Source organism: Bacteroides faecalis, from assembly GCF_003865075.1.
Taxonomy (GTDB): Bacteria; Bacteroidota; Bacteroidia; order Bacteroidales; family Bacteroidaceae; genus Bacteroides; species Bacteroides faecalis.
This window is the reverse complement of the sequence record NZ_BHWB01000001.1, coordinates 346,029-576,714: the sequence shown is the minus strand read 5'-3', so window position 1 is coordinate 576,714 and position 230,686 is coordinate 346,029. Positions and strand designations below refer to the sequence as shown.

General features: G+C 38.9%; 154 protein-coding genes, 1 tRNA gene and 10 pseudogenes (1 of these 165 running past the window's edge). 89 read left to right on the top strand and 76 right to left on the bottom strand.

Annotated features, from left to right (window positions below; translation table 11 throughout):
• Positions 1–1,072 precede the first annotated feature (1,072 nt).
• From EJF25_RS02100 to EJF25_RS02090, 3 genes are all read right to left on the bottom strand, one after another.
• Positions 1,073–1,960 carry a glycoside hydrolase family 43 protein gene (locus tag EJF25_RS02100; RefSeq protein WP_235016689.1) on the bottom strand — a complete coding sequence of 296 codons (888 nt, stop codon included), beginning with the start codon at positions 1,958–1,960 and terminating at the stop codon, positions 1,073–1,075.
• Between the two features lie 129 nt (positions 1,961–2,089).
• Positions 2,090–4,159, bottom strand: a complete 2,070-nt coding sequence (locus tag EJF25_RS02095) for an arylsulfatase (protein WP_125039817.1) — start codon at positions 4,157–4,159, stop codon at positions 2,090–2,092.
• 62 nt (positions 4,160–4,221) lie between these two features.
• Positions 4,222–6,255 (bottom strand): hypothetical protein, encoded by a 2,034-nt coding sequence (locus tag EJF25_RS02090; RefSeq protein WP_125039816.1) that lies wholly within the window; start codon positions 6,253–6,255, stop codon positions 4,222–4,224.
• 351 nt (positions 6,256–6,606) lie between these two features.
• Here EJF25_RS02090 and EJF25_RS02085 point away from each other — a divergent pair, with 351 nt between their 5' ends.
• Entirely contained in the window at positions 6,607–10,584 is a 3,978-nt protein-coding gene (locus EJF25_RS02085; protein WP_125039815.1) for a hybrid sensor histidine kinase/response regulator transcription factor, read from the top strand.
• Between the two features lie 175 nt (positions 10,585–10,759).
• Here the strand turns inward: EJF25_RS02085 and EJF25_RS02080 are convergent, their stop codons facing one another.
• The 3 genes from EJF25_RS02080 to EJF25_RS02070 all read right to left on the bottom strand — a co-directional run bounded on the left by EJF25_RS02080 (position 10,760) and on the right by EJF25_RS02070 (position 15,518).
• Positions 10,760–11,590, bottom strand: coding sequence for a glycerophosphodiester phosphodiesterase (locus EJF25_RS02080; protein ID WP_125039814.1), 831 nt, complete (start codon positions 11,588–11,590; stop codon positions 10,760–10,762).
• A gap of 79 nt (positions 11,591–11,669) precedes the next feature.
• Positions 11,670–13,733: a family 43 glycosylhydrolase gene (locus EJF25_RS25345; protein WP_125039813.1), complete on the bottom strand. Its 2,064-nt coding sequence runs from the start codon at positions 13,731–13,733 to the stop codon at positions 11,670–11,672.
• A gap of 201 nt (positions 13,734–13,934) precedes the next feature.
• A complete protein-coding gene (locus tag EJF25_RS02070) occupies positions 13,935–15,518 on the bottom strand; it encodes a glucosidase family protein (protein WP_200832848.1) in 1,584 nt (527 codons plus the stop codon).
• An 81-nt stretch (positions 15,519–15,599) separates the two neighbouring features.
• Between EJF25_RS02070 and EJF25_RS02065 the strand changes: the two genes are divergently transcribed.
• Positions 15,600–16,886 carry an IS1380-like element ISBf12 family transposase gene (locus EJF25_RS02065; protein ID WP_009040242.1) on the top strand — a complete coding sequence of 429 codons (1,287 nt, stop codon included), beginning with the start codon at positions 15,600–15,602 and terminating at the stop codon, positions 16,884–16,886.
• A 41-nt stretch (positions 16,887–16,927) separates the two neighbouring features.
• On the opposite strand, the gene EJF25_RS24770 is transcribed toward EJF25_RS02065, so the two are convergent.
• The 4 genes from EJF25_RS24770 to EJF25_RS02050 form a co-directional block, all read right to left on the bottom strand.
• Positions 16,928–17,533, bottom strand: coding sequence for a hypothetical protein (locus tag EJF25_RS24770; RefSeq protein WP_160119358.1), 606 nt, complete (start codon positions 17,531–17,533; stop codon positions 16,928–16,930).
• 21 nt (positions 17,534–17,554) lie between these two features.
• Entirely contained in the window at positions 17,555–19,549 is a 1,995-nt protein-coding gene (locus EJF25_RS02060; protein ID WP_125039812.1) for a retaining alpha-galactosidase, read from the bottom strand.
• 63 nt (positions 19,550–19,612) lie between these two features.
• Positions 19,613–20,794 carry a purple acid phosphatase family protein gene (locus EJF25_RS02055; RefSeq protein ID WP_125039811.1) on the bottom strand — a complete coding sequence of 394 codons (1,182 nt, stop codon included), beginning with the start codon at positions 20,792–20,794 and terminating at the stop codon, positions 19,613–19,615.
• 236 nt (positions 20,795–21,030) lie between these two features.
• The gene (locus EJF25_RS02050; protein WP_125039810.1) at positions 21,031–23,103 is read right to left on the bottom strand and encodes an acetate--CoA ligase family protein; all 2,073 of its coding nucleotides are present in this window, start codon (positions 23,101–23,103) and stop codon (positions 21,031–21,033) included.
• Between the two features lie 358 nt (positions 23,104–23,461).
• Here EJF25_RS02050 and EJF25_RS02045 point away from each other — a divergent pair, with 358 nt between their 5' ends.
• The 4 genes from EJF25_RS02045 to EJF25_RS02030 are packed head-to-tail and all read left to right on the top strand — an operon-like array spanning position 23,462 to position 31,094.
• A complete protein-coding gene (locus EJF25_RS02045) occupies positions 23,462–24,898 on the top strand; it encodes an IPT/TIG domain-containing protein (RefSeq protein WP_125039809.1) in 1,437 nt (478 codons plus the stop codon).
• A 29-nt stretch (positions 24,899–24,927) separates the two neighbouring features.
• Complete coding sequence (locus EJF25_RS02040; RefSeq protein ID WP_025076339.1) at positions 24,928–27,999, top strand: SusC/RagA family TonB-linked outer membrane protein; 3,072 nt, start codon at positions 24,928–24,930, stop codon at positions 27,997–27,999.
• 11 nt (positions 28,000–28,010) lie between these two features.
• A complete protein-coding gene (locus tag EJF25_RS02035) occupies positions 28,011–30,056 on the top strand; it encodes a RagB/SusD family nutrient uptake outer membrane protein (RefSeq protein WP_125039808.1) in 2,046 nt (681 codons plus the stop codon).
• A gap of 27 nt (positions 30,057–30,083) precedes the next feature.
• Positions 30,084–31,094 (top strand): DUF4973 domain-containing protein, encoded by a 1,011-nt coding sequence (locus tag EJF25_RS02030; protein WP_125039807.1) that lies wholly within the window; start codon positions 30,084–30,086, stop codon positions 31,092–31,094.
• 136 nt (positions 31,095–31,230) lie between these two features.
• On the opposite strand, the gene EJF25_RS02025 is transcribed toward EJF25_RS02030, so the two are convergent.
• From EJF25_RS02025 to metG, 8 genes are all read right to left on the bottom strand, one after another.
• The gene (locus EJF25_RS02025) at positions 31,231–31,989 is read right to left on the bottom strand and encodes a glycosyltransferase family 2 protein (RefSeq protein ID WP_125039806.1); all 759 of its coding nucleotides are present in this window, start codon (positions 31,987–31,989) and stop codon (positions 31,231–31,233) included.
• Entirely contained in the window at positions 31,982–33,247 is a 1,266-nt protein-coding gene (locus tag EJF25_RS02020) for a glycosyltransferase family 4 protein (protein ID WP_125039805.1), read from the bottom strand. The genes EJF25_RS02025 and EJF25_RS02020 overlap by 8 nt, the downstream gene beginning before the upstream one ends.
• A gap of 71 nt (positions 33,248–33,318) precedes the next feature.
• Positions 33,319–34,230: a glycosyltransferase family protein gene (locus EJF25_RS02015; protein WP_125039804.1), complete on the bottom strand. Its 912-nt coding sequence runs from the start codon at positions 34,228–34,230 to the stop codon at positions 33,319–33,321.
• A 41-nt stretch (positions 34,231–34,271) separates the two neighbouring features.
• A complete protein-coding gene (locus tag EJF25_RS02010; protein WP_125039803.1) occupies positions 34,272–35,369 on the bottom strand; it encodes a glycosyltransferase WbsX family protein in 1,098 nt (365 codons plus the stop codon).
• A 5-nt stretch (positions 35,370–35,374) separates the two neighbouring features.
• Positions 35,375–36,280, bottom strand: coding sequence for an alpha-1,2-fucosyltransferase (locus EJF25_RS02005; RefSeq protein ID WP_125039802.1), 906 nt, complete (start codon positions 36,278–36,280; stop codon positions 35,375–35,377).
• Positions 36,281–36,284: 4 nt separating this feature from the next.
• Positions 36,285–37,100, bottom strand: coding sequence for an O-fucosyltransferase family protein (locus tag EJF25_RS02000; RefSeq protein WP_125039801.1), 816 nt, complete (start codon positions 37,098–37,100; stop codon positions 36,285–36,287).
• Positions 37,101–37,107: 7 nt separating this feature from the next.
• The gene (gene wzx, locus EJF25_RS01995) at positions 37,108–38,553 is read right to left on the bottom strand and encodes an O-glycosylation flippase (RefSeq protein WP_125039800.1); all 1,446 of its coding nucleotides are present in this window, start codon (positions 38,551–38,553) and stop codon (positions 37,108–37,110) included.
• Between the two features lie 2 nt (positions 38,554–38,555).
• Positions 38,556–40,595, bottom strand: a complete 2,040-nt coding sequence (metG, locus tag EJF25_RS01990; protein ID WP_125039799.1) for a methionine--tRNA ligase — start codon at positions 40,593–40,595, stop codon at positions 38,556–38,558.
• Between the two features lie 714 nt (positions 40,596–41,309).
• Between metG and EJF25_RS01985 the strand changes: the two genes are divergently transcribed.
• From EJF25_RS01985 to EJF25_RS01965, 5 genes and pseudogenes are all read left to right on the top strand, one after another.
• The gene (locus EJF25_RS01985; protein ID WP_125039798.1) at positions 41,310–42,668 is read left to right on the top strand and encodes an IPT/TIG domain-containing protein; all 1,359 of its coding nucleotides are present in this window, start codon (positions 41,310–41,312) and stop codon (positions 42,666–42,668) included.
• Entirely contained in the window at positions 42,665–42,745 is an 81-nt protein-coding gene (locus EJF25_RS26470) for a hypothetical protein (protein WP_125039915.1), read from the top strand. The genes EJF25_RS01985 and EJF25_RS26470 overlap by 4 nt, the downstream gene beginning before the upstream one ends.
• 21 nt (positions 42,746–42,766) lie before the next feature.
• Positions 42,767–45,840, top strand: a pseudogene (locus EJF25_RS01975) (SusC/RagA family TonB-linked outer membrane protein).
• Positions 45,841–45,851: 11 nt separating this feature from the next.
• Positions 45,852–47,897: a RagB/SusD family nutrient uptake outer membrane protein gene (locus tag EJF25_RS01970; RefSeq protein WP_125039797.1), complete on the top strand. Its 2,046-nt coding sequence runs from the start codon at positions 45,852–45,854 to the stop codon at positions 47,895–47,897.
• 32 nt (positions 47,898–47,929) lie between these two features.
• Positions 47,930–48,940: a DUF4973 domain-containing protein gene (locus EJF25_RS01965; protein WP_125039796.1), complete on the top strand. Its 1,011-nt coding sequence runs from the start codon at positions 47,930–47,932 to the stop codon at positions 48,938–48,940.
• Positions 48,941–49,018: 78 nt separating this feature from the next.
• On the opposite strand, the gene EJF25_RS24765 is transcribed toward EJF25_RS01965, so the two are convergent.
• From EJF25_RS24765 to EJF25_RS01945, 5 genes are all read right to left on the bottom strand, one after another.
• Complete coding sequence (locus tag EJF25_RS24765) at positions 49,019–49,165, bottom strand: hypothetical protein (protein ID WP_160119357.1); 147 nt, start codon at positions 49,163–49,165, stop codon at positions 49,019–49,021.
• 627 nt (positions 49,166–49,792) lie between these two features.
• The gene (locus EJF25_RS01960; RefSeq protein WP_125039795.1) at positions 49,793–50,803 is read right to left on the bottom strand and encodes a DUF4973 domain-containing protein; all 1,011 of its coding nucleotides are present in this window, start codon (positions 50,801–50,803) and stop codon (positions 49,793–49,795) included.
• Between the two features lie 28 nt (positions 50,804–50,831).
• A complete protein-coding gene (locus EJF25_RS01955; protein WP_125039794.1) occupies positions 50,832–52,883 on the bottom strand; it encodes a RagB/SusD family nutrient uptake outer membrane protein in 2,052 nt (683 codons plus the stop codon).
• 11 nt (positions 52,884–52,894) lie between these two features.
• The gene (locus EJF25_RS01950; protein ID WP_125039793.1) at positions 52,895–55,981 is read right to left on the bottom strand and encodes a SusC/RagA family TonB-linked outer membrane protein; all 3,087 of its coding nucleotides are present in this window, start codon (positions 55,979–55,981) and stop codon (positions 52,895–52,897) included.
• Between the two features lie 28 nt (positions 55,982–56,009).
• Positions 56,010–57,467 carry an IPT/TIG domain-containing protein gene (locus EJF25_RS01945; protein ID WP_125039792.1) on the bottom strand — a complete coding sequence of 486 codons (1,458 nt, stop codon included), beginning with the start codon at positions 57,465–57,467 and terminating at the stop codon, positions 56,010–56,012.
• A gap of 1,950 nt (positions 57,468–59,417) precedes the next feature.
• Between EJF25_RS01945 and EJF25_RS01940 the strand changes: the two genes are divergently transcribed.
• From EJF25_RS01940 to EJF25_RS01925, 4 genes are read left to right on the top strand one after another with little or no spacing between them, the layout of a single operon-like run.
• On the top strand, positions 59,418–60,824 hold the full coding sequence (locus EJF25_RS01940) for an IPT/TIG domain-containing protein (protein ID WP_125039791.1): 1,407 nt from the start codon (positions 59,418–59,420) through the stop codon (positions 60,822–60,824).
• A 20-nt stretch (positions 60,825–60,844) separates the two neighbouring features.
• Positions 60,845–63,943: a SusC/RagA family TonB-linked outer membrane protein gene (locus EJF25_RS01935; RefSeq protein ID WP_125039790.1), complete on the top strand. Its 3,099-nt coding sequence runs from the start codon at positions 60,845–60,847 to the stop codon at positions 63,941–63,943.
• A 19-nt stretch (positions 63,944–63,962) separates the two neighbouring features.
• On the top strand, positions 63,963–66,017 hold the full coding sequence (locus tag EJF25_RS01930) for a RagB/SusD family nutrient uptake outer membrane protein (protein WP_125039789.1): 2,055 nt from the start codon (positions 63,963–63,965) through the stop codon (positions 66,015–66,017).
• 28 nt (positions 66,018–66,045) lie between these two features.
• A complete protein-coding gene (locus EJF25_RS01925; RefSeq protein WP_125039788.1) occupies positions 66,046–67,056 on the top strand; it encodes a DUF4973 domain-containing protein in 1,011 nt (336 codons plus the stop codon).
• Between the two features lie 151 nt (positions 67,057–67,207).
• On the opposite strand, the gene EJF25_RS01920 is transcribed toward EJF25_RS01925, so the two are convergent.
• Positions 67,208–68,065, bottom strand: coding sequence for an SGNH/GDSL hydrolase family protein (locus EJF25_RS01920; protein WP_125039787.1), 858 nt, complete (start codon positions 68,063–68,065; stop codon positions 67,208–67,210).
• Positions 68,066–68,108: 43 nt separating this feature from the next.
• Entirely contained in the window at positions 68,109–68,810 is a 702-nt protein-coding gene (locus tag EJF25_RS01915) for an SIR2 family NAD-dependent protein deacylase (protein ID WP_125039786.1), read from the bottom strand.
• 332 nt (positions 68,811–69,142) lie between these two features.
• Here EJF25_RS01915 and EJF25_RS01910 point away from each other — a divergent pair, with 332 nt between their 5' ends.
• From EJF25_RS01910 to EJF25_RS01865, 10 genes are all read left to right on the top strand, one after another.
• A complete protein-coding gene (locus tag EJF25_RS01910) occupies positions 69,143–71,089 on the top strand; it encodes a CotH kinase family protein (RefSeq protein ID WP_125039785.1) in 1,947 nt (648 codons plus the stop codon).
• Between the two features lie 169 nt (positions 71,090–71,258).
• Positions 71,259–71,843, top strand: a complete 585-nt coding sequence (gene bamJ / locus EJF25_RS01905) for a BamJ family beta-barrel-assembly machinery protein (RefSeq protein ID WP_125039784.1) — start codon at positions 71,259–71,261, stop codon at positions 71,841–71,843.
• Between the two features lie 20 nt (positions 71,844–71,863).
• Positions 71,864–72,745 (top strand): BamJ family beta-barrel-assembly machinery protein, encoded by an 882-nt coding sequence (gene bamJ / locus EJF25_RS01900; protein ID WP_125039783.1) that lies wholly within the window; start codon positions 71,864–71,866, stop codon positions 72,743–72,745.
• A gap of 161 nt (positions 72,746–72,906) precedes the next feature.
• Entirely contained in the window at positions 72,907–73,371 is a 465-nt protein-coding gene (locus tag EJF25_RS01895) for an Lrp/AsnC family transcriptional regulator (protein WP_025076302.1), read from the top strand.
• 4 nt (positions 73,372–73,375) lie between these two features.
• The gene (locus tag EJF25_RS01890) at positions 73,376–73,687 is read left to right on the top strand and encodes a DUF4491 family protein (RefSeq protein WP_125039782.1); all 312 of its coding nucleotides are present in this window, start codon (positions 73,376–73,378) and stop codon (positions 73,685–73,687) included.
• A 92-nt stretch (positions 73,688–73,779) separates the two neighbouring features.
• Positions 73,780–73,853, top strand: a tRNA-Ile gene (locus EJF25_RS01885).
• 140 nt (positions 73,854–73,993) lie between these two features.
• The gene (locus tag EJF25_RS01880; protein ID WP_125039781.1) at positions 73,994–75,265 is read left to right on the top strand and encodes a phage integrase SAM-like domain-containing protein; all 1,272 of its coding nucleotides are present in this window, start codon (positions 73,994–73,996) and stop codon (positions 75,263–75,265) included.
• Between the two features lie 86 nt (positions 75,266–75,351).
• A complete protein-coding gene (locus tag EJF25_RS01875; protein ID WP_125039780.1) occupies positions 75,352–76,365 on the top strand; it encodes a hypothetical protein in 1,014 nt (337 codons plus the stop codon).
• Between the two features lie 234 nt (positions 76,366–76,599).
• Positions 76,600–77,220, top strand: a complete 621-nt coding sequence (locus EJF25_RS01870) for a hypothetical protein (RefSeq protein WP_125039779.1) — start codon at positions 76,600–76,602, stop codon at positions 77,218–77,220.
• Positions 77,221–77,374: 154 nt separating this feature from the next.
• Positions 77,375–79,312: a hypothetical protein gene (locus tag EJF25_RS01865; RefSeq protein WP_125039778.1), complete on the top strand. Its 1,938-nt coding sequence runs from the start codon at positions 77,375–77,377 to the stop codon at positions 79,310–79,312.
• Positions 79,313–79,664: 352 nt separating this feature from the next.
• Here EJF25_RS01865 and EJF25_RS01860 read toward each other — a convergent pair whose 3' ends face one another.
• The gene (locus EJF25_RS01860; RefSeq protein ID WP_125039777.1) at positions 79,665–80,255 is read right to left on the bottom strand and encodes a putative polyvalent protein kinase domain-containing protein; all 591 of its coding nucleotides are present in this window, start codon (positions 80,253–80,255) and stop codon (positions 79,665–79,667) included.
• A gap of 777 nt (positions 80,256–81,032) precedes the next feature.
• Between EJF25_RS01860 and EJF25_RS01855 the strand changes: the two genes are divergently transcribed.
• The 8 genes from EJF25_RS01855 to EJF25_RS01815 all read left to right on the top strand — a co-directional run bounded on the left by EJF25_RS01855 (position 81,033) and on the right by EJF25_RS01815 (position 87,064).
• Entirely contained in the window at positions 81,033–81,479 is a 447-nt protein-coding gene (locus EJF25_RS01855) for a JAB domain-containing protein (RefSeq protein WP_125039776.1), read from the top strand.
• 60 nt (positions 81,480–81,539) lie between these two features.
• Positions 81,540–81,815, top strand: a complete 276-nt coding sequence (locus EJF25_RS01850) for a hypothetical protein (RefSeq protein ID WP_125039775.1) — start codon at positions 81,540–81,542, stop codon at positions 81,813–81,815.
• A 116-nt stretch (positions 81,816–81,931) separates the two neighbouring features.
• Positions 81,932–82,570: a recombinase family protein gene (locus EJF25_RS01845; protein WP_125039774.1), complete on the top strand. Its 639-nt coding sequence runs from the start codon at positions 81,932–81,934 to the stop codon at positions 82,568–82,570.
• A 595-nt stretch (positions 82,571–83,165) separates the two neighbouring features.
• On the top strand, positions 83,166–83,522 hold the full coding sequence (locus EJF25_RS01840; RefSeq protein WP_125039773.1) for a lipocalin family protein: 357 nt from the start codon (positions 83,166–83,168) through the stop codon (positions 83,520–83,522).
• A gap of 15 nt (positions 83,523–83,537) precedes the next feature.
• Positions 83,538–83,906, top strand: a complete 369-nt coding sequence (locus EJF25_RS01835) for a lipocalin family protein (protein WP_125039772.1) — start codon at positions 83,538–83,540, stop codon at positions 83,904–83,906.
• 28 nt (positions 83,907–83,934) lie between these two features.
• The gene (locus tag EJF25_RS01830; RefSeq protein WP_125039771.1) at positions 83,935–84,393 is read left to right on the top strand and encodes a lipocalin-like domain-containing protein; all 459 of its coding nucleotides are present in this window, start codon (positions 83,935–83,937) and stop codon (positions 84,391–84,393) included.
• 684 nt (positions 84,394–85,077) lie between these two features.
• Positions 85,078–85,842: a M15 family metallopeptidase gene (locus tag EJF25_RS01820; RefSeq protein ID WP_125039770.1), complete on the top strand. Its 765-nt coding sequence runs from the start codon at positions 85,078–85,080 to the stop codon at positions 85,840–85,842.
• Between the two features lie 40 nt (positions 85,843–85,882).
• Positions 85,883–87,064, top strand: a complete 1,182-nt coding sequence (locus EJF25_RS01815; protein ID WP_200832847.1) for a THUMP-like domain-containing protein — start codon at positions 85,883–85,885, stop codon at positions 87,062–87,064.
• Positions 87,065–87,105: 41 nt separating this feature from the next.
• Here the strand turns inward: EJF25_RS01815 and EJF25_RS01810 are convergent.
• Positions 87,106–88,939, bottom strand: a pseudogene (locus tag EJF25_RS01810) (mechanosensitive ion channel family protein).
• A 127-nt stretch (positions 88,940–89,066) separates the two neighbouring features.
• On the opposite strand from EJF25_RS01810, the pseudogene EJF25_RS01805 reads away from it, so the two are divergent.
• Positions 89,067–90,049: pseudogene (locus tag EJF25_RS01805) on the top strand (calcium/sodium antiporter).
• Positions 90,050–90,293: 244 nt separating this feature from the next.
• On the opposite strand, the gene EJF25_RS01800 reads toward EJF25_RS01805, so the two are convergent.
• Entirely contained in the window at positions 90,294–92,945 is a 2,652-nt protein-coding gene (locus EJF25_RS01800) for a glycosyl hydrolase (RefSeq protein ID WP_125039769.1), read from the bottom strand.
• Positions 92,946–93,197: 252 nt separating this feature from the next.
• Here EJF25_RS01800 and EJF25_RS01795 point away from each other — a divergent pair, with 252 nt between their 5' ends.
• Positions 93,198–94,580: an MFS transporter gene (locus EJF25_RS01795; RefSeq protein ID WP_125039768.1), complete on the top strand. Its 1,383-nt coding sequence runs from the start codon at positions 93,198–93,200 to the stop codon at positions 94,578–94,580.
• Positions 94,573–95,766 carry an AGE family epimerase/isomerase gene (locus EJF25_RS01790; protein WP_125039767.1) on the top strand — a complete coding sequence of 398 codons (1,194 nt, stop codon included), beginning with the start codon at positions 94,573–94,575 and terminating at the stop codon, positions 95,764–95,766. The genes EJF25_RS01795 and EJF25_RS01790 overlap by 8 nt, the downstream gene beginning before the upstream one ends.
• A gap of 91 nt (positions 95,767–95,857) precedes the next feature.
• Here EJF25_RS01790 and EJF25_RS01785 read toward each other — a convergent pair whose 3' ends face one another.
• On the bottom strand, positions 95,858–97,372 hold the full coding sequence (locus EJF25_RS01785) for a glycoside hydrolase family 28 protein (RefSeq protein ID WP_125039766.1): 1,515 nt from the start codon (positions 97,370–97,372) through the stop codon (positions 95,858–95,860).
• Between the two features lie 390 nt (positions 97,373–97,762).
• Here EJF25_RS01785 and EJF25_RS01780 point away from each other — a divergent pair, with 390 nt between their 5' ends.
• The 14 genes from EJF25_RS01780 to EJF25_RS01715 all read left to right on the top strand — a co-directional run bounded on the left by EJF25_RS01780 (position 97,763) and on the right by EJF25_RS01715 (position 119,137).
• Positions 97,763–100,969 carry a SusC/RagA family TonB-linked outer membrane protein gene (locus tag EJF25_RS01780; RefSeq protein WP_125039765.1) on the top strand — a complete coding sequence of 1,069 codons (3,207 nt, stop codon included), beginning with the start codon at positions 97,763–97,765 and terminating at the stop codon, positions 100,967–100,969.
• 21 nt (positions 100,970–100,990) lie between these two features.
• Positions 100,991–102,736 carry a RagB/SusD family nutrient uptake outer membrane protein gene (locus tag EJF25_RS01775; RefSeq protein ID WP_125039764.1) on the top strand — a complete coding sequence of 582 codons (1,746 nt, stop codon included), beginning with the start codon at positions 100,991–100,993 and terminating at the stop codon, positions 102,734–102,736.
• Positions 102,737–102,770: 34 nt separating this feature from the next.
• Complete coding sequence (locus EJF25_RS01770; RefSeq protein WP_125039763.1) at positions 102,771–104,006, top strand: glycan-binding surface protein; 1,236 nt, start codon at positions 102,771–102,773, stop codon at positions 104,004–104,006.
• Between the two features lie 233 nt (positions 104,007–104,239).
• Positions 104,240–105,421, top strand: coding sequence for a glycoside hydrolase family 130 protein (locus EJF25_RS01765; protein ID WP_125039762.1), 1,182 nt, complete (start codon positions 104,240–104,242; stop codon positions 105,419–105,421).
• A 41-nt stretch (positions 105,422–105,462) separates the two neighbouring features.
• Complete coding sequence (locus EJF25_RS01760; protein WP_235016675.1) at positions 105,463–106,539, top strand: glycoside hydrolase family 26 protein; 1,077 nt, start codon at positions 105,463–105,465, stop codon at positions 106,537–106,539.
• Positions 106,540–106,727: 188 nt separating this feature from the next.
• Positions 106,728–108,707, top strand: coding sequence for a glycoside hydrolase family 97 protein (locus EJF25_RS01755; protein ID WP_125039760.1), 1,980 nt, complete (start codon positions 106,728–106,730; stop codon positions 108,705–108,707).
• Positions 108,708–108,725: 18 nt separating this feature from the next.
• Positions 108,726–110,255, top strand: a complete 1,530-nt coding sequence (locus tag EJF25_RS01750; protein WP_235016674.1) for a glycoside hydrolase family 28 protein — start codon at positions 108,726–108,728, stop codon at positions 110,253–110,255.
• Between the two features lie 6 nt (positions 110,256–110,261).
• Positions 110,262–111,545 carry a glycoside hydrolase 5 family protein gene (locus tag EJF25_RS01745; RefSeq protein WP_370685685.1) on the top strand — a complete coding sequence of 428 codons (1,284 nt, stop codon included), beginning with the start codon at positions 110,262–110,264 and terminating at the stop codon, positions 111,543–111,545.
• 148 nt (positions 111,546–111,693) lie between these two features.
• Positions 111,694–112,584 (top strand): AraC family transcriptional regulator, encoded by an 891-nt coding sequence (locus tag EJF25_RS01740; RefSeq protein WP_125039758.1) that lies wholly within the window; start codon positions 111,694–111,696, stop codon positions 112,582–112,584.
• A gap of 149 nt (positions 112,585–112,733) precedes the next feature.
• Positions 112,734–113,873, top strand: coding sequence for an N-acetyltransferase (locus EJF25_RS01735; RefSeq protein ID WP_125039757.1), 1,140 nt, complete (start codon positions 112,734–112,736; stop codon positions 113,871–113,873).
• An 84-nt stretch (positions 113,874–113,957) separates the two neighbouring features.
• Positions 113,958–115,838: a DNA topoisomerase IV subunit B gene (locus EJF25_RS01730; RefSeq protein ID WP_125039756.1), complete on the top strand. Its 1,881-nt coding sequence runs from the start codon at positions 113,958–113,960 to the stop codon at positions 115,836–115,838.
• A complete protein-coding gene (gene coaD, locus EJF25_RS01725) occupies positions 115,835–116,293 on the top strand; it encodes a pantetheine-phosphate adenylyltransferase (RefSeq protein WP_125039755.1) in 459 nt (152 codons plus the stop codon). The genes EJF25_RS01730 and coaD overlap by 4 nt, the downstream gene beginning before the upstream one ends.
• A gap of 44 nt (positions 116,294–116,337) precedes the next feature.
• A complete protein-coding gene (locus EJF25_RS01720; protein ID WP_370685679.1) occupies positions 116,338–117,912 on the top strand; it encodes a S41 family peptidase in 1,575 nt (524 codons plus the stop codon).
• Positions 117,913–118,189: 277 nt separating this feature from the next.
• Entirely contained in the window at positions 118,190–119,137 is a 948-nt protein-coding gene (locus tag EJF25_RS01715) for an immunoglobulin-like domain-containing protein (protein ID WP_235016673.1), read from the top strand.
• 9 nt (positions 119,138–119,146) lie between these two features.
• Here the strand turns inward: EJF25_RS01715 and EJF25_RS01710 are convergent, their stop codons facing one another.
• Complete coding sequence (locus tag EJF25_RS01710) at positions 119,147–119,971, bottom strand: AraC family transcriptional regulator (RefSeq protein WP_125039753.1); 825 nt, start codon at positions 119,969–119,971, stop codon at positions 119,147–119,149.
• Between the two features lie 302 nt (positions 119,972–120,273).
• Here EJF25_RS01710 and EJF25_RS01705 point away from each other — a divergent pair, with 302 nt between their 5' ends.
• Positions 120,274–121,212 (top strand): sugar phosphate isomerase/epimerase family protein, encoded by a 939-nt coding sequence (locus EJF25_RS01705; RefSeq protein WP_125039752.1) that lies wholly within the window; start codon positions 120,274–120,276, stop codon positions 121,210–121,212.
• 779 nt (positions 121,213–121,991) lie between these two features.
• Positions 121,992–122,159, top strand: coding sequence for a transposase family protein (locus EJF25_RS26465; protein ID WP_262707184.1), 168 nt, complete (start codon positions 121,992–121,994; stop codon positions 122,157–122,159).
• 15 nt (positions 122,160–122,174) lie between these two features.
• Here EJF25_RS26465 and EJF25_RS26460 read toward each other — a convergent pair whose 3' ends face one another.
• Positions 122,175–122,348, bottom strand: a complete 174-nt coding sequence (locus tag EJF25_RS26460; protein ID WP_235016672.1) for a hypothetical protein — start codon at positions 122,346–122,348, stop codon at positions 122,175–122,177.
• A 46-nt stretch (positions 122,349–122,394) separates the two neighbouring features.
• Here EJF25_RS26460 and EJF25_RS01695 point away from each other — a divergent pair, with 46 nt between their 5' ends.
• Positions 122,395–123,018 (top strand): HU family DNA-binding protein, encoded by a 624-nt coding sequence (locus EJF25_RS01695; RefSeq protein WP_125039751.1) that lies wholly within the window; start codon positions 122,395–122,397, stop codon positions 123,016–123,018.
• Positions 123,019–123,159: 141 nt separating this feature from the next.
• Here EJF25_RS01695 and EJF25_RS01690 read toward each other — a convergent pair whose 3' ends face one another.
• From EJF25_RS01690 to EJF25_RS01685, 3 genes and pseudogenes are all read right to left on the bottom strand, one after another.
• Positions 123,160–124,689: a glycoside hydrolase family 30 protein gene (locus tag EJF25_RS01690; RefSeq protein WP_370685684.1), complete on the bottom strand. Its 1,530-nt coding sequence runs from the start codon at positions 124,687–124,689 to the stop codon at positions 123,160–123,162.
• Positions 124,690–125,067: 378 nt separating this feature from the next.
• Positions 125,068–125,301 (bottom strand): annotated as a pseudogene (locus EJF25_RS25330) (hypothetical protein).
• Positions 125,302–125,313: 12 nt separating this feature from the next.
• Positions 125,314–126,600, bottom strand: a complete 1,287-nt coding sequence (locus tag EJF25_RS01685; protein ID WP_009040242.1) for an IS1380-like element ISBf12 family transposase — start codon at positions 126,598–126,600, stop codon at positions 125,314–125,316.
• Positions 126,601–126,771: 171 nt separating this feature from the next.
• Here EJF25_RS01685 and EJF25_RS01680 point away from each other — a divergent pair, with 171 nt between their 5' ends.
• From EJF25_RS01680 to EJF25_RS01650, 7 genes and pseudogenes are all read left to right on the top strand, one after another.
• On the top strand, positions 126,772–128,028 hold the full coding sequence (locus EJF25_RS01680) for a Gfo/Idh/MocA family protein (RefSeq protein WP_125039749.1): 1,257 nt from the start codon (positions 126,772–126,774) through the stop codon (positions 128,026–128,028).
• A gap of 279 nt (positions 128,029–128,307) precedes the next feature.
• Positions 128,308–129,588, top strand: a complete 1,281-nt coding sequence (locus EJF25_RS01675; RefSeq protein ID WP_125039748.1) for a DUF3575 domain-containing protein — start codon at positions 128,308–128,310, stop codon at positions 129,586–129,588.
• 3 nt (positions 129,589–129,591) lie between these two features.
• On the top strand, positions 129,592–130,545 hold the full coding sequence (locus EJF25_RS01670; protein WP_125039747.1) for a DUF5119 domain-containing protein: 954 nt from the start codon (positions 129,592–129,594) through the stop codon (positions 130,543–130,545).
• A gap of 49 nt (positions 130,546–130,594) precedes the next feature.
• Entirely contained in the window at positions 130,595–131,578 is a 984-nt protein-coding gene (locus tag EJF25_RS01665; RefSeq protein WP_125039746.1) for a fimbrillin family protein, read from the top strand.
• Between the two features lie 412 nt (positions 131,579–131,990).
• Entirely contained in the window at positions 131,991–132,848 is an 858-nt protein-coding gene (locus tag EJF25_RS01660) for a helix-turn-helix transcriptional regulator (protein WP_125039745.1), read from the top strand.
• A gap of 164 nt (positions 132,849–133,012) precedes the next feature.
• Positions 133,013–133,187 (top strand): annotated as a pseudogene (locus tag EJF25_RS26290) (DUF4248 domain-containing protein).
• A gap of 222 nt (positions 133,188–133,409) precedes the next feature.
• Positions 133,410–133,803 (top strand): annotated as a pseudogene (locus tag EJF25_RS01650) (S24 family peptidase); the annotation flags it as partial.
• Positions 133,804–133,902: 99 nt separating this feature from the next.
• On the opposite strand, the gene EJF25_RS01645 reads toward EJF25_RS01650, so the two are convergent.
• The 4 genes and pseudogenes from EJF25_RS01645 to EJF25_RS01630 form a co-directional block, all read right to left on the bottom strand.
• Positions 133,903–134,658, bottom strand: a complete 756-nt coding sequence (locus EJF25_RS01645) for a succinate dehydrogenase/fumarate reductase iron-sulfur subunit (RefSeq protein WP_125039744.1) — start codon at positions 134,656–134,658, stop codon at positions 133,903–133,905.
• Positions 134,659–134,694: 36 nt separating this feature from the next.
• On the bottom strand, positions 134,695–136,674 hold the full coding sequence (locus EJF25_RS01640) for a fumarate reductase/succinate dehydrogenase flavoprotein subunit (protein ID WP_125039743.1): 1,980 nt from the start codon (positions 136,672–136,674) through the stop codon (positions 134,695–134,697).
• 36 nt (positions 136,675–136,710) lie between these two features.
• On the bottom strand, positions 136,711–137,415 hold the full coding sequence (locus tag EJF25_RS01635; RefSeq protein WP_125039742.1) for a succinate dehydrogenase/fumarate reductase cytochrome b subunit: 705 nt from the start codon (positions 137,413–137,415) through the stop codon (positions 136,711–136,713).
• A 120-nt stretch (positions 137,416–137,535) separates the two neighbouring features.
• Positions 137,536–138,306, bottom strand: a pseudogene (locus tag EJF25_RS01630) (helix-turn-helix transcriptional regulator); the annotation flags it as partial.
• Between the two features lie 128 nt (positions 138,307–138,434).
• Here EJF25_RS01630 and EJF25_RS01625 point away from each other — a divergent pair.
• Positions 138,435–139,721 carry an IS1380-like element ISBf12 family transposase gene (locus tag EJF25_RS01625; protein WP_009040242.1) on the top strand — a complete coding sequence of 429 codons (1,287 nt, stop codon included), beginning with the start codon at positions 138,435–138,437 and terminating at the stop codon, positions 139,719–139,721.
• A 346-nt stretch (positions 139,722–140,067) separates the two neighbouring features.
• Here EJF25_RS01625 and EJF25_RS01620 read toward each other — a convergent pair whose 3' ends face one another.
• Positions 140,068–144,108, bottom strand: a complete 4,041-nt coding sequence (locus tag EJF25_RS01620) for a glycoside hydrolase family 2 TIM barrel-domain containing protein (protein ID WP_125039740.1) — start codon at positions 144,106–144,108, stop codon at positions 140,068–140,070.
• 122 nt (positions 144,109–144,230) lie between these two features.
• Here EJF25_RS01620 and EJF25_RS01615 point away from each other — a divergent pair, with 122 nt between their 5' ends.
• The 4 genes from EJF25_RS01615 to EJF25_RS01605 all read left to right on the top strand — a co-directional run bounded on the left by EJF25_RS01615 (position 144,231) and on the right by EJF25_RS01605 (position 149,174).
• The gene (locus EJF25_RS01615) at positions 144,231–144,377 is read left to right on the top strand and encodes a transposase (RefSeq protein ID WP_125039739.1); all 147 of its coding nucleotides are present in this window, start codon (positions 144,231–144,233) and stop codon (positions 144,375–144,377) included.
• Positions 144,378–144,603: 226 nt separating this feature from the next.
• Complete coding sequence (locus tag EJF25_RS25320) at positions 144,604–146,277, top strand: glycosyl hydrolase (protein ID WP_235016670.1); 1,674 nt, start codon at positions 144,604–144,606, stop codon at positions 146,275–146,277.
• A gap of 17 nt (positions 146,278–146,294) precedes the next feature.
• Positions 146,295–147,719 (top strand): hypothetical protein, encoded by a 1,425-nt coding sequence (locus tag EJF25_RS25315; protein WP_235016669.1) that lies wholly within the window; start codon positions 146,295–146,297, stop codon positions 147,717–147,719.
• Positions 147,720–147,752: 33 nt separating this feature from the next.
• Complete coding sequence (locus EJF25_RS01605) at positions 147,753–149,174, top strand: L-fucose/L-arabinose isomerase family protein (RefSeq protein WP_125039738.1); 1,422 nt, start codon at positions 147,753–147,755, stop codon at positions 149,172–149,174.
• On the opposite strand, the gene EJF25_RS01600 is transcribed toward EJF25_RS01605, so the two are convergent.
• Positions 149,164–150,063: an AraC family transcriptional regulator gene (locus EJF25_RS01600; RefSeq protein ID WP_125039737.1), complete on the bottom strand. Its 900-nt coding sequence runs from the start codon at positions 150,061–150,063 to the stop codon at positions 149,164–149,166. The two genes, EJF25_RS01605 and EJF25_RS01600, sit on opposite strands and share 11 nt — an antisense overlap.
• A gap of 477 nt (positions 150,064–150,540) precedes the next feature.
• Here EJF25_RS01600 and EJF25_RS01595 point away from each other — a divergent pair, with 477 nt between their 5' ends.
• The 6 genes from EJF25_RS01595 to EJF25_RS01570 all read left to right on the top strand — a co-directional run bounded on the left by EJF25_RS01595 (position 150,541) and on the right by EJF25_RS01570 (position 160,903).
• Positions 150,541–153,687, top strand: coding sequence for a SusC/RagA family TonB-linked outer membrane protein (locus EJF25_RS01595; protein ID WP_125039736.1), 3,147 nt, complete (start codon positions 150,541–150,543; stop codon positions 153,685–153,687).
• 15 nt (positions 153,688–153,702) lie between these two features.
• Positions 153,703–155,613 carry a RagB/SusD family nutrient uptake outer membrane protein gene (locus EJF25_RS01590; protein WP_125039735.1) on the top strand — a complete coding sequence of 637 codons (1,911 nt, stop codon included), beginning with the start codon at positions 153,703–153,705 and terminating at the stop codon, positions 155,611–155,613.
• Positions 155,614–155,632: 19 nt separating this feature from the next.
• Positions 155,633–156,826, top strand: coding sequence for a DUF5000 domain-containing lipoprotein (locus EJF25_RS01585; RefSeq protein WP_125039734.1), 1,194 nt, complete (start codon positions 155,633–155,635; stop codon positions 156,824–156,826).
• Between the two features lie 27 nt (positions 156,827–156,853).
• On the top strand, positions 156,854–157,516 hold the full coding sequence (locus EJF25_RS01580) for a DUF4998 domain-containing protein (RefSeq protein ID WP_160119356.1): 663 nt from the start codon (positions 156,854–156,856) through the stop codon (positions 157,514–157,516).
• 18 nt (positions 157,517–157,534) lie between these two features.
• Positions 157,535–159,511, top strand: a complete 1,977-nt coding sequence (locus EJF25_RS01575) for a sialate O-acetylesterase (protein WP_125039732.1) — start codon at positions 157,535–157,537, stop codon at positions 159,509–159,511.
• A 66-nt stretch (positions 159,512–159,577) separates the two neighbouring features.
• A complete protein-coding gene (locus EJF25_RS01570) occupies positions 159,578–160,903 on the top strand; it encodes a DUF3863 domain-containing protein (RefSeq protein WP_125039731.1) in 1,326 nt (441 codons plus the stop codon).
• Positions 160,904–161,323: 420 nt separating this feature from the next.
• Here EJF25_RS01570 and EJF25_RS01565 read toward each other — a convergent pair whose 3' ends face one another.
• The 7 genes from EJF25_RS01565 to EJF25_RS01530 form a co-directional block, all read right to left on the bottom strand.
• Positions 161,324–162,187 (bottom strand): alkaline phosphatase family protein, encoded by an 864-nt coding sequence (locus EJF25_RS01565; protein WP_235016686.1) that lies wholly within the window; start codon positions 162,185–162,187, stop codon positions 161,324–161,326.
• Between the two features lie 85 nt (positions 162,188–162,272).
• Positions 162,273–163,130: an endonuclease/exonuclease/phosphatase family protein gene (locus tag EJF25_RS01560; RefSeq protein WP_235016668.1), complete on the bottom strand. Its 858-nt coding sequence runs from the start codon at positions 163,128–163,130 to the stop codon at positions 162,273–162,275.
• Positions 163,131–163,734: 604 nt separating this feature from the next.
• Positions 163,735–164,985, bottom strand: coding sequence for a thioredoxin family protein (locus EJF25_RS01550; protein WP_125039729.1), 1,251 nt, complete (start codon positions 164,983–164,985; stop codon positions 163,735–163,737).
• Between the two features lie 28 nt (positions 164,986–165,013).
• On the bottom strand, positions 165,014–166,135 hold the full coding sequence (gene dprA, locus EJF25_RS01545; protein ID WP_200832846.1) for a DNA-processing protein DprA: 1,122 nt from the start codon (positions 166,133–166,135) through the stop codon (positions 165,014–165,016).
• Complete coding sequence (locus tag EJF25_RS01540) at positions 166,125–166,535, bottom strand: acyl-CoA thioesterase (RefSeq protein ID WP_125039728.1); 411 nt, start codon at positions 166,533–166,535, stop codon at positions 166,125–166,127. The genes dprA and EJF25_RS01540 overlap by 11 nt, the downstream gene beginning before the upstream one ends.
• Before the next feature lie 4 nt (positions 166,536–166,539).
• Positions 166,540–167,823: a peptidase U32 family protein gene (locus EJF25_RS01535; RefSeq protein WP_125039727.1), complete on the bottom strand. Its 1,284-nt coding sequence runs from the start codon at positions 167,821–167,823 to the stop codon at positions 166,540–166,542.
• Between the two features lie 81 nt (positions 167,824–167,904).
• Positions 167,905–168,363: a DUF2059 domain-containing protein gene (locus tag EJF25_RS01530; RefSeq protein ID WP_125039726.1), complete on the bottom strand. Its 459-nt coding sequence runs from the start codon at positions 168,361–168,363 to the stop codon at positions 167,905–167,907.
• A 91-nt stretch (positions 168,364–168,454) separates the two neighbouring features.
• On the opposite strand from EJF25_RS01530, the gene dusB reads away from it, so the two are divergent.
• Together dusB and EJF25_RS01520 are read left to right on the top strand one after the other, a co-directional pair.
• Complete coding sequence (dusB, locus tag EJF25_RS01525) at positions 168,455–169,453, top strand: tRNA dihydrouridine synthase DusB (protein ID WP_025075128.1); 999 nt, start codon at positions 168,455–168,457, stop codon at positions 169,451–169,453.
• Positions 169,454–169,469: 16 nt separating this feature from the next.
• Complete coding sequence (locus EJF25_RS01520) at positions 169,470–170,201, top strand: hypothetical protein (protein ID WP_125039725.1); 732 nt, start codon at positions 169,470–169,472, stop codon at positions 170,199–170,201.
• 13 nt (positions 170,202–170,214) lie between these two features.
• Here the strand turns inward: EJF25_RS01520 and EJF25_RS01515 are convergent, their stop codons facing one another.
• The 3 genes from EJF25_RS01515 to EJF25_RS01505 are packed head-to-tail and all read right to left on the bottom strand — an operon-like array spanning position 170,215 to position 173,080.
• On the bottom strand, positions 170,215–171,180 hold the full coding sequence (locus EJF25_RS01515) for a phosphatase PAP2 family protein (RefSeq protein WP_125039724.1): 966 nt from the start codon (positions 171,178–171,180) through the stop codon (positions 170,215–170,217).
• Positions 171,171–172,178, bottom strand: coding sequence for an NAD-dependent epimerase/dehydratase family protein (locus EJF25_RS01510; RefSeq protein ID WP_125039723.1), 1,008 nt, complete (start codon positions 172,176–172,178; stop codon positions 171,171–171,173). The genes EJF25_RS01515 and EJF25_RS01510 overlap by 10 nt, the downstream gene beginning before the upstream one ends.
• 2 nt (positions 172,179–172,180) lie before the next feature.
• Positions 172,181–173,080: a cation diffusion facilitator family transporter gene (locus EJF25_RS01505; RefSeq protein ID WP_125039722.1), complete on the bottom strand. Its 900-nt coding sequence runs from the start codon at positions 173,078–173,080 to the stop codon at positions 172,181–172,183.
• 108 nt (positions 173,081–173,188) lie between these two features.
• Between EJF25_RS01505 and rnr the strand changes: the two genes are divergently transcribed.
• Entirely contained in the window at positions 173,189–175,345 is a 2,157-nt protein-coding gene (gene rnr / locus EJF25_RS01500) for a ribonuclease R (protein WP_125039721.1), read from the top strand.
• An 89-nt stretch (positions 175,346–175,434) separates the two neighbouring features.
• On the top strand, positions 175,435–175,914 hold the full coding sequence (locus EJF25_RS01495) for a pyridoxamine 5'-phosphate oxidase family protein (RefSeq protein WP_125039720.1): 480 nt from the start codon (positions 175,435–175,437) through the stop codon (positions 175,912–175,914).
• Between the two features lie 158 nt (positions 175,915–176,072).
• Here EJF25_RS01495 and cysK read toward each other — a convergent pair whose 3' ends face one another.
• The 3 genes from cysK to EJF25_RS01480 form a co-directional block, all read right to left on the bottom strand.
• Positions 176,073–177,026: a cysteine synthase A gene (gene cysK, locus EJF25_RS01490; protein WP_125039719.1), complete on the bottom strand. Its 954-nt coding sequence runs from the start codon at positions 177,024–177,026 to the stop codon at positions 176,073–176,075.
• A 283-nt stretch (positions 177,027–177,309) separates the two neighbouring features.
• The gene (locus EJF25_RS01485; RefSeq protein ID WP_125039718.1) at positions 177,310–178,956 is read right to left on the bottom strand and encodes a glycoside hydrolase family 32 protein; all 1,647 of its coding nucleotides are present in this window, start codon (positions 178,954–178,956) and stop codon (positions 177,310–177,312) included.
• Between the two features lie 151 nt (positions 178,957–179,107).
• Complete coding sequence (locus EJF25_RS01480) at positions 179,108–179,914, bottom strand: alpha/beta hydrolase (protein WP_200832856.1); 807 nt, start codon at positions 179,912–179,914, stop codon at positions 179,108–179,110.
• Between the two features lie 543 nt (positions 179,915–180,457).
• Here EJF25_RS01480 and EJF25_RS01475 point away from each other — a divergent pair.
• Positions 180,458–181,675 (top strand): transglutaminase domain-containing protein, encoded by a 1,218-nt coding sequence (locus EJF25_RS01475; RefSeq protein WP_125039716.1) that lies wholly within the window; start codon positions 180,458–180,460, stop codon positions 181,673–181,675.
• 409 nt (positions 181,676–182,084) lie between these two features.
• Here EJF25_RS01475 and EJF25_RS01470 read toward each other — a convergent pair whose 3' ends face one another.
• Positions 182,085–182,486, bottom strand: a complete 402-nt coding sequence (locus tag EJF25_RS01470; protein WP_125039715.1) for a putative quinol monooxygenase — start codon at positions 182,484–182,486, stop codon at positions 182,085–182,087.
• Positions 182,487–182,830: 344 nt separating this feature from the next.
• On the opposite strand from EJF25_RS01470, the gene EJF25_RS01465 reads away from it, so the two are divergent.
• The 3 genes and pseudogenes from EJF25_RS01465 to EJF25_RS01455 form a co-directional block, all read left to right on the top strand.
• The gene (locus tag EJF25_RS01465) at positions 182,831–184,975 is read left to right on the top strand and encodes a glycoside hydrolase family 31 protein (protein ID WP_125039714.1); all 2,145 of its coding nucleotides are present in this window, start codon (positions 182,831–182,833) and stop codon (positions 184,973–184,975) included.
• Between the two features lie 310 nt (positions 184,976–185,285).
• Positions 185,286–185,510, top strand: a complete 225-nt coding sequence (locus tag EJF25_RS01460; protein ID WP_125039713.1) for a hypothetical protein — start codon at positions 185,286–185,288, stop codon at positions 185,508–185,510.
• Positions 185,507–186,061: pseudogene (locus EJF25_RS01455) on the top strand (alpha/beta hydrolase); the annotation flags it as partial. The gene EJF25_RS01460 and the pseudogene EJF25_RS01455, both read left to right, overlap by 4 nt.
• 408 nt (positions 186,062–186,469) lie before the next feature.
• On the opposite strand, the gene EJF25_RS01450 reads toward EJF25_RS01455, so the two are convergent.
• The 4 genes from EJF25_RS01450 to leuS form a co-directional block, all read right to left on the bottom strand.
• Positions 186,470–187,321, bottom strand: coding sequence for an OmpA/MotB family protein (locus tag EJF25_RS01450; RefSeq protein ID WP_125039711.1), 852 nt, complete (start codon positions 187,319–187,321; stop codon positions 186,470–186,472).
• A gap of 84 nt (positions 187,322–187,405) precedes the next feature.
• Positions 187,406–187,987, bottom strand: coding sequence for a non-canonical purine NTP diphosphatase (locus EJF25_RS01445; protein WP_125039710.1), 582 nt, complete (start codon positions 187,985–187,987; stop codon positions 187,406–187,408).
• Positions 187,988–188,034: 47 nt separating this feature from the next.
• On the bottom strand, positions 188,035–188,952 hold the full coding sequence (locus EJF25_RS01440; protein WP_125039709.1) for a YitT family protein: 918 nt from the start codon (positions 188,950–188,952) through the stop codon (positions 188,035–188,037).
• A gap of 111 nt (positions 188,953–189,063) precedes the next feature.
• Positions 189,064–191,898 (bottom strand): leucine--tRNA ligase, encoded by a 2,835-nt coding sequence (leuS, locus tag EJF25_RS01435; protein WP_125039708.1) that lies wholly within the window; start codon positions 191,896–191,898, stop codon positions 189,064–189,066.
• 520 nt (positions 191,899–192,418) lie between these two features.
• Between leuS and EJF25_RS01430 the strand changes: the two genes are divergently transcribed.
• Positions 192,419–193,639, top strand: coding sequence for a hypothetical protein (locus EJF25_RS01430; protein ID WP_125039707.1), 1,221 nt, complete (start codon positions 192,419–192,421; stop codon positions 193,637–193,639).
• Between the two features lie 328 nt (positions 193,640–193,967).
• On the opposite strand, the gene EJF25_RS01425 is transcribed toward EJF25_RS01430, so the two are convergent.
• A complete protein-coding gene (locus EJF25_RS01425; RefSeq protein WP_125039706.1) occupies positions 193,968–196,073 on the bottom strand; it encodes a beta-galactosidase in 2,106 nt (701 codons plus the stop codon).
• A gap of 175 nt (positions 196,074–196,248) precedes the next feature.
• Between EJF25_RS01425 and EJF25_RS01420 the strand changes: the two are divergent.
• A pseudogene (locus EJF25_RS01420) lies at positions 196,249–196,557 on the top strand (EamA family transporter); the annotation flags it as partial.
• A gap of 233 nt (positions 196,558–196,790) precedes the next feature.
• Here the strand turns inward: EJF25_RS01420 and EJF25_RS01415 are convergent.
• The 5 genes from EJF25_RS01415 to EJF25_RS25305 are packed head-to-tail and all read right to left on the bottom strand — an operon-like array spanning position 196,791 to position 201,270.
• Positions 196,791–197,414: a hypothetical protein gene (locus tag EJF25_RS01415; protein WP_125039705.1), complete on the bottom strand. Its 624-nt coding sequence runs from the start codon at positions 197,412–197,414 to the stop codon at positions 196,791–196,793.
• A 17-nt stretch (positions 197,415–197,431) separates the two neighbouring features.
• Positions 197,432–198,484, bottom strand: coding sequence for a DUF5675 family protein (locus EJF25_RS01410; RefSeq protein WP_125039704.1), 1,053 nt, complete (start codon positions 198,482–198,484; stop codon positions 197,432–197,434).
• Between the two features lies 1 nt (position 198,485).
• Entirely contained in the window at positions 198,486–199,412 is a 927-nt protein-coding gene (locus tag EJF25_RS01405) for a hypothetical protein (RefSeq protein ID WP_125039703.1), read from the bottom strand.
• Between the two features lie 5 nt (positions 199,413–199,417).
• A complete protein-coding gene (locus EJF25_RS25310; protein ID WP_235016667.1) occupies positions 199,418–200,593 on the bottom strand; it encodes a hypothetical protein in 1,176 nt (391 codons plus the stop codon).
• A complete protein-coding gene (locus EJF25_RS25305) occupies positions 200,506–201,270 on the bottom strand; it encodes a glycosyltransferase family A protein (RefSeq protein WP_235016666.1) in 765 nt (254 codons plus the stop codon). Before EJF25_RS25305 ends, EJF25_RS25310 begins: the two co-directional genes overlap by 88 nt.
• 437 nt (positions 201,271–201,707) lie before the next feature.
• On the opposite strand from EJF25_RS25305, the gene EJF25_RS01395 reads away from it, so the two are divergent.
• The 4 genes and pseudogenes from EJF25_RS01395 (at position 201,708) to mutS (ending at position 209,287) form a co-directional block, all read left to right on the top strand.
• Entirely contained in the window at positions 201,708–202,583 is an 876-nt protein-coding gene (locus EJF25_RS01395) for a DMT family transporter (protein WP_125039702.1), read from the top strand.
• Positions 202,584–202,747: 164 nt separating this feature from the next.
• Positions 202,748–204,352 (top strand): exo-alpha-sialidase, encoded by a 1,605-nt coding sequence (locus EJF25_RS01390; protein ID WP_235016665.1) that lies wholly within the window; start codon positions 202,748–202,750, stop codon positions 204,350–204,352.
• A gap of 107 nt (positions 204,353–204,459) precedes the next feature.
• Positions 204,460–205,972 (top strand): annotated as a pseudogene (locus tag EJF25_RS01385) (zinc-dependent metalloprotease); the annotation flags it as partial.
• 726 nt (positions 205,973–206,698) lie between these two features.
• The gene (gene mutS / locus EJF25_RS01375; RefSeq protein ID WP_125039908.1) at positions 206,699–209,287 is read left to right on the top strand and encodes a DNA mismatch repair protein MutS; all 2,589 of its coding nucleotides are present in this window, start codon (positions 206,699–206,701) and stop codon (positions 209,285–209,287) included.
• A 193-nt stretch (positions 209,288–209,480) separates the two neighbouring features.
• Here the strand turns inward: mutS and lgt are convergent, their stop codons facing one another.
• The 11 genes from lgt to nadA all read right to left on the bottom strand — a co-directional run bounded on the left by lgt (position 209,481) and on the right by nadA (position 224,025).
• The gene (gene lgt, locus EJF25_RS01370; RefSeq protein WP_125039700.1) at positions 209,481–210,326 is read right to left on the bottom strand and encodes a prolipoprotein diacylglyceryl transferase; all 846 of its coding nucleotides are present in this window, start codon (positions 210,324–210,326) and stop codon (positions 209,481–209,483) included.
• Between the two features lie 27 nt (positions 210,327–210,353).
• Entirely contained in the window at positions 210,354–211,265 is a 912-nt protein-coding gene (locus EJF25_RS01365) for a ketopantoate reductase family protein (protein ID WP_125039699.1), read from the bottom strand.
• Between the two features lie 73 nt (positions 211,266–211,338).
• Entirely contained in the window at positions 211,339–212,442 is a 1,104-nt protein-coding gene (gene ychF / locus EJF25_RS01360; RefSeq protein WP_125039698.1) for a redox-regulated ATPase YchF, read from the bottom strand.
• Positions 212,443–212,628: 186 nt separating this feature from the next.
• Positions 212,629–213,762, bottom strand: a complete 1,134-nt coding sequence (locus tag EJF25_RS01355) for an AhpC/TSA family protein (RefSeq protein ID WP_125039697.1) — start codon at positions 213,760–213,762, stop codon at positions 212,629–212,631.
• A 3-nt stretch (positions 213,763–213,765) separates the two neighbouring features.
• Positions 213,766–214,617, bottom strand: coding sequence for a BT_3987 domain-containing protein (locus EJF25_RS01350; RefSeq protein WP_125039696.1), 852 nt, complete (start codon positions 214,615–214,617; stop codon positions 213,766–213,768).
• A gap of 18 nt (positions 214,618–214,635) precedes the next feature.
• Positions 214,636–216,615 carry a RagB/SusD family nutrient uptake outer membrane protein gene (locus EJF25_RS01345; RefSeq protein ID WP_125039695.1) on the bottom strand — a complete coding sequence of 660 codons (1,980 nt, stop codon included), beginning with the start codon at positions 216,613–216,615 and terminating at the stop codon, positions 214,636–214,638.
• A gap of 11 nt (positions 216,616–216,626) precedes the next feature.
• Positions 216,627–219,698, bottom strand: coding sequence for a SusC/RagA family TonB-linked outer membrane protein (locus tag EJF25_RS01340; RefSeq protein WP_125039694.1), 3,072 nt, complete (start codon positions 219,696–219,698; stop codon positions 216,627–216,629).
• A 21-nt stretch (positions 219,699–219,719) separates the two neighbouring features.
• On the bottom strand, positions 219,720–221,033 hold the full coding sequence (locus EJF25_RS01335; protein WP_125039693.1) for an NHL domain-containing protein: 1,314 nt from the start codon (positions 221,031–221,033) through the stop codon (positions 219,720–219,722).
• Positions 221,034–221,582: 549 nt separating this feature from the next.
• On the bottom strand, positions 221,583–221,954 hold the full coding sequence (locus tag EJF25_RS01330) for a hypothetical protein (RefSeq protein ID WP_125039692.1): 372 nt from the start codon (positions 221,952–221,954) through the stop codon (positions 221,583–221,585).
• Positions 221,920–222,210 (bottom strand): hypothetical protein, encoded by a 291-nt coding sequence (locus EJF25_RS01325; protein WP_125039691.1) that lies wholly within the window; start codon positions 222,208–222,210, stop codon positions 221,920–221,922. Before EJF25_RS01325 ends, EJF25_RS01330 begins: the two co-directional genes overlap by 35 nt.
• An 876-nt stretch (positions 222,211–223,086) precedes the next feature.
• A complete protein-coding gene (gene nadA / locus EJF25_RS01320; RefSeq protein WP_125039660.1) occupies positions 223,087–224,025 on the bottom strand; it encodes a quinolinate synthase NadA in 939 nt (312 codons plus the stop codon).
• Positions 224,026–224,515: 490 nt separating this feature from the next.
• On the opposite strand from nadA, the gene EJF25_RS01310 reads away from it, so the two are divergent.
• A complete protein-coding gene (locus EJF25_RS01310; RefSeq protein WP_125039659.1) occupies positions 224,516–225,043 on the top strand; it encodes an RNA methyltransferase in 528 nt (175 codons plus the stop codon).
• An 87-nt stretch (positions 225,044–225,130) separates the two neighbouring features.
• On the opposite strand, the gene EJF25_RS01305 is transcribed toward EJF25_RS01310, so the two are convergent.
• A complete protein-coding gene (locus tag EJF25_RS01305; RefSeq protein WP_125039907.1) occupies positions 225,131–225,706 on the bottom strand; it encodes a DUF4294 domain-containing protein in 576 nt (191 codons plus the stop codon).
• 155 nt (positions 225,707–225,861) lie between these two features.
• Here EJF25_RS01305 and EJF25_RS01300 point away from each other — a divergent pair, with 155 nt between their 5' ends.
• The 3 genes from EJF25_RS01300 to EJF25_RS01290 form a co-directional block, all read left to right on the top strand.
• On the top strand, positions 225,862–227,913 hold the full coding sequence (locus EJF25_RS01300; RefSeq protein WP_125039658.1) for a helix-hairpin-helix domain-containing protein: 2,052 nt from the start codon (positions 225,862–225,864) through the stop codon (positions 227,911–227,913).
• Positions 227,914–227,991: 78 nt separating this feature from the next.
• Entirely contained in the window at positions 227,992–228,765 is a 774-nt protein-coding gene (locus EJF25_RS01295) for a radical SAM protein (protein ID WP_125039657.1), read from the top strand.
• A 30-nt stretch (positions 228,766–228,795) separates the two neighbouring features.
• Positions 228,796–230,686, top strand: the beginning of a protein-coding gene (locus EJF25_RS01290; RefSeq protein ID WP_125039656.1) for a TIM-barrel domain-containing protein. Its footprint extends 1,976 nt past the window's final position; 1,891 of the gene's 3,867 nt are visible here — the first part of the coding sequence; its start codon is at positions 228,796–228,798; the stop codon falls past the right edge of the window.

Sequence of the window (230,686 nt, the reverse complement as noted above, 5' to 3'; positions counted from 1 at the left end):
TAAATACACCAGGTTCAAGAACAATCCATTTATATTCTCTTGGAGAAAATAAAGTGGCTATTTATTGTCACTTGTCACTTTTTGGCATTAAACCTTTGATAATCAATAACAGATTGGTGATAATAGTCGGTGACAATAGAGTGACAATAAGAGTTCAAGACATCTCTATTGTCACTTCCATCTTACTATTTCAATCGATTAATTATCTAATAATCAATCGCTAAGTATATAATAAATAATAATCTCCGAGTCGTAAGATACAATTTAAAGATGTCAAGTTTAGAGGTTTTCACTCTATTCTCATCGGATTTTCTCATAAAACCATAATGTGCAACCATTTCATTACTTGTTTTTTATTAATTAATAGAATTGTTACTCAATCAATACAGTATGTAGTAGAACAAACACTGCTAACCTTAACATACAGACAAGGCTCGATTACTGTTTTTTGAAAGGTACACATCCTCGTTTCTCGTACGTGAACTATTCGGATGATGTACGTGAACCCAATGGTTCACGTACGTGGAGCCATGGGACCATGTACGTAAAACGATATTTTATCATCTTAGAAAGCCATTAATTAAACCTTCAAAACAACTAAACAAACGGTTTATTTCTTTTATATAAAGGGGATTACGCTATTTTACACGCCAAATCTATTCAACTGAAATAAAAAGATAAAAAGATTGTTCTGTCTCTTTCTATCTATCATTGAAGAGATACAACATCCAGTAAAAAGAAAGAAAAATAACACAAATCAGAAGGAAAAAATACAAAAGTACTGAGGATAGTAAAATAACAAAGTGACAATAGAACTTGGATCTTTTTCTATTGTCACTCTATTATCACTGGTTATTATCACCATTTCAGCATTGATAATTAACTACTTAACTTAAAAAAGTGACAAGTGACAATAAAACGAGTATTTTTTAACTCAAAGGGGGAGTAATTACTCATATGTAATGCTGAGAAGTTCTCATCAAAATAAAGAGTAAGAATTACAATCAAGAGTATCACTTATGCCAATGAAATGATACATACTTGGCACAAAATAAAAAAGAGATACTCTATACTACTTCACCACTTCAGGTCTAATAAGTTCTCCACCAATGGAGATAGATCCATCATCCGCAAATGTAAAATCAGCAATAAAGGAGGTACGTGGGGCTACTTTACTCTCGCTCCAATGGGCATGAAAGATATATTTATAACTTCCGTCATTGCAAACAAATGGCGCCCCATGTCCCGTACCAAACAATCCCGAAGCTACTTTTTGATCTCTCCGTAAAATAGGATTTCCGGTATATTTTTTCCAAGGTCCTAGTGGTGACGTTGCTGTTGCATATCCTACTGCATAATCCTGGCTTTGATAATGGTTCGCTGAATAAATTAAATAATACATACCGTTCCTTTTAAGTATGGAAGGACCTTCCGCTACTCTATCACGAACCGTCTCCCACCCATCTTCAGCACTAATGCATTGTTTCAGGGTTTTCTTCTTAATGCTTTTCAAATCAGATTTCATCTCAGCTACCCAGATCACATTTCCACCTGTAAAACGTACAAAGTAGAGATAAGGAGTACCGTCATCATCGATGAACAGACTGGTATCAATACTTTTTTCGTCCCAGATAGGTTCCTTCTTATCCTGTACAAACGGACCTTCGGGACTATCTGAAGTAGCGACACAAATATGTTCGTCTACAGAATAAAACATATAAAACTTATTTTTCGACTTTACATAGTATACTTCAGGAGCCCAGTACCATTTTGTTCCCCAAGAGTCTTTGGGAGAAAGGGCTAGTTTTTCTCCTCGTTTCCAATGTTTCAAATCATCTGATATATACACCTCAAAACCATTCCCGCGTGTGCCATAGGCATAATATGTACCATCATAATTCAATATATAAGGATCAGCAATAGGTAGATTAGATGATATCTTATCACAGGATTCATCCATCAGAGGTGCTCCATCATTATTTGTACCATAACAAACAAACGGCACACAACTGCAAAATAGCAACAAATAAAATAGTCTTCTCAAATTACAACTCATAAACTAGCTTTTAAAGTATTATATATTTCTGTATCAATCTCTTCCAAATGTCATTTCAATATCGTCAAGCCAAATCGTACCTTCTTTCGATTTACCGACATAAAACACCAACTGGTAACTTCCCTTCGAAGGTAACTCCTCTGATTCAAATTCAAAAGTCTGAACGTCCTCTGTAAGTGGGACTACCTTATCAATATACTTAACAGATAAATTCCTCATTGTTTCCAGTCTGACAATCATATCTGTTTTTTGCAATGATTTCGCTTTAAAACGAATAGATACCTTCTCACTTTTATTCGCATTGAATTCCCATTTCAAGAATCCCATTCTGGGCATATCTCCTGATTTAAGTATCTCAATCTTAGCAGCTTTCTTTCCTGAAATAACTTGCATCGTATCAATAGAAAATTTAATTTTCGCTTTCTCGCTGGATGAGCATTCCCAACCTCCGAAATTATCTTCAAATTCTCCATTTATACATTCGCGTTTGTAGTCACGCTGACGTTCGCCATAAAAACGAGTATCCATGGGAAGAGCTCCAACCTCTGCCGCCCATTGTTTCCATGCAGCGTAAAGTTCTGTCTTTTTTTCCGGATATTTCGAGGAGATATCATTCATCTCTGTCGGGTCTTCTTTTATATCATACAATTTGATTGAGTCTTCGCTAAAGGTTTCTCCTTCCATCACTTTGGTGACAATCTTCCACTTGCCGTCTCTTACAGCAATATTGGCTTCATGTTCCCAGAATGTTTTACCTCTTTCCGCTTTCTTCCCTTGCCAATCCGGAGTCAGGCTAACTCCCTGCATGGGAGTAATTTTATGTCCTTTATACGATTGTGGATAGTCGGCCTTTCCTAGATCAACACAAGTGGCCATAATGTCTGTGATATGTCCATACTGGTCGATAAACGAATTACGCATTTTCTTCTTAATACCTTCAGGATAGTGTACTATCAACGGTGTGGCAATTCCTCCTTCATTCGTATGATGTTTATACTCTTTATAAGGAGTGTCACTCAGGTTTGCCCAGTTAATGCGGTAACTCTCATAAGTATCTTCCATCCCATCAACCGCTTTCCTTTTGCCTCCACTGATAAATTCGGCACATGCTCCATTATCGCTCAGAAACATAATCACTGTATTCTCTAATTGTCCCCTTTTCTGGAGTTCATCAATCACTCTGCCTATGCCTTGATCCATCGCATCTATCTGAGCAGCATAGATTGCCATACGCATAACAAACTCATTCTGCTCTGCTTCTGTAAGACTATCCCATGCAGGAACTCTTGAATCACGAGGTGGCAGCTTTACATCTTTCGAAAACAGCCCCATTGCTTTTTGCTTACGGAAACGTTCTTCACGCAAACGGTCCCAGCCTGCTTTATATACTTCCACATACTTATCTATATCCTTTTGCAAGGCATGCAAAGGCCAGTGTGGAGCTGTATAGGCAAGATATAAAAACAAAGGAGACTTTTCGTAATCATGACGATGAATAAAGACCGTAGCACTGTCACTGATAGCATGAGTAAAGTAGAAACTTCCATCCTTAGGGGATTGGAATTGATCATTATTATAGTTATAAGTAGTATTAAAGTAATTGGCCGCTCCTCCTACAATACCATAAAAACGATCAAATCCTCGCTGATTGGGCCAGTTATCTTTAATGCCTCCCTCATTCTGGCGGTCACTACTTACATGCCATTTACCACTCATATAAGTGCTATATCCGGAACCTTTCAACACTTCCGCTATCGTCATACATTCTTTGTTCAAGTATCCTTGATAAGGCGGACGCTGCATATCGGCAGCAGCCATCCATCCCATTCCTGCTTGGTGAGCATACAATCCCGTTAATAGGCTGGCACGAGTAGGACAACTTCTCGCACCATTATAAAATTGCCGGTAACGAAGTCCGTTCTTTGCCAATCGATCTAAATTAGGCGTTTGTACCTCTCCACCATAACAGCCGATATCGGAGTATCCCATATCATCTGCCAGGATTACAATAATGTTTGGTTTCTCCGCATTCCGACTCTGTGCTAGTGCAGAAACACTAACAGCCGCAGTTGCGGCTGTTAGGATAAAGGGAAGTTTATTCATACAATTTGTCTTTTATACAAAAGCATAGTATAATTACTTTATCTTTCCATCCATCAAGAGGATTACTTTGTCAATAGTTTCTCTGCACGTCCCGGAGTAAACAACTCCCAAAGAGATGCAACTGTCCATCCCGGAGCAAAGATATCGTTATAATATCCTTTTCCATTCTTTCCATAATCCCAGTTCGTGTGTTGTACTACTTCCGGATAGTAACCAGTCAAAGCAATTCCACACAAATGTCCTTCATGAGGTAACAGTTGTCTCATTGAAGTTGAGATAACTTCCGCAAAATCAGAGAAACGAGGTTCATTATACTCTTTCGATAGCCATTGCAATACAGAGGCAAATTCAAATACAAACACATCGATATGATTATTCTCTACGGATACATTACCCCAGCCACGAGTTTTCAAACCGATATCACCCAACATTTGTCCCTGAGCAAAAGGAACATCCCATAAATAATACCATGACAAAGCAAAATAAGCAGCCTTCTTTGTCAAATCAGCATAATGACGATGTTCTTCTCCTTTAGTAATCAATGAAAGATAATAAGTAGCCGTAGCTGCATAAAGAGAAGCCTCTTTATCTTCACAGTTTGCATCAAGTGTAGAAGAGAAATAGTCGGATTTCGAGATCAACTCATTCTCCAGATAGCCTGCCGTACGTTTAGCACTCTCCAGATAACGTTTATCCTTAAAATATTTGTATCCCATCACAAGAGGTAAGGTTGCAGAAGGGGTACTACCGCCACTCTTATCTACAATCGTAAAGTCATCTTTGAACTTACGCGGGAAGCTACCGTCAGCATTTTGTAACTGTAAAAGCATATCCAGCATTGTCTTCATACGTTGTTCCCATTCCGGGTGACGGCGACCATTTTCTTTTTCATAAGCCAGATAATGAAGCATTGCGTAGATTCCTTCCGACTGACGACGAATACTATGAACCGGATCTTCAGTGTTACGATCAAAATTTACAGATTCTTTAAAGAAACCTGCCGGTGTAAAGCCATTCTTCAGATAGCTTTCAAATATTTTGGTACTGTTATTCTTCAGGTCTTCGCGGTTGTTCTCCCAGCCATATTCCAAAGCGTTGAAGGCATTCAAAAGTACTCGTCCGATAAAGCCAACTTCAGCCTGACCATTTTTATGGCATTCATCTGTTCTAAGATGTATTCCGGAGTTAAATACCAATGGATGTTTTTCCACCAGACTGTTTACAAAGAAAGCACTCATTGTTTCCTTCATATCTGCTATAGAATAAGGAGTTTCAACTGGTTTCGGAGAGTATGTATCATAGCAATATTCCCACGCATGTTGAATAAATTCAGAAAAGTCTTCTGCTTTATTTTCCGCAAGCACCCATGTCAATAACACTGTTTCTCCTTTCTTAAGGAATTGGAAAGCCTCTACTTCCGGTGCTAACGTAAGCTTGCGAATATAAGTTCTGGGAGCCTCACGATAGGGAAAACCAAAAGAAAGAGTAGCTGTTCCGTCCTTGTTTTCAAATCCTGTAAAACCAATGGAAGTTTTGCCGGAAAGAATGACCTCTCCTTCCCGATGGGTAGTCAGAGCATCCTCTGTAAACGCATCCAGACGATTTACTGTCATATAACTTTTTTCTTTCTCACAGTAAATACCGGTAAGTGGTGCACTCAACCTATCTTCACGAACCAACCAGCTATCCGATGTATGGAATGAAGGCGCTTCTTTCGGCGAACGAAGATTACGGCGATACCAGAAACCAGGCATGTAAAACTGACAATCATCATGACGGAAACCTGTAGATACTCGTTGATTATAGTTAAAATAAACATCTTCCAATGCAGTAATACACACATTGATATTTACTTTGCCATCGACATTCTCCACTCTTTGAGAAACGATCAAAGGAATACTTTCAGAAGCTTCCAATAAATAAGCAGAACCATCATTCTGCAACTTTTGCATATTCAAGGGATATTGTTTTGCGATGTTTCCAGGCACCTTCAAAGAAATAGATGCAGAAATGTTTTGCGGTACATAGTCGATAGCTTTAGCAGTCACTGTAAATGTTACAATAGCTATACCCAAAAATAAGTATTTCAAATTCATATAAATAAAATTATTCGAATCAGCCACATTTCCTGATTCTGTTAGTACTAAATTCGGTTGTTCATTTCATGTTTCGTCATCACATGATTATGTGACGTAGGCAAAGTTAGCGAACATAATCTGCTCATGACATAACAAATTGGTCAATAAATAAAAAAATTGTTCCAAACGAACTATATTCCCCTATCATTTAGATATTTTGGATACTAAAAGGGAATGAATCCATATAAAAACAATAGTAATAATCTCGTTTTTGAGACACATATACAATAATCTCGGAATTTTTATCTAAGTTTGCATAGCCTTAATATAAAAAGCTAGCCAATTCTAAATTGTGTCATTATTTGCATTATGAAAAAGATAAAAGCTCTGTGGTTTATCCTCTGTACTGTCTTTCTCTATGGCTTTCCGTTGTTTGCGCAAGATAATATCCAACACTATTTCAAAACATTGGATATCAAAAACGGTCTGTCACAGAATACCATATTTGCGATTCTGCAAGACCGGCAAGGCTTTATGTGGTTTGGTACAAAGGAAGGATTGAACCGCTATGACGGACAGAGTTTCCGTATCTTCAAGAAAGAAGAATCCGGCTTGGGAAATGATTTCATCACAGCTTTATTTGAAGATAGAAAAGGGAAAATCTGGATAGGAACAGATGCCGGAGTATACATATATGATCCGAGAAAAGAAAAGTTTACTGCCTTTAATATAACCAGCGATACGGGAGAAGTAATCACTCAAGCCGTAACCCAAATCGGAAGTGACAGGAATAATGATATCTGGATTTCTGTAGATTATCAAGGTCTGTTTAAATACGACATGAACCAACAGACATTATCCAATTATTTGTCCCCCAAGAAGTCCGGAAAGGCATTGGCAAATATCAGTCATTTCTGGTTTGAAGGTCAAACCTGTTGGATAGGATTGTATGCCGACAATCTCTACTATACAAATGATGACTTCCAAACCCTACAACCTTTTAAGGACAGTGACGGACAAGAAACGTTCAAAAACGCGATAATCACTGCAAGACTCGTCGGAGCACATAACTGCTGGTATGTCGGTTCTTCAAATGGGCTGACAGAGATCAACCTGACAACCCAAAAAACCAGACGGCTACTTGACCATTATGTTCGCGATCTGGAATTATGCTCTGATAAAGAATTATGGGTAGGTACTGAAAACGGATTATACATTTGCCACTTAAACAATGGTACAACCGAACACCTAACGGATTCGGACGGCAATGATCCATATTCATTGGCAGATAATGCTATCTATTCTATTTATCGGGACAGAGAGGCAGGAATGTGGATTGGCTCCTTTTTTGGGGGAATTAACTACCACCCGTATCCCTATACTTACTTTGAGAAATTCTATTCCGGAAGAATCGGAGACTTTGGGAAAAGAGTACGTGAATTTTGCGAAAGCAACGATGGCACGATATGGATCGGTACGGAAGATTGCGGACTATTCAACTTTAACCCAGTCAGCGGGGAGATAAAACCTTTCCGGCATCCTGATATTTCTCACAATGTACATGGGCTGTGCCTGGATGGAAATTACTTATGGGTAGGTAACTATTTGGGGGGATTAAACCGCATAGACCTACGGACAAAGCAAGTGAAACATTTTCAAAAAGGGACATCTTCCAATGCTATGGATATCAGCGATGTAATGTCAATATGTAAATCAACCACAGGTGATTTATGGTTGGGAACTGTCCGAGGACTGATACGCTATAATCCCGAATCTGATAATTTCACGTCCATTCCGGAACTCTCTAACAAGAACATTTATCATATTCTTGAAGATTCGCATGGCAATGTCTGGGTATCTACGTACGCTAGTGGAGTATTCCGTTATGATATCAAACTAAAGAAATGGAAAAACTTTCATTATCAGGCAAATAATCCGAATTCTCTACCTTACAATAAAGTAACCAATTGTTATGAAGACAGTCAAAAAAGGCTATGGATCATGACTCAAGGAGGAGGTTTCTGCCGTTACATCCCGGAAAATGATAATTTTCTTCGTTATGGTATGCCGCATGGATTCCCGAGTAATACCATTTACCGAATGGAAGAAGATAATATGCATCAACTATGGCTGACTACCAATAATGGACTTGTTCGTTTCAATCCGGAGACGAATGAGAAACGGATTTATACTACTGATGATGGATTACTATGTAATCAGTTCAACTATCAGTCTAGTTTCAAAGATAAAAATAACCGTATCTATTTCGGATGTATCAATGGTTTTATTGCTTTTGAGCCTGACATGCTTATGGAAAATCCTTTTAACCCTCCTATTGTAATAACCGACTTTTCCATATTCAACAATCGGGTAATTGTGGCTGATGAGAATTCTCTACTAACAAAAAGTATCCTATTCTCAGACAAAATTCAGTTGCTACCAAAACTAAATTCGTTCTCATTACATGTTGCTGCTTTGAATTATCAATCACCTTCAACGCAGCAATTAATCTATAGATTAGATGGATTCAGCGAAAAGTGGGCTCCAGTAGAGAATAACTTCATTATCAATTATTCAAATCTACCTTATGGCAACTATACGCTCCGGTTAAAACTAGCAAAAAACAAAAATCTGTCCGGGGCAAATATGGAACGTACCTTAGAGATTGAAGTTCTCCCTCCATTCTATCTGTCAAAATGGGCTTATTTTATTTATGCTCTGTTTAGCTTGTTATCAGCTTTTCTATTGCTCTCTTATTTTCAGAAAAGGAACAAAGAAAATCAACTGAAACTAATAGAGAAAATCAAACAAGAAAAAGAGCGTGACTTATATACTGCAAAGATAGACTTCTTTACAGACGTAACTCATGAGATACGCACCCCGCTAACTTTGATCAAAGGGCCATTGGAAAACGTTCTATCTTACAAAAAACTTCCTAATGAGATACGTGAGGACCTGGAAATTATGAATATGAATGCCAACCGATTGTTGGATTTGGTCAATCAACTTCTTGATTTCCGGAAAGCGGAAATTCAAGGTTTCCAACTAAAGTTTGAAGAATGCGACATTACAGAGTTATTGCAGCAAACTTATAAAGGTTTCACGTCATTAGCATTACAGAGAAGGTTGGAATACACCATTGAAGGAGCTGATCAAGTCAGTGCTTCAGTCGATCGGGAAGCATTGATCAAGATTATTAGCAACTTACTGACAAACGCGATTAAATATTCTGAAACTTATATACATGTCAGATTATGGATAGAGAATAACAGTTTTCTATTATCTATATGTAACGACGGGGAGCCGATCCCAAAGGATATGAGAGAAGAAATTTTCAAACCTTTCATTCAATATAAGAATGAGCAAAGTCAGCTAACATCCGGTACAGGCATTGGCTTAGCTTTGGCCCGTTCTTTAGCAGAGTTACATCATGGTACTTTAGGCATTGACCAAACCATGGATTGTAATCGGTTTATCCTTTCAATTCCAATTACCCATTATCAGTCAGAAGTGAAAGATTTAAGTGAAAAGAAAGAAATAATACTCGAGAAAGATGAACCTTCTGCTGCCATAAAAGTACCTGAAGCTAATATAGAAAACAAAGAATTGCCTTCTATATTGGTCATAGAGGATAATAAGGATATGCAAGCTTTTATCGTACGGCAACTATCTCCTTGGTATAAAGTAGTGACAGCCAGGAATGGTATTGAGGCATTAGAAATGCTCAAACAAGAGGAAATCAAATTAGTGATCAGTGATGTTATGATGCCTGAGATGGATGGGTTGGCACTATGTAACCAATTAAAGAAAGATGTAAACTATAGTCACATACCTATTATTCTATTAACAGCAAAAGTCTCACTGCAAGCTAAAATAGACGGTTTAAAGTCCGGTGCTGATGCGTACATAGAGAAACCTTTTTCTCTGGAGCTTTTAAGAACATCCATAGATAACTTGCTGGAAAGTCGTGAACGGCTGTATGCAGCATTTGCAAATTCACCTTTCCTTCCAACGAATTCGGTAGCAATGACAGAGGCAGATCAGAAATTCCTACAAAACTTGTCACAAACGGTAGAGACAAATATGCAAGATCCAGAATTCGACTTGGATAAAATGGCTGTATTGATGAATATGAGCCGATCAAGCATGAACCGCAAGATAAAAGGGATTTTAAACATGACTCCCAATGATTATATCCGATTGGAACGACTAAAGAAAGCTGCTCTACTTTTAAAAAAAGGAGAGTATAGAATCAATGAAGTTTGCTATATGGTAGGATTCAATACTCCATCTTATTTTGCTAAATGCTTCCAAAAGCAATTCGGTACTTTACCTAAGGACTTTTAAAGTAAGAGCCCTTAGGAATGTAGAGTGATTAGGAATATGAATAATTAAAACTTATTGCACAATTTCTATTCTACATTGGAAATTACGGTGTATTTTCTATGCATTGAATCATAAACAGCAACCTTCTCCACCCCGTTATCATGATACTATGATCTTACTGTAAAGAATATACAGCCTAATATTTCACATTGATCCACGAAGCTTTCGCTGCAATCCATTTTTTGAGTTGTATTGGGATATCGGTACACATATAATCGCATCCTAAATACGCTCCTAACATAAAATCCTCAACAGATTTTCCTGGCCATAAGCTTACAATGATTCCCTCTTTATGAGCTCTTTGAACACTCTCGCGACTTGTTCCATTCATGGTTGCTCCTAAACGGTTTATTCCAACGGTTTTGCATAAAGCTATCGTTTCGGCATTACAAGGTTTAGAAGTTATCAATAACAAATCAACACCCGGATAATGTGACTGAAGATAACGCAAAGCCCGATAATCACTTGAAGTAAATACATAGAGAGCATCCGATGGTCGTTTTTCCATCACCTTTTTATATAACTTATCACAATATTCTTTCAAACGATCTTCAGGATAAAGAGATGCAGGACTCGTTTTCATCTCAAATTCCACATACAGCCCCTTTTTATCTTGCAGAAACACAAGTAATTCATCAAGAAACATCATCTTGTTCCCTTGTTTTGTCTGCAATTGCATGATTTCCGTTTTCGTATGATCTTCAACAAGACCTTTACCATTAGTGGTCCGTTCCAATGAACTATCATGCGTAATTACTAGTTCTCCGTCCTTAGTCATTCGTATATCAGTCTCAAAACCACGATAACCGGCATCATAACTGGCTTTAAAAGCTTTCAGCGTATTCTCATCGTTTTCCATCCGTCCGCCACGATGCGAGAACAGGCGTATTTCTTGGGTCTGTCCGAACAACTCTACGGATGTGAAAAGTGCTGCTAACAAAGTGAAAAATAATCGATGTGTTTTCATGTTCTTTATTAATTTGACAGACTTAATGATCTGGTATATTACAGTATATCTGCGAATAAATACGAGGATCAAAAGTTAATTACCAGCCAACCAATTGAGGAGTATTAGTCGGACCATCCACTTTCAATTTTCCCCTTTCATCAAAATAAAGCCTATCTATACAAACTACACGATCCCAATTCGGTTTCTTACAATGTGCATCTGCATGACGATGATAGACTATATATAAATTTCTATCCGGTGCTTCAATAACAGAATTATGTCCGGGAGAAGAAATGTTATTCGAAAGATCAGTTGTCATCAAAGGATTATCAACGCATTTCTTCCATGGGCCTAACGGATGCTGGGCATATGAAACTCCAACCCCGTAGAAACCCTCTCCTGTATCGTTAGCAGAATAAGTCATATAATAGGTACCATTTCTCTTAAAAACAAAAGGACCTTCATTACAACGATTTACGTCCCAACGCACTTTCTCCCATTCCTGAGATGCTCCGGACACAAAAATAGGCTCTCCATCAAGTCCGGAAAGATCTTTTTTCAATTTTGCAGCATAAAGTTCTCCCGTTGCAATGCCATTCAGCATGCCGTTTTTACTATAATAAACATAAGGAGTACCATCGTCATCTACAAATATATCAGCATCAATAATAGAGTAACCCAAATCGAACCAAGGGGTATAGAGATCAGTAAAAGGACCATCCGGATTTTCGCTTTCGGCCAGACACGTCTGCAGCATATCTTTTTCCGGAACATAGCAGCAGTAAGTCATATAAAACTTGCCTTTGTAATATCTCACTTCGGGTGCCCAGAAAGCACTAGTTCCAATATGATTAGCTGGTTTGCGGTAAAGAGGTCCTTTATTTTCCCACGTGATAAGATCTTTAGAAGTATAATAATCAAAACCGGAATCATTTGTCGTCCCTGTCAGATAATAGATACCATTATGCTGATAGACAAACGGATCTCCTATAGACAAATCTTTATTTTCCGTCGTTTTCACAGGATTAGTATATTTCTTCTCAGGTTTGCAGCACATTTTATTCTCTCCGCCTACTACTAACGGATCGAAAACATTCTTTTCAGACACCAGATTTTTATCGAGGACTTCAAATTTTCCATCTTTAATCTTAATATCCATGATTGTCAACGTTTCGCGTTTTGCTCCTTTTGATTCATTAGGGGAATGAAAGGATATCTTCAAATTCCCCTGTAAATCTTCAAAAATCATCTGATGTCCACCATTATTAGAAAAAACAGGTTTTTCTTCGTGTTCCCAAGGACCCAATACTTTACCACTTTTGGAAATAGCCTGACCAATAGAATAAAGCGGAGAGAAGCTGGACCAAGTCAATATCAAGTTTCCACTTACTTTATCTTTCCAGATGAAAGGAGCATCTGTAACTAATACTCCATCTCCTATTTTTGTCGGCCATTTTGCATCGGAAGCTCTAAACAAACGATGTGGTTTACCAACGGTTCCTGTCAAGTCCCGTTTCAATTTCTGTGCCCATATTTCTCCGATTTTATCCTGAACATTCGGACCACACCATTCCACACTGAAAACAATCCAAGGTGTACCATTGTCTTCCACAAACAATGAACCATCCAGACATTGCATAGATCCCGGAGTTATATTCAACTGCTCTGCAGGTAACACAGGCTTGTAAGTACCTAAAGCACCTGTAGTCGATTTCAAAATAGTAGTTCCCCGCAAAATTCCTTTTTCCTTATTACTTAGAGTCAGAAAAGAATAATAGTTACCTTTATATTCATAGGTGTCAGGAGCCCAGAAATCATCTTTACCTAAATAATCAGGGGCTGCCTGAAATACAAAACCTATTTCTTTCCAGTTTTTCAAATCCTCACTCATATAAGCAAAAAGTCCACCCCTACCATCTTTCCACCGGGAAGTAATAATATAATAACAATGATTTTTATGATCTACTGTAACAAAAGGGTCACGCATATGCATATCTCCGGCAGAAATGTTATAACCCACCTCTTTTGTTGACGGCTGAGAATTCTGTTGTGCCAGAAGAACGTAGCTATTTAATAATACAATAACTAGACAAATTCCAATCTTTATTACACCTACTTTTTTATTTATTCTATTCAAACGCATATTAATATTATTATTCATATTTATCAACTATTGTACAAATACATCAAGTAATCATCCCTAATGATTAACTACCTACTTAAAGTACTAATAATCATAAATAAACTATTAATAGTTGAGACATCAGCCATTAATAGCCTACATCTCAACTATTAATACCCAATAAATAGTTAAACAATACTCTTCTGAATCCTCAGAAAGACATTTTGGATAAGGAGATTATTAAATATTACACAAGATTGTTGTACCACTCTTTATCTTCTTATTCAGAATAATCTTTCCTGCTTTTTCTATTCTAATACGAATTATCTCTCCTTTCACACGTTCCACTATAATATCAAAATCCGCTCCAAAGGCTTTTATTTTTCGAAATGCCATACGATCCCACTCTTCCGGCAAACGTGGCGTCAAAGAAAACGAATGAAGTCCGGTGGGACGAATACCAAACATTCCTTCTGTAAAGATACGACCATACAATCCACTTTCTGCAGAAAGATGACGCTGATTCCCCTCCGGCCAGGCCTCTACCGCATAAGGAACATGACTGCCCAACAAGCGCGTTACAGAATAACGTTTCAAAAATGTCATAGCCTTCTCTATCTCACCAACTGTAAACACTCCACGCAACGCATACAATGTGGAACGATCCCAAAAAGTATTTGTACCAGCTTGCGTCAGCAAACCGTTTTCTGTCCATAACCGGGGGGAGAAGAGTGCGTCAATTGTTCCCGATGCACGCTTGTCGATTCCCATTACCAAAGGAATACAGATCCATGAACGCAAAATATCATTTCCCTCATAGTAAGCATATGTATCAAAACCTTCCACTGTGGAAGCAAAGTAACTGTCTATGTTCTTTTCCATCTGAGCAGCCTGCTCACGATATTTCTTCACAACAGTAGTTCCTTTTCCTAGGTCCTCTGCCAAATAGGCAGCCGAAAGTAATGCATCATAATACAAAGAAGAGGTACAAAGATTCGCTTCCCCAGAAGGGAAACGGTTTTCCAATTCATCTGAGTCAGAGGTCACAACTCCTTTATCGTTAAGTTTTTGACGACAAAACTCCAAACACCATTCAATCAATGGCCATAGCTCTTCCGCTTCAGCTTTACTTCCCCTTGCCAAAGCATAACGAGCAGCTCCGTAAGCAACCATAGCACCATCACCACGGTCACCCGCCACCCCAAAATGATCAAGTCCTTCGGCAATGATCGAGCTGGGCATTGGTTTGCCCTCATCATTTATATATTTTGAGAACAATCTGAACGAGTTTAAAGCAGAGGCATTTCCGTAGGAATAACCTACAAATGGGAAATAAGGATCAACATATTCTGCCTGGTCATTAGCCCAGATCGCAGCATAATAAGCTTCACCACCCGGTCCATGCATCGGACCGGACTTGGTTTCATAAATACTTTCGCATGCACGTATCTTAGAGAAAGCAAACATTTCATTAAGTACAGGTTCCGGAGTTTCCAATACCAGATTATTCATCCATTCCGCCACCAATTCCTTACGCTTATTCATTTCTACAATGCCATCTATCGTTTGCACCTTTTCCGAAGATTTATAGGCTGAGATTGATGCGGGGAACGAATATGATTTTCCCGGACTTAAAACCACATATCCCGAATTCCATGTCTGTAAATGTATAGTATAACTACCTTCGACTCCCCGACTCGGATCTGTTGTAAGTACCGAATGAATTTCCGGAATTTCGAGATTTACTTTTTCTTTCCCTGTATTGGTAAACCTTAATTCCGCAACACTATTATAAATTAAACTTTTTAAGTACCTGAGCAACAAAAAGTTGCTCAGGATTTTGCCATGTCAGAATTTTCACTTATCTTAGTGTTGCAAAAAAAACAAGAGAATCCGACGATAGACATGGCGAAGATACAAATTAAATCTGAGAGACTCACTCCTTTTGGGGGATTATTTTCAATCATGGAGCAATTTGACTCCACATTATCATCTGTAATCGACTCAACCCTCGGTCTAAGGTGTAGATCGTTCGGTTATCAGTACAGCGAAATCATCCGTTCTCTCATGAGTATCTACTTCTGTAGCGGTTCATGTATTGAGGATGTCACTACTCATTTGATGAACCACCTCTCGCTTCATCCGACACTTCGCACTTGTAGCTCTGATACTATCCTCAGGGCGATAAAGGAGTTGACGCAAGAAAACATTTCATACACATCAGATATGGGCAAGACCTACGATTTCAATACGGCTGACACTCTCAATACTTTATTGCTCAATTGTATATTTGCATCTGGCCAACTGAAAGAGGGTGAGATGTATGATGTTGATTTCGACCATCAGTTCATAGAGACAGAGAAGTATGATGCAAAGCCTACATACAAGAAGTTCCTTGGTTATCGCCCTGGCGTGGCGGTTATTGGCGATTTGATAGTCGGTATAGAGAATAGCGATGGTAACACAAATGTTCGTTTCCATCAGAAGGACACGCTGAAGAGGTTCTTTGCGAGATTTGAACAGAATGGGCTCACTATCAATCGCTTCAGAGCTGATTGTGGATCATGTTCCGAGGAAATCGTGGAGGAAATAGAAAAACACTGCAAGTCCTTCTATATCCGTGCTAACCGCTGCAGTTCGATCTACAATGACACCTTTGCTCTCAAAGGCTGGAAAACTGAGGAAATCAATGGCATTGAGTTTGAATTGAACTCTATCCTTGTTGAGAAGTGGAAAGGTAAGGCATATCGACTTGTGATTCAAAGACAGAAACGGATGGATGGTGTGCAGGATTTTTGGGAAGGAGAATACACATACCGTTGTATCCTGACTAACGACTATGATTCTTCCGTAAGAGAAATTGTCGAGTTCTATAACCTTCGTGGAGGAAAGGAACGTATCTTCGATGATATGAACAATGGTTTCGGGTGGGACAGATTGCCCAAATCCTTCATGGCAGAGAACACAGTGTTCCTTCTTCTTACAGCACTTATCCGTAACTTTTACAAGGCCATTATTCAAAGACTTGACGTAAAGAAGTTCGGGCTCAATGCAACAAGTCGCATAAAAGCGTTTGTCTTCAGGTTTATCTCTGTACCAGCCAAGTGGATCAGGACATCAAGGCGGTATGTGCTGAACATCTATACCTGTAATAATGCTTACGCAGATGTTTTCCAGACTGATTTTGGATAATGCCTACAACTTATGGGAATGATATTGTGTATTGCCTCAAGTCACATTGTGGGGTAAGGGGATATTGTAGGCAGAAGTGGGTGCTTCAAGTTCAAATTATCTGCAAATTCAGTAATGAGAGGACGTGTAAACGCAATAAGGACGTTCAAGGGCTTAGTTGCGGATTTGAGGGTAAACTCATAAATTTCCACTAAAGAAGGGGAATCCACAGATGGGAAATAAGTCCGTCTTAAAGACAATGATGAATTATTTCCCAATGATATCTGGCTAATTACCTCCATTGTGCCATTCAAAGTCACAGTCTTCACTTGTTCACGAATACTGTTTCCATTCACTGTCACCGCATCCAGCGGATTCCAGTCGAAACGGCGAATCACATTGCCATGCGTATTATTAGGTATCGTACGAAGCATTGGCCAGACTAAACCCTTATTCAGTTTGAAAGCTCCTTCTTTATTTACCCCATACCGAAGTACCGTAGCTAGCCGTTTACCAGCCATCTCAATATGATCGGAATGAGCTTCTCCTTCTCTCACCTGCCACGTGATACTATTACCCAAACTGTCAATTTTCCAGAACTGCTGCGCATTATTAGTAGCATTTAAGAAAAATAAGAGAAGTACCCACAAGCTTATCTTTTTCATCATTGTCCTTCAAATATTAGAAGATTACTTTATCTGAATTTTAGCTACATATCCTCCGCCTGGATACATCTTAACTTTCAGTTTCTTATCCGCAGGTAAACTTTTCTCTTCCCTGCAATAATCCGTACCTTTACGATGTGCATTCACTCCATCACGGAATTCTTCTACCTGATAATCTCCATCCGGTAAGAAAGAAAGATCGATCGTCATTTCTCTGGTATCCCAGTTAGTGATTCCTCCAACATACCATACATCTCCATCCCGACGTGCGGTAACGATATATTCACCCATTTTACCATCCAAGACCTTACTTTCATCCCACACAGTAGGTATGCCTGCTATAAAACTAGTGGATTCAGGTTCACGCATATAGTTACTAGGAGAATCACACAGCATATTAAATGGAGACTCAAATATTACATATAAAGCCAACTGACGACAACGTGTACCTTGGCTCATTGGTTCTGTATAACATGGATAATAGTTCCCTTTAACTGCATTACGCATAGCACCTTGCGTGTAGTCCATCGGCCCTGATACCTGACGAATGAAAGGAATCATCACATCATATTTTACCTGATCAAGTGTAGCCGGACTCCATTTTAGCTGTTCTAATCCGTTTACTCCCTCAAAGTTCAATACATTCGGATAAGTACGGTTCAACCCTGCCGGCTTGGAAGTACCATGCAAATCGAGGATCATTTTATATTTGGCACACATTGCTGCCGCACGATAATTGAAGTCTGTCATCAATTGGTCGTCACGATCCATAAAGTCCACTTTGAAACCTTTAACACCCATTTCCGAATAATGACGGCAAACATTCTCCATATCACGATCAAAGGCATGGTAACCGGCCCACAATATAATTCCTACATTCTGAGCTGCAGCATAACCTACTAGTTCTTTCAGATTAATATCATCCACTACCTGCATTAAGTCTGCCTTTTTATTCACAGCCCAACCTTCATCAAGAATCACATATTCAATACCTTTTGCAGAAGCAAAGTCAATATATGCTTTATAGGTAGCATTGTTTACTCCGGTAGCAAAATCAACACCTTCCAGATTCCAAGCATTCCACCAATCCCAAGCAACTTTTCCGGGTTTAATCCAAGAAATATCTTTCAATCGGGATGGAGCTGCCAGTAGATAACTCAGATTACTAGCGGCTAGATCCTTGTCCGAAGTAGTCACAATAGCAATACGCCATGGAAAACTCCTTTCTTTATCTACTTTGGCAATATAATTTTCACGTTCTTCTACCAACATTTGAAGATTATTATGGCCACCTTGAACCATTTTCTTAGGATAGGGAGCAAATACACCACTCAAACTATTACCTCCTTTCGCTGTCGAAAGATAAAGTCCCGGATAATTCTCTAAATGAGTTTCAGTAATACACACTTTAGTTCCTTCATCTACTTCTACCACTAACGGAAGAAACATCAAACGTTTTTCATTCAACTTCGACAGTTTATCTGTACTATATTCATTCTCAAAGGAGTTAAAAAATTGTGATCCAAAATCGCCATCATTTCCTCTCTTCACATAAGGAACAGTTGCCGACACATCAGAAGGAAAACAAAAATCTGCCTGCTCGTTCACTACGTTGAAAGGCTTTTTCACCTGACTGACAAAACGGTAAGCTACTCCATCATCATATGCGCGGAATTCAATGGAATAATTTCCTTTAAAACGAAGTACCAATTCATTATAGCGATCTTTTATCTCCTTTGCACGATAAAAAGGAGAAGGAACTACCTGATCAACTTTTTTCTGTTTACTACCCGCCAATCCGGCATTTACTCCCCAAACCTGTCCGTTATCCAATGTCATAGAAATCGGAGAAGGAGCAAGTATTTGTTTGCCATTACAAGTGATATCATATACTAACTGCTTACCAGTAGTAATCTTGACACATAAATTATCATTCGGAGAATTAAGTTTAAACACCTTTTGTGCCTGAGCAGAAAGCACTAGCATTCCGCATGCGATCATTAGTATTAGTTTCTTCATTTTTATCATTTTGTATATGTATAATATTTTATTTAAAATCTATGATAGGAGATTATTATCTTCTTAAAACTGCATATCCAACAGTATCTTTCCATCTTTATCCACTACTTTGGCTTTAATCTTTCCATCTTGGATATCCAATCGAGTAGCACTTTGATTACTTCCTACAATAACCGGAAAATGATTACCACCACTACCTGCTTCAAAGAAATCATAACGATGGGTATGCCCGGAAATCATAAGATCAATGTTTGCCTTATTTAAAACAGGTAACATTTTAGCTGCTAAATCGCTTATTCCATGATCAGTATCCTGACCTTTGTCGAGGGAAGTAATCATTGGAAAATGCGATATGACGATACGGTATTTAGCTTTCTTAAAATCTTTGGTCTTTACCAGTTCTTTCAGCCATTCCGTTTGTTCGGTACGATAGTTGTCGAAATCATTCAATCCTGCATAGACAGGAGCAGTGTCTGGTTTATCTTCCCCACAATCTAACATTACTATCATAATATCTCCTACCAAACGACTACTATATATTTTGTCAGTTGTCTTCGGAAATAGTTTCGGATAGGTACGTGCCAGCTTTCCTCGTGTTTCATGATTGCCTCTTACCATTTCAAAAGGAATAGATGTAGCAAAAAGACGAACACTGGTATCAATAAAAGATTCAAACGGAGTCTCATCATTTTCCATATAATTCATAAGATCACCGGCATAAAGAAAAACATCACAAGTCTTATAGTCACAAAGATTCAGTAATGTTTCCAACTTCTTAGCATCGTTATGTGTATCACTTACAATAAACAATGAACCTCCCTTACCTTTGGGATCAGTCGTTTGAAAAGAGTACCATTGAGAAGTGATACTATCCCCATAAACAATTTTATATGGATTAAACTCACGTATTTCTTTTGTGAGAATACGATATTCGTAAGCAGTCCCCGGTTCTAAACCTTGGGATCGAATCGAATGAAAAGTATTATATGCATCATGCAACCCATATTCTGTATGACGATACATTTTAGATTGTGTTTCGCCCTGTTTTCGTAATTCGATACACGAAAAAGCAGGAAGTGAGGTAGTAAAAATGAAACTTACACCATCGGTAGTAACCTCTTGCAGATAAGGACCATGAGAGATTTTAAAAGCTTCAGTTTGTTTGGCAGAAAGACTGAAAGTAAGCCCAATAATCAGAATAAATGCCAAAGTAAATCGTTTAAGATGTAAAAGTGTGTTTCTCATTACATTTTCAGTTTACATATAGTTATTTAAAGGAGCCCCGATTAAGTGTTGCAAAGCTAACCCGTTATTTTTTAAGCAAATGCAACATTTGAATCAAAACCTAGAAAAATTGATTCAACCAATTAGTGTATAAATGCTGACTTATATCTCTATTTTATTCAATCCATCTTAGTAAATATAATACAGTAATCATTTCTTTAACTCAAATACCAAAGTATTGACAAAGATATAAAACCCTATTGCATCTCCCCTTTCTCAATCCTAATACGTGCATCAACGGCTATAACAGACTTATCTGTAGCTAGAAGCGGATTTATATCCATCTCTTTAATTTCTGTTGCAAATCGGAGAAGTGTGGACAAACGAACAATGATCTCTGCAAACTTGTCTTCATTCACCCCTTTTTGCCCACGTGTTCCTTGTATAATCTTATAAGCACGCAAAGAATGAATCATAGAGTATGCCTCTTCATAAGAAAGTGGAGCCAAACCGGAAGATACATCTTTCAGTACTTCTACAAAAATCCCTCCCAATCCACAAAGTACTACATGCCCGAATCTCTCTTCATATTTGGCACCGATAAACAGTTCAGTACCCTTCAACATGGGTTGTACCATCACTGCACGAGCTTCGGGAATTCTCATCATCCGCTCAAATTCTAATGCAAGATATTGCTCCCCTTTAATATTCAAAGAGACCCCTCCAACATCTGACTTATGTACCGGACCTACTACTTTAGCAACAACCGGAAACCCGCAACGATGGGCAAAAGCAAGAATCTCTTCTTTCTTATCAGAAACAAATTCATCCACAATGGAAATCCCTGCTGCATGAAGTAAGGCTTGCACATAATGCGGCTCGATGTAACCATCGTCCGGAATAGAATCAATGATACGACGAATTCTCGGCACATCTACTCCGAACAATTCAATCTCGGGTGCTGCAGGTTTAGGAGCGTTCACAATACGGGAAAGAGCTGTCCCTAATGTTACTTCATCTGCAAAATTCACATGACCTTTTGCCAGAAATGCCGCCACTTCTGCTCCAGCAGTATTTATGGATGGCAAAATAGGGAAAATAGGTTTGCGACAAACCTGCATTTTCTCATGAAGTACATCATACATCTCAAACATCGTCACTAATCCTGGTGTACCAAAGATAGCCATCATTGCATCTATATTCTCAAACTTCTCCTCACAATAATCAATACAAGTACGTAAATGTTGTGGCGTTCCGGTAGCAAGAATATCAATTGGGTTACCAACGGAAGCACCGGGAAAAAGTTGCGCTTTCAGCTCTTCCACTTGTTCTCCTTCGAGTTTGGGGACATTCAATCCACCTTTGCTTAAAGCGTCAGTCAGCATGACTCCGGGACCACCGGCATGAGTTATGATAGCAAAGTTCTTCCCTTTCAATTCCGGCAATGTAAATACACAACCTACAGTAGTGAGTTCTTCACGTGAAAAGCAACGAACAATACCTGCTTTACGAAACAAAGCTTCAACCGCTGAATCTGAACTGGCAATCGCCCCTGTATGCGAAGAAGCTGCACGACTTCCACTCTCCGAACTTCCTGCCTTAATAGCCGCTATCTTACAGCCTTTCCTAATTAAAGAAGAAGCATGGAATAGCAGCCTATCCGGTTTTTTAATGCTTTCAATATAAAGTAATTTAAGATGAGAATCTCTTTCCGGATCGAAATGCTCATCCATGAACTGAAGCACATCTTCTACCCCAATTTGTTTCGCATTACCTACCGACCATACCGAATTAAACTGTAATCCTTTCGTTACGGCACTCTCTAAAATAAATACAGCTGTAGCCCCAGAACTGGAAATTAAATCTACTCCCCTTGAATTTAAATTGGGAATAGGTTGACTGAAAACACTATGATGACAAGTATTCATTAGTCCAATACAATTGGGACCGATCAAAGATGCTCCATATTGATTGACAGTTTCTAATATCCGCTCTTCAAGTAATGCTCCTTCATGTGTTTCCTCTCCAAATCCGGCGGAAAGAATGATAAATGCTCTCGTCTTTTTTTCTTTTGCCAACAAATCGACTACATCCGGGCATAAAGCTGCCGGGATAGCTAATACAGCCAGATCTGTATCAGGTATATCTTTTACATCAGCAAAAGCAGGAATTCCCTGTATCTCTTTTTCTTTTGGATTCACTGCTCTAAGTTCTCCACGATATCCTCCATTAATCAGATTCTTCAATATAGCGCCACCTGGCTTATGTACATTATTCGAAGCCCCTACTACAACAATGCTTTCAGGACACAGTAACTGGTTTGTTATCATATCGTCTACAGGTTTTATTTAACTTAAGTACAAATATATCCTTTTCTGAAAGAAATATGAAAAAATATGCAGAAAGATTATGGTACTTATTTATTGAGGTACCTATATTATAACCTAATGACATAATTCGCATTATGTCATGTTGGGGATAAAAAGGACACTGGATATACTGTAGATCGTTTTGAATCTGGTCTGAAGTTATCAAATGTGTAAAACGCACCAGTAGAATTGAATGTATTTAAACGAAATTCAATTAGTAGGATTAAATAGTTGATATTGTTTCTAAGAAACAGTGAAATTGTAAGCATATATTGTGTAATAAATATGTTTTTATTAACCTTTTTAATTATTTAATTTTATGAATAAGCACTTGATTGTAGCACTTATGTGCTGTTTGTTTGCGGTCGGCTGCAAAGACGATTTCAAGGATCCTAGCGTATGGGATTTCAAGCCGTGCGATCCCTCGAAGCCGGTGGAATTTACGGACTTTACTCCTAAAGAGGGGGGAGTACGTACTCGAATGTATATCATGGGCTCAAATTTTGGTACGGACGAAAGCAGAATTCATGTGACGATAGGGGGGCAGAAGACACCGGTTATCGCAAGTGATGGTTCGAAGATACATTGTATGCTTCCGGCACGTGCTTACGATGGTGACATTAAAGTTGTTATTAACGACAAAGACGGTAATGTTGTAGCAGATTATGCATTTGAAGAGCGTTTTGACTACAAGTCTCAGGTAGTAGTCGGAACATTATTGAGAAATTATAATTCTGAAACTGGTGCTGCTCCGTTCCAAGATGGTGCTTTTTCTGAAGGTGCCGGAGTTCCAAGATCTGATTGGATGATGTTTGATCCCAAACCAGATAATGGAGACAAAATAATATTTACGTCTAGTTTTACGGATGGAAGTGAAGGCATTCGTATGATTAATTTAACAAAACAGGAGGTAAAAACGATTTATACAGGTTCACGATCTCCGGAAATGCAAACTTTTACTTTCTCGGCAGACGGTGATACATTATTGATTGCTGATGATAATGGTAAGGGTAATCTAGGTGATGTTTCAATGCCTAACATCCATTATTTATTACGCTCAGAGAATTTTCAAAAGTTACGTCCATATTCTTATGCTTCATGTACTTATGCTATAGCATATATGCCGGATGGTACTGTTTTCTTTACCACTTATACAGGTGGATCTATTATGAAACTTGTACGTAATAGTGGAGTTCCAGTGATAGATAAGAGCTCAACTGTTTGTTTTGATTTTCTCAAAAGTGCAGGTCGCCAAATAAAAATGAAGGTACATCCGAGTGGAAAATTTGTTTATGTATTTAGCCGTTATGATGGCGGTATTTATAAAAGTGACTATGATCCTGTTGCTAAAACGCTGGTAAGTCCCACACTTGTTGCAGGATCTTCTTATGGTGGCTCTGCGGGAGACCTAAGAGAAGGAGTAGGCTCATTGGCTCGTTTTGGACTACCTTGGTGTGGTGACTTTGTAAAGAACCCCAAGTATGTGCAGGAAGGTAAAGAAGATGTTTATGATTTTTATATCGCAGATCAACTTGGACACTGTATCTGGAAGATTACTCCCGAAGGTATTGCTTCCATTGTTGCGGGACGTAGTAATTACACTGCAGACAATGCTTACAATGGATATATTGATGGAGAACCATTGCATGAAGCTCGTTTCAACAGTCCGAAATCTATAACGTATGATGAAGAGGAAGAAACATTCTATATCGGTGATACTGGAAATCGCTGTGTTCGTTATCTAAGAACTGAATAATACTATATACTATAAAAAACATATTTAATATGAAAAAAATATTCTTACTGTTTTTGTTGGTGATAGGATGTATCAGCGCTTCCTATGCACAGGAACAACAAATAGAAGTAACAGGAATCGTTACTGATGTAAACAAAGAGCCTCTTATAGGTGTAAACATTACTGTGAAAAACATGCCTGGATTTGGTGTGATGACTGATATTAATGGTAAATATAAAATAAAAGTACCGGATTATTCCACATTAATTTTTTCTTATGTAGGATTCCAATCAAAAGAAGTATTGGTAAAAGATAAGAGAGTGATTGACGTTGTCATGAAAGAGGATGAAAATAATGTATTGGATGAAGTTACTGTTACAGGTACGGGTGCACAGAAAAAGATTACTGTAACCGGTGCAGTAACTACAGTAGATGTGTCTCAATTGAGGACGCCTTCCTCTAGCATCACAAATGCTTTGGCTGGAAATGTACCAGGCATCTTAGCGCGCCAGACTTCCGGCCAGCCGGGTGATAATATCTCCGAATTCTGGATCCGTGGTATTTCCACTTTTGGAGCAGGATCTAGTGCCTTGGTTTTAGTAGACGGGTTCGAACGTGACTTGAACGAAGTGAATGTAGAAGACATTGAAACATTTTCTGTATTGAAAGATGCTTCTGCAACAGCTATTTATGGTTCTCGAGGTGCGAATGGAGTTGTATTAATCACTACCAAACGAGGAAAAGAGGGTAAGACAAAGGTAAACGTAAAGGTTGAAACATCTTATAGTACACGTACCAAGACCCCGGAATTTGTAGATGGTGTTACTTATGTTAATATGGTAAATGAGGCTTTTACTACACGTAGCAAACCTGCTCCTTATTCAGCTGAAGACGTAGAACTTTTTCGTAACGGACTTGATCCGGAATTATTCCCGAATGTAGATTGGATGAATCTGATTCTTAAGAAAGGTGCTCCTATCTATCGTGCTACAGTCGATTTGAGTGGTGGTGGTACTACTGCACGTTATTTCGTTTCTGCGAGTTACGTAGACGAAGGCGGTATGTATAAAACAGATGAAGGATTGAAAGAATATAATACCAATGCGAACTATCGCCGTTGGAACTATCGTATGAATATTGATTTGAATCTGACAAAAACGACCTTGTTGAAAGTTGGTGTATCCGGTTCTTTGGACAAACAGAACCAGCCGGGAGGATCAGCCAGTCAAATTTGGATTTCTGCGCTCTCATACAATCCTATTGCTACTCCGGTGAAATATAAAGATGGGAAGTGGGCTGCACAGGGAACAGGTAACCAGATAAACCCATGGTTCTTGGTTACCCAAATGGGATATGCAGAAAAGTGGAATAATAAAATTCAAACTACTGTTAATTTAGAACAAGACTTAAAGTTTATCACTGAAGGATTGAAATTTTACGGACGATTCGGATATGATACTAATACCTATAACACTAACTCACATATTAAATGGCCTGATATGTGGAAGGCACAAAATAAACGAAATGCTGAAGGAAAGTTAGAATATGATAAGGTAGTATCTGAACAGTTGATGGTAGTTAATCCACATGCAACCGGTGACCGAAAGGAATATTTGGAAGCTGAATTACATTACAACCGTACTTTTGGTGACCATATAGTAGGTGGAGTTATGAAATATTCACAAGATAAGACAGTAAATACATCTGAAAACTTTGAAAAAAACGCAATTCAAGCTATCGAGCGTCGTCATCAGGGATTGGCTGGGCGTTTTACTTACGGATGGAAATATCGTTATTTCTTCGATTTTAACTTTGGTTACAATGGCTCAGAAAACTTTGCTACAGGACACCAATTCGGTTTCTTCCCGGCTTATTCTGTGGCATGGAATATTGCGGAAGAACCTATTATTAAAAATAACCTCAAGTGGATGAATATGTTCAAACTCCGTTATTCATATGGTAAGGTAGGTAATGACTATTTATCATCACGTTTCCCTTATTTGTCAACCTATAAAACAGAAGATAAATATGGCTATTATTATGGAGATATAGGTACTAATAGTTCTACTGGAGCCTTCTATCAAGGATTGACGTACAGTAACTTCGCCTCAACCGGCATTACTTGGGAAGTTGCAAAGAAACATGACGTAGGAGTTGATTTCTCTCTATTCAATGATAAGTTTAGTGGTACTGTAGATTACTTCCATGAACAACGTGATGGGATTTACATGAAACGTACTTTTTTACCCTATAGTACTGGATTGTTGGAGTATTCTCCATATGCTAATGTAGGATCTGTTTTATCAAGAGGTTTTGATGGAAATGTTGCTTATAATCAAAAGATAGGAGATGTTGCTTTGACTTTCCGTGCAAATATGACTTATAGTAAGAATGAGATCAAAGAATATGATGAAGCTTATAGTCATTTTGATTACAAAAGAAACCAAGGTTTTCGTGTAGATCAGTTGAGAGGACTAATCGCAGAAGGATTATTTGTAGACTATGATGATATCCGCAATAGCCCAAAGCAAACATTTGGAGATGTAGCTCCGGGTGATATTAAATATAAGGATGTAAATGGTGATGGAGTGATTGACAGTAACGATGAGGTGCCTATTGGAGCTACAACCAGACCCAACCTGATTTATGGTTTCGGTTTGTCGGCTCAATGGAAAGGATTTGATTTCAATTTACATTTCCAAGGAGCAGGAAAGTCCTCTTTTGCACTTTATGGATCAGTGGCTTATCCTCTTAGCCAACAATATTGGGGTAATATCCTAACCGATGTAGTAGGTAATTATTGGTCATTAGGTACTAACGAAGATCCTAATGCAAAATATCCTCGTCTTACTTTTGGAGGAAATAGTAACAATTACCGTACTTCTACTTATTGGATGCGTGACGGTTCTTATCTCCGTCTGAAGAATTTGGAATTAGGTTATACATTACCTACACAATGGACAAGAAGTTTATATCTAAATAAAGTACGAATCTATCTTATGGGAACTAATTTACTGACATTCTCCAGTTTCAAACTGTGGGATCCTGAAATGGGAAGCGGAACAGGAGAGAAATATCCTTTATCTAGAACCTATACAATAGGATTAACTGTTAATTTATAAAATAGAATACTATGAAGAGAAAAATATACTTATTATTAGGAGTAGCAGTTGTTACTTGTGGACTGTTCTTCACTTCTTGTTCCGATTATTTAAATGTGGAAAAACATTTTAGAGACACACAATCGGAAGATAAAATATTCGCTGACGATACATATACATTACAGTGGTTAGCTTATTGCTATTGCCGATTGCAAGGTGATAATGTAGAAGTTGGACATTCTCGTTTCTGTCCCCAGAATTTTGCGGACGACCAAGTGTTCAGTGAGACGTACGGCCGTTATAAAGCTTATAAACTGGGAGAAATCGGGTATGGTTATTCATATAGCGGTTACTATCAAAATGCTTGGAAATGGTCGTATGCTGCTATCTATCAAGCTACAGTTTTGATCAATAAAGTAGACGCTAATCAAGACTTTACTCCGGAAGAGATTCTTGATGTAAAAGGGCAGGCACGTTTTTTGCGCGCTTATTTCTACTGGATGTTGTTAAGAAGATATGGTCCAATTCCTTTATTACCAACTGAAGGGGTTGATTACACTAAATCTTACGATGAATTAAGTTACCCGCGTAATACATATGATGAATGTGTGGAGTTCATTGCGGAAGAAATGAAGCAGGCTGCTAAAGAGTTGCCAGAGAAACGAGATAATCTGAATCTTGCGCGTCCTACTCGTGGGGCTGCTTTGGCAGTACGTGCTAAAGTGTATCTTTATGGAGCTAGTCCATTAGCTAATGGTAATACTGAAATGGCTGATTTCACAGATAAGAGTGGGCGTATTTTGATTCCACAAGAATATGATGAATCTAAATGGGCAAAAGCAGCAGCAGCGGCTAGAGATGTGATAGAAGGTGATTGGTATAAACTTTTTACGATTAAGAAACGGGAAACTGCAGTTGCAGGTGATTATTCTTATCCGAAGACTATTGAACCTCCGTATAATGAAAAGTTTTCAGATAAGCCTTTCCCTGAAGGATGGTCAGATATTGATCCATTCGACTCCTATCGTTCATTGTTTAACGGAGAGGTCTTTTTATATAATAACCCGGAAATAATATTTAGTCGTGTTGTAAATGACGGTGGAGCCGACCATGATTATTTGGTAGATTGGTGTGATGTAGCAGATATGGCTAAGCATCAGATGCCGTCATCTATTGGTGGATGGAATATTCACTCAATGACAATGAAGCAATGTGATGCTTATGATATGGCAGATGGGAAACCATACGACCGTACAACCGGACTGACAGGTTTTACTGATAAAAATAACAAAGACCTTCATCCATATGATAATTTGGAAGAGGGAATTTGGATGGGATATGCTAATCGTGAACCTCGTTTTTATGCATCTGTTGGTTATAACGGAGCAAGATGGAATTGTACAAGCGCTACAGGAACCGGATCTGAGAAGATTATAAATAAGCAAGTATGGTACTATCGTGGTGACACAGACGGGCGTTCTAATGGAACAGAGCGTTGGCTAGTCACCGGTATTGGCATAAAGAAGTATGTTCATCCATCTGACTGTGCGTCATACGGTGGATCGATTGTTGAGAAAGTGGAACCTGCTCTCCGTTATGCAGATATCCTGCTTTCTTATGCGGAAGCGTTGAACAATTTGACAACTACCTATGAAATTCCTTCTTGGGATGAAAGTACAACATATACCATTAGTCGTGATGTGGAACAGATGCGCCGTGGTGTGAAGCCTGTCCGTATGCGTGCCGGAGTGCCTGATTATGATAATGATGTATATGGCGATAGAAACGCATTCTTTGATAAGATCGTGCATGAGCGTCAGATCGAGTTCTTTGCAGAAAGCCAACGTTACTATGATGTACGCCGTTGGAAGATTGCACCGGAACATGAAGGAGGACAAATTTACGGTTGCAATGTGATGATGGATAAGACACATGCTGAAGCGTTCTATACACCAGTTCGGGTGGCTGGAGTCCAGACCGCTTTCTCTCGGAAGCAATACTTCTGGCCCATGAATTATGATGAGCTGAAACGGAATAAGAATATGACCCAAGCTCCGGGATGGCAGGATTATGATTAAGCGATATAACATAAATAATGAAGTAATATGAAAAAAGTATATATTTTAGGAGTCATGCTATGTGCATGTACTTTATTTAATTCATGCAACGATGAATGGAATGAAGAGCTATATCGTGAAATGATCTCGTTCAAAGCACCGATAGGAAGTAACGGGGTGCATGATATTTACATACGCTATCAGCCTGATGGCAGCGGTGCATTTCAACTACCAGTAATTGTTAGTGGCTCTCAAGATAATGAACGGGATATTGATGTGAAAATCAGTGTAGATAATGATACGCTTGATCGTTTAAATCAGGAAAAATATCTGGATCGTAGAGACTTGTGGTACAAACAATTACCCGAACGCTTTTATTCGTTCCCGACAGAAAATATTTGTCATATTCCAGCTGGAAAGAATGTTCAGACTTATGATATCGATTTTCATTTAGAAGGATTGGATTTGAATGAGAAATGGGTACTTCCGCTGATGATCGACAAAGATCCTTCATATGCACAAAATGTTCGTAAAGGATATTATAAGGCACTGTTGAATATTCATCTTTTTAATGATTATTCGGGCACATACTCTTCATCAGGTATGAATGTATATTTGGGAGAAAGCAATAATGACCCTGCAACAACAAGTACTCGAACTGTTCGTGTAGTAGACGATAAATCAGTTTTCTTCTATGCCGGAACTTGGTGGGAAGAAGATGAACATCGCGACAAATATAAAGTGGTTGTTGAATTTGGTGAAGGTACAAAGGATGAGGATGGTGTAATCACCGGTCCACTGACTGTTAAAGCGGGTGATGATGCTAACGAAGCACAGATTAGTTCGTTTGGTAATTGTACATACAGAAGAAGCGTGGAACCGCATCCAACAAAACCATATATAGAATTACATACTACAGTGATGTATTTAAATTATTATTATACAGATGTCACCTCAGACCAATTTAATCCATTAGCTTATCGTGTCGTTGGTAGTATGACGATGCAACGCTCAATTAATACACTGATACCAGACGAGGATCAGGCTATTGAATGGTAGTTTATTTTTGTACATTAGTGCAGTTTCATGTATAAACAAAAAGAGGATGCTCTCGATTTTCTGTGGGCATCCTCTGATTTTTATCCAAATACTCAATGAACGATAATGCGAAGAAGAAACAAATAAATAAAGAAGATTATACCTTATTACGATGTATAATCAGTCTTATCACAAACCAAGCATGATACATCACAGTGCTAAATAAGCCATAATGCTTTGCCATAATACGAAAACGCTCTTTTAAAGAAGCTTTATGATTCTGAGTCGTAAGCCCCTCCTCCAAATAATCGATAATGGTCAGATGAGTATTGAGTGAGTTATATGCTTTCTTCATGGCACGTATGCACCAATCGAAGTCAGCAGAATAGCGATATTTTAGATCATATGGTTCGACTAATGTGCGCTTAGCAAAAAAAGCCTGATGACAAACCAACATACCTTGTTTGAAACTTCTCCAGTTCAGCTTCTCAGGAGTCGATAACCGGCGCATATGCAAGAAATGTCCGTCGATATTTACAATTGCTGTTTCACCGTACAAGATATCTGGAAGTTCGTTTCCATTAATTGTATGTACTATTTGCTGCAAGGTATCATCTTCATGGAAACAATCTCCGGCATTAAGGAAACAAAGATAATCTCCCGTGGCAAGTGACATCCCCTTGTTCATAGCATCATACAATCCTTTGTCCGGTTCACTAATAACAGAATGTATTTGTGAACGGTATTTATCAATAATAGATAAAGTTGCATCTTTAGAAGCTCCGTCCACAATGATATATTCCACATGATGGTAAGTTTGTGAGATAACACTCTGAATGGTATCTTCCAATACTTTCTCGGCGTTATAAGTTACAGTAATAATCGAGAATTTAGGCGTTGGATGACCATTATGCATACTTTCCTGTTATTTTGTTATAGATATCTGTGTATTTTTTAGCTATAGTACTTTCAGAATAGTTAGCTACAGCTTTCCGACAGGCCTGTTCAGAGAGTTCATCATATTCCGGTTCAGTCAGTATCCATTGAATGCCGTTAGCAAAATCTTCCGAAGACTTATATTGTGCTAAATAACCGTTGTGCAGATGGTCAATCATTTCAGGAATACCACCGATATTGAATCCGACACAAGGTACCCCGCATGCCATTGCTTCCATAATCATATTTGGAAGATTTTCTTCAAGAGAAGGAGTAACGAAAATGTCTACTGCATTGTATATATCAACTAGCTCATGCTCATTTTTAATGAAAGGGAGTGGGTAGACACGAAAAGGAAGTAGACTTTGTAGCTCTTGTGACTGGTTACCAAATACTACTACTCCCAACGATTCTTTCCATTCCGGATGTTTCTCTACCAATATTCTGCACGATTCAATCAGATAGTCAATCCCTTTTCGTTTATCTGTGATCTTCACAGAACCAAATAACATTAATTTATGGTCTTGAGGGAGTCGGCATTTGTTACGAGCTTCCTGCATATTCCGAGGCTTGAACAGATTAATATTAATAGGATTTGGAATAGATGTAACAGTTTGACCGGATAATAATGCGCTGGTTTTAGCTCTCTTTTCAAGCCATCTGCTACAAGCTACAAAAGTGATAGGAGCCGTATTATATATTTCTTTCTTTTTTCGGAAAGTACGGGTGGATAAATCCTTTTTTCTTCTTCCTCCACAGATAAAGGGGCAATGATGACACTCTGTTTCATAGTTCGTACACTCGCGCGAATGATGGCAAATACCTGTACAAGGCCACATGTCGTGCATAGTCCAGACTATCGGCTTGCCGGATTTCAGTATCTCATGAATATTCTTAAGTGACAACATTCCTTGGTTAATCCAATGTAAATGGATAACATCCGCTTGCTGAAATTCAGGGAGAGAAGTAATGTCTGTTCCGGTATTAGCAATATCTACGGCAAATAGATTGTTCTTTTTAAAACAATTGGCTTTCCAAATAACGATGCGTTCCCAAATAAACTTCCATACATGCAGCCAATTACGCCTTAAACCGACAACACTGATTTGATCGGTTTGTTTGTCACGTACTAGCATTTTTGCTTTAATACCGTTGTTTTTTAACGACTCCATTAACCGACTGGCAGCGACAGCAGCCCCACCTATTCGTTCGGAAGTATTGATAATCAGTATTCTCATGCCCTATCATTTACTATCGTGGAAAAGAAACTTTTTGCAAAAGTATGTATTTCTCGGCAAACAGTTCCTTTTTAAGCGCCAAAATCTCCTTTTAATGTTCGTTTTAATCGCCGTATAGCCTTTGCCATGAAACAATTGGTGCGATGATAATAACGGGCAAAGACATCGCGCGCCTGTTGATTTTCCTCGATTGGATACAGATGTTCGACAGGTAGCGGTTGTAGCCAAAGAGATGACTGGTATAGATTTCCTCCTCCACAATTGGTTCCACTTCCATCGAATCCATTATTTTGCACCAGTGAACGTCCAACGTTCACAGAAAGGATATCTTTTAGAAACAGGCTTGCATTCCAACGAATTGCCCAAGAGTTATTTTTGCCTTCGATTTGACGTCGCAGCATTCGTGTGAATGGATAGTTTCCATTAAAGTCGAATGTACGAGTAAGTTTTCGTATTTCCATTTCTTTTAGTAGTACCTCGCCGTTTGGGTTAAAGTATTTCCAAGCTCTATCCCATGTTGCCCATCCCCAACTCCCAGTAAACTTGATGAGAAAAATATCTGGTAAAGATGGATCATTAGTGAAATCACAGGCTTGAATATGCCCAATACGAGGTTCATCTTTATAAATCTCAAGTGCATCATTCATAAATTGCAGAAAGTAAGGAGCTACAATAAGATCATCTTCTAATACAATGACACGACCAAAATGGTTAACTTGTGTTGTGACTCCGTCAATGATATTACGGGCCAATCCCCAATTTTCTTTCCTTTCGATGATGGTAATGGAAGCAAAACCTGTTATTTGATGAACGTAACGACGGGTCTCTTCTACTAATTCCCGATCGGCATCTGTTATAGCAGCATCGGAATAGATATACAAGTGGCTTACAGAAGCTAATTCGTTCTTTAATAAAGCGGTAACAGCCTGCTGTGTATGAATAGGACGATTGTATACGAATAACAATATTGGTGCTTGAATCATACTTATTATTTATTTATAAGTTCATTCATTACTAATTTTAATTATCTATGACTAATTTCTTCAATGGCCTCTTTTAATGCTTTGAGATAGGATAGACCGAACTTTAAATCAGGCTCTATGTAATTCCCTTCTGCCCATTCATTCCAGGATTTAAGAAACACCAGACGTTTATCAGCAGGTTTATGCACAACATTTGAGAAGGATTGAAGTACGTGTTTCTTAAACTTCTCCGGAGTAGAATGGATAAGAATATGTCCCATGCGTCCTGATCGCGGAGAATGATCCCAATTAGGAATAATAGTCGGATAACAATCAACTTCCCGGTCTTCACTGCCTGAAAAGAACTTTGCCGCTTTGGCATATTCAATGATACGTCCTTTTTTGAAGACTATACGCATGATTTTCATGTGTATCTTCTCAAATATAGAGTAATCCTGTTTAAAGAACTCGAATAGTCTGACAATATTCACTGCATCAAATCCCATATTTTTCAATGTCTGTACATCTCCGGCATTATTGGTCTGACCGATAAAGTGGATGCCTTTCAATCCATTATCTTGGGCAAGTCTCTGCCACAAACGGATAAAACGTTTCGCGTCAGGAAGATTGAAAGGTGCGTATACCATAAATACAGGTTTGTCATCCACTTGTATATAGCGATGATCTCTAAATGCAGGAAGTAAATAGTTAAAGTGAGCTATTTCATCTGTTTCACCTGGATATAACTGTTCCATCAGCATTTTGTGTGTGCCCTCCTTACTGAATTGTTTATCTTCCCAACTATGATTGGCCCAGGAAAGGCAGAAGGGAAAGTCAGGCTCTCCGGATGCAAGTACTTCCTGAAAAGGGCGTTGAAGAAGTTGGCGGCCATTGCCAAACCAATAATGCCAGTAACAAAATCCTTCTACTCCGTACTTTCTTGCCATTTCTGCTTGTTCGACACGAGTTTCCGATACTCGCAAGTCATAGTATCCCAAATCTGCGGGAACCCGTGGCTGATAGTGTCCGCGGAATAAAGGCTTTGCCTTGCCTACGTTAGTCCACTCCGTAAATCCTTTTCCCCACCATTGATCGTTTTCGGGCGTAGGATGGAATTGCGGCAAATAAAATGCAATGACACGAATTTCCTTCTCTTCCATATTCTTTATATTTTGATCCATTCCTCGGGCATGACGTTTACGAGATTCTCTGTCCGCGAAAACATCTTGGGACAGATTACAATTTTATTCTCGTTCTTGTTCAGCCATGCACCCCACCAACTGAATGTACTATTAGCAATAATATGATGCCGGCAATGTGACATCAGACACATGTCCTGCCAGGAATCAGTTTTCGTATTCCAATTCACATAAACTGTATTTGGGGGAAGTTCAAGATTCTCCTTTACCCATTTCATATCATCGGAGAATACATAAAATCGGGTATTATCGGTTTTTTCCTTGATAAGTCCAATAGCTGTCCGATAATAAGCAGTATTGCAGATATCGAAATATTGTGGATTCTTCAGATAATCACCCCGACGCACATGAATAGATATACTGTTAATCTCTGTTTGCGAAAGTTCTTCCAACAGGTTGGCAGATTTTGGAGATAGTTTCTGTAAGTCGAATGAAAAGCATTTTCGTATCTCTTCTTTTATAGGTAAAAACCATTTTTCGGACATCCACCCTCCCCAAAATATCTTGTATTTTCTATTCCAAATATAGGATTGTACACCTTGATAAGGTATTTCGGGCTTCTCCATACATAATCCCATATGGAGTATATAAAGAAACTTTAATATATATCTGCCGAATATACCCGTGAAGGTGTGTTTCTTACTTAGATAATATAACTTTCTGTACATTCTCATCAGAATCCGGTCCTGCTTTTTTTCGGATAGAGGAAGCGAGAATATCCTGTCTATTTCCAAACCGTTATGGTCGCATCGTCTGGCAAACAGATAAGTCGTTATTCTGGCTTTGGGATAGGTTCTTTTCAACGCCAGATAAAATGCATAATCGAACATTTGGTTTCCTAATCCATTCTGTATGGCAACAATCTGTTTCATAACCTTAAATAATAAGTGGAATGTTTGAAAGATCGGCAGCAAGTATAGAATAACTACTACGATATGAGCCGTATATCTTTTGAGTAGACTTCAATGCATACATTTCTGTAATTGCTTCAATAATCCCCTCACTCGTTGAACGATTTGCTTTATAAGGCGAAGTGATAATACGTTCTTTGAACTGCTCTTTCAGTCGTGCTTTGTCTTCTTCCGAGTCCGTAGCCACATAAAAAGCAACTTTCGGATGGAGTCTGATTTCTTTTTCCATATTTTCAATGAAAAAAGTAAGAGGACTATGCTGAATAGAAGCAATATTATCGGTCCGCCTGATATGTATCCCGACAGTATAGTCCGGGAAGTTTTTTATACGTTCCATGATTCGGGCTTGTATCTGTTCATTAGGTTCAACGGCTTTCAACATATCGGAAGCATCATAAAACTTTGCCAAATGAATGAGGTAGACAAACTTACCTTTTTCAAAATCAGTAAAGATGTCCTGCGGAGTTTTATATCTGTAGATATCCTTTTCGTAAATGCGATAATCGAAAGCTATCATTTGCCAGAGAATAGGAAACCAAAAGTTCTTGCGACGTGGTTTATCGAGTATCAGGTAATCATACCATTTGCCATCTTTTATTTCCACATCTTTGATTGCAGGTGAAAGTTTGAATAGAGAATGGAAATCAGCTCCCATTCCCCAATCCTTGAACCACACAATTTTTAATGGGATGGAGTGTGCCTGACAATATGCTATGGCAGAAGTAATTGCGTATATTCTGTTAGCAAGTCCTCCAATGGGAATTAGAGTTAATTTATCCATATATCTTTTATTTTTTTGAACGTCCGGATAGGTATTTTAGGCTCTCTTTGAAAATGGCCACTTTGCTAAACCACATGATCAGCGAATAGATAGCGACTGCCAGTCCTATTTTTGTAATTAGCATGAGATAGATATTGTTGATTTCTATCGTCATATAATAAGTGGCTACCATAGTAGCAGCCGCAATTCCGGCAAAAGGTACGGTGTCTTTCAGTGCATTCCACAGACTAAGGTGTATCTCTTGCCATATAAAATATTGCCATACACCCAGCCAAATGATGTTAAGCACAACAAACAGCATTAACATGACATGAATTCCGTATGGATAGGCAAGCAACATGATAATTAGTTGTAAGACACATAACAATATTGAGTTCCACATAAATATATTAGGCTTTTCTTTGCTAAGAATCAGTCTGGAGTACAAAGAGATAACAGGCATAAATGCTCCCCATACACACAGAATTTGTAAAATAGGTACACAAGATATCCACTTGTCAGTAATGGTAATAATGATAAATTCTTTAGCTATCAACGCTAGGCCAAACATTGCAGGAAAAGAAAGGAAAGAAGTGAAACGCAACATTTTACGGAATACGTTTTGTTGTCGTTCCGGATCATCGGCAACTTCTCTCAGAACGGGTTGTGCTACGCTGCTTATCATTCCCTCTATAGCATTGTATCCCATGTAGTTCCACTTACTGGATTGTGTGTAGTTACCCACTTCTGCCTTAGTGTAAAATGCACCAAGTATGGTAGATACAAGATTGTTATTAATTTGTTGGAAGATGCTTGTAACGAGTATTTTGCTGCTGAATCCGAAAATCCCTTTTAGTGGTCGGAAATCAATGTGAAAAGTGGGTCTCCAAGGAGAAAAGTACCAATACCAGAGATTAATGGTAGCAATATATACAAGATTTTGTGTTGCTATTCCCCAATACGACATCCCATTGTATGCCATGATAATTCCTATTGTACCGGATAGAATGAGGGCGGGTAATTGTGCCATTGCTCTCTGTTTTATCATCAGGTTACGAAGAAAATATGCATTGTGAACAACGGAGGTACTTGACATTAAAAAACCTAAGAAAACATATCTAGAGAGCCATATAAGCTCTGGAGCGTTGAAAAAATCGGCAATAAGCGGAGCACAGAAAAAAAATATGATATATATGGACGTTCCAATGCTTAAACTGCACCAGAATACAGCATTGTAGTCTTCTTGCGTAACACTTCGTTTATTGACTAAAGCTGTTACAAATCCACTGTCCTGAAGCGTACTGGCTATAGCAATGAAAATAGCGAGTACCCCGTACATTCCATAATCGGTATTGTCTAATAAACGGGCAATAACAATTCCGAAGAGGGCACTCAGTAGTTGTTGTAGTCCACTACTGAATCCTCCCCAGAATATTCCTTTTGCTGCTTTCTGCTTCAGTGACGGTTCCGGCATGCTTATTTTACTTCACTACCCGGTTTCACCTCACGTTCCGGCATGATCACAGCCAGACTACCGTCATTGTTTTCGGCACTTAGAATCATGCCTTCGCTAACGATGCCTTTCAACTTGCGTGGAGCCAGATTGGCAATAAAGCAAACTTGTTTGCCAACTAATTCTTCCGGTTGATAGTGTTTGGCAATACCCGACACAATGGTACGGGTTTCCAATCCGTCGTCAATCTTGAATTGTAATAATTTGTCTGCTTTAGGTACTTTCTGACATTCAAGAATAGTCCCCACACGAATATCTAATTTCATGAAGTCATCAAATTCGATGTTCGAACGTATTGGATTTGCTTTATAATTAGCTTCTTCGTTTGCTTTTCTTGTATCAAGTAATTTTTGTACCTGAGCTTCGATTGTTACATCTTCAATTTTCTCAAAAAGCAATTCCGGCTTATTCAATTGATGTCCTTCCGGAAGCAAATTGCTCCGTCCTAATTCAGCCCAATCAAAGTTATCCATATTCAACATCTGACGCAGTTTTTCCGAACTAAAAGGTAGGAATGGTTCGAAGGCAATAGCCAAGTTGGCAACTAGTTGAAGAGCGATATTCAGAATGGTTCCTACACGTTCCATGTCTGTCTTGGCTAATTTCCAAGGTTCAGTATCTGCAAGGTATTTATTACCAATACGTGCCAGATTCATAGCTTCTTTCTGTGCATCACGAAATTTGAAAACATCGAGTAGTTTCTCAACTTCAGCTTTTACGTCAGCAAATTCCTTCAGCGTATCTTTGTCGTAATCCGTCAGTTCACCGCAAGTTGGCACCTTTCCGTCAAAATATTTTTGAGTCAGTACCATAGCACGATTTACAAAGTTACCATAAACAGCTACCAATTCATTATTATTACGTGCTTGGAAATCTTTCCAGGTAAAATCATTGTCTTTGGTTTCGGGCGCATTGGCAGTTAGTACATAACGGAGCACATCTTGCTTACCAGGAAAATCAATCAGGTATTCATGCAACCATACTGCCCAGTTTCGTGAAGTTGAGATCTTGTCACCTTCCAGATTCAGAAATTCGTTGCTTGGAACATTATCCGGCAGGATATAACTACCTTCCGCTTTCAACATAGCAGGGAATACAATACAATGAAACACGATATTATCTTTTCCGATAAAATGAATCAGACGAGTTTCGGGGTCTTTCCACCAAGTTTCCCAACTGTCCGGCAAAAGTTCTTTCGTGTTGGAGATATAACCGATAGGAGCATCAAACCATACATATAGCACTTTGCCTTCTGCACCTTCTACGGGAACAGGAATACCCCAATCAAGATCACGACTCACTGCACGTGGCTGCAATCCCATATCGAGCCAGCTCTTGCATTGTCCATATACGTTTGGACGCCATTCTTTATGATCCTCCAGAATCCATTGGCGCAACCATCCTTCATGTTTGTCAAGAGGAAGATACCAATGCTTCGTTTCTTTCATGACTGGTTTACTTCCGCTAATGGCACTTTTAGGATTAATCAGATCTGTCGGTGACAAGGAAGTACCGCATTTTTCGCATTGATCACCGTATGCGCCTTCTGCGTGGCAATGAGGACATTCTCCGATTATATAGCGGTCGGCAAGAAACTGGTGAGCTTCTTCATCGTAATATTGTTCGGAAGTTTTTTCGATAAATTCTCCTTTGTTATAGAGTGTTTTGAAAAAATCGGAAGCCAATTGGTGATGGGTCGGTGAAGTCGTCCGACTATATACGTCAAACGAGATACCGAATTCTTTGAATGACTGTTTAATGAGTGAGTGATAACGGTCTACAACATCTTGCGGAGTGATCCCTTCTTTCTTTGCCCGGATTGTGATAGGTACTCCATGCTCGTCTGAACCTCCAATAAACAGTACATCTTCTTTTTTCAACCGCAGATAGCGTACATAGATATCTGCGGGTACATATACACCTGCCAAGTGGCCAATGTGGACAGGTCCGTTAGCATACGGCAATGCCGATGTGACAGTAGTTCTTTTGAATTTCTTTTCCATTATATAGTGTGTATTTTATTATTTTTTATAGCACTTTCTTTTATAATAATGTGCAAAGATAAGGAAAATCTGACATCATTAGATGTCTTCGAAGGGAAGATTACTTTTTTATCATTGAAATAAGTCTTATATTTTAAGGAAAGAAGGGCTTTAATTGAAAGTTCCGAATATAAATTCAAGAGTTCTACATATAGATTCAAAGTTTACAATTGTAATTAAGCTCAATAAGAAACATATTTTTTATTCAGGTAAAGTAGTTTTCTACAAATAGACAGGAAGATTTTTCTTGAAAAATCAAGATTAGATGTAAAGAAGAGTAAAGTTTAGCTTAAAAACAGGTCAGAGTCTTAGTAGCAAAACAGTAAGAAATAACCGATTGCTCTCTGTTGATTAAGCAAAGATAAGAAAACTTTATTATATAAAAAATAATTGCATACATCTACTTAACTAATAAAACACATGTAATCTATTGATTGAATACTTATTTGTTTTTCTATTTTACAGATAAGTATTCATAATTCGCATTATGTCATGTTGGGGATAAAAAGTCTTCCATAGTATCATCGAGGAGACTTTTTGAATGGTAAAAGTTATAACGTCAGGAATGTCTGGTTGGGACAAGTAAGATCCCCAAATATGTGGAAAGAGTACTGCATAAAAGTAATACATATAGAAATAAGATACCTTTTTATTAACCTTTTAATTGTTTAACTTATGGATAAACACCTGATTGTAGCACTTATGTGTTGTTTGTTTATGGTCGGCTGTAAAGATGATTTCAAGGATCCTAGCGTGTGGGATCTCAAATCGTGTGATCCGTCAAAGCCGGTGGAGTTTATAGACTTTACTCCCAAAGAAGGTGGCGTACGTACTAGAATGTACATCACAGGTTCAAATTTTGGTACGGATGAAAGCAAGATTCATGTGATGATAGGAGGGCATAAAGCGCCGGTAATTGCATCTGATGGCTCAAAAATTCATTGTATGCTTCCGGCGCGTGCTTATGATGGTGACATAAAAGTTGTTATTAATGACAAAGATGGCAATGTTGTCACAGAATATACATTTGAGGAACGCTTTAATTATCAGTCTAAGGTAGTCGTAGGGACATTGTTGAGAAACTACAATTCCCAAACCGGAGCTGCTCCGTTCCAAGACGGTACCTTTGCCGATGGTGCTGGAGTCCCGACCAGCGACTGGATGGTGTTTGATCCGAAACCGGATAATGGAGACAAAATAATCTTCACCTGTAATTTCACTGGTGGAAGTGAGGGTATCCGCATGATTAATTTGACTAAACAGGAGGTAAAAACGGTCTATGCGGGTTCACGATCTCCCAAAATGCAAACTTTTACTTTCTCGGCAGACGGTGATACATTGTTGATTGCTGATGATAACGGTAGAGGTACTATGGGCGACATTACAATGCCTAACATCCATTACTTATTGCGCTCGGAAGGCTTTCAGAAATTACGCACGTATTGTTATAGTTCGTGTGCCTATGGCTTGGTATATATGCCCGATGGAACTATTTTCTTTGCCACTTATCCAAACGCGTCGATAATGAAGCTGATACGTAATAGCGGAGTGCCTGTCATAGATGGAAGCGGCACCGTCGCTTTCGATTTTCTTAGGAGCTCAGGTCGCCAAGTAAAGATGAGGGCGCATCCGAGTGGAAAATTTGTTTATGTATTCAGCCGTTATGAAGGTGGCATTTATAAAAGTGAATATGATCCCGTGGCTAAAATGCTTAGAAGCCCTACGCTTGTAGCCGGATCTACATTGGCTGGATCAGCAGCGGATGTGAAAGAAGGGGCAGGCTCACTGGCTCGTTTCGGACTTCCCTGGTGTGGTGATTTTGTAAAGAATCCCAAATATGTGCAAGAGGGTAGGGAAGATATTTATGATTTTTATCTGGCCGACCAGCGGGGGCAGTGTATCTGGAAAATCACCCCGGAAGGAATTGCCAGTATCGTCGCGGGGCGCAGTAATTTCACAGCGGACAATAGTTATAATGGATATATTGATGGCGATCCGTTACATGAGGCACGTTCTACAACCCACAATCTATAGCCTATGATGAAGAAGAGGAGACATTCTATATCGGTGACAGTGGAAATCACTGTGTACGTTATCTAAGAACCGAATAATACTATAAAAACACATGTAATATGAAAAAACTATTTTTACTGTTTTTGTTGGTGACAGGATATGTTGGTGTTTCTTACGCACAGGAGCAACAACAAGTGGAAGTGATGGGGATTGTTACCGATGTAAACAAGGAACCACTTATTGGCGTGAACATTACCGTGAAGAACATGCCGGGATTCGGCGTGATGACTGATGTCAATGGTAAATATAAGATAAAAGTACCCGACTACTCCACCTTGATTTTCTCTTATATAGGTTTTACATCACAAGAAGTGTTTGTAAAAAACAAGAAAGTGATTGACATTGTCATGAAAGAGGATGAAAATAATGTATTGGATGAAGTTACCGTTACAGGTACCGGTGTACAGAAGAAGATTACCGTCACCGGTGCAGTGACCACGGTGGACGTGGAGCAATTAAGGACTCCTACTTCCAGTATTACAAATGCCCTAGCCGGTAATGTGCCGGGTATTTTGGCACGTCAGACTTCCGGGCAACCGGGCGAGAACATCTCCGAATTCTGGATACGTGGTATCTCCACGTTTGGAGCAGGTTCCAGTGCATTAGTGCTGGTCGATGGATTCGAACGCAGTCTGAACGAAATCAATGTAGAGGATATTCAAGACTTTTCTGTTTTAAAAGATGCTTCCGCGACAGCTATTTATGGTTCCCGCGGAGCGAATGGTGTTGTGCTGATTACCACTAAGCGTGGAAAGGAAGGAAAAACGAAAATAGACGCGAAAGTAGAGACCTCTTATAGCACACGTACCATGACTCCGGAATTTGTAGACGGTGTGACCTACGTCAATATGGTGAACGAAGCTTTCTCCACCCGTAGTCAACCAATTCCTTATACGGATGAGGAAGTCGAGCTCTTTAGGAACGGGCTAGATCCGGAACTCTATCCGAATGTAGATTGGATGGACATGATTCTTAAGAAAGGTGCCCCCATCTATCGTGCTACGCTTAATTTAAGCGGTGGAGGTACAACTGCTCGTTACTTCGTTTCCGCCAGCTATGTGGATGAAGGAGGTATGTACAAGTCGGATGAAGGACTAGAAAAATACAACACTAATGCCAACTACCGCCGATGGAATTATCGCATGAACATTGACCTGAATCTGACAAAGACCACCTTGTTGAAGGTCGGCATATCCGGTTCATTGGATAAACAGAACCAACCGGGAGGATCTGCTAGTCAGATATGGATTTCTGCACTCTCATACAATCCCATCGCTACTCCGGTAAGATACAAGGACGGAAAATGGGCTGCGCAGGGTACTAATAACCAAATTAATCCATGGATGTTGGTTACGCAGATGGGATATCAGGAAAAATGGAATAACAAGATACAAAGTACCGCCAATCTGGAACAAGACTTGAAGTTTATCACCAAAGGACTGAAGTTCTACGGACGGTTTGGCTATGATACCAATACCTATAATACCAACTCACATATTAAATATCCCGACATGTGGAAGGCACAGAATAAGCGGAATGCTTTGGGGGAACTGGAATACGACAAGGTAGTGGAAGAACAGCTGATGGTGGTTGATCCTCATTCGACGGGTGAACGCAAAGAGTATCTGGAGGCTGAGTTGCACTATGACCGTACCTTCGGTGACCACATGGTGGGCGGTGTTCTTAAATACACTCAGGACAAAACTGTGAATACATCGGAAAATCTTACGGCGAATGCTATTCAGGCGATTGAACGCCGTCATCAAGGGTTGGCCGGACGTTTCACGTACGGATGGAAATACCGTTATTTCTTTGATTTCAACTTTGGTTACAACGGCTCGGAAAACTTTGCCACCGGACACCAATTCGGTTTTTTCCCGGCTTACTCTGCGGCATGGAACATTGCTGAAGAACCTATTATCAAGAAAAACTTCAAGTGGATGAATATGTTCAAGCTCCGTTATTCATACGGCAAAGTAGGCAACGACTTTTTATCATCACGCTTCCCTATTTGTCATCGTATAAGAGCAATAATATATACGGTTATTATTACGGGGATATAGGTACTTCTACCTCTCCTTCCGCTTTCTATCAGGGATTAACTTTTAATAATTTCGCGTCAAGAGGCATCTCATGGGAAATCGCGAAAAAACACGATGTCGGGATTGATTTCTCTCTGTTCAACGACAAGTTCAGCGGTACCGTGGATTACTTCCACGAACAACGTGACGGAATTTATCAGAAACGAGCATTTTTACCATACAGTACCGGTTTACTGGAGGATGCTCCGTATGCCAATGTGGGATCTGTTTTATCAAAGGGGTTCGATGGGAATATCGCTTACAACCAGAAATTGGGTAAGGTCAATCTTACCTTCCGTGGCAACATGACCTATAGTAAGAATGAAATCAAAGCGTATGATGAAGCTTACAGCCATTATGACTATACTCTTTACAGCGGATTCCGCGTAGACCAGTTGAGAGGGTTGATTTCAAAAGGACTGTTTACGGACTATGATGACATTCGTAACAGTCCCAAGCAGACATTTGGAGACGTAGCCCCGGGTGACATCAAGTATAAAGACATCAATGGCGATGGAATTATTAACGACAATGACATTGTACCTATCGGTGCTACCACCAGACCGAATCTGATTTATGGATTCGGGGTATCGGCCCAGTGGAATGGGTTCGACTTTAACTTGCATTTCCAAGGAGCGGGAAAATCTTCCTTCATAACCCATGGAACAGTTGCCTTCCCTCTCAGTAGTAGATATTGGGGAAATATCCTGACCGATGTCGTGGGAAATTATTGGTCGCTCGGTACCAACGAGGATCCTAATGCGAAATATCCACGTCTGACTTTCGGACCCAATAACAACAACTACCAGAATTCCACATATTGGATGCGCGATGCCTCTTATATCCGTCTGAAGAATTTGGAGTTGGGGTATACACTTCCTACTAGGTGGACAAGAAACCTATATATAAACAAGATGCGTATCTATTTCATGGGAACCAACTTGCTGACATTCTCCGGCTTTAAGCTGTGGGATCCGGAAATGGGTAGCGCAACAGGAGAAAAATATCCCTTATCCAGAACCTATACAATAGGATTGACTGTTAATTTATAAAATAGAATACTATGAAGAAAAAAATACATTTACTGCTGGGAATGGCAGCTATTATTTGCGGACTGTCCTTCACTTCCTGCTCCGACTTTCTGAATGTAGAGAAATATTTTGAGGATGCACAATCCGAAGATAAAATATTCTCTGATGATATGTATACACTACAGTGGCTTTCTTATTGTTATAGCCGTTTGTTGGGTGATAACATAGAAGTAGGTCATTCCCGCTTTTGTCCGCAAAACTTCGCAGACGATCAGGTGTTCAGTGAAACATATGGCCGTTATAAGGCATACAAACTGGGAGAAATCGGATATGGTTATTCATACAGCGGTTACTACCAGAATGCTTGGAAATGGTCATATGCGGCTATCTATCAAGCTACAGTTTTGATTAATAAAGTAGACATCAATCAAGACTTTACTCCGGAAGAGATTCAAGATGTGAAAGGGCAGGCACGTTTCCTTCGAGCTTATTTTTACTGGATGTTGTTGAGAAGATATGGACCGATACCTTTGCTGCCGACTGAAGGCGTTGATTATACCAAGCCTTACGATGAACTGAGTTATCCGCGCAACACATACGATGAGTGTGTAGAGTTTATCACTTCGGAAATGGTACAGGCAGCCAAAGAGTTACCAGAAAAACGGGATAATCTGAATCTCGCACGCCCCACCCGGGGAGCTGCTCTAGCGGTACGTGCCAAAGTTTATCTTTATGGGGCCAGCCCATTGGCGAACGGCAATACGGAGATGGCTGATTTCACAGATAAGACTGGACGCGTATTGATTCCACAAGAATATGATGAGTCCAAATGGGCAAAGGCAGCTGCCGCTGCTAGAGATGTAATAGAAGGCGATTGGTATAAGCTTTTCACGGTTAAAAAACGGGAAACAGCAGCCAAAGGAGATTATTCTTATCCAAAAACGATCGACCCCCCATATAATAAAAAGTTTTCAGACAAACCTTTCCCTGAGGGATGGGCAGATATCGACCCATTTGACTCTTATCGTTCATTATTCAATGGGGAGGTCTTTCTATTCAATAATCCGGAGATTATCTTCAGTCGTGTCGTAAATGACGCCGCTGCTGATTTTGATAATCTGGGAGATTATAGCGATGTAGTGCAGCTGGTAAAACATCAAATGCCGTCATCTGTTGGTGGTTGGAATATGCATGCCATGACAATGAAACAGTGTGACGCTTATGACATGGCGGATGGAAATCCCTATGACCGTACAACCGGTATGACTGGCTTTGCAAGCAGTGATAATAAGGCAGATCGCCCTTATGACAATTTGGAAGATGGTGTTTGGCTGGGATATGCCAACCGTGAACCCCGTTTCTACGCATCTGTAGGTTATAACGGTGCGAGGTGGAACTGTACAAGCGCCATAGGAACCGGTGCCGTAAATGTTATAAACAAGCAGGTGTGGTATTATCGCGGTGAAACGGACGGACGTTCAAATAGTGTTGAGCGTTGGTTGGTTACCGGCATCGGTATAAAGAAGTATATCAATCCGTCCGACTGCGCCAATAACAGCGGAAGCATTACACAGAAGCCGGAACCCGCTCTTCGTTATGCAGATATCCTGCTTTCTTATGCGGAAGCGTTGAACAATTTAACGACTACCTATGAAATTCCCTCATGGGATGAAAGTACAACATATACCATTAGTCGTGATGTGGAACAGATGCGTCGTGGTGTGAAACCTGTCCGTATGCGTGCCGGAGTGCCTGACTATGATAATGACGTATATGGCGATAGAAACGCATTCTTTGATAAAATCGTGCATGAGCGTCAGATCGAGTTCTTTGCTGAAAGTCAGCGTTACTATGACGTACGTCGCTGGAAGATTGCGCCGGAACATGAAGGAGGACAGATTTACGGTTGCAACGTAATGATGGATAAGGAACATGCAGAAGCATTCTACACGCCGGTCAGAGTAACCGGAGTCCAAACCGCTTTTTCCCGGAAACAATATTTCTGGCCTATGAACTATGATGAGTTGCAACGGAATAGGAACATGACTCAAGCTCCGGGATGGCAAGATTACGATTAAGAGATGTAATATAAATAATGAATTAATACAATATGAAAAAAGTATATATTTTAGGAATCATATTGGGTGCATGTACTTTATTCAGTTCATGTAACGATGAATGGAAAGACGAGCTTTTTGTAAGGATGGTTTCTTTCAAAGCACCGAACGGCAGTAATAGCGTGAGTGATATTTACATACGCTACCAGCCTGATGGTAGCGGCTCGTTCCAACTGCCAGTAATTGTCAGTGGTTCTCAAACTAATGATCGGGATATAGACGTGGAAATCAGTGTGGATAATGATACTCTCGCAATTTTGAATACAGAGAAGTATTTGGACCGCAGGGACCTGTGGTACAAACAATTGCCAGAGCAATTTTATTCATTCCCGACAAATGGAGTGTGCCATATTCCCGCAGGACGGGACGACCAAACCTATGACATCGACTTTCATTTGGAAGGACTGGATTTGAATGAGAAGTGGGTGCTCCCATTGACCATAGACAAGGGGCCTTCTTATGAACTGAATATCCGTAAGGGATATTATAAGGCACTGTTGAATCTTCATCTTTTTAATGATTACTCGGGCACTTACTCCGCAACGGGCATGAATGTCTATTTGGGAGAAAGCAGTAATGATCCTGCCACAGCAGGGACTCGTGATGTCCGGGTAGTGGACGATAAATCGGTTTTCTTCTATGCCGGAACTTGGTGGGAAGAGGATGAGCACCGCGATAAATATAAAGTGATTGTTGAATTTGGTGAAGGAACAAAGGATGCGGACGGAGTAGTCACCGGTCCACTGACTGTTAAGGCTGGTGATGCTGCTAATGAAACACAAATCAGTTCGTTTGGTAACTGTCGTTATCGTAGAAGCGTGGAACCGCATCCGACTCAACCGTATATAGAATTACATACTACGGTGATGTATTTGAATTATTATTATACGGATGTCACTTCAGATCCGAATAACCCGCTTACTTATCGTGTTACGGGTAATATGTCTATGCAACGCTCAATCAATACGTTGATACCGGATCAAGATCAAGCTATTCAGTGGTAAGTCTTTAGCAAATACTACAAGATATGAATATATGAAGTAAACCCCAAATGTTTTTAACAAACTATTAGGGTTTACTTTTTAATATAACTCTACTAGAAAAAATATCATTTTCTCTATCAACCTATCACCAATCTTCTGTATTCCCTTATTCATCGTACTTTCAAGAGGTGATAGGTTGATTTCCAACCTATCACCTTCTCTATCACCTTTGCCGGTTACTATCATTGTCCTTTTTGTTTTATGGACGGTGGTCAACTTTTAAACTCCTTATTAATAGATATTCTCCATTTCATTAATAACAAACTTTCTGTTCTTTAATACCTAACTTCTTTTCCTCTAATAGAGAAATTATTCCTTATTAGGAATAAACTATAAATGAAAGTTGCGTTTGTATAAACAGAACTTGCGTTTATATAAACAAAACTTGCATTTATACAAACGAAACTTCCATTTATAGATTACAATTAATAAATAACAACTTTACTATTAAAGAAAATAAAGTTTGTAATAGGAGCAGAAGAACTAATCTATTAATACTTCAGCTCGTCACTTATAATATATTGAAAATTAGGGATATGGAAGACTGAAATCGGAAATAAGTCGAAGCCTATATGGGAAGAGGAAATCGAATTTGCGGTAATTACTACATAAGAGTTAATGGAAAGTTTAACAAGCAAATGTAGTAACAAAAGAATAAAAATAGATTTTGGTAAAGTATCCGGTAGCGTACCGGATACTTTACCAAAATTTATAGTATCCAACGTATCCACCTTTTTGGGGGAATACATTATCTTTCAGACATATTCCTTAGTAGTACTACATATATCATCTTATGTATAGCTCAGTTGGAAATTACCACTGAATAGCCTGATCTTGATCCGGTATCAACGTATTGATTGAGCGTTGTGTACCCATACTTCCGGTAGCGCGATAACGAATCGGATGATCCGGATCAGATGTATTATCCGTATAATAATAATTCAGGTATATGGTCGTAGTATGCTTTTCGATATGTGGCAGAGTCGCATGCGGTTCTACGCTTCTACGATAATGGCAATTACCGAATGGTTCGATTTGGGTCGGATTCGTTGGATCTACCGCAAACACTTCAAGCGGTCCCGTCTCAACTCCGTCTTCATCAATCGTACCTTCTCCGAATCTGACACCAACTTTATATTGATTACGTTTTTCATCTTCTTCCCACCAAGTTCCGGCATAGAAGAAAACTGTCCTGTCGTCTATAACACGTAGCTCGCGAGTAGCTACAGTTGCGGGATCTTTCGTACTTTCACCAATAAAAACACTCACAGCATTCGATGCGTAACTTCCGGAATAGTCATTAAATAAATGAAGATTCAGCAATGCTTTATGATATCCTTTACGGATATTTTGCACATATGACGGATCTTTGTCTATGGTTAATGGGAGTACCCACTTCTCATTCAAGTCCAATCCTTTCAAATTGAAATCAATGGCAAATGTCTCTGTATTTTTCCCGGCCGGAATATGGCACACTCCGTTTGTCGGGAACGAATAAAATTGTTCCGGAAGCTGATGATACCACAAATCTTTGCGGTCCAAGTACTTTTCGCGATTAAAAATATCAAGCGTATCGTTATCTACACTGATTTTCACATCTATATTCCGAGCGTTTTCCTGTGAACCGCTCACAATGACTGGCAGCAGAAACGAACCGGAACCGTCAGATTGGTAACGTACATAAATGTCATGTACTCCCTGACTGCCTAACGGTGCTTTCAATGATACCATTTCCACATATAATTCGTCTTTCCATTCGTCGTTGCATGAACTGAATACAGCACATACTCCTAACATCATTCCTAATATATATAATTTTTTCATATTATATTTTTTTATGTACTTAGATTTATTAATCGTAATCCTGCCATCCGGGGGCCTGAGTCATATTCTTATTTCGTTGTAACTCATCATAGTTCATAGGCCAGAAGTATTGTTTACGAGAGAAAGCGGTTTGCACTCCTGCTACTCTGACGGGCACATAGAAGGCTTCTTTGTTCGCTTCGTCCATCATCACGTTGCATCCGTAGATCTGTGCACCTTCATGTTCCGGAGCAATCTTCCAACGACGCAAATCATAATAACGCTGGCTTTCAGCAAAGAATTCAATCTGACGCTCGTGTACTATTCTATCGAAGAGTAAATCACGACTTCCGTAAATGTCATCTGTAAAATCAGGTACTCCGGCACGCATACGGACGGGTTTTATACCACGATGCATTTCGTTAATATCACGGCTGATGGTATACGTTGTACTTTCATCCCATGACTCAATCTCATAACTGTTACCACCTTTTATTTCATTCAAAGCTTCTGCATAAGATATCAATATATCGGCATAACGGAGAGCCGGTTCCAGTTTAGCAAGAATATTTCCACCATGATTCATACAGTCATTCGAATGAACATATTTTTTGATACCTATACCGGTAGCCAACCAACGTTCACTATTATTGGCACGTCCGTCCGGCTTGCCACGATAGTACCATACTTGCTTGTTGATTACATCAGATGCAGAATTATCCGAAGCACTCGTGCAGTTCCATCTTGCACCATTATAACCAACAGACGCGTAAAAACGGGGTTCACGATTGGCATATCCCATCCAAACTCCATCTTCCAAATTATCATAAGGCCGGTCTTTTTTATTTCCAGCACTGGCAAAACCGGATAAGCAGGTTTCACGGTCAAAAGGTTTACCGTCTGCCATATCGTAAGCATCGCATTGCTTCATGGTCATACTGTGCATATTATACCCACCTGCAGAATTTGGTATCTGATGTTTAACTAAATCAATTACATCACAGTAATCTACCAAATAATCATGATCTCCTTCTGCCCTATTAGTGACACGACTGAAAATAATCTCCGGGTTATTATAATAATTGACTTCACCGCTAAATGTCGAACGATATGACTCAAACGGATCGATATCTTTCCATCCTTCCGGGAAATTCTTTTCCGAATAAACCGGATGATAAGGAGGCTTGATAGTTTTAGGGTTCGCATAATCACCGGCAACTTCACTATCGCGGAATTTTCTCGTAAACAGCTGATACCATCCACCTTCTATCACATCTCTCGCAGCAGCAGCGGCTTTCGCCCACTTTTCTTCACTATATTCCTGAGAGATCAGTACGCGCCCAGTCTTGTCCTGGAAATCTGACATTTCCGTGTTTCCATTGAAAAGCGGACTTGCTCCATAGAGATATACTTTTGCACGAACCGCTAGCGCGGCCCCCCGAGTAGGGCGTGCCATATTCAAGTTATTGCGTTTCTCCGGCAATTCCTTAGCAGCTTGTTTCATCTCCTCTGCAATAAATTCTACACATTCGTCATAAGTGTTACGCGGATAACTCAGTTCTTCGTAACTTTTTCCGTAATCTACGCCTTCCGTCGGCATGATGGGCACCGGACCGTATCTTCTCATCATTAACCAATAGAAATATGCACGTAAGAAACGGGCTTGTCCCTTCACGTCAGAAACTTCTTCTGCCGTCAGGTCAGTATTTCCGTCTACCCTATTAATCAAAACAGTAGCCTGATAGATAGCAGCGTAAGCCCATTTCCAAGAATTCTGGTAATAACCACTGTATGAATAACCGTATCCGATTTCTCCCAACTTATAGGCTTTATAACGTCCGTAAGTTTCACTAAACACTTGGTCATCTGCAAAGTTTTGCGGGCAAAAACGGCTATGACCAACTTCTATATTATCCCCCATCAATCGGCAATAACAATATGCCAGCCATTGCATGGTGTATGTTCTATTTGTGAATATCTTATCTTCCGATTGTGTGTCAACGAAATGCTTCTCTACATTTAAATAATCGCTACAAGAAGTGAAGAACAATCCAAACGTCATTACGGACACTGCTAATAATATATATATTTTTCTCTTCATGATATTTTGTTTTATAAGTTAACAGTCAACCCAAGCGTATAGGTTTTACTCAAAGGATACTTCTCACCGGTTCCACTACCCATTTCCGGATCCCACAGTTTGAAACTAGAGAATGTCAGTAAATTGGTTCCCATGAAATAAATGCGAACTTTATTCAAATAGATACGGTTCATCCATCGTGTAGGTAAGGTGTAACCCAATTCTAAATTCTTCAGACGAAGATAAGAACCGTCACGCATCCAGTACGTAGAAGAACGGAAGTTATTGCTATTACCATTAAAGCTCAAACGTGGATACTTGGCATTCGGGTTTTCATTGGTACCTAATGACCAATAGTTGCCATCTACATCACTCAGGATATTTCCCCAATATCCTTGACTAAGAGGATAAGCGACAGAACCGTAGAGAGCGAAAGATGATTTGCCGGCTCCTTGAAAATGTAAATTGAAATCAAATCCTTTCCATTGAGCAGACAAACCGAAACCATAGATCAGGTTTGGTCTGGTTGTAGCTCCGATGGGCACTTCATCGTTACCGTCAATCACTCCGTCACCATTCACGTCCTTATATTTGATATCACCCGGAGCTACTTCTCCAAATGTCTGTTTAGGACTGTTACGGATTTCATCATAATTGGAAAACAAACCTTCGGAAATCAACCCTCGTAACTGGTCTACGCGGTAGCCTTTCTTATACTTATAGTCAAAGTGGCTGTATTGCTCATCGTATTCTTTAATCTCATTCTTACTATAAGTCATATTGGCACGAAATGTGATGCCAACTTCTCCAAACTTCTGGTTGTAAGCGATGTTACCGTCAAAACCTCTTGATAATACAGATCCTATGTTAGCATACGGAGAGTACTCTAACAATCCGGTACTGTAGGGTAAGAAAGAACGTTTCATATAAATTCCATCACGTTGTTCGTGAAAATAATCGATGGCACCGCTAAACTTCTCACCGAACATAGAGAAATCGATACCAACGTCGTGTTTTTTAGCTATTTCCCATGTAATGCCATTTGAAGCAAAATTGCTATAGGTCAATCCGGGATAGAACGTACCGCTAAAGGATTCGGTTCTTACATCACCAAAATAGTAACCATATTTGTCCTCTGTTTTATACGTTGACAGATAAGGAAAACGGATCTTTGTATTACCTTCCATTAGATTATCGTTACCTACTTTACCATAAGAGTAACGTAATTTGAACATATTCAGCCATGGAAGAATCTTTTTAACAATTGGTTCCTCTGCAATGTTCCATGCTGCTGAATAAGCCGGGAAAAAACCAAACTGGTGTCCGGTAGCAAAATTCTCCGATCCGTTGTAACCGAAATTAAAATCAACAAAGTAACGATACTTCCACCCATAAGTAAACCGACCGGCCAAACCTTGATGACGGTTCTCAATACCTTGAATGGCATTATATGTAGGGTTTTCAGAAGTATTTACTGTCTTATCCTGTGTATATTTCATGACTCCACCTACTATATGATCACCAAACGTACGGTTATAATGCAACTCCGCTTCCAGATATTCCTTACGGTCACCAGTTGAAGTCGGTGTGATCTTCATCAATTGCTCTTCTACCACTTTCTTCAGCTCCAATTGCCCAAAACCGTTGCGTTGGTTTTGCGCTCTCCACATATCAGGCCATTTGCGGTGTGCATTGCTATTATAAGTATTGGTATCATAGCCAAAACGTCCGATGAATTTCAAGCCTTTGGTAACGAACTTCAAATCTTGTTCCAGATTGACAGTGGTTTGTATTTTATTGTTCCAATTTTCAGCATATCCCATCTGAGTAACCAAAAACCATGGGTTTATCTGGTTATTTGTTCCCTGTGCAGCCCACTTTCCATCTTTATATTTCACGGGGGTAGCGATAGGATTGTACGAAAGAGCGGATATCCAAACTTGGCTGGCTGTTCCTCCCGGTTGGTTTTTCTTATCCAGTGAGCCACTTACACCTACCTTGAGCAAAGTAGTTTTAGTTAGATCCAGGTCCACATTCATACGATAGTTCCAACGGCGATAGTTCGCATTGGTATCATATTCCTTTAATCCTTTGTCCGTCTTATACATACCGCCTTCGTCCACATAGCTGGCAGAAACGAAATAACGTGCAGTAGTACCTCCACCACTCAAGTCGACAGTAGCGCGATAGATAGGAGCACCTTTCTTAAGAATCATATCCATCCAGTTTACATTCGGAAAAAGTTCCGGATCAAGTCCGTTACGGAAAAGTTCTACGTCTTCATCCGTATATGGAGCTGGTTTACTGCGTGTAGTAAACGCTTCATTTACCATCTGTACATATTTTACACCATCTACAAATTCCGGAGTCTTAGTACGCATACTGTAAGAAGTCTCCACTTTCGCATTCACTTTCGTTTTACCTTCTTTACCTCGCTTGGTAGTGATTAATACAACACCGTTTGCACCACGAGAACCATAAATAGCAGTTGCGGAAGCATCTTTCAATACAGAGAAATCTTGAATGTCTTCTACGTTTACCTCATTCAAGCCACGTTCAAATCCATCGACTAGAACCAGTGCACTGGAACCTGCTCCAAAAGTAGAAATACCACGGATCCAGAACTCAGAGAAGTTTTCACCCGGTTGTCCGGAAGTCTGACGAGCCATGATACCCGGAACGGTACCTGCTAGCGCATTCGTAATACTGGCGCTGGGAGTTTTTAACTGGGAAACGTCAACTGTAGTCACCGCACCCGTTACCGTAATTTTCTTTTGCGCACCTGTACCGGTGATAGTTACTTCGTCAAGTACATTAGCTTCGTCTTCTTTCAACACTACATCGATTACTTTATTCCCTTTCACTATTTTTTCTTGAGTCTTAAAACCTATATAAGAGTAGACCAAAGTGGCATATTCGCTTACCTTGATTTTATAACGTCCATTTATATCGGTCATCACACCAAATCCCGGCATATTCTTCACCATAATGTTCGCCCCGATAAGTGGCTCTTTATTATTGTCGGTGACAACCCCTATTACTTCTATTTGTTGTTCCTGAGCATAGGAAGCACTCATACATCCTATCACCAACCAAAACAGTAAAAATATTTTCTTCATATCATATGTGTTTTTATAGTATATAGTATTATTCGGTTCTCAAATAACGAATGCAATGGTTTCCATTATCTACCAAATAGAAGGTTTCTTCTTCCGGATCATAGGTACAGGCACGTGGCGCATTGAAACGTGCCTCATGCAACGGCTCACCGTCAATATATCCATCAAATTTATTATCAACCGTATAATTACTACGTCCGGCAATGATAGTGGCAACTTGGTCCGGAGTAAGTTTCCACATACAATGTGCCACTTGATCCATAAATACGAAATCGTACATATCACCGTCGGGACGATCCGCATATTTAGGATTATATGCAAAACAACCTGCCCATGGCCTTGCAAAACGCGCTTGGGCACCTACACCTTCCTGAATATTGTTCGCATTATCCTTGCTACCATAATCACCGGCATAAAGTTGAATGCCATTCAGTTTATGTTCTACTGTATTGTATTCACACTTATAAATAGCACCTGTCTGGATACTGAAAATAAGTACGTATTTACCATCTGGATGTGCCTTGATTTTAATTTGCCGTCCTTTATCTGCAGAAACCTGATTCATAGAGCACATCACTTCACATTTTCTGTCAATATAAGGAGGGGTTGCTTGGGCACCACGATCCATTTTTAAAACTGATCCATTGGGATAAACCGTATAGAATATAGTTCCATCCGGCATATAAGCCACAGCATAAGCACAAGGTCCATAACAATAGGGACGTAACTTACTGAAGTTTTCTGAACGAAGAGCGTACCAGATATTAGTCATTTCTACATTACCCATAGTACCTTTTCCATTATCGTCAGGAATCAGTAAAGTGTCACCATCGGCGGAGAACTCGAAAGTTTGCATTTTAGGCGAACGGGCACCCGTATAGATCGTGCTTATCTCCTGTTTAGTCAGATTTATCGTACGAATACCTTCGTTACCTCCCTGATAATTGATGGTGAAGATAATCTTGTCACCATCTGTCGGTTTCGGATCAAATATCATCCAGTCGGAATAAGGCAGTCCTGCCCCTTCGGAGAAAGCTCCGTCCTGAAACGGATGAGCATCTGTATTCGGATCGACATTTCTCAACAAAGTGCCTACTACGGTTTTAGAGTGATAGTTGAAAGCTTCGTCGAATGTATAGTCCTTCACAACCTTATTGTCCTTATCTCTGACAACAATGTTTATGACACCACCATAAGCACGCCCAGGAAGCATACAATACATGGTTGAACCATTTGAAGAGATGACGGGCGTTTTTTGTCCTCCAATAGTTACACTAATTTTACTCTCATCTTTACCAAAATTCGAACCACTGATATACAGCCTAGTACGTACGCCACCTTCTTTAGGAGTAAAATCCTTAAACTCAACCGGCCTTGACGGATCACATGGCGTAGTATCCCACACTGTAGGATCTTTAGTATCGTCTTTACAGCCAGTCACTAATATGCTACATAAAGCTAGCATGCAAATTAAGTGTCTATTCATAAATTAAATAATTAAAAAGGTTAATAAAAATCATGTTGTATGTATTTACTTTTACAATATATATTAAAGCGGCTATGATTCCATATTGTTGATAATTTGGCTGACAAATATTTAAGTTTAACAATAGAATTCATATATGTTTTCTAATTTCAATTTGTCTCAACTAAATGTTCCTAACGTTATAACTTTTACCATTCAAAAAGTCTCCTCGATGATACTATGGAAGACTTTTTATCCCCAACATGACATAATGCGAATTATGTATTCTTAAAATTGATAAATATAAAGAATGTATAGCACCACTTAGTTTACAGACTATATATAATTTGTGTATCTCTAAGAATATAATGAATACAGCATTTAAAATATAATGAATAGATATTTTAAATGCTTAATAACTTCTAAAATCATGAATATTACGGATAGGTGTATCTTTTTCATAATAATATTCTATGTATTTTTAAATTTGGCTAACAAATAGTTCTATTTCTATTGTCGCTACAAAAATAGAACAAAAAACATAAATCAAAAAAAAAATCCTTTTTTTTTCGTTTTTGCCATATTTTCATCATAAAACAAAAGAAATTCGACTAATAAATATTGCTTTTCATGCGATATTCTTTAATACAAAGAAAGCAAAGAAAAATCTAATCGAATACAATAAACAAATCAAAAGATACAATATTTCAATCATTTTAGCGTTATAGGAGTAAATTATCCGTTTTTTCATTATTTAGCAACATATATTTCGGTAAAAAAAACACTTTTTTGTGTTTTATAATATTATTCAAAACGAAACTTTAAATAACTATATGCTATAAGTATAAAAATTATAATCATAGTTTTATCATCTTATAAAACACAAAAGATAATTGTATACGACTACTACATAAATACAATGTATCTATCATTAGTTCTTGATTATTTATATTAAGATAAAGATAATCATAATCATAAGAGAGAAAATGGAATAATAAATAAGGTATTTTTCATATGTTGTATTTATTCCTTTCATTGAGCTTCGGTTTTCCATAGAATTAAAATATTGCCTGCATTTTTCTTAGCCTGAACATCTATATTAATAAATTCTTCATAATAATTGGGGCGTTTCTATTCATTAGCATATCCTTTTCATTAAAACATACTAGCAAAGATTCGGTAGGATTAACAATATTATCCATTTTCTAAAATACTTCAGCAAATCTTACTATATTTAAATAAGACTTAATTAAAGTTTATATCAATTATAAAATAAACTTTAATACTCTACTATCTTATTATTCCGTTATAAGTGAACATCACTAGATTTTCTACATGAGAAATTATTCTCATACAAGTTTCCACTAATAAATCATTGACGTTTATTATAAAAGAGTGATTCCAAACTAACTTTGCATAAAAGTCATTGTTATAGCAATTAGGACTAGGAAGAAACACTTTAGTATAAACGACTATTAAATTTATCCACTTTTAAATTACACACATACATAATAGTGATTTTGCAATATTTATTTACGAAATAATACTAGAGTATTTTATACACTCTGTTTTTCAAATTTATAAAAAGCAATCTTCTAATATTTCTATATTAAAACAATGGTAAACCTTAAAGTTATCACCCCTATGGAAATAAGTTCCACTTATTCAATATTCTACATTATTAAACCAGTCTTTTTTAGCTTTCCAACTAAGAAATACATAATTCGCATTATGTTACATATATAAAATATGCCATACAAACGGAATCTCAGTATACTAGAAGCAAATCAATGATAGACGAGATATATATCACTTCTAGATGCTTATTAAAGTTATCTAATTGACAACAAAACAGAATAGTACTTAGATGAAAAAGAATACACTGTATTAATTCAGCTAACAAATAAAAAATCTATTGTCTTAATACGAATTACAGAATATATTACATTAACCTTTTTAATTGTTTAATTTATGAATAAACACTTGATTTACATGCTAGCTTTGTGTAGCATATCATTAGTCGGTTGTAAGGATGAAAATGATCCTAGCGAGTTTGATCCATCGCAACCAGTAGTTTTTACAGATTTTACCCCTAAAGAAGGACCGGTGCGTACTCGAATGTACATTATGGGTAGTAATTTTGGGAAAGACCTTTCTAAAATACACATAAACATAGGTGGACAGGAGGCTATGACCATTGGCTCAGATGGCAAAAAGCTCTATTGCATGGTTCCCAAACGTGCTTATGACGGTAATGTGAGTGTTCGAATTGACGGTAAAAACGGTGAAACTATTGCAGATTATACATTTGAAGAATCATTCAACTATGAGGCTAGAACAGTAGTGGGAACCCTGCTTCGTAAAGTAGATGAAGATGGTAACTCCGCTTTTCAAGATGGCTCTTTCGATGGCGAAGGATCGTGCCCTTCTAATGACTGGATGGTTTTTGATCCTAAACCCTCGGAGAATGGTGATCAAATACTGTTCTCAAGTAATTATTATGATGGCTTTCGTGAATTAAATCTTACTCAACGCTATGTAAAACGACTTTTTCCGAGAACACAGTATGCGAAAATGGTATCATTCACTTTCACAGCTGATGGGGATACGTTATTGTTCCCGGATGATAATGGACATGGAGCTGATAACACAGCCCCTAACATATATTATGCATTACGAAGTGAACAGTTCCGTAAAATTCGTGCTTATAATTATGGATACTGTAGTTATGGTTGTATCTCAATGAAAGATGGTTCAGTATTTTATTCATCTTGGAATGATGGAGCGATTTACAAGATGCAGCGTGCTAATGAGATACTACCCAATATAGATATTAATCCAATAAAATGTTTCACATTGACAGCTATCGGCGGTGGTTCAGCACACACAAGATTACTACTACATCCATCAGAAAAATATATGTATGTATTTGCGCCGCAAAGAGGAGCAATTATGAGATCTGACTACAACGAAAAAACAAAATTATTTGATACGCCAAGAGTAATAGCCGGTTCTCTCAGTTCAAAAGGATGTGCAGAAGGAGTCGGTAACGTAGCTAGATTTGAAGAACCATGGGCTGGTATATTCGTAAAAAATAGAGAGTATGAAGAAGCCGGTAAGAAAGAACTCTACGATTTCTATTTCAGTGATGATGTAAATCATTGCATCTGGAAATTGACTCCAGAAGGTGTAGCTTCTATGGTAGCAGGACGAAGTAACTATAATGCGGATAAAAAATATACGGGTTATGTAGATGGAGCTCCACTTACGGAAGCACGTTTCAACCGACCTACTTCCTTGGCTTACGATGCTGAGCAGGAAATCTTCTATATTGGTGATATCAACAACAAGGGAATTCGTTACTTAACTACAGAATAATACTATATAAACACATACTTATGAAGAATTATATTTTACTATTTTTGTTGATGATAGGATGGATAAATATGTCCTATGCCCAAGATCAGCAACAAATGATAGAAGTGACAGGTACGGTCACAGAAGAAAACAAAGAGCCATTAATCGGTGTAAATATTGTTGTGAAAAACGTGCCGAGTTTAGGTGTGATGACAGACGTAAATGGTCATTTTAAGATAAAGGTCCCTACCTACTCATATTTGGTATTCTCTTATATTGGTTTTGATAAGCAAGAGATACTTGTGAAAGATAATAAGGTGCTTTCTGTTATGATGAAAGAGACCTCATCGACTGTATTGGACCAAGTAACAGTAACAGGTACCGGTATACAAAAAAAGGTAACTATAACCGGAGCAGTGACTACAGTAGATGTATCTCAATTGAAAACCTCAACATCTAGTATCACAAATGCGTTGGCAGGTAATGTACCAGGTATTATGGCACGACAAACCTCTGGACAACCAGGTGACAATATCTCCGAATTCTGGATTAGAGGTATCTCCACGTTCGGCGCAGGATCAAGTGCCTTAGTATTGGTAGATGGTTTTGAACGTAGTATGGATGAACTGAACGTAGAGGATATAGAAACCTTTTCAGTTTTAAAGGATGCCTCCGCCACTGCTATCTACGGTTCAAGAGGTGCTAACGGTGTTGTATTGATCACTACCAAGCGAGGAAAGGAAGGTAAAACCCGTATCAATGCTAAAGCGGAGATGACCTACAATACGCGTACAAAAACTCCTGAATTTGTAGATGGACCGACTTATGCCCGTATGATGAACGAAGCGTTAATGACACGTAATCAGTCGGCAGCTTATTCTGATAGTGATATAGAGTTAATCGAAAACGGACTGGACCCTGATCTTTTCCCGAATGTAGACTGGATGGGGATGATATTGAAAGATGGAGCACCTACCTATCGTGCTAACATCGACTTAACTGGTGGTGGTACAGTAGCACGTTATTTCATTTCTGCCAGTTATGTGGACGAAGGAGGTATGTACGAATCAGATCGGACTATGAAAGACTATAAGACCAATGCTAATTATCATCGTTGGAATTATCGCATGAATGTAGATATTGACTTGACGAAGACTACTTTATTGAAGGTTGGTGTAGCCGGTTCATTGGATAAGCAAAATCTGCCGGGAAGCCAATATGGTGAAATTTGGAACTCCCTGATGGGATATAATCCGATTGCCTCACCTCCACAATACAGTGACGGTAGATGGGGAGCACAAGGAAATGGCGGAAAAAGAAATCCATGGGTACTGATTACACAACAAGGATATCAGGAAAAATGGAAAAATAAAATACAGACAACCGTCAATTTAGAACAAGATCTGAAATTTATAACAAATGGATTGAAGTTTTACGGACGCTTTGGTTTTGATACGAATACGGATAATAGTGATAACCATTACAGATGGCCGGAAAGCTGGTTAGCAGAAAGACAACGTACTACTGAAGGTAAACTTCAGTTCACAAGAATAGAAACTGAGCAGTTAATGTTATCAACAACGGGAGCTAGCGGTACACGATATGAGAATCTTGAAGCAGAGTTACATTATAACCGTACTTTTGGTGATCATCAGGTAGGAGCTGTAATGAAGTATTCACAAGATAAAAAAGTGGATAACAAGAATTATTATGAATTAGCGGGTTACGAAAGAATAGTTTCCGGAATTCAATATCGTCATCAGGGTCTTGCCGGACGATTTACTTACGGATGGAAATATCGTTATTTCATTGATTTCAACTTCGGTTACAACGGTTCGGAAAACTTTGCTACTGACCATCAATTTGGTTTCTTCCCTGCATATTCTGCTGCTTGGAACATTGCAGAAGAACCAATTATCAAGAAAAAGCTCAAATGGATAAATATGTTTAAGTTGCGCTATTCTTATGGTAAAGTAGGAAATGATAAGTTGATGAATGGTGACACCCAGATCCGTTTCCCTTACGTAGAAAGATTTGCAACTAATGATGCAGATGGATATTATTACGGTGACATCAAAACATCTCTTTACTACTACCCGGGATTATCATATTCGAGAATCTCGTCTCCGTATATCACTTGGGAGGTCGCTACAAAACATGATATAGGTTTGGACTTTTCACTCTTCAATGACAAACTTAGCGGTACGGTTGATTACTTCCATGAACAACGTGATGGAATTTATCTGAACCGTAAGTTTTTACCACAAAGTGTCGGACTAAACCATATCCCAGCTCCGTATGCTAATGTAGGTGCTGTTTTGTCTAGAGGATTTGACGGAAATATTGCTTTCCATGAGAAATTCGGAAACTTAGACCTAACTTTGCGTGCCAACATGACCTATAGCAAGAATGAGATTAAAGAGTACGATGAACAGTTCAGCCATTACTCCTATAATATGAATGCCGGGTTCCGTGTAAATCAAGCACGTGGATTAATCGCTGAAGGATTATTCAAAGATTATGATGAAATTCGTAATAGTCCCAGACAAGATTTTGGTGAGGTAGCTCCCGGTGACATAAAATATAAGGATGTAAATGGAGATGGAGTCGTTAATAATAATGACGTAGTACCTATTGGCGCTACTACCAAACCAAACATGATTTATGGATTCGGATTTTCTGCGGCATGGAAAGGATTAGATTTCAATGTACTTTTTCAAGGAGCCGGTAAGTCATCCTTCTTTATCAATGGATTTACAGTTTATCCATTCCAATCAAACAGTTGGGGAAATATCCTAAACGATGTGCCAGGAAACTACTGGTCATTGGGAGAAAACGAAAACCCGAATGCAATCTATCCTCGCCTAAGCTATGGTGGCAACTCTAATAATTACCGCGCTTCTACATATTGGTTACGCGATGGTTCGTATCTCCGTCTGAAGAATCTGGACATCGGTTATACAATTCCTAAACGATTGGTGAACCGTATCCATTTGGATAATGTACGTATCTATCTCATGGGAACTAATTTACTAACATTCTCCAGTTTCAAGCTTTGGGATCCTGAATTAGGAAGTTCTAACGGACAAGAATACCCATTGGCTAAATCCTATACAATAGGCTTGACGATAAACTTATAACCTATAATAAATAAGAAATATGAAAAAAGGAAAATATATATTGATGGGAGCGATCATAGTCGGACTTGGACTTGGCTTCACTTCTTGTTCTGATTACTTAAATGTAGATCGCTACTTTAAAGAACAACAATCAAACGATCATATATTCGAAAGTAAAGACTATACATTACAATGGCTGTCATTTTGTTACAGTCGCCTGCAAGGTGATAATATCGAAGTGGGACATAGCGACATCTGTCCAACTAATTTCTCTGACGACCAGGCATTTAATGAAGGAAATAATGGAGACCGTTACCGTAAATTCAAATTGGGTGAATACGGATATGGATATTCCTACGGAGGATATTACACTAATTCATGGCCTTGGGCATATGATGCTATCTACCAAGCATCTATCCTAATCAATAATGTATATAAAAATAAGGATTTCACTCAAGAAGAAATCACTGATGTAAAAGGACAGGCGCGTTTTCTACGAGCTTATTTCTATTGGCTACTGTTGAAAAAATACGGTCCGGTGCCGATTATGCCGATAGAAGGTGCCGATTATACTAAATCTTATGAAGAATTAAGTTTTCCGCGTAACACATATGATGAATGTGTAGACTTTATCACTTCTGAGATGCAGCAAGCCGCATCTGAATTATTCGAGAAACGGGATAATCTGAATATTTGTCGTCCGACTAAAGGAGCTGCTTTGGCAGTACGCGCAAAAGTCTTTCTTTACGGAGCTAGTCCATTAGCCAATGGAAATACAGAAATGGCAGACTTTACAGATAAGAGTGGACGGATCTTGATTCCACAGGAATATGATGAGTCGAAATGGGCGAAAGCCGCCGCTGCCGCGAAAGATATGATTGAATATGCAGAAAAGACAGGTTTTTATAGAATTTATACGGTAGGAGTACGAAAGCAAGATAATGACAAATCATATCCCAGTACAATTACCCCACCGCCACATGAGATTTATTCCAATAGAAACTTCCCCGAAGGATGGCAAAACATAGATCCGTTCGAATCTTATCGCGCTATATTCAACGGAGAGTTGTACGCAGCAGAAAACCCTGAATTGATCTTTACCCGTGGTTTAAATAAAGACGGAAACAACTTGGAAACAGAACAAGGTATCGCTGATTTGGTGAGACATCAATTGCCGGCTTCTTGCGGTGGATGGAACATCCATGGTGTGACACAGAAACAATGTGACGCATATGATATGGCATGGGGAGAACCATTTGACCGTACAACTTGTCCGGATGGATATGTGACCAATGATAACAAACAGGATCATCTTTATGATCACGTACCGAATGACGTTCACATGGAATATACTAATAGAGAACCTCGATTCTATGCATCAATAGCTTACAACGGATGTGTATGGGATTGTGCAAGTGCCGTAGAAGGAAAAGATGAACATTACAGATATATACAAAGATGGTATTATCGTGGTGCAGACGATGGTCGTATCAATGGCGGTCAGAATTGGCTGATCACCGGCATTGGAGTAAAAAAATATGTTCATCCTACAGATTGTGCTAACCATGGAGGAAGCATCTGTGACAAGGTAGAACCTACCCTTCGTTATGCTGATATCCTATTAATATATGCAGAATCACTGAATAATTTGACCTCAGGAAAAAGCTACGATATTGCTTCTTGGGATGGAAGTAAAACACATACTATCAAACGAGATATCGAAGAAATGCGTCGTGGCGTTAAACCGGTCCGTATGCGTGCCGGGCTCCCAGACTACGATAATACTGTTTACCAAGATCCAAAATTGTTCTTTAATAAGCTCGTGCACGAACGTCAAATCGAATTCTTCAACGAGAATCAGCGTTTCTTCGATTTACGCCGTTGGAAGATTGCAGAAGAGCATGAAAGTGAGCAGATCTATGGTTGCAATACTTTAGTAAACAGAGACCACAGAGATGCTTTCTATACTCCGGTCAGAGTAGCCAATCTTCAAACTTCCTTCTCACGAAAACAGTACTTCTGGCCTATCACTTATGACGAACTGAAACGTAATAAGAATATGACTCAGGCACCGGGATGGCAAGATTATGATTAAAGGTATTAATGTAAATAATGAATATGATATGAAGAAATTATATATTTTAGGAATTGTGTCAGTTGTATGTGTCTCCTTCGGATCATGCAACGATGAATGGAAGGAAGAGCTACACAGCCAGATGATTTCGTTTAAGGCACCGGTAGGTAGCAACGGCGTATGTGACATTTATATGCGCTACCAGCCCGATGGTACCGCATCCTATCAGTTACCGGTGATCGTCAGCGGTACACGTGATAACACACGAAATATCGACGTGAAAATTGGTGTAGATAACGATACACTTTATCATTTGAATACGGAGAAATTTGCAGTGGGACGTAAAGATCTTTGGTATCGGCAACTGCCTGAATTTTTTTATTCTTTCCCTTCAGAGACTTGTCAAATACCTGCCGGTGAGAATGTGCAAAACTACACCCTCAATTTTAATATGAAAGGATTAGACTTAAATGAAAAATGGGTGCTTCCATTAAATATTGAAGAGAATCCGTCATATGTTCGCAATATTCGTAAGGGATGGTGCAAAGCTTTATTGGGTATCAACTTATATAATGACTATTCCGGTACTTATTCAACCACATTAATGAACATTTATGTCGATGGTACTACCAACGACCCAGCTATAGTAGATAATCGCGTAACTCGCGTAGTAGACAATAATTCAATCTTCTTCTATGCTGGTTCAGTATGGGAAGAAGATGAGAATCGCAGTAAGTATAAGGTGATTGTGACCTTTAATGAAGGAGAACTTAATAAAGATGGAAATATGGCCGGCTCCTTAACCATTAAACAAGGCGACCCTACAAGTGGAGCTAATATTGCGCCTGTCGGTGACTGTACATATGAGCTAATTGTACAAAAGCATGAGACAAAACCCTATTTGGAACGTCATATCACGATTTTACGTTTAGAATATAAATATACAGACTTCACTTCCGATCCAAAGAATCCGATGATATATGATGTAAAGGGTTCCATGACAATGGAGCGCCAGATCAATACGCTGATTCCAGATCAAGATCAAGCTATTCAATGGTGATGATTATTTACTTAATATAGTATATAAGCAAAACCATGAAGAAAGAGCCGTCTCACCCATAGGAGACAGCTCTTTTGACTTTTTATCAAATAATCCCAATCTAATTTATCTACTTCAATTGACCCTAAAGGAAACAATATCCAAAGAGCCTCTAAAACGTTACTGGCAATGAAAGTAATTGATACATCAATGTACGTGCCATACGTTTTTGACCATTAGTATTTGGATGCAAACGATCAAAATCCGAATTATTGAAATAAATAAGCTGCTCCTCAATCATCGGATTCAAACCTGTCATTGCATTAAAATCTATCACAGGAATTCCCCAAATATTACTGGCTTCTTTTATAGCTTGAACATAAGCATCAATATATTCTCCACAACTATTTTGATAACTCTCATCCGGTTGCACATTATTCTCACTAAATTCAGCCAAAGAACGATGTAAAGGAGTTAATAAAACAATCTGTTTATCAGGAAAGAGCTTCTTTAACTGACATATACCTATATTGATACGACCTTTATAAGTATCTTTATCCATATTTGGAATACGCCTTATACGCTTTACCAACTTTTTTGTTTCTCCAGTAGCTGCCATTACCGACTCTTCCCGTTCAGTAAACCATTCTCCTATTGACACTCCACTATTAAAATCATTAGTACCCATGAAGACAATAATAGCATCAACTTCCGCCCCATGCTCCGTTTTTAGTTTTTCTGCCTGCCGAGGTACATCATCCCACTGCCGTCCACTTACACCATAAACAAAAGGAGTAATACCCAACCAATCTTTCAAGAAATCCCAGTATTTTTTTATCTCCTTACCATAGCAATTAGGATCTGTGATAGAGTCACCAATATATCCTACTCGTTTACCCTGCCATGGATGTTGAAAACAACCCTCTTCATTTCCAAATAACTCTTTTTTTGAGATAGAAGATTGATTCTGTCCACATAAGCACGAGCTAAGAAATAATAAAGTACCAATTATTAATAGTTTGTCTTTCATAAGTATCTTATATTTATAGGAATAAGTAACAATAATATCTTTATCACCCAACTTCCAGCATACTCTTCAGTTCAGCCACCCCCTCAGAGGCTCCTTTCTGAATAATATGGACCGGTCGAGAAGTATGTGTTTCTACCGACTTGGGATCAATCAAATAAACTTCTGCCTCTCGCGGTACATAATGCAGTAAACCCGCAGCCGGATATACATTTAACGAAGTACCAATAATCACGAAAACATCTGCTTTTTCTACATAACGAATCGCTTTTTCAATCTCTGGAACAGCTTCTCCGAACCATACAATAAAAGGACGTAACTGACTTCCATCACCCGCTTTATCTCCAACCTTTACTTCATATTCTTCGGGCTTCAGTTCTTTTATATAGAGAGAATTATATGGATCCTTACTAGAACAAACTTTTGTCAATTCACCATGTAAATGAATGATATGGCTACTACCCGCCCGTTCATGCAAATTATCAATATTTTGTGTTATCACTGTCACATGATATTCTTTCTCCAATTCTGCCAACAGTTCATGCCCACGATTCGGTTTTACCTCCAACAATTGCTTCCGACGCTCGTTATAGAAATTGATTACCAATGCCGGATCACGCTGATATCCTTCAGGAGTCGCGACCTGTTCTACGGGATAACGATCCCACAATCCACCTGCATCCCGAAAAGTACCAATTCCACTCTCGGCACTCATGCCAGCCCCTGTCAATATTACCAAATTCTTCATAAACTATCCTCCTTACCTTATAATATATAACAATACAAAAATAAAGAGAATAGTCGGTAAAAGAAAATCTAAACGCATGTAATCTTGCACTTTGAGGTAATTTTGTTTTTGTTACCATAATAAATATATCTTTTCTTTCAAAAAACAATGATAAAAGAAAATTTCTAGGTTAATTTCTTGTTTATTAGCTAAAAACTTCATATTTTTGAGCAGTATATATTTCTTGCAGAAACCAATCGACTTACTGATATTCAAGCAAGTAACCCATAAGAGTACATTGTTAACCTCATATATAATCTATATTCTAAATAACTAATTTAATACATTTATTTATGAAAAAGAACAATTTATCATTCCTGCAAGGCTTCGTACAGTTTTGTTTCGTTCTATCAATTTTTCTCTTCTCATGCTCTGATGACAAAAAAGATATAGGTAATAATGACGGAAACGAACCACCACCCGTAACCACTACTACTCCAACAATTCTTCAACAATTTGAAGATGCATTAGATAAATCTTTAATGGTCAGTGACATCAAGACTACAGGAGCAACAACCACTCTTACCTTAAGCGATAAAAGCACTATAGAACTCCCAATAAAATATTATATTATTGATTTTACAGGCAAAGAAATTCCTGTTGTCACCAAAGGACTCACAAACACATGGGTAGTAAACGGTACTAATTTAGGTATTCCAGTTAAAACATCCAGTTCCGATGACCTGCTCATTGTATGTATAGCCTATGACAATAATGCTGTTACTGTTTATCTAAACGATGGAGAAAGAAAAATAATCAATAGAGAAGGAGAAGAAGGCATCTATTCATTCATTCTTGAGGCAGCAAAAAACAGAGAACTGGATAAAGATATTATAGCTGTCATCGAAGGTAACTCCATAAGCGCTATCCTACCCGAAGGAGTCTCTGCAGAATCACTCGTTTTAACTTTTGGTTATCGTGGTGTTTCAGTTACAGTCAATGGTACCGCACAAAAAAGTGGCGAAACCGCTAACAACTTCGAAACTCCTCTAACTTATAGCCTGAAGAAAAAAGATGGAACCAAGATCGATTATTTAGTAAACATAAGATCAATCCGTATTCCTCAAATTTATATTGATACAGAAAATAATGCTGAAATTAAAGATAAAGAAAATTATGTAAGAGCTAATATCAGAGTAGAAGATCCCAGTAAGCTATATACAGATGGAACTACAGTTGAAAGAAGTGCCGGAATACGTGGACGTGGAAATTCAACTTGGGGGATGCCGAAAAAGCCATATAGAATAAAGCTGGATAAAAAAACACAATTATTAGGTATGAGTACTGATAAAGATTGGGCTTTGCTTGCTAATTATGCAGATAAATCACTTTTAAGAAATATCACTGCATTCAACATCTCACGAATTGTTGGTATGAGATGGACTCCAAAGTCTATTAGTGTTGAAGTATATCTTAATGGAAAATATCTGGGAGTCTATGCTTTGACAGAACATGTCAAAGTCTCCGAAGAACGACTCAACATCAATTTAGCCGATAAATCTGTTGATGGTGACTATCTCATGGAACTAGACTTTCACTATGATGAAGGAGCACGTTTCAAAACAGATATAAAAGAATTGCCTATGATGTTTAAAGATCCGGATGAACCGACTGACGAACAATTCAACTTTGTAAAAGACTTCTACAATAAAGCTGAATCTGTTCTATATTCCGATAAATTCACCGATCCTGAAAATGGATACCATAAATATATAGATATAGAATCGTTTGTTAAATATTTCATTGTACAGGAACTCTCAAAGAATTGTGATGGAAATATGCGAGGAAGCTGTTATATGGCCATTCTTAACAATAATATTATAGAACAGCCTCTTGTATGGGACTTCGACATAGCATTTGGTAATGCCAATCACATTACGACAGAGCAAGGAGCATCATCAACCGGTCCGAAAGGTTGGTATATCAAAACCTGTTCACCATGGTTCGACAAATTATTTAGAGATCCAGCTTTCGTAAAAGCACTTAAAGAGAAATGGAATACAGTAAAACCTCAATTAGACCAGTTACCACAATTTGTTCAAAATCGTTCCAATGAATTGGAAAGTGCTGCCGCACGTAATTTCGGGAATATAGAAGACGGCGGAGCCGGATGGGACATACATAAAGTAATGTGGCCTAACTATATAGATCGTGGAAGCTATGAAAAAGAGGTTAAATTCCTGAAAGATTTCATTGAACAACGATTAACTTGGCTAGATAAATATATTAACGAATTATAAGAAAGTTATCATAAAGAAAAGAATGAACTTTTGCCGATATAAGAATTTTTAAATACTAAATGCTAAATCATTCAAATAAAACGTGTACTTTTGCGACTTATAAAATTGCAATTGATTGAATGTTAAAGTCATGAAGGACCATAGTTCAATCTCCAATAAAAAACATTATATGAATAAATTTAGTTACGCTATTGGTCTCGGAATAGGCCAAAACTTATTAAGTATGGGAGCAAAAGGCATTGAGGTGGATGACTTTGCACAAGCTATCAAAGACGTATTTGAAGGCAACCAGACTGCAATCAGTCATACGGAAGCCCGTGAAATAGTAAACAAATATTTTGAAGAACTGGAAGCAAAAATAAGTGCCACCAGTATCGAACAGGGTAAAGTCTTTCTGGAAGAAAACAAAAAAAGAGCCAATGTTGTTACCCTTCCGAGCGGATTACAATATGAAGTTATCAAAGAAGGAAATGGCAAACAGGCAAAGGTTACCGATCAGGTAAAATGCCACTATGAAGGTACGTTGATTGATGGTACACTGTTTGACAGTTCTATCAAACGCGGTGAGCCAGCTGTATTTGGAGTAAACCAAGTGATTCCAGGATGGGTAGAAGCTCTTCAGCTAATGCCGGAAGGTTCAAAATGGAAACTGTATATTCCGTCGGAGTTAGCTTATGGTGCACAAGGTGCCGGAGAAATGATTCCTCCTCACAGTACACTTGTATTTGAAGTAGAATTACTTGAAGTATTATAAATAAAAAATTTCAAAGCAACATGAAAAAAGTTAGTATTTTTATGGCAATCGCTGCTGCTGCAAGTCTTGCTTCTTGTACAGCTCAAGCTCCTAAAGCAAATCTGAAATCAGACATCGACTCATTGTCTTATTCAATTGGTATGGCTCAGACTCAAGGTCTGAAAGATTATCTGGTAGGACGTATGGGTGTAGATACTGCTTATATGGCAGAATTTATCAAAGGTTTGAACGAAGGCGCTGACAAGACAAGCAAGAAAGAAATTGCTTATATGGCAGGTTTGCAAATCGGTCAACAAATCAACGGTGCTAATGGTATGATTAAGAATATCAATCAGGAATTATTTGCAGGTGACTCTCTTAAAACTATCAGCAAAGATAACTTCATTGCAGGTTTCATCGCAGGTACTTTGGAGAAAGGTGGTTTGATGTCTATGGATGAAGCACAGATATATACTCGTACAGCTATGGAAGCCGTTAAAGCAAAAGCTATGGAAGAAAAATATGCAGACAATAAAGCTGCAGGTGAAAAATTCCTGGCTGAAAACAAGACCAAAGATGGTGTAAAAACGACTCCTAGCGGACTTCAATACAAAGTTATCACTCAAGGTACAGGAGCAATTCCTGCTGACTCTAGCAAAGTAAAAGTAAACTATAAAGGAACCTTGATTGACGGAACTGAATTTGACAGCTCTTACAAACGTAATGAACCTGCTACTTTCCGTGCTAACCAAGTCATCAAAGGTTGGACAGAAGCTCTGACTATGATGCCTGTAGGTTCAAAATGGGAGCTTTACATTCCTCAGGAACTGGCTTACGGTGCAAGAGAGTCCGGTCAAATCAAACCGTTCTCTACTTTAGTATTCGAAGTTGAATTAGTGGAAATCGAACCGGACAAGAAATAAGAAAAGTTCAGGCTTAAATAGAGAAAGGAAAGAGGTGCAACCCGTTTGCACCTCTTTTTTTTGCTTTTTCCTCTTTTTTTTCTCGAAAAAGAAGAATAATTAAAATAAATCTCTATATTTGCTTACTATTTGATAACAACTGGAAAATATAATTTATTATTATGGAAAAAATAGACAACCTCGACAGACAAATCCTAGAAATCATCTCGCAGAATGCCCGTATCCCTTTTAAAGATGTAGCAGCTGAATGTGGCGTATCCCGTGCAGCCATTCATCAACGCGTACAGAGACTGATTGATCTCGGAGTTATTGTAGGCTCGGGTTATCATGTGAATCCGAAATCTCTGGGATACAGAACTTGCACTTATGTCGGTATCAAGTTGGAGAAAGGTTCCATGTATAAATCTGTAGTAGCAGAATTACAAAAGATTCCCGAAATTGTGGAATGCCACTTTACTACAGGTCCTTATACCATGCTAACTAAACTTTATGCTTGTGACAACGAACACCTGATGGACTTACTTAATAACAAAATGCAAGAAATTCCGGGTGTAGTTGCTACAGAAACATTAATTTCTCTGGAGCAAAGTATTAAAAAAGAAATTCCAATTCGCATAGAAAAATAACCAGATGGAGTTTCTGAATGAATATCATCTGGCTGGATTATTCATTGGAATCTGCACCTTTCTGATTATCGGTCTTTTCCATCCTATAGTGGTAAAGGCTGAGTATCATTGGGGGACAAGATGTTGGTGGATATTCCTTATACTTGGTATTGCAGGTGTCATAGCCTCACTAAGTATTAATAATGTGATTCTATCTTCGTTATTAGGTGTATTTGCTTTTTCTTCATTCTGGACTATAAAAGAAGTCTTTGAACAAGAAGATCGAGTAAGAAAAGGTTGGTTCCCTAAGAACCCAAAACGAAAATATAAGTTCTGAGAAGAAAAGCTTTACAGATTTTTATTAAAAGGACTTGCATAATTCGGCAAAAAGAACTACTTTTGTCACCGCATCCAATAAAAGGATACACCGGACTTGTAGCTCAGTTGGTTAGAGCAACAGACTCATAATCTGGAGGTCCCTGGTTCAAGCCCAGGCTGGTCCACAAAGAAAATCCTCATAAACAGCAGTTTATGGGGATTTTTATTTGGTTTGAAATCTTCTGATTATGACGAAATTGGCATAAAATCACCTTGAAATGCTTCATTGTTGACCTATTGTTGACCCCAGAATAATAAGGTTAAAATGCTGACAATCAAAGCAGAAGTCCAACAGGACAAACAAAGGAGTGATGGAACGTACAATGTAAAAGTACGATTCACACAAGACAGAAAGATTAAAAGGCTATCAACCAGCCTATTTGTAACCTCTAAAGAACTAACAAAGTCTTTTAAATTCAAAGAAGATGCTCCTATTAAAAAGGAAATTGACAATCTTGTTTCCTATTACAAAGAGCAATGCACTAAGCTCCAATTAGACCAAAGTAATTACACACTGGAAGATGTATTTGAGTTCTTAAATGGTGAACGTGAGAAGAAGCAAGTAATAGACTTCATAAAGTTCAGTCGTGAATGGATAGCCTCAACCCCCATTAAAGGTGCGCCAAATTACACAACTGCACTCAATGCGCTAACTCGCTTCATAGGCAAAGAGGAATTAGATACAAATCTGATTACCTTAGACTTCTTACAGGAATTCAAAGCATTCTTAAACAAGGAGAAAGAAGTACGCACTAAGAAACTTATCCAACAGGGTAAACGAATTACCTCTAATCGCTCACTATCTCTTTATCTGGTAAGTATCAAACGATTGTTCAACGAAGCTAAGAAGAAGTATAACAGGAGGGATAAGAATCTGATTCTAATACCCAACTCACCCTTTGATGAGTTTGAGATACCTAGACAGGAAGCAACACGTAAACGGGCAATTCCATCAGACATTATTAAGAAGGTATGGAAGTTAGCGTATAAGGACATGAAGAAGGGCTATAAGGCTACTTGCCGCTATAATTTGGCAAAGGATTGCTTCATTCTTTCATTCTGCCTTATGGGTATGAATTCAGCAGACTTATACAATGCTACTGAAATAACAGGAAATACAATCATCTATAATCGTACCAAAACCAAAGACCGCAGACTTGATAAGGCACAAATGAAGGTTGATGTACCTAAGTTAGTCCAACCTCTCATTGAGAAGTATAAAGATAATACAGGTAAACGCCTCTTCAACTTTTACCAGTATTATGTTGATGAGAAGAGCTTTAACAAGGCTATCAACTACGGTCTGAAAGAAATTGGTGCATTATTAGAAGTGGATGATTTGGAGTACTACGCAGCCCGCCACTCATGGGCAACCATTGCACTAAATAAAGTTGGCATTGATAAGTACACAGTCCATGCAGCATTAAATCATGTTGATGAAGCAATGAAGGTCACTGACATCTACATTGAACGAGACTTTGTAAATGAGAACAAGGCTAATGCTAAAGTCATTAAGTACGTGTTTGGAAAATTGTAGTCACAATCCGTAGTAATTAATAATGCCACTCTGTTGCGTAATGGAGTGGCATTAACTATCTTTACAGCACTAATGTAAGATACGATATGAGAAATTACATACTGCCAATTCCAGAATTAAAGAAACTAGAGCCTGTATTATCAGAGTACTTTGGTTATAAACGTGCCATGTTTGAAAGCGAACTATTAGCTACTTATTACAAGTATTATCCAAAGGGTGTCAGTAAGGAAGTTGCTAATAAGTACATGATTGAGTTTCCATTCATGGATGAGTTTGGAGCAGATAACGGAGCGTTTGACTATCACCGTTATTTGCCTAGACAAGCCTCAACGAGCAAGACATTTGACCCTACTTCTTTCATTATGGATTCAAAGTATGACATTACTATCACATTGTCAGATGATAAGCTACAAAGAGAATTAGAGAAGAAACTACAAGAGTGTGGAGAGACTGACGAAGAAAGTACAATTGTGACATCCCTTCTGATAGTAGCCGCCATTTACGAGAAGTATGTAAGAGGTGAACTCTACACAGAAATCACCATGTCAGAAGACACATTGCCTTATCTGGAACAAGTCCGTCCAGAAATGCTAAAGCTCTTTGAGTTGCTTAATACTAAGAGGTACTCACCTAGCAAGAAGAAAGAATTAAGAGTGTTCAATCCTATCACTATTGATAATGGAGTTAAGAAGATTACACTAGATAATTCATGCCATTGGCTTACTGATTTACTGGATAACTACCTACACATTTATTTAGGAGTTAATAATCTGGAAGAAGCGCAAACGGAACTCAAAGAAGTGTATGCAGAGAAGAAAGGCAGGAAAGCTAATAATGCTGCTTGCAATTTAATCATGTATGGCACATTCCACCTATTGCAAAGGTACTCTTCACTAAAGACCAAGAGTGAACAGATACGCATGACATTAGGCTACATGGAACTATTGTTTGAAACAGATAGTTTTAATAATGATGAGAACTCAACCAATGCAGCAATAGCCTACTTAGTGAAACAAGGGTACAAACCTATGTGGAAGCCCAAACAGATAGAAGACTACAGATTCTCACCCAACAATCAATCTACAGAACATCTCTGGTAATTAATAATCTACCAATCCTCACAGACTACCATGTAATTACGTGGTAGTTTTTTTATGTCTTTAAATTAGCTAACTCACTGATAACCTATAATCTAAAGAATACCCTTCAAATCACTCTCTATTCTTTATTACCCACCTTCTCACTATTCCTCACCTTTGCAACGTAATCGAAAGACAAACGGTGCGCACCACTCTCGATTAGATTACATAATCAACAATTTAAATAATACAATCATGGAAGAAATGATTAAAACAGCGGGACAGACTGCAATGGAAAGTGGTAAAGAAGTTAATAATACTTCAAGTGTTTATAAGTCTAATGCTTTAAAGGTGGATAAGGACGATGAAGGTAAGCTAAGAATTACCTCAACGAAGAATGAGCCACCAGTGTATGTTGATTTGGCTGTAATAATCTGGCTATTTAATGCCGTATTTAATTTCGCTAAAATAACGGTTGTACCTTACAACACTAATGGGAAAGCATACTTCTACATCATTGCCGAACTTGATGGCATAGTGGAAAAGAAAGGCACATACGTGAATGACAAAGCCACTGAAATAGTACTAGACTTACTCAGAGGCAAAGGTGTCAACCCTAAAGACGAGTTCTTCAGACAGAAGCAAGAAGTGAATGATACCGCTAACTTCCAACTGGAACTTCTGCAACATTTAAGAGACGACTTAAAACGCCTCTATCGTGAAGCAGACAAGGAAAGAAATGGAGTCACTCACTTTCGTGGAAGTTTCCAATTCTATCGAGGTGAAGTAAAGTTTGACATTCCACTAACAGATGATGTCAAAGAGTTCATTCACGAGAAACTGACAATTAATAAGACAGACTACTTCAACCTGTAACAACAATGATGAAAAGGGGAGTTTGCTCCCCTTCATCTCCAAATCTCAGACTTAAACATACTTCAACATTAATAACCACAGTTAGGAGCAAATTTGTAAAGTGCCCATACAAGCAACTTTTTATAAATTTCATCCCTACACAAATTATAAGATTATGAAACTCTCATTTACACCAATCAACCTTGAACGTGAAGAACTAACAATTAGTAAAGGCGAAACACTCTTAGACCTTTATAAACGAGAAGGCTATCCCGATAACGGTACTCCAACCAATCGTATCATTGAGAAAGTAGAACCAGGTATCGGTGCAACTTATGCTGAATTGGAATGTAAACGTAACTCTGTGATTACCGAACCTAACGTACCCGTAATTATCGGTAAGACGGAAGGAACTGATTACTTGGGCATTTATGAAAAGACTACCCCAAAACAGATAGAAGCCTATTTACAGAATGGCAAATGTATGCCTAAGAAGTTAGTCACTACTCCCGAAGGCTACAAGACAAAACTAATACCTACATTTAAGAAGTTAGGAATTGACTGGCATAAGGAGTACTTCTGTTTGTACGATGAATGCGAGAAACTAATACAAGACACTGGTTTCAGACCAACTATCCGTATAAAGGATTTCTTCGATTATGAACGTAAAGCATACGTTTCGGCTACTCCGTTAGGAACACGTAATCGTAAGTTTTTAGACAACGGCTTTAAATGGCTGAAAGTAACTCCCGATTACGATTACAAGAAGGATGCAACTTTAATTATCACCCGTTCATTCAACAGAACTTTACGTAGAAAGTTAAGGAAATTACTATCCACTTCCAAATGTATTTGCATCTTCTATAAGACTACTGACGGTATCGCTCGCATAGTACAGAATCTATTGAAAGAAGGATTGATTAAGGACGGGGATTACAAGGTATTCTGTTCGGATAAGAGCGTGAAGAAGTTAAAGAGTATGGAATTGCATCATACACATGACCATTTAGAATTGCCATTAGCTAAAGTTAATCTCTTCACCGCACGCTTCTTTTCGGCAGTGGACATTAAGATTAATAAGTTGGCTGACATACTTGTACTTAGTAATTACAAGCAAGCCATGCACTCAATGATTGACCCGTTCACAGAAGCAGTTCAGATACAAGGACGTTTCCGTAACAAACTGGACGGTGACAGAAGATACAACTCTCTGACATTCATAGCCAATACCAATGACGAATTGGAAGTTAAGAGTGATGAAGAGATTGAAAAGAGTATCACTACCGACCTTCGTTTATACTTGGATATGAAGATAAAGTATGATAATGAAACGGATGAAACGGATAAAGCTACCATACTAAAGAATTTAAATAGACTTAGCTTCAATGAGTTCTTGGATGATGATGAAGAACTTTCGGAGGAAGTTATAGACCATGTGTTTAACGAAGAACGAGTAACAAGTTACTACCAATCACCGGAAGCACTAATTAATGCCTACAATGCTACAGGGCATTTCAGATTACAAGTAATAGATAACAGTCATGGAGTTGGAGAGGATGACAATCTGTCATTGAAGAAACTTTCAACTAAGGATGTATGGAAGTACCTTGTAAACCAGTTGGAGCGACTGGAACGCGACAAGCAAAACAATCCCGATTTTGATTTCGATGCGGAAGTACGTGAGTTGGAAAGAATGAACAGCGAACAATCCTTCATCATTGAGGCTTACTCGAAGATTGGTAAAGCACCGATTGAAGCAGCTAAGTATTCTAAAAGCAAGATTGAGAAGGAATTGAAAGCATACAATCTCCAGCAAGGTGAGAAACTGCGTTTTAGTCCAAATGTACTGGCAGAGATAGAAGAAGAATTTAGAAATGAAGTTCAAATTCAATGCTACATTGCTAAATCCGATTTCATAAAACGACTTGGCAGAATTTACACTGCTAATGGCATTACTTATAAGATTCATGGTGACGGAATGAAAGGAAACAAAGTAATGTGTCAAATTACAGAAGGCACAGTTGAAGATTACTTCGACCATTATTCTTATAACAGTCAAACCCCACCTTTGTATAAACTTCTCCGTTTCAAATCGGAGTTAGGAGCAAATTGATAAAGGGTCTTATAAAACACAAATTTAAGAATTTACCCCTAAAGAAATTTATGAATTGAAGTAACTTTCTACACCTACTAAGTAACTCCACCCTAAGAGGTACGGAGTTCTTGGTGTTTACGGACAATCCTGTTATCTTATTACATGAAGTACTATTTCACTCTTACCCCAACTCAATTTAGGTAATCTCTAAATTCATCCCCCTGCCCCACTTAGTTTTGAAGAATGGTTCTTTATAAGATTTAACAAGAACGAGAACTAAGAAAGAATTAATACATTGATTAAATAAGACTAAAGCTACAGACCGTTAAATAGGTTTGGAGTTTCTCATGTTTCTACACGTATCTGTAGACTATCCCTTTAACCTTATTTGAGTATCAATAAAGTACAAGTCGCCATCAATACCATAGAGGACATTATTAGGGACTGCATCAAATACTTCGTATTGGTCATTATGGTACTCATCAAGATAATCCATTTCAAAACCAAGAGCTTGCATGTAATCAGTTATTTCGTCCTCTGTCGCCTCTCGCTCTGCCTTTATGTGTGGTTGTATGAGAACTGCGCAAAACTCATGTAGACTATTGTAAGCAAAGCCTATCATTTGGTAGGGCACATTGCTAAAGAACTTATTGTGTGCAGTAATACGGATAAAGAAATTCTCTAGATTGTCACCTGCATACTCAAAGTTATTTAATTTGTATACAGTAGCCGCACCATCATAAAACACCTCATTCTCTCCCCCTTTATCCAAATAGATAACGGAAAGATTGTTAAAGTCAATCCATAAGCCGTTTGAATCAGCAAATGAAATTAACTCTTCAATTTGCCCTCTCTTATAGCTCTCTGTTGGTTCAAGCGTTCCTGCTGTTTCTTTGCTTCTTCTAACGATGCAGGCTGCTTGCTCCAAGAGACTATTGACTGACGAGTGCGCTCTATCCATTGCTTGTGAAATTCATTAATGTATTCCATAATTTCTGTAATTATGAGTTTATGCAAATGTAGCCAATTAAATTGAATCTAGCAATAAAAGTTCATTTACCCTCCCAATTCAAAATGTAAGGTACTCAAATTTACACCCCACCCCTTTAGATTAGAGAAGTGTTTCTTAATAAGGACTAGCACTACTTAGAGCAACATTATTAATTCCAGAATAATGAATGACATAGAAATTCAAATGTAATGTATGTCTCAAACGCTTCTGTTCTGTTACACCTCACACCCCATACCAATTAGTAAATGAAATGAATAGTTTAGCGTGAATTGTTTTCCAAGCCTCAACGAATGAAATTCATAGAATCACTTATCTGCCAACTACAGATAAGAGATGATTCTTTATAAGATGACACATTTGTAAGAGGTTACATAGTGCTTCATACTAAGACTACTCATTTGCACTAAAATCCAGATTACTAATCATTAAATTACAAGTTATGGAGAATGTGAAGATTCTAATCACATTAGGGACTATCTTAATAGTTCCCTTTATTATGTTACCACAGGTGATGTTTGGGATAATCTTGTTATTAATCATTTGCTTCGTATTCAGACAAAGAAGCTTCTAATAATGAGACTATGCTAAAGAGTTTATTCTATCTACTAATCGTAGTAATAACCTTCTTTGTTGCAGTGCTACTACATCCTATCTTAATAGTTGGGTACATTGTCTTAGTTGGTTACAATCTTATTAAAGGGTGATAATCATTAATAATTAGACATTATGAATTTAGATTATAAAGTTGGAGAGGTGGAGCTAACTTATAAGCTTACTACCAGAAACAAGAACAAAGTTAGCAGTTCTGCTGACGCTTACCAGATTCTACTACCTACATTTAAGGAAGGGACTATAGACTACAAAGAGTATTTCAAAGTTCTTTATCTGAATCAATCGAATCAAGTTCTAGGATTCACTCAAATTTCAGAAGGAGGAATAACAGAAACAAGTGTTGATGTAAGAGTTATCTTACAAGCTGCATTGCTTACTAATTCAGTCTCTCTCATTTTGGCACATAATCACCCAAGCGGGAATTTAAAGCCAAGCAAACAAGATTTGGAATTAACGCAATCCATTAAAGAAGCTGCCGAACTTATGAGAATAAGGGTATTAGACCACATAATTCTTACAAGTGAAAAGTATTACAGTTTCGCTGACGAAGGAGAGATTTAATCAACAGAGGACATCATAATACATTGGTGTCCTCTCTCATCTTATTAATACTACAACACTATGAATACAAAGAAAGTAGAAAGTGTAATTCAACACATTGCCACATTACAGGAAAGCTTATGCAATAGTGAAAACAATTTGCAATACATTAAGCGGTTACAAGCATTAAAGTATTGGTTACATAAGTTTGATTCATTCTTAGATAGGACTAGCAGACAGCAAGGAGAGTATGCAGCAGTTTACGAAAGTTATTTTTGTTCTGGTTGTGGATTCTCATTCTATGAAAGAGTTTGCAATTCTATCACAGTCTATGAGTATGGAGATAGACCATTCTAAAATAGTTTGGCGATAGCTTATTGGCAAATGTGTTCAAATTGGGAATGTGTTCAAATTAATCTGCAAAGGTCGTTTGAACACATTCTTTTATGTAACCAACTTAATCAAAGACTTAAATGAAAACAAATGCAGTGATTTATGCTCGTGTTTCGTCTGTTAGTGATAGACAGGACACAAGTAGACAAATTGAAGATTTAAGAAAGTATGCCAACTCACAAGAAATTGAAGTAGTTGCCACATTTGAGGAACACATTAGCGGTGCTAAGAAGAATGAAGAACGCCAAGTATTAACGGAATGTTTGGAATACTGCACTACTAATTCAGTTCATTACTTGCTACTATCTGAACTTTCCAGATTGGGCAGAAGTACATTACAGGTGCTTCGTTCCTTAGAAAGACTACATGAAGCTAAAGTTTCCGTTTACATTCAGAACTTGGGACTTTACACATTACAACCAAATGGAGAAGTTAATCCTATTGCTTCTATCATGGTAACAATACTAGCGGAAATGTCTAACATTGAGAGAAGCAACATTGTGTATCGTCTTAATAGTGGAAGAACTAACTACATTGCCAAAGGTGGAAAGTTGGGACGGAAGACAGGCAGTATTAAGACAGAGGAACGGAAACGGGAAGAGTATAAAGAAGTGATAGCCTTATTGAAGAAGGGGTACTCTGTTAGAAATGTGGCTAAGCTACAAAGTATTGGTATCTCCACAGTTCAACGGATAAAGAATCAATTTGTCAATTCCTAGTCTTATTAATTGGTTGGGAGGAAATTTCTAAAATTCTACCTTTATAGGGACTTGGCTAATTTCCTCCTAACCTTAAAATGTTGAGTAGAAGTCAGCCTCAACGATTAATAAACAATAGTTCTTGCTAATCAAACGTAAATTCGTAACTTTGTAGCAATTTCAGATACCTAATGCGTTAGGTCTGGAAGGACTTATTAAGAAAACGAAGAGCGTTTGACATATTATCTTGCATTGGAATCTCGACAATTTCATTCTTCAAAGATAATAGGCAAGAGCGCTCACGTCAATGCTATGTTTTCACCTCAACAGGTGAACTCTATAACGTTTGGCGTGGGCTATTGTTTATTACTTGAAGAAGGGCAGTCGAGAGCCTCAATGCAGTAGTATTCAGTAGTTCCCACGCTTCTTTCATTATTAATAGCTAACAGCGGGAACAGGTTGGCATTAATTCAGTATCTAAGAACCAGACATTTACTTATCAATCGCAATTCTAATAAGAAGTGTGCAACCTTCGTGTTGTGTTCCTCACACTTGACTACAAATTACTAACGCCTCTAACAGGAACTTAGAGACACAAACAGATTTAATAATAACAATGAAGACATTAAGATTAATTGGAGCAACCTTATTAATGGTTGTATTATGTGTGAATTTCGCAGCTTGTGGGGACGATGACGATGAGAACCCAATCGTAGGCACATGGAAAAGTGAAGTTGCAGACAGTTATGGTTACAGTGAATCATTCACATTCAATGCAGACGGAAGTGGTATGTGGCAGGAGTTTAAAGACAACGCACAGAGTGATTCAGAATCTTTCACTTATGCAATAGACGGCAATAAGATTACCTTTACATGGTCAGACGGTGAAACATACACATCTACCTTCTCTATTTCGGGCAATCGTTTAACGATTAAAGACAATGAGGATTCAGAAACTTATGTCAAAATTTAAACAGTAAATACTAACATGAAGACATTGAGACTAATAGGAACAACCTTACTTTTGGTTGTATTGTGCTTAAACTTTACAGCATGTAGTGATGACGATGATGACAACCCCTCAAATCCTTTAGTTGGTGTATGGCAAGAGGATGACGGACATGAACATCTAAGATGGACGTTTAATGCTGACGGGAGCGGAAGTGAGTATCTGTACTATGATGATGATAGCGAATCCTTCACGTATCAGTTTACCTATACGTATCATAGTGAAACTAATGTCGTAGAAATCAACTACAGTGATGGTGACACAGACAAGTACAACGTTACAATCAATGGTAACACTCTGACAGCCAAGAATGAGTATGGTACTGAAACTACTTTCAAGAAGAAATAATTGTTTAACGTTAATAGATTGATTAACAATGAAGACACTAAGAATACTTGGTACTACTTTATTAATAACGGTACTATGTTTGAACTTTACTGCTTGCAGTGATGACGATGATGACGAAGATAATAGACCTCTTTCAGAGAAGATTGTGGGACATTGGGTATTAACTTACGAAGAAGGATTTATTAAAGAGGCTAATTATCCAGACCATGAATGGAGCCATGCACCTAAGGACGAATACGAGTACTTTGGTAACTTTACTTTCAGAGCAGACGGTACATACAGTCAGTATGATTTGGACGGTACTAGCACTCCTCAAAGTATTGAAAAGTGGTCTGTCAATGGTGATGTCATAACTCTTATTGAGGACGAACACGAACAGTATGATTTAAAGGTAGTCGAAATCACTAATGATAAGTTAATTCTTGAACACTATTTCAAGGATGAAGGTTACGAAGTCAGAGCTAAGATGACCTATAAGAGAGGATAATTCTTAAATAGTAATGAAGGCAGCATTTGAAGTAACATTCACTTGCTGCCTTATTAATTACTTCTTTCTCTTCTTTACGAGTTTACGTTTCTCTTCTCTAACTGGGTTATGGAGAAGTTGCTTTAACATGTCTTTTGTAAGAGGTATGTGTGTAACCTCTGTAACTGTGGTTTCTACAATCTTTTGTGGTACGTAATGAATTGTGTTGTTCTTCTTAGTAAGTCTCATTTTAGGTTAATGTGGATAGGTTGGTAATTGAATTATCTACTACAAAGGTACGAAGGAGAAGAATGAGAACATAACGTAGAAGGGACAATTACAGCATACCAACATAGAGAAGCAAATCCACTTCGCAACCTTAGCTCTATGCCTAGAGAAGTCCAAAGGTAGTCCCACTAAAGAGTTTTGCACATGCAGAATACCATACCCAATAATCATTAACTTAATAAATCATTCGCTAAATTCAATAAACTTCCTATCTTTGCATAGTAAGTTCAATGTTGACCTATTGTTGACCTTGAAACTTGCATAGAGATAATTAACGTGTTGATAACGAGGTAGCTCAGTTGGTTAGAGCAACAGACTCATAATCCGGAAGTCCCTGGTTCAATCCCAGGTTGACCTATAAATTAGCACCCTTACAAGTAAATACTTGCAAGGGTTTTATTGTTAAATCAGCCTCCTATGAGATTAATAAGACATAATATATCATTCCTATTCTGGTTAGTATTGCTTTTCTCTTGTTCCTGTATCGCGACAAAAGAAAAACAACAACAGAATGTTGCATACACAGATTCAATAAAACCAACTCCCCCTATTCCTCTAGAAAACTCCTTAACTAAAAGCCAGACAGCAGTTACACTAGATTCTCTAGGATTTGTGAATATCTCCGAATTGGATCCGACCATTCACATCGAATTAATGTACACTCGCTCTGATAACTTCACAGGAGAAATACTCTACGATAACCTGAAAGAAGCTTATCTTCACCCGGATGCAGCACACGCTCTTATACAGGCACAAAAAGAGCTCAAACAGTTATATCCATCATACAACCTCATCGTTTACGATGCAGCACGCCCAATGTCTGTGCAAAAGAAAATGTGGAATGTAGTAAAAGGCACTTCTAAATTCAAATACGTATCCAACCCGAACCATGGGGGTGGACTACATAATTATGGACTTGCAGTAGACATCAGTATACTGGATTCTTTGGGGACTCCACTACCAATGGGAACCAAAGTAGACCATCTCGGCTTCGAAGCAAACATTACACAGGAAAATGAATTAGTACACACAGGAAAAATAAGTGAAAACGAGCGGCAAAACCGTATATTACTAAGAACTGTTATGAAAAAAGCAGGATTCCGCCCACTACCAAGTGAATGGTGGCATTTCAATTTCTGCAGTAGGGACGAAGCCAAGCGGAAATACAAACTGATTCCATAATTAATTGCAAACCATTATTTAGCTCTGAATACTGATAATTATGATACATATTTCGCCAGCAACTCAAGTATTTATTCATGAACATCAAGCAGATGATGTACGAATCTTGGCTTTACAAGCTAAGAAATATCCGAATGTAGATATGCCAACAGCTATTACCCAGATAGCAGGAAGGCAAGTTGCAATAGAGAAGATTCCATCGTGGAAGAAAGTAGATGATATATGGTATCCAAAGCATCTATCATTAGAACAATGTTCTTCAGAAATTACAGCTCGTTATAAAGCTAAATTAATACAAGGCCAATCTTTGACTGATCTTACCGGTGGATTCGGCATCGATTGTTCGTTCCTTGCTGCAGGATTCAAGTCTGTTGTATATATAGAGTGCCAAGAAGAGCTTTGTGAAATTGCAGCCCACAACTTCCCCATACTTGGTTTGAATCATATTAGTATTAAAAACGAAGACGGAGTAGCCTATCTGAAAAGGATGTCTCCGGTAGATTGTATCTTCCTCGATCCTGCCCGTCGCAACGAACATGGAGGAAAAACCGTAGCGATTTCCGACTGTGAACCTAATGTGGCCGAACTGGAACAACTTTTATTGAAGAAAGCGAACAAAGTCATGATTAAGCTCTCCCCTATGCTTGACCTATCCCTAGCATTGAAAGAGCTGAAACAGAGCCAGGAAGTTCATATCATTTCCGTCAACAATGAATGTAAAGAACTCCTTTTAATTCTGGGGCAAACACCTGTCAAAGAAGTTCCTATCCATTGTGTAAACTTCTCATCCAAAGGTGAACAAAAGTTTACCTTTACCCGCGAACAAGAACAGCACAGTGAATGTACTTATACAGATATTCCTGCAAACTATCTCTATGAACCACATACCTCACTACTGAAGGGGGGGGCTTATAAAAGTTTATCATCCTTCTATCATATTTCAAAACTTCATCCTAACAGCCATCTATATACATCCGCAATACTGATTGAAAACTTTCCTGGAAGAATATTCCATATTAAAGGATATTGCAGTTTCAACAAAAAAGAAATTAAAGAAACTTTAGGGAATCTAGAGAAAGCCAATATCACTATTCGCAATTTTCCCGCTTCTGTTGCGGAACTCCGCAAACGGACCAAATTATCTGATGGAGGTTCCACTTACCTATTTGCAACCACTTTAAATAATGAAAAGAAGCTTTTAATCCTGTGTGAGAAGGCTTAATCAACATAAACTTGAAAGGTGTCAATTGAGACGAGCAATTATTATTTATTTGTTCCTGTTTCTGTTTTTGTTTTCCCTCTCAAATCATCCTTAGGGATTGTTGTCTCATTACCATCACGTACAGCCATATAGTGAGGTGACATGATCTCAACCTCTGCTTCATTAAACCGATCTTGAATATTCTGATACAGATCTGAATAGATCTGTGCCATCTTATCTGCTTCTTTAATATAAGCATTTACCTGATAGACCGGATACCAATCACTTAATGAAGTCTCCAATACAAACGGGCGAGGATCATCCAAAACTCCGGGAGTATTTAATGCTGCATCTATCAGTAATTGATTAACCTGTCGCCAAGGAACATCATAACCAATCGAAACTTCCGAATGAATAATCAGACCATATTCACGGGCGGATGCGCTGTAATTTACCGTATGAGAAGACATTACGAATGAATTAGGAACAGTAACTACTTCATTCTTCGGTGTACGAATACGAGTGACAAGAGGAGTTTTCTCTATAATATCCCCAACTGTATCATTCAATTTTATACGGTCTCCCAATTTAAACGGACGCATATAAGTGATCACCATTCCTGCCATAACATTTCCGATTACCGTACTGGATCCAAGTGAGACGATCAGTCCAACAAATACTGAAATTCCCTGAAAGACTCCTGTACTAGCCCCCGGCAAATAATTATAAATCATCGCAATCATAAATGCATAAAGCAGGAAACGGACAATATGATAAGTCGGCATTGCCCAATCGGGATAGAAACCGCCCAGTTTAAGCCTTCCCGCCTCAACTTCATGTGCCAGATAGCGGATAAGGCGAATCAAAGATTTTATAGCATAGCATATGACTATAATGGTAATTAAATTCGGAATATAATCAACAATACCTATCAAGATCTTTCTAACAGGAGTCCATATATATCCAAAAAGACGATAAGCCAATCCTTCGGTTTGCGGGAAAATAATGAAGACCAAAGGAACAGTGATTAGTAATTGAAGCCCCATAATGATATATCGCCCGATACCCGCCACAAAAACCAATAGATTCACTTGCTTTTGCGTATCCAACAATTCATATCCCTGAATAGTGACAGGCTTCAATTTAGTATCCTTCAAACATAGGATACGCACTTTGAGCTTCCTAAACAACCAATTCGTTAGACGGAATAATAAATATTGTCCTACAATCACCAATACAAAATAAAGAACACGTTTTGCCATTCTCCAAAGACCATGTTCAGCTTTCATTTCATGCAACTTATCCACTACCTCGCCTCTTCTCTCTTTTGCCAGAGAATCGCGGGGGATTCCTTCCCACAAAGCGTCCTGATCAGTTAGAGAAAGCAATACTTTATTACCATACATAAGATCGGAAACAATATCCGAGTGATCTATCGAAACAGAATCCGGACTAAGGTTAAAACGTCTTCCGAGTTCTTCAATTGCTGTTCCGGTCATTTGTGCCCGTTGTTGAGGAGTATAGCCTCCACGCTTTGTATAAAAGATAGAATAAAGTATCTCCATCGGCTACCACCGGAATTCCTTTCGTAAACTTACGCAATGAGTCAATACGTAGTCTTTGCTGGGCAAATTTCACAGAATCGGCAGTTGCCATTTGAAGCTTCATTTGCTCCATTTCCATTCGCAGATTTGCTTCGCTGAGACGAGCTTCCAATAATGATTTTTGCAGATTCACTAATTGAGTGGAATCTGAATCTTTTTTTAACGAAACATTAGAGGTTTCTAGGGTATCCCTCAATAATATATTCTTAACTGCTTCCTTAAGTTGAGCTTGTGCATTCACAGTTCCAAAAACTATCAGAAACAATAGACAATATCGTTTTAGACATTTCATTTCCATACAGAACATTTCAGGTTATATAAGCGTATAATCTTACTTTTTATTAAACATACAAACATACATATTGTTTTTGATATATCATCTCAAAGAATCACTATCTTTGCCACAAAATGGAGAAATTATGAATATATTACTACTTATTGGAGGATTGCTTCTGATTCTCCTGGGAGCCAACGGGCTAACAGACGGAGCAGCTTCGGTAGCTAAGCGTTTCCGCATTCCATCGATTGTCATCGGTCTTACTATTGTTGCCTTCGGAACTTCCGCACCGGAGCTGACTGTCAGTGTCACTTCTGCTATCAAAGGAAGTGCAGATATTGCCATCGGTAATGTGGTGGGAAGTAATATCTTCAACACATTAATGATTGTGGGTTGTACAGCATTAGTAGCCCCCATTGTCATCACTCGGAATACACTGAAAAAAGAGATTCCACTTTGTATTCTTTCTTCCATTGTATTATTGATTTGTGCCAATGATATTTTTCTGAATAAAGCTGCTGAGAATATCCTAGATAGAGTAGACGGATTACTGTTACTTTGCTTTTTCACCATCTTTATGGGATATACATTTGCTATTGCTTTCCCTACAAAACCTTTCGGTGAACAGCCAATAGAACCAACAACTACAGGAGAAGATGAGATCAAACTACTTCCATGGTGGAAATCTACTATTTACATTATCGGCGGTTTAGCCGCCCTTATCTTCGGTGGACAAATCTTTGTGAATGGAGCTACAGGAATTGCCCGTAACATGGGAATCAGTGAATCAATTATTGGATTGACTTTAGTAGCCGGAGGAACTTCCCTACCCGAACTTGCCACTTCCATCGTGGCCGCTATAAAAAGAATCCGGAGATTGCTATCGGTAATGTAATCGGTAGTAACCTTTTCAATATCTTCTTTGTATTAGGATGTAGTGCCACTATTACGCCCCTCCGTCTGAACGGTATTACTAATTTCGATCTCTTTGCATTAGTTGGTTCCAGTATTCTGCTTTGGCTGCTTGGACTCTTTTTTGCCAAACGGACTATTACCCGGCTAGAAGGAGGAGTTTTAGTATTAGCTTACATTATTTATACGGTTCTGCTCATTCGCTCTGTATAAAGGACAACAATAAAAAGAACATGTAAATAACCTTTTTCAGGATAAAGCACACTAAAGCTGTGCCACTTTATTGGCACAACTATGCCATCTTATTGAAACGGTTGTGCCACAACGATGACACAACCGTTTCAATAAGGCGGCACAGGTCCGGCAACTGATTATAGAAAAAGCCCTGATATAAGCTTTATCTTTCAAATCAACTTACATCAGGACAAAACATCTTTTTTACCTTAAAAGTAATCTTTTATTTTATAGGTGAATTGAAATGATAATACATTCCCAACCAATCATACGGACTAGAAGTAATCACTCTCGGATCATTAATAAACTTCAAGAAATCATCGGTCGCCGGATGTCCTTTATAAGGAGTAAAAAAACCTTGTACGCTGTTACGCCATACTGCAACATAAGCCAGTTTAACAGGTTCTCCCGGATAACCGTAAATGGATTTAAGCAAGCGGTCAGTAAACCAATTAGGATCATCAATACCTCCCTGACCGGTTTCCGATAAAGCGGCAATCTTTCCAGTCTTAATAGCATAATCAGAAAGAACTTTCAAACGAATATGTGCTGCGTCAAGGTCCTTTTCTTCATAACGGAAATTCCAATAGTTATCCATTGCAATGATGTCCACATATTCATCTCCCGGATAGCGTTCCAGATATTTTTCTTCAGAAGTAAAATTGATGTCAGGTGAGAACGCATACAGGAAGTTACGGATATGGCATTTGTCCCGTAGATATGTGACAGTAAAGCGATATAATTGTTTGAACTCTTCTGCCGAACAATACTTCTTTCCCCACCAGAACCAATCACCGTCAAACTCATGCCAGGGACGGAAAATCACGGGAATTTGTTCCCCATCTTTTCCTATCAATGTTTTATTATATTCGGCTACCTGATCCAGCATATCAGTGAAGTTCTTATGATACGCTCCTCCCGGGAGAATCTTCTTCACAATACTATCACCTGTTTCATAGAAACTTCCACCCGTTACCGGATTGGCCGCATGCCAACAATATGAGATGACTCCTCCTTCATAGAAAGCCTGACAAGTCAAACGACGTACCTTCTCCGTATCTTGCAAATGATGCTTAGCATGTGGAGTGGCAATATTCATAAAATCCCAGCTATAAAATTGAGGTTTCTTACCGGAAATTCTTTCAATATCACTCTTTCCGGAATCATCGCACCATCCGTATCCGGAAGCAGTTGCATCTTGTGCACCAAAGATAAAACGTCCGCTATCCATAACCTTATGTAGGTTTTCATAAAGGGCTTTCACCCGAAAGGTAGCGTCCTTATCCACCAATTTATAAGGATAGTTAAACTCCAGAGGACGGGAAGTCTGTTTATCGCATACCACATTCTCTGCATGATCGTACAACCAATATCTATCGCCAACATCCACTTTTTCAAAAGTGATATGATCACAATGACGTAACAATACATCATATTGTGCCTGATCAACCGTTACATTCTTAAAATGGACATTCTTAATGGGTTGTTCAGCCAATCCAAGAATTTGTATAGGATTGCCTAACGCTTTAGCAATATGTATATTCTCAAAATATATATCCTTGATTTCACGAATATCTGCTGACGTAAAACTATTTGGTTTATAGCTGTTTATCCAATACCATAAATTGATATTAATTCCCCAGTCACCTGTTTGTTTAACCTCCATATCACGAAAATGAATGTTTTCAATCGCTCCGATACCTTGACCATTCTGACGACTACATATCATGAATCCACGATCACTACTCTCAATCAGACAATTCGTAAACCAAACATTACGAACTCCTGCAGGTAATTCAACGCCAACACAGATACCGCCTCCACGAACAAAGCGACAGAAGCTTACATAAATATTCTCACAAGTTTTTTTGATCTCTTTACCGTCTTCGTCAATATAATGAACAGATTTTACTGCAATATTATCATCTTGTCCATCCAGAACCGAATTCAACAGATAGCAATCTGCCGAAGAATCCGGGTCCCATCCGTCGGCATTACTAAGACCGAAACCGGAAGAAAGGATATTGCATTCATAAGTAGTCACTCCATTGCAAAGCAATGGATGAACATTCCATGTACAAGGATTAGTAATAGTTATATTATCAATAGAAACATTATCACAATTAATAATAGGAAGTCCTCGTGAGCGAGACATACGGCTAAGATTTTCAGTTTGTTGCTTTGCCAGTACACTTCCCTGATTATCAATCGTTCCTCCTCCATAAACACGAATATTAGTGTATCTTTTATCTTTATTATTAAGCTTTCCCAAATTGAGTACACTCGCAAAAGCGTCTACTCCATTTCCTTCATAACGACTTTTCACTAAGGGAAAATGAGCGAGATTATGAATCGCTTTTAAAGTTGCACCCTCAGCAATATGTAGACTAATATTATCTTTCAATATAAAGAGTGCTCCGGTCATATATTCTCCGGCAGGAATATAAACTTCTCCGTAAGGAGTACATTCATCAATCGCTTGTTGGATAGCTTTAGTATTAATAGTCTTACCATCTCCTTTCGCTCCATACTTAGTCACATCGAAAATCTGAGGCGATGGAGTAGTTCTCAATAGAATGACCTCGTCTGCACGTTCTTTATTGCGTGCGGAGACAGCACATACTGTTACCTTATAATCCGTATCAGGTGTAAGATTGGTAATACGAAAACTATTTTGGGTTGTATTTCCAACCTGTTCCCCGTTCACACGAATATTATACTGTTTGATCACCTGATAATCGGAAGGAAACTCCCAAAAGACGATCGCTTCCGTCGAAGTAAGCGTGCCCGGCAAAATACGGCTACGCAACGAGCTTGTACTATAAGCACAAACAGACAGCCATAAAAGTGTTACTAATACAATGTACTTTTTCATGTTATGAATGATTAGATAATGAACTGTTCGATGCGTAAAAATAGTACATGAAAAGATAACACACAAATACTATTATGCGATTAGCCATTATAATATAATAGATTGTTATTATAGTATATATTTTCTGAAAGCAGTCATAAGCCCTTAAACCAAACAGTCATTATAGTACCATAATGTGTGCTAATTATATCGCATTTACACTCTAAAGTTGCTTATCTTTGCTTCGTCTGATATTTTAATACTGTGATTATTATGATAACACTAAAAGAAAAAATAGGTTATGGCTTTGGCGATATGGCATCGTCTATGTTCTGGAAATTGTTCGGTTCTTATCTGATGATATTCTATACGGATGTATTCGGGTTACCGGCTGCAATAGTAGGAACTATGTTTCTGGTTACACGAATATGGGATTCCGGATTCGATCCGTTAGTCGGTATCGTAGCGGATAGGACACACTCGCGTTGGGGGAAATTCCGACCTTACTTATTATTCCTCGCCATACCCTTTGCACTTATTGGAGTTCTGACTTTTATAACTCCCGATTTCAGCGATACCGGCAAGTTAATTTATGCCTATGTTACTTATTCATTAATGATGATGATCTATTCAGCCATCAATGTTCCTTATGCCTCGTTGCTGGGAGTCATGAGTGCCGACCCTAAAGAAAGAAATACGCTTTCCACTTATCGAATGGCATTTGCCTATATCGGCAGTTTTATTGCTTTGCTACTATTCATGCCTATGACCAACTGGTTCAGTATAGGACACAGTGAACAGTATGGCTGGACAATGAGTGTTGTGGTTATTGCCATCATGTGTGCCATATTATTCTATGGTTGTTTTGCCTGGACACGCGAACGGGTAAAAGCCATCAATACCAAACAAAGTTCATTAAAAACTGACTTAAAAGACCTTTTGTACAATCGTCCTTGGTGGATACTTCTTGGAGCGGGAGTTGCAGCATTGGTATTCAACTCAATCCGGGACGGAGCTACCGTATATTATTTTAAGTATTTCATTGTAGAAGAAGACTACCAAAGTATATCTTTATTCGGTGTCTCCTTTGTTCTCAGTGGACTCTATCTGGCAGTCGGTCAGGCTGCTAATATTGTCGGTGTTATATTAGCTGCTCCGGTAAGTAACCGATTGGGTAAGAACAAAACATATATGGGTGCTATGGTCATAGCAACCGTATTCTCTATCTTATTCTATTGGCTGAACAAAGGTGATTTGATATGGATTTTTACACTACAAATCATTATCAGCATTTGTGCAGGAAGCATATTCCCATTACTATGGTCGATGTACGCAGACTGCGCAGACTATTCTGAATTGAAAACAGGGAATCGTGCAACAGGCTTAATCTTCTCTTCCTCCTCCATGAGCCAGAAATTCGGTTGGGCCATAGGTAGTGCCCTTACCGGATGGCTTCTATCTTATTTCGGTTTTCGCGCCAACGAGGTACAAAGTGTCGAAGCTATCCATGGAATAAAATTATTCCTAAGCTGGTTACCAGCTGTGGGCACAATCTTATCTGTAATCTTCATCAGTATGTACCCATTATCAGAGAAACGAATGAAGGAAATTACTAACGAACTGGAAGAAAAAAGAAAGGAAAAACAATATGAATAAAATAGCATTTACCATCAAAGAAGAGTTCCAAAAGGAACTGACCGGGAACATCCTCCCCTACTGGATGAATCAAATGACAGATGAAGATCATGGCGGTTTCTACGGACGCATTACAGGCAATGAAGTTTTAATGCCTGAAGCAGAAAAAGGAGCTGTGTTGAACGCCCGTATATTATGGACATTCTCCGCAGCATACCGTTTATTGCAACACGACAATTATCTGGCAACAGCCACCAGAGCCAAACGCTATTTAATAGACCACTTTTATGACTGTAACTACGGAGGAATCTACTGGTCTTTAGACAAGGACGGGAAACCATTGGATACGAAAAAGCAAATCTATGCAATCGGCTTTGCGATCTATGGCCTGAGTGAATACCATCGGGCTACGGGAGACTCCGAAGCATTAGACTATGCCACACGACTCTTCCACGATATCGAAGAACATAGTTTTGATAAAAATAAAAACGGATACTGCGAAGCTTTAACCCGCGAGTGGAAAGAAATAGCCGATATGCGACTCAGCGAGAAAGACGCCAACGAGCGTAAAACCATGAATACTCACTTGCATATATTGGAACCTTATACCAACCTTTACCGGGTATGGAAAGACGAACACCTCGAACAGCAATTAAGAAATCTGATCAATTTGTTTACAGATAAAATATTAAATAAAGATACATTCCACCTACAGTTATTCTTCAACGATGATTGGCAAAGCAAATATCCTATTGTCTCTTATGGTCACGACATAGAAGCTTCGTGGCTGTTACATGAAGCAGCCTTAGTCACAGGCGACCAATCATTGATTGCAAAAACAGAGCCAATCGTATATAAAATTGCCGAAGCAGCTGCCGAAGGTCTATTACCCGGACAAGGAATGATCTACGAAAAACATCTGGATACAAACCATACGGATACTGACTTTCATTGGTGGGTACAAGCTGAAGCCGTTGTCGGCTTCTTCAATATCTACCAGCATTGGAACCATGAAGATGCTTTGCATAAAGCCTTATCTACCTGGACATTCATCAAAGAAAAGCTAATTGACTACAACCATGGCGAGTGGTTCTGGAGCATACAAGCCGACGGAACCATCAATCGCAAAGAGGACAAAGCCGGATTCTGGAAATGTCCCTACCACAACAGCCGCATGTGCATGGAGATAATCGAAAGAGTCAAATAATCAAAAAAGGTTAATAATTAAACGCCCGTTTTCGCAGCAGCGAAGACGGGCGTTATCATACTAGTTATCCTGAAAACCTACCTATATTTACCTATTTAATTATATTGTTTATTACCTGTTTGCAATTGCGAGTACGCAATGCCGGAAATGTCGGATGTGCCGGAGAAGCCGTAGCCGTAGTATTACTAATCCTCAAACCGGTTACATCAATCGCATCGATAGCATATGTATGATAAGGCATATCCGCTCCATCCCAACCAATATTTCCCTGATTGAAATACACATTGCTGGCATTCTCTATATAGAATACCGGAATATCGGTTGCATAAAGAGTACGTTTAGGATTCACGTTAAGCCGCAAATCATAATTTCCTCCGGCAACATCCTCAATCGCACTTTTACGCAATATAAAATCGAAATTATTGAAATAAATATTTTGTAATTGCGTCTGTTTATCAGCGATCATTACAATAGAATTCTCGCCGACACAAGTTATATTATTAAAGAACAAATTACGGATGACACCAATTTTCTGTTTCTCCGGAACAAGAACCATCGCTGTAATATTAATAGGTTCACCCTGGCCCCACCAGTCACCCGTATGCAAGCGGGTTTCGATACGGATATTATCAAAAGTCACATTCTCCAAAGAGCAAGAGTCACTGACAGAGATATTAATACCACGATTAGAATCAAAGATCGTAATATTACTGAAGTTATAATTAGACATCGGATTCTGATCATGTCCGCCAATACGAATACCACTGGAACGGGACTGCAAGACACAGTTACTAACATTCACATTCCTAGATGGTTTCAGGATATTCTTAAAACCGGGATCCCCATGGTGCCAACCGTATCCTGCCACCACAATTGCATCATCACCGGCATAAATACGACAATCGGATACCGTAACGTCACTACACGAAATAATATCTATACCATCACTGTTAGGAATCATCAGATTATTATTAATGTATAACCCTTGTATTTTAACTCCCTCACAATGTACAATCACAAAACACCAATACGGGGAATCCACACATTTAAAATCCTTCAGTGTAATGTCTGTACATTCACTGAAAACAATCATTTGATGATATCTGTCTTTCGGATACAACGGACCGTCACCCTGTTTACCTTTCACTTTCCGGAAATCCAGTCCCTGACGAGTTTGTAACCGTTCCTGATCACCAATGATTTTCTCTTTTCCCGGTTCCATAAAGCTCATCCCGTCACCGTCAATACAACCATTACCGATTATAGATACATTATTCGCCTTTTCAGTATAAAAGACGCCCGCCAATTCCGAATTATGGCGTTGATATTGAGTAAGATCGGTAGTCGCTTTTAAAGTAGCTCCCGTTTCCAGAAAGAACTCTACGTTAGAGCGTAAATTCAAGGTACCAACTAAATACGTTCCGGCAGGTACATATACACGCCCACCTCCAGCTTCATAGCATTTATCAATGGCTTGCTGTATAGAACGCGTATCCAACTGCTTCCCATTGCCACTTGCTCCATATTCAGTCACATTAAATACAGATGCCAAAGCCTGTATAATCCCCACATAGCAAAGAAGTAATAATAATGTCAATCGTTTCATAAGATGGTATATTTATTTATGGTTAATATCAATCAAGCAGACAAAAACTATCAAGTGCAAAGTTAGAAGAAGCATAGTAATAAAAGTAATATTAAAATGCTATATCTTGATACTAACTATACTTTATTATTATTTTATCTTTTGGGCAAAGATAACTAAAAAGACACCTTTAACACTGATTATTTGGAATATATAGCTAAATTATGATACTTTAGCGGCTCAAACAACAAGGTCATAATAATACAATATAATGCTATTATAGTATGCTTTCGATAACACTGAATATCGTAACTTTGCCACAGATGAGAGAGAAGAAATGATTTATTCATTTACTATAATACACGAGAGATACATACATACCTTAATATAATTAATACATTTAAAAAAACCATGAAAAGAATCGGATTAATTCTTATTTGTTGCTTGTTCTATACAAGCTTGGTTTTGGCTCAATCTTTCCATCTCACCGGAAAAGTGATTGATGCAGGCGACAACTCTCCTATGATTGGAGCGACTATCCGGGTAGAAGGTACCCAGAAAGGAACAACTACTGATTTTGACGGCAACTACAGTATTGAAGTACAAAAAGGGGACAAGGTGATCTTCTCTTACATAGGTAAGACGCCCAAAACAGTTGAAATCAACTCACAAACTCACCTAGATGTGAAATTGGCGGACGATGTCAATCAGTTGAACGATGTGGTGGTGGTAGGATATGGCACGATGAAGAAGCGGGACTTGACAGGATCAGTCAGCCAAATAAAAGCTGATGATATTCTGAAAGGTAACCCGGCACTAAGTATCAACGGCGCTCTTCAAGGAAGAATCGCAGGTATGCAAGTAAAGCAGAATGACGGTGCTCCCGGTGGAGGAATAACTATTCAGGTACGTGGTGCAAACTCTTTCAGTACCAGCACACAACCACTATACGTAATAGACGGACTTCCTTATAGTGGTGGTAGTACTGCTCCCGACACTGGTATCAGCGGTACCGGTTCAGGGTCTAACCCATTGGCTAATATCAACCCTAATGATATTGAGTCTATCGAAGTTCTGAAAGATGCTTCTTCTACGGCTATCTATGGTTCACGTGGTGCTAATGGAGTTGTGCTTATTACTACTAAACGTGGAAAAGAGGGTAAAAACAATATCACCTTCTCTTCTAATTTCAGCTTCTCAAACATAGCACACAAAATGGATGTACTGGATCCTGTTACTTATGCTCAATATATGAATGAGCAGGTACTGAACTCGAATTCTCAGGGACAATTGCCTTATCGTGGAGAATGGTATTATAGTACAGATGCATCTGGTAATATCCTTACCAATACAGGTAAGTATTCTCCGGCACCGGAAGATTTCCGCCGTCCGGGAGTTTACACAGACCAGTATGGCAATACTTATAATGTCGGTTCAACCGATTGGCAGGACGCTATCTTCCAGACAGGAGTTACTCAAGAATACAACTTAAGTATGGACGGTGGTAATGAAAAAGGTGGATACATGATGTCATTGAACTATAGCAAACAGACAGGTACAATTGTTGGTTCTGACTACAAGCGTTTTGCTGTCCGCTCTAACTTATGGCGCAAAGTAACAAACTGGTTGGAAGCCGGATTAAATGTAAACTACACAAATGCACTAACCAACTTTATCAATTCAAGTACTTCGGGCGGTGATGGTGTGATTTATTCAGCTTTGGTATTCCCTCCAACCTATGATGCCAGCATCAATACCAAAGACAACAATGAGTTGAATTGGCTTGCAGCCAACCCGTATGTATATGTACGTGAAGCTTTCGACGAATATCGTGCAAATAATGTGTATCTATCTTCTTATTTCGAGGCAACTCTCTTGAAAGGTTTAAAACTACGTGAGAACTTGGGTTTCAGTTATTCCGGCAACGACCGTAACATGTATTATAACCGACTGACACGTCAAGGATATGAACCTACCAATGGCGTTGGCGCACAAGGAACAGGCTGGTCAGAAGGTGTCACGAGTGAAACTTTATTGACTTACAATCATACTTTCGGAAAAGATCATGACCTCAGCGCATTGGCGGGTATCACCTTCGAAGAGTCAAATTGGAAATACAACAGAATGTCTGCTTATGACTTCCCAAGCGACTTGACTATGATGTGGGATATGAGTGCAGGAGGTAAAGTTTACCCCTTATCTTCCGGACGTGGAAAGAAACGGATGCAGTCTAATCTGGCTCGTCTGAACTATTCGTACAAAAGCAAATATATGGCCACTGTATCTTATCGTGCAGACGGTTCAAGTGTTTTTGTCGAAGGCAACAAATATGCACACTTCTTATCAGGAGCATTAGCCTGGCGTCTATCCGCAGAACCTTGGATTGAAAAGTTGAATATATTTGATGATTTGAAACTACGTCTGAGCTATGGTCAGACAGGTAATCAAGGTATCGATACTTATGCAACTCTTCCGGCAATGTCTGTCGCAGGTTATGTATTCAACGGTTCTTTGTCTTCCGGATATGCTGAACAAACCTGGAAAGGTCCGATCAATAAGAACTTGAAATGGGAAACTACTGATCAGGTAGACCTTGGCCTGGATATGTCTTTTGCTAAAGGAAGAGTCAATTTGACAATTGACGCATACTATAAACGTACAAATGATTTGCTTCAAAAAGTGAATATCGAAACCAATTCAGGCTATACACAGATGGCAACTAACATTGGTCATGTTATCAATAAAGGTCTTGAAATCACAGGAGTATTCCATCCTACAGTACACAAAGATCTGAATTGGGAAATTGATGCAAATATCTCATTCAACCGTAACCGTATCGGTGGATTGACAGGTGACCAATATGCAAGCCAATTCGTAAACAGCATCAAAAACGTATTTGTTATGCGCAACGGATGTCCTATCGGTACAGTAGTAGGTTTTGTTGAAGACGGCTTCTATGATAATCTGGCAGAAGTTCGGGCAGATCCCCGTTATGCTAATGTGTCAGAAGGTGAAGCAAAAAGCATGATCGGAGAAATCAAATACCGCGACTACAACAAAGACGGTCAGATAACCGACGCAGATAAACGTGTAATCGGAGATACAAATCCTGACTTCATTTATGGTTTGACCAATACTTTGCAATACAAGAATTTCACATTTAGTTTCTTCCTGCAAGGTACGTACGGTAACGACATTGTAAATGCCAACACCATTGCAAACAACACCAGTGCTTCTATGACAGGTATCTCCAACATCACCAGAGAGCAATATGACACTCGTTGGAGAGAAGGACATACTGAAGGAGCAAAATGGCCAAAAGCTGTTGCCGACGGATATACTCGCGAATGGAAATTCACAGACAGATATATTGAAGATGGTTCATACCTGCGTTTGAAGAATGTTAGCTTAGGTTATACTTTCTTCCCGAAAAACTGGAAGGGAATTAATTCTATCAACGTTTATGCCAGCGCATCCAACCTCTTCACTATCACCAAATATAGCTGGTATGATCCGGATGTGAATGCTTTCGGTAGCGACGTATCTCGCCAAGGAGTCGATTTGTTCTCTTATCCAAGTAGCCGTACTTTTTCTTTTGGCGTAAAAATGAGTTTCTAATTTAAAGACCTGGAATGTACAATGAAAACAAGAAAAATATATAATATTATCATGGCCGCTGCAATGGGTATCTCATTAATGGCGGGAATGACCTCATGTGAGGACTGGCTGAAAGAAGAGTCTTATGACTTTATCCAACCGGATGATATCGAAGATTCTGATAAAGGTGCCAACCAATGGCTGACCGGCTCATATAGCAAATTGCTTACAATGTTCAACAGTAACAACTTCCCTCTGATTTGGGAATATGATAGTGACTATCTGACCGGACCTAGTTGGGCATTCGGTACTTATGGAGCAGGTAACTTCCAAAATAATAGCATGGTCAATGCATTATGGGAAGATGGCTATGCAATGATTCACCGATGCAACTACTCTCTATATAAAGTAAACAGCATGACGAAAGTGAGTCAACGGTTAAAAACAGCCATTAATGGCGAGCTTAAATTCCTAAAGGCATGGACTTATTTCCAATTGGTAAGAGCATATGGTCCTATCCCTTTGCGAAAAGAATCAATGAGTGAAACAGGAGACCGCAACGTGCCACGTAGTGAAGTTAAAGATGTTTATGCTTATATTATCGAGTTATTGGAAGATGCGGAGACAGAGTGTTACAAAAACACAGATGCCGACTACGTGAAAGGACATGTGACAGCAGGTACTGCCGCAGGTTTATTGGCAAAAGTATATGCAACAATGGCCTCGGGAGCTATGCCTAATGGTACTCAACTTTGGGTATATGGTGGCAAACCTTGGAGCGGTGAAGGAGAAGGCAAAGCCTATACAGAACCTCAGAAAATAAACTTCACTACTCACCAACTACCCGGATACGATGCGTTTGATGCACAAGAATATTATACTAAAGCGTATAAAAAAGCACAGCAGGTAATGGATAAAGAATATGGTGACTATTCATTGATACAGACTTACAGCGATTTGTGGAAACGTGCTAACAGCAATGGTTCCGAATTCCTGTGGTCGCTTCAACCATCTGCTTCGGACACTCGCTATTGTGAGTATTATTCTTATCATTTCTGTGGTATCGAAGACGGTAGTGGCTACATTGCCGACGGTTTATGGCACGGTCAGCGTGACCACTGGTACAAGATGGTCGAAAGCAAAGACTTACGCGTGAAAGAAGGTATCCTGCACAGATGGAAAAGAGGATGGACTTATGAAGTTACCAATAAGTTGGGAGCATTCTATCCGAATACGGAAGAATACCGTAAGAAGGTAGAAAACAAAGAAGCACCGTACAATGATGATTGGACCTATCTATCCAAACAGTTTGACCTTTATTATCTGGCATATACAACCAAATATCTCGATCGTTCGGACCGTACCACTACGCACGGGGATGCATTCTATCCTCTGTTACGCCTTGCGGATATCTTCCTGATTTATGCAGAAGCTTACGCTGAAGTACACGGAACTGACGATGGTATCGCATTAGGAGTATTAAACGAGGTTCGTGAACGTAGCAAGGCAACTCCACTCTCTCTGACCGGAGAAGGTAATGTTGCCGATATAGTAGACTTCAGATCCTGCGTATTGAAAGAACGTTCAATCGAGTTTGCTTTTGAAGGAGATCGCCGTTGGGACTTGATTCGTTGGGGAATCTATGTAGACGTAATGAACGCTATCGGCGGACAGGATGAAATGGGAGTAAATAAAATCCGTTCGGAGAAACACCGTTTATTCCCGATACCTTCCAGTGAAATAGATTCTAATACCTCGATTACAGAGAATAATCCGGGTTGGAGTTAATGAACTTAATGAATAGATTTAATAAAGCGCAATTATGAAAATTACATATTTGAAATATACAGTTTTTGCCTTATTCACAACACTTACTGCCATCAGTTGTAGCGATGTAGTGAATATGGATGAAGGATGGGATCCTGACATGGGAGCTAACGGAGCACCCGTTGTACGTAAAATCACAGCCTCATCAGATACGACCACAGCTATCAGCGTTGCTTCTCTTAATCAATCGATAGCCATTTTTGGTGACAACCTTGCACGGGTAACTGAAGTACGCATCAATGATATCAGCCTGGACCTTTCACAGGTATATGCCAAACGTCATCGTCTGGAATTAGTTGTTCCACGTGTATTGCCCGGCACAGTAACCAATACGCTGACTATCAAAACATCCTTAGGAGAAATAACAACACCTTTAACTGTCACACTGCCGGAATTGAAGATCAAAGGATTTTCGAATGATTTTGCAGCCGATGGTGATACCGTACAAGTATTGGGAAGTGATTTTGACTTATATAAGATTGATTCCATCAGTGCTACCGTTAAATTCAACAATCAGGATATCAGAATATTCAATTGCTCTCAAAACGGATTCAGCATTGAAGTTCCCGAAGGTACTTCTACAGAAGAAACATCTTATCTCTCAATTTCGACACCGGAACTGGATTCACCTGCAAAAATCCCATTCAGAGAAAAGGGAATTCCTATCCTGACTAATGATAGCAGAACCTGGATAAACGGATGGTGGGCTACAGGTATTGTGGAAGTTAAGGAAGATTCTGATCCGGCAGCTCCGCTATTTAAATGGTATGTGATGTTGAAAAAGTCATATTCAGGAGCTTGGCAATATGATAATATTATGATCACTCACTTCTGGCTGGATGATACGGCAGCAGACTTATTAGCTAATCCTGAAGACTACTACGTAAAAATGGAGATACTCAATCCGACAGAAGTACCATTGGCAAGATATATAAAAATAGGAAATTCGGATCTTGAAGGAGATGGTCTGATATATGACTGGGATCCGGCTTCTACCAACAACGGAGTTTCTCTGAATACAATGGGAAAATGGCAAACTGTTGCCTTAGAGGTGACGGATGTATTCCGCGGCAAAGACGGAAATAAAACAAGTTTAAAGATCGCCAAACAACCGTATGTTAATCAAGACGAGTTCAATAACCTGAAAATGGCTATGAACCGTGAGCTTGCAGGTGATATGGAGTTCTACTTCTGGAACTTGCGTTTCGTCAAGAAAATAACAGTAGAATAATATTCATAGACTCTCAAAGAGAAGTATACACTGGCAGATTATTTCCGCCAGTGTATACTCAAAGCAAAGACGATTATCAGCTTATATTTAAGACGCAGATAACGCGGACGACGCGTACCTTATACAATAAATCCGCGCTATCTGTATCTAAAGAATATATTACAAGGACTCTTTGAGTAGCAATGAAGAACCTGGTTAAAGAACTAAGTTTTTTAATATAAAAAGAGATAGAAATGGTAAATGTATTTAATCAGCGCCTCGAACAGGTTACTGAAGAATATGAAGCTCTAATGGAGCGTCCTAATGAACCGATATTACCGGGTAATGGAATTTTCGAGCGTTATAAATATCCTGTTTTAACCGCCGCACATACTCCTATTGAATGGAGATACGACTTATCTCCGAAAAGCAATCCATACTTTATGGAACGCTTTGGTATCAATGGAGTTTTCAATGCCGGTGCAATCAAATGGAACGGGAAGTATTTAATGGTAGCACGTGTAGAAGGTAACGACCGCAAATCGTTCTTTTCGGTAGCAGAAAGTCCGAATGGTATCGACCACTTCCGCTTCTGGAAATATCCGATCCGTTTACCTGAAACCATAGAGCCTGATGTGAACGTCTATGATATGCGTTTGACCAATCATGAAGACGGATGGATCTACGGTGTGTTCTGTACCGAGCGCAAAGACAAAAATGCTCCGAAAGGTGACTTGTCTTCTGCTGTTGCAGCTGCGGGAATTGCACGTACCAAGAATCTGGTTGATTGGGAGCGATTACCTGACTTAATCAGCAAAAGTCAGCAACGGAACGTAGTACTGCATCCGGAGTTTGTAAACGGAAAATATGCCTTTTACACCCGTCCGCAGGATAGCTTTATTGATGCTGGCAATGGTGGAGGAATCGGTTGGGCATTAGTAGATGATATCACTCATGCTAAAATGGATCAGGAAAACATTATCAATTTCCGTCACTACCACACCATTAAGGAACTTAAAAACGGTGAAGGACCTCATCCGATCAAAACATCGAGAGGATGGCTCCACCTGGCACATGGAGTACGTATGTGTGCAGCCGGACTGCGTTACGTTTTATATTTGTATGTGACCGATTTGGAACATCCGGATAAAGTAATTGCCGAACCTGCCGGTCATCTACTGGCTCCTATAGGAGAAGAACGAGTTGGCGACGTTTCTAATGTTCTTTTCTCTAATGGCTGGATTGCAGATGAAGACGGAACAGTTTACATCTATTACGCTTCCTGTGATACACGTATGCACGTAGCAGTTTCATCGATCGACCGTTTGTTGGATTACTGTTTCAACACTTCTCCGGATGGTCTTAGAAGTGCTACTTCTGTAGAAACCTTATGCCAGCTTATTGACAAAAACGAAGCCTATAACAAAAACAAATAATGAAAAAATCGATTGTATTAATTATGATATGTTCGGCATTTATGAACATAAGTTGTGACGGGACACAGGAAAGTAATAAAAAGCCTTCCGATCCTCAAGCAACGGAACGTGCCGTTTCTCTATACAACCGCCTGTTCCAACTAATGGATAAAGGTGTTATGATGGGACATCAGGATGATCTGGCTTACGGACATCAAAACTATAATCCCGGAGCCTCAGACGTGAAAGAAGTTACAGGCGATTATCCGGCTGTAACCGGATGGGAAATTGGGCATTTGGAACTGGGAGCAGACAGAAGTCTGGATTCTGTATACTTTGACAAAATGCGTGAAGGCATTATTGAAACGGATGCACGCGGTGGTATCAACACGATGAGTTGGCACGGTGACAACATTATCACAGGCGGTTCCACATGGGATTGCAAAGGTAATGACGTTGTTCATTCCGTTCTTCCGGGACAACCTAAACACGATGAATTCATCCAGTGGCTCGACCGACTGGCTGCATTCTTCAACACTCTGAAAGATAAAAATGGGGAATACATTCCAGTAGTTTTCCGCTTATATCATGAGCACAACAGTTCCTGGTTCTGGTGGGGAGCTGAACAGAGTACCCCCGAAGATTATATTGCCATGTGGCGTATGACAGTAGACCACTTCCGTAAAGCCGGCGTAAATCACCTTCTTTTTGCCTATTCTCCTTCCAGTTGTACGGATGAAGCAGCTTATTTAGAGCGTTATCCGGGAGATGAATACGTAGATATTGTCGGTTTCGACATTTATCAATTCGGTGATGATGAAGCAGCTATTCAAAACTACTGCCGAGACATGAAGCACAATATGGATATTGTGACAAAATATGCAGCAAAAGCGGGCAAAATCCCTACAGTATCCGAAACCGGATGGGAAGGAATCAAACAGGCTGATTATTTTACGAAAGTCATTGCTCCATTATTAGAACCGTATAAAATCTCATGGATATTATTCTGGCGCAATGCTTGGGAACCTGATAAACCGGGACACTTCTACTTGCCTTACAAAGGACATGAGTCGGCAGAAGATTTTAAAAAGATGGTTTCTCAACCACGTTTCTTGATGAATCAGGATATAAACAACTAGCCTTTAGGAATACGTTTCCTAGATATATATACCCAGCGTGGTGGATATATATGCCCACCACGCTGAATATATAGATACACGACGCTGAGCCTATATATCCAGTAAGCCAGACAAAAACAGGTTTCTGCCTGCACCAATGTAAGTTACGGAATACTTGCAAAAGACGAGTTAAACAACGAAATACTATTATGATGAAAAAGATTATATTCCTATTCACTCTTTTACTTTGCACTTACGGATCAATCCAAGCACAAAAGAGTATCACTGTCAAGTCACCGGATGGCAACATCCGCTTTACGGTGCAAGTCAATAAGAATGCACTCCCCTCTTATAGCGTATACTACAAAAACACCCAATTAGTAAAAGACGGAGCACTTGGTTTCGAATTTGATAACGGAACATTTGGAGAGAACGTAACTTTAGGACGAACCACCCAACGTTCCGGCATAGAGAAATATGATCTCATCGCTGGAAAAAGTTCTCATGTGGAAGATGCGTTTCAGGAAGCTGTCATTCCATTGAAAGAAACGAAAGCTCCTAACCGCCAAGTGAACGTAGTAGTTCGCGTATTCAACGATGGAGCAGCGTTCCGTTATGTATTTCCCAAACAGGATCAATGGGCATCTTATATCATGTATGACGAGCTGACCACTTTCGATTTAGCCAACAATCCGGATGTACTGACCATGTTCCTGAAATCATACACTACTTCTCACGAAGGATTCTATTCTCAAATGAAATATTCGGATATCCCCGCCAATCAGTTAATGGAGATGCCGACTTTATATCATTATGAGGATGTATATATGGCTATTACCGAAGCTGCTATCCGCAACTATGCCGGTATGTATCTGATGAATGAACAAGGTTCACTACGTGGAAAATTATCTCCATTACCCGGTCAGCAACAGATCAAAGTAAAGGCAGAACTTCCTCATCAGTCTCCATGGCGTGTCATGATGATCGGTAAGGAAGTAGGAGCACTCATTTCTTCTAATATACTGACCAATCTGAACGATCCATGCGCCATCAAAGACACTTCCTGGATTAAACCCGGAAAGACAACTTTCTCTTGGTGGAATGGAAACGTAGTTCCGGATAGTTTCTTCTTACCCGGAAATAACTTCTATACCAATCAATACTACATTGATTTCGTTGCACGTGCCGGACTGGACTTTCATTCTATCTACGGTTATGCAGAACAACCCTGGTATGAAGATGAAAACATGAGTTTTGAGTTTCCAAGCGAAACGGCCAATGTTATGAAACCTGTGAAATCACTGGATATGGATACTATCGCCAAGTACGCAGCAAGCAAAGGAGTAGGGCTACATATGTGGGTAAACTGGAAACCACTCTACAACAGACTGGAAGAGGCACTGACTCAATTTGAAAAATGGGGTGTCAGAGGTATGATGGTAGATTTCATGGATCGTGATGATCAGGAAATGATCTGTATTCAGGAAGATATATTGAAAAAAGCTGCCGAACACAAAATATTCGTTCAGTTCCATGGTTCCAGCAAACCTTCCGGTTTGAACCGCACCTATCCGAACGAATTTGCACGTGAAGGTACTCGCAATTATGAATGTTACAAATGGTCAAAGGACATGGGAGCGGATTTGGATATTGCCATTCCATTTACCCGTCTATTAGCGGGTGTTACAGATTATCACTTGGGAGGATTTCATGCTGTACCAAAAGATAAGTTCCGCATTCAATACACCAATCCTTTGGTGACTAGCACACGTTGCCATATGCTAGGTATGTATGTAGTATTGGAATGTTACTTGGGTATGGTCTGCGACTCACCAATGGCTTATGAAGGACAACCGGGATTTGAATTTATACAGAAAGTGCCTACTACTTGGGATGAGACAATAGTACCATCGGCCTCTGTAATGGAATACGTTACTGTAGCACGCAGACACGGAAGCGACTGGTATGTGGGAGCCATCAACAATAGCAAAGAACGTTCGGTTTCTTTCAAAACCGACTTCCTCAGCGATGGAAATTACATAGCCGAAATCTATAGCGATGCAAACGATACAGACAGCAACCCCAATAATCTGGTAAAACGGACTATGAAAATAGATAAGAAGAGCACTATTGAACTTCAACTGGCCAACAGTGGAGGTGCTGCTATTCATATTTACCCCGAAAAATAAAACAATAAAAAACAACCCATGAAAAATATTCAACTTACTCATATTCTAACAATGCTCTCATTACTGATGTTTATGGGATGCAGTTCAAGTACGAAAAGTGAATTCAATGTACTGGATTATGGAGCAAAAAGCGATGGTCAGACATTGACCACAGCACCTATCCAGTCGGCTATCGACGACTGTTCCAAAGCAGGCGGAGGAGTCGTTCTTCTCCCTAAAGGCGATTATCTGGTAGGCACTTTAAACCTACATTCCAACATCGAGTTCCGTTTTGAAACCGGTGCACGCCTGATTGCTACTACCGACTTAACCCAATATCAACGTCACAACACAGAACTTGCAGGAGTTTTTTACACAGAAAAAGCAGACAATGTATCCATCACAGGCAAAGGAACAATCTTTGGACAAGGAATGAAATTTATGTATCCGGACAGTGCCAAAGTTATTTCGGGCAGTGTATTGGACTATGTACGTCAGGGAAAGAATCTACGTAAAGTCAATAGTGGAATCGGTGACGGACCTTTATATCCCAAAGACCGTTTCCATCAGATGATTGTATTTAGCAACTGTACCAATGTAGAGTTGAGTGACTTTACTTGTATTGACTCACCTTACTGGTGTTTTGTCATCGTACATTGTGACCGCATCACCGTTCGCAACCTGAAAATAGACAATAACCTTGTCATTCCGAACAGTGACGGATTGGATATTATCTCATGCAGCAACGTCAATGTATCCGATTGTTATTTCTCTTGTGGAGACGATGCAATTGTATTGGCCGGTTATGATTGGCACTTCGGTGATCCGGGTTTCCAACGTATCACACGTCCCTCTAAAAACATCAACATCTCCAATTGTATCTTACGTTCCAGATCAAGCGCGATTCGTATCGGAGGTTGGGACCAGAACGTAATGTCCAATTACAATTTCAGTAATATTACCATTTTCGATTCCAACTGTGGTATCAATATTAATATCCGCGATTATGCAGGTATTGAGAACATCAACTTTACCAACCTGAACATTGAAACCCGTTTGCATACAGGTGACTGGTGGGGTAATGGAGAACCTATCAAAATCTCAGCCATCCGCGGACGTGATACGATTCCCGGAGCGATCCGCAACGTTCATTTCAGCAATATAACCTGTAACTCGGAAAACTCCGTTTATATCTATGCAGCTCCGGAATGTACGGTAGAGAACATTGACTTTACTAATTTCGATTTCCAGTTGAAACAAAGTCAACTGGACCAGATTGGTGGAGGTAATATCGACTTACGACCGACAAGTGTCCCTGAGAAAGAGTTCTACGCTTCCAATACTCCGATCTTCTACGTAGAGAATGCAAAGAACATCCGCCTCAGCAACGGTACCATGTCATGGGGAGATAATATCACGCAACCTTATTTCACCGCACCGGTGGAAGCAATTGATGTGAATACCCTTTCCATCGACCGCGTTACGGCCTCTCCTTCTCCGGCTAATCCTTCCGCTCCATTAGTGATAGCAAAAGGATGTACCAACCTAGAGAATCATATCAACAAGTAATAAAATATAATGAAAAAAGTTATAAGCCTCATCTGTTTATTTTTCATCATCTGCTCCTGCCACAGCGATCAGCCTTTTGTATCTGTTAAGGACGGCAATTTCTACATCGGAGATAAACCTTACAGTTACGTCGGAACAAACTTCTGGTATGGCGCAATATTGGGTTCGCAAGGAGAAGGCGGCGACAGAGAGCGCCTGATACGCGAACTGGATTTCATGAAAGAGAATGGTATCAACAACCTCCGTATACTAGTAGGCGGTGACGGAGCAGATGGTATCCCCTCACGCATTCAACCCACCTTACAGAAAGAGCCGGGAGTTTATAATGACGAAATACTCGACGGTCTGGATTTTCTTCTGAAAGAGATGGCGAAACGACAAATGTATGCCGTACTTTATTTAAATAACTCATGGGAATGGTCCGGAGGTTATTCTCAATACCTGGAATGGGCAGACGCAGGAAAAGCCCCTATCCCTTCTATCGATGGATGGAATACTTTCACCACTTATGTACAACAATATGCTCAAAATAAGAAAGCACAAGCCTTGTTTTCAAGCTATGTAAATGATATACTGACACGTACCAACCGTTATACAGGACATAAATATACGGACGATCCCACTATTATGTCCTGGCAGATCGGTAACGAGCCCCGGGCTTTCAGCGATGCCAACAAGGAAGCATTTGCCAAATGGATGTCAGATATTGCCGCACAAATCAAATCATTGGACAAAAATCACCTGGTATCTACCGGCAGTGAAGGAAAAGCCGGATGTGAAGGAGATTTGAATTTATATGAAACGATTCATTCGGACCCTAACATAGACTACATGACTATTCATATCTGGCCCAAAAACTGGGGATGGGTGAACGAAGAGACTCTCGAAACAAATTTACAGACAGCAATCACAAATACGAAAGCATATATCGACGAGCATACTACCATCGCCCAAAAATACAATAAGCCGATTGTACTGGAAGAGTTCGGATTTCCTCGTGACGGATTAAGTTTCGTACCGGGTAGTCCTACAAAGAGTCGTGACGGTTATTATAAAGCAGTATTCGCCTACATCCACGAGAATATGGAAAACAACGGGCGCTTTGCCGGATGTAACTTCTGGAGTTGGGGAGGTTTTGCTAAACCTGTAGCAGAACATGTATTCTGGAAATCCGGTGATGACTATACAGGAGATCCGGCACAAGAAGAACAAGGGCTTAACTCTGTCTTCTCCCAAGACGAATCGACGATAAAAATCATTAAGAAGTACACCCAATTATTGAAAAAATAAAATAGCCGGGGTAACCATAGCAGAGTGGTATAGAAAACAGGAGCCTTCGAAACTGTTTTTATACCACTCTGCTGCATTTTCCCCTATATTTTTGTTGTGAAGCTAAAATTAAAATCTTATTTTTAGGCATTAAATAAAATAGCAAACTATGACAACACCTAAAAACACTGTATTACATGAAATCACACCTCTCTCCGAGAGTGATTGCCTTTATGTGATAGAGAGAAAGAAAGCGGATTTTAATTATCCGATTCACACACATAAGGAGTTTGAAATTAACTATATAGAGAATGCAAAAGGAGCAGAAAGAGTTGTTGGTGATTCGATCGAAGAAATCGGAGATTATGAGCTCGTAATGATCTCCAATGAAAATCTGGAACATGGATGGCGTAACCATCATTTGGTTCCGGGTAACATCCGCGAAGTAACCATTCAATTTTCCGGTGACTGGTTATCTGACAAGTTATTGGGTAAAGACCAGTTTTCCAGTATTAACAATATGCTCAAAAACGGGAATAAAGGATTATGTTTCTCTTTATCTTCCATACTGAAGATACGTTCGTTAATCAATTCCCTGACATGCGAGGAGAAAGGGTTCTATTCAGTAATCACTTTCCTTTCGCTACTCTACGAAATGTCTTTAGCTACAGATACCCGCACACTGTCCAGTTCCTGCTTTGCCAATGCAGACACCAATGTACTAAGCCGGCGTATTCGATTGGTAGACGACTACATAAAGAAAAACTATATGCGCGATCTTACTCTCCGCGAAGTAGCCGAACTAGCCAATATGAGTGAAGGAGCTTTCAGTCGGTTCTTCAGTCAGCATACAGGAAGAAGTTTTACAGAATATCTGATTGACATACGAATCGGTATGGTTACCCGTATGTTGATCGACTCCAACAAGACAGTAGCAGAAATTTGCTTTGAATGCGGTTATAATAACATATCAAACTTCAATCGTATTTTCAAAAAGAAGAAAGGTAGGACACCTCACGAATTCCGGGAGATGTATTGCAAAAAAAAGACAATTGTCTGACAAACAAATAGCTTTATTGTCGTAAATCACAGTAACATAAACAGATCAGGGACCGCAAATTGAAGCCATCGCTTTGGATTTTGAGTCCCTGAACGATGAATATTAAAGATTATCACGTATCTTTGCTTCCTCAATCATAAATACGAGATATGGCTATTACAATTAAGAAAGTTTCAACGAAGAGAGAATTGAAAAAATTCATTCGTTTCAATTACAAACTTTACAAAGAAAACCCTTATTCTGTGCCCGACCTTTACGACGATATGCTCAACACATTCAACAAAAAGAAAAATGCAGCATTCGAATTTTGTGAAGCAGATTATTTCCTGGCGTACAGAGATAATGAAATTGTGGGGCGCGTAGCCGCTATTATCAATAATCGCGCCAACGAAAAATGGGGATGCAAGAATGTCCGTTTCGGGTGGATCGACTTCCTCGATGATCTTGAAATTTCATCCGCATTGATCAAAACCGTAGAAGAATGGGGAAAAGAACGGGGAATGACACATATCGTAGGTCCGCTGGGATTCACCGACTTCGATGCAGAAGGAATGCTTATTGAAGGTTTTGACCAGCTTAGCACCATGGCTACTATCTATAACCACCCCTATTATCCGGAACACATGGAAAAATTGGGATTCGGCAAGGATGCTGACTGGGTAGAGTATAAAATATACATCCCCGATGCTATTCCTGAAAAGCACAAACGAATCTCCGACCTGATCCAACGTAAATATAATCTCAAAATCAAGAAATATACCTCTTCACGAAAGATAGCCAAAGAGTATGGACAGCAAATCTTCGAACTGATGAACGAAGCTTACAGTCCGCTTTACGGATATTCACCGTTGTCGCAACGGCAAATCAATCAGTACGTGAAAATGTACCTGCCTATCGTAGACTTACGAATGGTTACGCTGATCACCGATGCCGACGACCAATTAGTTTGTGTAGGTATCTCAATGCCTTCTCTATCCGAAGCTTTGCAGAAATCACATGGACGCCTGTTGCCTCTCGGATGGTTCTATCTTTTGAAGGCATTATTCATGAAACGTCGTGCTAAAATGCTCGATCTGCTACTTGTTGCAGTAAAACCTGAATATCAGAATAAAGGTGTTAATGCTTTGTTATTTTCCGATTTAATTCCGGTTTATCAAAAATTAGGTTTTATCTTTGCGGAAAGCAACCCCGAACTGGAAATGAACGGAAAAGTTCAGGCACAGTGGGATTACTTTGAAACTAAGCAACATAAGCGCCGCCGCGCATTCATCAAGGAAATTAATAATTGAGAATGAAGAATGAAGAATTAGGCTGCGCTTTTATGCCGTATGGCAATTCTTCATTCTTCATTCCCCATTTTTCATTTAAACATTATGGAAGAGAACGAATTGATATCTGTAGACAATAACAATGCAACAGTAGAGTACACAGACGACAATATCCGACACTTAAGCGACATGGAACACGTGCGTACACGCCCCGGTATGTATATCGGTAGGCTGGGCGATGGTGCACATGCCGAAGACGGAATCTATGTCCTTCTGAAAGAGGTAATTGACAACAGTATTGACGAGTTCAAAATGCAAGCAGGAAAGAAGATCGAAATTACTGTTGAAGAGAATCTCCGTCTCAGTGTTCGTGACTATGGTCGTGGCATTCCGCAAGGAAAACTGATAGAAGCTGTCAGTATGTTGAACACAGGCGGTAAATATGATAGTAAAGCATTTAAAAAAAGTGTCGGACTAAATGGTGTCGGAGTGAAAGCTGTCAATGCACTGAGTTCGCAGTTCGAAGTACGAAGCTATCGAGACGGTAAAGTACGTATCGCTACTTTCTCCAAAGGAGAACTACTGACAGACAAGACAACAGATACGGAAGAGGAAAACGGAACCTATATTTTCTTTGAACCGGACAACACTTTGTTCGTGAATTATTGTTTCAAACCAGAGTTTATTGAAACAATGTTGCGCAACTACACGTATCTCAATACCGGGCTTGCCATTATCTATAACGGTCATCGCATCTTATCACGCAATGGTCTGGTAGATTTATTGAATGATAACATGACAGCTACGGGACTCTATCCTATCATCCATTTGAAAGGAGAAGATATAGAAATCGCCTTCACGCATACCGGACAGTATGGAGAAGAATATTATTCATTTGTTAATGGACAACATACCACTCAAGGAGGCACACACCAGAGTGCTTTCAAAGAACACATTGCCCGCACGATTAAGGAGTTTTATAATAAGAACTTAGACTATACGGACATACGTAACGGTTTGGTAGCCGCTATTGCCGTAAATGTGGAAGAACCTATTTTCGAAAGTCAGACTAAGACCAAGTTAGGCTCTACTAATATGGCACCCGGTGGTATAACAGTCAATAAATATATAGGTGATTTTATTAAGCAGGAAGTAGACAACTATCTGCATAAAAATTCGGATATTGCGGACGTCATGTACCAAAAAATCCAAGAGTCGGAGAAGGAACGTAAAGCCATTGCAGGAGTAACGAAGTTAGCACGCGAACGTGCCAAAAAAGCCAATCTGCATAATCGCAAATTACGTGACTGCCGTATCCACCTGAATGACCCGAAAGGCAAAGGCTTGGAAGAGGACTCTTGCATCTTTATCACCGAGGGAGACTCAGCAAGTGGTTCCATCACGAAAAGTCGTGATGTCAATACCCAGGCAGTATTCAGCCTCCGTGGTAAACCATTAAATTCCTTCGGGCTAACTAAAAAGGTAGTTTACGAAAACGAGGAATTCAACCTGCTTCAGGCAGCTTTAAATATTGAAGAAGGAATAGAAGGATTACGCTACAACAAAGTGATTGTGGCAACCGATGCCGATGTGGACGGTATGCACATTCGCCTTTTGCTGATTACCTTCTTCCTGCAATTCTTCCCCGATCTCATCAAGAAGGGGCACGTATACATTTTGCAAACACCGCTTTTCCGCGTACGTAATAAAAAGAAAACAATTTATTGCTACAGTGAAGAAGAACGTATCAATGCTATCAATGAACTTAGTCCCAATCCGGAAATCACCCGATTTAAAGGACTGGGAGAGATTTCACCGGACGAGTTCAAGCATTTTATTGGCAAAGATATGCGTTTGGAACAAGTAACATTACGCAAGACAGATGCTGTAAAAGAGTTGCTTGAATTCTATATGGGTAAAAATACAATGGAACGGCAGAACTTTATTATAGACAACTTAGTTATAGAAGAAGACTTGGCATCATGAGAAAAGCAATATTCCCGGGTACTTTCGACCCTTTCACCATCGGACATTATTCGGTAGTAGAACGTGCACTTACCTTTATGGACGAGATTGTGATAGGAATTGGTATCAACGAAAACAAAAATACGTATTTTCCTATCGAGAAAAGAGAGGAGATGATCCGGGAACTATATAAAGATAATCCACATATCAAGGTTATGTCATACAATTGTCTGACTATTGACTTTGCCCAGCAAGTAGACGCGAAATTTATTATCCGCGGCATCCGTACAGTGAAAGATTTTGAGTACGAAGAAACCATCGCAGATATTAACCGTAAACTGGCAGGCATCGAAACAATTCTACTCTTCACAGAACCGGAATTGACATGTGTCAGCTCAACGATCGTACGCGAATTGCTAACTTACAACAAAGATATCAGTCAGTTCATCCCTAAAGGAATGAAAATGAATGATTAACACCTCCTGACAGAGATTCATAAACTAGAAGAGAAAGGATGATAATGAAAAAACTAAGTATATTATTGGCTTGTCTGTGGACAATCACTACACAAGCCCAGAACTTCGGTTCGCCTGCTTTGCAGAAACTTCAAATGGCAGAAATGGCTATTTCCAGGTTTTATGTGGACGAAGTAGATGAGGACAAGATGGTAGAGGAAGCTATCATCAAGATGCTGGCTCAACTCGACCCGCATTCTACCTACTCGAATGCAGAAGAAGTGAAAAAGATGAACGAACCTCTTCAAGGTAACTTTGAAGGTATCGGTGTACAATTTCAGATGGTGGAGGATACGCTGTTAGTAATACAACCTGTCAGCAACGGACCTTCGGAAAAGGTGGGTATCCTTGCAGGGGACCGTATTGTAGCAGTTAATGACAGTACCATTGCGGGAGTAAAGATGAGTACGGAAGATATTATGAAACGACTTCGTGGTCCGAAAGATTCGAAGGTTAATCTGACGGTTATTCGTCGTGGTGTAAAAGATCCGTTAGTATTCACTGTAAAAAGAGATAAGATTCCTATTTACAGTCTCGACGCTTCATATATGATTCAACCAGGTACAGGATATATCCGTATCAACCGGTTTGGAGCTACCACAGCAGAAGAATTCAAGAAAGCAATGAAGGAGCTACAGAAACAAGGAATGAAAGACCTCATCCTCGACTTGCAAGGAAACGGAGGAGGCTACCTGAGCGCGGCTCAAGATCTTGCCAATGAGTTTCTGGATCAGAACGAACTGATTGTTTACACCGAAGGAAGAACTGTTCCTCGCGATGAAACCCTTGCCAATGGAAAGGGAGAGTTTCGTAACGGTCGTCTGGTCGTGTTGGTAGATGAATATACAGCCTCAGCCAGCGAAATTGTAAGTGGTGCTATTCAAGATTGGGACAGAGGAGTGATTGTAGGACGCCGTTCTTTCGGAAAAGGGTTGGTGCAACGCCCGGTTCCCTTACAGGACGGTTCGATGATTCGTCTGACTGTGGCTCGATACTATACTCCTACCGGCCGTTCCATCCAGAAGCCTTACAACAGTGAAACTGATTACAACAAAGATCTGATCGACCGTTTTAATCATGGCGAATTGATGAATGCCGACAGCATCCATTTTCCCGACTCTTTGAAAGTACAGACAAAGAAACTGAAACGCACCGTTTACGGCGGAGGCGGTATCATGCCCGACTATTTTGTACCAATCGACACTACTCTTTTTACGGATTACCACCGGAACCTGGTAGCTAAAGGCATCGTTTCAAAATTCACGATGAAGTATATCGAGAACCACCGGAAAGAATTGACCGGCGAATATAAGAATTTTGAAGACTTCAATAAGAAGTTCAATATCAGTAATGATATGTTATCCGCCTTGCGTGAGATGGGTGATAAAGAAGAAGTGAAGTTCAACGAAGAACAATACCAGAAATCGCTACCGCTTATCAAAACGCAGTTAAAGGCACTTATTGCCCGCGATCTCTGGGATATAAATGAGTACTTCCGGGTAATGAATACTACCAATGAAAGCGTTCAAAAGGCACTGGAAATATTGAATAGCGGTGAATATAAGGCGAAGTTGAAATAATTCTTATTAGATTTAGAAAAGAATCTGTTTGCTGTGGCAAGGAAAGCCTTTTATTCAGGCTGACAGATAATATTTATCCGGATTACAACTATGTTGCAGTAAAGTTATCGGCAACATAGTTGTAGTATCAGGAATTATTTAATAGAAATCATTCCTATCAAACATACCATATCCTCCCCAAAAACTCTCTCCAACAGAATCTTTATTTCAAACACAGCTTTCCTTTTCTGATTTATTTTCATACATTTACAGTCATCCAACGGTAAAGCATAAAATTATGGAAAAAATAATGTTATGTAATCTGCTATGTCATGTCCTGATTATGGGATGTACGAATCAAAACAAGCAGACAAAGATAATCGGCACAGCCGACAATGTGACCAACATTGTTGTCACAGATTCCACTATTCAACCATACGACATAGACGCTCCGCTCTCCTTATCCGAGATAGAAGATTATGAAAACCGGATAACTCTGCAACGTCTCTCTAATGTTGCAGTTACTCACCCTGACGTTTATAAAATAAAGACACAAAAGCCTGTTTATTCTCCTCAAACCAAACAAATTCAACTTGATGTGATAAATGTCAATGCTCCTACAGCCGAACCGGAATACCATTGGATGGAAGAATGGAAAGATGGGAAATGGGTTACTTTCCCGTTCATAGACAATTTAGCATTTGCAGGAGTGGGAAGGGACCTATCTAAAGGTGATACATTACCGGAATACATCCATATGTCGGAATTCAAGAACCCGTTGAAACCTAATAAATACAAAATACATTTCTATGTATTTGAGAATATTCATACCTATTGTAATTTAACCGACCGCAGTATTCAGCCTGTGGAAGGTAGTGAAACGAATGGTGCTTTCGATTTCCGCGTATTGAAATCAGACAATGATTCTATTCATGTTATATTCGAGAATCACACCAACTTATCTGTACAGCCAGTATTTCTGCCCAGCGTAGGGACAGATGAATTATATAGCGTACATCCTTTGGCACGTTCGGGCTGGGTAGGAGAAGCTGACTGGATGAAAAAACATGCTTTGCTACAAGGGGGTGAAGCAATTCTATTCAGTATTCCGGTATCATGGGATGTCAATCGCCTGAGTGATCCTAATGAAAAAGAAAGATTCAAATCAGGTAAACTGTTTCCCGGCAAATACAAAATTGGGTTACAACTGGAAGTTTATTTGACTACGGAGTTTGAAGTAAAATAGAACGATTCCCTATTCATCATTACAGAATTTTGTAGGAGAACATCCCTTCATCCTTTTGAAGGTTCTGTTGAAATATGGGATATTGGTAAACCCCACATGGTAGCAGATCTCCGAGACAGACATGTTTTTCTGTTTCAACAATTGACAAGCCAGTTCTATCCTATACTCATTCAAGTACGTCACAAAAGTCTTTCCCGTAGCCTGTTTAAAGAATACACAAAAGGCAGACCGGTTCATTCCCACATAACGCACCACATCGTCAAGGGATATATTACGGGTAGCATTACAGATTACATAGGTATGTACCATATTCAACCGTTCTCGTTTTTTATCAATCATATTATATGCACCTACAATATGTGCCTTATCCGTTATTGATATGATTGAAAGCAACCTGATCATTGACGAAAGACGTCCCACATCATTTTGGCCACACATCACTTTCATAACCGAAGCTATGAAACCGGCATTCCGTTTATCAAATTTCACAGCACCACGAATATCCTTCAACTGTTCTATATATCTACGAAGTTCCGGAAACACAGACGAGCAGTTATCAAGAAATTCATTGGTAAAAGTAATTGTAATATTGGATATTTGCCCATTGGAGTCAGTATCGTTATTATTAAAAATCCAGCAATGCGGAATCTCGGGAGGTATCAGCACCACTTCTCCACATTGAAACGGCTCCGTCATATCTCCTATAAGTCTCATTCCCGATCCGGTAACAATATACGAAAGTTCCCACAGGGGCTGTCGGTGTAACCCTATTTGCTCGCTCGGGGCAAGACTGACATTATTAAAAGAAAAAGAGTGTTCTTTGAACGATATCATTGTACTATTCTTGCAAAAATACCATATAAATGTCTTAAAATCACGATTCATGCAAATATAAGACAATCATTATGAAAAATGAAGCAAATGGAAGATTTTATAAAGTACTAACTTTGTGCTAAGATTACGAATTCATATTCGACTCAGACTCACGCAGTCATTATGTCGGAGGATTTGACTATTGTAAAACACAGTCAGGAGATGGGATCTTACAGAAAAAGGATTTTTCGTTCTATGCAATCATAGGTAATATCAATTAGCAACATAAGACTATAATATTAATTCAACCAAATAGAAACATTATGAAAAAGTTATTTGAATTGTGCGGCAAACCATTAACCACATTTGTTTGTGTGGCTATGGCAATTGCCATGTTTGCAACTCCCGAAATGGTTTTGGCAAAGAAAAAGAAAACAATCGGTATTCAACTCTACTCGGTAATGGATGCCATGAAAAAAGACCCCAAAGCATCCGTTGAAAGACTTGGTGATATGGGTTACAATTCATTTGAGTTGGTACAGTGGGGTGGAGACCCAAAGGTTTTCGGTCTTCCTGCCAATGAGTTCAAAGCCCTCTGTGATAAAAACGGAGCTAAAATCACCTCTACACATTCCGGCATCCAAGAAGACCCTGCCAAAGAAGACGAGATTATGGCACGCTGGCGTCAGCTCTTTGAAACTCAGAAAGCATGTGGCGGCAAGTATTTTGTTATTCCGAGTTATGGTGTGGACTACACTGTAAAGGATGTACAACGTATGTGCGACTACTTCAACCGCGTTGGCAAAATTGCCGCAGAGTACGGATTGAAAATTGGATACCACAACCATTCCGACGAGTTCAAGAAGTTAAAAGATAGCGATAAGGTGATGTGGGAATATCTTGTTGAGAATACAGATCCTAAATATGTATGCCTTGAATTGGATGTTTATTGGTGTACAAAAGGAGGTAAGTCTCCTGTAGAGTATTTGAAAAAATATCCTAAACGTATAGAACTGTTGCACATTAAGGATGATTTCGTTATCGGCGAAAGCGGAACAATAGACTTTGAGGGTATCTTCACACAGTTCTATAAAAATGGCATGAAAAACTATTTTGTTGAGATTGAAACTCCACAGTATATACGCGATAAGAAGAATGCTGATGGTAGCAAATATACCCAAGAGCAGGTTATGAATGAAGTATTTGAGGCTGCACAGAAGAGTATAGAGTATTTGAATAATGCTAAGTTCGTGAAAAAATAAGAATACTCTCTTATAAGGGCTTATTGAAGCGAACAATTCTTGTAAGGAAGACAGATACTTAATAAATTCAGGAGTCCTACTCCTAGAGATAAAACGACCAAAGTATCTGTCACCTGTCACTAAATAGGCTTTATATTCCTTACACACAGCCCATTACCTGTGTGTAAGATACCGTTGCAGATGTGTTGCAGATAGTTTTGCTGTCACACATCTGTAACGGTAATAAACAACTGATATACAAGAATATCCATATCATTTTCCTCCTTTTTCATCCGCTAACAGATATATGTAAGGCAACAGAAAAAGCTAGAATCTCTTCTTATATATCACCATTTTCTACAAAAATTCTTTTTCATACTGAACTACTCCCGCAAAATCACCTGTTTCTCAAGCAGTTGGCATTATGCCTAATCATCAGATAAGAATAGAACCCAAAAGGCACAACGTGCCAACTAAGGCGTAATAGTAACCAAATGAAATAGAAATACTTTGTTTTTCTCCTTTATATATTGTATTTTTGATACCGTTATTATTTATACGTCACAATTGTGACGAGAGATTATCACATTCGTAATAAGATATTATCATATACATGAAGAGAAATCGTCACGAACGTAACTAATAAATGATAAAGGAAACATCCAGACAGACGCATTAAATAAATTATCATTTCTAATGTGTTTTTTATTAGTATTATTATATTGATTATTAACCGTTTATATATTACTTATATCGTTTATTTCCCTTATATTTATAAAGTAATATCAAAAGTATCTGACATGAGAATAGGCATAATTGACATTTGTAAACAAATAGAGGATCCTAGAATGGACCGTAAAAAGGTGCATAAAATGGAAACTATTATATATATTGCTGCTGTACTATGTGGTACCCAGTCTTGGAATGAAATAGAAGAATTCGGAAATGCGAAATTCGTTTTTTTTTAAAGTAGAATTCCTAATTTAGAAATTATCCTGAGCTATGATACCTTTAACCGATTCTTCAGCATTATACAACCAGAATATCTTGAACTGATTTTCCGTAATTGGGTGAAACAGGTCTGCAAGGAGAGTAAGGGTGTCGTAGCCATCGATGGTAAACTTATGTGTGGTCCAAGCAAATGCTATGGTAAACATTAAAGACTTGATAACTTATATATAAACGCTTGACAACAAAGAAACAATGGCTATACAATTTGAACTTTATAAAGTCCCCAGTCCTAAAGATAAGGAAGACAAGGAACTATATCACGCACGAGTGGTCAATTTTCAACACATCAGTACGAATCAGCTGGCTAGAGAGATTCAAATGGCAACTTCATTGACCGAAGGAGATGTGAAAGCCGTATTGGAATCTCTTAGCCATTTTATGGGTTCAAGGCTACAAGAAGGTGAACGGGTACATTTGGAAGGGATCGGGTATTTCCAGATAAAGCTGAATAGTAAAGAACCGATCACTTCACCTAAACAGAAGGCTAATCAAATGAAGCTCAAAGCGAACGTCAGCTTTACAGCCGATAAGAAACTCAAAAATTCAATCAGTATCGTTAAAGTAGCACGCTCCAAAGTGAAAATACACTCTTTATCACATTCCGAAACAGAAATAGATCGACTATTGACGAATTACTTTAAACATAATCAGATATTGACTCGCCGAGATCTCCAACAGGTTTGTACGTTTACACAAACTACCGCAATCCGACACCTCAAACGATTAAAAGAAGAAAAGAAGTTGCAGAATATCAATACTTATCATCAACCGATCTATGTACCCATGCCGGGCTACTATGGCAAGCCGAAACAATAACAGGTAAAGAAAAAGCTGAAAATCCCCGAGGATTATAGAAGATAAAAAAAGAGAGTATAGAATAAAAAAAGAGGATATGCCCGGGGAACTTGGGATATCCTCAATAAAAAGTTTATGATCCTTATAATTAGCCAATCTATATTACTCTGACAAAAGCGTAATGACTGAACGCGCAGGAATTCGGCTCACTTGACCTCCTTTTAATTTCTCAATAGGTTTCAGGTTCTCCCCTTCCCGATCCGAAGTACGGTAAACCATCCATTTTGCCTTCTTGCCTACCGCTTTTCCCACCGAAAAATTCTTATCTTCATTAGCGTAGTTAATGAGTACAACCACATACGTTCCATCTACATTTTTATAAGCAGAACACATCAAACCTTTCTGGTCTGTATCTCCTTCATGAATCAGTTTTCCAGTATTATCAAATGCGGAAATCGCCAACCGGACAGCTCCCGGACGAACAAAACGGCTATAATTACCTAATACCCACATCAGTTTGGAGTCTTCCACACGACCGTTTTGGAAATCATTGTCTGTATATGCACGTATTAAGCCATCTTTATAATCTTCACCGATAGCACGCCACCATTGCCAACTTTTCGCTTGAGCATACACTATGTCATGATGAATCATACGAGCCACATAAAGTGCCGTCTTCATGGTACGGTCGAAACCTCCTCCTCCACCAATTTCTTCATCATTACTCATGATACAAACCTCTGTTTGCCAGAAATTCACTTTATATTTATCTAATGTATCACGCAATTGACAACGAATATCATGCAAAGCACTCAATGGAGTATTTGTCCAATAGCCATGTCCAACTATCAACCGGGGAACATTCGGAAGATCCCCTAAATAAGTTTCCACACTGTCCGGACGGAAAAACGATTGTATCTGATAACCACGTTGCCAATCGGTCATATGAGTACTGAACATACAACGATAATCGGATGATTCATTGATCAGAATTTGTGTATCTACTTCCCTGTCGGCAAATTCCTTGCTTAATAAACGGACTGTACGGGCTATTTCCCTATTAGTTGCCGGACAGCCTTCTTGTTTCGGTCCCACCCAATTCCAATGTCCATCGGGTTCATTAAAAGGACAAATATACTGAAATTTGATTCCATCGTGTTTTTCCACACCTTGTACTACATCTGCCAGAAAACAAGCATACTTCTCATAACAATCCGATTTTAGATTCGCTGTTCCTCCACGACCTGTATTAGTAGCCAATCCATTTTGGGTATAAAAGACAGGAGGAGAATTCAAGAAGGCCAAAAACTTATTGACTCCACGTTCTTTTGCCAGTTTCAAGAAATTGCGTTGTCCCTGTTGTTTATTCCAATCATAAGTCCCGTCAGGTTTCAAAAAACATTCGGCACGCATCCAAGGAGAAGAAATCTCACCAGCCTCTCCTTGTTCGGCACTTCCTGCCCCGACATTAAAACGCCAGAGTGACAAACCAATTCCTTTCGGTTGTCCGTTTTCATCATTCTCCGTACTGAATAACCAGTCGGCTATTTGATTCTGTTTCTCCTTCGGCCAAAGACCGATAAACTGCATACTCCATGCATCAGATGCACTAAAATACTCCATCGTCTGACAAGGTTTTGAAGTCTCTATCTGATAACAGACAGCAGATTGTGACCAAACCGCCGTATTCATAATCCATAGCCCAACCGAAGTAACCAATAATCTTATTCTCATCAAAAATATACTTTAAACAAACAATAAACTCTGAACATCACTCTAACGACTTAGCTATTGAAGTGTTAGCATTAGAATAAACAAATTTACAGAAATATATTATTCGGCAAATAATCTTCACTCGTAATTTTCTAAGCAATGAAAAAAACATTAGATAGGACTAAGACCCTCCACGCAAAATCAGGATGAACGTTGTAAATCGAACAGGAATAAAGAAGGAATGATGCCATTACTGTCTATATTTTCCCAGAAAAACTCTATCTTTGTTCCCTATAGGAATTAATTACAACTAAATTCATGGTAAGAGATCCTTTCTGCAAATCTACCACAGATTGTTCACAATGCCCCAAGGTTACTGAAGGCATATGTGTTTACAGAAAACTGTCGAGAGGACAGCATTTTCCTAAAGATCCTCAAATCCGCAACTAAGCCCTTGAACGTCCTTATTGCGTTTACACGTCCTCTCATTACTGAATTTGCAGATAATTTGAACTTGAAGCACCCACTTCTGCCTACAATATCCCCTTACCCCACAATGTGACTTGAGGCAATACACAATATCATTCCCATAAGTTGTAGGCATTATCCAAAATCAGTCTGGAAAACATCTGCGTAAGCATTATTACAGGTATAGATGTTCAGCACATACCGCCTTGATGTCCTGATCCACTTGGCTGGTACAGAGATAAACCTGAAGACAAACGCTTTTATGCGACTTGTTGCATTGAGCCCGAACTTCTTTACGTCAAGTCTTTGAATAATGGCCTTGTAAAAGTTACGGATAAGTGCTGTAAGAAGAAGGAACACTGTGTTCTCTGCCATGAAGGATTTGGGCAATCTGTCCCACCCGAAACCATTGTTCATATCATCGAAGATACGTTCCTTTCCTCCACGAAGGTTATAGAACTCGACAATTTCTCTTACGGAAGAATCATAGTCGTTAGTCAGGATACAACGGTATGTGTATTCTCCTTCCCAAAAATCCTGCACACCATCCATCCGTTTCTGTCTTTGAATCACAAGTCGATATGCCTTACCTTTCCACTTCTCAACAAGGATAGAGTTCAATTCAAACTCAATGCCATTGATTTCCTCAGTTTTCCAGCCTTTGAGAGCAAAGGTGTCATTGTAGATCGAACTGCAGCGGTTAGCACGGATATAGAAGGACTTGCAGTGTTTTTCTATTTCCTCCACGATTTCCTCGGAACATGATCCACAATCAGCTCTGAAGCGATTGATAGTGAGCCCATTCTGTTCAAATCTCGCAAAGAACCTCTTCAGCGTGTCCTTCTGATGGAAACGAACATTTGTGTTACCATCGCTATTCTCTATACCGACTATCAAATCGCCAATAACCGCCACGCCAGGGCGATAACCAAGGAACTTCTTGTATGTAGGCTTTGCATCATACTTCTCTGTCTCTATGAACTGATGGTCGAAATCAACATCATACATCTCACCCTCTTTCAGTTGGCCAGATGCAAATATACAATTGAGCAATAAAGTATTGAGAGTGTCAGCCGTATTGAAATCGTAGGTCTTGCCCATATCTGATGTGTATGAAATGTTTTCTTGCGTCAACTCCTTTATCGCCCTGAGGATAGTATCAGAGCTACAAGTGCGAAGTGTCGGATGAAGCGAGAGGTGGTTCATCAAATGAGTAGTGACATCCTCAATACATGAACCGCTACAGAAGTAGATACTCATGAGAGAACGGATGATTTCGCTGTACTGATAACCGAACGATCTACACCTTAGACCGAGGGTTGAGTCGATTACAGATGATAATGTGGAGTCAAATTGCTCCATGATTGAAAATAATCCCCCAAAAGGAGTGAGTCTCTCAGATTTAATTTGTATCTTCGCCATGTCTATCGTCGGATTCTCTTGTTTTTTTTGCAACACTAAGATAAGTGAAAATTCTGACATGGCAAAATCCTGAGCAACTTTTTGTTGCTCAGGTACTTAAAAAGTTTAATTTATAATAGTGTTGCGGAATTAAGGTTAATTTAGTATTCGATTAACAAAAATGACGATACTATGGAACAAAATATCTTTCGAGGAGAGAAGCCTGTGAGAATGGTTGCTATCGGGGCTGGAAACCGAACTAATAAATATCTGGAATATGCACGTATACATCCTGATCGGTTACAGCTGGTTGGGGTTGTTGAAGTAAATGCCAATCGAATGCAGCGTATTGCTGAAGAATTTGGTTTGGATCATTCACATTGCTTTTGTGATTATGATGATTTCTTTGCTCATCCATTTCCTGCCGATGCTGTTTTAATAGCAACTCCTGAAGATATTCACTATGATCCTTGTATTAAAGCAATTGATGCGGGATATCATGTGTTACTCGAAAAACCGATTGCACAGAACCTTGCAGAATGTAATGATATAGCCGAGCACGCTAAACGTAAAGGAGTACTTGTTTGTGTATGTCATGTGTTGCGTTATCACCCTTACTTTCTGAAAATTAAGGAAGTTGTTGATTCCGGTGAACTAGGAAAGATTATTTCAATCAACCATATAGCATCCGTAGGATTGGATCGTACTACGCACGGATATGTGAGAGGATTGTGGCGAAAAGAGAAATTGACTAATCCGATGTTGATAGCAAAGTGCTGTCACGATGTTGATCTGTTATTGTGGCTGACAAAGACACCCTGTCGAAAGCTTTCGTCATTCGGTTCTTTACGCTGGTTCCGTTTGGAAAATGCACCGGAAGGTAGTTCGGAACGTTGTATCGATTGTTCTATAGAAACGAAATGCCCGTATTCTGCAGTCGATTTATACTATAATCGGCATAGCTGGATTTCAAATTTTGATATTCCGGCAGGAAAGACTTTAGATGATGTTTTGATGGAAGAACTACGCCATGGCATGTACGGACGTTGTGTCTTCCATTGTGACAATGATGTGGTTGATCATCAGGTCCTTTCGATGGAGATGGGCGATGAAGTGACGATCAATCTTTCAATGGATATATTTACTAATGATGATTGCCGGGAAACTCATATTAAATTGACTCATGGGGAAATAGATGGTAATGAAAAACATTTGCGTGTGCGTAAGTTCCGAAGTAACGAAGAACAGGTTTTTGATTTTTCGGATATTTCTAATAAGCCTTTTCATGCCGGGGCAGACTTAAATCTGGTAGATCATTTTGTGAAAGCACTATCGAGTAAGGAATATGAGCTTCAGACTTCTATTGAAAATTCAGTAGAAAGTCATCGGATCTGTTATGAAGCAGAGCGTAGTCGACTGACAGGTAAGATTATTGAATTTGAAATTTAAGGCGGTTACTCAAAATATATCTTTATATGTCCTAATATTGGTTCCTTGAGAACTGCCAAAGTTACATGTATTCTATAAATTAATAGAAGAATTACTACAAGAAGATAAGATCGTATAGTTCTGTTTGAGAAAAGGAGCTGTAAATCTTTGCTAAACACTTCTAAAGTTGCAAATTCGTTTCAATCGTTTCACAGAAACTTCCACAGCCTTAAAATACTTCTAAAAGTATTATTTTCTTTATTTTCAAACTTCTATATTTGTTCACAGAAACGAACAATTATGAAACATGGCATCCACATACTGGCTTTTTCTATAGCTCTTTGGGGGCTATCGGTAAAAGGGTATGCGTCGATTCCATCAGTTGGCGTTATGAAAGATATAACCCAGCAAGTAATTGTTTATTTTGATGAGAATGAGAGCCTTGTGGATACTAACTATTGTAGCAATAATCAGTCTATTGCTCTGTTGGATTCATTACTTGGTAAGCATTGTGAGGCAGAATCTGTTGTTTCATTGAAAGTGGAAGCTTTTGCTTCACCTGAGGGGGAGTCCATTAACAATATTGGTCTGTCTGTCAGAAGAAAAGAGTCTTTGAAAGGATTGTTGCGACAACGCTATCCATATATTGATGGTAATAAAATTGAATTATCAGCTAAGGGGGAAGATTGGTCAGAATTTCGCAGGTTAGTGTCTGCTGATTTAAACTTACCGGATCGAGAAGATATATTGATGCTGATTGATTATCATCGGGAGGATATGATAAAACTGAAACACTTATTACAAAGATTGGACGGCGGGATTCCTTATCGGTCTATTGTGCGTGATATATTGCCTAGATTGAGACGGGCGGTGATAACAGTAGTTCGGAGATTGCCGGAGACGGATAACAATACTTTTACACCAGGAACTTCCACTTCCGGATTGTTTGTTTCAACGAAAGGAGAAGTGTTTCCTGATAATAATTCGAATGAGCCCTTAGGAGAAAGTCAAAGAAAGCAGTCTTGTAAGGTGGCTATAGCGGAGGTGGAAGGACCGGTGGAAAGTAAAACAGTTTTAGCCGTAAAGAATAACTTGTTATATGATTTGGTATTGGCACCTAATATAGAGGTTGAGATTCCAATAGGCAAAAGATGGTCTTTGAATACTGAATATAAATGTCCTTGGTGGCTGAATAGCGCGCATGAGTTTTGTTATCAGTTACTTTCAGGAGGAGTAGAGGGACGTTATTGGTTGGGTAACTGTCAAAAACGTAATCGGTTGACTGGACATTTCATGGGGCTGTATGCAGAAGGTGGTATCTATGATTTTCAGTTTCAGGGAGACGGTTATCAAGGTAAATACTACGGAGCGGCAGGAGTGATATACGGATATGCCAAACAGCTGGCTCGACATCTTTCATTAGAGTTCAGCTTAGGTGTAGGATATCTAGCAACGGAATATAAGAAATATACTCCTTACGAAGGAGACATTGTTTGGATGAATAGCGGACGTTTTCATTTTATTGGTCTTACCAAGGCAAAGGCCTCTTTAGTATGGTTGATAACGACAAGGAGGCGGTGATGTATGCAAGATGTGAGATATATATTTCTTGCGTTTCTGTTCGCGCTGTTGGTGTTAGGGGGATGTACTCGTCGGGATGTCCTGGATGATTATCCGGTTAGCGGAGTGGAAATATCACTGGACTGGGATGGCGTTGCAGATCAACTACCGGAAGGAGTAAGAATTATCTTCTATCCGAAAGATGGAAAAAGTGAGAAAGTTGATACTTATCTTTCAGCAAGGGGTGGAAAAGTAAAGGTTCCGCCGGGAAGATATTCGGTAGTAGTGTACAATTACGATACGGAGACGGTGCAAATCCGGAATGAAGGAGCTTATGAGACAATTGAAGCTTTTACCGGATATTGCAATGGATTGGGAATAGCGGGTACGGAAAAATTAGTTTGGGGACCTGATCCGTTATATGTGGTGAATGTAGAAGAATTACAAATAAAAAAGAGTGATGAGACACTTTTCTTGATCTGGAAACCCAAATTGGTGGTAAAAACATACACTTTTAAAGTAAAGGCGGAAGGATTACAGTATGTTTCAGCTATTGTCGGGAGTGTTGAAGGAATGGCAAGCTGTTATTGTTTGGGCAGGGGTTGTGGAATGAAAGGTGAGGCACCTATTTATTTTGAAGGTGTTGTGCGTGATGAAATGGTTGTCGGTAGTTTTACTACTTTGGGGATACTGGGAAATACAGTTACCGGAGCAAATGATGGATTAGTCAAATTGATCTTAGCATTTGTAAAGACAGACCAAAGCCTACACAAGGTTGAGGTTAATATAACGGATGTGATAACTAATTCAGAGAGTGGTGGGGAAGGAGAAGAACCTTCTAAAGAAATTGAACTTCCTTTGGAAGAAGATATAAAAGTTGAAAAGCCGGATAATCCTTCTGGTGGTGGAGATGGAGGTATTGGTGGAGAAGTTGGAGGCTGGGGAGATGAAGAAGAGGTGGTTTTACCTGTGAAATAAATGACGTAAACAAAATAAACAATATTATAAACTTTTAAAAAATACGATTATGAAAAAAGTATTATTAGCAACAGCAGTAGCTGCAATGGCTTTTACAAGTTGTTCACAGAATGAAGAATTTGAGAATGCAGGACAAGTTGAGATTGGTTTTAACAGCATTGTGAAAAATTCGACGAGAGCAGCAGAAGTTGATTTAATAGAACTGAAGAAACAAGGTTTTAAAGTTTATGCGTATAATACAGGTTCAGACCTAATTGGTACAGGAGTGCTTAATAAGCCCATTATGGAAAACGAGAGTATTACTTGGAATACAAATAAGTGGACATCTGCCAAATATTATTGGCCATCTACGGGAAATGTACAATTTTTCGCATATTCTTCTAAATCTTCTTTGGCATTGACCGCTTCAACGACAGATAAATATCCGACCTTAGTTGATTATACAGTTCCTGCTTTAGCTAGTGCTCAAGAAGATTTGTTAATCGCACAAGCAACAGATAAAACAAAAGTATCTGCAACTATTGATTTTGTTTTCTCTCATGCTTTGACACAAGTCAATTTTTCAATAAAAGGTGAAGATGATTTGAAATATACAGTAAGTGAAATTAAACTTTCAGGAATTGGAAATAAAGGTACTTATAAATATGAGAATAATACTTGGACTGTTACTGGTTCTGAAACCTATATCTGTGCAATAAGTGCTACTCCTGCAGATAATTTAGTAATTGGAACTACAGCTAAGTCTGTTAGTTCAGAACCATTAATGCTATTACCACAAAAATTAACTACTGCTAAAGTTATTGTAAGTTATATTGTTACAGATAGTAATAATAATGAAGTTTACAAAGCAATTGACAAAGAAAGCTCAATAACAACTACATGGAATCCTGGTAAGAAAGTACGTTATACTTTGGAATTAACTAACGATGCAACTGAGATTGGTTGGAATGTTACTTCTGTTGATGAATGGAGTTCTGATAGCAATAAAGAAGAGGATAATGATATTACTCCAGTTACCCCTGAAAATCTATAATATTGATTGTATGGGAGTTATTAAACAAAGAATTATGGGACTATCTATTTACACAAAATTCTGGATAGTGCCAATTATTTAGTCTATATATTTTATAATCCCTATAATTTTTATCTCTATTTATTGAAAGGATGTCTAGAATGGATGTCCTTTTTTCATAATATATTTTCACTATGGCATTGGATATTCTTTCTAATAGTATAAAGAATCTAGAATCTGATAGATTTACAGAAGGTTGAAGATAATTTTAATAACGAGTATGAAGTAACGTTGCTTGAAAATGATATTCTTATGGATGGAATGTAATTCATGTAGTTCTTTTAATAAATATTCCATTTCTCTCCAATTTCTTATGGTAATATGAAACATTTGATATATTTTTGTTGCAAACAACAACAAACACTTAATATCTATGACATCTACCTGTCAGGGCGATTGGGACTGCCCGTCTTGTCCCAAAGCTGTAGACAATGCGATTACTCATGTTATTCATCAAAGGGGATATCATTTATCGGCCCGGAAATGTGAGGAGAACTTTATCCTTTTTTTATTAAAAGGAGAGTTGCTTGTGAATAGTCAGGAATATGCAGGTACGATGTTGAATGCCGGAGAATTTATCCTTCAAGCTGTTGGTTCAAAATTTGAGATGTTGGCAATGAGTGATGCAGAATGTATCTATTATCGTTTTAATCAACCCGAATTGTTTTGTAATTTCCGTTTCGATCATATTATGAATGAGATTCCTGCTCCACTTATATTTTCTCCTTTGAAAATAACTACAGAACTACGATATTTTCTGGAGGGAGTCAAGTCTTATTTATGTGAACCTAAGATATGCCGGGAATTGCTGACCTTAAAACATAAAGAATTGGCGTTTGTTTTAGGTTATTACTATTCTGATTACGATTTGGCAGGTTTAATCCATCCACTCTCAAACTATACTAATAGCTTCCAATATTTTATAATCCAAAATTATAAGAAAGTAAAGACAGTAGAAGAGTTGGCTAAGTTGGGTGGATATACTGTCAGTACTTTACGTCGCATCTTCACTAATGTTTTTCATGAACCGGTATACGAATGGATGTTGGCACGTCGTAAAGAAGGTATTCTCGAAGATTTGAATAACTCTAAGATCAGCATCTCTGAAATATGTTACAAGTATGGCTTTGAGTCTTTACCACATTTCTCAAATTTCTGTAAGAAATCATTTGGACTATCTCCTCGAAATTTGCGTCATCAACAGCATAAGGACGATATTATAGAGAAATAGTATAATATAATAATATCGTATTCGCTGTACATATCAACGCCGACATGATCTAAAGGCTTGACAACGGCTTTTTGATGTTGTATATTTGTAGTCGAAAACAATGAAACAACAAATTAGAAGTTAGACGAATGTGAGGAATCTTATCTTTTGCTGCACTTGCTGCGATGTATTTCCCCGGATGTACAACGAGTAAAAATGCAGTGCACTGTCTCAGCCGATGGATTAAAGGTTGTACCCCGTCTTATATCAACAGGTTATTTGCCGTATAATCATCGGTATTTGACTATAAAACAGTATAAGATTATAACAAAATATCTAGGCGATCCTTATGAGGATTAGGGTATAAATAACCCGATTATGAACTGAAGGCTGTGACTTTTAAGAAGTTTGCAGCCTTTTTTTATTGCGTAAAAACAGCTTGGATGCTTTTAAAAAGAATGCCGGAGTTTATGCATAAATTGTATGACTATTTATGCATAAACGATGAAATAGTTTATTATAAACTTAAAAGCAGTTCTAACATAAACGATTCACTCTTTTTTAACTATTCAATTCCCTAAAGATATTTCAGCAACTGCCAACCTGAAGGCTTTGTTTAAGAACAAAAATCAATATGCAGTGGGCAAGATACAGATTCCGAAAATTTCTTTTTGTGATGGAGCTATTTATGTGAATGGAGATAGTATGTATCCTATTCTTAAATCGGGGGATATTGTAGAGTTCAAGGAAATAAGCAGCTTCAATCATCTTATTTAGGAGGCGATGTATCTGGTTTCATTCAATATTAGAGGAAGACGAGCATTTGTCTGTGAAGTATGTAAATCGTTCGGGTAAGGAAGAATGTTTAAAATTAGTCAGCTATAATCCTCATCATGAGCCGATGGACATTGCATTCACTTCCATTAATGCAATGGCAATTGTGAAATTCTCTATTTGGAGACATATGATGATGTAACGTGTGGAATTAAGATAAAGTTGAAAATAGATAGTAAAAGAAATCCCCTGCCGACAATGCTGACAGGGGATTCTTCTATTAATCAAATCAAGCTTTTACTTAGTCTTTCAACTTAGCTATAATAAAGTCGCGGTTCAAACGAGCGATATTGCTGATAGAGATGTTCTTCGGACATTCAGCTTCACAAGCACGAGTGTTTGTACAGTTACCGAATCCCAATTCATCCATCTTAGAAAGCATTGCTTTTGCACGGCGCAAAGCTTCCGGTTTACCTTGCGGAAGCAAGTTCAACTGGCTAACTTTAGCAGATACGAACAACATGGCAGAACCATTCTTACATGCGGCAGCACAAGCGCCACAACCGATACAAGCAGCAGCGTCCATCGCTTCGTCAGCAATCTGCTTCGGAATCAAGATAGCATTAGCATCCTGAGGAGCACCTGTACGTACACTCACGTAACCACCGGCCTGCATAATCTTATCATAAGCGGTACGGTCTACCATTAAATCCTTGATAACCGGGAAACCGGCCGAACGCCAAGGTTCAACAGTGATTGTATCACCGTCCTGGAAACGACGCATATAAATCTGGCAAGTTGTAGCACCTGTTGCGGGACCGTGCGGATGTCCGTTGATATAAAGAGAACACATACCACAGATACCTTCGCGGCAGTCATGGTCGAATACAACCGGTTCTTTTCCCTCACAGATCAACTGTTCGTTCAGGATATCCAGCATTTCGAGGAATGAAGTATCACCTGAGATATCTTTCATTTGGTAGGTTTCAAAAGCACCTTTAGCCTTTGGACCGGCTTGGCGCCATACCTTCAGTGTAAATGATATATTTTTATCCATTTTCTTCTAATTCTTTTTAATGTTTAACTTCACCGATTAGCTCTTGTAGTTACGAGTCTGAACTTTGATGGCTTCGTATACCAGCGGTTCTTTGTATAATACCGGCGCCTTTTCGTCATCACCCTGATATTCCCAGCATGCTACGTAGAAGAAGTTTTCGTCATCACGTTTTGCTTCTCCTTCTTCGGTCTGGTATTCTTCACGGAAGTGACCACCACAACTTTCGTTACGGTTCAATGCGTCATAAGCTACAAGTTCACCCATAGTGATGAAGTCGTACAAACGGATTGCTTTGTCAAGCTCAATATTCATACCTTCTTTAGAACCAGGGATAAACAGGTTAGTTTCGAATTCCTTGCGGATTTCTTTCAGTTTTGCGATACCTTCTTTCAAACCTTCTGCGGTACGTCCCATACCCATGCATTCCCACATTACATGACCCAGTTTCTTATGGATAGAATCTACAGACTCTTTACCCTGAATACTCATAAAGTGATCAATCTTAGCCTGAACGGCTTTTTCAGCTTCTGCGAATTCAGGAAGATCAGTAGAGAAACGAGGAACGGTGATCTGGTCAGCCAGATAATTTTGAATAGTGTAAGGCAATACGAAGTAACCGTCGGCCAAACCTTGCATCAATGCAGAAGCACCAAGACGGTTTGCACCGTGGTCAGAGAAGTTACATTCACCGATTGCGAACAGACCTTTGATTGTAGTTTGAAGTTCGTAGTCTACCCAGATACCACCCATCGTATAGTGGATAGCCGGATAAATCATCATCGGGTTATAATATTTCACACCGTTCGTTTCTTTTGCCAGTTCACCCGGATTAACGTCAGTGATTTCCTCATACATGTCAAAGAGGTTACCATAACGTTGAAGAACAATATCAATACCTAAACGGTTGATAGCTTCTGAGAAATCAAGGAATACAGCTAGGCCGGTATTATTCACACCAAAACCTGCGTCGCAACGTTCCTTAGCGGCGCGGCTGGCAACGTCACGCGGAACTAAGTTTCCAAATGCCGGATAGCGGCGTTCCAAGTAATAGTCGCGATCTTCTTCAGGAATATCACTTCCCTTGATTTCGCCTTTTTGAAGTTTAACAGCATCTTCTTTCTTCTTCGGAACCCAGATACGTCCGTCGTTACGAAGAGATTCAGACATCAATGTCAATTTAGACTGCTTGTCACCGTGTACCGGAATACAAGTCGGGTGAATTTGAACATATGCAGGATTAGCGAATACGGCACCCTTGCGATAGCAAGAAATGGCAGCTGTACAGTTACATCCCATAGCGTTAGTAGAAAGGAAGTAAGCGTTTCCGTAACCACCGGTAGCAATAACTACGGCATGAGCAGCGAAACGTTCCAATTTACCTGTGATTAAGTTTTTGGCGATGATACCGCGTGCACGTCCGTCAATGATAACAACGTCTTGCATTTCGTAGCGAGTGTACATTTTTACGGTACCTGCGTTTACCTGACGGCTCAATGCGGAGTAAGCACCCAGCAATAACTGCTGTCCGGTTTGGCCTTTGGCATAGAAAGTACGTGATACCTGTGCACCACCGAAAGAACGGTTGTCCAATGTACCACCATATTCGCGAGCGAAAGGAACACCTTGTGCTACACATTGGTCGATGATAGCATTGGAAACTTCTGCCAAGCGGTAAACGTTCGCTTCGCGGGCACGGTAGTCACCACCTTTTACTGTATCGTAAAACAGACGGTAAACAGAGTCACCATCATTCTGATAGTTTTTGGCAGCATTGATACCACCTTGTGCAGCGATAGAGTGTGCACGACGAGGAGAGTCCTGAATACAGAAATTGAATACTCTGAAACCCATTTCACCAAGTGAAGCAGCAGCAGAAGCACCTGCCAGACCCGTACCTACAACGATGATATCCAAACGGCGTTTATTAGCAGGGTTCACCAATTTTTGGTGAGCTTTATAGTTAGTCCATTTCTCAGCCACCGGGCCTTCTGGAATTTTTGAATCTATTTTGATCATAATCTTATTTACAATTTAATCATTTACAATTTACATTTAGCAAGCACCGCCACACATCAGTGATTTCAAGAAGAATACCACCACTACTAGTGCGAAACCGAGTACTACAATCGTAGCGTAGATGTTAGAAATACATTTCCAACGATTGATCCATATTTTGTTGTTCCATCCCAATGATTGCATAGAACTCCAGAAACCGTGAGTCAAGTGGAACCATAATGCAAACAGCCAAATCAAGTAAAGTACTACGTAAACCGGGCAAGAGAAAGTTTGCTGGATATGATAAGCACCGTTAGCAGCATAAGCTAAAGTCAGCGTATCAGCATGCATATCCATGTTATGCATCAATTCCGGCAACTGCATTTTTGCCCAGAAATTGAAAAGGTGCAAACCAAGGCCTACGATTACAATGATACCTAACACTAACATGTTCTGAGAAGCCCATTCTACTGTTTTGGGTTTATCAACTACTGCATAGCGTTCGCTACCACGCGCTTTGCGATTCTGCATGGTCAGCCAGAATGCATAGATGATGTGAATTACGAAGAGGGCAGCCAGTGCTAAGGTAGCTACTAAGGCATACCAATTTGCTCCCAGGAACTCACAAATCATGTTGTAACCATCAGCTGAGATGATTGCAACAAGGTTCATCGCCATGTGAAATGTTAGAAACAGGACAAGGGCGATACCGGTAACGCTCATCACCACTTTCCTTCCTACAGATGAATTACTTAACCACATAAATGATTGAATTTAAATTATTTAATTGTTAGAACTAAAATTTCGTTATTTTACATCACTTACAGACTGCAAAAATAGAGCAAATTGATTGATTGACCAAAGAATTAAAGAAATAATTCCTTAATCAGCGAGCTTTCCGATTTTTTCACCGTTAGCCGTTTTCTTACGTAATGCACGCGGAGTATCTCCAAAAGAATCTTTGCAGAAATGGGCGAAGTGAGATAAAGAGTCGAAACCGTATCGATTACTGATTTCAGTAATACGCATTTTTGTATGCTGGAGATCCTCCAAAATACCTTCCCGTTTTTTCTCTAATATCCATTCGTAGACGGGTACACCGTATAAGTTTCTAAAAAGACGTCGGAAAGTAGTAGTCGTATATCCTCCTAAATGTGCAAACTCCTCTACATTCTTTACCTTGCTATAATTCTGCATGATAAAATATTGGAAACTTTCCGTATAGCTACTGATCGGATAGAAAAAAGCCCTTAATTGAGGGAGTGGATAATAGGTGATGATCAAAAATATTAGTTCCTGACATTTCAGTTCGATGAATTTGCCACAAGGAGGTTGTTCGTCAAGATAACTGGCGAGGTCTGTGGCCAGATACTGTAACCGGGAATTCATGACCATTGGAGTGTAAATGATCGGAGCTTCTGCTTGTTCAATGATTTCTTGGTAACGATCGGGGCAAACCATTGGCAATTCGTTAAACCAATAGCATATATACTCCACTTCCGTAAGTGCAAGCAATTCAATTTTTGACCCAATAGCTTGAAGAATAAATTGTCTGTCATATAATACGGTACCGGGATATTCTTCACTATTGATCAGCAATTCGCCTTTAATCATGAGAAGTATGCAATTTTGTGTACACTTATCTTCCTTAATTCCGCAACACTATTATAAATTAAACTTTTTAAGTACCTGAGCAACAAAAAGTTGCTCAGGATTTTGCCATGTCAGAATTTTCACTTATCTTAGTGTTGCAAAAAAAACAAGAGAATCCGACGATAGACATGGCGAAGATACAAATTAAATCTGAGAGACTCACTCCTTTTGGGGGATTATTTTCAATCATGGAGCAATTTGACTCCACATTATCATCTGTAATCGACTCAACCCTCGGTCTAAGGTGTAGATCGTTCGGTTATCAGTACAGCGAAATCATCCGTTCTCTCATGAGTATCTACTTCTGTAGCGGTTCATGTATTGAGGATGTCACTACTCATTTGATGAACCACCTCTCGCTTCATCCGACACTTCGCACTTGTAGCTCTGATACTATCCTCAGGGCGATAAAGGAGTTGACGCAAGAAAACATTTCATACACATCAGATATGGGCAAGACCTACGATTTCAATACGGCTGACACTCTCAATACTTTATTGCTCAATTGTATATTTGCATCTGGCCAACTGAAAGAGGGTGAGATGTATGATGTTGATTTCGACCATCAGTTCATAGAGACAGAGAAGTATGATGCAAAGCCTACATACAAGAAGTTCCTTGGTTATCGCCCTGGCGTGGCGGTTATTGGCGATTTGATAGTCGGTATAGAGAATAGCGATGGTAACACAAATGTTCGTTTCCATCAGAAGGACACGCTGAAGAGGTTCTTTGCGAGATTTGAACAGAATGGGCTCACTATCAATCGCTTCAGAGCTGATTGTGGATCATGTTCCGAGGAAATCGTGGAGGAAATAGAAAAACACTGCAAGTCCTTCTATATCCGTGCTAACCGCTGCAGTTCGATCTACAATGACACCTTTGCTCTCAAAGGCTGGAAAACTGAGGAAATCAATGGCATTGAGTTTGAATTGAACTCTATCCTTGTTGAGAAGTGGAAAGGTAAGGCATATCGACTTGTGATTCAAAGACAGAAACGGATGGATGGTGTGCAGGATTTTTGGGAAGGAGAATACACATACCGTTGTATCCTGACTAACGACTATGATTCTTCCGTAAGAGAAATTGTCGAGTTCTATAACCTTCGTGGAGGAAAGGAACGTATCTTCGATGATATGAACAATGGTTTCGGGTGGGACAGATTGCCCAAATCCTTCATGGCAGAGAACACAGTGTTCCTTCTTCTTACAGCACTTATCCGTAACTTTTACAAGGCCATTATTCAAAGACTTGACGTAAAGAAGTTCGGGCTCAATGCAACAAGTCGCATAAAAGCGTTTGTCTTCAGGTTTATCTCTGTACCAGCCAAGTGGATCAGGACATCAAGGCGGTATGTGCTGAACATCTATACCTGTAATAATGCTTACGCAGATGTTTTCCAGACTGATTTTGGATAATGCCTACAACTTATGGGAATGATATTGTGTATTGCCTCAAGTCACATTGTGGGGTAAGGGGATATTGTAGGCAGAAGTGGGTGCTTCAAGTTCAAATTATCTGCAAATTCAGTAATGAGAGGACGTGTAAACGCAATAAGGACGTTCAAGGGCTTAGTTGCGGATTTGAGGATTAATTATTATCTCTGATAATCTCAAAGCTTTTGTACCTTTTTATATTAAAGCAGGTATAATAAAAACTCTGATAGTTTATCCACCAGCAGGCACATACATATTTCAGGTGGTGGTTAGTGTGTTTCAACTAACCACTTTTTGAATGACATCTATTTTAGAAATGACAAATTAGCTAATCTGCTATGATTGAGAATTCGGCACCACCGGCGAAATCAGTTCCATTCTGAGAACTCAAACAAGTAAAACGAATATAGCGTGCCTGTACAGGAATTTTCAACTCTACTCTTTTGGCTTTCTTGTTACTATCAAAGGTACCTGTTGCTACTGCATCGCTCCATGTCTTTCCATCCATACTTATTTCCAAAGAGTACTCTTTTACAAAACCATTCATCGAACCATCCTGACGGGGCAAATAGATAAATCCTTTAATAGTCCTCACTTCTCCTGCGTCAAAATCCACCCAATGAGGATATTTTGCTACAGTCACCGAATACATGGTGTGCCAGGTTGTGTTAGGGTCCTCATCCACAAGATTTGCCGCATCTTCACCGCCTGTTTCTTGACTGGAAGCATAAACGACTGTCAATGGAACTTTCTCAATCTTTGCAAATGTCATACGGGTGGATACAGCTTTATTACTTCTATAAAAAGCAGTAACTGTACCGCCTTCGCGCAAATTAAAAGGTTCGTTATAACTTATTTCTTTTTTACCATCATTCAACATATAAGCAATATCAGCATCCGTTTTCTGTGAATGGATCGTTACCAAACCATTACGAGCACGAGAAATGGCTAAAGGAACTTCTCCCGCAGGTACAACATTCGCCGTTTCCGTATAGGTTGCCCCACGTACCGGACGGATGATAAAACTCATCGAATGATTTTCAGCCTTGATACGGTCTTGTTCTAACGGTCCACCTTGCCCACAGCTATTTCCACCAAGCCCTGTCACCCCTAAATCTATATGAAGGTGTGTAGCCTTGGATTTCGGCAATTGATAAGGATGAGGGGCAAGTGTCATCTCCATATCAGACCACGGTAATGCAGAAGCTGACATTTGTCCGTCTGCCACAAACTCTATACCATCACCGGAATTATCCGTCAGTGCACACCAACGTATTCCTTCCCGGTTACCCATACTTTGCGGTTTGGGGAAATCTGCATACTGATCTTTGACCGTACTTTGGAACATCTCTATAAATGAACCAGTCCGACGGTCATTAAAATTATTCCAAGGACCACGACCATAATAACTGTATTGTTGCAATCTTGTAGGAACTTGCATCGCATATCCTAAACGAGCCAACACCAAAGAAGGATCATTCGAAGTTATTTCTGTACGCAGTTCTATAGATCCATCCGGATAAATGGTCCATATCTGACTGGTGACAAACTTAAAATCATCCGGCCCGAACGGACGTTCTGTGAGTTCTTTCACACTATATCTTCCTGAAGTACCTCCCTCTAATACGGCGGCATTCGGAGCTTGCGATTCTACAGTATACATCAATTGCACTACTTGATCCGTTTTATTTTTGCCATTAATCCATTGATAACTTGTTGCTTTATGTTTCAAGTTATGCAACCCTTTTTCAAACCATTGCCGATATGCCCAATTGTCATTATCAACCGGAGCACGCAGCGCATTAATCTTAGGTCCTTCGCCCTCACACAATACTTTGCGACCATCGTATTCAAGGCTATAGATAGTTCCCTGCTCATTATCAAATTTCACTAGGAAATTCTTTCCTGTAACTGTCGTAAAGGTTCCATTCTCTGTCACCACCGGTTTGTCAAGTGAAGCAGTCACCGAAGACAAAGAAGGCTTGCTTTCGGGAGCTTTTACCGCCAGTTGCTCTTCCATCTGCACGAAACCGGCTTTCGCCCACGGCATATCCTTTGCCAGCCTGAATTGTACCTTTACAAAATATTCGCTTTCTTTTGCCAGTTCATAATAGCTATAAGGTATAGTAAATGTAGTTTTCGAACGAGCCTCAACAGCAGAAAACGATTTTTTAGGAGCCGTACCCTCTTTGATTGGTTTCCCGTCCTTATAAAGTATCCACAGCATTTCATAGTCTTTCAAGGAAGTGAAATAATTCTTATTGAATATCTCAATTTGTCCTTTCTTCATATCTACCGCCCGTACCCCTACATTCTGATATACTTTCTTTACTTCATAGAAAGCAGGTTTGGGTAAATGTTCGGGAAACAGAATGCCATTCATACAAAACATACCACTATTAGGTTTATCCCCAAAATCACCGCCATAAGCCAGATATCGGTCACCCGTTTGAGGATCATAATTATACAAAGCCTGATCTACCCAATCCCATATAGCTGCTCCACAGAAAAAGTTCGTTGATTCTATCGCTTCCCAATAATCTATCAGATTACCCACAGCATTACCCATTGAATGAGCATATTCGGATACATGGAAAGGATATTTGATATTGTATTTACCAGTCACTGCACCCCGCATCCAGCCGATAGACGGATATTGATTGGAACCCATATCGACAATCGAATTATTGCGCTCATATTGCACAGGTCGTGAAGGATCGAAAGCATGCAATTTCTCATAGGCAGTCACAAAGTTTTTTCCCGGTCCCGCTTCGTTACCTAATGACCAAATCACGACGGACGGATGATTGACATGAGAGTGTGCCAGTTCCATTACACGTGCCACATGAGCTGCTTCAAACTCTGGAACATGTGATAAAGACGCATCACCATAGTAATATTCATGACTTTCAATATTAGCCTCATCTTCCAGATAAATACCATACTTATCACAATAATAATACCAATAAGGATCACAGGAATAATGTGAATTACGCACATGATTAATATTACCCCGCTTCATCAACATTATTTCTTCTTCCATTTGTTGATGGGTAATGGCATTTCCCGTAGCCGGATTGATTTCCTGACGGTTCACTCCTTTCAGTTTGACTGTTTTACCATTTACATAATAATATCGTCCTGCCAATCCGAATTCATCCTTATCGGCCGGTGTATCTTTAATTTCTACTTTACAGAAGCCAAAAGCGGTAGAAAAGGTTTCAACAACTCTTCCTTTCTTGTCTTTCAGTTGCCCTACCAATACATAACGGTAAGGCGCTTCTGACGACCATTTGCGCGGATTATCCACCTGTATAGTAGTGACAGCAGATGCCATTTCACCTTTTCCCAATTCTTCTACATCCACCGTACCATTCACACCATTCACTACTATATTCTCATCTGAATAAAGTTTGTTGGCATAGAGCGAATAAGAAATTGTATATCCTTTCGCCGACTTTTTGCCAAGATTACGAATATCCGCTTCTATGCGTACATTTCCATTCTTATAATCAGTATCCTGATCCGGAAATATACGAAGATCACGCACTTGTACTTTAGCAGTAGAAGTTAATGAAACAGAACGGAAGATTCCCGGTAAACGAAACATATCCTGTGCTTCGAGGAAAGAGCCGTCCGAGTTACGGTATACTTCAACTGCCACTACATTCTCCCCGTTCTTATTTAGATAAGGGGTAATATTGAATGAAGCTGTATTACGTGAATTTTTGGAAAATCCGATATAATGTCCATTAATCCACAAATAGAAGAAAGAAGAAACTCCATCAAAGTTTATATATACTTCCCGTTCTTTCCAATCTTCCGGAATAGTAAAAGTCCGACGATATGAACCTACCTCGTTACGATGTTTATAAGTCACCCAATCCTGAGGCGGAGTGCGCATGACTCCTCCCTTCCAGTCACCCACTTCCACCTTATGTTGGAAAATCACCGGTTGATTGGCATAAATAGGTGTTCCATACTTCAGACTTCCGTCTTTTTGAATACCTGCAACATTCCATTGCATAGGTACACTTACCGTATCCCAGTTTAAAACATCAAAAGACGGTTGATAAAATTCAAGCGGACGTTCATCGGGATTACCTACCCAATTAAACTTCCAGGTACCATTCAGAGATTTGCAATAACTACTGTATTCTGGCAATACACGACGTGCGTTTTCACTATCGGAAAAAGTAAAGAACCAAGCATGAGGCTGTTCTTTATTAAGCGCTACCTGTTCGGGTGTCTCCCACTCTTTTCCTGTTGGAGCGACTATTTCTGCATAAGTAAATCCTTCCAATACTTTCTCTTGAGCATTGGCAGTCAAGGTCATAAGAAGGAAACCAATTAAATGAATGTTCTTCATAACATATTCAGGTATTAAATTTAGAAACTATTTTGAGTTATCTAAAAGTTTATCAGGTGGTAATTTTTCTCAATTTTGTATCTTTAAATATAACAACCAAATCATATTTAAAGAGTAATAAAATGGGATATGGTACCGACCTGACTGATAAACAGTGGCAAGTTATAGAAAATCTTTTAGATGACAAAGAGCGCAAGCGTAAACATTCTCTTCGCTCTATCATTAATGATATATTATATTGGGTAAAGTCCGGTTGTACTTCCTTGTGATTTCGCTCTTTGGAATGCACTACTATATTAATATTTAACACATTCCACATTAATACCTGAGAGACGAAGGATTAACTAAAAATATGTCAATACGAATATCATTTTTGATAAGAAATATATCATTATTAGCAATAATTATTTTTTGTAACCAGTTACTTTTGCCTTTGTAAATTCACACTATTAACTCCGGTTTCAAAATACGTTACCATAAAATACATTGCAAAATATGAAAACGAATCTACAATCTTTCCGTAAAACACTTGTTTTCGCTATTGCAGCACTGTGCTGCTATGTAGGAAAGGCTTCCTCTGAACAACCCAGAGAAAGACAATTCGAAAAGTTGAAAGCAGCTTTTAAAAATCCATCAAAAGAATTCCGTTCCGCTCCGCTATGGGTGTGGAACACGAAAGTAACGAATGCGGATATCGACCGCATGTTGAGGGAACTTAAATCACAGGGATTTGGAGGAGCTTTTGTACATCCACGTCCGGGACTGATCACCGAATACCTCTCTGATGACTGGTTCAGATTGTATAAATACAGCGTAGAAGCCGGAAAGAAACTGGGAATGGATATTTGGATCTACGACGAGAATTCATATCCAAGCGGATTCGCCGGAGGGCATGTGAACGAACAAATGCCCGAATCGTATAATCAGGGACAAGGATTGGACTACACAAAGGTCGAGACTCTGCCTGATAATGCAAAAGATTACTTCTTATGTTTGAAAAAAGAAGGGAGTACTTTTAAAGACATCACAGCTTGCCTAGCTGATTATAAGAACACCAAAGGGGAATACTATTTGTATAAGAAGACTTACTATGGCCGTTCCGACTGGCATGGCGGTTATTCATATGTCGATTTGCTACATCCCGGTGTAACAGAGAAGTTCTTAGACATCACAATGACAGGATATGAAAAGACTTTCGGAAAAGAGCTCGGTACTGTTATTAAAGGTATTTTCACCGACGAACCTAACATTTCAAGTCCGGGTGGCATACGCTGGACTCCCGACTTATTCGACGTATTCCAGAAACGTTGGGGGTATGATTTAAAATCAGTACTTCCCTTATTAGTAGAAACAACGGATAACTGGCAGCAAGTCCGTCACAACTACACAGAAACACTTACTCAACTTTTTATTGACCGATGGGCGAAACCCTATCACGCCTATTGCGAGAAGAAGAATATGAAATGGACAGGTCATTACTGGGAGCACGGATGGCCGGACATGTCTCATGGCGGAGACAATATGGCTATGTATGCATGGCACCAGATGCCTGCAATCGATATGTTGTTCAACCAATATAACGAAGGACATCCGATGGCTCAATTCGGAAATATAAGATCAGTTAAAGAATTGAGTAGCGTTGCCAATCAGATGGGATATACCCGGACACTTAGCGAGACGTATGGTGGTGGCGGTTGGAATGAGACTTTCGAGGATTTCAAAAGACTGGGTGACTGGGAATATGTACTAGGAGTGAACTTCATGAACCAGCATCTGTCACACATGACTATCGTGGGAGCACGCAAATACGATTACCCGCCTGTCTTTACTTCCATCTCTCCTTGGTGGTCAAACTATAAGACTCAGAATGATTATTTCGCACGTCTGTCTCTGATCCTGAGCCAAGGTGATCAACTCAACGATATATTGATTATAGAACCAACTACTACTGCTTGGCTGACTTATTCGTATGTAAAAGGACAAGTCAGAACAATGGACATCGGTATCGCATTCCAGAACTTTATCACCGAACTGGAAAAAAGCCAGGTAGAATATGATTTAGGTTCTGAGAATATCATTAAAGACCAGGGTAAAGTAAAAAAAGGGCAATTTTTCGTAGGCAAAAGAGGATATAAAAAGTGGTTCTTCCTCCAATTACCGAAAACCTGAATACAAGGACATTCCAATTGTTGAAAGAATTTGTAAAATCCGGAGGTGAACTGATCGTCTTCTCTACACCGACCTTCATTGATGGGAAAGAAAGTGCTGAGCTGGCTCAATTCATGAAAGATTATGCAGGACAGATCAAAACCTACAACGAACTATCCGATCAGCTGATCCAGACCGTATTTGCAAGCCCCCAAATCTGCTTCAGGCAAGTAGCTGGTAACCATCTCTATCATCATAGAAGAACCTACAAAGATGGCGAACTGGTATTTCTGGTCAATTCTTCATTAACTGAATCTGCAACAGGACGTGTTTCCATCGAAGGGAAAACATTGATGGAACTTGATGCCATGTCCGGATCAATCTACGCATACCCATGCAAAACGGACGGCAATCATGTAGAAGCAGAATTTAGTCTTCCACCTGCCGGTAGTTTAATCTTATTCAGTTCGCCGTCAGCTACTAATACATATAAAGTGAAACCGGAAATTGCTAGTGGACAAATAATGAGATCCTCTACCCCATTGGAGGTGAAAAGACTGAAAGATAACGCACTGAGTATTGACTTCTGTGATCTGATTATAGATGGAAAAGCGGAAAGGCATCTCTATACGGTAGAAGCTTGTAACAAGTTGTATCAACATTATGGCATGAATGATCCCTGGAACTCCGCCATTCAGTACAAACAAAAAATTGTTGAGAAGGATACTTTCCGCACAGGTGATATCAAAGTACTCTATAATTTCATCGTTGCAGGCAATATAGATAAAAGCAAGATGAGACTTGTTGCCGAACAACCGGATATCTGGAAAGTAAAAGTAAATGGAAAAGCACTATCAGCACTTAACGGAGAGTATTGGCTGGATAGCCGTTTTGGAGTCTACAATATCGGAGATGTTGCCAAAACAGGAGTAAACACCATTGAGTTGAGCGTGAAACCGATGAGTATTTATGCCGAGATTGCTCCAGTCTACGTTTTAGGAGATTTCTCATTGGAATCTGCACCAATGGGTTGGGTAATCCGAGAACCTGTCAAAACCTTTAAGACAGGAAGCTGGAAAGAACAGGGACAACCTTATTATTCATGGGATATGGGCTATAGTAAAACATATCATATCGACAACCTTTCGGACCGTTATGCAATCCAACTGAACAAGTGGAATGGAACACTTGCCGAAGTGTACGTAAATGACCAGAAAGCAGGTATCATCGCTTATAAGCCTTACAATTTTGACCTTACACCGTATATAAAAAAAGGAGATAATAAAATTGAAGTCAGAGTAATCGGTAGCCTGAGAAACCTGATGGGACCTCACTATACAACTGAAGTCAGCATTACCGGCCCCTGGCATTGGAACGGAGTACAGAAGCAAGCACCGGGAAATGAATATTACTTCATGAATTACGGATTAATGGAAGATTTCGATGTTATCACCTCAAAATAAAAGACAGATTATTCAAATACAAAAAACAATATCATGGAGAATGTAAAAATCGGCTTGATGGGAGTCGGCCTCAATACATACTGGGGACAATTTGAAGGACTATTAGACCGTCTGATAGGTTATCAGAACAAAATAAAGAATAAAATGCAGTCGCTCGGCAATGTGACAGTCATCGATGCAGGAATGGTCGATGACTCTGAAAAGGCAGATCGGGTAACCTCCCTAATGAAGAGCGAAGATGTCGAAATTCTATTCATTTTCATTTCGACCTATGCTCTTTCATCTACCATTATTCCGATAGCCAATCGGCTGAATATACCAGTTATCCTGTTGAACATGCAACCTCTGCCTGCCATTGAATACGACAAACTAAACAGCATGAGCGACAGAGGTAGTATGACCGGAGAATGGCTGGCAAACTGTCAGGCTTGTTCCATTCCCGAATTCTGCTCAGTATTCAATCGTACCTCAATCCGATATGAGATCGTATCCGGATATCTGGACGACCAGGAAACTTGGACAGAAATCTCCCAATGGATTAAAGCAGCAGAAGTATCACAAGGGATGCGAAAAAACCGTATGGGGGTACTCGGTAATTATTACGGAGGAATGGTCGACGTATACTCCGATCTGGCACTACAAAGTACTGTATTCGGCACGCATATCGAAATATTGGAAATGTGTGAACTGGCAGCTCTAAGACAGAGTGCAACTCAGGCAGAAATCGAATCGAAGAAAGAAGAGTTTAGCAGGATATTCACGATCGACGAAACCTGTACAGCAGATGAAATTGAAAGAGCAGCACACACATCCGTAGCACTTGACAAGCTGGTTACTAAACATAAGCTCGGTTCGATGGCCTATTACTATTCGGGCTTGAATGGTAATGAATATGAGAATATCATTACCTCTATCATTGCCGGAAACACCATTCTCACCGGAAAGAATATTCCCATAGCAGGCGAATATGAAGTAAAGAATGCACAAGCCATGAAAATCATGTCACTTCTCGGCATCGGCGGATGTTTCTCTGAGTTTTATGCCTTGGACTACAATGATGATATCGTTATGCTAGGTCACGACGGACCGGCACACTTTATTATTTCAGAAGATCGGGTGAAACTCGTTCCACTGCCCGTATATCATGGAAAACCGGGCAAAGGATTATCTATCCAAATGTCTGTCAGACAAGGTCCGGTGACTTTATTATCCGTTGTCGAAGAAAAAGGTGGATTATCTTTCCTGATTGCTGAAGGAGAATCCGTGCCGGGGCCTATACTGAATATCGGCAATCTCAACAGCAGGTACAAGTTCCCGATATCCGCCAAAGAGTTTATCGAAAGGTGGAGCAAGGCAGGACCATCGCACCATTGTTCCATTGGTGTAGGTCATGTAGCCGATATTCTTAAGAAATATGCATTTATGCTAAATATTCCCGTCATAGTTATTTCTTGATATGATGTCCCTCCTTACGATACTGGTAAGGGGGGATTCCTTCTTTCTTACGGAAGAAAGTAGAAAACTGTCCCACATTTTCGAAGTTAAGTTTAAAAGCAATATCCATGATACTCATATCTGTCGTATCCAATAACTCCTTCGATCTTAAATATCTCAAATTAGCCTGATATTGTGCAGGTGATACATCTACATATTGCTTAAACATTTTCCGAAACCAGGAATAACTCACTCCAAGCCTTTCCGCAATACCTTCAGGAGAAATATTATTCTCAATTTCTTGTTTCATAATCGTACGGGCTTCATTGATTTTATTAACGGCAAGGGAATCGTTGAAAGTTTCATTCCTTTTTTTATAATAGACAGAACCTAAAATATAAAGTACAATACTTGAAATAATCTGCTGATATCCCGCTTTCTCTTCCAAGGTATAATTCACAATGTCCTCATACAACCCGATGATCGATGAACTAAAGCCTATATGATAGAGAGGACACTTCGGTGAGAAGAATCCATTCGCCACTCGGTTATCGATATGCACTCCCTTAAATCCTACCCAATACTCATACCACCCCGTATCAATATCCGGTTCATAAGTATGCCATTCGTTCGGAAATAATAGAATCATAGTTCCCGCTTCAATACGTTGTCTCTTACAGGATTGTGATTCAAAATATCCTCCACCGTTGGAAATATAAATAAGCTGATATTCTTTCAATACCCTACCACTCCTCGGATTAAAGATATGGGACTTCGGATGCTGAGAACGAGGGTAGGAACTATGTTTCGGAATCAATTGAGAACCCACAGTAGTCACTACAATTCCCCATGCTTCATCATTATTACTTATGTTAAAGTACTTAATATTACGGTTTTCAATTGTGCTCATGCTAATTTCAATAAATAATAAGATAACTCATTAATTGATTAATGCGGAGACAAATTAAAGCATTTTTTCGATATACGAGAACAAATGAGTAACAATTTACAAAGTGAATTCGGATACCACCGTTCTAATTTATCAAAAATGAAAAGTTATATATCAGTTTTGATAATTTTCCTGTATAGTTCCTCTCCATCTTGGTGTTATTCTCATTTACAAGCATGAAATTATATGAGAAAATTGTAAAATCAGTTGCGCTCCCCAAGAGATACTTATAAATATCAAGAAAAATAGATATCCATACTTTAGTTGGGATAACACTCTAAAAACACGAGAAAACTACCAATTAAAAATATCCACTCGTCTTCACTCTGTTTTTATCAAAAATGAAAAATTATATATCAATATCGAAAAATTTCCAAAACAGTTTCTACCTACTTTTGCATTATATAATCATTTTTCATTTATCTAACTTGGAAACACATGAAAAACCAAATCATTAATCACTTATTAAAAGTATGGTTAGCACTCATCGTCCTTTCTTTCCAGATGACAGCTATCACAGCGCAAACGACAAGGGAAGTGACAGGTATCGTCTATGACGAACAAGGAGAAGGACTTCCTGGTGTTACAGTCTTGGTCGACAAGTCGTCCAGAGGTGTCGTTACGGACATTGACGGTTCTTTCTCTATTAAAGTAGGAAATACCGATGTACTGATTTTCTCTTATCTGGGTTACCAGACACAAAAAATCACTGTCGGGATACAAAAAAAAATCACTGTAAATCTACAGCCGAAGACAGACGAGCTGGATGAGGTTACCGTAGTCGGATTTGCCAAGCAGAAGAAGGAAAGCGTGATCGCTTCGGTAACAACTATTAAGCCGTCAGAACTAAAAGTACCTTCCAGCAATCTGACACAAGGACTGTCGGGGCGTTTGGCTGGAGTCATAGGCTACCAGTCTTCGGGTGAGCCAGGAAAGGATAACGTTAATTTCTTCATTCGAGGTGTCACCACTTTTGGATATTCTGCTTCCCCTTTGATATTGATAGACAATATAGAATCGTCGGCAGATGAACTGGCGCGTTTGCCGGTGGATGATGTAGCCTCCTTTTCTATTATGAAAGATGCCACGGCAACTGCCATTTATGGTGCCCGTGGTGCTAATGGAGTGGTTCTGGTCACAACCAAAGAAGGTAAGGAAGGTCCTGCTGAAGTAAACATCCGATTAGAGAACTCTATTTCTACTCCTGCGAGGAATATTGAAATGGCCGACCCTATTACATACATGAAAATGTATAATGAGGCGATGATCACTCGCAATCCACTGGCTCCTCGACCTTTCAGCGACGAGAAGATCGCCAATACCGGAAAAGGATTAAATCCGTACGTTTATCCAGAAATAGACTGGTATGATGAACTATTCAAAAAAACAGTCATGAATCAACGGGTCAATGTGAGCCTTAAAGGCGGAGGCACAATGGCGCGTTATTACGTGTCGGCCAATTTCAGCCAAGATAACGGTGCACTGAAAGTAGATCCGAAAAACAACTACAACACCAATATCGATATTAAAAATATCCAGTTGAGAACAAATGTGAATCTGAATCTTACCAAAACTACTCAGTTCGATATTCGTGTTAATGCTAATTTCCAAGATTACAATGGTCCAATTGACGGTGGAGATATGATGTACCGCAAAGTACGTGTCTCTTCACCTGTGATGTTCCCGAAGTCCTTTGCACCCGACGACTCAAATGTACTGACGCAGCATGTCCTTTTTGGAAATACCGATGAAGGCAACTATCTGAATCCTTATGCTGATATGATTAGAGGATACAGAGATTCACACGAGACGACACTGACAGCTCAAATGGAATTATCGCAGAAACTTGATTTTCTTACCGAAGGGCTGAGTTTCCGTATTTTGGCGAATACCACACGGTATTCAGGTTTCTCTCTGGTACGCGAGATCTCTCCTTTCTATTATAACATAGGTTATTACGATAAGGATAATGACCGATATACATTGAATCTGTTGAATCCGGAAACAGGAAGGGAAGACCTGAACTACTCAAGCAGTGCTCCGAGTGTAAACTCCACCTATTACTTTGAGGCCGCTCTCAATTATGCCCGGAGGTTCGGGAAGCATGATGTAGGAGGATTATTGGTCGGCACCATGCGTGAGTATATCAGCGGTAACGCTCCCAATATTCAGGAGTCTCTTCCGTCACGCAATATCGGTTTATCCGGACGTGCGACTTATGCATACGACTCTCGCTACCTGTTCGAGTTTAACTTTGGATACAATGGTTCTGAGCGTTTTGCAAAGAAAGAAAGGTTCGGTTTTTTCCCCTCTGCTGGTATCGGTTATTTAATCAGCAATGAGCCATTCTGGCATGAGAATAAATATGTGAATAAATTGAAGCTGAAAGCTACTTACGGATTGGTGGGTAATGACAAGATAGGTAATTTGCAGGACCGTTTCTATTACATCTCAGAAGTTAATCTGAATGCGGGAGACTCGAGCATTCGGTTTGGGGAAGATTGGCAGCAAGCTATGCAGACGATTGCCACTACCCGCTACGGAAATCCGAATATCACTTGGGAGGTTGCAAGAAAATTGGACATCGGTGTCGAGACGACTTTATTTAATTTTTTAGAAGTTCAAGCTGATTACTTTCAAGAGAAACGTGAGAAAATTTATCAGGATCGCCCTACTATCCCTGCCGAGCTTGGGTATGCCGCTAAGTTATCCGCCAATGTGGGGCGCGCCTCCTCACGTGGATTTGAGGTACAGATGGATGCTAACCACTCGTTTAACAAGAATTGGTGGATGAGCCTACGCGGTAACTTTACTTTTGCCCGCAGTAATTATGATTATGCAGAAGAGGCTCGGCTAAACTATTGGTGGCAAACTGTCACAGGATATCCTATTGGACAACAAAGAGGATTGATAGCCGACCGCCTGTTTATAGACGAGGCCGATATTGCCAATTCTCCGCGGCAAATGTTTAGTGATTATATGCCCGGCGACATTAAGTACCGAGACATTAACGGAGACGACATTATTGACGACAATGACGTAGTGCCAATTGGTTATCCGACCGTTCCGGAGATAAACTATGGATTCGGTGTGTCGGTAGGATATAAGAATTTTGATATTTCATGTTTCTTCCAAGGATCCGGTCGCAGTTCTTTCTATGTTGATGCCATGCGCAATACTCCATTCGTTAATGCGGATTCTTTTGATAATGACACATTTAAAGGTCGAATCGCTCCCAATGGACTAATGCAATGTTGGGTAAATAATTACTGGTCAGAGTCGAATCGGAACAGTTATGCCGCAATGCCAAGATTGACAACGGAAACCGTAGAAAATAATACCCGAGCAAGTACCTGGTGGATCAGAGACGGCTCTTATATCCGATTGAAATCAGTAGAAATGGGATATACATTCTCTGACAAAATCCTTAAAAAATTACACATGACTAATTTACGTATTTATGCAAGCGGATTGAATCTGCTAACATTCAGCAAGTTCAAGGAATGGGATATCGAAATGGGAGGAAACGGATTTAACTATCCTATTCAAGCTGTGTATAATATTGGTTTGAATATCGGTTTTTAAAAATAGAAGAAAAGTATGAAAAAAATAGTATATATCGCCCTGCTTGTAACAGGCATTTCTTTGAGTTCTTGCAACTATCTGGATGTTATTCCAGATAATATAACCACTATTGAGATGGCATTTAATAATCGGATCAATGCAAGAAAATATCTAGCTACTTGCTATAATTTTCTGCCAGCTACCTATGATATGAAGAATAATGCTTCCATTTCATGCGCTGACGATTATTGTCCTTACCTAATGAAATATGACCGTTGGGACTTTACAAATTCCTGGAACTGGGTGAGAGGATTGCAGAATTCCAGTAATCCGCTCTTTAACTATTGGAGTAGCGCAAATAAATTCAGAGGCGTGCATGAATGTAATGTATTTTTAGCCAATGTGGACAGGGTACCGGATTTATCCTATACGGAAAGAAACAGATGGAAGGCAGAGGTCTATACATTAAAGGCTTTCTATTTGTATTGGTTATTTCTGCATTATGGCCCCATTCCTTTGTTGGATGAGAATATTGACATTAATTCCAAATTGGAAGACATGATTCAATATCGCGAAAAGGTAGATGATGTGGTCAATTATATCGTAGATCTATTGGATAAAGCAATCAACATGGATCAAGGGCTTCCCATGTACATATCATCTGTAACTACTGAAATGGGACGTATCACACTACCGGCTGCTCACTGTATCAAGGCTAAGGTGTTGGCTACTGCTGCAAGTCCTTTGTTTAATGGCAATACGGATTATGCGGACTTTCTCGATCCGAGAGACCACCAGCCTTTTTTTAATCAAATATATAGTCAGGAAAAGTGGAGAATTGCCGCAGAAGCATGTAAGAAGGCAATCGATATATCGTTGGAAGGCAATCACGATTTATTTGAATTTGACGAACGTGTGGCATTTCAATTGACTCCTGAAACTGAATTGGAAATGACCTTGCGAGAGATTGTCACTTCCCGTTATAACTGTGAGCAGATATTTGCTCCGGGGGCGACAGATATATGGATACAAGGAGCGGCACAACCACGTTTGACTACTTATGATATGGGAAACCGAGAATGGCATCATTTGTGTCAATATAGCCCTACGTTGAATATCATAGAAGAGTATTATACGGAAAATGGGTTACCTATAGAAGAAGACAAATCTTTGGTCGGAGCCGATTTGTATGAATTGACAACAACTCCCTCTGATCGTCCCGCTTTCTTTGTTCCCAATTACACTACAGTCAAACTACATTTGAATCGTGAACCTCGCTTCTATGCCAATATTGGTTTTGATGGCGGTAAGTGGTTTAATAGTGAGGTTCTTAGTCCGGAGGAGGCATATGGAGTGAATGCAAAAAAAGGAGGTATTGCTGGGCATGAAACGTATAGGGCATCTGCTACAGGATACTTTGTAAAGAAAGTATGTAGTTACAAAAATATGAATACAACAGCAGCTGAGGTACTTTATGCCTTCCCTAATACAATTATTCGTTTGGCAGATATCTATCTGTTGTACAGTGAAACGTTGAATGAGAGCTTGGATAAACCGAATGATGAAGTTTATAAATATATTCAATTGGTGCGCCACCGTGCCGGATTGGATAAAGGTACTACTTTACAAGATACATGGGCCAAACATTCTATCAATCCTAATAAACCTCTCACGAAAGAGGGAATGCGCGAGATCATTCATCGTGAACGGTTGATTGAAATGCAGTTTGAAGGAAAGCGTTTACATGACCTGCGCCGTTGGAAGAAATGCGAACAATATTTTAATACTCAAATGAGAGGATTAAGTATCGTAGAAGAGATGCCGGAGTTATTCTATGTACCCCGCGTGATTTATACTCGTAGTTTTTTTGTACGTGACTATTTATGGCCCTTGAAACAGGAAGACTTGAATAAGAATACGAGATTAGTTCAAAATCCATTATGGTAATATTAAATAGTGAAAGGATATGAAAACAAAGCTAATATGGTTGAATGTCATTATATGTACATTATTATTATCTTGCAAAGAGGATGAAGTACGGGCTCCTTATGGATATGAAGATCAGACCCCACCGCAAGATATATCAGAAATCATGATAAAAAGTATTTCAGGTGGAGCTGTTATAAAATATCAGATTCCAGACGATTCGGATTTGTCTTATGTAAAAGCCTTGTTCCAGACTAAGAAAGGAGAGACACGTGAGATCCGATCTTCTAAATATGTGGATTCGTTAAAAATTGAGGGTATAGGAGATACAGACGAGTATGAAGCAATGATTTATGCTGTAGACCGTTCGGAAAATGTATCCAAAGGAGTGAAAATAGCTTTTGTTCCGGATACGCCTCCTGTAGTAAATATACGGGAATCATTGAGAGCAATAGTAGATTGGGGCGGTTTCAGTCTGGATTTTAAGAATGATGGTAAAGATGCCATTTCTGTCATGGTTTATTACGAGAACTCCGAAACGGAAGGACAGCGCTTATATGATGTCTATTATACGGAGCAGAAAGAGGGTCCTCTTGCTATCAGAGGATTATCACCTCTACCTTCTAAATTTGTGGTGAAAGTGAAAGACCGTTGGGAAAATGAATCGGAACCTTATGAGTTTGAACTGACTCCATTGGAAGAAGAATTGCTTGATGCTACCAGATTTAAAGAAATGTTTATTCCTGGTGATGTCCGTTGGACCTTCTTCGGTGGCAACTGGAGTTGTTTCTTTAATGATAATTATGGCTCTATGGATTTTGCCCATACAGATTATCCTCAGGCATTTCCTCATCCTACTACCATTGATATGGGAACTACCGTGATGTTAAGCCGTATGAAGATATGGCAACGTCTGGTTCAGGATGACTTCTATAAACATGGTTGCCCCCGTCATTTTGCAGTATATGGTTGTCCTGAAGGACTGGATCCTTTTAAAGAAGAGAACTATGAATTACTGATGGATGGTCATCTGGAAAAACCATCTGGAGGAGAGTTTACAGATCCTAATACGGCAGAGGATATTTTAGTGGCACAACAGGGGCATGAGTTTCTATTTGATAATGAACTGATGGAACCGGTACGGTATGTGCGTTTTGTTTCTTTAGCATCATGGTCGGGAATGGAATGTTCGCGTATTGCTGAACTGAAATTCTGGGGACAATATATAGAGTAATTTTAATAACTGGATAAAATGAAAAAAATGAGATATATTATTGTTTTACTGTGTGTATCTATCACATTATTCTCTTGTACTGACTTGGTCGGAACATTTGAGAAATTTCAGGAAAATGGAGAGATTAATTATGTCGGAAAGATTGACTCATTAAAAGTACATGAGGGATTACATAAAATACAGTTTGAAGGATTTCTTTATTATGCGGAAACGGCTACTGACGTAATCATAAAATGGGATGACCAGCAATATACACAAAGTCTGGAAGGATATGGAAAGACGGATGTATTGGAAATATTGTTGGAGGATTTGGAAGAAGACTTATACGTGTTTAATGTGTATACAGTGGACAAGAACAACAATCGGTCCATCGTTACGACCTTACAGGCCAATGTATATGGTGATAAGTTTATTGCGGCTCAAAATCCAGTGCTGTATACTTATACCTCGAATGGAACGGGAGGTTTTACATTAATGTGGAATGAGATTCCTACACTCATGCAAGTATTGTTAGAGTATACGAATCATGATGGTGATAAACGGACAGTCGTAGTACCTGCTTTTACCATGCAGACAGAGATTGCCGATATTCAACCTGATACGCAACTGAAGATTACGACTTGTGTGAAGCCGAATAAAGACGCTCTGGAGTATATTTCACTCCCACCAAAATATGAAAATTTTAAATAACTAAAGGATTGATAAAATATGAGATCTAAAGGTTTATTTAAAAAAACATTTGTTACGGTTGTCTATGGTTTGGCTTTGATGGCAGCGGAAGCGAAAATTACGCTTCCCTCCTTCTTTACCGACAATATGGTGCTTCAACAGCAGACAACCGTAAAGTTATATGGAACCTCTTCCCCGCTGAAGCAAGTAAGCGTGTGTACAGGATGGGACGGCAAGAAATATGAGACTCGTTCTGATGAAAAAGGAGAATGGAGTTTGAATGTGCAGACACCAAAAGCGGGAGGACCTTATGAGCTTACCTTCTCGGACGGTACGAAACTGGTATTGAAAAATATCTTGATAGGTGAAGTCTGGTTCTGCTCCGGACAGTCTAATATGGAAATGCCGCTGGACGGTTGGGGAAAGATTATGAATTATCAGCAGGAAATAGCCAATGCTGATTTCCCTTCTATCCGACTACTTCAAGTAAGACATGCCGTAGATTTTGTTCCACAAACGGATGCTGGTATCGATTTTGGATGGGAGGAATGTACACCGTCTTCTATTCCCGGATTTTCGGCAACCGCCTACTTCTTCGCACGTAAACTGTGGGAGGAGCTGAAGATCCCTATTGGATTGGTACATAGCTCTTGGGGAGGAACTCCAGCAGAACCATGGGTTAGCTATGAGGGGCTGAAGAAAGTTAACAATTACCGAACCTATGCCGAGAAGATGTCGGCAATGTCTGACGGGAAAAAGAATACAAATGAGATTTTCCAACAAGAATATCGTAAGTGGATGGATAACCTTTCACCGCTGGATAAGGGAATGAAAGACGGAAAAGCAGTGTGGGCAACTACAGACTATAACGACAATCAGTGGAAAAGTATGAATGTGCCCGGATATTGGGAGACACAGGGATTGGAAGGATTTGACGGATTGGTATGGTTCAGAAAGGAGATCCGGATTCCGTCCGCTTATCAGGGAAAAACACTGGAACTTTCTTTGTCAAGGATAGATGATGATAATGTTATTTATTTCAATGGAACGGAGATCGGATCGACCACTGGAGTAGATAAAGAACGACGATATGCTGTACCGGGCGAATTGGTGAAAAGTGGGAGTAATCTTATCGCTATACGGGTTTTGGACACTGGAGGTGAAGGCGGTTTCGCAGGTGTACCTGAAAGTCTGGATATCCGTTATGGAAAGAAACGGATAGTGGCATTAGCCGGAGAATGGAAATATAATGTCGGGGCAAGCGGACAGAAGTTACAGCCGTTTTATGCTTCCAAACCGCAAATTACACCTCTGACTCCAGGTGCTCTTTACAATGCCATGGTACATCCTTTCATCAATTTCCCCATAAAAGGATTTATCTGGTATCAGGGAGAAGGTAACGAGGGACGCGCTTATGAATATACAGATCTATTTCAGGCATTAATCAATGATTGGCGGCAGAAATGGAATAATCAGACATTACCGTTTTACTTCGTGCAACTTGCTGCTTTCAGAGAAGCATCTCTCATTGACGTGAATGCTAAATGGCCTTATGTGCGGGAAGCGCAAAGTGCGGCACTAGCATTGTCTCATACAGGTATAGCAATAACCACCGATATTGGAGATGAGAAAGACATTCATCCTAAGAACAAGCAGGAGGTCGGACGACGTTTGGCGTTGTTGGCATTAAGAGATACTTATAACAAACAGACCACAGATGCGTCTGCGCCCGTATATGACACTTATCGGATAGAAGGAAACACCATTCGTATTCGATTCAAAGATTTAGGAAATGGATTCCGGAAGGAAGCCTCATTAAAAGGATTTGCGATTGCCGGTACCGATCATCAATTTTATCCGGCAGAGGCACATTTTGATGGTGATGAGATTATTGTCCACTCAGCGCAGGTCAGTCTTCCTGCTGCAGTACGTTACGGGTGGGCAGATTCACCGATTTGTAATTTGTTTAGTACATCTGGTTTGCCGATCTCTTCTTTCCGGACCGATAGATGGTGAGAAGGTAATCCTAATCGTTTGTTGTGAGATCATTAATAGGAATACAAATTATTAATATAAGAATAAATGAAGTATTGGAAAATTGGTTGCAGTTGGTTATTGGGATTAATGATAACTAGTTGCACGAACTCAACATTGGAATTGCAGGGGAATCGTTTTTTAACTATAAATACAGTCATTCGCGTTAACCAGATAGAGGTGACAAGAAACAAGAATGTAGGAGTGGATGAGCGTGAATGGCATACCCCGGAAAGAGTCGTTCAGTTTCGTAATGCCGTTGAAAAAGGTTTTCCCGGAGCAAAGATTACCTGGGCCTTCAGTTGGTTGGCATTGCATGATACGACGGCCAATTATCGGGAAATTCGTCAGTTGGTAATTGATTATCATCATAAGTACGGTGATGAGATTACATTTATCCCCGGAGCGTATTTTGCAAATGCTTATAATTCGACTGAGCAGGTGAATCGTGATTTGCATGAAGGCTTAAAACGGGTAACGGAGATCGTAGGAGACTCCTATAGGCCCAAAAGTATTTTAGCAGGTTTCTTATCTGCCAAGAACCAGCAATATTTAGCAGAGAAAGAAGACATACATGTTTGTCAGGGGAATATTTGGAGCCAATATGCTATAGATAATCAAGATGGAGACGGTGCTGTGTCCTATCCGTATTATCCTTCCATCGAACATTTTTGTAAGCCTGCCCAGGGAGAAAAGGATCAAGTGGATTGTGTAAACCTAGATGGTTGGACCATGGACTTTTTAGCTGCACGCAGGCAGGGGTTTGCGGAAGGGTTTAATAGTAGAATGGGAGTAGGACCGATAGAAACATTAGATGCTCATGGAGCGGATATGGGGTTACAGGAAATGATGCATACAACTGCTATTCATTTTGACGATGGCTTTCAACGGAATGGTTTTGCATGGGTTACTAATTGTTGGGAGTTATGTCTGGACATTGATACGCAGGGACTGACGGATTGGTTGACATCCATTCGTCAAAGATGGCCGAAGGTTAAATGTGTTACTCAAGGAGAGTTTGGACTTTTATGGAGAGACACCTATAAAAAGAATGACTTTAATTATCGTTTTTTTGAAAGAGGATCAGGGATAGGCGGATCGGATGCCGACAAAGAGATAATGTGGTATATGAACAAACGTTTCAGACTGGCTATCTTGAAAGATCTAAATTCCGGTAAGAAATTTGTGATTGACTTTACCCGCTACGATGTAAAAGTAGAGGAGCCCGTATCTGGGTCTACACGCAATTGGACACTATATGGAGAGATAAATCAAAAACGGACTCGTCAGCAAGATGAACCTGTTTGTGTCGATCAACTAACAGATATACAAAAAGAGGTGATCTGCTCCTATTATCCGGAGGTATTTGATTGAATATAAATATGAAATGGTTTGAATAGCGTACATTTATCTTACACGAATGCGTACAATAAACCGTCAGAGGGTGTCTGAAAATGCGCTATCTTTTAAATTTTATAAAAGTCCGAACTTTCCCAAGCTCGGGCTTTTTTATTCATTCTAAAATCGTTATCTTAGAGCATGTATGTCATCGAATCCAAATTTTACAGTTACCCAATTTTAATTGCCCTATATTCCTCTCTCTTTTTGTTAGTAACCGGACCTTGCTTGACACCCGGGTGTCATACATGCTCAGACCCGGGTCTCGACATGTTCAACACCCGGGTGTCGAACTGTTTGAGACCCGGGTCTTGTACAAACTTCCATTACTACAAAAAAAGAATTTCATTACTGGAAAACAAATGCAGCTTAGTAGTCCGCCCCCAATAGCATATACTACTTAAACACTTGTTTCATCGGTCGCCCAATCCATACTTGCGGTTGTTTCAATCCGAAAATAGATGCAATAGTGGAAGCAACATCATACTGCATCATGCTTTCCGAGAATTCACCTCCCGATTTTATATTCTTACCGGAAATAATAAAGGGAGTTTCCATCTCTTGCATAGTAATTCCACCATGCCCCTTATTGATTCCACCATGATCAGAGGTTATAATAAAGATTGTTTGTTTCAGCATTCCAGCCTCTTCCACAGCGCTGACAATCCGGCCGATATATGTATCCAATTCTTTTAGTTTAGCATAATAGGCAGGTGTATCGTGTCCCGCTCCATGTCCTACATGATCGGGATTATCAAAACAAACGGCAAGTAATGTAGGTTTCTTTTCTTTGATATAACTTTCTGCCATGCGGCACAAGACCTCCGGTTTTTCTGTATAGTCAGGTGATAAAGCATGATGGTTCAAAGCCAGTGTATCTACTAAATATTTAATCCCATCCCACTCATATAGGCAACCTATTTCCGCTTCCGGACGAGCATCCCTCAATAACTGAAAAATAGTAGGAAAAATTCCATGTTCGTTCACTACACGCGAAGGAAGTTCCGGGGTCCGGGACCCCCATTGCGTATACCCATGTAACTCCGGGCCCGCTCCCATAAACATTGAAGCCCAATTGATCGCACTCGAAGAAGGAAGTGCGGTACGTTTCTTTAGCGTATAACATCCATCCGCCATCATCTGCTTTACAACAGGCATATCAGCTTTTGGTACACTATAAGCCCCCCAACCATCCAGTCCAATAAAAATAACATGTTTTGCTTTCTCCTTAGCTTGGCTGGAAGAAGTAACAGAGGACATTAATATAAATAATAAGATCAGCAGAAAAGAATTTATTTTCATAAGTGTACTATTAATTACTTAAAACATTTCATTGGAAAAAAACTTAAAACTTAATATCTACAAAAACCGGATAATGGTCTGAGATTGTTGCAGTATCTATTTCTTTACCATCAACCGACAGCGAACGTAATATATGAGTTTGAAGAACTTTTACCTTAGGCGCTTTCTTATTCTTTGCCAAAAGAATATAATCGATTAACGCCCCATCATCAGTTCTCCCGGGAATTGAATTGCCCACAACATCACTTATAACACTAAAACTTTCCAACCATACAGGAAATGCAATTCCACCATTAGTCCAACGATGTGAATCATTCAGATCACCGGCCAATAAGACTATTTTGTTTTCATCCTTTATGTTATCACACACTATTTGAGCACCTTCGGTGCGCATCTTGTCATTCAAATCAGCATGTGTTCCAATAAAAATCAAGTTTTTCAATTCTACTTTGACAGCAGCCCTCGTCTCATCACCCGGCAAATGAATAATCTCTTTTTTACGTATCGGCAGATTTTTCTTAATCAACACCCCACAACCAATACTTCCCCCATCAAATAACGCGGCATTACCATATACCGGAACATATTCAACCCCGGTCGCATCAGCGATTTCTTTCAAAAGATATCTGAAACCCCTATGTACGGATGCACTGTCCAATTCCTGCAATGCAACTATATCTGCATCCATCGTTCTGATAACCTGAGCTAATTTTTCTGTATTTTCTTTATTAATTGCACCGGGATCTGTTGCTCCTTTGCAATAATGGGTATTGTAAGTTAATATACGTATTGCATTCTTAGTTTTCGGAAAGGTTTGTGCAAACAGTTGTGAAACAGGAAACAAACATACGATGATGACTAACACAAGTCTTACTTGAAAACACATAAATCTATTTTTCATATTATTATCTGATTAACTTAGTTTGATACTCTCAATTCTGTAACTTTCAATAGAAGCACATCTCCCAAAATACTCGTTTTCAGATCAATTGGTAAGACATGGTGATATCATAAGATTCACCTATTCTAATACTGTCAAACTGGTAACAAAATAAATTTTAGTAAAAGTAACCATAAAGTCTACAAAGTCCCAATATTTTTCAGAGATATTTTCGTATTGAACGAATTTCGTTCTCATAATCTTTCTTCTTTGATTATGAAGTATCTCATTCATTTGCACAAAAACCAAGAAAAAAAATGACATATCACAATGGCTTGGTTACTAGAATAATATGTAAAAATATGACGATGAAGGAATCCCCACTTCAATTTGTCAAACTCTATTTTTTATAGGTTCTTTGATTACGGAAACTCACCTAACCTATTTTCGTGTACGCTAACAGTGAAAAACAGTGAAAGAAATCAAAAGAGAAACAAATACGCACAATTTATTTGGAGATATAGTCATAAAGACATACATTTGTCATGTGATTTTTTTCATAGTATTAGATTTAAGGTTAACAAAGGTTGGAGCAAAGCGTTGCTCCTTTTTTTATGCCAATCTATCAACTTTTCTCTATTGGCTTTCTTAATTTATCTGCTATTTGCAGCAATTGTCCTTTATAGTCTACCATAGAAATAGCCGGAATCGCACCGGGAGGCAAATTCTTTTTTATTTCCTCATTTCTCTTTATCAAATCTTCGCAAGCTTTATCACACCATTTAGCGGCTTTCTCACGCAATGACTGATCCCCACATTCTTTATTGAGCCATTTAACCCATTGCAACAACTGTCCTTCATCCCCTAGAATCGTATTTGAAGCAAGTAGTTTATCTCCACGTGTTACAAATGAATCCCATTGATTCATCATAGCATCTTTCTTAAGGCGCAAGCTCTCACCTATCATGTCAGCTTCCGCTACATTCATTTGTTTCATATGCGCAACGTAGGCATTCAATCCTTGCTCATCAAAGATACAATGCTTTGATTCATCAACTTTCAGAAAAGTATATGAACCATCAATCCAATCTTCAAGCAGTCTACGATCAAGAGAAGCAGCCTGACGAGGGAATTTGTCAGCAATCTCTTTTTTATGACTTACGACATACAGAAATGCAGAAGAATCAATATCATGCACATAATAATAGAAGATCCAAAAGTAAGACTCATCTTCCAATATTTTTTGTTCCTTTCCTTGTAAGAAATCAGTAGCTACCTTCCCCGCTTCTTTTTCACAGTTAGCAGCAGCAAGAACATTGATATATCCGCCGACAAAATCTAAATCACGTTCACCCGATTGATAACGCTTTCTTAATCCCGATAATCCACCGGACTCAACACCCAGTTTCACCTTTTTCAGTAACTCGGGAGCTTCGTCAGCACCTAAGAGCCGATATACTACTTCACCTGTTGAATTCAAGAAAAGTAAAGTAGGATAACCTCGCACCTCATATTTCTTTTTGATTTCTATCCCTTCACCTTTCTCCATGTCCATTTTCAGATTCACGAAATGGCTATTGAAATAATCGGCTACCAAAGAATCCTTAAAAACAACATTGGACAACTTCCGGCAAGGGCCACACCACGTAGTGAAGCAATCGACAAAAAGTAGTTTGTTTTCTGCCTTAGCCACTTTTAAGGCTTCTGAAAAAGAAAGTTCACGAAAAGCAACACCATCCGTTTTTGCAAAAGTCATTTGCATTCCCTGAGCAGGTGTCATCTGTGCACCTCGTACAGGTACTACCCGCTGTCCTTGTATCGTTTGAACGGATAGTATATACATAGCTATGGTACATACAAAAAAAAGTCGTTTCATTTTGAATATATTAGGTTAATAATTAAAGTTACAATAACTGATACATCCCTCCAGCCAATACACGAATCACTCCTTTCATCTCCAACTCAAAAAGAAGGGCACTCATCTTATGGACAGGAATGTCGGTCCCTACCACTAAAGCATTGATCTGCAAATCACCCTGTTTTTCCAAAAGGTCAACTATCTTTTGTTCTTCAACGGATAAATCAAGGAAAAGACTACGTTGAACACTTTCTACTTTTACTGAATAAGAATCACTATTCCAGCCCATTGCTTTAACCAAGTCCTCGGCAGAAAGAAGCAGAGAAGCCTTATTATCACGAAGTAACTGATTACATCCCTTAGAGTACTCATCGCTGGTACGACCCGGAAAAGCAAAACAATCCCGGTTATATCCCTCGGCAAGTTCGGCTGTGATTAAGGAACCTCCTTTCTCTGCAGACTCAATAACAATAGTAGCATCACACATTCCGGCAACAATACGGTTACGACTCACAAAATTATGACGATCCGGATTTGTCCCGGAGAGGAATTCAGTCAGAAGTCCTCCGTTATCAAGCATGTCAATAGCTGTTTTTCGATGTACATAAGGATAAATACGATCCAATCCATGAGCAAGAACACCGACTGTAGACAATTCATTTGCAAGAGCTTCCCGATGCGCATGAATGTCAATTCCATAAGCCAGTCCGCTAACCACCAATACATCCGGACAAAGAGCTTTCAATTCTCGTAAAAAGGTAGTACAAATTTGAGTACCATATTCAGTAGCATTGCGCGTACCGACCATATTTATAATATGTAGCGAATTTAAATCAGCGTTACCTTTAAAGAAAAGAACGATAGGAGCATCCTCACATTCCCGAAGACGGGAAGGATAGTCTTCATCAGTAAACGTCAGACAACGGATACGGCTCTTTTGAACAAATTCCAGCTCTTGTTCGGCACGTACAATAACTTGCGGGCAGTCCAGGGCTTTTATGATACGTTCATTAACATCCGGCAATCGATCGGGAAGGTCTTTACGGAAACGAAATACATCAGTGGCACTTTTCATGCCATCTATCAAACGCTTTGCCCCTATATGCCCGATACCGGGCACCATAGTCAAGGCAATGCTATAAATCTGTTCTTCTTCGTTATCGGTCATTTAGGTATGGTGCAAAGACATTGTCGAATAATTCGCTGTCACTCAAACGTCCGTTTACCACACATACCGTTTCAACAGTGGATTTCACTACTACTTTATTATCACTTTTCCGGAAAATATCCTGATAGAATACGTACTTGATACCTTCCTTTTTCATAAATAGCTTCGAGATAAATTTATCCCCACTTTTCAATGGAGTCTTGAAAGCCATATTGATACGTGCCACTACCGGATCGACTCCCTGTTCATGGAGAGCAGCGAAACTAACACCTACCGAAGTCAAAAACTCATGACGGGTATGTTCCAGATAGTGTTGATAATTGGCATTATTAACAATGCCCTGAAGGTCACATTCATAGTCGCGAACCTTCATTTCCAACTCATATATATACTGATTCATGACTTTATCCTCTCTTCTGTTCGATATCGAGCCCTTTAAATTTCTTCAGTTCTTCGGTCGATACCAACTTATACAGTTTGTCATTAGGACGTATACGGTCAGACTTCATAGAGAAATGTTCACCCTTTTTTACGGTTTGCACCGGTTCCAGATCAACACGTGCTTCATCCAAAGTCATAAACAGAGCACCGGTAGTTGGACCTGTAACCAACAGTTTATCACCGACACTGACTTCGGCAGCCTCCACCAAAAATTCAGAGACACCGATATTAGAGAAATATTTGATTCCTTTACCTACATAGATTTTACGCTCTGTAGCAGCCGAACCGTAGTTTCGTGTCCACTCTCCTAAACGCTGTCCCAGATAGTAACCGTCCCAAAAACCACGATTAAATACTGTCTTCAACCGTTCGTCCCAAGCAGCAATTTTCTCATCGGTAAAAGTTCCTTCCACGTATGACTTAATCGCTTCCTTATAGCATTCTACAACTGTACGCACATATTCAGGACCACGAGCACGCCCTTCTATCTTGAACACTCGTACGCCTGCATCCATCATCTTGTTCATGAAGTGAATCGTCTTCAAGTCTTTCGGCGACATGATATATTCATTATCAATATCCAGCTCTACATCGGTTTCTTTATCACGAACCGTATAGGAACGACGGCATACCTGCATGCAAGCACCGCGATTGGCCGAATGGTTCATCTCATGCAATGACAGGTAACACTTACCCGAAACAGCCATACAAAGTGCACCATGACAGAACATCTCAATACGAAGTTGTTCGCCGCTCGGACCACAGATATTCTCTTCACGAATCTGACGGTATATTTCGGCCACCTGTTCCAGATTCAATTCACGAGCCAAAACTACTACATCTGCAAATTGAGCATAAAACTTCAATGCTTCCGCATTAGAGATATTCAACTGTGTGGAAAGATGTACCTCTTGTCCTATCTGATAAGCATAATTCATCACTGCCACATCAGCAGCAATAACTGCAGAAATTCCTGCTTCCTTTGCTGCATCCACAATGGTACGCATTAAAGGGATATCGTTATCGTAAATAATCGTATTTACAGTCAGATAGCTCTTCACTCCATGCGCGTCACAAGTCTGTGCAATCTCGCGCAAATCATCAATGGTAAATGTATTGGCCGAACGGGCACGCATATTCAGGTTTGCTATACCAAAATATATGGAATCGGTGCCTGCCTGAAGAGCGGCCGCCAAAGATTCACGTGAGCCAACAGGGGCCATAATTTCAAAATCTGTAATATCCATCAGTACTGTCAGATAATCATTAAAATGTGATAAGAAAGTGCAAAGGTACAAAGTTTATCTGTATCTACGACTTAATTTATCTTACTGGGCCTTCAACTCATGCTGAAGTTCTGTCGCCATTTCCATACCAATCTTCTGTCCCAACTGCATTCCTTCTATAGTCATCTTAGGAGTAGCTTCTGCCAATTTCTTACCAATTGGAGTTTCATAAAATGCAATCAAATCTTTTAGATCATCTATAGTCAGATATTTCTGATAAATAGGAACATAAAGCTCTACCATTCTATCAGCGAACTTTGTTTTCCATTTAGCAGCAAAATCATCCCAAAAAGCGTCCGCTGTACCCGGTGCAGATTGTTTCATCATACTTACCATTTGCGGCACCATCGTTTTCGAAACTTCCAAAGCACCGGAAAGATTCATCATCTTCTCCAACGTTGCTCTATATTCTTTATTATTATCACTTTGTGCATAAGCCGAAGTTACAGTAGCGAAAAGCATTATCATACTTACAGCTGTTAAAAACAGACCTTTTCTCATAATTCTAAATTTGTTAAATGAATGAATAGATACAAAAGTAGGTATTTTTTCCATATTTTTGCAGTGAAATAATCATTAGTTCAATTTATTCATGAAAATAGGCCACATAGACCTGGGAAAACATCCCATACTGCTCGCCCCAATGGAGGACGTTACAGATCCTGCTTTTCGCCTAATGTGCAAAAAGTTTGGTGCTGACATGGTATACACTGAGTTTGTATCCAGCGACGCCCTCATTCGTTCAGTCAGCAAAACCGCACAGAAATTAAGTATCAGTGACGAAGAACGGCCTGTTGCTATCCAGATATACGGTAAAGATACGGACACGATGGTTGAAGCTGCTAAAATCGTAGAGCAGGCACAACCGGATATTCTGGATATAAACTTCGGATGTCCGGTGAAAAGAGTAGCAGGAAAGGGAGCAGGTGCAGGTATGTTGCAGAATATCCCCAAAATGTTGGAGATTACTCGTGCCGTAGTAGATGCAGTCAAGATACCTGTCACTGTAAAAACTCGATTAGGTTGGGATGCAAGCAACAAGATTATTGTTGATCTGGCAGAGCAGTTACAAGATTGTGGTATTGCGGCATTGACCATTCATGGTCGTACCCGGGCACAAATGTATACGGGAGAAGCAGACTGGACCTTAATTGGTGAAGTCAAGAATAACCCAAGAATGCATATTCCTATCATTGGTAATGGAGACGTAACCACTCCTCAACGTTGTAAAGAATGCTTTGACCGTTATGGAGTAGATGCAGTCATGATCGGACGTGCCAGCTTCGGACGCCCCTGGATCTTCAAAGAAATGAAACACTACCTGAAGACAGGAGAAGAGCTACCTCCACTCAGCTTTGAATGGTGCATGGAAGTACTTAGCCAGGAAGTTATTGACAGTGTAAACTTACTGGATGAACGTAGAGGTATCCTGCATGTACGCCGCCATCTGGCTGCCAGCCCTATATTCAAAGGTATTCCGAATTTCCGCAATACGCGCATTGCTATGCTACGGGCAGAAACAAAAGAGGACCTTTTCCATATCTTTGAAGAGGTACACACTATCATGTCATCAGCTAATGAAAATATTTAATTAAAACTTCAGCTATATGAAAGTCATTAGATCTATTGCAACAATTATCCTATTGAGTAGTATAATGCTTGCTTGTAATCATACAAACAAGAACACTACTTTGCAGACAAAGGATACATTGGCTGAAGACTCTAGCAACTTCATCACAGAAGAACAACAAATTTCTTCTGATGAAGCACTCACAAATAACCAACTCATGCCGGTTTTCCAAGTAGAAGAAAACAACAAGATTCAAGTTGCGATGATGGTAGATTCTTTCTATCCATGTACGAATATCGACTCATTGCAACTAGTACAAACATACAAAGTTCCTTATTTTGAAGAAGCAGACTATAAGATAGAAGTCTATAAATATAAAGATGTCAATGAAATTCCACGCATTGTTGTAAAAAGAGGAGAAGAAGAGATAATAGATATGTTAAATGGATGCGACTTCGTTAATTGGGAAGAAGTAAGGGGGTTTACCAGTAAAGAATATGTCCAATATATTCCCTTATCCAAAAATGTAGTTTTGGCACTTTTCACCACTCTTCGTGATGGAACATGTGAACCGTCTCCGGGAAATGTTACCATTGTTGCCCTCACAAGCGAAGATGCCAAACTTGTCTTTTGTCAGGCTTTAGAGTTTGACAAATTCGACCTTAGTCCCGGACATTTTCGTTTGACTCTGAATAGTGGTTGTTCTAATAGTCCAAATTACATATTATGGCAGGAAGGAGAAAAACTTGTGTTCGGAGAAAATAATTAGAGAACTGCCTAACCTATTTAAACATAGGCACTGCAAACCACTTCTTAAACATCCAAGTTACCACCACGTACAACAGAAAAGCTGAGAAGAAGCCAACAATAGCGTCAATTACATAATGCGCCTGAATATATACGGTAGCTCCACATAATAATAGATAAAATGGCAACAGACAGCCAAACAGTATCTTACTACCACGCCACGCCATAATCATCAGTATAGTAGAGATACCGACATGAGAACTGGGAAATGCTGCTGTAGGCCGTTCACCTACTTGCTGGGAACCCTCTACAAGATTATAGAAAAATCCATGCTGATAGCCCGGTCCCGGCAACAATTCCTGATGAAGATTAAAATAATCACCAATAGCTGGAAAAGTTCCTTTTGCCACGTGTTCAATCCCAATAGCAGGAAAATAGAATTGCGGTCCTGCCACCGGAACGAAAATATAAATTAAGTAATAGATAAAGAAAGAAGTGACCAATACAAAAGACATCTTCTCGAATAAATCGAATTTATAGATGAAATAGAATAAAGTCACAATCAATATCATCGGATAATAGAAGAAATATCCCATGTTAAATGCTTCACTCACCAATAAATGAGGGAAAGTATGACAGAACCAGATAGCAGGCTGACAATTGAAGATAAACTGTTCAGCCACAGCAAAGATATGATCCAAATTCGGGAAGAAGCGGTTAAACTCAAAAGTATCCGGATACCAGTAGGACAACAAACTCATTTGTATAACGATACGTACAAAAGCCGAGAACTTACAAGGAGCCAGTCGATAAAGATACATCAACAAAAAAGTCATTGCAGCAATCATTGCCCTATCCAGCAACATATGCCATGGATGGTCCATTCGCTGAAACAGGAACAGAATCAATATGGAGGTCAACAGATTATAAATCAATGTTATCTTCTCCACTGCGAACAGCCCTTTCCGGGTTTCTACACGCTTAAATAAGTCTAAAGCCATCCTTCGTTTTTATACCAGGCAATCGTTTCACGGACTCCTCTTCCCAAATCATACTCGGGAGTATACCCTAATTCTTCTATGGTAGGGGTAATGTCGCATTGCCAATTGCGTTGTTTCATTATCTTATACTTATCCAAATTCAATGTACTGCACTTTCCTGAGCGCATGGCAATGAATTGAGCGAGCAAAGATATAACTTTTAGCACAATTAATGGACATTTCACACGAATAACAAACGGATTGCCTAACTCTTTTTGAATTAAGTCCGAAAATACACGACTCTGATATACTTTACCGTCCGACAGAAAATAAGTTTTCCGTACTACTTTCTTCTCTATTCCTAGGAAAATTGCCTGAACAATATCTTTTACATAAACGAAAGTCAAATCCTGCCGACGGAAACCAACCGAAAAGTCTATATGACGTTGAATAGACTTCGCCATCAGGAAATAATCCATTTCTCGTGGACCATACACCCCTGTAGGGCGATAAATAACATAAGGGAATCCGGGAATACTTTGAATATAAAGTTCAGCCTTTAGTTTACTTAACCCATAAGCAGTGTTAGGCATTGGAGTATCATCCGCTTCAATAGGAGAATAATCTTTATCGCGCACAGGTCCAAAAACACTCAGTGTACTGACATAGATAAACTGTTTGGGGACCATATTAAGCTCTTTCAAGGTATCGATGAAATATTTCGTCTGTAGATAATTCACGTAATCGAAAGACTTCGGATCAATGCACTTAGTGACACCGGCACAATGGATGATGTAATCAAACTTATTGTATGTCCCTTTGTAACCGGAAAGCTGGGCACGAAGCTCATTAGGATGAGCAAAATCGAGTTCCAGAAAATGAATCTTCCTGTTTTTCAGATATTTCTTGCTACTAGTAGACCGTATTCCTGCCCAAACATTGAACTTGCGTTTCAAAGCCCCTTCAACAATGAAACTACCAATAAACCCACTTGCACCTGTGATCAAAATACTCTCCATTACTACTTTTTAGGTTCTACATGAATATTGATTAATGTTCCCTCACCAAATATATCTTTTAATTTATGCTCAATTGCGGTAGCGGTAGCATGCGCTTGCTCCAATGTAATATTCCCATCCATTCGTACGTGCACTTCAATGGCATAGTAACTACCAATACGCCGGGTACGCAAATGATGCGGTTCACTAACTCCCGGAAAAGACAACAATGCTTGTTCAATTTCTTTTTCCACCTCATCCGGTAATGATTTTTCCAATAGTTCATCCACACAAGGAATCAATAACTGAATCGCCACTTTTATAATAAAGAAACTAACAATCACTGCAGCAACCGGATCAAGTACCCGCCAGTTTTCTCCCAACAAAATAGCTCCTCCGATACCAATCGCTGTTCCGATAGAAGAAAGCGCATCGCTCCGATGATGCCAAGCATTAGCTATAACAGCTTGTGAATCCAATTTCTTCCCTTCAATCACTGTATATTGATACAATATCTCTTTTGCAACAATAGAAACAAGTGCCGCTATCAGAGCCACTATTCCCGGTTCTTCCAATTGTTGTCCCTTGATAAAAGCATATATAGAGGAAGCTCCATTCCACAATATTCCAAAACCGACAACCAACAACAATAATCCGATTATTGCCGTAGCCAATGTTTCATATTTTCCATGTCCATAATCGTGGGTTTTATCCTGCGGTTTATTTGAGATCCGCACAAACACTATAACGACCAAATCTGTGACAAAATCAGACAATGAATGCACTGCATCGGCCAACATAGCTGCACTATGCCCCATAAATCCTGCCACAAACTTGAAAACAAGCAGCAGAAAATTAACGATACTACCGATAATCGTGACTTTATAAATTCCTCGTTCACGAACAGTCTTTTTATCTCCCATTTTGTTACATTATCTATAAGATATTGGCAAATGTACGTGAAAATCTTGAATTATTGATATTTAATCATTTACTTTGTAGTAACAATAGTAATTTAGAACGATTCAATTATGGCGAAAAAGAAAGAAAAGAAAGAAAAGAAGGCCGGTAAAAGAATGGGAAAACAACAATTGGCCGCATTATTGATAGACTTTTTCCATGCCAAACCCAACGAAACGCTCAGTATGAAATATATCTTTGCGGAGTTACATCTCACTACTCATCCGCAAAAGATGTTGTGCGTCGATATTCTACACGACCTGTTAGACGACGATTATATCAGCGAAATAGAGAAAGGCAAGTTCCGTATGAATAGCCACGGAACAGAAATGACAGGTACGTTCCAGCGTAAAAGTAATGGAAAGAATTCATTTATCCCCGAAGATGGAGGCGAACCGGTTTTCATTGCAGAACGAAACTCTGCACACGCAATGAATAATGATAAAGTAAAAATCGTATTCTATGCGAAACGAAAGAAAAGAGAAGCAGAAGGAGAGGTTATTGAAATATTAGAACGTGCCAATGATACCTTTGTTGGAACGTTAGAAGTAGCTAACTCATATGCTTTTCTGGTAACAGAAAACCGTACGCTCGCCAATGATATTTTCATTCCGAAAGATAAATTAAAAGGGGGAAAGACTGGTGACAAAGCAATTGTAAAAGTGACTGAATGGCCGGATAAAGCAAAAAATCCCATCGGTCAGGTAATCGATATATTGGGGAAAGCCGGAGATAACACAACGGAAATGCACGCAATCCTTGCCGAATTCGGATTGCCGTATGTTTATCCGAAAGCGGTAGAAACAGCAGCGGATAAAATTCCTGCTGAGATCACTCCCGACGAAATAGCCCGGCGTGAAGACTTCCGTAAAGTAACCACTTTTACTATTGATCCGAAAGACGCAAAAGATTTTGATGACGCCCTTTCCATTCGCCTGCTCAAAGACGGATTATGGGAAGTGGGTGTACATATTGCTGATGTGACTCACTATGTAAAAGAAGGTGGTATCATCGATAAAGAAGCAGAGAAACGGGCGACTTCCGTATATCTGGTAGACCGTACTATCCCGATGCTTCCCGAACGTTTATGTAACTTTATCTGTTCGCTCCGCCCCAATGAAGAGAAACTCGCATTTTCCGTTATTTTCGACATTACAGAAAAAGGGGAAGTGAGCGACTCTCGCATTGTACATACAGTTATCAAATCCGACCGCCGTTTTACTTATGAAGAGGCACAGCAGATTATCGAAACAAAGGAAGGAGATTTCAAGGAAGAAGTACTTATGCTGGATACGATTGCAAAAGCACTTCGGGAGAAACGCTTCGCTGCAGGAGCCATCAACTTCGACCGCTATGAAGTAAAGTTTGAAATTGATGAAAAGGGAAAGCCAATCAGTGTATATTTCAAAGAGTCTAAAGATGCCAATAAATTGGTGGAAGAATTTATGCTACTAGCCAACAGGACAGTAGCCGAGAAAGTAGGAAGAGTGCCTAAGAACAAAAAGGCTAAAGTACTTCCTTATCGTATTCATGATCTTCCGGATCCTGAAAAATTGGATAATCTGGCGCAGTTCATAGCCCGCTTTGGATATAAAGTACGTACTAGTGGAACAAAAACGGATATTTCGAAATCTATCAATCATTTACTGGATGACATTCATGGTAAGAAAGAAGAGAATCTAATTGAAACTGTCTCTATTCGAGCTATGCAAAAAGCTCGTTATTCCACGCACAATATCGGACACTACGGATTGGCTTTTGATTACTACACACATTTTACCTCTCCGATTCGTCGGTTCCCGGATATGATGGTACACCGTCTGGTTACAAAATATATGGATGGAGGCCGTAGTGTATCGGAAACGAAGTATGAAGATCTATGTGATCATAGTTCGAATATGGAACAAGTGGCTGCCAATGCCGAACGTGCTTCTATCAAGTACAAACAGGTAGAGTTTATGAGTGAGCGCCTGGGACAAGTATATGATGGCGTGATCTCTGGAGTTACGGAATGGGGGCTTTATGTAGAACTGAACGAAAACAAATGCGAAGGAATGGTTCCTATTCGTGATTTGGATGACGATTATTACGAGTTCGACGAGAAAAATTACTGTCTGCGTGGACGTCGTAAAAACCGGACGTACAGTTTGGGGGATGCGATTACTATTCGTGTGGCACGGGCAAACTTAGAGAAGAAACAATTGGACTTTCAATTAATCGAAAAATAAATTCATCACAAAAAGTCACAGAGGTTTTATTATCCTAAATTTGTTTCTCTGTGGCTTTTATGTATTCAGTCTTTATAAAATAAACAGTAATGAAAACAGTTATTATTGAGGATATACAACGAATTGAAGCCATTATTTTGCATTGTGATGCTTGCTTTGTAGGCATTACGGATTTAGACGGGAATCCTTATGTGGTACCCATGAACTTTGGTTATGAGAACGGTATAATCTACTTGCACTCAGGTCCTGAAGGAAGTAAAGTGGAGATGTTGGAACACAATAATAACGTCTGTATCACGTTCAGCCTCGGACATAAACTTGTCTACCAACATGAGAAAGTGGCTTGCAGTTATAGTATGCGTTCTGAAAGTGCTATGTGCAGGGGACAAGTGGAGTTTATCGAAAATATAGACGAGAAACGCCATGCACTGGACATCATCATGCGACATTACACAGATAATGAGTTTGTATACTCCGATCCTGCTGTACGAAATGTTAAGGTATGGCAAGTTTCTATTAAACAAATGACAGGAAAAGTTTTTGGCTTGCGCCCTAATGAGGAGCCCTAACCAACAATGTATCCTGTGTTCTATTAAAATAAAAGTCGCTATAGTCACTCTTTGGAGAGTTTCTATAGCGATTTCTAATATAACTAACCATACAAAACACTAGAGATAGACTCTATTGAAGAAGCCTTTTTCTTTCAATGATTCGATTTTATCTTTTCTCAATCACCGAGAGGATATTCTTCAAAAGCGTATAAAATAGTAGATAGATATCGTTCACCTGTATCAGGTAACAATACTACAATCATTTTTCCTTCATTCTCCGGTCGTTTTGCCAACTTTGTAGCCGCATATACGGCGGCTCCTGAAGAAATACCTACCAGAAGTCCTTCTTCTTTCGCTAATTGACGGCTGGTACGAATGGCATCGTCGTTCTGCACTTGAATAATCTCATCCACTACGGCAGGGTTGTAGGTTTTAGGAACAAAGCCTGCTCCTATTCCCTGTATCTTGTGTGGACCGGGTTTTCCGCCTGACAAAACAGGAGAATCCGTTGGTTCTACGGCAACAATCTTCACACTAGGATCACGCATCTTCAATGCTTCACCCACGCCACTTACTGTCCCGCCAGTACCAACACCTGCCACGAAAATATCTACTTTTCCTTCGGTATCTCGCCATATTTCCAATCCGGTAGTTCGCAGATGTACATTTGGATTAGCAGGATTCTCAAACTGTTGCAAGATTACAGCGCCGGGAGTAGCGGCTTTCAATTCTTCTGCCTTAGCAATTGCTCCTTTCATTCCATCAGCACCGGGAGTTAATACCAGTTCAGCTCCCAATGCTTTCAACAAATTCCTGCGTTCGACGCTCATCGTATCCGGCATTGTCAAAATCAACTTATACCCTTTTGAAGCAGCAACAAAAGCCAGTCCTACTCCGGTATTTCCACTCGTCGGCTCAATAATGATAGCCCCCGGATGCAAAACTCCTTTTCCTTCGGCATCTTCTATCATTGCCAATGCTATACGGTCTTTCACACTTCCTGCAGGATTGAAATATTCAAGCTTTGCCACCAAACGGGCTTTCAGTCCTTTACTTCTATTATATTTCCCAAGTTCCAATAACGGAGTATTACCTACCAAATCCGTCAATTTCTTTGCTATCCTTTCCATATATTTCTGTTTTAAATTCTTTTATTTTAAGATATTACAAAGATAAGGCTGATTTTGTTGTCGGTAAATACCACAGTTATGGTAATTTCATACCATGTCTGTATTACAAAAGCCTGTATGCACCGGTATACTTTTCTATATAAATAAAGTAATGAGATTCACCGAGAATTACATAAGTACCAGTTTCCACTGAAAAACTTCCGGGCAATCAATATCAAAATACTGACTGCCCGGAAGCAATTAATTACCTATGATTTACCCTCTACCCGGCAGAGGTTATTATTTACCAGATGGAATCTACTGAAAAGACTTCCAGATCTTTGACTTCGATTCTATTTCCCCAAAAATGTAACCCTTCTTTATTATTCACATCCGGACGGCGTTCCATAGAGTAAGAATACAGCCCGCCATCGATAAAGACTTCAATTGAAGTACGGTCAATGTAAATATCAGCAGTAAGCTCCATGCTGGTCGGATCTTCAGGTGAATAGAAGCGGCCGTTCAATGTATTTGAATTCATATCATAACCGATCATACGCTGTCCGAATAGGTTAAAACCTGCATCTGTAGCATGAGATAGTTTGATAGTAGTTTTAATACGAAGACGATCTGCGTCATAGAATTCTTTTAAGTTACGGTTAGCCTCATCCGAAGACAACGAAGTCCATGAACGTACAGGCTTACATAAAGATTCAACTTCTCTTATAGGAACACTGACCAAACGGATACCATCTTTCGTTGTACGCAAAGTCAGTTCGGTTGGTAACATCATCATTCCGTTGAACGGCATATCCGGATGAGAGATTCTTCCCCAGCCTATCTGAATACGTCTACCGTCACTGGCAGGGATATTGGTAATAGTTTGTGCGGCATAGATACTTCCTGTAGTATAGCAATACTTTCCAGCTTCAGGAGTAAATACTTTACCGTCGAAGGACCCCAACATATAAGTACCGGAAGCTCCGTACATCACCCATTTTGTATGATTCTTGTCACCATCGACCGAAAGTTCGAATAGCTCGGGACATTCCCAAAAACCAGAAACATGGCTTTCGTATTTCCAATCTTTAAGATTGGCAGATGTATAGATAGAATGTCCGTCACGTTCGTTCAATACCAATACCCAATGCTTTCCGGGTGCATACCAGAAAACTTTAGGATCTCGTGTATCCTGAGAGTTCCATTTTGCTTTTGAGTCTATGACCGGATTCTTATCATATTTAGTGAATGTACGTCCATTGTCGAGACTATAAGCTATTCCCTGTACTTGCTTTTCTGAACTGGCAGCAGTAAAAGCAGCTACCATGGCAGGAGTTTTTCCTTTATTAAATCCAGCGGTGTTATCATAGTCAATAACTGCCGATCCGGAAAACATGGTTCCCAGATGATCGGGATATAATGCATCAGCCAATTCTGTCCAATGTATCAGATCTTTGCTCACAGCATGTCCCCAATGCATGTTCTCCCAATCTCTTTCATAAGGATTGTGCTGGTAGAACAAGTGGTATTCACCATCGTAATAAATCAATCCATTAGGGTCATTGATCCATCCTCTACGAGTAGTGAAGTGAAATTGTGGACGATTCTTTTCCTTATATATATTGTCTTGACCTGCGAACTCATCCGACTGATATATCTTGCTCAGCCCTTTCTCATCACCTTCATAGTTTATTTTAACCGTTTTCCCTTTATAAGCTGATACATCTTTAAATACCCAGTATTCAGCTTCATCCGGTGCCAAACGTATAACGACAGACAAATCCGGTTTCCCATTTACTTGAAACGTCATCTTTGCCCTATCTACCTTATGAGAGATAGGGAAATTCAAATATTTCTTCGTTATTTTAAAAGTAACTTCTCCAGCCATGATAATTAAAGGAGAGAACAAAAGAATAAAAAGCGTGAATACAATTTTGCTTAATGTCTTCATAGCAATGCAATTATTTATTAGTTCATGAATTTGGAGGTAAATGTAGGAAATACGTCCTGTTTACACTATAATAAATGATTCAAATACTATAAAAACAATTACATTGCGCAGAAATTATCATTGTATGACCAGCTTTTTTCCTCATGCATACCTATTTTCCAAATTTCTTCACATAATCGACAATCAAGTAACAAGCAGGACCGGCAACCTGTCCGTGATCAAATCCCTGCATCTCGTATAGCTTCACTCTCTTATTGCCAATGTTCTTCAATACAGATGCCAGAAGTGCATTTTCTTCATATCTATCTGCCATCTCGAGGTTCTTATCACCAGTAATCATAACAACCGGGGCTGTATTTTTACGTGCTTTATTCACCGGTGCATATTCGTCGATAATTGGAATCCCTTCCGGTAGCCCACGTTCTTTACGTATGGTAAAATGAGTAACAGTTTGTCCACTCACCGGAAGATAGGCAGCTACGCTATCCGCATCTGCTCCATAAGCAGCCATATACTTTTTATCCATAGCCAATATCAATGAAAGATAACCTCCCGCCGAATGACCGGAAACAAAAATACGATCTTTGCGTCCGCCATACTTCTCTATATTATCAAACGCCCAAGCTACAGAGGCGGCAGCATCTTCTATATAAGAAGGATTCTTAGCTTTCGGACTCAATCTGTAATTAACGGCTATCACCGCAAATCCCTGTTCTTTCAGTTCTTTAGGAATATATTTACCCCCTCCTTCAAGTCCACCTCCATGAAACCATACAACGGTGGAGAAGTCTTTCTTATTCTCCGGATAATAAATATCCAGTTTACAACGTTCACGGCGATAAGCGTCTGTCTCGGAGCTTGGAATATATGAGATATCCTTATCTGTCCGATAAGTATTTTGTGCCTGGATCATACAAGCACAAAGTAGGAAGAGTAGTAAGAAGTAATTCTTTTTCATCATTCTGTTCATTTTAATATTTTAGTGTATTATTTTAAATAAGTATTCTGTTTACCACCAACTTTCATTTTTCATTGAGTCCCTTTTGAGCAGTTTGTGCACTCATACCTCCTTGTTTTGCAACTGCACGATACCATTAAGAGCCTCTTCATAATTTTGAGATGTACCAATGCTATCGCCTCTTCTTTTTGTGCAATTGTCTGCTCTTTCATATCCAACGATATGCAGAAAGCCCCTCAACGATTTTCTGATCTTTACTGGAATAGCTTATAAAGACATCAGATTTAATGGAACTGCAAACTTTATAATTTTTCCAAAGATAAAGACATCAGATTTAATGAACAAGAAAAAAAACAATAATTAGCCTTCAAGACTGCTCTATACTGATTTGATACATAAAAGCCGACCTTATAAAAGCTAATAAAAAAGTAGTCACCCAATCATTATAAAAAATGGAACAACCAATTTGAGATTAAAATATAATGCATTACCTTTGTGAGGAAGAATATTAACAATATACTTAAAGCATACATACTATCTATTATGAGACAAATTCTATTTGTTTACGTATTAATGATCACCGCCATAACCTTGAACGCTCAACAAAGTTACGAAATTACCAATTCGCTGACTTTAAAGAATCAGGATTGTGAACTTACAAAAACGACTATTATCCTACCTGTTCCACAGAGCAACAACTATCAGGAGGTTGCCAACTTTAAATATTCTTCAGGTGAAATACTCGACATAGAAAACTCTCAAAATCAATATCTCAGGGACTTGAAATCATTAGCCCTACCTTCCAAAGGGGATATTTATTCTCTCACTGAGAACTTCAACATAACTTTGTATCCCATGCATATTGATATGAAGCAGTTCAAAAAAATATACCCATATAATACACAATCGGAAATTTATAAACGATACACTGCCAACAAGGGGGAATATATCGACACCGGCAATGCCCGCATCAAAGAAATATCAGATAACTTATGGAACGAGTCGAAAGGAAATATAATAGATTATGCCCGACGGTGCTACGAACATGTGGGGGCTAACTATAAATATCTAAATCCGAATACAGGTATTCACGAAATAGCAGCTATTTTATCGGCAGGAGGAGGAGATTGCGGCAATCTGGCCTCTATCTTTGTAAACTTGTTGAGAGCTAAACAGATCCCTGCCCGCCACATCGTTACTGTAAGACCGAATGGTACTTTTCATGTATGGGCCGACTTCTATCTGGAGAAATACGGTTGGATTCCGGTGGATGCAAACATGAAGCTGGATCATCCGGAAGGCGATTACTTCGGATATTGCCGGGGTGATGGCATCGTCATGTCAGAGGATGTTTGCCATCCGGTAGAACCGGAACCGGGACAGACCTTCAATACTGCTATTTTACAAAACTTCCTTTATTGGTATCGGTGTAGTGCCGGGACAAAAGTTATGACAATCCACCACATTGAAGGCAAACCGATACAGTTGCCCACAGATCCGGTCGTATCGGATGTAGGCAGTTCGAAAGCCACGCTGGAATGGAAGGAAATAAAAGGAGCCACCAACTATAGAATCAAGTTATACGAAAAAAATGGCAAAGCGCTTATGCAGACGAAGAACGTAAAAGCCACTAAAACACATATAAGTCTGAAGAATATGAAACCAATGACGGAATATACGATTCAACTGATTCCAATACGGCAGGTGGAGAATATAGAAACACAAATGAATACCTACACTGTTCATTTCAAAACAGTGTAAATAAGTAGTGTATCATAGGGAGGGGGTTAAGCAACACTGAATTCAGCATACATCCCTCTCTATAACAAAAAAACGCTTTTTCTCTATCAACCTATCACCAAGGGCTCTATATCCCTTTATTCATAGGCATTAGAGAAGGTGATAGGTTGATTTTCAACCTATCACCTTCTCTATCACCTATCACCGTATGTAATGGTCAGTCACTATATGTTTCTGTTTGTTTCAACCGGTTGAAACAAAGTGTTCAACCGCACGAAACAAGATGTTCAGTAACATAAAACAAAGTGTTTAACCGTACGAAACAAAGTGTTCAACCCTATAGAACAAGCCTTTTGACCGCTTTAAACAAATTATTCCAAGGCTGAGTCCAAGTAGTTTATAAATACGTCTCCCTTTATTTTTCAGAAATTTATTTCTGTGCCTCAGCACATACATAAATCTTTTTATCGGATGCACCGTCAAACATATCTTTAGTCTCTTCCAAAAGCTGTTTCAAATGGGCAGTCTCCCCATGCTTTGCGAGTACGTTCTCATTTTCCCAGACTTCACAGATCAGAAATTCGGTACTGTCTTCCGGAGATTGGTATACACCATAATCCACGCAACCGACTTCCTGAACGGTATTGGCTTTGCATTTAGCAAAGGCCTCCTTATAAGCAGATACATATTCGGGCTTTACTTTACGATGCAAATTCAGTATGACTTCCATCGAACTTTTATCATTACAACAAGAGGTAACAGTTTCCTGCTTAGGGGAGTTTGCACAACCTGTCAGCAGGACACAGGCCATACCCAGAAATAAGTTTTTCATATCCATTGTTATTAGTTCCGACAAAATTATTAAAAGTTTCTCTTTATTGGAGCAAGAACACTTCATTTTATACACTTTTTTAGTAATTGCTTGTAAAGCAGTCACAACTCGATTATCACTACTACAATCATTCTTCATCGTTAAATTCCTCCGAAAAACAAATTGTAGTGATAACCAAAAGATTCATACCCAAACAGTTACTTAAAGCAACCATATAAAAAAAGAACTTCTTCAAAGAAATAAAAAGAAGCAATATGATTCTTCCTGAAAATAATTGTATTACTTTTAGTGGAAAATTAAAACCCGAAAGTCTTATATAAGTATAACATCATAAACAAATTGCAATGAGAAAATTACGATTTTATCTTCTTCTATTTACAGGAGGGCTCCTCGCTGCCTGTCACACAGAACAATTACCAACTCAGCAAGAGATTGCTCCGGGAGTGATCAAACTGCAAGCAGGAGAAATTGACACTTATACTCCTTACGCACTGTTCGGTGGAAAGCCTGCATTAGAGGCTATGAAACAGCTGCCCACAGCTGAACTTCCTTTCAGTCCGGATGAAGTCCGCATACAAGTTAAAGACCGAGGATGTATGGTCGAAGTACCTTTGGCGGATGACGAGCAGCTCTACGGCTTCGGACTTCAGATAGAGACTTTCGGACAACGTGGAATGCGTAAACGCCCGATAGTAAACGACAATCCACTGAACGGACTCGGATATACACACGCTCCACAAACGTTCTACGTCTCTACCAAAGGATACGGAATCCTGGTTAATACCGCCCGGTATACCACTTTCTTATGCGGTTCCAACCAGAAAAACCAGCAAAATCTGCAGGACGCAGAAGGAAGGAAAAAGATTGCCACCACTACAGAAGATTTATATAAGAACCGAAGTAACGGAAATAAAGTATATATCGACATCCCCGGTGCAAAAGGCATCGAAGTGTTTGTCATTACTGGGCCGGAGATACTGGATGTGGTGAAACGATACAACCTCCTTTCCGGTGGCGGATGCCTTCCTCCGATGTGGGGACTCGGATTTAAGTACCGGGTGAAAGGAGACGCCGTACAAGATTCGGTCATCCGCTTCGCGGATTATTTCCGGGAAAAACAGATTCCATGTGATGTGTTGGGACTGGAACCGGGATGGCAAACGGCAGCCTACTCCTGCTCATACATCTGGAGTGAGGAACGTTTTCCTAAACACAAGGAAATGCTGGATCAGTTAAAACAGAAAGGCTATAAAGTCAATCTGTGGGAACATGCATACGTTCATCCTTCTTCTCCAATCCGGAAAGAGATGGAACCTTATTCGGGTGACTTCCTCGTTTGGAACGGACTTGTGCCGGACTTTCTGACACCGGAAGCACGTAAGATATTCAGTGATTATCACCGTACACTGGTAGAAGAAGGAATCTCCGGCTTTAAACTTGACGAATGTGATAATTCGAACATATCTTACGCTTCAGCCACTTGGTGTTTCCCCGACGCAGCACAATTCCCTTCAGGAATTGACGGCGAACAAATGCACCAAATCTTCGGCTCGCTTTATGTGAATACGATAGACAGCATTTATCGTGAAATGAATACCCGCGCTTATCAGGATTACCGTTCTTCGGGGATGTTCATGTCCTCACGAAATGCGGTGCTCTACAGTGATACGTATGATCATAAAGAGTATATTCAAGCGCTTTGTAACTCTGCCTTCGGCGGTCTGTTATGGTGTCCGGAAGTACGTGAAGCACACTCTGCCGAAGATTTCTTCCACCGCTTGCAAACAGTGATTCTTTCTCCGCAAGCCATGGTAAATGCCTGGTATTTGCAGTACGCACCATGGTTGCAATTCGATCGTGGAAAGAATGAGCGGGGTGAGTTTTTGCCGGAAGCCCAGGAATATGAGGCTTATGCACGCACACTGATTAATCTACGTATGCAGCTCATACCTTATCTTTATAATGCTTTTTATACTTATTATAAAGAAGGAATTCCTCCTTTCCGTCCTTTATTGATGGATTATCCTAGGGATGAACGCCTGCGTGATATCAGTAATCAATATATGATCGGAGATGGGCTGATGGCTGCGCCTCTCTATGAGAATAAAAAATCAAGAACTGTTTACTTCCCCGAAGGAACATGGTATAACTTCAATACGAACGAGAAATATGAGGGGAATAAAGAATATGAAATCAATACGGAATTCGATCAATTGCCGCTCTACGTCCGTCAGGGAACATTATTGCCTCTGTCCGAACCCGTTCCTTATGTAGATCCGCAAACTGTATTCAATCTGCACTGCAAAGTATACGGCACTCCTACAGCTGCCTGCCAACTTCTTGAAGATGACGGTATCAGCTACAATTTCAAGAAAGGAGAATATAACATCGTCACTTTGGAAGCAGATAAAGGAGAAGTAAAACTCAAAAGGGCGAAAGAAGGTGATCTGAAAAGATACCGACTCTCCGGTTATGAATTTATCAACTAACATAAGTAGGCGTCAGATACCCTGATCCGGCATTTATGTATCAACCTGTTGAGTATTAATAGTTCGTTTCTCAGCTATTAATACTCAACTTTTCAAGTATTAATACCCTACATCTCAACCATTAATACTCCAAAAGTCAGGTTCTAATACCCTAGAAAAGGGATATTATACCCCTTTATTCGTTTACAATACACCGCTACCGTTCCACGTGGAAACGTGAGAATTCTATTCCACTAACACCATATTTAAAAGTTTTTTATGTATGTTTACAAGTAAAAAAGAATCTTCGCCAAACCAAAAACTCTTTATTATGAAATATTCAAATTTCCATTTCATAACCATTATCGGATTATTACTCGGACTGTTATTCCCGTCTTTTCTTTGTGCACAAGATATTACCGGTATCTGGTATGGCAAATTGACTCTTCCAAACGGATCATTAACCATCGTTTTCCATATCAACCACACAGAACATGGAAACTATGTGACTACCCTCTCCCGATCAAGGAGTTTCGAACATAAAAACAGCAATTGAAGCAAGTAGAATTGATTTATCAATCTACAGGCAAACCGGATTCTGTCTGGCAGAAGAAAAAACCGATTTATCGCCATCAATACTCAACTGTACTGCAACAAACAGATAAAACAGTAGAAGAACTTCAAAAAGAATTGTATGCTGACGCAATAAAACTACTATCACCTGAGGAACTTCAGGATTTAAACGTGATGCGCCAACTACCGACACAACTCACTGCAGCCACCAGTCCATGGTACCTCCACTTTATGAGATACGACCCAACGGAAGCTCTGAATAAAATAAAATGCCCGGTACTTGCACTCAATGGAGATAAAGATGTTCAAGTAGATGCTGTTATGAACTTAAATGCCATTCAACAAGGAATCATTAAAAACGGAAATAAAAATGTAACAGTGAAGATCTATCCGGGATTGAATCACTTTTTTCAGACTTGCCGAACATGTAATCACCTTGAATACGGAGATTTAGAAGAAACAATCAGTCCGGAAGTTCTGAAAGATATAACAGAATGGATATTAAATACAGTATGTAAGACTTCCATGAAATAGAAAGTAAGTATAGCTTCTCCGTTCCAAATAATTAGAGAAATGCATGGAGCAACTTGCGTACAGGTTGCTTTTTTGCCTGAGTAAAATCTTATTGATTCCCTATTCTTTATGTTTTAACGAGCAATAGAGTTACCAACTCATCATTATACATCAGCTTATTATTTTCCTTACGTTTCATCATCTATTTTCTTACCTACACAACTCTTTATACAGGTACATTATTTGCCTATAATAGGCCGATTGCGTTATATTGGCAAAATCAACACATCCAAACAATCTGCTTTAATGAACCGGATGTGATGTTACTTTGCTGTCGGTAAACATAGCGATAAAAAATTAGCAATCATATGTTTAAACACTATAAAATTACTGCTTTTATCGCTATGCCCTCAATTTTCAATGAAATATTTATTTAATTTCCTCTGAATTCTGTAACATCTGGAACAACTTATCCAACTTCGGTGCCATGATGATTTCCGTACGGCGATTTCTACTTCTTCCGTCTACTGTTTCATTGTCAGCAACAGGCATAAATTCACCTCTTCCGCTAGGTTGAATCTGTAACGGATTAACATCATATTTCTTGGTCAGGATGCGTACAACAGATGTAGCACGAAGTACACTTAAATCCCAATTGTCCTTGAATATTGCCGTATTGATAGGTTTGTTATCAGTATGTCCCTCGATAAAGACATCAATATCTGTCTGTCTGTTCAGTACTTGAGCCAGTTTGCCAAGTGCTTCCTCACCACGTTTGTCAAGAGTGGCACTTCCTGACTGGAACAAAAGCTTATCGGACATAGCTACATATACCTTTCCGTCTTTTTCACGAACGGTGAGTTCTTCGCTGCTAAATCCCAACAATGCATCTTTTACACTATTCAGTAGGTGTTGTACTTTATCATTTTGTGATTTAATCATAGCTTGTAACTCATTGATAGTACGTTCTCTTTCATTGAGCTCATTTTTTTTCTGGTTTAATAGTGCATTCAGTTTCTCCTGCTGGGTCATGTTACTGCTCAGCATATTTTGAAATTCACGGATACTGTTTCCCATTCGAGTGGTATCCTGCATAAGATTTTTAATCTGTGCCGACATTTGTGTTCCCCTATTTCGGCAGTCTGATAATAGTCCGTACAGGCTATCTCCACTTGCAATAGCTGCTATACGTCCGGTCTCTGCAATCATGTATTTCTTTTTAGTCACACATGAAGTACACACAAGCAATGTAATAAAAGTAAATAATGTAATTTTCTTCATCGCACTTTATTTTTATTTTTTGCAAAGTAATAATTTTCTTGGGAAGATTACAAATATCTTATAAAAAACTCTGTATCATATTGTTTAGCTATGCAAAAACTCACAGAGTTTCTGTACGGCTAAAGCTCGGTGGCTGATTTTATTCTTTATGTCATTTCCCAGTTCAGCAAAAGTCCGATCGTATCCTTCGGGTAGGAAAATAGGATCATAGCCAAAACCTGAATCACCACGTTTCTCTTTGATTATTTCGCCTTTTATCACTCCTTCAAAGAGATATTCTTTTCCGTCTAGAATCAGCGAAATAGCAGTACGAAACTGGGCTTTGCGATTTTCTTTTCCTTCCATCTCATGAAGCAGCTTGAGCATATTGGCTTGTGCGTCATGCCCTTCTCCGCTTGCATATCGGGCGGAATATACTCCAGGAGCTCCGTTCAGTGCTTCCACTTCCAGACCGGTATCATCGGCAAAACACTCCAGACCATAGTTCTTATAGATAAAGGAGGACTTTAGCAGGGCGTTTCCTTCGAGCGTATCGGCTGTTTCGGGAATATCTGTGTGGCAGTTAATATCGTTCAAGCTAAGTAGTTCGATCTTATCACCTAAGATGGCGGCTACTTCTTCCAATTTATGAGCGTTGTTGGTAGCAAATACGAGTTTACGTTTCATAAGGCTATGGGCTTTATATGTTGGTTGTTTAATACTTGTGGATTGGTTTACTTTACTTTCAGTTGGTCGAATCCTTCACCATATACACCGATGACGGAACTTTGTGAGATAAAAGCATTTGGGTCGATGCGTTTTACCAGACGGAAGATATCCAGTGATTGACGTTTCTTGGCTAGTACGACCAATACTTTCACATCGTGTTTGCTATACCATCCTGTACCGTTGAGAACGGTCACCCCTCTGCCTGTTTCTTTCGTGATGCAATCGGCTATCTCTTCGTATTGTTTAGAGAAGATAAGGAACTGAACCGATTGGCGGGCACTATTGATGATCCAGTCGAGTACGACACCGATAATGAACAGAGTTACGAAACCGAAAATGACGCGACGCCAGTCGTGAAAGACGAAGTAACAGGAACTGATGATAAATACATCGCAAATCATGATCATTCTTCCAAGTGTCACGTCTTTGTATTTATTAACGATGGCGGCGATGATATCTGTTCCTCCGGTACTTCCGTTATAGTTGAATACAATGCCAAGCCCTATGCCGCATAGGGCAGCGCCGATGATACAGGCCATAAAGTCCTGTCCGGCTCCCAATAAAAGAGGTTTGCCGTCGATCGATACATTGGGTACTTGTACGTAGTCATTGACTACTATTTGGAAAATCCAAAGTAAGAAAGTCAGCATGAAAATAGCATAAGTTGTTTTTATGCTGAATCGCGGACCTAATATCCGGATGGCAAATGTCATCAGGACGGCATTGATGATGAAATAAGACCATTGGATAGGAAATCCGGTGGCATAATAGATGATAGCTCCGATACCGGTGGTTCCCCCGGTGGTTATTTGGTAAGGGAGAAGGAAAGCTGCCCAACCGAATGAATAGCTTATCAGTCCGAGGGTGATGTAGAAGTAGTCTTTTACTTCTCTCATTATTTCCGCTTTTGCTGGTCTTCGCATAGAGTTATATTTTGTTTTTTAATTCACCACAGAGGACACAGGAGACACAGAAGTTTATCATTTGAAAAGAAAACTTTCTGTCCTCTGTGTCCTCTGTAATGAAATGAGATGTTAGATTACAACGTTTACAATCTTTTTCGGCACGACAATCACTTTCTTCGGAGTTTTGCCTTCGGTCCATTTCTGCGAACGCTCATCAGCCAGAACAGCAGCTTGGATAACGTCTGAAGCAGCATCAGCGGCAAATTCCATATTGAAACGAGCCTTTCCATTGAAAGAGATGGTATAGTTGATCGTATCCTCTTTCAAGTATTCTTCGTTGTAGACAGGCCATTGGGCGTCGCATACGGAAGTGGTATGTCCCAGCGTAGCCCACAGCTCTTCGCAAACGTGTGGAGCAAAAGGTGCAAGAACGATAATCAATTGTTCCAATACCTCTTTTTTACTGCATTTTAGATTAAATAATTCGTTTACACAGATCATGAATGCGCTGACAGAAGTATTATAAGAGAACTGTTCAATGTCACCGGTCACTTTCTTAATCAGTTTGTGAAGGCTTTTCAATTCTTCTTTAGTAGCTGGTTCGTCTTTTACCAGATATTCGTCTGTGCGGCTGTAGAATAATGACCAGAATTTACGGATGAATCGGTGTACACCGTCGATGCCGTTTGTATCCCAAGGTTTGGACTGTTCCACTGGGCCGAGAAACATTTCGTACATACGAAGTGTGTCTGCACCGTATTTCTCAACAATCATATCCGGATTGACAACGTTGAACATGGACTTGCTCATCTTTTCAACTGCCCAACCACAAATATATTTTCCGTCTTCTAGGATAAACTCTGCTGTTTCGTATTCGGGACGCCATGCTTTGAAAGCTTCTTGATCAAGTATATCATTGGATACAATGTTTACATCCACGTGAATCGGAGTAACTTCATATTGATCTTTCAGATTCAGAGAAACAAATGTATTGGTATCTTTGATACGGTACACAAAGTTACTGCGTCCTTGAATCATACCTTGGTTTACTAACTTCTGGAATGGTTCTTCTATCACCGATACACCTAAGTCATACAGGAACTTGTTCCAGAAACGAGAATAAATCAAGTGACCGGTAGCATGTTCCGTACCACCTACATAAAGGTCTACATTTCTCCAGTATTGGTCTATTTTCGGATCAACCAATGCTTTGTTATTGCGTGGATCCATATAGCGCAGATAATATGCGGAAGAACCGGCAAATCCCGGCATTGTGTTCAGTTCCAGTGGGAAGACGGTAATGTTGTCGATCTTCTCATTGTCCACGACACATTTGTTTACAGTGTCCCAAGCCCATTTAGTAGCATGTCCCAATGGGGGTTCACCTGTTTCAGTTGGCAAGAATTTCGCAACTTCCGGTAGTTCCAAAGGCAGGCTTTTGTCGTCGATCATGTAAGGCATTCCATCCTTGTAGTAAACAGGAAATGGCTCGCCCCAATAGCGTTGGCGAGAGAAAATAGCATCACGCAGACGGTAATTCACTTTCACACGACCTAGATTGTGTTCTTTTACATATTTTTTGGTTGCTGCAATTGCTTCTTTAATTGTCAATCCGTTCAGTGAAAGATCACAATAAGGAGTAACATCCGGACGAGGTGAATTACAAACAATACCTTCCTTCGCATCGAAACTTTCTTCGCTCACATCGCAGCCTTCTACCAATGGGCGGATTTCTAATCCGAAATGTTTGGCAAAAGCATAGTCGCGACTGTCATGAGCAGGTACGGCCATGATAGCTCCTGTTCCGTATCCGGCTAATACATAGTCACTGATCCAGATGGGCACTGCTTCGCCTGTGAACGGATTGATGGCATAAGAACCACTGAATACACCGCTGACACTTCGGTCGGCAATGCGTTCACGTTCCGTACGTTTCTTAGTACGGTCGAGGTAAGCATCTACTTCCACTTGTTGGTCGGGTGTGGTTACTTGAGATACCAATTCACTTTCAGGAGCTAATACCATAAAAGTAACTCCGAACATGGTATCTGCACGTGTAGTAAAGATGGTGAACTCAAGATCGCTATCTTTTACCTTGAACTGAATTTCAGCACCTTCCGAACGACCGATCCAGTTCTTTTGAGTTTCTTTCAAAGATTCGGTCCAGTCAATTTTATCCAGCCCGTCGAGTAAGCGTTGTGCATAAGCAGATACACGCAAACACCATTGACGCATTTTTTTCTGAACAACAGGGTAACCGCCACGTTCGCTGACTCCATCCACAACTTCGTCATTGGCCAACACTGTTCCCAGTGCAGGACACCAGTTTACCATTGTTTCGCCCAGATAAGCAATACGGTAGTTCATCAGGATTTCCTGCTGTTCTTTTTCACTTTTTCTTTTCCATTCGTCGGCAGTGAAATTCAGTTCTTCGCTGCAAGCAACATTCATGCCTTTGGTTCCGGTAGTTTCGAATGCACTGATAAGTTCTTCAATAGGACGGGCTTGTTGTTCATCGTTACAGTAATAACTGTTGAACATCTTCTGGAATGCCCATTGTGTCCAATGGTAATATTCAGGATCACAAGTGCGGATTTCACGATTCCAATCAAAGGAGAAACCTATTTTATCCAATTGTTCGCGATAGCGGTTGATATTATTGACTGTAGTAATTGCAGGGTGCTGTCCGGTCTGGATGGCATATTGTTCGGCCGGTAGACCATAGGCATCATATCCCATCGGATTGAGTACGTTGAAGCCTTGCAGTCGTTTGTAGCGGGCATAAATATCTGAAGCGATGTACCCAAGCGGATGACCTACGTGCAATCCGGCTCCTGATGGATAAGGAAACATATTCAATACATAAAATTTTTGTTTCGATTCGTCTTCCGTAACTTGGTAAGTTTTATTTTCTACCCATTGTTTCTGCCACTTCTTTTCAATCTCCCTGAAATTATACTCCATAGCGATAAACTTTTTATTTATAGTGATTTATATTGTTGTTTCAAATTTAGGGAGCAAATTTACGTGTTTATTTTCAGATAACCACGTGGAGAGGACAAAAACCTTTATACAATAAGATGAACAGGAAATTTATCGGGAATTACTGTACTAAATGGACTTTTAGTTTGGTTATCCCATATTTATTTGTATATTTGGACAAATTAAAGTGAAAGTACAACACATAAAAGTTAGAATATAAAATTTCAATAGGTGATCTGTAATTGCATTATTAGGATAACTAATGGGAGAGAAACTGTGAAGGTTTTCTCCCATTGCCATTTTTACTCCTGACATCAGGATATGGAAAGGTCAGAGAATTATCAAACTTTGCCCTGTTAAATAATATTGCCTGCGTGATTGATAAATTTATCGTTAAATGCTTGCAGATATTCTGAAGTTTTACGAATATTGTACATTAATCGTGTGTACAATGACTGATTATTAGAAGATTGACTGTTTTTAAATAAATAATTTTATACTTATGAAAGCACATTGCTATTTCTTTATTTTATTCCTTTTATTAGTATTTACTGTAAGTGCGAATAACAATAAAAGTATTCAGGAATTTGGAGTATTACCGGAAAACACTCCGGAACTGAACCGGGGTAATCTACAAAAAGCGATTGACTGGGCTACGTCTACTGGAGCTGCTTTGTGGGTAGAACCTGTTGCCGGTGGTTATCCGGTAGCAGGAGGAATCCGTTTAAAGAAAAATGTCTCTCTGATGGGGGTACATGGACCTACCGGAAGAGGAACCCTACATCCCGAAAAGGCTGAACCTGTGGGTTCATTGTTTAAAATCACAGATAAATCCCAACCGTTCATTATAGTAGAATCAGCGACTCAAATTCGTGGAATTCAATTCTGGTATCCGGAGCAGTCTCATACTGACTCTTCCAAGATTATCACTTATCCGGCTACCATACAAGTGGATGTAAACCAGAATGTGCAAGGAGTTACGCTTTCTTGCCTTACCTTTTATGGCGAATACGTAGCGATGGACTTTTGTTCTACTGGAAAGAATATCAATGAGCAAATCTTGTTCGAACATTGTTATGGTTATCCTTTGAGCGGAGAATTTATCAAAATTGATTATTGCTATGATATTCCCCGGATATTGCATTGCCATATTAATCCTGCTAATATGCGTGAATTCGGACGTTCGTTCAGTCGTGATGTGATAGATGCTGTAATTGCCCGCAAAAGCTTTGCGTATGCGATTAATCATACGGATAATGCTCAAATGATGGATGTGTTTACTTTCGGAACATATGGTGGAGCCTGGCTGGGGCCGGAAACGTATGGACAACTGACCAATTTTAATTTTGATTGTGTGACGATCGGTATTCATAAAATGGGTACACAAAACAAAAACAGAAATTGGCAGATTGCTCAAGGATCTATCATTGCAAATACCGGAGCGACTATAGAAGAGATTCATCCGTTTGTAATCGAAGGTGAAGGACATACGGCGATTTTGAATGTAGAGGCTTTCTCGGGTAAGAATGCTGCCCTTACGGATATCGGTGAGTCTTTTGATTATATGCTGGTGAAAGGAGACAAGCGGCTGACTGTTTCCTTGGTAGGTTGCCGGATGAGGAATTATGTTTCAGACCAACCTTTTACGATTCAGAATCCACAGGCTCGTATACAGGCTGTTGCTTGTATTGATAAAAAGGAGGAGTTTTATAACTTTCCGTAAAAAGTATATTCTAAAGTTTACTAGTGATTCTAGGTTGTTTAATAGTTACGAGTTACCAGTCTCTTTAACCGACTGATAACTCGTAAACCGTCCTTTATTAGATGAGGACAAGTTAAGTCTTAACAGAGAGTAACTTTTCTGTTAATGTTTGAGGACTAAACTAATAGATTATATGGGGTATGAAAAGGATTAATTGGGAAATTGATACGTGATAAATCAGATGATGGGTTTAAAATCAACCTATCACCACTTGTAGCACTATGAATAAAAGGATATGGAAGAGTGGCAATAGGTTGAAAAAGAAAATGTTATTTTTAATGGTGGAAGATTACTCAGTCCATACCGCAACTCCGGCAGGCTCCAGGCAGGCACTTCCTATCATTATTTTTGCGGATGCCGGAATGTTTATAGTCTGAGTATCGGAAGTATAATTCAAAGCAATATGGAAACCGTCCCTCCATTCCAATAAAACACCTGTCGGCAAGTCTTCTATACCTACATTTGCTTCCCGGTAGATACGTTGCATGACTGCTTTTTCCAATTTTCCATCATCTGTGTCTACACCAATGTAGGTAACAGTTCCTCTACCCAACTTGCGATGAGTAACCGCAGCAGAATTTTTATAGAATTGGTCGGCATAACTTCCCCAAATCTCAGTACCTTCATTTACTGTCATGACATCTCCCCAGTTATTCCAGCCGTAAGATTCACCGTTAAAGTTGATATGCCCCCAATAGTCAGAAGGTAAATGGTCAAAAAACAGATTGTTTATTCCAACCAACTCATGGATAGGAGCAGCAAAAGAATCTTCCCACAATTGTGCTTCCCGGTTTTTCTGTCCGGTACGGCAAGTCAGAATCAAATGTCCGCCTTGCTTTACATATTCTTTCCAACGTTCAACTAACTTATTGTCGAGCAACTGGTAAGCAGGAGCCAGTAAAAATGGATAACGGGTAAAGTCCTCCTCTTCGGAAATCACATCTACAGGAGCAGCAAATGATTTCAGCAATTTATAATATTTATGTACGTGCCCCATCGTATTCCATTGATTAGTCTGTGGCTGAAAATTCATTTCAATATTATTATCCATTGTAAACATCATACCGATACGGCGGGAAGCAATGGATGCAGGTATCTGATTATCTTTATTGTAGGCAGCACGTAACTTATCCATTTCACTGATGGTTTGCTTATATTCCAATCCACCGGGTGACAAGCTCACTCCATCTGTCTGCATCAAACCGTAATGATATTGTTCGCTTCCTTTTAACGGTTGGCGGAAACGGTAATTACATACAAACTTACCGCCACCGGCAAATACATGATACATCCACAACCGAATGGCACCGGGTAGAGGTTGGGGATTGTAAATACCCCAATTCACCTGGCCGGGCTGTAATTCCATTACTCCGAACTGTTTTCCTGTGTAATTACGGAATAAGTCATTAGGGAATCCAAGACTTTCAATGTTACTGATACGGAATCCTTGCTCTCCGTAGCCTCTTTCATATCCGGTGACGGGGTAACGGGTATAAGTGGTAAAATCCAGATGATCCATACGTGCCGGATCTACGGGATAAAATACCGGTATGATATTGGAAGTCACCCATTGATTTTTTCCAATGTATTTATGCAAAATATCTGCTTGCATATTTACAAAGTCTGCAACTTCGTTTGCCATGAAACGGTTGTAGTCAAGTATGGCATGAGGGTTTGCTTTTTCTATCAGTTCACCACTGTTAGGAATACGTATCTGGTCAAAGTTCTGATATTTCTCACTCCAGAATGCAGTTCCCCACGTTTCATTCAGTTTATTGATAGTCGAATACTTGTTTTTCAGCCAGATACGGAATTGTTTTTGAGCGTTGTCGCTATAGTCCATTTTTCCATAATGTCCGGGTTCATTGTCTATTTGCCAGCCTATCACTGCGGGGTGATTTCCGTAACGTTGTGCCAATCTTGTGACGATATTCTTTACATAATCTCTATAAACAGAGCTACTCCATGAGGCGTGTTGCCGACGACCATGACGGATAGACACTCCCATTTCATTAGCCATCAACACATCCGGGTGCTTCTCAGTAAGCCATACCGGTGGAGTGGAGCTGGGAGTACATAATACCACTTTTAATCCATATTTTTCTGCCAAAGCTACGGATTTATCTAGCCATTCGAAATTATATTTTCCTTCTTCCGGTTCCAGTTCAGCCCAGGCAAATTCTGCAAAGTGAGTAAAATCGATACCTATTTCTGACATATTCTTCAGGTCGCGTTCCCATTGTGAAGGATTCCATTGTTCGGGATAGTAGTAGGAACCAAATGTCATCAAGTCTTTATCAGGAAAAAAGTTTGTTGCTGATTGGCACCAGAGAGTTCCGGTAATGATTGATAAACTTAGGGTACTAATCCATCTTTTAATTTTTTGAATGCACATTTCTATTAGATTTAGTTATAAACAATGTTTTTTACATTGCAAATATACGTAGGAGTAGTCTTTTATAATATCAGAATAATCCCAAATAATGTAATTATCGTTTCAATATTCTTTTATAACGCATTATATATTCGTGATTCCCTCGTATCTTTGCATCATCTTTAAAGCCACAAGTATGAAATTCAAGCATGGATACTATCACCTGGTTGCAATATTGACTGTCTCTATTTGGGGATTGACTTTTATATCCACCAAAATATTGATTCAACATGGATTGACTCCGCAGGAAGTCTTTTTCTATCGTTTTCTTATTGCTTATATAGGTATTTGGTTTATTTCTCCCCGCCGGCTTTTCACCAATAGTTGGAAAGATGAACTTTGGTTGATGGCAGGAGGTATCTTTGGCGGTTCTCTTTACTTTTTTACAGAGAACACAGCGTTAGAGATTACGCAGGCTTCGAATGTGTCTTTTATTATCTGTACGGTTTCCTTTACTCATTACCATTTACCATTCATAGAAGTTTAACTTGCAAAACTTCTATGAATGGTACTTTCCATAATATTGGGCTATAATCATCAGACAAGCTGGATTACAATCTTTTTGTACTTATCTGAAACTCATGTAAAAAATATTAAATAACATCTTGTTATTACTGTATTAGGCTATAATCTGGGTTAAAACTGTATGATTTACATTCATAAAGCTTATTTTTTATTTTATTCCAGATATCCCCAACTTACCAAATTTATTCCACCACTAAAATATTTATGGGCACCAATCATATTTTGTACTACTGTTGGATAAATTTCTTCATACTGTTTTTTGAGTTTTTTTAACTCGACTATATCTACTTCTTCTGGATATGGTGCCCACCAATAAAATGCCCAAAATTCAAATTGGTGTCCAGGTTTCAATTTATTGATCATATTAAAAATACAATTTGACATTACTTGCATTTTTTGTGACAATAATGATTTTAAATAACTAGGAGCGTCCGCATCATCTCTTCCACCAATAGCTAAATAAACTAATTTCTTGCAATACGTATCTTCAGGAATTACATTCAATTTACCAAAGGCTTCCACTTGTTTATAAGCTAGATGATATTGTGCGTTCTTTTTCTTATCCTTTGAGCTGTCTTCATAATATTGATAAGTAGTAATATATTCCATCCAGTTATTAGGAAATGCTTTGAAATATGCTTCTTGATTTTCACGATTATCCGAAACTATCAGATTGTTGTAAGCTTTATTTAGCTTCACTGTATCTACAGGAACATACTGAGCATAAATGCTATTTGTCGCTATCAAAACAAATATAGTTAGTAAAATATTTTTCATTTCAAGTATATTTTTGATTAAAGTGTTATACTAATAGTAATCCTTCCATCTCCACCATAATTATTAAGAAGATTATTGAGCTGTTCTAATTTATCATTGCTCCCTGAAACTTCGTATTCCTTTGTTGAAGGATTGAAATGCCCAGATTCTCCTGTAAGTAAACAGCCCTCTGAATTTTTATATGTATTTCCATTGTGAATTATAATTTCACTTCTTCCTTCAACTCCTGCAACTTCATAGTATCCAGGCACACCATGAAGTGAACTTTTTTCTACATTATAAACTCCCGGTGATATAGCAGTTTTTGATCCATTTACAGTGCAAAGATCATAATCAAAACCACGTTCAAGAAATACTCCTTCCACCGTAGAAATAATATCTCCCGCTTCATTATATGCGTAAGCAGTAAAACTACTAAGAGTTGTTTTATCCTCATACTGAAGTCTATTAACAACTATATTCACGCCATTGTTTTGAACAGGTGTGACTCCAGTACCAGTGTTGGGACTTGATATTATCGGTACTTCTGTTGCCTCACGACCTACATAATTGAAACCTGATACATATCCTCCCATCCATTTTCCATCATTCCATAGTTGAAAAAAATCAGATTGAGATACTGGATAAGCAGGGTCACCATACCGAACCCAAGAACCAGTATAAAGGGAGTTACCGTAGTCTACCGAAGTGGCATACATTCCTACATATCCAATATTTTCAACAAATCCTCCAAGCCAATTATCATTCCTGACTAAAAAGTTATAATCCTCTATCGTAATTGGATTACTTTTTTTACCATATCCGTTGTGTGGATCATCTTCATACATTCCAGAGCCACTTAAAGCTCCTGAATTGCTAGAATCCCAAAAATCGTTATATGAAGATCCGTAGCTACCAGAAGTATCTTCCCGACTTCGTGTCCAGTGATAATTACCTTCAAGGTCATAATAACCAATACCATAATCATCAAAATATCCACCGCCAACAATTGCTCGTTGTTCTTCTTCACTTAAAACTCTGAACTGAGTTTTCAATGCGTCAAAGCTGTTTTCTGTTAGTTTCTTTCTCATGTTAGAATTGTTTTAGATTTGATTTCAATAAAGCGCTACCTAATCCTGCTAAACCTTTTTGAAATAGAAAGCCATCAAGAGTTAAATTTTTTTGTTTTAAGTCTATAAAATTGCTAATTTGCTGAATAGAAGGAAGATCTGTTAAAACTGTACCCAAATAGATCTCTTGCATCCTCGCTGTGTGTATATATCTTTCTGTACAATCAGTAAAATCAATTATTTTGGGAAATTTGAATAAACAAATATAATTCCATCTTGATAAATACATTGTTTCTATACTTTTCATCAATTGGTTGAAAATTAATATATCAGTTACATCGTAAAGGCCTTGTTCTATAATTTTATTTAAAATATTTGGTAATAAAATTCTAATATATTCTACTCTATCAGAATATTCCTTCCGTTTATCAATTGTAATCAGAAAATATAAAATAGAATTTATATGATAAAGTGAAATCTTTCCATGATAATTTCGTAATCCATCTTCGCAAATTTTTAAAATTTTATCTATTTGTTCTAACAAATATGGTTTATCTGGATTATTTTTTAATCTTTCTACCAAATAAATGGCATGTCCAAAGAGTGATGTCTCCGGATTGCATGCTATCCGAGCAAAAACTTTCTTATCTACACTTTGTAGAACAGTATCAGGATCTCCATCTACTAGATTTTCTCTTAATAAACGGCTTACAATCCATCCAATGCCTGTTAATCCATGTTCAAAATCGTTTGAAAGTCCATTTGAAGCTTTTAACACCATATCTAGTAAATTACTAGCATAATCACTGTAATATTCATTTTCTGAATAATATGAATAACTATATAGGTAACGGATAATACCAGTTCTTCCAATATAAAGACCATTATTATTGACATGGTAGCTATATAAAATCAGTGTATTAGCTATTCGTTGCAAATTACTTTTCATAATATTTATAAATTATGTTTGAACGAACTGATAACCTCTCTGAAAAAGTGGATTAAGGAAGGTACATGATGATCAAAAGTAAATTCCATACGATGTTTTTTTACATTTTTTTCAATACATTCCATTAGCTTTTTATCTTTTAATTGTGGTATTAATTCACTAATTGTATTGTAATATATTCCCATTTTATATTTTTCTATATAATTCTTCATAGCCATAATATGATTCATATTCAATTTTTGAATCATAGGTATACCTGCTGCCGCCAGTGTATTGATGCGTGCAGGCAGATTCAAGTCTGACCAAATAGCACGTAACAAAGATTGTTCATTATTGCTGTCAATGCTATGTAACCACCCAGCATCATATTGAGAAAATTCTGTAACCCATTGCAACTGTGAACAATGGTTGTGTACATGAAAATGATTGGAAGCTATCTTGCGATATTTACATGTGATCATCTCTTCTGAAATGTGATTCTCATTATAAACGTGTATATGAATGTTATGATCGGCTAATATTTTCAATTCATTTGGAGATAATCCGATCATTCTACCAACGACAACCGTATGTACAGCTCCGTCGGAAGCTGAAAGCTTTTTAGAGAATTTACTGTTAAGAAAACAATTAGCTTTAGGCAAATCACCGTCAAGCACATAAGTTTGAGTTGTTTTTATATGTTGTGGAACAAACAACTCAAACCAATCTTTAATTTCCTTATTTAGATAAATTTTACCATCAGCATATGTATATAAATCTATTAATTTACTCCACAATCCTATCTTCAATGCCTCATGTGGCCCCTCCTTAAAGTGCCAAACAAATGGAATACCAATATTAGACTTTAAAACTTCATGGGCTATATCAATAGCTCCCGTACTTAATTGTGCATAAATAATATCTGGTTTTATTTCTTTTACCCTATTTTTCCAACAATTATAGGGGATATCCTCAATGTGTCCAAATGGAAGTGGACCGACTGTAGAAAAACAAAATCGTGGCTTCGACCATAATCCATACAAACGATGTCCCGCTTCCTCAAAAGCGTATATCCGTTCCGAATTATATGCTAATTCACCAACAAGTAATATCTTCAAGGAATCTTTACAGCAAGGTATCTCTTTGCGATAAGGTTCATATATTTTAGGTTCATCAATCGTTTTATAGTTTGTAGCACGCATACGAATTGGATGTTGTACATTGTAATATTGTCTATATTTATTCCTCCACCATACATTTCACCAATGATTTTATGTCGTTGGTCTGGATGATTCGTCCATTCACATGTTACTCTATCTGTAGAAACAAAAATTCCCTTATCCGTTAGTTTTCTCCAAAAAGTAAAAAATAAATCTTCTGACACACACTCTTCTCTCTCTATCCAACGATCATTTGTTTTTCTATGAGCTACTTGAACCATAGATAGATTATATCCTGGCCTGACTCCTATAGATTTTCTATAAACAAGTATGCCGGTACTATCAGATTCATCATATCGTACCCCGCTAAATGCTAATGTTATTTTGTCAGATTTATCTAGTTTTTGTTTTAGGGTTTCTAAATGAAAATCATCATAATAGTCATCAGATGGCAAATAAGCTATATAATCATAATTTGCCATTTCTAATGCTTGATTAACTGCATTCCCTAATCCTGTATTTAATTTATTTTTTATATATATTACTTTAGGGTCTTTCAGAAAATCAGAAATAAATTCTTCAGTTGTGTCTGTACAACCATCATTTATTATAATTAGTTCCCAATTTGAATAAGTTTGTTTTAACAAACTATTAATTGCTCTACGTATAAAAGAGGCTTGATTATATGTGGGCATTATGACAGTAAATCCTTTGACCATAATATCATTTAAAAGATAAGATTTAAAAATAAAATGAATTTTCTGCGTAAGAAAATTATTTATAAATGTATGATTTTATATCATTTATTGAGTAGATTCGTTGATATATTACAATATATTAACGATGATGATATCCAAATGAATAAGAATTAACTCTTGTTTACATTCTGTGTCGCGGGTATAACGACTTTAAAAATAAGGATATATGTATTAGTTTTGCTATCTAAAACAGAAAAGTTGGCATAACATATAGATTTACTGTTTTTTATCCATTATTTTTCGGATATCTATTTAGGGAGTATTATCCAGAAACACAGTGATGATGTCAGAAGGAAAATAATGTAACTACATACCTGATTTGAATGAACCTTTTTATGTATAACATATGCCCTAATCAATCATTTATTATTATTTTTGTTCCCTCTAATCAACAGTGTATGAAATTCAAGCATGGATACTATCATCTGGTTGCAATATTGACAGTCTCTATTTGGGGATTGACTTTTATATCCACCAAAATATTGATTCAACATGGATTGACTCCGCAGGAAATCTTTTTCTATCGTTTTCTTATTGCTTATATAGGTATTTGGTTTATTTCTCCCTGCCGGCTTTTCATCAATAGTTGGAAAGATGAACTTTGGTTAATGGCAGGAGGTATCTTTGGCGGTTCTCTTTACTTTTTTACAGAGAACACAGCGTTAGAGATTACGCAAGCTTCGAATGTGTCTTTTATTATCTGTACGGCTCCGTTGCTCACTACCATTCTTTCCTTATTGTTTTATAAAAATGAGAAAGCGACTAAAGGTTTAATTGGTGGATCATTGTTGGCATTGGTCGGGGTAGGACTTGTTGTTTTCAATGGGAGTGTAGTGCTCAAAATATCTCCTGTTGGAGATCTGCTGACTTTACTTGCAGCTTTGTCGTGGGCATTTTATAGTCTGATTATTAAGAAGATGGCAGGGCGTTATCCTACTGTATTTATTACCCGTAAGATATTCTTTTATGGAGTGCTGACCATTCTTCCTGCTTTTTGTATCCATCCGCTGCGATCTGATTTCAGTATGCTTTTGCAACCGACTGTTCTATTGAATCTGTTGTTTCTGGCAGTATTGGCTTCATTGGTTTGCTTTATTCTCTGGAATGTGGTACTGAAACAATTGGGAACAGTGAGAGCTTCTAATTATATATATCTGAATCCATTGGTGACAATGGTGGCTTCAGCATTGATATTGCAGGAACATATTACTCCGATTGCTCTGTCTGGTGCTGCTTGTATCTTGTTAGGAGTTTATCTGGCTGAAAAGAAGTAGCAAAATTGTAGAATCAAACTGTTGAAACAGGACTTTTATTAATTCTCAATATAACGAACTATGAAAACAACAAAAATATACTTATTAACCCTCATCTGTTTAAGTCTATCCGTATTGATTGCTTATGGGAATCCCCGGATGGTTCCGGAGATAAATTAGGAACTTTGTATCAACCTAAAAAAGGAAATCCAATTGACGGGGTTCGTATAGGGTGGGATTATAGTACTCTTCAACAATTGTCACCGAAAGGGGGGTATCCCCGTTCTATTCGTTTGCAAGATCATTCGGTGGTGGCAGTATACGAAGATTATACGACAGGTTATGCAATGCGACGCAGTACCGATGATGGGGTGACATGGAGTGAACCTGTCACATTATTCCATTCTCATAAATTTACGAATGAGAAAGGCAGTGCATGGATACATATTGCTAATTCGGAGATTTACCAATTGACTAATGGTGATTTGTTGGCTGCGTGTAATTATCGTCCTAAAACAGCTGAAATCGCTCCTTTTGCTATTGTAATACGCCGTAGCACAGATAATGGAGTAACATGGAGCGATCCGCAAGTGGTTTATGAAGCACAGCCACGTTTTACAGATGGTTGTTGGGAACCTTCATTTCTTCAGTTGCCCAATGGAGACGTACAAATTTACTTTGCCAATGAAGGTCCTTATATTCACTCCAATGAACAAGAAATTTCAATGCTAACTTCACAGGATAATGGTAAGTCGTGGGGAGGTTATAAAACAGTTTGTTTTCGGGCAGGAAGTCGCGACGGAATGCCGGTAAGTAAGATAGTGGGAGATGAGATTGTCTGTGTCATCGAAGATTGTGGTTTTGTTACTTTTAAACCCTATACGGTACGTACCAAAATAACAGATAACTGGTCTTTGCCTGTGTTGGCTGATTCTCCAGATCGTAGCAAAGCTCTGGCAGATACCATCGAAGACTGGATTTATATGGGTGCTCCTTATTTGGGAGTTCTCCCAACCGGTGAGACTTTGCTTTCTTATCAAGTAGATGATACTCGTCATGCTGACCAATTTGGAGATAGAGTGCCTTATAGTACTATGGAAGTGGCAATTGGTGATAAAAACGCACGTAACTTCACACGCCGTACTCGTCCATTCCCTATTGCAAAGGGGAAACATGCCATATGGCCATCAGTGGCGGTCTGGGATGCGAATACGGTAGTTGCCTTTGCTTCCGGTAATTATGGAGGAGGGGAAGCTCCTTGCTTCATTAAAGGTCATGTAATGAGAAATTTGGAAATAAAGGACGCTACAATTTCTGAATATCCCATATTCATCGGACATTACGGAAAATCCAACTTGCGTGCTGGTGTGGGGAAAGATAAAAATCATCTTTATGTTACCTGTAAGGTGAAAGACTCTGAACTCTTTTCAGGTGGAAAAGGTACGCAAACCGGAAGTGGGGTTTATCTTTATTTGGATACAACTGATAGTTGCTTGGAAGAGCCGGCAGAAGGAGTATATAAGATATGGTGCTCATATAATGGCGATGTAACTGTATGGAAAGGAAATCGCGGAAAATGGGACACTGGAAAAAAAGCTGGGATAAGAGTGGCTTCGGATATAGTGAAAGGTGGGTATGTGTTAAACTTTTCTATTCCTCTGAAAAACTCTTTTAGCAAAGAGAATATGCGAATCAGTGCTTCCTTGTCTACAAAGTCTTACATAGAAACATTGGTAAATAGCGATGAAAAAAAGTCGTGCACATGGATGAAGATGAACTTACGGCCATAAGTTGTAAATGTGGGAAAGATAAAAGGTACGGAAAAAGTGAGGATATTTAGCTCGCAAACCGATCTAATTCTTAATTTTATGATCTATATTTTAATACTATTACATTTATGAAAAAAATCTGGATTGTACTTCTAGCATTCTCTATGCTGGGAGCATCTATTTCAGCGAATGAACCTTTCTTTAAACGCAAAAAGTCGAAGAAGAAAGAAGTCGTTGAAAAAGAAAAGACACCTTATGACAAGCTATTCTTATCTGATCATTCGAAAGCTGAGGGATTTATTACTGTTCACAAAGTTAAAGAGAAAATTTATTTTGAACTTCCACTTTCATTGTTACGACGTGAGATGCTGCTGGGGTCTACAGTAACTGAAATCAGTGATAATAAAAATGCGATTATTGGCTCTAAACCGACTGAACCTATCCATTTTCGTTTTCACAAATTGAATAATAAAGTTTGTTTGTCGGCGATTCAGACAGATAATGTAAGTAATGATAAAGATGAAAGATTGAAAGCAGCCATTGAAATGAGCAATATTGATGCCATTTTGCAGGCTTTTGACATTGCTGCTTATAATAATGATAGTACGGCAATTGTCTTTGAGGTTACCGATTTTTTGTAAGTGATAACAAGTTGATGTCTCCTTTCGATAAATTCAGTGTGAATACATCGGGTGGACGTAAACGTACGACTTCTTTTCAGAGTAATCGCTCTTTTATTGATGGCTTCAAGGCATTTAAAGATAATATATCGGTCCGTAGCAGTTTGAATTATACTTATTCACTGACCGGTGGAAAAGGAGGTGATATCAAAGACGAACCTTTCACAGCGAAAGTAACACGTTCTATTGTATTGCTCGACTCTGTTCCGTATCGTCCTCGCTTGATGGATAGCAGAATCGGTATTTTCCCTACTATCAAAAAGGAATATTCTACTACTAAGCAGACAATGCGTCCTGTGTATTATGCCAATCGTTGGCGTTTGGAGCCTTCTGACCTGGAAGGATATCTGGTAGGTAAAAAAGTAACTCCCGTAAAACCAATTGTTTTTTATATAGACAGTTGTTTCCCTGAAAGTTGGAAGAAGTCTATCTTTGAAGCAGTGAATCAATGGAATCAGCCGTCTGAGAAAATTGGGTTTATACAGGCGATACAGGCAAAAGAGTTTCCGAAAGACGATCCCGAATTTGATCCTGACAATCTGAAATATTCATGTATCCGTTATGCTCCTGTTGCTATTGAGAATGCAATGGGACGGTCATGGGTTGATCCGCGTAGTGGAGAAATATTGAATGCTTCCGTATACCTGTATCATGATGTCATCAAGTTATTGAATAACTGGTTGTTTATTCAGACGGCCCAGGCGGACGAGCGCGTGCGTCATAAAATTATTCCGAGAGTGGTAATGGATGAGGCTTTGCGCTATGTTGTTTCTCATGAGGTGGGGCATTGTCTCGGATTTATGCATAATATGAGTGCTTCTTCTGTGATTCCGGTCGATTCGCTCCGGTCTCCATCGTTCACACAGAAGAATGGGATGACTACTTCCATTATGGATTATGCCCGTTTTAACTATGTGGCACAGCCGGGGGATATGGAAAAAGGGGGCGTATGATACCTCCTCATATAAGAAGCGCTTCATGGTAAAACAAAGATCCTTCATCGTATTCTGCTGATTGATAGTGAAGTATTGAAAAACATGACAGAGAAAAAAAATTTCGTTTTTGGTGAATAAGTATTATTTCTCTAAAAAAGATCTAGAAGTTTATTTATAAACATCGGAATGTTTGAAAAAAACATTGGAATAGTTGAAAATAAACTTCCCATAAATTGAAAAAGTATATGCTTAAAAAGGAGCGGTTGTTTTTTCAAGTATATCTTTCCTTCAAATAATGTACATCTCTTGTTTCCTTGTTGTACATCTTTCAAGTAACTCTAGTACTTCTTTTGTCAGGTTCCTGTACATACTTTGGGAAATAATAACTGGTAGAAAAGAATAGAAGGAAACGTATGGACATAAAAAAAGGAGCAACGCCTTGCTCCAACCTTTGTTAACCTTAAATCTAATACTATGAAAAACACATTGCAAAGGTACGGACTTCTATGATATTAGCAAATTATCCAAATAAAAAAGCATGTTTTGTAACATGTTTTAAGATATTTCTCCTGCTTATTAAGAAAAATCTCTCTTTTTATCAAAGAATTCAACATAATTTTTGAATATTGAAAAGAAGGATTCCGTTGATTCTCTGCCGGAAAACAATTATCTTTGCTCCGATATCTGAATTATTTACCTTAAAAGAAGAAAAGGAGAGAACCGTGAACGAAGAAGAAATAGTGCTTACCCCTATGATGAAACAGTTTCTGGATTTGAAGGCTAAACATCCGGATGCAGTGATGCTGTTTCGTTGCGGTGACTTTTATGAAACATATTCAACGGATGCTATTGTGGCAGCCGAGATTCTGGGAATAACACTGACAAAACGTGCTAACGGAAAAGGCAAGACAATTGAAATGGCAGGTTTCCCTCATCATGCGCTCGATACCTATCTGCCGAAACTGATTCGTGCCGGAAAGCGTGTTGCCATTTGTGACCAGTTGGAGGACCCGAAACTGACGAAAAAGTTGGTGAAACGTGGCATTACTGAGTTGGTTACTCCTGGTGTCTCTATCAATGATAATGTACTGAACTATAAAGAAAACAATTTCTTGGCTGCCGTTCATTTTGGAAAGGCTTCTTGTGGGGTGGCTTTCCTCGACATATCTACCGGTGAATTTCTTACGGCTGAGGGACCTTTTGATTATGTGGATAAACTACTGAATAACTTCGCTCCCAAAGAGGTACTTTTCGAACGAGGAAAACGTTTGATGTTTGAAGGTAACTTTGGTAGCAAGTTCTTTACCTTCGAATTGGATGATTGGGTATTTACAGAGACCACAGCCCGTGAGAAGTTATTGAAACATTTTGAAACAAAGAATTTAAAAGGCTTCGGGGTAGAACATCTGAAGAATGGTATCATTGCTTCAGGAGCTATCTTGCAATACCTGACGATGACACAGCATACACAGATCGGTCATATCACTGCGCTTTCCCGCATCGAAGAGGATAAATATGTCCGTTTGGATAAGTTTACTGTCCGAAGTCTTGAGTTGATTGGCAGTATGAACGATGGGGGTAGCAGTTTGTTAAACGTGATCGATAAGACTATCAGTCCGATGGGAGCTCGTTTGTTGAAGCGTTGGATGGTATTCCCATTGAAAGATGTAAAGCCGATTAATGACCGCTTGAATGTGGTGGAATATTTTTTTCGACAGCCTGATTTTAAGGAATTAATAGAGGAACAGTTACATTTGATTGGCGATTTGGAACGAATCATCTCGAAAGTTGCTGTAGGACGTGTGTCTCCTCGTGAGGTAGTTCAGTTGAAGGTAGCATTGCAGGCCATCGAGCCTATTAAACAGGCATGTATGGAAGCAGATAATGCAAGTCTGAATAATATTGGTGAACAGTTGAACCTTTGTGTATCTATTCGCGACCGGATTGATAAAGAGATTAAAAACGATCCGCCATTGCTGATCAATAAAGGTGGTGTGATAAAGGATGGCGTTAATGCAGAGTTGGATGATTTGCGCCGTATTTCGTTTACGGGGAAAGATTATCTGTTACAGATTCAGCAACGGGAGAGTGAACTGACCGGCATTCCTAGTCTGAAAGTGGCTTATAATAATGTGTTCGGTTACTATATTGAAGTTCGTAATATACATAAAGAAAAAGTGCCTCAGGAATGGATTCGTAAACAGACATTGGTCAATGCGGAACGTTATATTACTCAGGAACTGAAAGAGTATGAAGAAAAGATTTTGGGAGCGGAAGATAAGATTCTGGTTTTAGAAACTCAGCTTTATACAGATCTGGTACAGGCATTGACAGAATTCATTCCTCAGATACAGATCAATGCAAATCAGATTGCCCGTTTGGATTGTTTGTTGTCATTTGCCAATGTTGCTCGTGAGAATCGTTACATCCGTCCGGTGATTGAAGATAATGATGTACTGGATATCCGTCAGGGACGCCATCCGGTGATTGAAAAACAGCTACCGATAGGAGAAAAGTATATTGCAAACGATGTGATGCTGGATAATAGTACACAGCAGATTATTATCATTACAGGTCCGAACATGGCCGGTAAATCGGCACTCTTACGACAGACAGCGTTGATAACGTTGTTGGCACAAATCGGTTCTTTCGTTCCGGCAGAAAGTGCACAAATCGGATTGGTGGACAAGATATTTACCAGAGTAGGAGCCAGTGATAATATTTCAGTAGGGGAGTCTACTTTTATGGTGGAAATGAACGAAGCTGCCGATATCTTGAATAATATATCTTCCCGTAGTTTGGTTCTTTTTGATGAGTTAGGTCGTGGTACTTCTACGTATGATGGTATTTCTATTGCTTGGGCGATTGTAGAATATATCCATGAACATCCGAAGGCAAAAGCCCGGACTTTGTTTGCTACACATTATCATGAATTGAATGAGATGGAGAAATCCTTCAAACGGATCAAAAACTATAATGTGTCTGTCAAAGAGGTAGATAATAAAGTAATCTTCCTGCGTAAGTTGGAGCGCGGAGGCAGCGAACACTCTTTTGGTATTCATGTAGCAAAAATGGCGGGTATGCCAAAGAGTATTGTGAAGCGGTCCAATGAAATTCTGAAAGAACTGGAATCAGATAATCGCCAACAAGGAATTGGAGGTAAACCATTGGCTGAAGTTAGTGAAAACCGGGGAGGAATGCAATTGAGCTTTTTCCAATTGGACGATCCGATACTCTGCCAGATTCGTGATGAAATACTAAATCTGGATGTAAATAATCTGACTCCGATTGAGGCATTGAATAAGCTAAGTGATATTAAGAAGATTGTTAGAGGCAAATAAAGAGTATATCCATTTTATTGTTTACAGAATTAATGAGTATAATAGCCCCTATCTTGTCCATAGTTTCAGTATATTGGCTATCTATTACCAATATACTGGCTAACTACGGGTAATATTTTAATACATAGCTATTTGAAAGAACTTATCGTTTAGTTCTCCCTTCTTTTTTCCGGTTTTCTATGTTTATATATGTTCATCTTCCCGACACTTTTTTGCGGTCGTAAAAGAACATAAAATAAATTCCGACAATAATGAATGGAATGCTTAGCCATTGTCCCATGTTGAACATCATACCGTCTTCAAATGATTCCTGGTTTTCTTTCACAAATTCGATAAAGAAGCGGAACGTGAAGATATAAGCCAGACATAGTCCGAAGAAGAAGCCTCGGTGTAATTTCCTACTGTATTTTTTATACAAGAAAATCATGATGAAGAATAGAATCAGGTATGCAATGGCCTCATAGAGTTGTCCCGGATGACGGGGAAGCATATCTACCCGTTCGAAAACAAATGCCCAAGGCACATCTGTCGGCTTACCGATAATTTCAGAGTTCATCAAGTTTGCCAGACGAATGCAGCAGGCAGTGAGCGGGGTAGCAACTGCAATCATGTCTACTACTTCCATATAATGCATTTTCGTTTTACGGCAATATAACCAAAGTGCAATAATCAAGCCGAGTGTTCCACCATGACTGGCGAGTCCCTCATAACCTGTAAATTTCCATCCTCCACCCGGCAAGAACCGGATTGGAATAAACATTTCTATGAATCCTTTTCCACTAGTTAGATAATGGCTTGGATCATAGAACAAGCAATGTCCTAGACGGGCACCAATCAGAATACCAAAAAAACAATAGAAGAAGAGAGGATCGAATTTCTTCTCGTCTATCTTTTTGTCCCGATATTGGTAACGAACAATGAAATAAGCGCAGAAGATTCCTATTGCCCACAATATTCCATAATAACGGATAGAAATGCCGAACAGGTTGAAAAATTCGGGATTCGGATTCCAATTGATAGATAGTAATAAGGTATTCATTTTGTATATTGGTTTACAGTTTTACAATTAACGTTTAGTAAATTTCTCTGCAACCATCCGATAAGTGGGGATATTCACTCCCTGTTCTTCCGCAGTTGCAATCATATCGAATAACAAGCCTTGGATCTCGGATTCATGTCCCTTTGCCAAGTCCTTTTGCATGGACGCGGTACTTTCAGGATCGAGCTTGTCGATGACTTTCAGGTTATAACTTACTGGATCTTCTGGAAACTCAACTCCTAGTTTGCGTCCCAATTCGGAACTTTCCTTAGAAAGTCCGATAAATGTATCCCGTACTTTTCCAGGTTTCTGTACTTCGCCCATAGGGACGTCATAATAGGCTCCTGTAACAGCCATTGCTGAGATAAACGACCATTTGATAAATGTATCCCGGTTGATATCCGAAGAAATCTCAGCCTTGATACCACTGTCCTGAAGATCTTTCTGTATCGCTTCCAGAATGCCCGAAGCCACCTTAGTACCTTTATGTGCTCCATAAACCAAACGGAAAATTTTTCCCATTTGAGTGATTTCACCTGTACCGGAAACGAAGCCGACAATGTAGATACAACCATCGAGTACCGTAACACCCGGTACGAGACGCTGGATGCGTGGCCCTGTTCCATAGACATTCAGAATAGGGATAACAACCGTATTCTCATGTGAGGCTCTCTTGATAAGTTCAGTAATGGAATCGATGGAATAGCCTTTGACACAAACAAAGATAACATCTACTTTCTCATTAAACTCTTCTGCGGTTGTTGCCGGTATGGCGAGCGTATGTTCTCCTTTCAAGTCTGATTTCAGTTTCAAACCGTTTGTCTGTATGGCTTGCAGATGAGCTCCGCGAGCAATACAAGTAATATTTTTTCCGGCAAGTGACAGAAATCCTGCAATACTGCCACCGACGCCTCCGGTTCCTGCGATAAGATATTTCATGATAGATGAAGAATTAAAAATGAAGAATGATGAATTGTGGATAAACCAAGTTCACCACTCCTCATTTAAGTTGTTAAACGTTGAAACGGAAGTGCATGATATCTCCGTCTTGCACAATATATTCTTTTCCTTCAATACCCAGCTTTCCGGCTTCTTTTACAGCTGCTTCCGATCCGTAGTTGATAAAATCTTCGTATTTGATTACTTCTGCACGGATAAATCCTTTTTCGAAATCTGTATGAATGACTCCTGCACATTGTGGAGCTTTCCATCCCTTTTCGTAAGTCCATGCACGTACTTCTTGTACTCCGGCAGTAAAGTATGTTTCGAGGTTCAGCAGTTTGTAGGCTGATTTGATAAGACGTGCAACACCCGATTCTTCGAGTCCTACTTCGGCAAGGAACATCTGGCGGTCTTCATAAGTTTCAAGCTCAGCAATGTCCGCTTCTGTTTTTGCAGCTACAATCAGAATTTCAGCATTCTCATCTTTCACCGCTTCACGTACCATATCTACATATTTGTTGCCATTCACTGCACTGGCTTCGTCTACATTACAAACATACATTACAGGTTTGCTAGTCAGCAGAAACAGTTCGTGTGCAATTTTCTGTTCATCTTTAGTTTCAAAAGTTACAGTACGTGCAGACTTACCTTGTTCGAGTGCCTTTTGGTATTGAACAAGGACATCGTAAGCTTGCTTGGCAGATTTATCACCACCGGTCTGTGCTTGTTTCTGTACTTTCTGGATGCGGCTCTCGATTGTTTCCAGATCTTTTAGCTGAAGTTCATAGTCGATGATTTCTTTGTCGCGGATTGGATTAATACTTCCGTCTACGTGAGTCACATTGTCGTCGTCAAAACAACGGAGCACATGAATGATGGCGTCTGTCTCGCGGATATTAGCGAGGAACTTATTTCCCAATCCTTCGCCTTTGCTTGCACCTTTCACCAGCCCGGCAATGTCTACGATTTCCACCGTAGTAGGAACGATTCGTTGGGGGTGAACCAGTTCGGCCAGTGCATTTAATCGTTCGTCGGGAACAGTGATTACACCTACATTCGGTTCGATTGTACAGAAAGGAAAATTTGCCGCCTGTGCTTTTGCATTCGACAAACAGTTGAAAAGTGTCGATTTACCTACGTTCGGTAATCCGACAATACCACATTGCAATGCCATTTATCTATTTCGTTTTTATTTAGTTATCGGTAATTAGATTGCAAAGATAGGCATTTTGGAAGAGTTTTAGTATTTTGACTGCTATTTCTTATAAAAAAGTAGTGCCACTCTTTACCAGAGGGCACTACTTTTAATGATCTTGTGATATGTTCCTGAAAAATATCTTTTGTAAATATAAAGACTTTATTATGGAAGTATTTCACTTAACTTCTTTGATAATTCTTCTCCTCTCAAGTTGATTGCAATGATTCGCCCTTGAGGATCAATTAAGAAATTTGAAGGTATGCCATGAACGCTGTAAAGTGCGGCAGGGGCTGCATTCCAACCTTTTAGATCGGATACTTGTTCCCATGCTAAATTATCTTTTTCTATAGCCTTAATCCATGCCTCTTTAGAGCTATCAAGTGACACACCTAGTATAGTAAAATTTTTATCTTTATATGTATTGTAGGCAGTTACGACATTCGGATTTTCTCTGCGACAAGGTCCACACCATGAAGCCCAGAAATCTAATAATACGTATTTCCCACGAAATGAGTTGAGAGAGACTTCCTTGCCTTCAGGATTAGGGGCTGAGAAGTCTGGAGCTATTTCATTGATTTCTACAGATTTTGTGTTATCCAACTTAGTCTTAAATTGTATTCCAGCTTCTGATTGTTTTATATTCTCTCCCATTTGGTTGAATAAGGCTATGACTTTTGATTTCTGTGTAGCAATGTTGAAAGATGAATTTAGCCAGTCAAAACTTACAAAAGAATTGGGATGAGAGTTGAAAAAGTCATTATCTGCTTGTTTCAATTTCAATTCCAACTCGTCATATTCACTTTCTATAATTTGCATTTTTGCAATATCCTTTTCTTGTTTGGCTTTATCATAATCATTCTCGAGCTGATTCATTTTTGTGATGAATGTCTTTCTGGTATCATTATATGTGTATAAATCGTCGTTTGAAGGAGTTCCTCCTAATACACTGTTATCTAATGTCGGTTCATTAGAAACGACAGTGATATTTCCCGATTCTAAATATATGGGAAATCCTTTTCTGAAAGAAATATTATTGGAAGATTGTTCCTTAGGAACTAGATAAAGATATGCTTTACGTATATTGGCTACTTCTCCTTCTGTCTGGAAATTGCCATCAGCCGATACTATGGAGTCTATTTGTACATTGTTTTTTTCTTTTTGAAGGATAAATAACTTGCTGTTAGGCTTATTTACTTTAACATTAAGTGTGTATTTTATATTTTGCGCATCGATTCCTCCCATAGAGAGAGTCAATGCAATTGTCAGGCTGATACCTGTTTTCAAATAAAGTTTCATATATCAAATCGCTTTTAATATTTCTTTAATAGATATATAATCTCCGTATTTATCTTCCATATTGTAGTAAATATAGAAAATACGTTCTTCAGAGTCATAATAACTTTGTGTTTCTGTATCTTGATGTATAATTGATTGTAAATAAGGTTCCAGAAGCAGGGTGTTATCGTCATTAATAGTTATTTGGTAATAGTCTGTATTGTAATCTAAAGTACTACTGCTCGACATATTACTCTTATTAGCTAGTGGTAGCAGAATCTTTTTACTACTTGCAGCAGTAATTTTTTTGTTAAAATCTCCTTTCGCTGTACCATTGATAGTACATGATGATATATAGTTGCCGGCATATATGTTTCTTATTTGAATTACATATAAGATTGTGTGTAGATTTTCGCTTATTTCAGCACCTTGTGCTTCATATATAGTAATAGGTAGTATATATACTTTATTGGGAAGTAATGCAAGTGTGTTGATTGTAAAATTCAAACAACCGTAAGGTTCTCCTTTTTTAATTGTAACATCTGCCGTTTCAAAAGAATATAATTCTTTAGGAATCAAAGAAAAATACAGTTCACTCCGGTCGCCATATTCTTTTTGGTTGAAACTATCTAAAGCTTTCTCGTCTACTTTGTAGGATACTCGAATATCTTGATTAGGTAATTCGGAACCTGTAGTATATACACTGATGTTACCTTTACTAGCATTAGTTGCATCGTGTTGTGCATAATACAATGCATCTTTACTATTGACAATATATACAATCTTTTTATATTGTTCTCCAAAGTCTACTTTATTCGAACACGAAGTAAATAGGGAAGCAATCCCTAAAATCGCTAAAAAATATATTTTTTTCATATTCTTCTCTTTGTATTATCATTCCCATCCGGGATTTTGAATTATATTCGTATTTTTGGTGATTTCAGTTTGAGGGATCGGCCAAAAGTTTTTTCGTGAACTAAACCTTTTGTAGGCGTATGCCACTTCTTTTACTTGTACGACGCGATAAAAACCGTCATCTTCTTTTTTGTTGACAGCCATTCCTGTTACATTATCATTTTCTTCTTCGATAGCAATTTTCCATCTTCGTACATCGAAATAACGGTGTCCTTCCCAAGCTAATTCTATTTGGCGTTCTTTCCGTATGAGTTGTCTAACTTTCTCTACATTATCTGCATCTGAGAGTGTAATTCCCGGTAGCCCGGCACGGTAACGAATCATGTTGAAATATTTTTTTATTTCCGATGGATCACGAGAAACAGTTTGTTCTCCTATCGTATGAGAACCCGTTAGTTCATTTAGTGCTTCTACATAATTCAGGTAGATTTCAGCTAATCGATAGTCTATCCATACTTTAGGTTTAACCGAACCATAATAACTACCTCCGAATACATCCTCAGAATGTTGGAATTTACGGCATAAGTAGCCAGTCATACAATATCTGAAACGATCAGTCATCCATGTTCCTGAAACGGCATCTGTACAATTTCCTCCAGAATGAAATTCTGCTTCAAAATTTTTATAAGCGCTTCTTGGACTTGAAGAACCAATATAATAAGATCGGTTAAACCCTATTGTGGCATAAAATCTCATTTCACGGTTTAGATACCAGCCATATACACCTGAAGGAAGTATGTAACCTGAAAAATTAGTGCTAGAACTGGATTTCTCTGTAGTATATGGGTAATCTGGATCACTTCCTCCCTCCTCAATTGTTTTCCCATTAATCATATAATATGCATCTACTAGTTTTTGCGTAACATTGTAGCTACTGTATCCTCTCATTTTATTGGGGGCGCAATATTGGTCTATTCCTATTCCTGGCATTGCAAAAATTATTTCAGTATTTTTTGAACCACTGACGGCACCATTAAACATATTGGCATAAGATAAATAATGATCGATGCCTGCAGCTCCATTAGGATATTGATTGTAAAAATCCGGATCAGATATTACATTTTTAGGTAATTCAGGAGTTTTTTCATCTTTAGGGACGTTCATGAGTTTATATTTTCCTTTATTGATCACTTCTTTAGCTGCTAAAACTGCGATAGCCCATTTGCTTTCATCCTTGATCTGGTTTATATAATTTATACCTGTCTTTTTATCTTTGAAGTCGGCATAAGATGTATTTCCATTGAATAAAGGACTTGCACTATAAAGAAGTAATCTTGACCTGGCAGCAAGTGCTGCTCCTGAGGTAGGTTTTCCAAAATCTGATGAAGGTCGTTCGTCTGGTAATTTTTGGGCTGCTTCTTGAAGAAGATTGTTGACGTAATCTACACATTCGTCCCAAGAATTTCTGGTGATCAGAATTTCTTCTATGGGCTGTTCCAATGTAAAACCATCTTCTGGTACTAAGCATACCGGACCATATTGTTTCATGAGTTCAAAATAAAAATAAGCTTTAAGGAACTGGGCCTCACCTATATATTCACGGAGTTGTATAGTATTTAACTCTTTACACTCTGGTGCACGTTTTATGAAAATACTGGCGTTACGTATACCTTCATAATATCTTTTCCATTTCATGAACTCTTCATTATTAGCTGTGAAAATGTTATTGCAAAAGTTATTAACACCATTAGGTTCTACATTAAATGCCTCATCTGCACATAATATCCATGGAATAGATTTGGAATTATCCCCATCCCATGTTTGACCGGGGGCTGGTAAGTAACTGTATACATTATAGAGGAATTGTTCTGTTAGTCCTTTTTTCTGAAAAACAGTGTCCAATGATTGCATATCATTGATATACTGGTCAATATCCAGATAGTTACAGGATTGTATGAAACATGTACATAATCCTATGAGCAAGGAAATGAACGGTAAATATATAATTTTTCTTATCATAATTTCAAATTTTAAAATGAAGCTTGTAAGTTTAAGGTAAAGGAACGTGTGAGTGGATAGATTGCGCCATTTTTATCAGCTTGTTCCGGATCCCATATTTTCACCTTGTCCCATACATGTAGATTATCTCCAATCACTGATACTCGTAATCCTTTCATATATATATTGTGCAATAGCTTGTTTGGCACAGTATATCCGATTTCTATGGTTTTCAATCGTAAAAAGGCACTATTCCCTAACCAATGGGTTGATTGTTGAAAATTATTTTTGTTTGTACCATAAGATAATCGTGGAAAACGTGCATTGGGTTTTTCTGTAGACTTATCTCCTGAAAAAGAAGCAGGTATCCAGCGGTTTGACGGATCATTGACTATACTAAGAATATTTCCTGTCTCCCCATTCTGGAACGGGAAGTATGCTTGCCCTCCATAAAAGAAATCCGAAGCTCCAGAACCTCTGAAGAAAATACCCAAGTCCCAATTCTTATAAGAAAAATTTCCTGCAAATCCGTATTGGATACGTGGGATATTTGAGTTTCCAATAGGTACGATATCTTCTTGTGTGATTGCGTTGTCTCCATTGATATCTTTGTATTTGATATCACCCGGCATTACATTGCCAAATTGTTGTGGACTATTTTTAATATCATCTTCATCACGAAAATATCCTAGTGCTACGTATCCATAAGTTATATTCAGACTTTGTCCTTTTTTGGCTAGGTAGGAATATTTATAGTTTGGTTCGTCATATTCTAAAATCTTATTTTTAGTAATTGTAAAATTACCTCTTAATTCATAGGAAAAATTATCACCTATTTTGTCATGATAACTGAGTGTTCCATCATATCCGTAATTTTTCATTTTACCTACATTTCCGTAAGGGGTAGTTGGTATACCCATGATATCTGGAAGTTGGGTACGTTCCATAAAAATACGACTTCTTATATCATGGAAATAATCAAATTCCATGGATATCTTATCAAATAATGTGATGTCCAGTCCTATGTTATGTTTGACAGCTTTTTCCCATTGCAATCCTTCTGAACCTTGTTGAGTAATACCGATACCTCCAAACGAGTTTTCTCCACGATCACCAAATGCATATCCATCAGTAGAGCCAACATAAGTAAGGAATGGGAAGCGTTGATTTAATTCATCATTACCTACCAGACCAAATGAATATCTTATCTTCATCAGTCTGAGGAAGGGTAGTTTTTCTTGTATTGCTGCGTAGTTACTAATTACCCATCCTAAAGCGATGGAAGGGAAGAAACCGAATCGTTGTCCTTTAGGAAAGTTTTCTGTACCGTTGTATCCAAAGTTAAATTCAGAGAGATAAATATCCTTATATGAATAAGTTAGTCTTCCTGCAATTCCTTGTGTACGTACCGGAATGGAGCTTATTTCGTCTTTGGCTGTTGTTGTGTTGTAGCTACTTTGGTTATATAGAAATAATCCTCCAATTCTATGCCATCCAAACATTCGTTCATAATGGAGTCGTGCTTCAGCATAAACTTTTCGGTTGCCTCCCGAAGTCGGAGTATATTTTATGGGTTGAGCTTCTACGGTTTTTTCAGTGAGCAATTTACCAGTTGAACTGTATCCGATTGCTTTGTATAGTTCCGGCATTTTCTTTCGTTCTCCATTATGATAATTATAGGAGTCGAATGATATGGAAGCCTCAAAACTTAACCCCTTGGTTATCATTCCCAAATCTTGATTCAGTTTTAGTGTCGATTGCAGTGTGTTGTTATATTCACTAACGTATCCGGTTTCATTCAATAGAACGTATGGAGATGTTGCATCATCTTTTCCGTATGCTGGAAATTGTCCATTAGTATATACTTTAGGTACATTTAAAGGATTCATATTTGCTTGTGCACTCCATATATTGTTTGTTGTTCCAATACCCGGTCGATTCATATCGATAATAGTAGTAGCCAGATTCAGGCTAATGATTGTCGATTTTGTTACATTTACATCGATATTGGAACGGAAGCTATATTGGTGACGTTTGACATTGGTATTGTATTTGTGCATATTTGATTCTTTGTAAGCTGCATCGTTACCTCTATAGTTGAGACTCATAAAATAGCGTGCAATACTACCTCCACCAGAGATATTCAAGTTTGCTTGCCAACCAAAAGTTGATTTTTTTAGTATCTCATCCTGCCAATTAATATCAGGGTAGAAGTTGTCATCCAAATGGTATTTTATTACTTCAAACATTTTATCATCGTAAAGAGGTACTTCTCCACGTACTACCTTTGCTTCATTTGCCAAATTAGCATAATCATAAGCTTTTAGATATTTAGGGAGTCTGGGAAGATATTCAATCATTGTTTTAACATTAGCACTAATAGACATTTTTCCTTCCTTTCCTCTTTTAGTGGTAATCAATACAACTCCATTTGCACCACGGGCACCATATACAGCTGTAGCTGAGGCATCTTTCAAAATGGAAAAGCTTTCTATATCTTCTGGGAGAAGATTGTTGAAGTCGTTTTGTGTACGTTCTACTCCATCGATCAGGAATAAAGCAGTTGATTTTGCCCCAAAAGTACTGATACCACGAATCCAGAATTCTGAAACATCCGATCCAGGTTCTCCACTTTGCTGTACTCCGATGATACCAGCCATTCTTCCGGCTAAGGCATTGGACATTGATGTAACTGGTGCGCTTTTTAAATCATCTATATTGATGGACGAAATAGCTCCCACTACACTCACTTTTCTTTGTTTGCCATAAGCTACTATTTCTACTTCATCAATTTTTCCAGTTTCTTCTTCCAATTCGATATCCAGTTTACTGGTCTTTTGACTAATTAGTTTTTCTTGAGATTTATATCCAATAAAAGAAAAAACTAATACGTCAGATATTTGTACTTTTATTTGATATTTTCCATCAAGATTAGTGACAACACCTGCACCAGGCTTATTTTTAATATGGATATTTACTCCGGGAAGTAACTCTCCTTTGGATGTAACAACACCAGTGAGATTGAATGATGTTTCTTGCGCCTTTATTGTATTAGAAAGGCAGAGTAAAAGACATGCAAGAAGGATATATGTGTTTTTTTTCATTTTTCTTTCAGTCTAAATTAACTATTGAATTGCAATACATCGAACACGATGATTTCCAGCATCTGCGACATAGATAAAATCTTCAGGAGATATAGTTATGTCATAGGGACGACGGTAAAATAATGCTTCTTCTAGACTTCCGTCTTTATGTCCACCTTCTGGATTTCCTATAAATGTGCTGACTTCTCCTTCTGGATTAATCATGCGAATAACATTGTTTTTGGAATCAGCTATATACATATTACCTTTACTGTCGAATGCCATTCCTCTAGGTTCATAAAATGTTGCACTTAGGCGTGGACCATTATTAATTCCGCTTTGATTCAATGTTCCAGCATATAACTCAAAATCGTCATTTTCTAATGTTTTAATGTCTGCTTCAAAACGAATAATTACATTTTCAAATCTAGTAGATATGTAGATATGATTATCTTTAGGATTATACGCTGCATAATAATCTACACCACTTCCGTCAGCTTCAATATCAATGAGATCACTGGGAATTTTACCAATCATAGTGATCATTTCTGTCTCAATGTTTTTTTGGGCAATTTCTCCTTTATAACCAATATAATATACATTACCTTTAGAGTCAGTTACTGTAGTAGCAGAGCCATATTCCATACCAATGGTATTTGGTACAACAGAACGTAACCAACTGGACTTACAGTCTAACTCATTGGACATTATACTACTTCCTTCCATTCCTATGTAAAGAGTTGAATAATCTGGCGAAAAACTCAAGCCGTATATGGATCCATCTTCAAATAGCGTAGTTACTTTACTTTCTTCTATGGAAATTAATCTTAAGTAATTACCTCTATAGTCAGAAGCAACGATATTGCCTTTATCATCTACAGCGATGTATTCAGGAGATGCGAATGCAGCTTCCAATGCATTTCCGTCAATAACGTCATATTCGCCACTACCGGCAACGGTTGTAACAGAAGAAGTTACGATGTAAGTGAATTTCTCTTTTAATACCCCTTCTTTGTCATTGACAATTACTTTAACGATGTGTTCTCCTCCCGTTTGTCGGGGATTTAACACATACAAGTGTTCGCTTTTAGCAGTAATGATTTGGGCTTGAACATCATCAAAGTAAACTTTGATTTTGGATTTGTCCGCTCCGAAATTTTTCCCATGAATAACAAGTGGCAAAGCTACAGTTCCGGTTTCTGGAATGATAGCATTAACTTCTACAGGAGCATTGGGATTGAATTGGTTCTCGGCCGAATCAGAATCTTTACATGAGAAGAGTAGAGGAAATAATAGGGAAAAGATTCCAAGAAACTTCAACCTCTTTCTTACATAATTTTGTCTTCCTAATTTCATATTTATTATATTTTATTTGTGAGTATGTGCAAAGATATAAAAATATTGTATTAACAATATAAAAAATTAAGTTTTTATCAAAAACAACAATATATAACTAATACTCTTCTATTATTGATATTGTGATTAATATTAATGTGATTTTATTTCTCTATGTTGTTTCTTTATTTTATTTTGTTCTTTTTTTATGAAAAGTCGGTGAGTTTTTCTAATAACATTTATTTGTAAATTGAGAGTGGTAGTAGAAGATAAGTGTAAAATAAGATTTTAAATAATATCTCCTTGGGATTAAGCGGTTGTTGGTATAATATAAAAAAGAGGATACTCATGGGGAACAAAAGTATCCTCGGTAAAGAGTAAGTTATAAAGTCTGGGCTTTCGCAAAAACAGGTTTATATTCTTTGAAGTTTAATTGGGAAGGGTATTATTCTTGCCAATACCCTTCGTTTTTCCTATCACAGATCGGTATTTGTACCGATTTTGTATCAATTCTTACTATTTTCAGTAGACAAAATAGTAATATTACCTTCAGCTTCAATAGTTGCTATTTCAGGTGATAGTAATAGTTACTACAGATTTAGCTTTCACACATTCCTTACCATTTGATAAGTCAGCTACCATTTCAATATTGTAGCCACGAGAAGTTTCATTCTTAACAAACGGAGTAGTCAATTTAATTTCCTGCTGTTTATAATCTGTACCAATGGTAATTGAAGCACCAGTCTGATTTGTACCTTTCAAGCGGAAGTAAAGTTTAGTGTGGTTGCCCGGCAATTGATAACTGCTTATGTAATTCTTGAACTGTTCCTTCATTTCACTTACAAGTTTCCATGAGTTGCCTACCATCTTACCCTTAATCTGAACAATGTTAGTACCAATCAAATAATCAGGGAGCCTGTATAAAATAGTGTGTTTTGGCATCTGTAACTGTTAAATATCCATCGTTTTCATCTAACCGGGAGAGCCCATTATATGTAAATTTATATCCTCGCAATGTAGTTTCGCTTCCTGCTTTCCATGTCATACTGCTTATATTTCCATTGTAGCAGGGTGTTCCCATTCCATCGCTGTAATGCAACGTTTGTGAAAAGTAAGGACTCTGGAGACTTGTCATCCATCCACGAATATTATACACAAGAGTTTCTGTAGCACGCGTTACATTCTTTTTGGCAGTCATTTTGCCTAACGTGCTTTATTCATAATTGATCTTATCCATAACTTTTCCGTTTCAAGTTCATTTTTTGGTTAGTATTCTTTCGATTGTCAGTCGTAGATTGTATTGAGAAATCGTGAAATTGAAAGTGGAGAAATCACAACTTCAGTTGCATTGATACACAAATAGTTGCAACAGGAGGTATGGAAACAGGAAAAGTATTTACCTGCAGGTAGAAAGACTCTGTCACAATACATGGTATACGATAACTATAAAGCAATCCAAACCGTAACAGCAGGGGTATATTCTTTTTTTCGAATATACCTATAATACATCTATAAGAACATTCAATAAGATATACTAGAGTTAGTCAAAAGATATAGAAGAACTAAGTAAGAGATATACTAGAGTTGAAGAAAAGATATACTAGAGTCAAGTAAAACAACCGCTTCTTTTTCTATAATCAACAGGTAAATTTTGTCCGATTGACTGTATCTTTCCACTAAAAGATATACTTAAAAAAAAACTATGGGAAGTTTAAACTCAATCACTTCGATCTTTTTTTCAAACATTATTATAGTTTTATACAAACATCAAAATCTTTTTTTGAACAAATATCAACTATTTTAGCAAATGAATAATGGTTTACCTTCATCGTCATATTTTTAGTTATTACACTAAATATCAACCTATTATAATGAAGTATCTTTTTATTTACATTATTGGTCAAAAATAAGTAATTATTACGACAACATCTACTGACTAAAATGTCATAAAAAAGAAGCTTCATTATAATTTACTATATATCAATGAAATATGCAAAAACATGACGATGAAGGTAACCGTTTTACTACTGTGATATGAACTTATTAATCATTCATCGGTCCATTATCAATGCAATCACAATCCCAGCTTTGCCGAAATATCCAACATCCTTTGAATAGGCTTTACTGCTTTTTTTGCTATCTCCGGATCTACTGTTATTTCAGGAGACTCATTCTTCAAACACTCATAAAGCTTCTCTAACGTGTTTAACCGCATAAAGCTACACTCGTTACATCCACACGTACTATCATTCGGAGGAGCAGGAATAAACGTAGTTTGTGGACACTTCTTTTGCATCTCATGCAGAATACCCGATTCGGTAGCAACAATATATTTCTTTTCCGGATGGTTCACTGCATACTTTAACAGAGCTGCGGTAGAACCTACCACGTCAGCCAGTTTCAACACTGTACTTTTGCATTCGGGATGAGCCAATACAATTGCGTCAGGATGTTCCGCTTTCAATTCCACGATCTTTTCCACAGAGAATTGTTCATGCACATGGCAAGCACCATCCCAAAGTAACATATTACGGTTCGTAACTGAGTTGATATAATTACCCAGATTCCGATCCGGTCCAAAGATTATTTTCTCATCTTTGGGAAAGCTTTCTACAATCTGCTTTGCATTGGTAGAAGTTACCACTACATCTGTTACCGCTTTCACAGCAGCCGTCGTATTAACATATGAGACAACAGTGTATCCCGGATGCTCTTTGACAAACTGTGCAAACTTATCAGCCGGACAACTGTCTGCCAGTGAACAACCGGCATTCATATCAGGAACTAACACCTTTTTATTAGGACAAAGCACCTTTGCTGTTTCACCCATGAAATGAACACCACACATCACAATAATATCTGCTTCCGTTTTTGCTGCCCATTGAGCCAACGCCAGACTGTCGCCAACGTAATCAGCGATATCCTGTATTTCACCCTTCTGGTAGTAATGGCCCAGAATGATTGCATTCTTTTCTTTTTTCAGCTCGTTAATAGCTTTTATTAGATCATTCATAATAATATTCTTTTTTCTTTCCTTTTAAAAAAAAACTTTTGTTAGTGATAATAGCCTGTTAATAGTGTTAGGAAAAAAATCCTGTTTTTCTTGTCGGATAAGTTATTAGTTCCTACTTCAACTTTATTAGTTCATTATGAACGGATGAAAAATAGATTATATATTATCTATATACTTCATTATCATAAAGCTTCGGTAGAACAAGAAAAAGCTATTCACTCTCTGTTGATAAGATGCAAAGTTAAAAACTTTATAGATATAAACAGCTAAGTAAGTGATGAAAAATGTGTTTAAGGTGAGGTAGAAAGTTATGGTTTACTTTTTTGGAATGTTAATTAGGATACTCTTCTATACCTTCTTTTGAATAATGCAAGGATTATTTTTTAAAATCTTTGCTGATTGTTTTGACAGGTTTTAAACCGTTATCAACATCTCTCTTAACAGAAAAGAATTACTTTTGTGACTGGAATGTATTAAATGAAATAGCTGTATGAGAAAACTAAAGATAACTGAGTTGAACCGCATTACTGCGGAAGAGTTTAAACAGGCTGAGAAACTGCCTCTAGTGGTTGTATTGGATGATATTCGTAGTCTGCATAACATAGGTTCTGTATTTCGTACTTCAGACGCATTTCGTATTGAATGTATTTATTTATGTGGTATAACAGCTGTTCCTCCACATCCCGAAATGCATAAAACTGCTTTAGGAGCTGAATTTACTGTAGATTGGAAATATGTTAATAACGCTGTTGATGTGGTTGATAACCTTCGGAAAGAGGGATATATTGTTTATTCAATCGAACAAGCAGAAGGTAGTATTATGCTAGATAAGTTGGAATTGGATAAAACAAAGAAATACGCTATCGTAATGGGAAATGAAGTGAAAGGTGTTCAACAAGAAGTTATTGATCATTCAGATGGCTGTATCGAAATTCCTCAGTATGGTACAAAACATTCTTTAAATGTTTCTGTGACAACAGGTATTGTAATCTGGGATTTATTCAAGAAGCTTAGTTGATAAGAAGATAACAGCTGGTTAATAAGTGGTTTATATCTATGTTAATCATTTAATAACCAGCATATAATACTTGTTTATAACATATCATTAAATTTGTCCGCTTTCTACCATTAATACGATTCTTTCCGTTAGTTTATCTTCTCCTAACGGATCATATTCTTTTTTCAAACTAGCACCAAATAAGGAAGCAAATGTTTGATAAAAACCTGCTTTGAATGGTCCCATAAAAGCTTTCACTAGTTCATAGCTAGTCTGATTGCTTTGTCTGTCTACTAACTTTATTAACAGCTTTCCTTGTGCAAAAGATAATTTTTTCATTTGAGCTGTATATTGTTCTTTCAATCCCTTTTCAACACGTTTGATATGCTTTTGACGAGCTTTCTCATTGGGTAATGTTTGAAGATACTCATAAGTTTCGATGATAGCACGATGGATCTCTTTAGAGATAGGATATACCTTTTTTACGTTTCGTACCAGTCGGTTATATTCTATTTCTTCTTTTTTGTTTTTAAATATTAATGGACGGAAGATATAAACAGGTCTTAGCTGGATCCAAGGGATTGTATCACCTTCGTAGATACACATTGGAACCAGATATCCATTAATGCTTTGCTTTTCCTGAGCTTGTACGCAGAGTGTACAGAACATAGCAAACATTGTCATTAATAATATGTTAAGTCGTTTATTCACACGACAAAAATAAGATATTATCTTCAAATTTTTTTTATTATCCTGTTTTTTCATTGGGGTATTAACCTATTTAAAGTAACTTCACGGACTTTTTCCTTTAACGACAGGAAAATGAAACATAAATTCAAATGAAAAGAAATCAACTTTTATGGTTGATAAGTATTATAAACAGCCTGTTGATTATTCCTGCTTGTAGTGCTCAAGACCAGCCTGAGAGCCTTCTAGATGATGTACTCGAAGATTTATCTGTTAATAATGATATTAATAACTCTATTAATGAGCAGAATTGGGAAAATGAATTGGAGGAACTTTCTGTTCGTTTACAAGAACCTGTTAATCTGAATGTAACTACCCGCGAACAATTGGAACAATTTCCTTTTTTATCTGATTTGCAGATAGAACATTTATTAGCTTATATATATGTACATGGCTCGATGAAGACTCTTTATGAACTTCAGTTAGTAGAGGAGATGGATAAGCGAACCATTCAATATTTACTGCCTTTTATATGTGTCGAAGAAATTAACAATAGATCTTCCTTTCAGTGGAAAAGTATGTTGAAAAATGCAGTGAAGTATGGAAAGCATGAAGTGCTAACTCGCATGGATATACCATTTTATAAGCGAAAAGGTTATGAACATACCTATTTGGGACCTTCTGTTTATAACTCTGTGAAGTATGGCTTTCGATATAGCGATCAACTTTATGCCGGAGTAGTTGCCGAGAAAGATGCCGGAGAACCTTTTGGAGCTTTACATAACCGTTATGGATATGATTATTACTCATTTTATCTGTTACTACAAAATTGCGGTCGGTTGAAAACATTATCTGTTGGTAACTATCGGTTAAGTTTTGGACAAGGATTGGTAGTCAGCACTGATTATCTGATGGGAAAGACTGTTTATGCTTCTTCATTTATATCCAGAGGAAAGGGTATTAAGAAACACTCCTCAACAGATGAAGTGAATTATTTCCGGGGAGTGGCGGCTACTGTGTCTCTTACTGAAAAGTTGGATATTTCCAGCTTTTATTCACACCGGTCGATGGATGGAGTATTGACAGGTAGGAAAATAACTTCTATTTATAAAGCAGGGTTACACCGAAGTCAAAAGGAAGCGGATAAGAAGAACTTGTTCACTTTACAATTAACAGGTGGAAATGTAAGTTATCAACATAAACATATTCACCTGGGAATCACAGGTATTTACTATGTTTTCAACCATCCTTATGAACCGGAATTAACAGGTTATTCCAAGTATAATCTTCATGGTAATCAATTCTATAATTTAGGTATTGATTATGCATATCAATGGCATCGTTTTTCTTTTCAGGGAGAGACAGCTAAAGGAAAACAAGGTTGGGCTTCTTTGAATCGTTTGCAGTATTCACTAATGGAAGGAACTCGTTTGATGTTGATACAACGGTTTTATTCGTTTGATTACTGGGCGATGTTTGCTCATTCTTTTGGAGAAGGAAGTACAGTTCAGAATGAACAGGGATATTATTTGGGGGTTGAAACTTCCCCTTTTCGTTATTGGAACTTTTTAGCTTCATGCGATTTATTTTCTTTTCCATGGAAAAAGTATAGAATCAGTAAGACCGGTTCTCATGGGATAGACGGTCTGATTCAGGCAACTTTTTCTCCACATAAAAATTTATCGATGTATCTAAAATACCGTTATAAACAAAAGGAACGGGATCTGACAGGAACTAAAGGTAGCATTATACTCCCGGTTTTTCATCATCAACTTCGTTATCGTTTGAACTATTCTTTGAATGAGGTGTTATCTTTTCGTACAACTTTAGAATATAATCATTTTCATTCTCAGGACAAAGCTGCTAGCCTAGGATATCAGGCTACAGAGATGATATCTTATCGACTGCCCGGAACCAGGCTGTTTGCTGAAGTTCAGGGCAGTTACTTTTATACGGATGATTATGATTCGAGAGTATATATATCTGAAAAAGGATTACTTTATACATTTTATACTCCTTCGTTTCAAGGACAGGGGTTTCGTTGTATTGCTCACCTTCGTTATGACTTGAATGAACATTGGATGTTCATAACCAAATTTGGAGAAACTACTTATTTAAATCGGAATGAGATAGGTTCCGGCAACGATTTAATTCGTGGAAATAAAAAAGCAGATATACAAATGCAACTACGTATCAAGTTTTAAAGTATCTTTGTCCAATGCTAAGATGTATGAAAATATACGTTTATTGGTCAAATTGTAAATTGTCAAAATCTAAATAAAATGACTATTATCTATCCTTCACCCATCTTTGGTCCTGTACATTCCCGCCGTTTGGGTGTTTCTTTGGGAATTAATTTATTACCGGCAGACGGTAAGGTTTGCTCATTCGACTGTATATATTGTGAATGTGGTTTCAATGCCGATCATCGTGCAAGAAAGCCCCTTCCTACTCGTGAAGAAGTTCGTACGGCTCTTGAAGAAAAGCTGAAAGATATGCAAGCAAACGGACCTACTCCTGATGTATTTACTTTTGCAGGAAATGGAGAACCGACTGCTCATCCTCATTTTCCGGAAATTATAGAAGATACGCTTGTTCTCAGAGATAAGTATTTCCCGAGTGCAAAAGTAAGTGTATTGAGTAATTCTACCTTCATTAATCGTCCGGCTGTTTTTGAAGCACTGAATAAAATAGATAATAACATTCTAAAATTGGATACGGTGAATGAAGAGTATATTCATTTATTGGATCGTCCCAATGGTAAATATTCAGTGAAGCAGATTATTGAAAAGATGAAGGAGTTCAAAGGGAATTGTATTATTCAAACTATGTTTTTAAAAGGAAGTTATCTTGGGAAAGACGTGGATAATACAACAGATGATTTTGTACTTCCCTGGCTGGAGGCAGTAAAAGAAATTGCCCCCTGGCAAGTGATGATATATACTATTGATCGTGAAACACCTGACCATGATTTGCAGAAAGCTACTCATGAAGAGTTAGACCGGATTGTAGAATTGATAAAGGAAACGGGAATTCCGGTTACGGCTTCCTATTGATATTTGATACTATACTATATAATAATAAAAATGAAAAACACCTATTCTTCTTATTTACGATATCTTAAAGGTATCATCGTATTATTGTTCCTGTATCCGGTAGTGCAGACATTTGCAGTAACGGACAATAAAGATGATGTTTTGTCGGGAAATCAGCAAGCTTCGGGCATTCTTGCTGTGAAAAAGATTAATCCTACGACTTTTGAAGTATTGTTGTCCGATCAACAACGGATAACAATCGATTTTTATGGAGAGAATATATTCCGTATTTTTCGGGATCCTACCGGAGGTATTATTCGTGATCCTGAAGCAACTCCTGAAGCACAGATATTGGTTGATCAACCCAGACGTAAAGTTTCTCAGTTTATAATAGGAGAAGATAAAAATGTCATTGCAGTGTCTACCGGAAAAGTACGTATTGAATTGGATAAGAAAACAACTTTGATGAAAGTTGCTAATCTGACAACCAATGCATACGTTATTGAAGAGATGGCTCCGGTGGTATTTGATCTTAAGAAAGTAACAGTTACTTTGAAAGAGAAACCGGAAGAATACTTTTATGGAGGGGGTGTGCAAAATGGACGTTTTTCTCATAAAAATAAAGTAATTGCCATTGAGAACCAAAATAGTTGGACAGATGGCGGAGTAGCTTCACCTACTCCTTTTTATTGGTCTACGAATGGTTATGGAATGATGTGGTATACTTTCAAGAAAGGGGAATATGACTTTGGTGCAACAGAAAAAGGAATGGTAAAACTGTCTCATGAGTCTCCTTATCTGGATATTTTCTATATGGTGAGTGATGGAGCTGTTGCTTTGCTAAATGATTTTTATCAATTGACTGGAAACCCGGTTCTGCTTCCCAAATTCGGTTTCTACGAGGGACATTTGAATGCTTATAATCGTGACTATTGGAAAGAAGATCCGAATGGAATTTTGTTTGAAGACGGGAAACGGTATAAAGAGAGTCAGAAAGACAATGGAGGCATTAAGGAATCATTGAATGGTGAAAAGAATAACTATCAGTTTTCTGCCCGTGGGGTAATTGACCGTTATAAAAATCAGGATATGCCTCTTGGATGGTTGTTACCGAATGACGGTTACGGTGCCGGTTATGGGCAAACGGAAACATTGGATGGAAATATTGATAACTTGAAAAAGTTAGGTGAATATGCTCGTGAGAATGGAGTTGAAATCGGACTTTGGACACAATCGGATTTGCATCCTAAAGAGGGAGTAAGTGCTTTATTGCAACGTGATATTGTTAAGGAAGTTCGTGATGCAGGAGTACGTGTACTGAAAACTGATGTAGCATGGGTAGGTTCCGGATATTCTTTCGGATTGAATGGTGTAGCAGATGTAGGTCATATCATGCCTTATTATGGAAGTAATGCCCGTCCTTTTATCATTTCATTGGATGGCTGGGCAGGAACTCAACGTTATGCCGGAATCTGGACAGGTGATCAAACCGGAGGTGTTTGGGAATACATTCGTTTCCATATACCGACATATATTGGTTCCGGACTTTCCGGCCAGCCGAATATCTGTTCGGATATGGATGGAATCTTTGGTGGTAAGAATGAAGCGGTTAATATTCGTGACTTCCAATGGAAGACATTTACTCCGATGCAGTTGAACATGGATGGTTGGGGAGCCAATGAGAAATATCCTCATGCTCTTGGAGAACCTGCTGCATCTATCAACCGGATGTACTTGAAACTGAAATCGGAATTGATCCCTTATGCTTATAGTTATGCTAATGAAGCGGTAGATGGCTTACCTCTTATTCGCGCTATGTTCCTCGAATATCCGAATGATTATACACATGGATCTGCAACACAGTACCAGTTTATGTATGGTACCGATTTTCTTGTAGCTCCTATTTATCAAATTACCAAAGGGGATAAAGAGGGGAATGATA

Bases quoted from the DNA above. Each gene is read 5' to 3' on its own strand.
- EJF25_RS02100 (WP_235016689.1), bottom strand. From the start codon at position 1,960: ATGGATGAATCCTGTGATAAGATATCATCTAATCTACCTATTGCTGAT.
- EJF25_RS02095 (WP_125039817.1), bottom strand. From the start codon at position 4,159: ATGAATAAACTTCCCTTTATCCTAACAGCCGCAACTGCGGCTGTTAGT.
- EJF25_RS02090 (WP_125039816.1), bottom strand. From the start codon at position 6,255: ATGAATTTGAAATACTTATTTTTGGGTATAGCTATTGTAACATTTACA.
- EJF25_RS02085 (WP_125039815.1), top strand. From the start codon at position 6,607: ATGAAAAAGATAAAAGCTCTGTGGTTTATCCTCTGTACTGTCTTTCTC.
- EJF25_RS02080 (WP_125039814.1), bottom strand. From the start codon at position 11,590: ATGAAAACACATCGATTATTTTTCACTTTGTTAGCAGCACTTTTCACA.
- EJF25_RS25345 (WP_125039813.1), bottom strand. From the start codon at position 13,733: ATGAATAATAATATTAATATGCGTTTGAATAGAATAAATAAAAAAGTA.
- EJF25_RS02065 (WP_009040242.1), top strand. From the start codon at position 15,600: ATGGCGAAGATACAAATTAAATCTGAGAGACTCACTCCTTTTGGGGGA.
- EJF25_RS24770 (WP_160119358.1), bottom strand. From the start codon at position 17,533: ATGATGAAAAAGATAAGCTTGTGGGTACTTCTCTTATTTTTCTTAAAT.
- EJF25_RS02060 (WP_125039812.1), bottom strand. From the start codon at position 19,549: ATGAAGAAACTAATACTAATGATCGCATGCGGAATGCTAGTGCTTTCT.
- EJF25_RS02055 (WP_125039811.1), bottom strand. From the start codon at position 20,794: ATGAGAAACACACTTTTACATCTTAAACGATTTACTTTGGCATTTATT.
- EJF25_RS02050 (WP_125039810.1), bottom strand. From the start codon at position 23,103: ATGATAACAAACCAGTTACTGTGTCCTGAAAGCATTGTTGTAGTAGGG.
- EJF25_RS02045 (WP_125039809.1), top strand. From the start codon at position 23,462: ATGAATAAGCACTTGATTGTAGCACTTATGTGCTGTTTGTTTGCGGTC.
- EJF25_RS02040 (WP_025076339.1), top strand. From the start codon at position 24,928: ATGAAAAAAATATTCTTACTGTTTTTGTTGGTGATAGGATGTATCAGC.
- EJF25_RS02035 (WP_125039808.1), top strand. From the start codon at position 28,011: ATGAAGAGAAAAATATACTTATTATTAGGAGTAGCAGTTGTTACTTGT.
- EJF25_RS02030 (WP_125039807.1), top strand. From the start codon at position 30,084: ATGAAAAAAGTATATATTTTAGGAGTCATGCTATGTGCATGTACTTTA.
- EJF25_RS02025 (WP_125039806.1), bottom strand. From the start codon at position 31,989: ATGCATAATGGTCATCCAACGCCTAAATTCTCGATTATTACTGTAACT.
- EJF25_RS02020 (WP_125039805.1), bottom strand. From the start codon at position 33,247: ATGAGAATACTGATTATCAATACTTCCGAACGAATAGGTGGGGCTGCT.
- EJF25_RS02015 (WP_125039804.1), bottom strand. From the start codon at position 34,230: ATGATTCAAGCACCAATATTGTTATTCGTATACAATCGTCCTATTCAT.
- EJF25_RS02010 (WP_125039803.1), bottom strand. From the start codon at position 35,369: ATGGAAGAGAAGGAAATTCGTGTCATTGCATTTTATTTGCCGCAATTC.
- EJF25_RS02005 (WP_125039802.1), bottom strand. From the start codon at position 36,280: ATGAAACAGATTGTTGCCATACAGAATGGATTAGGAAACCAAATGTTC.
- EJF25_RS02000 (WP_125039801.1), bottom strand. From the start codon at position 37,100: ATGGATAAATTAACTCTAATTCCCATTGGAGGACTTGCTAACAGAATA.
- wzx (WP_125039800.1), bottom strand. From the start codon at position 38,553: ATGCCGGAACCGTCACTGAAGCAGAAAGCAGCAAAAGGAATATTCTGG.
- metG (WP_125039799.1), bottom strand. From the start codon at position 40,595: ATGGAAAAGAAATTCAAAAGAACTACTGTCACATCGGCATTGCCGTAT.
- EJF25_RS01985 (WP_125039798.1), top strand. From the start codon at position 41,310: ATGGATAAACACCTGATTGTAGCACTTATGTGTTGTTTGTTTATGGTC.
- EJF25_RS01970 (WP_125039797.1), top strand. From the start codon at position 45,852: ATGAAGAAAAAAATACATTTACTGCTGGGAATGGCAGCTATTATTTGC.
- EJF25_RS01965 (WP_125039796.1), top strand. From the start codon at position 47,930: ATGAAAAAAGTATATATTTTAGGAATCATATTGGGTGCATGTACTTTA.
- EJF25_RS24765 (WP_160119357.1), bottom strand. From the start codon at position 49,165: ATGATAGTAACCGGCAAAGGTGATAGAGAAGGTGATAGGTTGGAAATC.
- EJF25_RS01960 (WP_125039795.1), bottom strand. From the start codon at position 50,803: ATGAAAAAATTATATATATTAGGAATGATGTTAGGAGTATGTGCTGTA.
- EJF25_RS01955 (WP_125039794.1), bottom strand. From the start codon at position 52,883: ATGAAGAGAAAAATATATATATTATTAGCAGTGTCCGTAATGACGTTT.
- EJF25_RS01950 (WP_125039793.1), bottom strand. From the start codon at position 55,981: ATGAAGAAAATATTTTTACTGTTTTGGTTGGTGATAGGATGTATGAGT.
- EJF25_RS01945 (WP_125039792.1), bottom strand. From the start codon at position 57,467: ATGAATAGACACTTAATTTGCATGCTAGCTTTATGTAGCATATTAGTG.
- EJF25_RS01940 (WP_125039791.1), top strand. From the start codon at position 59,418: ATGAATAAACACTTGATTTACATGCTAGCTTTGTGTAGCATATCATTA.
- EJF25_RS01935 (WP_125039790.1), top strand. From the start codon at position 60,845: ATGAAGAATTATATTTTACTATTTTTGTTGATGATAGGATGGATAAAT.
- EJF25_RS01930 (WP_125039789.1), top strand. From the start codon at position 63,963: ATGAAAAAAGGAAAATATATATTGATGGGAGCGATCATAGTCGGACTT.
- EJF25_RS01925 (WP_125039788.1), top strand. From the start codon at position 66,046: ATGAAGAAATTATATATTTTAGGAATTGTGTCAGTTGTATGTGTCTCC.
- EJF25_RS01920 (WP_125039787.1), bottom strand. From the start codon at position 68,065: ATGAAAGACAAACTATTAATAATTGGTACTTTATTATTTCTTAGCTCG.
- EJF25_RS01915 (WP_125039786.1), bottom strand. From the start codon at position 68,810: ATGAAGAATTTGGTAATATTGACAGGGGCTGGCATGAGTGCCGAGAGT.
- EJF25_RS01910 (WP_125039785.1), top strand. From the start codon at position 69,143: ATGAAAAAGAACAATTTATCATTCCTGCAAGGCTTCGTACAGTTTTGT.
- bamJ (WP_125039784.1), top strand. From the start codon at position 71,259: ATGAATAAATTTAGTTACGCTATTGGTCTCGGAATAGGCCAAAACTTA.
- bamJ (WP_125039783.1), top strand. From the start codon at position 71,864: ATGAAAAAAGTTAGTATTTTTATGGCAATCGCTGCTGCTGCAAGTCTT.
- EJF25_RS01895 (WP_025076302.1), top strand. From the start codon at position 72,907: ATGGAAAAAATAGACAACCTCGACAGACAAATCCTAGAAATCATCTCG.
- EJF25_RS01890 (WP_125039782.1), top strand. From the start codon at position 73,376: ATGGAGTTTCTGAATGAATATCATCTGGCTGGATTATTCATTGGAATC.
- EJF25_RS01880 (WP_125039781.1), top strand. From the start codon at position 73,994: ATGCTGACAATCAAAGCAGAAGTCCAACAGGACAAACAAAGGAGTGAT.
- EJF25_RS01875 (WP_125039780.1), top strand. From the start codon at position 75,352: ATGAGAAATTACATACTGCCAATTCCAGAATTAAAGAAACTAGAGCCT.
- EJF25_RS01870 (WP_125039779.1), top strand. From the start codon at position 76,600: ATGGAAGAAATGATTAAAACAGCGGGACAGACTGCAATGGAAAGTGGT.
- EJF25_RS01865 (WP_125039778.1), top strand. From the start codon at position 77,375: ATGAAACTCTCATTTACACCAATCAACCTTGAACGTGAAGAACTAACA.
- EJF25_RS01860 (WP_125039777.1), bottom strand. From the start codon at position 80,255: ATGGATAGAGCGCACTCGTCAGTCAATAGTCTCTTGGAGCAAGCAGCC.
- EJF25_RS01855 (WP_125039776.1), top strand. From the start codon at position 81,033: ATGAATTTAGATTATAAAGTTGGAGAGGTGGAGCTAACTTATAAGCTT.
- EJF25_RS01850 (WP_125039775.1), top strand. From the start codon at position 81,540: ATGAATACAAAGAAAGTAGAAAGTGTAATTCAACACATTGCCACATTA.
- EJF25_RS01845 (WP_125039774.1), top strand. From the start codon at position 81,932: ATGAAAACAAATGCAGTGATTTATGCTCGTGTTTCGTCTGTTAGTGAT.
- EJF25_RS01840 (WP_125039773.1), top strand. From the start codon at position 83,166: ATGAAGACATTAAGATTAATTGGAGCAACCTTATTAATGGTTGTATTA.
- EJF25_RS01835 (WP_125039772.1), top strand. From the start codon at position 83,538: ATGAAGACATTGAGACTAATAGGAACAACCTTACTTTTGGTTGTATTG.
- EJF25_RS01830 (WP_125039771.1), top strand. From the start codon at position 83,935: ATGAAGACACTAAGAATACTTGGTACTACTTTATTAATAACGGTACTA.
- EJF25_RS01820 (WP_125039770.1), top strand. From the start codon at position 85,078: ATGAGATTAATAAGACATAATATATCATTCCTATTCTGGTTAGTATTG.
- EJF25_RS01815 (WP_200832847.1), top strand. From the start codon at position 85,883: ATGATACATATTTCGCCAGCAACTCAAGTATTTATTCATGAACATCAA.
- EJF25_RS01800 (WP_125039769.1), bottom strand. From the start codon at position 92,945: ATGAAAAAGTACATTGTATTAGTAACACTTTTATGGCTGTCTGTTTGT.
- EJF25_RS01795 (WP_125039768.1), top strand. From the start codon at position 93,198: ATGATAACACTAAAAGAAAAAATAGGTTATGGCTTTGGCGATATGGCA.
- EJF25_RS01790 (WP_125039767.1), top strand. From the start codon at position 94,573: ATGAATAAAATAGCATTTACCATCAAAGAAGAGTTCCAAAAGGAACTG.
- EJF25_RS01785 (WP_125039766.1), bottom strand. From the start codon at position 97,372: ATGAAACGATTGACATTATTATTACTTCTTTGCTATGTGGGGATTATA.
- EJF25_RS01780 (WP_125039765.1), top strand. From the start codon at position 97,763: ATGAAAAGAATCGGATTAATTCTTATTTGTTGCTTGTTCTATACAAGC.
- EJF25_RS01775 (WP_125039764.1), top strand. From the start codon at position 100,991: ATGAAAACAAGAAAAATATATAATATTATCATGGCCGCTGCAATGGGT.
- EJF25_RS01770 (WP_125039763.1), top strand. From the start codon at position 102,771: ATGAAAATTACATATTTGAAATATACAGTTTTTGCCTTATTCACAACA.
- EJF25_RS01765 (WP_125039762.1), top strand. From the start codon at position 104,240: ATGGTAAATGTATTTAATCAGCGCCTCGAACAGGTTACTGAAGAATAT.
- EJF25_RS01760 (WP_235016675.1), top strand. From the start codon at position 105,463: ATGAACATAAGTTGTGACGGGACACAGGAAAGTAATAAAAAGCCTTCC.
- EJF25_RS01755 (WP_125039760.1), top strand. From the start codon at position 106,728: ATGATGAAAAAGATTATATTCCTATTCACTCTTTTACTTTGCACTTAC.
- EJF25_RS01750 (WP_235016674.1), top strand. From the start codon at position 108,726: ATGAAAAATATTCAACTTACTCATATTCTAACAATGCTCTCATTACTG.
- EJF25_RS01740 (WP_125039758.1), top strand. From the start codon at position 111,694: ATGACAACACCTAAAAACACTGTATTACATGAAATCACACCTCTCTCC.
- EJF25_RS01735 (WP_125039757.1), top strand. From the start codon at position 112,734: ATGGCTATTACAATTAAGAAAGTTTCAACGAAGAGAGAATTGAAAAAA.
- EJF25_RS01730 (WP_125039756.1), top strand. From the start codon at position 113,958: ATGGAAGAGAACGAATTGATATCTGTAGACAATAACAATGCAACAGTA.
- coaD (WP_125039755.1), top strand. From the start codon at position 115,835: ATGAGAAAAGCAATATTCCCGGGTACTTTCGACCCTTTCACCATCGGA.
- EJF25_RS01720 (WP_370685679.1), top strand. From the start codon at position 116,338: ATGAAAAAACTAAGTATATTATTGGCTTGTCTGTGGACAATCACTACA.
- EJF25_RS01715 (WP_235016673.1), top strand. From the start codon at position 118,190: ATGGAAAAAATAATGTTATGTAATCTGCTATGTCATGTCCTGATTATG.
- EJF25_RS01710 (WP_125039753.1), bottom strand. From the start codon at position 119,971: ATGATATCGTTCAAAGAACACTCTTTTTCTTTTAATAATGTCAGTCTT.
- EJF25_RS01705 (WP_125039752.1), top strand. From the start codon at position 120,274: ATGAAAAAGTTATTTGAATTGTGCGGCAAACCATTAACCACATTTGTT.
- EJF25_RS26465 (WP_262707184.1), top strand. From the start codon at position 121,992: ATGAGAATAGGCATAATTGACATTTGTAAACAAATAGAGGATCCTAGA.
- EJF25_RS26460 (WP_235016672.1), bottom strand. From the start codon at position 122,348: ATGTTTACCATAGCATTTGCTTGGACCACACATAAGTTTACCATCGAT.
- EJF25_RS01695 (WP_125039751.1), top strand. From the start codon at position 122,395: ATGGCTATACAATTTGAACTTTATAAAGTCCCCAGTCCTAAAGATAAG.
- EJF25_RS01690 (WP_370685684.1), bottom strand. From the start codon at position 124,689: ATGAATACGGCGGTTTGGTCACAATCTGCTGTCTGTTATCAGATAGAG.
- EJF25_RS01685 (WP_009040242.1), bottom strand. From the start codon at position 126,600: ATGGCGAAGATACAAATTAAATCTGAGAGACTCACTCCTTTTGGGGGA.
- EJF25_RS01680 (WP_125039749.1), top strand. From the start codon at position 126,772: ATGGAACAAAATATCTTTCGAGGAGAGAAGCCTGTGAGAATGGTTGCT.
- EJF25_RS01675 (WP_125039748.1), top strand. From the start codon at position 128,308: ATGAAACATGGCATCCACATACTGGCTTTTTCTATAGCTCTTTGGGGG.
- EJF25_RS01670 (WP_125039747.1), top strand. From the start codon at position 129,592: ATGCAAGATGTGAGATATATATTTCTTGCGTTTCTGTTCGCGCTGTTG.
- EJF25_RS01665 (WP_125039746.1), top strand. From the start codon at position 130,595: ATGAAAAAAGTATTATTAGCAACAGCAGTAGCTGCAATGGCTTTTACA.
- EJF25_RS01660 (WP_125039745.1), top strand. From the start codon at position 131,991: ATGACATCTACCTGTCAGGGCGATTGGGACTGCCCGTCTTGTCCCAAA.
- EJF25_RS01645 (WP_125039744.1), bottom strand. From the start codon at position 134,658: ATGGATAAAAATATATCATTTACACTGAAGGTATGGCGCCAAGCCGGT.
- EJF25_RS01640 (WP_125039743.1), bottom strand. From the start codon at position 136,674: ATGATCAAAATAGATTCAAAAATTCCAGAAGGCCCGGTGGCTGAGAAA.
- EJF25_RS01635 (WP_125039742.1), bottom strand. From the start codon at position 137,415: ATGTGGTTAAGTAATTCATCTGTAGGAAGGAAAGTGGTGATGAGCGTT.
- EJF25_RS01625 (WP_009040242.1), top strand. From the start codon at position 138,435: ATGGCGAAGATACAAATTAAATCTGAGAGACTCACTCCTTTTGGGGGA.
- EJF25_RS01620 (WP_125039740.1), bottom strand. From the start codon at position 144,108: ATGAAGAACATTCATTTAATTGGTTTCCTTCTTATGACCTTGACTGCC.
- EJF25_RS01615 (WP_125039739.1), top strand. From the start codon at position 144,231: ATGGGATATGGTACCGACCTGACTGATAAACAGTGGCAAGTTATAGAA.
- EJF25_RS25320 (WP_235016670.1), top strand. From the start codon at position 144,604: ATGAAAACGAATCTACAATCTTTCCGTAAAACACTTGTTTTCGCTATT.
- EJF25_RS01605 (WP_125039738.1), top strand. From the start codon at position 147,753: ATGGAGAATGTAAAAATCGGCTTGATGGGAGTCGGCCTCAATACATAC.
- EJF25_RS01600 (WP_125039737.1), bottom strand. From the start codon at position 150,063: ATGAGCACAATTGAAAACCGTAATATTAAGTACTTTAACATAAGTAAT.
- EJF25_RS01595 (WP_125039736.1), top strand. From the start codon at position 150,541: ATGAAAAACCAAATCATTAATCACTTATTAAAAGTATGGTTAGCACTC.
- EJF25_RS01590 (WP_125039735.1), top strand. From the start codon at position 153,703: ATGAAAAAAATAGTATATATCGCCCTGCTTGTAACAGGCATTTCTTTG.
- EJF25_RS01585 (WP_125039734.1), top strand. From the start codon at position 155,633: ATGAAAACAAAGCTAATATGGTTGAATGTCATTATATGTACATTATTA.
- EJF25_RS01580 (WP_160119356.1), top strand. From the start codon at position 156,854: ATGAGATATATTATTGTTTTACTGTGTGTATCTATCACATTATTCTCT.
- EJF25_RS01575 (WP_125039732.1), top strand. From the start codon at position 157,535: ATGAGATCTAAAGGTTTATTTAAAAAAACATTTGTTACGGTTGTCTAT.
- EJF25_RS01570 (WP_125039731.1), top strand. From the start codon at position 159,578: ATGAAGTATTGGAAAATTGGTTGCAGTTGGTTATTGGGATTAATGATA.
- EJF25_RS01565 (WP_235016686.1), bottom strand. From the start codon at position 162,187: ATGTCCTCTGTTACTTCTTCCAGCCAAGCTAAGGAGAAAGCAAAACAT.
- EJF25_RS01560 (WP_235016668.1), bottom strand. From the start codon at position 163,130: ATGAAAAATAGATTTATGTGTTTTCAAGTAAGACTTGTGTTAGTCATC.
- EJF25_RS01550 (WP_125039729.1), bottom strand. From the start codon at position 164,985: ATGAAACGACTTTTTTTTGTATGTACCATAGCTATGTATATACTATCC.
- dprA (WP_200832846.1), bottom strand. From the start codon at position 166,135: ATGACCGATAACGAAGAAGAACAGATTTATAGCATTGCCTTGACTATG.
- EJF25_RS01540 (WP_125039728.1), bottom strand. From the start codon at position 166,535: ATGAATCAGTATATATATGAGTTGGAAATGAAGGTTCGCGACTATGAA.
- EJF25_RS01535 (WP_125039727.1), bottom strand. From the start codon at position 167,823: ATGGATATTACAGATTTTGAAATTATGGCCCCTGTTGGCTCACGTGAA.
- EJF25_RS01530 (WP_125039726.1), bottom strand. From the start codon at position 168,363: ATGAGAAAAGGTCTGTTTTTAACAGCTGTAAGTATGATAATGCTTTTC.
- dusB (WP_025075128.1), top strand. From the start codon at position 168,455: ATGAAAATAGGCCACATAGACCTGGGAAAACATCCCATACTGCTCGCC.
- EJF25_RS01520 (WP_125039725.1), top strand. From the start codon at position 169,470: ATGAAAGTCATTAGATCTATTGCAACAATTATCCTATTGAGTAGTATA.
- EJF25_RS01515 (WP_125039724.1), bottom strand. From the start codon at position 171,180: ATGGCTTTAGACTTATTTAAGCGTGTAGAAACCCGGAAAGGGCTGTTC.
- EJF25_RS01510 (WP_125039723.1), bottom strand. From the start codon at position 172,178: ATGGAGAGTATTTTGATCACAGGTGCAAGTGGGTTTATTGGTAGTTTC.
- EJF25_RS01505 (WP_125039722.1), bottom strand. From the start codon at position 173,080: ATGGGAGATAAAAAGACTGTTCGTGAACGAGGAATTTATAAAGTCACG.
- rnr (WP_125039721.1), top strand. From the start codon at position 173,189: ATGGCGAAAAAGAAAGAAAAGAAAGAAAAGAAGGCCGGTAAAAGAATG.
- EJF25_RS01495 (WP_125039720.1), top strand. From the start codon at position 175,435: ATGAAAACAGTTATTATTGAGGATATACAACGAATTGAAGCCATTATT.
- cysK (WP_125039719.1), bottom strand. From the start codon at position 177,026: ATGGAAAGGATAGCAAAGAAATTGACGGATTTGGTAGGTAATACTCCG.
- EJF25_RS01485 (WP_125039718.1), bottom strand. From the start codon at position 178,956: ATGAAGACATTAAGCAAAATTGTATTCACGCTTTTTATTCTTTTGTTC.
- EJF25_RS01480 (WP_200832856.1), bottom strand. From the start codon at position 179,914: ATGAAAAAGAATTACTTCTTACTACTCTTCCTACTTTGTGCTTGTATG.
- EJF25_RS01475 (WP_125039716.1), top strand. From the start codon at position 180,458: ATGAGACAAATTCTATTTGTTTACGTATTAATGATCACCGCCATAACC.
- EJF25_RS01470 (WP_125039715.1), bottom strand. From the start codon at position 182,486: ATGAAAAACTTATTTCTGGGTATGGCCTGTGTCCTGCTGACAGGTTGT.
- EJF25_RS01465 (WP_125039714.1), top strand. From the start codon at position 182,831: ATGAGAAAATTACGATTTTATCTTCTTCTATTTACAGGAGGGCTCCTC.
- EJF25_RS01460 (WP_125039713.1), top strand. From the start codon at position 185,286: ATGAAATATTCAAATTTCCATTTCATAACCATTATCGGATTATTACTC.
- EJF25_RS01450 (WP_125039711.1), bottom strand. From the start codon at position 187,321: ATGAAGAAAATTACATTATTTACTTTTATTACATTGCTTGTGTGTACT.
- EJF25_RS01445 (WP_125039710.1), bottom strand. From the start codon at position 187,987: ATGAAACGTAAACTCGTATTTGCTACCAACAACGCTCATAAATTGGAA.
- EJF25_RS01440 (WP_125039709.1), bottom strand. From the start codon at position 188,952: ATGCGAAGACCAGCAAAAGCGGAAATAATGAGAGAAGTAAAAGACTAC.
- leuS (WP_125039708.1), bottom strand. From the start codon at position 191,898: ATGGAGTATAATTTCAGGGAGATTGAAAAGAAGTGGCAGAAACAATGG.
- EJF25_RS01430 (WP_125039707.1), top strand. From the start codon at position 192,419: ATGAAAGCACATTGCTATTTCTTTATTTTATTCCTTTTATTAGTATTT.
- EJF25_RS01425 (WP_125039706.1), bottom strand. From the start codon at position 196,073: ATGTGCATTCAAAAAATTAAAAGATGGATTAGTACCCTAAGTTTATCA.
- EJF25_RS01415 (WP_125039705.1), bottom strand. From the start codon at position 197,414: ATGAAAAATATTTTACTAACTATATTTGTTTTGATAGCGACAAATAGC.
- EJF25_RS01410 (WP_125039704.1), bottom strand. From the start codon at position 198,484: ATGAGAAAGAAACTAACAGAAAACAGCTTTGACGCATTGAAAACTCAG.
- EJF25_RS01405 (WP_125039703.1), bottom strand. From the start codon at position 199,412: ATGAAAAGTAATTTGCAACGAATAGCTAATACACTGATTTTATATAGC.
- EJF25_RS25310 (WP_235016667.1), bottom strand. From the start codon at position 200,593: ATGCGTGCTACAAACTATAAAACGATTGATGAACCTAAAATATATGAA.
- EJF25_RS25305 (WP_235016666.1), bottom strand. From the start codon at position 201,270: ATGGTCAAAGGATTTACTGTCATAATGCCCACATATAATCAAGCCTCT.
- EJF25_RS01395 (WP_125039702.1), top strand. From the start codon at position 201,708: ATGAAATTCAAGCATGGATACTATCATCTGGTTGCAATATTGACAGTC.
- mutS (WP_125039908.1), top strand. From the start codon at position 206,699: ATGATGAAACAGTTTCTGGATTTGAAGGCTAAACATCCGGATGCAGTG.
- lgt (WP_125039700.1), bottom strand. From the start codon at position 210,326: ATGAATACCTTATTACTATCTATCAATTGGAATCCGAATCCCGAATTT.
- EJF25_RS01365 (WP_125039699.1), bottom strand. From the start codon at position 211,265: ATGAAATATCTTATCGCAGGAACCGGAGGCGTCGGTGGCAGTATTGCA.
- ychF (WP_125039698.1), bottom strand. From the start codon at position 212,442: ATGGCATTGCAATGTGGTATTGTCGGATTACCGAACGTAGGTAAATCG.
- EJF25_RS01355 (WP_125039697.1), bottom strand. From the start codon at position 213,762: ATGAAACTTTATTTGAAAACAGGTATCAGCCTGACAATTGCATTGACT.
- EJF25_RS01350 (WP_125039696.1), bottom strand. From the start codon at position 214,617: ATGAAAAAAATATATTTTTTAGCGATTTTAGGGATTGCTTCCCTATTT.
- EJF25_RS01345 (WP_125039695.1), bottom strand. From the start codon at position 216,615: ATGATAAGAAAAATTATATATTTACCGTTCATTTCCTTGCTCATAGGA.
- EJF25_RS01340 (WP_125039694.1), bottom strand. From the start codon at position 219,698: ATGAAAAAAAACACATATATCCTTCTTGCATGTCTTTTACTCTGCCTT.
- EJF25_RS01335 (WP_125039693.1), bottom strand. From the start codon at position 221,033: ATGAAATTAGGAAGACAAAATTATGTAAGAAAGAGGTTGAAGTTTCTT.
- EJF25_RS01330 (WP_125039692.1), bottom strand. From the start codon at position 221,954: ATGCCAAAACACACTATTTTATACAGGCTCCCTGATTATTTGATTGGT.
- EJF25_RS01325 (WP_125039691.1), bottom strand. From the start codon at position 222,210: ATGACTGCCAAAAAGAATGTAACGCGTGCTACAGAAACTCTTGTGTAT.
- nadA (WP_125039660.1), bottom strand. From the start codon at position 224,025: ATGAATGATCTAATAAAAGCTATTAACGAGCTGAAAAAAGAAAAGAAT.
- EJF25_RS01310 (WP_125039659.1), top strand. From the start codon at position 224,516: ATGAGAAAACTAAAGATAACTGAGTTGAACCGCATTACTGCGGAAGAG.
- EJF25_RS01305 (WP_125039907.1), bottom strand. From the start codon at position 225,706: ATGACAATGTTTGCTATGTTCTGTACACTCTGCGTACAAGCTCAGGAA.
- EJF25_RS01300 (WP_125039658.1), top strand. From the start codon at position 225,862: ATGAAAAGAAATCAACTTTTATGGTTGATAAGTATTATAAACAGCCTG.
- EJF25_RS01295 (WP_125039657.1), top strand. From the start codon at position 227,992: ATGACTATTATCTATCCTTCACCCATCTTTGGTCCTGTACATTCCCGC.